This window comes from Bacillus sp. FSL R5-0422, assembly GCF_038610765.1.
Classification (GTDB): Bacteria; Bacillota; Bacilli; order Bacillales; family Bacillaceae; genus Bacillus; species Bacillus pumilus_O.
In genome coordinates this window covers 402,092-632,777 of the sequence record NZ_CP152014.1, presented here as the reverse complement: position 1 = coordinate 632,777, position 230,686 = coordinate 402,092, and the positions used below count along the sequence as shown (strand labels likewise).

Sequence of the window (230,686 nt, the reverse complement as noted above, 5' to 3'; positions counted from 1 at the left end):
ATAAAAAGACCCAGCCGGTATACATTAAATCACCGCACGCCGCTTCATGATCCGATTGAATCGAGCGAAACAATACGACCGCAATCAACTGGAGACCAAAGAACATCATCACAGATAAAATGACCGTCACATATGGAATATTCAGCATGGCGAATACAAGCCAAAGGATCGATAAAACCAAAACCGGTACAAGTGCGGCACCAAACTTCATGATCACTTCTTTCAGTGATATGTTTCCTTTTAGCATGTACTTTCCGAGTAACCAGACGGTGAGCATCATCAGTGTGAGCAGAATGAGCGTAAAGATCGCTACCCTCAAAAAGGCGTCACCAAAAGAGTAATGAATGCCAAAGCCTAATAAACGAGTCTTTGACGCCTTTAATTGAACATAGTTGCCTAAAGCAAAAAACACGCTGAATAACACAATCGAGATCCAAGCATACTTCATCCGTAATGTTTCCGCTTGATTGATGGCCTGGCTCGGTGATTTTAACATCGCAAGTCCATATGAGCTATAGCGATTAAACGCGCCTCCTACACCTTGCAGCATACGTTGAATGGTAGAACGCTCATCATCCGATGCCGCTTTTGCTTTCGACGTTCTTCCACGTTTTGCGGCGCTTCTGCTAAGGCGGGATTGCCTCGTTTCTTGATCTATTGATGGCTCTTCATTTTTTAAGTCTGATGTACTTTGCTCTTCATCTTTTTCTAACATCTCATATCAACTCCTATCCAGCACAATCCTGACAGGTTCATACGAATGACCTATCCGGATGACTCCTCTTAAAGTAGCGGAGTCTCTCTGTTCCGTCAAGATTCCTTGACGTTCATACGAATAGACGGATAAAGGGTAGCAGAGGTTTTAAATTGGCAAGAAAATAAGGCAAAACAAAAAAACAGCAGCTTCAATGAGCTGCTGTTTCAGCGTGTAGACAAGCCCTCGCATTCTTTGTCAGTCCTGCGCGCTGGTGCTCACGAATGTCAAATTCGCTCCGCGTCAGTGCTCGTCCTTCCTAGACTGCAAAGGTTTTCTATCACGCTGAAAAAAAGAAGACAAAGGGTTAAAATAAAGATCGTTTTAACCCTTTGTCAACAATTAATGATTTAAGAAAGCAAAGTAGAGAATAAAGATCACAAACAATCCATACATAATCGGATGTATTTCTTTGGCTTTCCCTTTAAAGATCATCGTAATCGGGTAGAAAATAAAGCCAACCGCAATCCCTGTTGCAATACTGTATGTGAGTGGCATCATAATCATCGTTAAGAACGCTGGTACGGCAATTTCAAAACGATCCCATGCTATCTTCGCAAGCGGAGCGACCATCAGTGCCCCCACAATGATTAAAGCAGGTGCTGTCACATTCTTTGTAACGATGGATAAAAGCGGCGAGAAGAACATCGCAAGCAAGAAGAAAATACCTGTCACGACAGATGCAAATCCAGAACGTGCACCTGCTGCAACACCTGAGCTAGATTCAACATAAGATGTTGTCGTCGATGTTCCAAGAATAGAACCTACAACAATTGAAGATGAATCCGCTAGAAGTGCTCTTCCTGCACGCGGCAGCTCATTATTTTTCATTAAACCAGCTTGGGTTGCAACAGCCACAAGCGTTCCTGCTGTATCAAAGAACCCAACGAATAAGAACGTCAAAATCACGACAAGCATTTGGATTGAGAAAATGTCTGGCAAATGAATCAAGGCTTGACCGAAGGTTGGAGACAAGCTTGGAATACTTCCCACAATTTGCGTCGGTACTGGGACAAGACCAACAATCATTCCTGCAATAGCTGTCACAAGCATCCCAATGAAGACACCTGCATTCACTCGCAGAACCATTAAAATAACAGTCACCACGATACCAAACACCGTTAATAAGACAGGACCACTATGAATGTTTCCAATCGAAACGAGCGTATTATCATTATTAGCAATAATACCAGATCCTTGCAGACCGACAAATGTAATGAATAGACCAATACCCGCACCAACCGCTAGCTTTAGCTCAGCCGGAATGGCATTGATGATTTTTTCACGGAAACCTGTTAAAGAAAGGGCAACGAAAATCAATCCTGATACAAACACACCAGAAAGTGCTGCTTCCCATGTAATGCCCATGCCAAGAACAACCGAGAAGGCGAAAAAGGCATTTAAGCCCATACCTGGAGCAATCGCAATCGGATACCTAGCAATTAGCCCCATCAGAATACACCCTGCGGCAGAGGCTAGCGCCGTCGCTGTAAAGACAGCGCCTTGATCAATTCGTAATTTATCTGGAAAATCCGGTACCGACACTAAAGCAAGTGTGATCGGATTGACAAACAAAATGTAAGCCATCGCCAAAAATGTGGTTAAACCACCGATGATTTCTCTGCGGTAATTCGTTCCTAATTCATCAAACTGAAAAAACTGTTTCAAGCCAACTGACTCCCTTCATGTCCTTTTGCTTTAGTCTGCCCCATTCACAAGTCAAATAAAAAACGCCCCAACACTTTTGGGACGCTTGACTACATATGTGAATTCAGACGGTGACATAAAACAAGAACAATGCATGATTTATATCAAACGAGTGTGAATTGACGTAGTCAAGCTATTTACGGTAGCTTGGTAGAAACTTGCGGGCCATATCCCCGCTATTATACGACTTCTATCTATTTGATTTCTGTGTCTATTGTACCAACTTCATTTTTAAAACACAATACGAAAAGCGAACGTTTTTCAAAAAAATGTCCGCTTCATTCGTCTTATTACACGAATTTGGAAATTCACATCTAGTTCTTTATACACCCTTCCCCAAATCCTTCTCTTTTGCAAAAACCGCTTCGGCTACATGGAAAAACTCTTTCACTGCTGGAGAAGCTTGGGAGAGAGACGGACAGGCGAGCGCAACCTCACGATGATGAGAGACATTCAGCTGGCGAATATGCACAAGCTGCTGCGTTTTTAAAAATAACTCCGGGCCTATTGTGACGCCAAGTCCTTCCCCGACCATACGGGCAATAGTCGTACAATCGTGTACTTCAAATAAAGTAGCTGGCTTCAATTGAGCCTCAGCAAAAATATCCTCTACATGTGATTGATACATGCCAGTCGGCATAATAAATGGTTCATCCGCCAAATCTGTGATATCTACAATGGACTGCTGGTGAAAGCGATGATTTGGATGATAGGCGACCACCATCTCATCTTTGATCAGCGGCAGCAAGTCAAAAGCTTCATCTGCATGGCCTTTCACAACAAAACCAACATCAATGATGCCAGAGTCCAGCCACTCCAATATTTCTTCATACGTTCCCTCATAAAATTTAAATTCGATTTTCGGATGCTTTTTCTGATAGCTCACAAGCAGCTTAGGCAATAAACAAGCTGATGCACTGGCAAAAGTTCCGATTCGAATCAAGCCCGTTTCGATATTTTTTGTTAACGCAATTTCTTGCTGGATCTTCTCCACCCTATTTAACACTTCTCTAATATGCGGAAGAAGCGTTTGACCGATATCTGTCAGCATAATGCCCTTTTTTCGGTCACGAATGAATAAAGATACACCCCACTCCGTTTCTAAACTCGCCACCGCATGACTGACCGCGGACTGCGTCATATTTAATGCTTCAGCTGCTGCGGTAAAACTGCCAAGCTCGACCACTTTTGCAACAATATCAAAGCGAACAAAGCTCATGAGTGTTTACTCATCTCCTTCATGAAAAACATCAATTTTACTTATGTTAGCACGGAATTTAAACTAAATACAACGTATCAAATTGAAGGAAGGGTTCAAAAATGAAAAACACATCACATCAGCTATTGATTATTCTTTTAGCTGTCGGTTCATTCGTCACAGGCACGTCAGAATTCGTCGTGTCAGGCATTCTAGATATGATTTCCGTTGATTTAAACATCTCCATTCCTGCTGCCGGGCAGCTTATTACCGTTTACTCTCTCTTTTATGCAGTAGGTGCTCTCTTTTTAGTGATGGCAACATCGAAATTGAACCGAAAAAAGGTCCTGTTATCGGCGATTTTTATGTTTATTTTAGGCAATGTGGTCGCCTTTTTTAGCCATCACTTTGTGCTTCTCCTGCTATCCCGAGTCATCATGGCAATGAGCGGAGGCTTATATATTGTCGTCGCCACGAATTATGCAGCGCAGATCGCCCCGCCAGAAAAAAAGGGAAGCGCAATGGCAACGGTCATTACTGGATTTACCGTTTCACTCGTACTTGGTGTCCCGATTGGCACATTTTTATCAGGTCATGTGGATTGGCACTATATTTTTCTCATCATTGCACTAGGTACTGCTTGTCTTTTATTCCTGCTTTATCAATTACTGCCACGCATGGAGGGACATTCACATCTGCCATTGAAGCAGCAATTACATCTCCTTCAAGATAGCAGAGTGATCAGCGGATTAGCCACAACCGTCTTTTGGATCTTAGGCTACACAATGGTATTCGCCTATATCTCGCCTTTATTACGACAGACCGCTGGCTTCTCTCTTGAAATGACAAGTATCGCCTTACTCATTTTAGGAATCGCTGCTTTTATAGGTTCACGATTTGGCGGCTTCGCCGTTGATCAATGGGGACCAAACCGAACCATCTCGACCAGCATCATGATCCAGATGCTCACTCTATTCACCCTATTTTTCACACAATTTTCTACAATTAGCGTCTTGATCACACTAGCCATATGGGGCATCGCAACATGGACGACAACGCCAGCGAAGCAGTTTTATCTCATTTCTCTAAAACCTCAAGCATCAGAAACCGTGCTGAGTTTTAATACAGCGATTATGAATATCGGCATGATGCTCGGATCATCAATGGGCGGCGTGATTATTCAGTATACAAATGTCACGAACTTAAGCTGGATTGGCGGTTTAGCTAGTTTTGTGGCATTCATGTTGATTCGGTATTCGTTCAATCGTCATCGACTGGTGGAACAACAGACAAAAAGCGAACATGTATAATCATGTTCGCTCCAGATTGTTGACAAAGTGCTAAAATGATCTTGATTTTAGCACTTTGTCTTCTTTTCAGCGTGATAGAAAACCTTTGAAGTCTAGGAAGGACGAGTACTGGCGCGGAGCGAATTTGACATTCGTGAGCACCAGCACGCAGGACTGACAACGAATGCGAGGGTTTGTCTACACGCTGAAGCGAACATGTATAATCATGTTCGCTCTCTTATTTATTGACTAGCTTTTGACGTTTCTTTTTTGACTGGAATAGTGACCTTTATTTCTTTGTGTGGCGCCAACATATTTAGTTCTGACAAATCAAGATAAAGCCCATAATCTTTAAAAGAAAAATGGTTTAATGATAAAGTCTCCAGATTCTTATCATCAAATTCAAAGATGGATTGCATAGAAGCTGTCTTTACATTCGTCACCTTCGCATGGTTCCCCTTCAAGTAATATCCGCTTTCATAGTCTGCTTGTGGATCGGGCCATAATTTCATCTTTTCAACATCGCCTAATCCAATGAATTCACCTATATTCTCCATCACATCCTGATCTAATTCTTTTTGATCTACTCCAGTAAATTGATAATCAACAATCACAGAACGGTCTTTTTGCTCTATCTTATTGATTTTGATTCCGATGCCATGGTGTTTTGTTTTGAACTGAACAGGCAGCTTTGTCTTGAGAGGAATGATGTGGCTGTATTCTCGTTCGATATCCACAGATGTGTCAAATGTCAATTCGGTCGCCTTTGGATTGATCGGCTGATTCAAAATCGTCAAATGTTCTTTTCTATTTTTATCAGAAGTCAGTTGTTTTTTCCTTAAAACAGTTCCAATCTCAAGCTCATACTCATTTCCTAAATTATCTTTCATCCCATGTATACTAACTTTATCATCTTTGGCAAAACCATTGTAATCAATGGCATATTGAATCGCAGAGCCATTCACTCCATTTTCTACCTTTACATTTCTTATTTGATAACGTCCATTTAAAATAGACACGTCTTTTTGTCCCGCTAGTAAGGTGGTTTTTTGCTTGACCACAGGTAACTTGAAGCGCCAATTCCCTACAATATCCCCAATCTTCGAAATAACAAGCGGGACTTGTTGACCTTGTTTGATCGTTTGTCCATTTGTATAGACTTCCGTCTGCCCAACATAGCGGCCATCTTTCATTTTTTTCAATCCCTGATTGTCGTAACTCGGTTGGAAAGTTTCATTTTTATGATCGAAGTTGTTGACTATGAATGGTACAGAATCTTCCTTTGTATTCAAATTCTCCACAGTAAACGTATAAACAAGCCGCCCTGCATCATAGTATACACTGTTTACTTTCACAGTAATTCCTCTTGATTCAGCACCCTCATTGACATGCTTCACCAACTCACTCTGAAAAAGAGACATTCCTACTTTATCGTGAAACATCATATAAAACTGCCCAATAATCGGCACACGAGCCATTGCTGTATTAAGAGAGGGAAAAAGGAAACCTGATGAAAAGTAAAGGACGATGAGAACGAGGACAGAGTATATTGGCGTTCTCCAGTTCCATTTGAACCAGTGTCTTTTCTGTTCCGCTTTTACATCTCCTATTGCTTGGCGAATCGCAGAGGTTACTTCAACCGTTGGTACATCAACCTCATCATAAAGCTCTTTCATTTCTTTTCGTTCCATCGACACTCTCCTCCTCTTCCAACGTTTGCTTTAATAACTTTCTTGCTCGATACAAATGAGTTTTGACTGTTCCTTCGGGCACACCCATCTGTTCAGAAATCATTGAAATCGAATAATCTTGAAAATAAAATAGCTGAATCACGAGCTGATATTGCTCATCTAACACATCAAGTGCATTTTTTAAATCGAGCTTGTCTTCCAAAAAATCATGCCGCTCAACGCTCTCATGCTGCTGTTCAAACGGAACAACATCTTGCTGCTTTTTCTTCATCGCAAAAATCGTATGAATCAAAATCCTAGTCAGCCATGTAGAAAAATAAGCCGGTTCTTTTAATCCAGATAAATGTTTAAATGCTTTAATGACCGTCTCCTGAACAGCATCTAACGAATCCTCTTTATTTCTTGTATAGAGAAAAGCCGTTTTATATAAACGCTCCTGATACATCAGCATTAATGTCTCAAATGCTGGGACATTCCCTTTTTGTGCTTTTTTAATTAGACGCACTTGTTTCATCTCATCCACACCTCCTACACCTGTTAGAGCAAGCTTTCTTTCAAACGGTTTCAACAAATGGAAATTTCTTTTACTTAGCATATGTCGGATAAAAATAGAGAAAGTGAAGAATAGAGTCGAAAGAACAAGTTGAATATTTGATATAATGGAAGAAATATCTTCAAAAAGGAGTATGTCGATTGTTTCGATTCGAAGAACCCACGTGTGCTAGCTGTCAGAAAAAAATAGAAGGAAACGAAGAAGTGTACGTTAAGTTGGTCTATCCAAAGAGAAAAGGAATGACAGAGGTGAAGGCTTGGCTGAGGAATGAAGGGGTTTTTTATTGTCAGGCATGTACAGAACAAAAGACATCGCATGGAGGATAATCAAATGAAAAAAATCAACTTTCCACAAACATTTCCAACCATACATACCGAAAGACTAATTTTAAAACAAGCAACGATCGAAGATGCTGAGGATATGCATACCTATTTATCCAATGAAGCCGTGTGCCGCTACATGGGCATTGATGCTCATGAATCCATCGAGGACACAAAAGGAGAAATCAAGTGGTATGACAACATCTTCAAAGAACAAACAGGCATCCGCTGGGGCATTTCTTTAAAAGATGATCCTGCGATCATCGGCAGCTGTGGATTTCTTAACTTGGAAAAACAGCACTGTCGCACGGAAATTGGCTATGAATTGCATCACGATCATTGGAGAAAAGGCATTATGAGCGAGGCGATTGCTGCGGTATTGCGATATGGATTTCAGGAATTGAACCTGAACCGGATTGAAGCCATTATTGATCCAGCTAATACGTCCTCTGTTCAATTATTGGAGAATTTTGATTTTGTTCGAGAGGGTTTATTGAGGGAGTATGATCTTGGTCAACATGGGTTTGATGATGTGTTTATGTATTCTATTTTGAAGCGGGATTACAATACACAATAGGTTGGAAAACAAAAAAAGCGAGATGCTCACTCGCTTTTTTGTTTGTACTTTTATAACCAGAATAGATCAACTTTAAGTTTGTATTGATGGCAAAACAAAAGCTGATATTTTAAACGCCTCATCATCACGTGATCAAGCTTATTCACCATGTATGTAATCCGCCTTCAACATGCTGTATATTTCTAAATCAACAACTCCTTTGCCAGACCATAAAACAGCTTGTCTGAGGAGCCCTTCTTTGATAAAACCATTTTTCAATAGGACTTTTTTCGATACTTCATTTGCTGGCATGACCTCTGCTTGAATTCTATTGATATCAATCTCTTCAAAAAGAAATGTCACAAGTGTAGAGACAGCTTCTGTTGCGATGCCCTTGCCCCAATGTTCCTCTGCCAAGAAATAGCCAATCGTCACCGCATTCACTTTTTGATTGAGGTCCATTATTTCAATGATGCCAACTAGCGTATGGGGCATGTTCTTTTGAAAGATTCCCCATTTCACTCTGCTTTTCTTCGTATAATCTCGTTCAAAATGTCCAATCATCTTTTTTACCGTTTGGAGGTTATGTTTGGGAATGATTCCACAATGCTGAAAGACTGCGTCATTGTCGTAAATTGAAAATAACTCTGGCAAATGATGCTCTTCCACCTTTTTTAACAATATATTCTTTGACGCAACTACAGGAAAAGTTCCAAACAGACTTTCTATTTGCATCTCTTAATCCCCCTTATTCCTTGATAGGAATATAGATTTTCATTTTGATATCGTTCGGGCCATTCGAATGTAAGACATCTGTTATTTCAAAATCTGGTCCACTTGTTCTTTCATAATTTGAATTTGGAAGCCAGCTACCATAGATATATCTTCTAGTGTTTTGCACCATTTCATGAGATCCACTCACTTTAAATTCTGCATATTTCCCCTCAGGAATCACTATTTTTACAAACCCTTCATTTAATTCTAGATCGAAATCCTCCACTTCTTCCCCTACCACAAACGAAAAATGACCATCATCTTGAAAAGAAGTAGATATACCATAAGCCATATGAGGTGCTATTTTCTTTTGAATCTGTTGATAATACTCCTTTTTTCCAAAATCCATATAAAACAAAGGAATGTCAGTGAAATATTCCTCATTTTGAAGATTAGTTTGATACTCGTAACCAATGATATAAAAATTGCCTAATTGAGTGATAACAGGTTTATTCATATTGAGTTCACTGTCTAGCTTAGATTGGTACGCTAAAAAATCCATTTTGTTTTGTTTCTTTAACATCACTCCCTCTTTTCGAAACCTGCCTGGTGTCACTCCAAAGAATTGTACAAAAGCACGAGTAAACGCTTCTTGAGATCCATACTGGAAAGCAATCGCTATGTGTAAGACATTCTGCTTTGTTTCTTTTAATAATCGAGCAGCCTCAGAGAGCCTTCTATTTCTAATATACTCTTGCACAGAAAAACCTGTAATGGCTTGAAACAATCGCTGAAAATGAAACGCTGAAAAGCAGGATTTCGAGGAAATCTCCTTTATACTTATATTGTTTTGGAGGTTCTCCTCAATAAACTCAATTGAATGCTGTATTCTCTCATAGTAATCCATTGTTTCTCCCCCCTCTACCTTTTATTTTATTACTTCCCTCCTCTTTTTTTTGATCATTTGTGCTAATTGTTGATTTTTAATAGACTTCCACTTATTTATTTTTAAAATGCTTTTCCTCTACTCTTTGATATTGCAACATAGCACAAAAAGTCAAGTTTCCTAAAGAGCATTTCCGCTATACTAAACTCACAAGGCAAGGAGGTGCTCGGTTGTCCTATCAAGAACATGAGAAAACGATTCAAGAAACATTGAATTATATTGAACAACATCTGAAAGATGATTTACCGCTTCAAACTCTAGCGAAACACGCTGGTTATTCTAGGTTTCACTTTCACCGTATGTTCAAAAAAGTGATTAAGAAGTCAGTGGTTGATTATATACGGGAACGACGGATGACCCAAGCGGCGAAGGATTTAATTCATACAGACCAACGGGCGATTGACATCGCATTGCAGTATCGATTTAGTTCACAGGAATCCTTTACTAGAGCCTTTAAGAAGATATATGACATGTCACCCGCACGTTATCGGAAATTATTAAGGAATGTAATTAATGAGGAGGAAACAAATATGGCTGATCATCAGAACACACCTACTGGATGGATTATGACGGGGGATGCCCCATCTGACTATGAAACAGGTTTGGATAACAAAATTGTACACAGTGGGACTAACTCCGCTTATTTAAAGTCAAAAGATAAAAAAGCTGGAGGTTTCGCAACATTGATGCAGCAAATTAAGTCTGAGCGTTACAAAGGGGAACGGCTTCAATTTTCTGCTTTTGTTAAAAGCGAAGATGTGAAAGGCTCAGCTGGTTTATGGATGAGAATTGACCACTCTTCAGGTGAAATTCTTGCGTTTGACAACATGATGAACCGTCCTATTACAGGAACAAATGGATGGAATCATTTTAGTGTCGTACTAGATGTTCCAGTAAAAAGTGAAGTCATTGCGTTTGGCGTATTACTACAAGGTCCAGGTCACATTTGGATGGACGAACTTAGTTTTAAAATTGTAGATGAAAGTGTGCCAGTGACAGAACAAAATACTGTGGATCATTTAGAGGATGAACCAGTGAATTTAAATTTTGAAGGCTAACAGACTGAATTTAAGAGGAGGTTAATTGTCATGAAAAAAATGGGTGCAATTTTATTGTTCGCTTTGAATTCACTCACCTTTATTTGTGGCCTTGGATTTTTATTTGGTGAGGAGGATACCACATTAAAACAGAAGTAAAATGAAGATAAGCACCTATAGAACAAAAAAAATCAATTGAAAAAGACATCCCTACCACTATCTCTTTTTTGTCATCTTGGTATAATAGAAAAAATCAGAAAAATGAGAATGCGATGATAAGGAATAGTACTTGCCGAAATGTTTTCAGAAAGTTGCTGGTTGATGAGAAGCAATAACAAAAAGGCAGGGAACTCACCTTAGAGTAGCCTTAGTGAAGTGAAAAGGATTGATGTAGTTAAGGTCGGCACCCCACCGTTATATGGGAAGGATATAAGATATAACAATCTGTATCCGAATAAGGGCATGATAATGTAAAGTTATCATGAAACAGGGGTGGTACCGCGTAAGAAGAAGTCTTTCGTCTCCAAGTTCAATCTTGGAGATGATAGGCTTTTTTTATATTCCAATTACAGGAGGAATCGATGATGTTTAACCACAAAAAATACGAAAAGAAATACTTTTTGCCACCGAACCTTACTTATGATTGGGTGAAGAACGAAACATTAGAACGTGCTCCGATATGGTGCAGTGTGGACTTACGGGATGGAAATCAAGCATTACCTATTCCTATGAACTTAGAAGAAAAATTGGAAATGTTCCAGTTACTAGTAGAGATCGGTTTTAAAGAAATTGAAATCGCATTTCCAGCTGCTTCTGATACGGAGTTTAGGCTATTACGGACACTGATTGATCATCATATGATTCCAGACGATGTCACGATTATGGTGATCACGCAAGCGAGAGAGCATATTATCCGCCGAACCTTCGAAGCCATTAAGGGGGTACCGAAAGCGATTGTTCATTTATATAATTCGACTTCAGAAGCGCAGCGCAGACAAGTATTTAAGAAAACAAAAGATGAAGTGAAACAAATAGCAATGGATGGAGCTATTTTAGTAAAGGAACTTGCCGAAAAAACAGAAAGCGATATTTATTTTCAATATAGTCCTGAAAGCTTTCCAGGAACAGAAGTTGATTATGCTTTAGATATTTGTAACAGTGTTTTAGATATTTGGAAACCGACACCAAATCATAAAGCAATCATCAATATTCCGACAACAGTTGAATATTCAATGCCTCATATCTTTGCAAGTCAGATTGAGTATATACACAAAAATCTGTCTTACCGAGACAGTGTGACATTGTCTGTTCATCCTCATAATGACCGTGGGTCTGGGGTGAGTGATGCAGAATTTGGCGTGCTAGCTGGCGCAGAAAGAGTCGAAGGTACATTATTCGGTATCGGTGAACGTACAGGGAACGTAGACTTGATCACCTTGGCGATGAATATGTACTCACAAGGTTATGATCCAAAATTGAATTTCAATAACCTAGAAGCGATTCGTAAACAATATGAAAAACTAACCAACATTACTGTTCATGAGAGACAGCCATATTCTGGCGAGATGGTATTCACCGCATTTTCTGGGTCACATCAAGATGCGATATCTAAAGGTATGAAATATAGAAAGGAACATCATGTTGATAAATGGGACGTTCCGTATATCCCAGTAGATCCAGTTGACTTGGGAAGGAATTATCAAACGGATGTGATTCGAATCAATAGCCAGTCTGGAAAAGGTGGCATAGGCTATATACTAGAAACAAATTATGGCATTCAACTTCCTTATCAAATGAATGAAGCCATGGGATATGAAGCGAAGAAAGTATCTGATCAGTCAAATAGAGAATTGTCTGTCGAAGAAATATATCATGTTTTTGAAAAGCAGTATGTTGATTTTCACCCTCATTTCCAGCTGCTTGATTATCAATTTCATAAAGGAGAAAAGCAGGAAGTCACCTTAACTTTGCTGAGAGATCATCAACAAATTGAAATACAAGGAACTGGGACTGGAAGTTTAGATGCGATCAGTCATGCGTTAAAAGCATATTTTCATCTCGAGTATGATTTGGAAGTCTATGAACAGAATTCTTTGGGCAAAGATTCTCAAGCAAAAGCCTGTGCACAGATTGGAATTTCATATCAAGGAAAAATGCATTGGGGTGCTGGGATTGATAAAGATATTATAGAAGCAACCGTGAAAGCCCTTGTGGTTGCAGTAAATAGGCTAGAGGTTTGGATGTAGATGGAAAAAGATAAACTTGAAAAACATGAGACGATGCAATATTTAAGAGAATACAACGAGCAAGAAATCTTTTATCAACAATACCAACAGAAAAAGCATGACAATCAATCATTGCAATTATTTTTGAAGGATTATGATCAAAACAATTTCATGCATAAGCAAATATATATAGAAGAATTTTTGCTAAAAGGGCAGAATGAATTTGAAAAAGAGGATACCATGTGGTTAGGTCAGGAGAAAGATATCGAAGTGAGAAAGTATAGCCGTTTTATGCCTCAATTGTCGGCTATCCATGATTTCTTTGAGATGATCTATGTTCTGGAAAATGAAATGTATGTAGAAGTGGAAGGCAAAAAAATGGCTTTAAAACAAGGAGATATTGCTTTTATTCCACCTAACACCATACACAAGCCAATTGTAATGGAGAATACAATCGCAATCCAAATCATGATCCGTAAAAGTACTTTTCAAAAAGTGTTTTTTAAAATGTTAAAAGGTAATCATGTCATTTCAGAGTTCTTTTTGAATGCATTGTATAGAAAAGAAAATAAACATATTCTTATTTTCCATAGTCACTTGGATAAAAATTTGGTAGACTGCTCTCTTCAACTATTTACAGAAAATTATAATCGGTTTCCTGGTTACCAGTTGATTATGAATAATTTGTTTGAGATATTATTATGTCTCTTATTAAGATTCAAACCAAGTCATATGAACGTAAATCAGGTCAAACAATATCGTGATATACGTATGATTGAAATGCTCCAATATATTCAGCAATGTTGTGAGCATATAACAATCCAGGAGATGGCAGAGGAATTTAACCTTTCACCATCTTATCTGTCTAAATATATAGCTCGTAAACTTGGCAAATCATTTAGTGAACTTCGACAAGAAATAAGATTGGAAAAAGCCTGCGAAATGATAACTGGAAGTAATTTACAAATAAATGATATTGCGACAACCGTTGGTTATCAAAATGTAGAGCATTTCATTCGTTTATTTAAGAAAAAGTATCACCTAACACCACATCAATATCGTTTAAATAATAAAGTCGAGCAAACTTCAAATCAATACTAATAAAAAGGAGAAATCATCATGTCGATCGAGAAAGTAAAAGATTATTTTAAACAATATGATATGGATCATCGGATTCAAGAATTTTCAGTATCTAGTGCAACTGTAGACTTGGCTGCTTCTGCATTGGGCTGCGAACCTGAAAGAATCGCAAAAACACTCTCCTTTCTAGTAAATGGACAAGCTATTTTAGTTGTGACCTCTGGCGATGCAAAAGTTGATAACAAAAAATTCAAAGAATATTTTAAAACAAAAGCTAAAATGCTGTCTCCTCATGAGGTCGTTGACTTGATCGGTCATGAAATTGGTGGAGTATGTCCTTTTGCTATAAAGAATGGCGTATCTGTTTATTTAGATCATTCACTCAAACGTTTTGAGACAGTCTATCCGGCTTGCGGGAGCAGTAACAGTGCTATTGAACTAACAATCAAACAATTAGAAAATTACTCCGGTTATTCACAATGGATTGATGTGTGTAAGGGATGGAATGATTCATTAACACATTAAAAACGGAAGGAGAAAGTGCAATTAAAAATAAAAAAGAGCTAGAAACCCTTGATACACAAAGGTTTCTAGCTCTATTATAATTATTCCCACTCGATGGAGAGGATAGAGCTAATAAAGCCTGTTGTTATCACATTTCTAAGGTGTCCCAATTACTTTGGAGACGATTTTGGCGACAATTGTTTCACCTCTTGATTACCGGCAAATATTGCTTACTCGTTGCAGTTTCAATTGTGATAATGCCTGCCATCGATTTGGCGACACCAAGATTCCTTGGGATTAAGGGCTCACAATATAATTATTTCAGATTATAAAAAATTCGGGACTTTGATAGCTAAAGAAATGAAAAGTGAGCTATGGTTGTTAGTTGAACATACGCTGAAATTGTTGGTGGAATCACCCTTGTCATACATTAAAGTATTAAAAAGAGTGCAAACGATAGAGCTTAAGGTGATTAACAAATACAATTTAAACGGAAAATAAAAAGGTGATGATGTAGACTAAAATAATTCTACACCACCACCAATGCAATTTCGCCCCTTTAGAATGATACTAAAATATTCTTGTGTTTAACCGTTATTTTAGATTTATTAAATCCTTCCACCTACTCCCTTAAATTTATCGACAAAGGTAGATATTTTCTGAAAAACGCTCTGTTTTTTTGTTAAATACTGAGGATTAAGAGGACTCATTTTTGGAAGAACATCATTAAGCTCAGTTCCATTTTCACTGGCATATTCTCTTTTTAATGAGGTTAAAATATATCTTTTTGCAGCCTCTTCATTCAATTTTTCAGTATGAATCAACTCTTCAGCCTCACGTCTTTGCTCAGTTTGAGCAAATGAGAAAAAGGCATCGATAATACTTGCTTTATCTTGAATACTATCTAAATCAGCTTGGTTGATAAAATCAACGACTAAGCTTTCTTTTGCACGGTTTCCTACGCTAGAACGAATGATGCGACGAACTTCTTCAACCAAGGATGCTTTATCTTTTACTTTTTTGTTATGTTCAAAAATAAGTTCAAGAATGTAATCTAAATTGATCTCTTGAGATTTCAAAAGATCTACTTCAAAGACAACATCATCCCAATCAATAGAGGAATTATCTTTTTCTTTTCCAGTTTTTTCACGGCGAAGCCAATCACGAATGTCATTATATGAAGAGCGATAATCTTGAATCGTTCTTTCTTCTGGTACTTGAATCTCTTGCATAGCCGCTATATCTTCATCTGTTACATAATGAGTCGATTTAAAATCTTCAAGAGCTTTAGGATCACTCACATCTAGTGTTTGTAGAGCTTTAAAACTTGTAAATTCATCATAGTTCTGTAGGATATTTTCAATGCGCAAATATTCACCAAACAGTTTCGCAAAATCCTTTTTATCCTTCTCCGTAGCAATATCTTCAACATTAGGAAAACGCTCTTGTAGCTCTTTGACTACGTCTACATAACCACGACGGGCTTCACCCGTTGCCACATCTGAGAATCCTTCCATATACTCTTTATAGCTTTTTTCCAGCACCACATTTTTAGTGTTTTTATCCCCAAAAAGAGTAATGGCGTCTATGCTTGCTTGTTCTAAATCTCTAAAAGTAACAATATTACCAAAGGTTTTGGTGGAATCATAAATACGATTTGTTCTTGAAAAAGCTTGCATTAAACCATGATACCGAAGATTTTTATCAACAAATAAAGTATTTAATGTAGGTGCATCAAAACCTGTTAAAAACATTCCTACAACAATCAATAAATCAATCTCTTTGTTTTTTACCCGTTTAGCAAGGTCCCTATAATAATTTTGAAATTCCTTACTTTCAACGCCATAATTGGTTTTAAACATGGCATTATAGTCTTTAATGGCTAAACTTAAAAACTCTTTTGCACTACTATCCATAGCTGTAGGTTCAAAAGTTTCGTCAAGAATTTCACCTATAGCATTTTGCTCCTCATTCGCTGCAAAGGAGAAAATTGTCGCAATCTTAAGGGGGTTACTGCTTCCCTGTTGTAAGTTATTTAGTGATTCATAGTAGAGTTTGGCTGCGTCAACACTACTCACAGCAAACATGGCGTTAAATCCTTTTCCATTCGCGTTTAAACGATGGGTTTTTACTCTAAAATTAGAAAGAATGTATTGGGAAATTTCTTTAATCCGTTCAGGATGCAGCAAAGCTTCTTTATTTTCTGCTGCTGATAGCTTCTTCTCATCCTGTTCTGTTTCAATTGATTTGAACTTTGGTCGTACATCGTTATAATCTACTTTGAACTTTAAAACTTTTTCATCTCTAATGGCATCTGTAATGACATAAGAGTGTAATTCTCGACCAAAAACAGAAGCAGTCGTTTCAGAACCCAAAGCATTTTCAGGAAAAATAGGTGTCCCTGTAAATCCAAACTGATAGAACTTTTTAAACTTTTTCTTGATATTCTTTTGAGCTTCTCCAAATTGTGAACGATGAGCTTCATCAAAAATAAATACCACTTGCTTATTATATATAGAGAGTTCCGCTTCGCTTTTAATGAGATTATTCAGTTTTTGAATCGTCGTCACAATAATCTTATTATCATCTTTTTCAATGTTACGTTTTAATCCTGCGGTACTTTCTGAACCATTAACACTGTCAGGGGAAAAACGCTGATACTCTTTCATCGTCTGAAAGTCCAGGTCTTTCCGATCGACAACAAAAAATACTTTATCTATAAAATCCAGTTCAGTAGCCAATCGAGCAGCTTTAAAACTCGTAAGCGTTTTCCCCGAACCTGTTGTATGCCAAATATACCCCCCGCTTTCAGTGGTACTCCATTTTTTGGCTTGGTACGTACTCTTAATTTTCCATAAGATTCTCTCTGCAGCGGCAATTTGATAAGGACGCATAATCAACAAGTTATCACTCACATCAAAAACGGAATATTTCAGTAGTACATTCAATAAAGTATCTTTCTGAAAAAATGTAGCTGTGAAATCTTTTAGATCTTTAATCAGGATATTATCCGCTTTTGCCCAATTCATCGTAAAATCAAAACTGTTCTTATCACGTTTCGTCGTATTCGCAAAATAACGGCTGTCTGTCCCATTAGAAATCACGAAAATCTGTACATATTTAAACAGAGATTTTTCAGAGTTAAAACTCTCTTTACTATATCGATGAACCTGATAAAAGGCTTCACGAATAGCAATCCCACGCTTTTTAAGCTCCACTTGTACTAAAGGTAATCCATTGACCAGGATGGTCACATCATATCGATTGGCTTTCGTTCCTTTTTGCTCAAATTGCGAAATGACCTGCACTTTATTGTTGGACATATTGTTCTTGTCTACTAGGTAAATATTCTGAATATGCCCATCATCAAAGACAAAGTCATAAATATAATCATTATGAATTTTACGGGTTTTATCAATGTGGTTATCACCGGGTTTATCTAAAAACTGCTCACAAAATCGAATCCATTCCTCTTCTGAAAACCGAACATTGTTGAGGTTTTGCAGTTGCACACGAACATTAGCAAATATTTTTTCGCGAGTGTTTAAACTTGGTAGATGCTCATAGCCTTGATTAACTAAATCTTGAATTAGCTCTCGTTCTAAATTAGCTTCCGTTTGATAGCCAACCCCTTGTTCTGCTATCTTGGTATACTTATCTAAAACTATATAGTGATTTGATTCTGCAATGGTTTTGAGATCGCTCATTAAATTTCCGCCTCCTCTACTTCAATTTTATATCTTTCATCTTATTTAAAATGATATTTTTCCTTAAGTCCCTTTAGTAAATAATTCAAAACACGTTTATCATCATCTAATAATTCAGCTATTTCATCTCCTGAATGCTTAGAATGACTCGAAATATTAATGATTCTTGTAATATAAGGTTCAGGGTTTCCCTCTGTAATTTCAAATAAAAGTTCTCCCCAGTTGTCATAACCCAAAAATGTCGATGTTTTCTCCAAAATATTCCTAAGGTAATTAAAATGATACTTTTTTAATTGATCTGTTTCAATAGCTCTCTCTATTTCATTTTTTAAGAAAAGATGATAGGAAAAAGGTGAATCATTCCTTTGGGAAACTAATTCATGTTCCCCATCTCCCTTTTTTTTAAGAAAATATTTTTTGAATTTATCTTTCCTAAACTCATTATGTAACACATTATAAAATAAGGGATTATGTGTGGTTATAATAAACTTAAGTTCTGACTGACTTCGCTTAATTAATTTTGCCAAATTTACCGCTAATTCAATCAAACGATTGTCATCCAATGAACTTACTGGGTCATCTATAAATACATATTCCAACTGATTAAATTGATCTGTTTCTCTATCACTTGGTTCAGCTACATTTAATACATCAATAACTTGTTCAAGTAGAGAATTAAAAACACACCATACAAAGTTACTCTCTTCACCTTTTGAAATTTTAATGCTATCTGAAATCTCATCATTACCACGTTCATATGAAAAGGTTATTTCTGTAAAAGCCCCTACTGTTACATTATTCCCATTCTTATCTTTAATAGAATATTCTTCATTAAAATGTGGAGTTAATTTTTCATCGGTATAGTGTTGAAAGTTAGAAATAATATTCCTGTCTTGTCCTTGCTTTTCTAAAATCCAGTTTGTAAAAGTATTAGGATGAATTTTAAGTTTTAGTTCAGTATCATTTTCTAAGTCATTATCCCAATAAAACAAATCTTCCGTAAAAGCATTATAATAAAGATAATTTTTACCCACTACTTCCGATAACTCTACCTCCGTATCCCCATCTAAATCCGTTGATAATAACGATTTGAATTCTCGTGAAAGCCTAGTTTTCCCCGTCCCATTAAAAGCATAAACCAACTGAACTTTTACATCAGATTCACTCGCATCTTTAGCTTTAGTTTTATGTTTGGCGTCTTTCAGCGTTTGTGCAATTTCAGTTAATGAAGTTCCCATATTAATCCTCTACCTCCTCTTTTGGAAAACTAAGAAGCATATTACGATAATATTCGTATTGTTTTTCACGCAATTCTATTTCACGAGGTAAACCCTCGGTGATCGAAATGGTTAATGCGTCTAATTTATCTAAAATAGATACTATACGCTCTTGTTCCGTAAGAGGTGGGATTGGGATTAGAAACTTTGTAAATTCTTCTTTTGTAATAGTTTTTATCGTACTGCCACGAGCTTTATCTTTTTCAATCGCAAATTTGGCTTGTAGTTGATATGCAAAATATTTTTTGTTGATATTGACAAGAAAACTCTCAAAAATAGCAAGAGTTCTATCAACATAGCAATCATATTGTGTAATAGCAACTCTACCTATACTTCCTTGTAAAGTTACAATGACAGTGCCTTCTTTTACAAACACACTTTTAGGTTGTGCTAATTTCGAGATTTTGTTTTTTGTGTTTTGTACAAGTCGCATATCTTCCCCAACATCGACTACTTGAACAAAAGGCATTGCACCGTCACCGTCGTACCACTCACCTTTACCATAAGGTTGAGGGAATGAGCCACGACGAAAAATAGCAACATCCCCCAAAGATTTCCATTCAACTTCACCCTCTTCAAAAGTAAACAACTTTTCACGATAATACTCATATTGCTTTTTACGAGCTGTAAGCTCTACTGTAAGCTCTGCTGTAAGCTCTGCTGTATGGTCTGAGAAGGAGTCTAAAATACGAATGATTTCTTCTTGCACTTTAAGAGATGGGATTGGGATTTTAAACTCTTTGACCTTAGCATCAGAAATTGCTGGATATGCTGATCCACTTTGATTCTCTTCTAAATACCTTTTAAAATCAGATGAAAAAATATAATGATAAATCCATTTAGGTAAAACTTCATTTGTTTTGGCTCTTAAAATACAATAACCAGTACTAGCAACTCCTCCGGAAAATTCTTCAGTAATCAAACAAACTCGTTGCTGGGTAGGACGAGTTGTTGCAAAAATAACATCATTTTTGATTACTAACTTTTTGGCTCTGCTTGGTGCATCTTCGGCGGATATTTCAGTTGTTTTAATTATTTTGTTTGTTTCGCGACTAACTGAAGTTAAATCAATATACCGATAAGTATCCTTTGTCTCTCTCCACTTAATATTGGAAGTTGGTAATGTAACTTCCCCTAAGGCTTTCCACTCAACCTCAACCTCATCAAGTAGTTTCTCTATATAATTCGGCTTAATCATGATTCAATCACCTCAATAATGTCATCAATTTCAGCACGAAGTTTGTCTATCTTTGCTACAGTCGTTTTTATCTCGGCATTCAGCTCATTAATATCAATGACTTCCTTTGCATTTTTCGCTTTCACGTATGAACTTACTGAAAGATTGTAATCATTTTGAACGATTGCCTCATAATCAGCAGAGTTTGCAACATAATCAATATCTTCTTTACTGTCAAACATTTTCATTATTTTCTCTATATGTTCATCTGTAAGTATGTTATTATTCGTTTCTTTTTTATAGAAATCTACTCCACTTGCATCAATAAATTGAGTTTTATTATCGGTTTTATGCTTAGAAAGTACCAAGATATTAACTGCTATTGAAGTCCCGTAAAAGAGGTTAGGTGCTAATGAAATAACCGTTTCAACAAAGTTATTATCAATCAGATACTTTCTAATTTTTTGTTCTGCACCACCACGGTAAAAAATACCTGGGAAACAAACGATAGCAGCACGACCTTTACTTGAAAGGTAACTAAGTGCGTGAAGTACAAAGGCAAAATCGGCTTTAGATTTTGGTGCTAATACGCCTGCAGGGGCAAATCTTTCATCATTAATAAGCGTTGGGTCATCACTACCAATCCATTTTACGGAATAAGGCGGATTTGATACAATGGCATCAAATGGCTTCTCGTCACCAAAGTGAGGATCTCCAAGCGTATTTCCTAAAGCAATATTAAACTTATCGTAGTTTATATTGTGTAAAAACATATTCATACGAGCAAGGTTATAAGTTGTAAAGTTAATCTCCTGTCCATAAAAACCATCTTCGATAATATGAGCATCAAATTGTTTTTTTGCTTGTAATAAAAGTGACCCTGAACCGGCTGCAGGGTCATAAATCTTATTAATGGTTGTTTGCTTGTGTATTGCTAATTGAGCAATAAGCTTTGATACATGCTGAGGTGTGAAGAATTCTCCTCCAGATTTTCCTGCATTGGCAGCATAATTAGAGATTAAAAACTCATAGGCATCACCAAAAAGGTCAATTTGATTATCTTCAAATTTACCAAAATTAAGCCCTGCAACACCTTTAATGACAGCAGCTAAACGACTGTTTTTGTCCTTCACAGTATACCCTAGTCGATTACTAGTTGTGTCGAAATCAGCGAATAATCCTTTAATATCTAGTTCAGATGGATAACCATATGCTGAACTTTCAATAGCAGCAAATATAGCTGCTAAATCTGTATTCAAACTTTCATTTGTGTTAGCAGTTTTCGCAAGATTAACAAACAGCTGACTTGGATATATGAAATACCCCTTTGTTTTAATGGCATCCTCTTTGATTTCTTTCGTTATAATATCATCTGGAAGTTCTGCATAATTGACGCTTTCATCTCCAGCTTCAATATAACTAGAAAAGTTTTCGCTAATGAAGCGATAAAACAGTGTTCCTAAAACATATTGTTTAAAATCCCATCCGTCTACAGAGCCACGGACATCATTGGCTATTTTCCAAATTTGAGATTGTAATTCGGCACGTTGTGCATAAGACATTTGTATACCCCCAAATTTTCTTCTGATACATTGATTATAAAGTTATTCTAGATAAGTTTGAAGATTCTTCCACCTTTTAGTTTCTTACCATATTCAAACAACAATACAATGTTCTTATTTTCTCTTCTAGTATAACATTTACAGGCATGTGTGGATTATCTGTATATCTTTTTTATTATGTTTCTCAAAATATTCTAATGACAAGATTGTACCTCCACATTATAAACCCTGCCACCGTGATGACCGTAATCAGAATCACCCGGCTAAAGCCTAAATAAAAACTCCCACCGACAATCATTCGGCGAGAGTTTTTGGCGACAATCTTGGAGACAATTCAAAAGAAACTTGGTCTCAGAAAGTCATATGAGTTTTACCTAAACGGCATAAAATCAGCGTTTTTCGGTGTATAGAGTGTCGCTTACTACTCCCACTCAATCGTAGCAGGCGGCTTACTCGTAATATCATACACCACGCGGTTCACATGCTTCACTTCATTGACGATACGAGTCGAGATCTTTTCAAGAACGTCCCAAGGGATTCTTGCCCAGTCACTCGTCATCCCATCAATCGAAGTAACAGCACGGATACCGATTGTGTAGTCATATGTTCTTGCGTCACCCATGACACCTACGCTGCGGATGTCTGGGAGAACCGTGAAGTATTGCCAGATGTCGCGCTCAAGGCCGAAGTTGGCAATTTCTTCGCGTAGAATTGCATCCGATTCGCGGACGATTTCTAGTTTCTCTTCAGAAATTTCACCTAGTACACGGATACCTAGTCCTGGACCTGGGAATGGCTGTCTCCACACGATGTCGTCAGGAATACCAAGCTCTGAACCTAGGGCACGGACTTCATCCTTGAATAACGTGTTCAAAGGCTCAATCAATTCGAACTGCATGTCTTCTGGAAGACCACCTACGTTGTGGTGAGATTTGATTGTTTGTGCCGTTGCTGTTCCGCTCTCAATGATATCTGTGTAAAGTGTTCCCTGTGCTAAGTAGTCAATTCCTTTTAGCTTGTCCGATTCATCATCGAATACATAGATGAATTCGTTACCGATGATTTTACGTTTTTGCTCAGGATCAGACACACCTTTTAGCTTGTTTAAGAAACGATCTTTTGCATCTACTTTAATCACGTTCATGTTGAAACCTTCGCTAAATGTCTTCATAACCCCTTCTGCTTCGCCTTTGCGAAGAAGACCGTGGTCAACGAAAATACATGTCAGCTGATCACCGATGGCTTTGTGGATCAATACCGCCACAACAGATGAATCCACACCGCCGCTTAGTGCGCACAGTACTTGTTTGTCTCCTACTGTTTCACGGATTTTCTGCATTTCGATTTCAATGAAGTTCTCCATTGACCATTTGCCATCGCAATCACACACGCCGAAGACAAAGTTTTTCAATAGGTCATTTCCGTACTCAGAGTGACGAACCTCTGGGTGGAACTGAACGCCATAGAAATTCTTCTCAGCTAAGCTCATCGCTGAGTTTGGACAATGTACACTTGTTGCATCAACTGTAAAACCTTCTGGTACTTCAACAACGAGGTCACCATGGCTCATCCAAACAACTTGATCAGTCGGAAGGTCTTTAAATAAAGCAGGCGTTCCATTAATGTGGATATCTGCTTTTCCGTATTCACGCTGGCTTGCCGCTTCTACTTTCCCGCCTAAATAGTGGGTCATGAGCTGCATGCCGTAGCAAATGCCTAGAACCGGAATGTCTAGATCAAAAATCTTTTCATCACAGCGGAAAGATCCTTCATCATAAACACTGTTTGGTCCGCCAGAAAGGATGATTCCTTTAGGCGCCATTTCTTTAATTTCTTCAGCAGTTAAAGTGTGCGGATGAAGCTCACTGTACACACCAAATTCACGAATACGGCGTGTGATCAACTGATTGTACTGACTGCCGAAATCTAGAACCAAAATCATTTCATTTACTAAATTTGTCATGGTGTCACCTCTATGTCCAATATAGTTTTTTATAAACGCACAGAAAAAATGAGAGGAGAAAACCTGCTCTCAGTGTGAATCACGCTTTTGAAGCGCCCAGACTCACATCCGAACGCTTCAATTTCATGTATTTTAGAAGGTTTTAATATTCACCTATTCTAACAACAGGAAGGTACGGGGTCAAGACTATCTCCTGTTTATTAAATTTTCCCATAACTTTGCCGATTGCCCCCAAAGCATCGACGCATCCTCTCGTCGATAGAGTGCCCGCTCATAGAGTCGCGTCAGCTCTGTCATCAGATGATCTCCATCTTTGTCATCGATCAAAGAAGCAAATTCTCTTAGCGTCATGCCAGGCTTTTTCTCAATTCCCCTGCGCTTCAGCTGCTTTAATAGCGCAGCATACGCATAGAAGAATACTTCCTCCTCTGGCAGACGTTTCGCCTTTCTTACAATAAAGAATGGCAGCCATCTTGCTCTGAATCGATAAAGCATCCAGCTTATTAAGCCTAGAAGTATCATAGCTCCTGCCGCAAAACCTAAGATTGATCCAACATGCACCATATTAGGCTTCGCTTCCGCTGTTTGTTTCTTTGGTTCAGCCGGCTGCGCTGTCTCTTTCTGCTGTGGCTGTTCTGCTCGCTGATCTTCGCTTGCATCAGAGCTAGGCTGATCTTCTTCCTTTTGATCATCATCAGTTTGATCACTTGAAGCAGATTCATTTGTAAAGGTCTCTGGGTTCGTAAAACCTTTTGTCGGTTCGAAGGTCACCCAGCCTCTGTTTGGGAAATACACTTCTACCCATGAATGCGCATTGTTATTGGTCACTTCGTACACATTGTTTCCATCCATCTGTGTTTCATATAATTGACCTGACGTGTAGCCTTTCACCCATCTCGCCGGAATCCCAATCGAACGAAGCAGCACAATCATCGAGGTTGAAAAATTATCACAGTAGCCGATCATCGTATCAAACAAAAATTGATCCACATAATCTTCTTGACGACTTGGCACAGCGACATTTTGTGTTTCATATGAAAATTTCGCAGACCCTAAGTAATCCTCAATCGCTTTAGCCTTGTCGTACATATTATCCTTCGTTTCCGTTAAGCTGTTTGCCAATGTTTTCACTCGTTCTGGCAATGAGGAAGGAAGCTGCAAATATTCACGACCAACCTCCTGATTGACCTGCTTCTTTGTCGGTACTTTGATTTTCTGCAAATCCTCCAGGATAAATGTAGGAGATAAGAAACTGACTTGATAGTTCCCTAAATTTTTAGGTGGGTTTTGCATAGACGGGACAATTTTCTCCGTTTTGCCCATGATTTGCAGCGGAATGTTATCCATTGGCATCAGCATGATCGTTCCAATAGGATACACAGCATGATTAAATCGATAATCCGATTCTATATCAATTCTTGTTTCATGTTCCTCTGTTTTCACACGATTGGTAAACCATCTATTTGGCACTTCGGCGCCTTTTAGCCGAGTAGGCTTCGTATCATTTGAAGCATCCTCCCAGCCCTTTCCTGTGTAAATACTTTTTGTTTCGACACGAAAGTAGGACGGCTCCTTTCCGCTCCATTTAAAGACCGGTGTTTGGTCCTCACTAAACGGTCCGCCAAGCGATGAATCATCTGTACTATATCCCACCTTATTCTGTCCCGCAGAGCCATCTTGATTCGTCACCGCCTTAAAAAACGGGACAGGATCAGGCCACTTCGGATCAGACTTTGGTAAAGAAGCGCCGAGTGTTGCTGACAGAAGAACAAGCGCCATCATGGGCAAAAACCACTTTAGACGCGCCTTCTGTGATACCCGAATGCCTTCAGCCGAACGCAGTCGATCGAAATAAAGCAACCCAAGCAAACAAAAACCAAACACCATAATACGAACGATTGCAAAGGTTGCATCATATGGCGTAAACGTATCCAGAATCGTGACATATACAATCGTCATGAGTAAAAAGAAAAAGATACGCTGCTGATAGACCACCCAATAATGAAGCAAGTAGACAAGCAGCCATAGCAAAATATAAAACAATAATGTGCGGAAGGAGGGATACATGTCACTCCACATGCCTGTGCTCATCAAGGTGATATTATCTTTAATATCAGCAAATAATGCAGCCGGATAGCTTGGCTCTGCTTGATAAAAGATCAAATATAAGGCGAGCAAAATCAGGCCGGTACAAATAGGAAACGTCACATACCACTTCAAACGAAAGAATGTAAACAAACAGGTAAGCCCTATAAAAATGATGAAATAAGACGTATGACTCGTCTCTGTAAAATCTTGAAGCGGTCGAAGCCACTCCCAAAGCAGCAGAAATGCTACAGCATAATAGATGAACAACTCAAAACGGCTTTGCCGCTGATGCGTATGCAGCATAAAAGTTTGTCACCTCACAGTTCTTTCGTGCAGCCGGTCTTCAAATAAAACGGTCGTGCGTATTCCCGATGCCTTCAGCCGGTCTACAAGCTGTTTTTCTTTTGCCGTGTATCGATCCACGGCTCTCTTCACTAAAAGAACAGTGATGTTCTTTCTATTTCGATTTCCAAAGAGGCTCTCAGCAAGCTCTTCATGTAGATGACCCGTAACGACATATTTTCCAGCGTATTGGTACTCACTCGCTACGAACGCTTTATATTCAAGTGCGCGAGAAGGATGGTGCTGCACCCTTGTTAAAAAATAAAGCATGTCCTGCAAATGAGACTCTCCTTGATCCACTCGAAAGACATGTTGATCACCAAGTGGGACAAGGCCTGTCGGAACTCCTTTTTTCACTGCCGATTGGAGAACTGAAGCTGTAATAGAAACGACGGTCTCAAATGCCGCTTCATCTGTAAAATCAGCAAAAACGACAAGATCCTTTGTTTGATTCTGTTCAAATTCCTTCGTCATCAGCTGGCCTCTTCTAGCTGTCGTCTTCCAGTCCACCCAGGCAAAACGGTCTCCTTGCTGGTATTCCCTTACACCTGTTGTCACATGGGTCGGTTCATTTAACCAAGAGTGAACCGCTTTGCCTCCATTTTCATTCAATGACTCAGCAGACTCAACCTGAAGATCGAGCATTTTCGGATAAACAAGCAGCTTTTTTTCTAACGGGATGATGACTTCTTTCTCCACAAAACCAAACATATCCCCCGTTTTGATTCGAACCGCTGACAAATGATGTTCCCCGCGCATGACATCATTCAATTGATAGGAAAAACGCCACGTTTTCCGAAACCAAGGAAACAGCATTTGCTTCATTTCAATTTGTTCCTTTAAATGAAAGGTGTCTGGAGGATCATCCTCAATCAAGACGTAAACGTATGGAAATGGATTTGTCCGCTTGATTTCAAGGTCAACGGACAGCACGTCTCCTGCCTTCAAGCGGGTTTGTTGTATAGTCCTTTTCGCTGTCACTCTCAGCGGAACGAGCGCAAACAGCAAAGCATACAACGCATATGGTAAAAATGCATAAAAAAGGAACCAACTCACAAACCCTCCCTGAAACATGGCATAACAAAAAACTGCCGCAGTGAGAATAATGAGCATCATCACCCGTAACCATAATGAAAAAGCGAAACGATGACCTAATTTCATTGAGTCATCGACTTTTGAACTGGCACGCCAATTTGTTCAAGCATTTGTCGCAGCAGTGTCTCCGCCTTCTTCCCTTCATACGTCGCTTCTGATGTCAAAATCATTCGATGCGGTAATGTATAAGACGCCAAATACTGTACATCATCAGGAATCACATAATCTCGCCTGTTCAACAGTGCATACGCCTGAGCCGCTTTCATAAGGGCGATCGATCCCCTTGGACTCACACCTAGATAGACAGATGGATGCTGACGCGTCGCCTGTGCAATTTCCACAATATATTCTTTAATGGATACATCCACATGAATGGTCTGAACCGCTTGCTGCAGCGCATGGATATGATCCTTTGTCATCACTGCTTGGAGCGTATCAATCGGGGACTGCTTTTCCTGCAAGTTGAGTACCTCCAGCTCTTCTAGCATGGTCGGGTACCCCATTTGGAGCTTGAATAAAAAACGATCCATTTGCGCTTCAGGTAACGGATAAGTCCCTTCATACTCCACTGGATTCTGCGTAGCCATGACGAAAAAAGGATCAGCAAGCAACATTGTTTCTCCGTCCACTGTCACACTGCCTTCCTCCATCGCCTCGAGCAATGCAGACTGTGTTTTTGGAGAGGTACGGTTGATCTCATCAGCCAAAATGATCTGTCCCATAATGGGTCCTTGCCTAAATTCAAATTCATTTGTCTTTTTATTATAAATCGACACACCTGTTACATCAGATGGCAAAAGGTCAGGAGTGAATTGAATTCGCTTAAACTCACAGCCAATCGATTTTGCCAAAGCACGAACCATCATCGTCTTCCCAACACCAGGCACATCCTCTAGTAGCACATGCCCCTTCGCCAAAATCGCAACAAGGCTTAATATCGCAATGTCTTTCTTCCCAACCATGACTTTATTGATGTTATCTACGATTTTTTGTAAATCTGAATGCATTGGTTCATCAAATGCCATCCTGATCCTCCTATCACGTTTCCGTAATTTCATATAGTCTAACTTTACCATACAACGCGCAATTGCATAAAACATCAACACGTAGAAAAAAGAAGCCTTCTCACGATGGAAAAGACTTCTTCTCTTCTTTTGGCTCTCCTGCTGGCTCCATATGAACATGAGAATGTAAAATATCATGTTCCTTCTTCATTCTACGTTCAATCTCATCTGCAATATCATGGCTTTCTGCAATGTTCAAGTGCGGCTCGACCTCCACTACTACATCCACATGGACCGTACTTCCGAGATAGCGTGCCTTAATATCTTTCAAATCGCCCACACCAGGTGTTGCTTCAATGGTCTCTTTATATTTGGACATATCTTTTATATGAAAACCATCCGTTAACGAATGAGAAGCATCTCTGAAAATCTCCCACGCCGTTTTACAAATAATGAGTCCAATAACAAACGCTGCAAGTGTATCAATCCATGCCAGCTGAAATTGAGAGGCGATAATCCCTACAAATGTTCCGATACTCACATACGCATCTGATTTATTATCAGCTGCTGCTGCATGAAGAGCCTGGCTATTGATCCGTTTGGACAGATTACGGTTGTAAATATACACACCATACATCAACACAGCACTTCCTGCTGCCGTCCAAGCTGCGATCATATCAGGCGTTTGATGCTCTGATGAGAAGAGCGACTGGCCTGCACTCAGCAAAACCTGAAGTCCAACAAGCATCATAATAAAGGACGCCACAAGAGACGCAATGTTCTCTGCTCTAAAATGACCGTATGGATGATCTTCATCAGGCGGCTTTTGAGAAATACGAAGTCCAATCAACACTGCAAGAGATGCAATAATATCCGTCGTATTATTCAATCCATCTGCCGAAAGCGCCTCTGAATGAAACGTATACCCAATCAGAAGTTTCACCGCAGATAAGATCACATAGGCAATGATGCTAACCCAAGCACCTGTTTCACCTTGTCTTAATTCGTTATAGCGCTCCATGTCGAACCGCGCCTCCTCACACATCACTTTTCTATTATTTATCTTACAAAGCAAAGCCCGTGTGGGTCTACAGCAACATGATTCGCTTGTGTCAGCAAAATAGGATACATAGAAATGTGTTGACCTAAGTAAACTTATTTTTACAAGGTCAATTGACCTCAAGACCTACTCCTATCAACCTTTTCCTCATTCACTCTGTAAGGTACATTTGGGAAAAATCACTCTTACTAGTAAAATTTCAGAATAATTTTATTTTAAGACACAACTTCTCTTCATCCGATCTTATGCTATTTTTAAGAATGAACAGAGGAAAAAGAGGGAACATAATCTCTCAAATCCTTTATACTTTTTAACATCATGTTAAGAGGTTTGAAATGTCAGTTTGATAACCTGTCCAATGCTGAATGACAATTCAGTATGATAAAATTTAAAATATTCTAAAAACAAATTCTCTATCAAGAGAAATGTTTGGAGGTAAAGACATGTCCAACATGACAAACGGTCTTCAAAAAAATCTTAAAACAAGACATATTTCCATGATCTCCATTGCCGGAGTTATTGGCGCAGGGCTATTTGTTGGTAGCGGCGCTGTCATTCATTCTGCAGGGCCTGGATCCATTCTTTCATATTCTTTTGCCGGACTTCTCGTAATCTTTATTATGAGAATGCTTGGAGAAATGGCATGTGCCTATCCGACAAGCGGTTCCTTCTCACAATATGCGAGCGATGCCATCGGTCCATGGGCCGGTTTTACAATTGGTTGGCTTTATTGGTTCTTCTGGGTGATTGTCATCGCCATCGAAGCCATTGCCGGTGCTGCCATTATTCAGTATTGGTATGGAGATGCACCTGTTTGGCTCACAAGTCTTATCCTCACTATCCTCTTAACATTAACAAATATCTTTTCTGTTAAATCTTTTGGCGAATTTGAATATTGGTTCTCATTAATCAAAGTCGTCAGCATCATTCTATTCCTACTCATCGGTTTTGCATTTATCTTTGGTTTTGGTGGTCATCATACTGTAGGTCTTGCCAATTTAACAGGGAACGGCGGTTTCCTTCCAAATGGATTCAGCTCTGTTTTACTCGGAATTGTCGTCGTCATCTTTTCCTTCATGGGAACCGAGATTGTGGCAATAGCGGCCGGAGAATCAGCAGACCCGGTCAAGTCTGTGACAACAGCTACCCGCTCTGTTGTATGGCGTATCATCGTGTTTTATGTCGGTTCTATCGCTGTCGTTGTGACCTTGCTTCCGTGGAATTCAGCGAGTATTTTAACAAGTCCGTTCGTTGCAGTATTAGAATACATCGGCGTCCCATCAGCAGCTCAAGTCATGAACGTCATTGTTTTAACAGCCGTTCTATCTTGCTTAAACTCCGGATTATACACAACCTCCAGAATGCTTTATTCATTGGCAGAAAGAGGCGAAGCACCGAAACGCTTTATGAAAATCAGCAAACGTGGCGTTCCTGTAGCCGCTACAGTCGCTGGCACCTTCTTTTCTTACATTGCCGTCATGATGAACTACTTTTATCCTGAAACCATCTTTTTGTTCTTAGTCAATGCATCCGGTGCGATTGCCCTTCTTGTCTACTTGGTCATTGCTGTGTCACAATTAAGAATGCGTCGTAAAATCGAAAAAGAAAATCCAGAACAGCTCAAAATCAAAATGTGGCTGTTCCCATATCTCACGTATTTTACCATTTTGGTCATATGCGCCATCTTGATATCGATGCTGTTTATCGAATCAATGAGACCGCAGCTTATTTTGACGAGTATCATTACCTTCAGTGTGCTTGCCGCTTATTTCATCTTTAAACCAAATAAAAAAGTTCCTGCAAATGCAACGCTTGAAAATAAACATCCGTAATGCTCCCGCTGAAAAGCGGGTTTTTTATTTTATTCACCTATTTTCATGTCCGCACTTATACTGTATCAAATTGAATTTTTAAGTGAGGATTAGACAACATGAACCTAGAAAAATTTGTTGACGAGCTGCCAATTCCAGAAGTTGCGGAGCCCGTCAAAAAGAACCCACGACAAACGTATTATGAAATCGCTATGGAGGAGGTATTTCTAAAAGTTCATAGAGACCTGCCCCCAACCAAGCTATGGACCTATAATGGCAGTTTGCCTGGTCCAACCATTCATGCGAATCGAAATGAAAAAGTCAAAGTGAAATGGATGAACAAATTGCCACTTAAACATTTTCTACCGGTCGATCACACGATTCACGAAGGCCATCATGATGAACCAGAAGTCAAGACCGTCGTTCATTTACATGGCGGCGTCACACCAGCAAGCAGTGACGGCTATCCAGAGGCTTGGTTTTCACGAGACTTTGAAGCAACCGGCCCCTTCTTTGAACGGGAGGTGTACGAATACCCAAATCATCAGCAAGCCTGCACATTGTGGTATCACGATCATGCGATGGCATTGACACGATTAAATGTGTACGCCGGATTAGCTGGATTTTATTTGATCTCAGATGCGTTTGAAAAATCGCTAGAATTACCGAAGGATGAGTATGATATTCCGCTAATGATCATGGACCGTACGTTTCAAGAGGATGGCGCGCTGTTTTATCCAAGCAGACCGAACAACACGCCAGAAGACAGTGATCTACCAGATCCGTCTATCGTGCCCTTCTTTTGCGGAGAAACCATTTTGGTCAATGGAAAAGTATGGCCATATTTAGAAGTAGAACCACGAAAATACCGTTTTCGTATTTTAAATGCGTCTAATACAAGAACTTACGAGCTGCATCTAGACAACGATGCGACGATTTTACAAATTGGATCTGATGGCGGTTTTTTACCAAGACCTGTTCACCATCAATCCTTTAGCATTGCTCCTGCTGAACGATTTGATGTCATCATTGATTTTTCAGCTTACGAAAACAAAACGATCACCCTTAAAAATAAAGCTGGCTGCGGACAGGAAGTAAATCCTGAAACAGATGCCAACATCATGCAATTTAAAGTCACACGTCCACTAAAAGGGAGAGCACCTAAAACTTTACGGCCTATATTCAAACCGCTTCCACCACTTCGCCCTAGTCGAGCTGATCAAGAGCGTACGCTCACTCTTACCGGTACACAAGATAAATATGGCCGCCCTATTTTATTGCTTGATAACCATTTTTGGAATGACCCTGTCACGGAAAATCCTCGGCTTGGCAGTGTAGAGGTTTGGTCCATCGTCAATCCAACAAGGGGCACACATCCCATTCATTTACATCTTGTTCAATTTAGGGTGATAGACAGAAGACCATTTGATACAGAGGTCTATCAATCGACAGGGGACATTGTGTATACAGGACCGAACGAAGCCCCTCCTTTACATGAACAAGGCTACAAGGACACCATTCAAGCGCATGCCGGTGAAGTCATTCGAATCATTGCTCGCTTTGTTCCATACAGCGGCAGGTACGTGTGGCATTGTCATATATTAGAGCACGAGGATTATGACATGATGAGGCCGATGGATATTATTTAGTCACATGAAACCGATCCCCAGTGACAAAGATATGTATTGAGTAAATCATGTCAAAGGGCTAACAGACAGCGATATATTAGCCCTTTCCTTCCTTTTCATTGAATCATTCTAAAATATAACAATGCATGACTTAAAATGACATTTATTTGTACATTCAACACTTAAAAAATTGACGCAGCAAACCGATAATACTACTATATACCTATTGCATCTAACATAAGGCACATTTGCCACAATGAACGAACAAATGGAAAATTGCGATAAAAAACGGAGGAGTTCAATTTGAATGAAGAAAAAGAGACTTGCCAGATCACACAAGAAACAACGGCAGGTAACATAGAGGAGCTTTCAATTCAGAAAAACGAGAGCATTCGGTCAAATATTGAACAGCTAACAATTGAACTCGGTGAACAAAAAGAATTCAACCACTTCATTTTAGATGAAAAACAAAAGGCCATCATCACATTATCTGCCCTCATTACAAAAGGCGATAGTGATGAAGAATTAAAGACTCATTTTGAACAAGCATTACATATCGGACTATCTGTCATAGAGATCATGGAGATTATTAAGCACTGTACAAAAGTTGCTGGATTCCCGCACTCCATTAATGCCCTGTTTATTTTTCAAAACTTATTAGACCATAACACCAAATAATTCAGTGAAAACGAGAAGCTTTCTGTCCTCTCGTTTTTTTATGTCCACTCATATTACTCTCTTTCTTTTCCTCTGTCACATAAGCAAAATATGAAAATACCACACATATTCCACCTTAAAAACTGATTTTCCTTACATAAATTCCTCAATTTATGCACCATGTCAAACGGTAAAATAAAAAAACGTCCAGTTATATCAATAACTGAACGTACCTTTTACCGATTGACAGTGAAATTATTAACAATCCCGCCATCTTTCTCCCAAGCGGCATCCACTGTTTTCTTCTTAATATTGTATTCAAATATTGTTCTTACCTTTGCTTTTCGACCGGTGTCATCCTTTAATTCTTTTGCGTTTTTAGCAACACCTAAGAAATAAACAGAAGATCCATCCGTAGAAAATTGCGGCTGTGCGGCACTTAAAATATGCACATCCTTACTATTCTTAACGAGTGTCGTCGTTTTTCCCGTTTCTACATCAAGCATTTTTATAGTGGATACTTCTTTTTCTTTTCGCACCTTCACTTCTGTATAAATCAATGTCTTATGATCTGGTGAAAATGAAATATCATTGATCGTTTGTGAGATGCGTGCAATTTGCTTTCCCTTCGCGCCTGTCTGAAGGGTGATCTTCATGGTCGTTGGTTCAGGGTCTCTTCCCTTTTCATTCGCTTCATCGGTTTTCTTGTAATCTTCTTTTAAGGAATAATGCTGGATTGCCAGATGATTTGACGCCGGATCATAAGCAAAAGAACTTACCGTGGCATCCTTACTTTTCTCTGGATACAATACCTTCACTTTGCGTGTGTTGACATCAAACATAGCGACATAAAATTGTTCCCCGGAATCCTTATTATATCTAAGATATAACTGTTTCCCGTCTCCAGACAGCCTCATACTGTCGATGGAATCATGACTCGTAAAAAGCGTTTTTTCTTCATCTTTTTTTATATTCAGTTCTCGAATACTCACTTTTTGCGTGTCTTCATCCGTGTACGTGTAATATAAAAGCTGTTTCGTAGAATCATAAGCAATCGAAGGATAGGCGGTCAGTTTCTCTGTATGGAGCGCCCGATCATGCAGATAATACGTATTGTTTAACTGCTGATCTGTAAATGAAACGAGTAATTCGTCTTTTGCATCCTGATTTGTTTTCACTTTTCCCGCATGCTTCGCCTCTTGCCCCGGCTTCATTAAAAAGAAAATGACGGCCGCAATCACTGCGACTCCGATGACTGTGATGATCCACCATGTTGATTTTTTCATTGCCTTTCAGACCCTCTCTACAAGAAAAGAAGCCAGAAAATGAACTTTTCCCGCTTCTTTGCATGCCTATGTATTAATAAGTGTAATGCCCTTTTACGACACCTTTACTTGTTTTATACCCTAGTGCTTTGAATGCTTTTGGGCTGACATCTAATACAGCGTTTGGCATTCTACCTACATCATATTTATATACTGTAATCACTTTATGTGGTTTCGCTTTTGTTGTCACTCTTAGTTTTGTACCTTTTTTCGGTACGTCAAATCCCATTTTAGTTGCAGCATCCCAATGACCGAGTTTTTTTCCATCTGCGCCTTTTTTACCGACACCATTATACCAAGTAATATTGCCGCTTACTTTTTTTGCACTTGCTCCATGTGAGAAACTAAACGCCAAAAATAAACTAGCTACTGTTACGATTGTCGCGATAAGCTTTTTATTCATTAAAAAATCCTCCGTATTTGGTTTCTGCATTCATTATACATGAAGATGCACCCAGTTATTTTACAGACACATTACAATTCGAATACAAGTTGACCACTTTTTGACCGATTTTTTTCATAAATACTTCCAAAAGGAGCCAGAACATTGTAAGTAGACCACCATCTTTCATTTTATATAATGAAAGTGAATCAACTTTAAGGAGGAATTTTCATGAAAAAATGGTTTATTGTTTTGAGTGTAAGTTTGACCTTCGTTTTGATGCTATCAAGTATCCCCGCATCTGCAGCTAGCCCTCGTCACGGCGCGATTGTGACACAAACGGATGAGGCCAAATGGTCGGGTATCTCGGCTGATATTGTCTTGCCGAAAACAGCTACCATTAAAAATGGCTATGCGGACTGGTATCTCGGTCTCGGCTCTGCCGTTATAGAAAGTGGTATTTCAAAAACGCCTTCTGGCTATAAGGTCTTTCTAGGTAGCGGCTCGCAAGGCGGCAGTCAATACTGGAACAGTAAATACGATAAGAGCATTAAAGATGGCGCACGTGTCAATTTAAAGCTCATCAATAATGGTGATGGCACAGTGTCACTATACGTCAATGGGACATTGCGCTATAAACAGCCTATTTATAAGCCTAGCCGTTTGAAAAACCTCGATGTCGTCAAAATGGTACATGGCGTACAAGATAATGGAACAAACAGCTACTCACAAGCAAGCTTCTCAAATGTACAGCTTCGTGCGAATACTTCAGGTAGTGTCTATAAAAATTGGGATGGATCCATCAAATCATCGCTTTTACGTAAGAATTTAGAGTCTGGTGCTGCGGCTCCAAAATTCACTGTCATTTCTTCTGTTCCATTAAGTACAAGCCTTTCAGCACAATAAGAAAAAAAGCGCCCGATAGAGGGTGCTTTTTATTGTTCACAGCTTATCAACACTTCTCTTTTAATCAAATCAAGGATTCGTGGTAACATAAACATACATACTGCGAGAAAAAAGGAGAACGAACGTGAGAAAAAGTCTACTTGTTTTCATGAGCCTAGTTGCAAGCCTCTTCATACTAGCAGCTTGCTCAAATACAACAAACGAACAAAAAACAGAAACGAAGGCACTTCCAACGATCAATGAACGCATTCAAAAAGAAACGAAAGAAGTGATGGAACAGTCTAAACTTATAAAAGACACGGACATCACCGTTGATCAAAAGAAAAAAATCATTTCTTTAAACGTAACAGCTTCTTCTGATACCAATAGTGATTACGCTGAAGTCATCGGTTTAAACTTTGCCAAAACGCTTGCCATTGGAGCTTCAACTGAAAAAGAAAACAACCTGCACAAACCCGAAAATGACAGTCTTGGCGCCCTGTATTCTTTTTACGACCTAAACATCACCGTGAAACAAGAAAACGGCAAAGTGCTGGCAAAGGGAACGAAAAAAACAAATGAAACAAAGATCACTTGGGAAAGAGCCCAATAATTTAGAAAAGCTTGTAGAGGATCGCTCTACAAGCTTTTTTCAAGTTTATAGAAACAAATCGTCTCTCATCGCATCGACCAGTGTGTGAATATCTGAGTGAGCCCATGATGCTAATCGTGCCAACAAATCATCTATACACTCATACAAATGACGTTCCATCAAAATATACTCCTTATAAAATGGAATGACAAAGAAATAGAGCAAATCAGCCAATTCAAGCGCAACGATATCGTTATCCTCAACTTCTAACGCCTGTCCAATACGTTGAATCAACCAATGCAAATCTGCTTTCTTTTCAATCGGAACATACATGATTTGATGAATATAATCCGTATCCTTCGTTTGTAAAATCCGCTCAGCCGCTTCCTTTGACAGCGCCCCAATTTCTGTAGAAGATATATTCACAACCGCTAATTCATCCTCTGATCTCACGTGATTCATTTGCAGCAAGTTTTGGTCCATTTCGACTCACTCCCCATTCTCAGATACTTTTATTATAAGGAATTGATCTGATTTTTTATGGAAATAGTGGATTTTTTTATGTAATTTTAAAGAAAATGTGACATTATAAGCCAAGGTATCTTATATCTCTCAAAACAAAAAACACTATTGATCATAAGAGTGCTTTTCTCCCTGGCTTTCAAATGTTTACAGCATGTTTGTTCATCTTTCTCTTCAAACGTATTACACATAGCAATAAAAATCCCACTCCCTATTCGGAAGTGGAATTTCACTCTTTCTTTATTTATCACGCTTTTTCGATCCAAACAATCCAAATACGACGGCCAATGCAACAATAATCGCTACCCAAGTAGTAAAGCCCATGTGATCACCGCTTTTCTTTTTAAAATCATCTCATTTCTTCATTTTAGATAAAAATTTTAAAATCACTGTCTCTTATGTAAACGATTGAGAAGCGGCGAAGGTTTCAATTCATTATTATTTCTGACTAGATGAAGACAAAACAAAAACCCCTATATTTCAAGGGGTTTTTGCGGGTGTTACATCATTCCACCCATACCGCCCATGCCGCCCATATCCGGCATTCCGCCGCCTGAGCCGCCTTCTTCTGGTTTGTCAGCAACGACTGCTTCAGTTGTTAGAAGCATTGCTGCAACAGAAGCTGCGTTTTGAAGTGCAGAGCGAGTTACTTTTGTTGGGTCAACGATTCCTTTTTCGATCATGTTTACCCATTCGTTTGTTGCTGCGTTGAAGCCTACACCAATTTCTTCATTTTTCAAGCGCTCAACGATGACTGATCCTTCAAGACCTGCGTTGTGAGCGATTTGACGAATTGGCTCTTCAAGAGAACGTAGAACGATGTTCACACCTGTTTGAACGTCACCATCTGCTTCGATTGAAGCGACTTTTTTGTATACATTCACAAGTGCTGTACCACCACCGGAAACGATACCTTCTTCAACTGCTGCACGAGTTGAGTTGAGTGCATCCTCGATGCGTAGTTTACGCTCTTTTAGTTCTGTTTCAGTTGCAGCACCAACTTTGATGACAGCGACGCCACCAGCTAGTTTAGCAAGACGTTCTTGTAATTTTTCTTTATCGAATTCAGAAGTTGTTTCTTCAACTTGCGCACGGATTTGGTTCACACGTGCTGCGATTTGAGCAGAATCTCCTGAGCCTTCTACGATGGTTGTGTTTTCTTTTGTCACAACGACTTTAGACGCGCGACCAAGCTGACCGATTTCAGTTGATTTCAGGTCAAGTCCTAGGTCTTCTGTGATTAATTCTCCGCCAGTTAGAACAGAGATGTCCTCAAGCATAGCTTTACGACGATCACCGAATCCAGGTGCTTTTACTGCCACTGCGTTGAATGTTCCACGAAGTTTGTTCACAACAAGTGTTGCAAGTGCTTCGCCTTCTACATCTTCAGCAATGAGCAATAATGGTTTTCCTTGTTGTACAACTTGCTCAAGTACAGGAAGGATTTCTTGAATGTTTGTGATCTTTTTATCAGTGATTAAGATGTAAGGATTTTCAAGAACCGCTTCCATCTTATCAGAATCCGTCACCATGTATGGTGAAGCATATCCGCGGTCAAACTGCATTCCTTCAACCACTTCAAGCTCAGTTGTGAATCCTTTAGATTCTTCGATTGTGATCACGCCGTCGTTACCTACACGCTCCATTGCTTCAGCGATTAGGCTTCCAACTTCTTCATCTGCTGCAGAAATAGACGCAACTTGAGCAATTGATTCTTTGCCTTCGATTGGTTTAGAAATCTCGTGCAAGCCTTCAAGAGCTACTTTTACTGCTTCTTCGATCCCTTTACGAACGCCAACAGGGTTTGCACCAGCTGTTACGTTTTTAAGACCTTCACGGATCATCGCTTGAGCTAGAACTGTTGCAGTTGTTGTACCGTCACCAGCTACGTCGTTTGTTTTGCTTGCAACTTCAGCCACAAGTTTTGCACCCATGTTTTCAAATGCATCTTCTAATTCGATTTCTTTTGCAATCGTTACACCATCATTTGTGATAAGTGGAGAACCGAATTTTTTCTCTAGAACTACGTTACGTCCTTTAGGTCCTAAAGTGACTTTTACAGCATCTGCAAGTGCATCTACACCACGTAACATCGCGCGACGTGCTTCTTCACTGAACTTAATATCTTTTGCCATAATAACGAAACCTCCTCAGTCTTTTTAAAAATTTATTTCAAAGTTTTTTATGTGATTAACCAATAACAGCTAAAATGTCGCTCTCACGAAGGATTAAATATTCTTTACCTTCATATTTCACTTCAGTGCCTGCATATTTTGAGAAGATAATGCGGTCGCCTGTGTTTACTTCTAACGCAACGCGCTCACCACTTTCAAGTACACGACCTGAACCTGCTGCAACAATTTTACCTTCTTGCGGTTTTTCTTTTGCAGAATCCGGTAACACAATACCGCTAGCGGTTTTTTCCTCAGATTCAACGAGTTCAATGATTACGCGATCGCCTAATGGCTTTAACATAAGAAACAACCTCCTCAATTTTTATATGTAGTCTTTTTTTAGCACTCATCACCAGTGAGTGCTAACACATTTATTATAATAAAGAATGTCTTCTGCAATTTCAAGTAAAAACCTTTAAAAATTTTTACGCTTTCATGATCTTTTTTCAACTCAGATTCTTTCCTTTTCATCGAAAAAGAAGACTTGTGTTACAATAAATCTAGTTCTTTTAGTAAAGGGGTTTTCGTTACTTGAAAAAACAATATTGGTACATCATCTTAACGTATATATTGGTGCAGCTTTCTGCGTTTCCGTATGTGTTCATTATGAAGTGGCTAGGTTACATTCAGACACCGATGACACAAGCAGAGCTCTCTAAATTGTCAGGAACATGGACAATCATTAGTTTCTGTGTCGGATTAATCATTATTCTGCTCATCCTTCGGACTGTGCCAAAATCTTCACTTCGAAATGAAGCACCGGTTTCAGTCGGCGCGGCAATCGTTTGGATCATTGTCGGTTTCTTTCTTTCCCTCTTAGCACAATCAATTGCGGGGGCGATTGAACAATATGCATTTGGCATTGGCCGAGAATCCGAAAATACTCAAAACATTTTAGCCATTATGGATGCAGTTCCATGGCTTGTGATTGTCATCGCCCTGATTGGACCGATATTAGAGGAAATCATTTTTCGAAAAATCATCTTTGGTGTGGTTTATGAAAAAACGAATTTTTTCATTGGAGCACTTGTCAGTTCAGTGGTTTTCGCTGCTGTACACAATGATTTTCCCCACATCTTGCTCTATACCGCCATGGGCTTTACCTTTGCCTTTTTATATGCGAAAACAAAACGAATCATTGTTCCAATCGGTGCTCATATGCTGATGAACTCGCTCGTTATTCTTGTGCAGATTGAGCCAGTAAGAAAAATGATTGAAGAACAATCTCAAACAATGCAAATGATTATTGGAGGCTTTTTCTCATGAGAAACCCTGTTGTATGGGGCATCATTTATTTTGCCGTAGGTGTGGCTTTCACCTATATGGCTATTCAAAATCCAGGTGACATGTGGTCATTTTACAGCATTTTGCTGATGGTGTTTGCGGCCTATAATATCAATATCGCGCTTAAAATGTTTGCCTTCTCTGTCAAACTCAAAAAACAGCAGCAAAAATAAATCAAAAACCATTTTCCGTACGTGGGAAATGGTTTTTTTATGGGGGACACGTTTTCATGGAACAAGAAAAACTGAACATCCTAAATGAGCAGCATGAAACGATTGGAGTCGCTGCCCGATCAGATATCCACGCCCAAGGCCTTTGGCATGAAACCTTTCACTTCTGGCTTCTTAAAAAGGAACATGACATTATGTATCTCTATTTTCAGCTAAGAAGTCCCGTAAAAAAGGATTTTCCTTTTCTGTTTGATATCACCGTAGCAGGTCATCTTCTTGCAAATGAACAGCCTTCTGACGGTATGAGAGAGGTAGAAGAAGAGATCGGTCTTACTATACCTTTTGAGGATTTGACCTTTGCAGGTGTTATACAGGATGAAATCCATCTACACAATTTTACTGATCGTGAATTTTGCCATGTCTATCTTTACGTCCATCCAGAAGAGCAGATGAACATTCAATTACAAAAAGAAGAAGTCGCTGGACTTTACAGAGCAAAGCTAATGGATGCACAGCAGCTATTCACTAGAAAAATTGACAACATGAAGCTGGAGGGTTTTGAAATTGATAAAGCCGGAGAACGACGTAAGGAAAGCAAAGTAGTCAGTGTAAAAGATTTTGTCCCGCATGAACCCGCCTATTATGAGCATCTATTCCAAGCAATCAATCAATTCCTGTCAAAATAGAAAAAACATCGTGACCCTTATTTGGATCACGATGTTTTTTATGAGACATCATCATTTTCTTTCTCCTCTGTCTCTGTTTGCTGCATTTTACGATAGGTCACTCTCGAAATGACAATACTCACTTCGTACAATACGAGCATCGGCAAAGTAACCATGAGGTGGGAAACGATCTCTGGCGGTGTAATCAGTGCGGCAATGACAAGGAGGACAAAATAGGCATACTTCCGTATTTTTGATAAAAACATCGGTGTGATGATGCCAAGTCTTGTGAGAAACATCAACACAACGGGCATCTGAAACAAAAAGCCAAATGGAAGTGTTAACTGCATCAGAAATGTAAAATACTCATGAATCCCAATGACTTGCTCTACATTTAAATCATTCGACATCCGTATCATAAAATCAACGACAAACGGAAACAAAATAAAATAAGAGAAAGCCACACCGCTTAAAAATAAAAGCAGTGCAATCGGAATATAAGCAAGTGTCACCTTTCTTTCTTTATCATATAAGCCAGGGCTCACAAACGCCCATAGCTGATACAAAATCACGGGACACGTCAAAACCAAAGCAATGACAAATGCGAACTGCATAAACACGTACAGAGGATCTGTGAGCTTAAACGCGTTCAGCGTCAGTGTTGCCGCTTCATCCGTATTTTGTAAATATACAATTACCGGCTTAGCGAGAAAAAAACCTGCCACCATAAAGGCAACAAAGAACATCGCAATGACCACTAAACGTTTTCGCAGTTCCACAATATGCTCCATAAGCGGCATATCTTTGACATTCATGAAGCTCATCCTATTCTACTGATCTTCTTTTTTCTTATTTTCTTCCTGATCATCAGCTAAACCCTTTGTGGCATTTTTGAATTCACGTAATGTATCTCCTGCTGCTCTTCCTAATTGAGGAAGCTTTTTCGGCCCAAAAATAATGAGCGCAACAATCGCAATCAGAACCAAACTTCCAGGACCAATCGGACCCATTTGCTCCACCCCCTTTACCCCTTTTCGTCAATCCTCCTGTGTAATAGAGTAATGCTTTAAGAAATACACAAGAGACTGAAGTTCAACCGCCAAATCTATATGATGAATTCGAATGTGTTCCGGCACATTCAATCGGGCCGGCGTAAAATTAAGGATCCCTTTGATGCCAAGGGCAATCAAACGATCTGTAATGGGTTGAGCTGCTACGGCAGGTACTGTCAAAATGGCAACAGGTATATCTCCTACCTCTTGAACATGCTCTTCAAGCTTATCCAAATCATAGACAGGCACGCCGCCTATCTCACTACCTATTTTACTCTCATTGACGTCAAAAGCCATTGAAATTTTTGTATTATTATTTTTGATGAAATTATAGTGTAAAAAAGCAGTCCCTAAATTCCCGACACCGATGAGCATGACATTGGTCATTTCATCTTGGTCAAGTGTCTTTCTGAAGAAAGTCAAAAGGTAATCGACATTATAGCCATACCCCTTCTTCCCAAGTGCACCAAAGTACGAAAAATCTCGGCGAATGGTAGCAGAATCCACTTTGACTGCATCACTAAGCTCTGCCGATGAGACCCTTTGTTTTCCTGATGCATGCAGATTTTTTAAAAAACGGTAATATAGCGGCAAACGTTTGGCTGTCGCTTGTGGAATTTTTGACTGATCTATATTCATATAAGGTCCTCCAACTTAAATATCAGATGCTCTGTGAAAATCACCGTTTTTCCCGCCTGTCTTTTCAATTAAATAGGTAGGACCGATGATCATGCCTTTATCAATCGCTTTGCACATGTCGTAAACGGTCAGTGCACATACTGAAGCAGAGGTGAGCGCTTCCATCTCCACACCCGTACTTCCTTTTGTTTTCACCTGTACTTGTATGTTCAGAATGTGCGCATTTCCGTCTTCCTCCCAATCAAAGGAGATATCCACTCCTTTTAATGCAAGCGGATGACACATTGGAATAATGGTAGATGTTTGCTTTGCTGCCATAATGCCAGCAACCTGTGCAACAGACAGCACATCCCCTTTTCCAATTTCACGTTGCTCTATTTTATGAAACACTTCTTTTATCATACGAACACTTGAAGCAGCAACAGCGGTTCTCATAGTAGATGATTTGTCACTAATGTCGACCATCTTTGCTCTTCCTTGTTCGTTAAAGTGGCTAAATTGACTCATCTTTTCAACGCTCCCTCACTCAAATGATACACTATTTTTTCCTATCTGTCTTTCATTTGAATATGGCGATTGTATGTAATATTTGCTGGTTTACTGCTGATAAGCTACACTTAACATATTATAGCAGAGGTGAAGTTACATGATGATTCTACAATTGAATCAGCTGTCCAAATCGTTTGGTGCTGATACCGTTTTAACGAATATAAAATTGGAAGTGAAAGCAAGGGATCGAATTGCCATTGTAGGTCGTAACGGCGCAGGCAAATCCACTCTTTTGAAAATCATTGCCGGTCAATTGTCTTACGAACAAGGTGAGATCATCAAACCGAAAGACCTATCGATCGGCTATTTAGCACAGCATACCGATGTGACGTCTACACGTACGTTAAAAGACGAATTATTATCGGTTTTTGATCATTTAAAAAAAATGGAACAAGAGATGAGAACCATCGAGGAGAAAATGGCTTCTTCCACAGGTGCCGAGCTGGATTCCCTCATGAAAACCTACGACAGGCTACAGCAGGAATTTAAAGATCAAGGCGGTTATCAATACGAAGCAGACGTCCGCTCCATTCTTCATGGGCTCGGCTTTAGTCACTTTGAAGATGAGACAACCGTTCAATCCTTAAGTGGTGGTCAGAAAACCCGTCTAGCGCTTGGAAAGCTCTTATTAATGAAACCACAACTCTTAATTCTGGACGAACCGACCAACCATTTAGATATTGATACCTTATCATGGCTGGAGCAGTATTTGCAAAATTATACAGGCGCTATTCTGATCGTGTCCCATGATCGCTACTTCTTAGACAAAGTGGTGAACCATGTATATGAAGTTTCAAGAACGGCCATGAAAAAGTTTGCAGGCAACTATAGTAAGTATCTTGACCTGAAAGCTGAGCAACTAGAGCGTGATATGAAGCTTTACGAAAAGCAGCAAGAAGAAATCTCAAAGCTTCAAGATTTCGTAGATCGCAATCTAGCAAGAGCCTCAACCACAAAGCGCGCCCAGAGCAGACGCAAGCAGCTGGAACGGATGGATCGTTTAGATAAGCCATTAGGTGATGAAAAATCCGCAAACTTTCATTTTGATATTACGAGACAAAGCGGCAATGACGTACTAAAGGTACATGATCTAGACATTCGTTATGATGAAAAAACACCGCTTCTATCCTCTCTTTCATTTCAGATCAAACGCGAGGATAGCGTGGCACTCATTGGTCCTAATGGGATCGGGAAATCAACCCTTTTAAAAACGTTAACGAACACATTAAAGCCTGCAAAAGGCGACATCACCTTTGGATCTCATGTCACCATTGGCTACTATGACCAAGAACAAGCCAAACTGACATCCTCCAAAAAAGTGCTCAATGAGCTTTGGGATGACTATCCTCACATGAATGAAAAAGACATTCGGACATGTTTAGGGAACTTCCTCTTTTCCGGTGACGACGTCTTAAAGCCCGTTCATGCATTAAGCGGTGGAGAAAAAGCGCGCCTTGCCCTGGCAAAGCTGATGCTCCAAAAAGCCAATTTCCTGATACTTGATGAACCTACGAACCATTTGGACTTAGATAGTAAGGAAATTTTAGAAAATGCGCTCATTGATTATCCGGGAACCATCTTATTTGTCTCGCATGACCGTTATTTTATCAACCGCCTAGCAACGAAAGTATTCGAGCTGTCACCTACAGAAACAAGAGAGTATCTCGGTGACTATGACTACTATCTTGAAAAGAAAAATGAACAATTAGAGCTTGAGGCGATTCAAGAAAATGAGGCGCTTAAAAAACAAGCAGCAAAGCCAGTTGAAACAGCAAAGCTTTCTTATGCAGAAGAAAAAGAACTAAAAAAGAAAGAAAGACAAAAGCAGCGTAGAATCGAGGAAATTGAAGAACGGATTGCTATCATTGAAGCGAAGCTTGGTGACAATGAAGAGCTTCTATGTGATCCTGCTATTTTTCAAGATCACGAGAAGGTCCAAAACATTCAAATAGAAAATGATACATTTCATCAAGAGCTCGAATCCCTTTTCGCAGAGTGGGAAGAGCTATCCGAATCTTAATGGGCGCCCTAATGGGTGCTCTTTTTTCCTTTAGTGGAGATTTCTTATCCACATTAGTATCCACAATAAGTTCTTTATTATTCTTTTGAAAAATAGACTTATCCACTTTGTCCACAGATATTTAATCACATATCCACATAAAAGATCATATTTATGCACATCCCCATCATTTTATAACGAAATTTTCTAACAATTGTGGATATACCCGGATTGCTTGTGAATAAATCGCTTTCATTAAAAATGAAAAAAACCTGTGTATCCACAGGCGTTTTCATTCATATGAGACAAGTGGTAAGCCCGGCTGGCCATTCATCGCCATATCGCCTCTTATTCCTCTCTCAAACGCAATGGTTCCAGCAGCAGCGATCATGGCTGCATTGTCTGTGCAAAGAGATAACGGAGGAACAATGACCTTTACGTCAGGAAGCTTTGTGAATGCTGTCGTTAAGGCTTCTCTCAGACCTTTATTGGCAGCGACGCCACCAGCTAGGACAACCTGCTTGACGCCATAGGCCTCTGCCGCTTTTAATGTTTTTCCAACAAGTACTTCAATGACACTTGCTTGAAAACTTGCTGCCAAATTCTCTGGAGCAATTATTTCACCTTTTTGAGAGGCATTGTGTAGTGTGTTAATAACAGCTGATTTTAATCCACTAAAGCTAAAGTGATAAGAGCCTTCTTCAAGCCATGCTCGTGGAAGCTTAATCGTTGGCTCTCCTTCATGTGCTAACCGATCAATATGAGGTCCGCCTGGATACGGAAGACCCATCGTCCGGGCCACTTTATCGTAAGCTTCTCCAGCCGCATCATCTAATGTTTCTCCGATCACCTCAAATGATCCGTGCTCTTTCATTAGTACAAGTTCAGTATGTCCTCCAGAAACAACAAGAGCCAAGCATGGAAACTGTAATTCATCTACAAGTTGATTTGCATAAATATGCCCCGCAATATGATGTACACCAACAAGAGGAATTTGATGGGCAAAGCTCAGTGCCTTGGCTGCATTGACACCAATCAGAAGGGCGCCAACTAAGCCTGGTCCTTCTGTGACAGCAATGGCATCTAAATCTTGAAAGCTCATATTGGCCTTTGCCATCACTTCTTCTAACACGATGGTGACTTGCTCCACGTGATGTCTTGAAGCGATTTCTGGGACAACTCCACCAAATCGTTTATGGCTTTCTATTTGCGATGCGACTACATTCGCTACAATTTCTTTCCCATTTTTCACAATAGATGCAGCTGTTTCGTCACAGCTTGTCTCTATACCTAATATGAATCGATCTGTTTGTTCACTCATTTATATTCACCCACATGACCAATGCATCTTCCCCATTATCCGTATAATAATTCTTTCGAATAGAAGCTGGTCTGAAACCAAGCTTTTCATAAAGGGATTGTGCAGGTGTATTTGAAACCCGCACCTCTAAAGAAAGATGATCTGTCTTTTTTTCTTTACAAAATTCCATGACATATCGCAGCAATGCTTCCCCGTAACCCTTTCCTCTATGCTCAGGGAGAATTGCAATGTTCGTAATTTGTGCATCGTCCATGACGATCCAGACCCCGCAATACCCAACAGGTTGCTCATCTTCTTCAATGAGAAAATAATGGCTGTACTGGTTATGAAGAATCTCATAGACAAATGATTCTTTTTTCCAAGGGGCAGTAAACGAATGCACTTCAATCGTATACACCACTGGAATGTCCGCTACCGTCATTTTTCGAATCTCTGTTATGTTGAGATTATTTTTGTCCTTCAAGCCATTTCACTTCCGCTTCTGCCATACGAATATAGTTAGGTACAAGCTGATGGACATCCTCTGCAGGACGATCTGTCCCTAAAAAGGCAAGCATTGAAGGTCTTGGGTTATGAAAAGCTCCCTCTGCGATCACAGCCGTTTCTCCTAAAATGGAGCGAATGCTCTCTTCATGAAGATGCACATCCTGTCCAAGGAATAGGACAGGCTTTCCTGTCTTTTTCAGCTCATGAAGCCAATCCGTGAGCAAGATATTTTGGTCTTGTTTGATCTCTTGGATTTTTCCTTCTTCAAACATATATAGCCCAGTATAAACTTGTCCTCTTCTCGCATCAAATAGTGGTGAGATCCACCCATCAAAGTATTGACCATTTGCCGCAAGTGTTTCTAAACTCGAAACAGCCGAAATCGGGATAGACAGCGTCCATGCGAGTGTTTTTGCAATGGTCACACCGATTCGAACGCCAGTGTAAGAACCGGGTCCTTTTGCTACAACAATTTTACTTAGTTCACTTGGCGCTACACCACATTCTTTCATCAATGCCTCAACAGTCGGCATCGCTCGGACGGAATGGTTCTTTTTTAAATACGTAATACTTTCACCAATCACTGTGGAATCTTTGACAAGGGCAATTCCTAGTGTATGGTTTGACGTATCAATTGCCAGTATGGTCAAATTCTTTCATCTCCTTACAAAGGGTCTCATAGCGTTCCCCTTTTGCACTAAACGTAAGATGACGTTCTTCTTCACGTTCTGTTCTTAGCATTTCTATTTTCAAATAGGAGGAAGGCAATTGAGGTTCAATAAGATGTGCCCACTCAACCAAGCATACACCCTCGCCCTCAAAATATTCTTCAAGCCCGATATCTTCTTCTGCATCTTCCATACGGTACACATCCATATGATAAAGTGGCAGTCTGCCATCGGTATATTCTTTAATAATCGTAAAGGTAGGGCTGTTGACGATACGGGTAATCCCTAAGCCTTCTGCAAAACCTTTTGAAAAAGTCGTTTTGCCTGCGCCTAAATCCCCTTCTAATGTCAAAACATCGCTCGGCATCACAAGTTTGGCCAAAGCAGCGGCAATTCGTTTCGTCTCATCCGCACCTTTTGTCGTCCACATTAATTTCACAGTGGGTGTCACCTCATTTCTTAAAATGATTATATCCTTTTTTCATTAACATTGTTTGCTGTTCATTGTCCTTTAATAGAACGCTTGCGGCCTGATCATCTTTGACTTGTCCAATGCGTTTGACTTGAATGTCTTTTTTTCTACATTGCATCTCAAAGCTATCCCAATCAGCCTGTGGAATTGTACCAGTTAATACAAAGTCTTCCCCACCAAATAACACCCATTCCAGCCAGTCTTTACGCAGGACTGGTAAATCTGGATGTATGGGGAGCTTGTTTGCATCTATCTCTATCGTCACATGACTCGCTTCGGCTATCTCATTCAGCTCACTCGCTAATCCATCACTCACATCATTTAAGGAGACCCGCGGGTAACTTGAGCAAATGAGACCAGCTGCAATGTGAGGCTGAGGTTTTTTATGACGCTCTAGAAAAAAGGCTGTGTCGACTGCCTTGGGAGAGTCTAATTCGTTCATTAAAAGTGATAAGCCCGCAGCGGATGAACCAAGCTCACCTGTGACAAAGACGATGTCTCCTGTCTGAGCACTGTGACGATAACAAGCTTTCCCTTTTGGTACCTCGCCAATGACTGTCACTGTAATGACAAAGTCACTGTGAGTGGCAACCGTATCTCCACCAATCAAATCCATTTGATAAGTATCAGCCAATGCTTTCATTCCCTCATAAAGAGCTGACACGACCGTCTCATCACCATGAGGCGGGATAGCAATTGAAACAAGATAATACTTTGGAGCTCCTCCCATTGCGGCGATATCACTGACATTGACCGCTAGTGCTTTAAAGCCAATCTCAAAAGGTGTGGAAAAATCAAAGCGAAAATGAACATGTTCCACCATTGTATCAACACAAACGACCTCTTCACAATGTGAATGAGGTTGATAAACACTTGCATCATCACCGATGCCCATAACCAAAGAACGCTGATGTGTTTCTGTTGGTGTAATTCGGCGAATAAGATCAAATTCATCCATAAAAAGACAGTCCCTTCATGCAATCAATTGATTGAGTAGACACGATGTTAGACATCATTAATATAGTGTAAGCCAATATGAGTTTCAGTTCCAATGAAAAATGATATAAAGAAAGCCTGGTATGAAAAAACCAGGCTGGGTTGAAGTGATCTATCTTTTCTTTTTACATAACATGTAGCCAAACACAAAACCATTCAATATATCTTGGATACGTATAAAAAGAAAAAGACATAAAAAAAAACGAAACTATACGTTTTCGTTTACAAGTCATAAAAATGGCGGTCCGGACGGGACTCGAACCCGCGACCTCCTGCGTGACAGGCAGGCATTCTAACCAACTGAACTACCGGACCAATTTGGTTGCGGGGGCAGGATTTGAACCTGCGACCTTCGGGTTATGAGCCCGACGAGCTACCGAACTGCTCCACCCCGCGACGATATAAGTATAAATAACAAGCTTGGCAGCGTCCTACTCTCACAGGGGGAGACCCCCAACTACCATCGGCGCTGAAGAGCTTAACTTCCGTGTTCGGTATGGGAACGGGTGTGACCTCTTCGCTATCGCCACCAAACCTGATGGAGAGAATGTTCTCTCAAAACTAGATAACAATGTTCAAACTTCACAATAGAATATAGGTTAAGTCCTCGATCTATTAGTATCTGTCAGCTCCACGTGTCACCACGCTTCCACCTCAGACCTATCAACCTGATCATCTTTCAGGGATCTTACTTCCTTGCGGAATGGGAAATCTCATCTTGAGGGGGGCTTCATGCTTAGATGCTTTCAGCACTTATCCCGTCCGCACATAGCTACCCAGCGATGCCCTTGGCAGAACAACTGGTACACCAGCGGTGCGTCCATCCCGGTCCTCTCGTACTAAGGACAGCTCCTCTCAAATTTCCTGCGCCCGCGACGGATAGGGACCGAACTGTCTCACGACGTTCTGAACCCAGCTCGCGTACCGCTTTAATGGGCGAACAGCCCAACCCTTGGGACCGACTACAGCCCCAGGATGCGATGAGCCGACATCGAGGTGCCAAACCTCCCCGTCGATGTGGACTCTTGGGGGAGATAAGCCTGTTATCCCCGGGGTAGCTTTTATCCGTTGAGCGATGGCCCTTCCATGCGGAACCACCGGATCACTAAGCCCGACTTTCGTCCCTGCTCGACTTGTAGGTCTCGCAGTCAAGCTCCCTTGTGCCTTTACACTCTGCGAATGATTTCCAACCATTCTGAGGGAACCTTTGGGCGCCTCCGTTACATTTTAGGAGGCGACCGCCCCAGTCAAACTGCCCACCTGACACTGTCTCCCTGCCCGATAAGGGCAGCGGGTTAGAAGGTCAATACAGCCAGGGTAGTATCCCACCGATGCCTCCACCGAAGCTAGCGCTCCGGTTTCCAAGGCTCCTACCTATCCTGTACAAGCTGTACCAACATTCAATATCAGGCTGCAGTAAAGCTCCACGGGGTCTTTCCGTCCTGTCGCGGGTAACCTGCATCTTCACAGGTACTATAATTTCACCGAGTCTCTCGTTGAGACAGTGCCCAGATCGTTGCGCCTTTCGTGCGGGTCGGAACTTACCCGACAAGGAATTTCGCTACCTTAGGACCGTTATAGTTACGGCCGCCGTTTACTGGGGCTTCAATTCGCACCTTCGCTTACGCTAAGCGCTCCTCTTAACCTTCCAGCACCGGGCAGGCGTCAGCCCCTATACTTCGCCTTACGGCTTCGCAGAGACCTGTGTTTTTGCTAAACAGTCGCCTGGGCCTATTCACTGCGGCTTCTCGGGGCTTTAACACCCTAAGAAGCACCCCTTCTCCCGAAGTTACGGGGTCATTTTGCCGAGTTCCTTAACGAGAGTTCTCTCGATCACCTTAGGATTCTCTCCTCGCCTACCTGTGTCGGTTTGCGGTACGGGCACCTCTCACCTCGCTAGAGGCTTTTCTTGGCAGTGTGGAATCAGGAACTTCGCTACTAAATTTCGCTCGCCATCACAGCTCAGCCTTCACGGGAAACGGATTTGCCTATTTCCCAGCCTAACTGCTTGGACGCGGATATCCAATACCGCGCTTACCCTATCCTCCTGCGTCCCCCCATTGCTCAAATGGTGAGGAGGTGGTACAGGAATATCAACCTGTTGTCCATCGCCTACGCCTTTCGGCCTCGGCTTAGGTCCCGACTAACCCTGAGCGGACGAGCCTTCCTCAGGAAACCTTAGGCATTCGGTGGACGGGATTCTCACCCGTCTTTCGCTACTCATACCGGCATTCTCACTTCTAAGCGCTCCACCAGTCCTTCCGGTCTGACTTCACAGCACTTAGAACGCTCTCCTACCACTGTTCGTTAGAACAGTCCGCAGCTTCGGTGATACGTTTAGCCCCGGTACATTTTCGGCGCAGAGTCACTCGACCAGTGAGCTATTACGCACTCTTTAAATGGTGGCTGCTTCTAAGCCAACATCCTGGTTGTCTAAGCAACTCCACATCCTTTTCCACTTAACGTATACTTTGGGACCTTAGCTGGCGGTCTGGGCTGTTTCCCTTTCGACTACGGATCTTATCACTCGCAGTCTGACTCCCAAGGATAAGTCATCGGCATTCGGAGTTTGACTGAATTCGGTAACCCGGTAGGGGCCCCTAGTCCAATCAGTGCTCTACCTCCGAGACTCTTACCTTGAGGCTAGCCCTAAAGCTATTTCGGAGAGAACCAGCTATCTCCAGGTTCGATTGGCATTTCACCCCTACCCACACCTCATCCCCGCACTTTTCAACGTGCGTGGGTTCGGGCCTCCATTCAGTGTTACCTGAACTTCACCCTGGACATGGGTAGATCACCTGGTTTCGGGTCTACGACCACGTACTCATGCGCCCTATTCAGACTCGCTTTCGCTGCGGCTCCGCATCTTCTGCTTAACCTTGCACGGGATCGTAACTCGCCGGTTCATTCTACAAAAGGCACGCCATCACCCTTTAACGGGCTCTGACTACTTGTAGGCACACGGTTTCAGGATCTATTTCACTCCCCTTCCGGGGTGCTTTTCACCTTTCCCTCACGGTACTGGTTCACTATCGGTCACTAGGGAGTATTTAGCCTTGGGAGATGGTCCTCCCGGATTCCGACGGAATTTCACGTGTTCCGCCGTACTCAGGATCCACTCTGGAGAGAACAACATTTCAGTTACAGGGCTGTTACCTTCTTTGGCGGGCCTTTCCAGACCTCTTCGCTTATATCGTTCCTTTGTAACTCCGTATAGAGTGTCCTACAACCCCAAGAGGCAAGCCTCTTGGTTTGGGCTGTTCCCGTTTCGCTCGCCGCTACTCAGGGAATCGCATTTGCTTTCTCTTCCTCCGGGTACTTAGATGTTTCAGTTCCCCGGGTATGCCTTCTCATACTCTATGTATTCAAGTATGGATACTACTCCATTACGAGCAGTGGGTTTCCCCATTCGGAAATCTCCGGATCAAAGCTTGCTTACAGCTCCCCGAAGCATATCGGTGTTCGTCCCGTCCTTCATCGGCTCCTAGTGCCAAGGCATCCACCGTGCGCCCTTTCTAACTTAACCATTTCTTACTTTAGAAAGAATCACTATGTGTGATGAACTTTGCATTGCATTCAATGTGAATGTATTACTTATTGTTATCTAGTTTTCAAAGAACAATCCTGTCTCGCTAGAGACATGTTTTGAAGGAATGATCCTTCAAAACTAAACAAGACGAAAACGCACGCTGCTCCATATATCCTTAGAAAGGAGGTGATCCAGCCGCACCTTCCGATACGGCTACCTTGTTACGACTTCACCCCAATCATCTGTCCCACCTTCGGCGGCTGGCTCCATAAAGGTTACCTCACCGACTTCGGGTGTTACAAACTCTCGTGGTGTGACGGGCGGTGTGTACAAGGCCCGGGAACGTATTCACCGCGGCATGCTGATCCGCGATTACTAGCGATTCCAGCTTCACGCAGTCGAGTTGCAGACTGCGATCCGAACTGAGAACAGATTTATGGGATTGGCTAAACCTTGCGGTCTCGCAGCCCTTTGTTCTGTCCATTGTAGCACGTGTGTAGCCCAGGTCATAAGGGGCATGATGATTTGACGTCATCCCCACCTTCCTCCGGTTTGTCACCGGCAGTCACCTTAGAGTGCCCAACTAAATGCTGGCAACTAAGATCAAGGGTTGCGCTCGTTGCGGGACTTAACCCAACATCTCACGACACGAGCTGACGACAACCATGCACCACCTGTCACTCTGTCCCCGAAGGGAAAGCCCTATCTCTAGGGTTGTCAGAGGATGTCAAGACCTGGTAAGGTTCTTCGCGTTGCTTCGAATTAAACCACATGCTCCACCGCTTGTGCGGGCCCCCGTCAATTCCTTTGAGTTTCAGTCTTGCGACCGTACTCCCCAGGCGGAGTGCTTAATGCGTTAGCTGCAGCACTAAGGGGCGGAAACCCCCTAACACTTAGCACTCATCGTTTACGGCGTGGACTACCAGGGTATCTAATCCTGTTCGCTCCCCACGCTTTCGCTCCTCAGCGTCAGTTACAGACCAGAGAGTCGCCTTCGCCACTGGTGTTCCTCCACATCTCTACGCATTTCACCGCTACACGTGGAATTCCACTCTCCTCTTCTGCACTCAAGTTTCCCAGTTTCCAATGACCCTCCCCGGTTGAGCCGGGGGCTTTCACATCAGACTTAAGAAACCGCCTGCGAGCCCTTTACGCCCAATAATTCCGGACAACGCTTGCCACCTACGTATTACCGCGGCTGCTGGCACGTAGTTAGCCGTGGCTTTCTGGTTAGGTACCGTCAAGGTGCGAGCAGTTACTCTCGCACTTGTTCTTCCCTAACAACAGAGCTTTACGATCCGAAAACCTTCATCACTCACGCGGCGTTGCTCCGTCAGACTTTCGTCCATTGCGGAAGATTCCCTACTGCTGCCTCCCGTAGGAGTCTGGGCCGTGTCTCAGTCCCAGTGTGGCCGATCACCCTCTCAGGTCGGCTACGCATCGTCGCCTTGGTGAGCCATTACCCCACCAACTAGCTAATGCGCCGCGGGTCCATCTGTAAGTGACAGCCGAAACCGTCTTTCATCCTTGAACCATGCGGTTCAAGGAACTATCCGGTATTAGCTCCGGTTTCCCGGAGTTATCCCAGTCTTACAGGCAGGTTACCCACGTGTTACTCACCCGTCCGCCGCTAACATCCGGGAGCAAGCTCCCTTCTGTTCGCTCGACTTGCATGTATTAGGCACGCCGCCAGCGTTCGTCCTGAGCCAGGATCAAACTCTCCGAGGTATGCAGGATGCATATCACACATGCGTTGCTACACGATGTAGCGAACTTAGCATGTGATCATTTCCTGCCTCGTCAGCGTTTGACTGACTACCTATGAAACATCATAGGATTTTTTATAAAAACTCGAATTAACAGGTACGTTTTGTCTTGTTTAGTTTTCAAAGATCATATTTCAAAAAATGGAGCGGGTGATGAGAATCGAACTCACGACATCAGCTTGGAAGGCTGAGGTTTTACCACTAAACTACACCCGCGTGGTTTGCATTGGCGCGCCCGAGAGGAGTCGAACCCCTAACCTTTTGATCCGTAGTCAAACGCTCTATCCAATTGAGCTACGGGCGCTTAATCAGGCGACTTAATTATCTTAACATATCGTTTTTATCAAGTCAACATCTTTTTAAAATTTGTTTGCCGCATGTGTTTGAATGTCTTTTTTCAAATGCGTCATCAGCGACGAATAAAAATATACCATGGATCATACAAAAGGGTCAATACATTTTTCTAAAAAAGTTTCATGTTTTTTAAGAAGTTGTTTTTTCTTAGATAAATAGAGATGCGATAGCCCTATTTTCTTCTCTTCCTTCATAATTCTAATGATTCTTAAATAAAATCTTTCTAAATCCAAAAGAGGACAAAACATGGTCACATAGAATTTTTATTTATTGGAAAATTCTTAAAATTTTCCAAGCATTTAAAGGGGGTAGGAGATGATGAAAAAGTTCGTCGCTTTTCAAATCATGATCGCTTTGGTGATAGGAGCTCTTATCGGACATTTCTTTCCTGACTTCGGGATGGCCCTCAGGCCAATCGGAGATGGGTTCATCCGATTGATTAAAATGATCGTTGTTCCTATCGTTTTCTCTACCATTGTAATTGGTGCAGCTGGCAGTGGTGGCATGAAGAAGATGGGCAGCCTTGGATTAAAGACGATCATTTGGTTTGAAGTCATCACAACCATCGTTCTAGGAATTGGTCTATTGCTGGCTAATGTTCTAAAGCCTGGCGTTGGCCTCGACTTCTCTAAATTAGCTAAGAAAGATATTGGTGAATTAGATGGCTATACGCAGAAAGTCGTCGACTTTAAACAAATGGTACTCGATATCATTCCAACGAATATTGTTGATGTCATGGCACAAAATGATTTACTTGCTGTCATTTTCTTCGCCATATTATTTGGTGTAGCCGCAAGCGGCATCGGTAAGGCATCCGCTCCTGTTCTCACCTTCTTTGAATCAGTGGCACAAATTATGTTTAAGCTAACGCAGATGGTCATGGTGACAGCACCTATTGGAGTGCTTGCATTAATGGCTGCTTCCGTTGGTCAATATGGCATTGTGTTATTAATCCCAATGATGAAGCTTGTAGGTACTGTATTTTTAGGATTATTCATTATTCTCTTTGCTTTGTTCCCTCTAGTCGCACTGATCTTCCGTTTTAACTACTTCGAAGTGTTAAAAATGATATGGGATTTGTTCTTGGTTGCCTTTTCTACTACAAGTACAGAAACTGTCCTTCCTCAGCTTATGTCACGAATGGAGAAATACGGCTGTCCGAAAAGAATTGTCTCCTTTGTCATTCCATCTGGTCTTTCTCTCAATTGTGATGGGTCCAGTTTATATTTATCGGTTTCCTGTGTGTTCCTTGCACAAGCGTTTGGTGTCGACATGAGTTTGTCACAGCAGCTTTTGATGATGCTTGTTCTTGTATTAACGAGTAAAGGGATTGCAGCGGTGCCATCCGGTTCACTCGTCGTTCTTTTGGCAACCGCACATGCAGTTGGTCTCCCAGCAGAAGGCGTCGCCATTATTGCCGGTGTCGATCGAATTATGGACATGGCACGAACAGGTGTGAATGTTCCAGGTCATGCCGTTGCGTGTATTGTCGTATCAAAATGGGAGAAAGTATTCCGCGAATCTGCTTGGGAAGTTCCAAAAGCAGGTGAGGAAACAAAAGGGATGTAATGTTATATGAAGGAAAGGGATCCCCCCTTTCCTTTTCTTATGATAAAAATGCTTGCTTTAAGACCGCTTTGCCATGAGATTGCAACTGTACTTCTGCATATGCGCCATTAATCAGTGTCATTTGCGGCGGGACATGCCCACAATCTATATCGTAAAAAATGGGGATTTGTAATTCCTTATGCAATTCTTCATATACATCCTGATAATGATACCCTTCAACAGGCACATCTACTGCACTTCGCCCAAACATCATACCTGAACAGTGATCAAACCACCCTGCTAGTTTTAATTGAACAAGCGATCTCTTCACGCTTGCAGCATTTAATGCGCAGTTTTCGAAATACCAGAGAATTGGTTCATCTTTTATGAATGTTTTCTGAAAAGTTTTGACGTCTCCAAAAGGTGTCCCTGCTAAGTGACGTATAATATCAATGCAGCCACCCATCAGTCTTCCCTTCACTGTCATTTCTTGTTGATCAACTGTATGCCATGCGGTAGGTTCTGTTAAATGAAAGACATGTTTACTCGGATTGTCATGCTGCCATTCCTTTTGATACATAGATGAAGAAAATTGGGTTATCTCCGTCTCCTTTTTTGCGGAAAGTGTTCGCTCCCACATGGCAGTCGTTTGATCAAACTCTTCTCCTCTTAGATCTACTAAGTTCGACCCATGCGCAGTAGCAATGCCTGTTTTTAATGTCAACGCGAGCAGGAGTGCACTCGTATCTGAATAACCAAGAATCCACTTTTTTTGCATTGATGAGAAATCAAGGTGCTCTAGCACTTCCATCAGAAGCTGCCCTCCCCAGGGCGGGATGATGTGATCAATCTCATCACATGTCATCATGTACTGAAGTTCCTTTGCTCGTTCTACGGCAGGGGCAGATTTCGCCTTTTCCTGCTTCCAGACTGTCTCTCCACATACGACATCATAGCCTCTTTTTTCCATTCGTTCGCATGAAAGCCGAAACATGTCATGCAAAGATGGCTGTACACCTGAGGACGGTGCTGTGACACCAATTGTTTGTCCTTTTTGTAATTGTGGAAATTGTATCATCCTATTTCCCTCCATTCTCTCTCAATCTCTCATTTATAAAGAAGATGCCCCTATTAAAAGGGACATCTTCTTTTCTTTTATTCCTTTTGACGCAGCACAGTATAGACACCTGCGAAGATACATAGAATGCCAATGAATGAGCGTAATCCCATTTCTTCTCCCAAAAGCAGCCAGCCAAGAATGGCACCTACGATCGGTTGAAAGAAAAAGAACAGCCCACCGCTTGAGGCATCCATTAATTGAAGCCCTCTATTCCATAAAAAGAATGCTAGAGCGGTTGAGATGATACCTAGATAAAGAATACCGCCCCAAATCTCCGGCCTTGTCATCTGTTCCACATCTAGGTGAGGTAAACGAAATAATACTGGCGGTGTTAAAACAATGAATGCAATGATGATCGCATACGTGGTTGTCACCACCTGAGGGTACTTTCCTGGAACACGTTTGAGCAAAACAGACATCAGCGCCCATGTTAAAGCAGCGAAGACCAATGAAAGACCACCAACAAATTCATCTGTCTGTACTGCAACTGGACCAATCATGAGCCATACACCTGCTGTAGCAAGAAGGATGGATGCGCACTTTCGAACAGTCATGGCTTCTTTTAATAGAAAGAAAGCAAACAGCACCATAAACGCAGGAGTTGCAGATGTAATAACAGCCCCCATTTGTGCAGAGGTATACATCGTCCCAATTTCTTGAGTCACGATTGAAAGGAAATTTCCGATCAGCCCAATCAACACCATAAGCGGGATATCTTTTTTATCTAATTGAAAGGAATAGCCCAAGCGCAAAATGGTAAACACCAAAACGATTCCTGCTATAGCATATCTCATCCAGACGAGCTCAAGTGGCGGGACAACCGCTACTGTGACTTTGACAACAACATACATACCGCCCCAAATACTTGCTGCGATTGCTAGGTAAAGGGCGCCTATATATTTTTCATTCATCATTTTCCCTCCGTTATTGGATATTTTGAATACCATATCCACAAACGGAGATCACTCTCCGTTATGGACGGAGGGCATTTGGAACATCATGTTCAAACAAAGGTTTCCACAGCATTGTCGTCACTCCAATTATTTTTATTTTCTGATACTTTATAACAAATTCTGGTTGACTTCAATCCTTTTTGCACCTTTTTTCTTCATATAATAGAAGATAAACGGCTATTGACATGCTGAATTCGTTTTCATATAGTAATTAAAACTATAGGTCGTCATGCAGAAAAGGAGTAGAGGTCGTTGGATATTGAAGCTAGAAAACCTATTCCCCGCACGGAACATGAACCATTTCTCGAGGGAATAAAAGATTGTGTGCCAACCCTACTTGGTTATATGAGTATCGGGTTTGCCTTTGGAATTGTTGGAATTAGTGCACAGTTGAGCTTATGGGACATTGCACTTCTAGCAATCTTTATTTATGCAGGTGCTTCACAGTTTATTATCTGTGCACTGCTTGTCACGGGAAGTCCCCTTTCCGCTATTATTCTCACTACATTTATTGTGAATCTGCGTCATTTATTACTCAGTCTGACGCTGGCCCCTCATTTTACACGCTACTCTTTAAAACAAAATATCGGATTCGGTCTATTGCTGACTGATGAATCCTTTGGCGTAGCCATGAATAAATTAGCTCAGCATGGAAAGCTAAATAACCGGTGGATGCACGGGCTGAACATAACAGCTTATTTGTGCTGGATTGCTGCCTGTGTACTTGGCGGCATTTTTGGACATTGGATTTCAAATCCTGAAGCACTGGGTCTTGATTTTGCCCTTTCCGCTATGTTTGCTGCACTGCTGGTTCTTTCTTTACAAACTGTGCCTAAAAGTAAGTTAACCCATCGTCTGTCACTTGTTTTGTATATGGTCGTTGCGATGTTTGTCCTGCTTCACTTTGTTCCCTCACACGTGGCTGTGCTGTTAGCCACCATGATTGTCGCAACCATTGGGGTGGTGACAGATAAATGATTAGTAGTTTTATGATGTGGCTCATTCTCGGCTGTATGATTGTCACTGTGATTCCAAGGGTCGTTCCCTTTATATTTGTTCGAAGTATCGAGCTGCCTGAAGTGGTGCTTAAGTGGTTATCGTTTATTCCCATTTGTATCTTTACGGCTTTGATTGCAGAGCATTTGTTCATTCATACCACAACAGGTGTCACCATTCACTGGATGTACCTTGCTGTCTTGGTTCCGACTGTCGTGATCGCTGTTTGGACAAAGAGCTTGTCACTTACTGTTCTTGTAGGCGTCATGCTGATGGGGACTGCCAGATGGTTTTTCTAAAAGAAAAAGCTTAACCGCATGTGGTTAAGCTCAGCTTGTAGAGAAACTCATGTTTTTCTACAGGCTTTTTTATTTTCATCGTAATTATGATGGATGAGATTTAATGAAAAAGGCCTCCCACACACCTAGCCTAGCTTCGCTAGGTGTGTGGCAATCTTTTTCATGTTCTGGCACGCAGCTGTGAGGAGAACTTGCTCACTCACATTTTGTTTCCCCCTTAACCGGCAGTAGCGAAGCCCATGCAGTTGTTTTGAATCTGCAAAGCTTCGCTCTATTTTTTCTTTTCTTTTTTTATATAGCTCTTTTCCAGAAACAGTTAGACGATTCTGTCTGATCTTTTCTTTATGTTCTTCCCATATGTGTCTTGAGATGACTCTTTGATGATTTTTCGACCTTGTGCATCTTTCAAGGAAAGGACACGATGCACATTTTTTAGGATCTGATTTGTAGAATCGATAACCTTTTCGATCTGTTGTCGTATATAAAAGCTTCTCACCTTTTGGGCATATGTAATGATCATTTTCAGAATCATACTGAAACTTCCACTTCTCAAATAATCCTCTTGTTGGATGAAAACGTCTATGGGCAATGACACCAAAAATATGTCGATCAGATAAACCTTTACAAATTGGTGTTGTCAAATAACCTGAATCAAGCGCAACAGCTTCTACTTGAAAACCAAATCGTGCGATTTGGTGATCTAACCGATCAAGATATGGAACAGAATCATGGACATTTCCAGGCGTGACATGAGCATCGGTGATGATATTATACTTCATATCTGTTGTCCGGTGGTCTAGGTAGAAAAAGCCTTCAGGCTTGTTTTCGCGATATAGATAGCCGCTTTCAGGATCAGTCATACTTTGACGAATGTCTTTTTCTGTTTTCACCTCCTCTTTTACCTTTAAGAGCTTTTTTCCATGTGCCACCCGATCTTCTTGGACTGCTTCTTCTAAATCATTGATATAGTTCTGGGTATCTTGTTCAATCGTTTTTCTCGTATATTTATGTTTATTAGCATTGGCTTTAAGATGAGTTGAATCAGTAAAAAGAACGCGACCTCCTACCATATCATGATTGATAGCTTGAAGCACAATCTCATCGAAAATGTCTTGAAAAATCGTTGTATTTTTAAATCGAGTACGACGATTCCAACTAATAGTGGAGTGATGGGGAACGGGATCATTGATGTTCAAACCTAAAAACCATCTATACGCCATGTTATAGTAAATTTCTTTTTCGAGTTGTCTTTCAGAACGGATACCGTAAAGGTATCCGATAAACATCATTTTGAACAAAATAAGCGGATCAAGGGAAGGACGACCTTTATTTTCACTATAATAGGGTTTTACTTTATCTACGATAAATGAAAAATCAATGTACTGATCAATTTTACGAAGCAGGTGATCCTCTTCGACCAGTTGATCTAGCAATACAAATTCGGCTTCGTGCTGAGAAGAATTTCTAGTGTGGAACATGAGAAAAACACCTTCCTTTAGAATGCTTTTCTCTATTATAAAATGGAGTGGTGGAAAATTTAAGGGAAAAAATAAAGCTGCCGAGATTTTCTCGACAGCCTGAGCTTAACCGCATGTGGTTAAGCTTTGTTTCATTTTACGATTCCGTATACAAATCCATCGTAACCCTTTTCCCCAACAGTTTGAATGGCCGTAGCCTCTATTCTTGACTCTTGTTTGAGTAAATTGAAAAATTCACGAGTTCCTTGCACTCGTTCATCCTCATCAAAGTCATGAAGGACTGCTCCATTTCTGACGACATTGTCTGCAATAATGACTGTCCCCTTTTTAGAGAAATACAACGCCCACTTTAGATATTTCGGGTTGTTCGGTTTATCTGCATCAATGAAAATCAAATCGAATGGAAGCACACCCCTCTCTTTTAACTGAGGTAGCGTATCCAATGCCTTTCCTTGCAAAATGCTCACCCGTTCCGATAATCCCGCTCTGCTGATGTTTTGCTGCGCTATCTGTACATGGTGGCTGACAGCCTCTAAAGTGATGAGTTCTCCATCCTCTTCAAGAGCACGCGCCAACCAAATGGTACTATATCCACCGAGTGTCCCGATCTCTAAAATACGCTTTGCATTCTTAGTTTTTGCTAATAAATAAAGCATTTTCCCTTGAGCTGGTGACACATCAATTTCTGGCAGACCTGCTTGCTTATTATGAGCAAGAGCTTGCTCCAAAACATCATCTTTAGGAATCAACTTATCTGTGATATACTCGTCAACTTTCTCCCACACTTGCTTCATCTCATCCATCTCCCTTGATCATGTCTTCTGTTATAAGTCTACATGATGATAGTGAGCGCGTATAATCAATTCTTTTCACACATCTATTCATTTTATTGATGAAAGACATGTCATGAGGGAGACATTAAGCAGTGTCCTGTATTCGAATTTACTCGTTCAGGTGATTTTTCAAATCCCCTTTTTTATCTTGAAGCTTTCCTTTGGCTTGATCCTTTTTCCCTTCTGACTTCAGTTTTTGGTGATCTGTTGCTTCGCCAAGCTTCTCTTTCAATTGACCTTTGGCTTGATTTGTTTTTCCTTTTGCTTTATCCATATGTCCTTTTTCTTCACTCATTTGTTCCACCTCCACATTTGATACTATTCATTTAGCCTTTTTGACAAATACAAAACATCTGAGTGTGCGATCCCATGAAAACAGCAACAAGAAAATCCAGCCAAGGTCGGCTGGATTAAAAAATAATGATCTATAAGATAGACTTAAAAGCTTTAACCTGTTTTACTCTGATCGTACTCGACCAGATCACCTAGAATTTCATCAATTTGATTCATCAATTCAGCTTCAATTTTCACCTCAGATGCTAAAGCATTCTCCCTCACCTGTTCTGGACTAGAAGCACCGATAATTGCTGCAGAAACGTTCTGATTTTGCAGTACCCATGCTATCGCAAGCTGAGCGAGAGTAAGATCAACCTCTTGTGCGACAAGCTTAAGCTTTTGGATCGCCTCTAAGGTGTTATTATTCATCCAGCGTTGAGCAAGGTTTTTAAAAAAAGGTTTTCCAGCAGTTGAGTTAGCACGTGAATTAGTCGGAAGTGATTTTCCAGGGAGATACTTTCCAGTAAGGATTCCCTGGGCCAAAGGCGACCATACGACCTGCCCAAGTCCTTCACGCTGGCAGGTCGGTATTACATCACTTTCAATGATTCTCCATAACATGGAGTATTGAGGTTGGCTGGCGATTAGAGGAACATTTAGCTCTCGGGCAAGCACTGCCCCTCGAGTAATTTGTTCTGCTGTCCACTCACTTACACCAATATAGTTCACTTTTCCCTGTCTTACTAGATCAGCAAAAGCTAACATCGTTTCTTCCAGAGGCGTAGTTGGATCAAACCTGTGTGCATAGTAAATATCAATATAATCCGTTTGTAAACGTCGCAAAGAGGCATGACAGTTTTCCATGATATGCTTGCGTGATAATCCTCTATCGTTTTTCCCAGTACCGGTTGGATGACATACTTTTGTACAAAGTTCAATGCTTTCACGCCGGATCCCTTTTAAAGACCTGCCTAGTATCTCTTCAGCCTTGGTGTCTGAATAAACATCAGCAGTATCAAACGTCGTAATACCAACATCAAGAGCAGCTTTCACACAATCATGGGCAGTTTCTTCATTTATCTTACCACCATGATTAATCCAATTTCCGTATGCAAGTTTACTAATTGTTAATCCACTATTTCCAAGTTTACTATACTTCATAACAACGTCCCCCTTTTGAAAGAATACTTTCATTATAAAAAGAGGCCTTTAATATGTATAATATATATATTCGGATAGATATATATATATTTTATATAATTACATTTTACACAATAAGCAAGTATGAAATTTACTGGGGGGCTTAAAGATGGATTTGAGACAAATACGGTATTTTATAATGGTTGCTGAAGAACTAAATTTTAGCCGAGCAGCTGAACGTCTTAAAATGGCACAGCCTCCATTAAGTCAAGAAATTCGCAAATTAGAAGAACAGTTAGGTGTTACGCTTTTTCATAGAACGAGAAGACAGGTTGAACTTTCAGATTCGGGGAGAGTATTTTTAGAAGAAGCCCGCCGTACGCTCCTTCAAGTAGATAGAACGATTAAAGCAACACAACTTGCAGATGACGGAAAAATAGGGCATTTAACGATCGGTTTCGTTGATTCTACTGATATGGTGATTGATGTTATTAAAAGGTTTCGAGAACGTTTCCCTAACATTCATCTTGTCTTATGTGAAATGGCTACAGAACAGCAGTTAAAAGCACTACATAAGAAAGAAATTCAAATAGGATTTATTCGTTCTAACCAAAATAATAAGATACTTACCTCAGAAATCTGTTGTGAGGAATCATTAAGCTTGGTTTTGCCAGAAAACCATCCTTTAGCTTCATTTCCCAAAGTTCCAATTCATTTATTAGCCAATGAACCATTTATCATGTTTCCGCGTCATCTAGGTGCTACATTTTACGATTTAATTATCAGTTACTTTTGGGAAAATAACATAAGTATAAACGTAGTTCAGGAAGCTATTCAAATGCATACGATTGTGAATTTAGTTGCTGCAGGAATGGGAATCTCTGTCGTTCCATCGTCAGTAGAAAGCGTAAAACGCTCAGGGGTTGTTTATAGAAAAATCCAAGAAACGACACCAAGAGTAAATTTATATGTTTCATGGAGACATGATGAAACGTCAACCGTCGCTGAGCACTTTTTAACAGTTGTGAGAGAAGCTTATTTAAGTTCTCAGTCTAAATCATGAGAATCCAGCCAGAGCCTGCTGGATTAAATAATAATGTTTTATAAGACAGGCTTAAAAGCTTTCACCTGCTATGTACACGTTTCAGGTATGATAGACATAACGAAAAGAAGGGTTGGTGTTCTATGATTATCGCTGAAAACATATTTACTGTTCGTGACTTGACCTACCGTATTCGGTCTGCTGCAATCGGCGATGCCAAGCAGTTATCAGCGCTCAGGCTGAAAATTGATGGTGAAACAGAATATTTGGACCGTGAACCAGGCGAAGCCTTTCTTCATGAAAAAGATTTTGAGGTGTTGATTCAAGAGGATACCAAACAAAGCAGGCATTTATTTTTGGTCGCTGATATTGAAGGAGACATTGTTGGCTTTTCAAGATGTGAGGGACATTCACTCAAACGCTTTGCTCACAAAGTGACTTTTGGCGTCGCCATTCAAAAGGATGTTTGGGGCTATCACATTGGCAAAGAGCTTTTAGCCGCTTCTATTGACTGGGCAGATCAGCAAGGCATTCAGAAGATATCACTTGAAGTGCTGGAAACGAACCAAAAAGCCATTCGCTTATATGAGCACCATGGCTTTCTGATTGAAGGGGTATTAAAAAATGATAAACGTCTGGCAGATGGACTTTATTACAATACTGTTGTGATGGGCAGGCAGCGGCCAAGATTCTGACACCTTACATGACATAGCCCCATACCATTGAAACCGCACTGTATATTAGAAGCAGCCCCATGACATACTGGAACGGTCTTTCGTAAGCAGTCAAAAAACGCTTATACAAAGAGCCAAATAGGCTCCAGCTGAATGTACCGAGAAAACCAATAAGTGCAAGAATCAGCGTCCATATGACATACTGCATATTAGATTGTCCATACGGCAAAACAAATGTTGAAATCACGGTCAATCCATACAAAATCGCTTTTGGGTTGATAAATTGCAGCATCATACCAGGGACAAAATGATTGTAACGATCAAGTGTTTCGTCATCCCCGCCTTTACTTTTCATGATTTTGACCGCTAAATAAATCATGTATGCAGCTCCGATGAACGCCATGACCCAGCCTATTTTCGGCATCACTTGATAGAGAATGATATTAAAAAAGCAGCTCAAACACAAAATAACGAGAAATCCGATACCCACACCTAAACAAAAACGAAATGTTTGCTTAACCCCATATTTATTCGTAAACACCATGGCCATGATATTGTTTGGCCCTGGGGTAAAGCTACTCACAAAAGCATAGATCAACATAGAAAGAATCAAAGTTGCCGCCTCCCTTGTACGTTATTAAGACTTTAATTACTTTATTGCGTATGTTACGCTTTATTGTAACGTTTGGTCTTTATAAAGTAAATAGAGAAAGGAGTTTTTTTCATGGAAGATGTACAATCGATTATTTCTAAAAATGTGAGGCTTCTTAGAGACCAAAAGAAATTAAGCCTCGAAAAGATGGCAGAATTAACTGGTGTCAGCAAAACCATGATTGGACAAATTGAAAGAGGAGAATCAACCCCTACCATCACGACTTTGTGGAAAATCGCGAATGGATTAAAGGTATCTTTTAGTGAGCTCATCCATGCACCACAGCCTGAAATCAAAGTAGTACGCCATGAGGATGCACAGATTTTAACGGAAGATGACGGGAGATATCGCGTATATACGACTTTTCCTTTTGATGATCGAGGGAAATTTGAAGTGTACCGAGTAGAAATTGATCCTGGCGGGTCGCTACATGCAAATGAACACATTGGCGGGACAGAGGAATTGATTACCGTTTTTGAGGGATCGCTTGATATATCCATTGGAGATGAACAGTATCGCTTAAAAACCGGCGACTCCATTCGTTTTAAAGCAGACCGTACTCATACATATAAACAAATTGGAGAACAAATAGTCAGGCTGCAAATGATTCTTTATTATCCACAATAAAAAAGCTGACAGGCTTGTCCTCCTGTCAGCTTTTCGTTTATTTAATTAAATCCCGGATCACGTACAACCGTTCCAGTAAATGTGACTCTGTATTTACCTAATCCTAATTCTTCAATAGACGATTGTTTTAAAATACCGACCCAGCCATCCTTTGCATATGTAATACTTGAGGGGATGTTTGATGTCGTATACGTTCTTGTTTCTGAGACAGTTCGACTTGCCTGAACCGTTATTTCACTTTTTGTTTGTTCCTTTGCTTCCACTGGAGCAGTTGTGACCCCAGCACCCGTTAAGACAATTGCTCCAACCAAAACAGAAGACATGACCTTTTTCATAAAAAAATCCCTCCCTTTTTTTGTTGAACATATTAACCATACCATAAATTAGTCCTTTTATAAGTTATTTTTTCATTTTTTTGAAAATTATGATATGATTGTCTTATGTTGGACAGAGAGTGTTCTATACTTCTATGCTTTTTTCCTCATCTCATTCCGTCAAACAATTGTGAACGGAGGTGATTTCATGAAAAAATGGCTCATCTGTTTTCAACTTGTTTTCCTCTTCACCTTGACGACCACACCACTTGCTTCTGCTGCTTCATGCCCTACAGTGAAACCATGTGTTATTGATCCTTAAGCATCAAAAAGGTCGATCAAGCCTATTCACTTGATCGACCTTTTTCGTTATGCTTGCTCTGCTTCCCAGCGGGCAACCTCTTCTCTTACTTTAGGAGCGACTTCTTTACCAAATAACTCAATGGCTTTTAATACTTGATCATGCGGCATTGAACCAACCGGTACATGAAGCATAAAACGAGTAATTCCCACATTTTTTCTAAGGTGAATCACTTTCTCTGCCACTGCATCTGGATCTCCTACATACAGCGCGCCTTCTAACGTTCTCGCTGCATCAAATGTAGAACGAGTATATGGGCCCCAACCTCGCTCTCTTGCTAATGTGTTCATCACATGCTGCGTGGAAGGGAAGAATTGATCTGCTGCAAGATCTGTTTCTTCCGCAACAAATCCATGCGAATGTGACGCCACGGTTAATTTCTCTGGGTCATGTCCAGCGTGTACTGCCGCTTGCTTGTAAAGCTGTACAAGTGGCGCGAACTGTCTAGGACTTCCGCCAATGATGGCAAGTACTAAAGGCAGTCCCAATAATCCAGCGCGTACGACAGAATCACGGTTTCCTCCACTGCCGATCCAAATTGGAAGTGGATCTTGAACAGGTCTTGGATATACGCCGACATCTTGAATAGCTGGGCGATGCTTTCCGCTCCATGTGACACGCTCGGACTGCTGTAATTTGAGCAGTAAATCAAGCTTTTCTTCAAATAATTCTTCATAGTCGTCCAGGTCATAGCCAAAGAGCGGGAATGATTCAATAAATGAACCACGACCTGCCATAATTTCTGCACGTCCGTTTGATAGTCCGTCTAAGGTTGCAAAATCCTGAAATACACGAACAGGATCTGCTGATGAAAGGACTGTCACTGCACTTGTCAGACGGATATTCTTTGTCTGTGTTGCCGCAGCCGCTAAGACGACAGCGGGATTCGATGCAGCAAAATCTTGTCGATGATGCTCACCTACTCCAAATACATCAAGGCCGACTTGATCTGCTAAAATAATTTCTTCGACTACTTCTCGAATACGCTGTGCGTGACTGACTGTTTTTCCTGTCTGAAAATCAGGTGTTGTTTCGACAAATGTACTAATTCCTAGTTCCATGATTGGAACCCCCTATCTTATAAGTATGTTACGAATTCAGAGACTGGTTTTCTGTAGCCTCTCGCTTGTCTGCTCTCTACTTTTTCTTTTCCGAGTGTGATCATTAACACAGGAACCAAATCCGACTCGATGTTTAACACCTTTTTCATGACATCAGGGTCAAAACCGATCATTGGGCACGTATCCCAGCCCTTGTTTTTGGCGGCGAGCATAAATAGCATCGCAGATAATGAAGCATTGCGGATTGCCTCTTCTTTCTGAAAATCCGCTCCTCGCTTTTCATAAAAGCTCATCGTCTCTCTGACCATTTCTTCGTATTGCTGCTTATTTAAAATGCCAAGCATTTTCAAACCTTCATAGATGTTCCCCGCTTGCTGATAAGCCTTTGGGTCTCCCAGTACAATAATTGCTGCTGAGGCGGAATGCACTTTATATTGTCCAAAAGCGGCTTCTCTTACTTGTTCTTTAAGACCCTCTGTTTGGACGACAACATATTGTGTGTGCTGTAAGTTAAAAGCAGATGGTGCCATTTTGACTTCTTCAAATATGCTGTTAAGCGCTTCTCTCGAAATCGAGATATTAGGCAAAAAATTTGATGCGGATCGTCTCTCACGTACCAATGTATCAAAGCTGAGTGTCATCTTGTTTCCCCTTTTCGTAAAGTTGTTTCGCACCTAACCCGACTTTTTTTAGTAATTCAATGAGCTGTTCTTTTTCTTCTTTTTCTATAAAGGATAGGTTTTGTGAAATGACATCTGTGTGTTTAGGAAAAATATCGTCAAACAATTGCTTCCCTTTTTCCGTCAGCCATACATGAAATACACGTTTATCAGAGGGCGCACATTGCCGTTTCACGAGCCCTTGTTTTTCTAGTTTGTTCACGACATAAGTCATGCTTCCACTTGGGATTGACAGGATGTCGCTGATTTTTTGGACGGGATGCGGCCCCTTACTATAGAGCAATTCAAGGATCTGAAAGTTTTCAAATCCGATATCATAACGTTCAATGTCTTTTTGGATATTTGTAAAAAGAGCTTGATAGGCTTTCATCCACACACGGAATAGCCTTAAGTCTAAATCATGTTCATGCTGCACCATGGCAACTACTCCTTTTTCAAGAAATCCTAAAACTAGGATAAATTTATCCTAACACTAGGGTATTTTATTGTCAACGAGTTTGTTTCATAAAAAAAGACCACCTCTGGTCAGTGATCCTCTTGTTTTAAGATAAAATGCATTTCAGCTATTTGCTTATATTGTCGTACTTCTTTCAATGAAAACTTGGCTTCCATATCCACTGGAGAAAACAGAGGAATGCCTCTCCCAATCATGACAGGTACGATTTGAAGGTAAAGCTCATCCACCAATTCTGCTTTTATGAAAGATTGCAGCAGTTCCCCGCCGCCGACAATCCAGATATGCTGACCTGTTTCATTTTTAAGTTTTCTCACAAATGAGAGGATATCTTCGCGAATGATATGAGTTCCTTTCAGACTGTCTTGTAAAGTACGTGACATGATATAACAAGTCTTTCCTTCATAAGGAAACTCATCTGGTGACAGCTGAAGAACCTGTTCATATGTATTGCGCCCCATGATCAGCGTATCAACTGACGCATAAAAGTCATCATAGGTTGTATCTTCTTCGCCCTCTGTCCCTATTAACCAATCAAGCCGGTGATCCTCTCTCGCTAAGTAACCATCGATACTCATTGCCCCATAAAAAAGCAGCTTCCTTTGCTGACTCAATCCCATCACTCCTCACCCTATATAAGAACATATATTCTCTCTTGATTGTATCAGAAAGAAAAGATAAAGGGTATATGGCTTTCCACCTTTTACGATTCATGCTCCACTTTGACGAGAAGCTCATATAATTTGTGCGCTAGCTTTCCGGCATCAATTGTCATGTCTTCATGAATCCATTCTTCAAGTACGCCAACAACACCAGACACGACAAAAGAAGCCTCAATTTGTTCTTTCTCTGTAATGTGCCGCTCTACAAGCCGCCACTCTTTCATGATTTTTTCTTTAAAAAATGCTTTGAATTGATTCGTCGTGGGACCATTTGGTTTTACAAATAACGTCAACATATGTTGATTCTCTTTCAAGTACTCTGTGGTTTTATTTAAAAAGGAAAGCATGTCAAGAGGGTCCTGACTCGGAAAGGTTTCATCATATAACCCGCCAAGCTGATCGAATAGTTCTTTCTCCAGCTGTTCGTATAAATCAAACACATCTTGATAGTGCAAGTAAAAGGTTCCCCTGCCTAAATCTGCTTTCCTTGAGAGCTCTGATACCGTTATTTGTTGCACTTCTTTTTCTTGTAATAGCTCAAGAAAGCTTTCCCGAATGGCTCTTTTTGTTTTGATTGTTCGTCTATCCTGCATGAGGTCCCCTCCGTTTTTGAACAATCAGGCAGACGCTGTCTATTTATGAACAGGTTATGATTCATTGCCGATGTTCGTATGGTTTACTTCTTATTATAATCAACACATGTTCAATAATCTATATCTGTTCAAAAAAGGAGGGCCAGCACATGGTTCATTTCAGACTTGCTAGAGAGGACGAACTGCCACAAGTGGCAGATCTGTTAGAAGATTCGTTTCGAGATTATTCATTTTTTGATTTATTATGTGAAAAGGTATCAAAACGCTCTACTTTCGCTCGCGAGCTGCATTTGGTCAACACAAAGGTATATTTCCAGCATCAAATCTGTTTAGTCGGAGTTGAGAACGGTCACATTGTGTCTGCTGCCCTGTTAAAGCATCCGCGTTTTCCTGAGCCAGGTCTCATGGATTATGTGTTGTCAGGCGGGTTAAAGCTCCTCTTCACTGGCGGTATATCGGCCATTCAGCATGTGTTTCGTATGTTAAAGGAGGCTAAAAAAGCGTTTTCTTCCTTAAACAAGCCTTTTTGGTATTTAGAAGCACTTGCCGTCGCAAAAAGTCACCAAGGAAAAAAACTTGGAAGCCGGATGTTAAAGCAATGTCTTTTTCCCTTTATTGCCCGGCAAGGCGGAGGCCTGTTCACGCTGATTACACACAATGAAGCGAACCGTCATTTCTATCGAAAAAATGGATGGGTAGAGTTTGATGAAAGGGTATTGCGCGGAAAAGAAATGTCCTTACAAAGCTGGAGTTATAAAACCGTGATTCAATAAGGTATCCTCTTCAAGGAATGATATAATAAAATCAGTTCAATCAATGATCATACTTGGAGGAGAGACTGATGATACGACGACTTGATCATATCGTGTTGACTGTGCAACATATAGAGGACACCATTCGCTTTTATACAAACGTATTAGGAATGAAGGAAGAAACCTTTGGAGAAGGCCGTAAAGCGCTTCGTTTTGGTTTACAGAAGATCAACCTTCATGAAGCTGGTCATGAATATGAGCAGGCAGCGGCTCATCCACTTCCAGGCTCTAGTGATTTGTGCTTTATTACTGATTTAGATATGGACAGTTTGCTGCTGCATCTTCGCAAGCAAGTGGTTCCTATTGAAGAGGGACCCGTTAAGCGCACAGGTACATTAGGTCCAGTTGAATCTGTTTATATCCGTGATCCTGATCTGAATTTAATTGAAATATCTCGATATATAGAGGAGGGTGATCCGTCATGACCCGCTTATTTTTGAGACCAATTGAAGAACAGGATTATCCGGGTATTCAAAGAGGATGCCAGCATGCAGAAACACTTTACATGACGGGAACACGAAAAACGTTCACACTAGAAGAAATTCGTTCAGCGTACACCCGATTTTCACAAGATGACAGCAGACGAGATTTCGCCATTTGTCTTTTAGACACGCAAGAAATGATTGGGGATGCGGCGATTGTGGATATTGATCCAATCAATCATACGGCAAGCTTCCGCATTGCGCTTCATGGACCAGAACATTTCCAAAAAGGCTATGGCACTGAAGCTGTCCGAATGGTTCAAGCATTCGCCTTTGATACATTAGAACTCAACCGCCTTGAGCTCGAGGTCTTTTCCCACAATCCGAGAGCCTTCAGAAGCTATGAGAAAGCCGGATTTCAATATGAAGGAAAAAGGCGACAAGCACTCTATTTCAACGGTGCCTACTCAGATGTGATCATCATGGGCATCCTTCGTGAAGAATACAATCAGATAAATAGTGGAGATGCCCCTGCTTAAGAAGGGACATCTTTTTTAAAAAATTGAATCGCTGCGACGATGATCAAACAAATCATGGAAGAGAGAACGATCGAGACGCTTGATATACTAAGCGCCATGCCTTCCCACCTGCCAATAAAGAAACTGGATATCAATAAAACCAATCCAAATAGGATGAAACATACAGGGAGGATCAGCCCCGCATGACGGTTTCCACCTCTTTTCCCTGCCCACCATGAGAGACACAATACAACCATTGTAAAAATAGCAGTTTGCAGCCAAAACATGTTGTTTCAACTCACTTTCTCTTTTTATTTTATGACGATGGAGGTACTTTCAATGAACATTAGACCAATTGAACAAAAAGACAATCCGTATATCGCAGCGATTATCCGTCAGTCACTAGAATCAGCGAATCTGGCGATTGAAGGAACAGCCTACACTGATCCCCACCTTGACCAGCTATATGAATACTATCAAACATTGACTCATGCAGCCTATTGGGTTGCTGAAGAGAATGGTGACATCGTGGGCGGCGTAGGCATTGCTCCATTTTCGAACGGCATATGTGAATTACAAAAGCTGTATTTGAGCCCAAAAGCACAAGGAAAAGGTGCTGGCAAAAAACTGATGGATACAGCACTTCACTACGCCTCTACATACTATGGAGCATGCTATTTAGAAACCCGCCAAGAATTAACTGCCGCGACTGGCCTTTATCAGCGATATGGCTTTTCTCTTCTTTCAGAGCCGATTGAAGGCTCTGAGCATTCTGCAATGGATGCTTGGTATCTCAAAACCTTCTCATGAGCTGTAAAACAATCGATAGGTTTTTGTCCGCTGAAAGCCTAGCTTTTCTGCTAATTTGATTGAAGTTAGATGTTGGACATCGCAATCCCAATGCGGTGTCCTTTTATTTTCAAGACAACTCCTGATCATATGCTGACCCGCCAGCTGTGCTAAGCCTTTTCCCCGGCAGGCTTCCTCTGTCCAAATATCGATCTCCACACGATCTTCACTTGAAAAAATGGAGACACATTCACTCACGACGTCCTCACCATCTAAGATAGCGACTCCAATTCCTTTTGATAGAAAGCGCGCCGCTCTCCCCCAATAGGCTTCGTAATAGCTAGGCGTGAAAGCCTTGCTTGCCTTGATCACCTGTTCATTTGTCCGCTCTACTCTGTAGCCTGAATGAGACGCAGGAACATAAGAATGGACCTCCGAAAAAACGTACGCATGCCTCTCCATCTCATTCAAATGTGATCCAAGATATTTTTTCATCATCACATCTGTTAATTGATTTGCTGAAAATACGGTAAACCGGCCGTTTTGTCTTTTCTGCCTTTCGTAAACATCTACAATGAACGCCGAGCAGTGTGACAGCTCTTCTTCCCTCTTGCCTGCAACATAATAAATGCCGCATGCTGTTTCGAGAAAATAAATACGAGGGTGCAAGGTATCATCTACATAAAGATTCCCTTGTACGAAACCGTCCATGACCGCATCTACAAACACTGGATATGCTGGATCGATCTGACGAATTCCTTCTTTTATCGCTGCTGTCCTTTGCTTTTCCAAAAGATACATAGCGTCCCCCTTTTCCAAACATCTTCTTTCCTTCCATTATATATAAAAAAATGCACGTATGCAGTGACTCTTTGCAACAAGAAGAATTCTTCTGCATCAAAACAAAATGTCTTCGCATTTGCTTCTATGTATTGCTATGCTCATTGTGAAAGGAGGTTTATGAATGAAACTTCGTTTTATCTGGAATCAAGAAAAGGATGTGACGGAAGTGGACGTCATTAGCCATCCACATAATCAAGAGCGTTTACAAAAAATCGAAGCGTTACTGGAAACGCCTCCTTCTTTGACGGTGAAAGATCCAAAAAACGATCGTCAATCACTTTTACCATTGGAACAAATTGAAGCGATCTCTGCACTAGGACATCTGTCAAAGGTTGTCACTGCCGATGGGAGAACGTATTTTTTAAACAAACGTTTGAAGGACTTGAAATGGTTAGAGCACGAACTTTTCTTCCGTATCAATAATGCGGTCATCCTCAATTTAGCTCAAGTTCACAGTTTTGCAGCTGGTACGTATGCTCGCTTAGAAGTCGAGACTCTCTCGCAAAACAGCTATACTGTCAGTCGACATTACGCAAAATATATAAAGGAGAGATTTCAATGATCAATGAAATGAAAAATCAATTTATGCAAACGTCTTTTGTCTCTATTGTATGGCTGACACTCATCTTGTCACTGACCAATCAATCAGTCACCATCCCTTTTGGATATGTATGGCACATTATCGCTATTGGCACTTTGGCAGGCTTTGTATTTGGTGTCTTGTACCCTTTACTATGGAATTATCTTACCTTTCCTGCACCTGTCAATATTCTCATCTCCACCGTAGTCAATTTAGCCTTTCAATTAGGGGCTGTCGCTTTATATTCAACCGATTTACTGCAGTTGATTATGCCCTATTTCATCGCCATTGCTTTTCTGACACTAGCAGGCCATATCATTGCCTTTCTGTTTTACAAAAAGCATCAAAATCAAAAAATGGCACAGGCATTGAATCGTCTGAAGCCGCAGTCATAAAAAAAAGAGACCTCTATCAAGGTCTCTTCAGATTGTTGACAAAGGGCTAAAATGATCTTTATTTTAGCCCTTTGTCTTCTTTTCAGCGTGATAGAAAACCTTTGAAGTCTAGGAAGGCCGAGCACTGGCGCGGAGCGAATTTGACATTCGTGAGCACCGGCGCGCAGACCTGACAACGAATGCGAAGGTTTGTCTACACGCTGAAGAGACCTCTATCAAGGTCTCTTTTCTATTATTATGCCGCAGGCTCTTCCGCCTTCCCCTTCCAAATAAGGGTTAACCCTAATCCAAGAAATAAGACAACACCTGCGAATAGAAATGGGAAGTGTATATTTTGATCGAATAAAATCCCGCCAAGGGCTGGGCCAAAAATCGTACCAAGGCTTGTGTAGGTAGAGTTCATCCCTGCGACAAAACCTTGCTGATTGCCAGCGATTTTTGATAAAAAGGTCGTTAATGCTGGACGCAATAAATCAAAGGCTAAGAAAATGACACATGTGACAATCAGGACTACCATAAAGCTTGAGACGACAGTTGAAACAAAAGCGAGCACCGCTCCAACGATCAAGCAAAGCTGAATGACTCTTTTTTCCCCAAGAGCATTTACGAGTTTCCCAAACACCAGCACTTGGATGATAACAGCCACAATCGAGCTGACCGTAATAATCACCGCAATATCTTTTGGACCAAATCCAAACTTATGATTTGTAAACAGACTAAATACCGTTTCATATGCAGACAGTCCAAACGCGAGAACAAACACAATAATAAAAGCGATGAGATAGCTTGGATGAATCGATCTTTTCAAATCTTTAAAGAAGGTCGATTCCTTCACTTGATCCATCTGCTTCGCTCTCTCTTCTTTTGTTAATGGCTCCTTTAGCAAAAGCATAGACGAAATGACGGCTATAAAGGCAATCCCTGCTGCAAAGAAGAATGGCAAACGTACGCCGTATTCTGCGATAAATCCGCCAATCCCAGGACCAATAATAAAGCCGGTACTAATGGCCGCTGACACATATCCCATTGCCTTTGATCTTTCTTGAACGGTCGTGATATCTGCGACATAAGCAGTGACAGCTGGCATAATAAATGCCGCACTAATACCGCCTAGCAGTCTTGCAAAATATAGCACATACACGTGTGTCCCAAGACCGAAGACGAGTTCTGATAACGCAAATAGAAACAGTCCTGACACAATCATAATCTTTCTTCCGTAGCGGTCTACCCATCTCCCTGCAATAGGTGATGCAATGAGCTGAGCCACAGCAAACGCCGCCACAAGGTATCCCATCGTACTTCCCGTTAGATGCATCACATTCATGAATAACGGCATGACAGGAATGATAAGGCCGATGCCTAAAAAGGCAATAAATATGTTACTTAATAAAATAACGAGAACAGCTTTTTGCTCACGAATCGGTTTTTGCATGATGTTTGTTTCCCCTTTATTGATTCAATTGTTACTCATGATGGTTGATTCCGTGAATAATCAATGAGATCGCTTGTTTTTGCAATTCTTTTTTCTCTTCAATTGGATCATTTTTATACAGCACATCTAATCCGTAAAAAACGGATAATAATATTTTCACTGTTGACTCCACATGCTGGATTGACCAGCTGCCGTCTTCGTTACCTTCAAGTATGATGTCTCTCATCACATCATCAAAGTCGGCATCAATTTTGTTCAGCCGTTCCATAACCTCGTCTGATGTAAAGGCACTTGCACAAAATTCCTCACTTGCTCTCATTAATGGATAATTAATGCCCATTTGACTGAGTAGTTCTGCAAATCCTGCGAGCTGATCAATGGCCTGGTGCATCGTTTGTTTTTCCTGATGCCACGTCTCCATCATCAAAAGATGATCCTCTTCCATAATATGAAGGAACAAAAACTCTTTTCCTTTAAAATGGTGATAGAGATTGCCTTTACTCACTTCAGCCGCTTCTAGAATATCTCGCACAGAAGTTTCTGAGTACCCCTTTTTTGCAAATAAATCACGTGAAGCGGTGACGATTTTTCGCTTCGTCTTCTCGCTTTTTTCAGCCCCGCTTTGTGTGCTTGTCATCTTTCACAATCCCTTCTACCTTGCTTTTCTTCATCAGGACAAACAAAAACCGACCAGTTGGTTTATTTTTTATTATAAATGGATTTTTTTTAAAATACAATGAAAAAGTCATTGAAACGATCACTGTGTCATCTCCTCATTTAATTTATCTTAATATTTAACTTTCCTTAACTATAAACATCACCTATAATGAAATAGAGGTGATGTCATTGGATGAGGAAATCATTCATTACAGTAAAAAAATCATTGAATACTCGAATGCTCTAGGCTCCATTTATGTAGAAGAGTATCAACGTTTTTTAAAACATGAGTATGCAGATTTATCGGCTAAACAAGAGCTGACTCTTGAATTATTACGGACAAAAACAAGAACCATCAACGAGCTAGCTGATTACTTTTCCATTTCGGCAAGTGCCGCTAGCCAGCTTGTATCAAAGCTTGAACAACTTGGCTATGTTAAACGAGAAATTAATCCGCAGAACCGACGGGAAATCATTGTGGATTTTGCTCAAAAGGGGCATGACTTTCACAAGAATACAGAAGAAATTCAATTGCACCTCATTCAAAAATACTATGCAAAGCTTCCTAAAGACGATTTAAAAACATTATTATCTCTATACGAAAAAATCTATCAGATTGCGAAAGAAGCGCCTTGATTTGGTGTTTCTTTCTTCAACATTTAAGTTAATTAAACTATTAAGGGGATGAAAGTATGAACAGTATTCTTTTACAAGATGGACGTCATATTGGTTTGTGTGAATACGGCGATCTAGCAGGATTTCCAATATTCTTTTTTCACGGAACCCCTGGGTCAAGAGTCATGTTTTTAGAAGATGACCCCATTTCTAAAGAGCTCGGTATTCGTCTCATCTGTTTAGACAGACCGGGATTCGGTTTATCTACCCCTCAACCTGAACGCACGATTTTAGATTGGGCAAAAGATGTGCTAGAGGTAGCAGATCAACTCGGCATTCACCATTTTTCAGTGATGGGTGTATCTGGAGGCGGCGCATTCGCTGCTGCCTGTGCTTATCAATTGCCGAATCAAGTGCTTTCAGCCGCTCTGATTTCAAGTACAACGCCATTTCAGGACGGAAAACCACCTAAAAGTATGCTCAAAGAAAACAAATTGGCTTTTTTCCTCAGTAAGAAATTCCCTTGGCTATTGAAAGCAAGCTATCGTTCTCAAAAAAAGATGATTGAGAACAAACCTGAGAAATTTAAGAATCTAGCCAAAAATGGAAACAAACATCTACATCCATGGGATCGTCAATTCCTTCAAACTGATGAGCAATTAGAGATGATGATGACACATTTACACGAAGCCACTCGTCAATCGGTGGATGAATGTATTCGTGAACCAGATTTACTCTCACGTCCGTGGGCATTCGATATGAAGGATATTCAAATTCCTGTTGATGTATGGCATGGAAAGGAAGATTCGATGGCTCCGTTTGTCGAAATAGAAAAAATCGCGCCTCGCATTCCAAACGTCAAAACCAATTATATCGATGAAGCGGGACATTTTCTTACGGATGTAGACGATATTTGGCGAGATATTTTACTTTCTTTAAAAACACGTGCAAAAGAGCATCATCAGGAGCACGTATAAAAAAAGACCCGAAGCTTCGGGTCCCTTTCTTCATTAATACTTTTCATAAAATGTCTGCACTTTACTTGGATCTTTTGTCTTCGTTAGAGCGAGCATAAGCAGAATACGTGCTTTTTGTGGGTTCAATGAATCTGATGAGACAAAGTGATGTTCATCATCCATTTTTTCATGGGTCACAATCCCATTGCCTGCACGGCTTGATCTCACGACGACTACATCTTTCTTCACGGCATCTGTTGCCCCTTTGATGGCTTCTGTTGACATTGTTCCATTTCCGGCTGCGGCAACGACTATCCCTTTCGCTCCTGCTTTTACTGCTGCATCATACATATATTTTTGATCATTTTGATAGCCGTATAAAATATCGACTTGTGGTAATTCCTTTATGTTTGATACATCAAATTCACTTTCAGACGTATGTTTTCTGGTCGGTTCGTTATAAAAGGAAACCACTTCACCAGCAATTTCTCCAATGTAGCCATGTTCAAGAGACTTGAAGGAATCGGTTGTGGTCGTATTTGTCTTCGTAATAAATCGAGCGGATGCAATTCGGTCATTTAACGTGACCATGACCCCTTTACCTTTGGCTTCTTTTGTAGATGCAATTTTCACCGCATGATACAAGTTTAGCGGGCCATCCGCACTGATAGCAGATGCTGGACGCATTGAGCCAACGACTACAACTGGTTTATCACTTTTGACAACCAGATTTAAAAAGTAAGCGGTCTCTTCAAGCGTATCTGTTCCATGTGTGATAACAATTCCATCTACTTGATCATCGTTTAAGAGTTTATTCACTCGTTTGGCTAATTTTAAAAGAAGAGCATCATCCACATTTTCACTGCCTACGTTCGCCACCTGCTCACCGGTTACGTTTGCAATATCCTTTAGCTGTGGAACTGAGGCAATGACTTTATCGATACCAAGTGCACCAGATTTATAACCTGTCGTATCGGTATCACTGTCTGAACTTCCGGCAATTGTCCCGCCTGTTGCTAAGACTTTAATATTAGATAAGGACTTATTCCCCGTTTCTACGGCTGTCGTTTTGTCCTTTGATTCATTAGATGCGGTTTCATTTTCGTTTTGATTTTTCTCTTGGGTACTTGTATTGGCACAAGCTGCTGTCAACAGTAATAAAACAGAAAGTAGGACAGCACCTAACCATTTTGTTACGTTCATTCGATCATCTCTTTTCTTAAATGTGATGGATTCAAAGCTAGGTCTCTTTCTATAGGGTTTACTTTATACCATTCCTTCATTCATCAGCATGAGGCGAAAGATTCAGAACCAAATAAAGGAAGAAAGAAGATTATCATAATTATTTATTTACATCTAAATACCTAAATTCACTTTTATAAAAGAGAATATTCGGGTCGTTCAATGAATGACAGAAAACGATGCTAGCTCATCAATTTATGATAAAATATAGGAAATTCTTCAAAAAAGGAGTATATCTAGTGCAATTGCTTCAATCATTTCACAAAATCCTAATCACACTATTCCTTAGTTCGATTTTACTCAGTCTGTTCGTATGCTTCTATCCACCGATTCAGGGCGAGCCTGCGTTCTTGGTATTTTACGTTCCTATCTTTTTTGTTTGTTATTTCGTCTTTGCGGTTCCTTTGCAGTTATTGTTTTCTTTGCAGCCAAAGGCTTTCCATCCACTTTATCTTGCTGCTTATTTAATGATTGCAATGGTTGTCATGCTTTTTGTGATTGATGGTATCGGGATTTCAACATCTATACCTATCATCATCATGAGCAGTTTGATCTACTGGGTCTCTGATTCTTTGCTTTATCAAAGAACATATGAAAAAAACACCTAACGTGAAGGTGTTTTTTTCAATTGGTATCCATTTTAGTTTGAGTAAGTTTCGCAGGACGGACGAGATTTTCTACTACATATGGTTACATACTAGTTAATCATGCCATAAAAAAATCACCGAGGGCATCTTCCCTCAGTGATGTGTCATGTCTATTTCATACTTGAGCCAGCATGTGAAAAAATTGGATCTTTTAATTCAAAATCAAAGGTCTTGCCGTCAACTATACCGACTGTTTTTTCATGATCATACAGCTCAAGCAGACAGGCTGCCATTTCTTTTGATGTATGATATTTCTTGATATTGCCTTCATATTCGAATTGATCGACATCTAATGAACGCTTTGCAAATTCTGATTCTGTTGCAGAAGGTGCTAATATTTTCGCCTGTAACTTAGCTCCCTTTTCTTTCAACTCTAGTGCTAGTCCTTCTGTAAAGGCGCTCACGTAAAACTTCGTGGCTGAATAGGTGACGGCATTGCCGACGACTGTATAGCCCGCTCTTGAAGAAATGTTGATCAGCTGAGCCCCTTCTACTTGCTCATAATCATGAACAAATAAAGTGGATAAAATCGTTAATGCTTCGATATTCAGGTGAAGCATATCCCCAATTTTACTTAGATCCTGCTCTCCAATCGAGCCGAAATGGCCGAATCCTGCATTATTAATGAAGGTGTCGAGCTCATATTCAGCCAATGATTCATAAAATGAATTCACTTGCGCCATGTCGGTTAAATCGACAGACTGTATGTTTACTTTAATATCGGGATATTGATCAAGAATCTCTTTCTTCAGTTCTTGGAGTTTCTCGAGCCGGCGTGCAGCTAAAATAAGATTTTTGCCTCGTGCTGCAAAGGCCAGTGCCGCCTCATATCCAATACCTGAACTTGCTCCTGTAATGACTGTATAGCCCATTTGATATCCCCCTATTCACGTCTTCTCACTGTTTAAATTATAACGAGAGCATTTCGTTCTAGTCAATTTTGAAGGGATTCTCAGGGTTATTCATTTGTCTAGCTTCATTCATCTTGTTGGAGGATAGCTTGTTGAGATTTTTTTGTTAATTTGAGGAAAACCAATTGATAGGAATGTTCGATTAATTCCTCTACAAATGATGATGGAATGTCTGCATCAAGGTAGATGGAATTCCAATGAGTCTTATTCATATAATAGCCTGGGATAATCCCCTCATGCATCTCTCTTAGTTCTTCAGCACGTTGAGGGTCACATTTTAATGTGATAACAGGCTTTCGATTCGCATCCCCGCCCATCATAGCAAACATCTTTCCACCAATATGATAACGATCTGCCTGCCATTCTGGCTGATAATCATGGGTGACTCCTTTTAAAGAAAGACAAAATGCCTGTAGTTTCTCTTTTTCCATTAGTTTCATCTCCTTTTTAAGTCGTCTTCTATTCTTTCTATTATATCGACTATAAAGGCAAATATCTGATCTTTTTCATTCACTTCACAATAATAAAGCACAGACCCGCTGGGTTCTGTGCTCTTATCTCAATGTTTCTTTCTTATTCAAATGCCTTTTTCAATTGATCACTCATGAGATGCCAAGCTTCTTCAGCTATTTCTAAATCTCCAGCATGTGTGAAGGCGTGGGGGACTCCTTTAAACTGTCTGTATGTGACGTCTACCCCTGCTTCTTTTAACTTCTCCGCATATTGTTCGGCTTCTTGAGCTAGCGAATCTCTTTCAGCTGTGATAACGAGAGCTGGTGGCAATTGGGCCAAAGATGAACGATCGGCAAAGATTGGAGAAACGAGCGGATTGTGCGGATCTTGGCCTTGCAGATAGAAGGCGTTAAAGAGTCTCGCCATTTCAACTGGGATCGCTTCTTCAAATGCTGGCTTTTGTGCTGGATCAGTGGCTAAATCAAGTGGCGGATAATCAAGCACTTGATAGACAATCGGGAGTGGATTCCCTTTTTGAATATTTAAGAGACAAGCAGCGGTTGCCAGGTTTCCTCCTGCGCTATGTCCGCCAACGGCTATTGCTTTGGGGTCTATTTGAAGCTCATCAGGGTGTTCATACAACCACTTCAGGACATCGTAGCATTCATGAAGTGCGGCTGGAAAAGGATGCTCTGGGGCAAGTTGATACTCGACATTGACGACGATACATTGTGCCCTGTCTGCAATGACCGGACACCAGTGATTATCCATTTCAGCACTGCCTAGGATAAATCCTCCGCCATGTAAATTCACAAAAACGGGAAGCGGCTGCTTTGATGTGTTGATCGGCTTAAATACCCATACCTTTGTTTCACCAGCACTTGTTGGAATGTCATATTCCATTTTGTTCACTTCGGGAGGATGGACTGGTTTTAATTCCGATTGACTCGGTAATGAACCTTCAGCTGGTTGACGTAATGACGCTGCGATTTTGATTTGCTCTTGTAAGTTCATGATCTCAGTCTCCTATCTTATTCATTTCTTCTTAACACATTCGTTCCTTTTTCCTCTTTTCCTTCTACTGAATGAGCAGCACATTCTATTTGGTTCACTTTTTATCTATCTCCCCATTTTCGCCCTCTTTGAAACAAACATTGAACAAATAAAAAAGCACTGCGGCGCTAAGTCCTCAGTGCTTTTCATCTATTTTATGAAACTTGTTGTTCTACCTTCACTCGTTTAATGAAGAAAGCGATGATTAAACCAATGACGGTCATGATCACAGCAAAGATAAATGCATGCTGGACGCCATTTGTAAAGGCGAGCAGCTGATTCATCGGATTTGCAGGATCAGCCACATTTTCCATAAAGCTGCGGGTTCCTGATGAAAGGATCGAAATACCAACCGCAGTACCAATGGCTCCTGACACCTGCTGCAATGTATTCATAATCGCTGTACCATGCGGATATAGCTCTGGCGGCAGCTGATTTAACCCATTTGTTTGTGCAGGCATCATAATCATCGCGATTCCGACCATTAACGTAATGTGAAGGGTCACAATGTATCCAATCGATGTATTCACACTTAGATTAGTGAAACCTAACATCGTTGCTGCAACGATCGCAAGCCCTGGAATCACAAGCCATTTCGGTCCGAACTTATCAAATAATCCACCCATGATTGGAGATAGCAGACCGTTGATAATTCCACCTGGCAATAGCATTAAACCTGCTGTAAAGGTCGTTAGTGCCAAGGATGTTTGCAAATATAATGGCAAAATCATCATAGCAGATAGCATCACCATCATACACACTAAGATTAGCAGTAACCCAATGACAAACATCGGATATTTAAACGGGCTTAAGTTCAGCATCGGTTCCTTCATATTCAACTGTCTGAGAGAGAATACAAGAATCCCAATGACACCTACTACAATTGCAACGATCACATGCATACTGCCCCAGCCGCCGCCTTCACCGGCACTACTAAAGCCGTACACAATTCCTCCGAAACCAATGGTTGAAAGCACAATCGATAAAATGTCGATTTTCGGTCTTGTTGGTTCTGTAATATTTTGCATGAAAATAAAACCAAAGACGAGTGCAGCAATTAATAGCGGAAGTGAAATCCAGAAAATCCAATGCCAAGTCAGCGATTTCAAAATAAGACCAGAGACTGTTGGGCCAACAGCTGGTGCAAACATGATCACAAGACCTATAATCCCCATAGATCTGCCTCGTTTATGAGGAGGGATGATCACCAAAATCGTATTGAACATCAATGGAAGAAGCAATGCTGTTCCGACAGCCTGTACGACACGTGCCACCATTAAAATACTAAAGACTGGCGCAACTGCTGCGATAAAAGTTCCAATGATCGAAAAGACGAGCGACGTCATGAAAAGCTGTCTTGTTGTAAACCATTGAAGAATAAGTCCTGAAATGGGTACGAGAATACCGAGTGTTAATAAATATCCTGTTGTTAGCCACTGAGCTGTCGTCGCTTCAATTCCAAAGTCTAACGTTAAGCTTCTTAGTGCCATATTGAGTGCCGTTTCACTGAACAGACCAATAAAACCAGCTGTGATAAATGAGATAATAATGGGCAGCGTTCGAATATGAGAATTTGCTGCTTGCTGTTTGTTCATAGTAGGTTGGCTCCTTTTCTTTTTCAATTTAAATCAATCATAGGAAGTGAGGATGGTCAGAAATGAGCCACTTCAATGTCTATTGAAAACAGATAAAATCTGTTTTTCTGCAGCGAATTGAGCAATTTTTTCGATTGAATAACCAGATTCATGAATATAAAACATCAGTTCAGGCGTCATTGGAGAGGACATACAAAGTGTGGTCAGCTCAATATCCTGTATGCTCGCTTCCCCTTTTTCATCTGCTTCTTCTAGCAAATCACGAATCATTTGTCTAAGCGATTGACTGTAATGGCAATCATACACTTTACTCGTCTGCTCTAAATTCCCAGATATCGTCAGCATCCGAATCCAGTCTAAATGATGACCGACAATGAGGTGAATTTCTTCGAGGACATAACGCAAACGTTCACGAACCGGCTGGTCACAGATTTTGCTCAAGTAAAGATGCAAAGCAGGAATCAGCTGTTCAAATTTTTCTCCAAGGATCGAAAGGCACAAATCACTTTTATTGGCATAACGGCGATAAAGAGTACCCTGTCCAACACCAGCTGTTTTGGCAATTTTATGCATGCTAACATTTTCCACGCCAAATTCCTGAAACAAAGAAAAAGCGACTTCTTCAATTTCCTTCCCAATATCCTTTTCCATGATGCTTCACCTTCTTTACCTTCATCCAAATTACACTTCTCTCTATGTGTTCAATCAAAACTTTTTTGTTTTCATTAGGACAATTGTACCGGTATTATCTTACGGACAACTGTCCGCTTTGTCAATCATTCTTTAGTAATTCGCTTGAAAAAGATCATTTTCTTTCATAACTTCCTATGAAATAAGAGAAGAATCTAGTAAAAAATCCTCCTTAATATCATATATTAGACCGATTTTCGATTTCGAGAGAATCAGGTATGATCAATTAAGAAAACGCTTTCAAAATAAGAGAGGGGAATGCCTACATGTCTTACCGTGTGAAACGAATGTTGATGTTGCTTGTCACTGGAATCGTCTTGAGTTTATCCACATTTACTGCGGGTGCCTCGGCCCAAACGGGTGGATCGTTTTATGAGCCTTTTAACAACTATAATACGGGGTTATGGCAAAAAGCCGATGGGTACTCGAATGGAAATATGTTTAACTGTACGTGGCGTGCAAACAATGTCTCAATGACGTCGTTAGGTGAAATGCGATTATCGCTCACAAGTCCTTCCTATAATAAGTTTGACTGCGGAGAAAACCGTTCTACTCAAACATATGGCTACGGGCTTTATGAAGTCAGCATGAAACCAGCCAAAAATGTGGGGATCGTGTCTTCGTTCTTTACTTATACAGGACCGACGGATGGTACGCCTTGGGATGAAATTGACATCGAATTTCTAGGGAAAGATACGACAAAGGTTCAGTTTAACTACTATACCAATGGTGTAGGAAATCATGAAAAGATCGTTAACCTTGGTTTTGATGCAGCTAACTCATATCACACGTATGCATTTGACTGGCAGCCTAACTCGATTAAATGGTATGTAGACGGACAATTAAAACATACTGCCACTACTCAAATCCCTCAAACGCCAGGAAAGATTATGATGAACCTGTGGAATGGTGCAGGTGTCGATGAATGGCTCGGCTCCTATAACGGTGTTACACCACTCCACGCACATTATAACTGGGTGCGTTACACAAAAAGATAACCACATCAGAAAACCTGTGACTTGTCACAGGTTTTTCTTCATTCAAATGGAATTGGTTTTTAGTTGATGAACGAGCTTTTGTTCATAACTGTGGATAATATCTTCATAACTTTCTATCTTATAATCTAATCGCTTAATCGTCTCTTCGATTTCCTTTTGCTTTTCTACAAGTCTTTCTCGCTCATTGACCAAAATACTTTTTCGCGAGGACAGGGTATGATCCTCGCCCTCAATAAATAAAGCTGTATATTCTCGAAGTGCATCAATTGAGAGACCCGCATTTCTCATACATTTGATAAATTCAATCCACTGAATATCCTCTTCTGCATAATCACGAATACCGCTTTCATCACGACGGATCGGTCGAATTAACCCAATATTCTCGTAGTATCTGAGCGTAGCAGTAGATAAATCGAGCTGCTTGGCGGCTTGTGCTATTTTCATTGTTTTCACCCTTCTCTTCTTCTCTCACCTTATGAAAAATGAAATTCCTTCTTTTTATCATCTCCAATTTGATAGAGAACGCAAGATGCTTTTGGCTCAATTCTTTAAAAAGCCTGAAGAGGGTTCTCCATTGACTTAGAGTTCACTTTAAGACGTACAGTATAGAAGTAAAACAGAATCTTACTTTTGAAAGGATGATCCAGAATGTGTCAGACGCACCAATCAAACGTTTTAAGTGTTTCACATGCAAAAGCGAATTTTGAACGGACAACCATTGAACGAAGAGCGCTTCGTCCACATGATATTTTAATTGATATTCAATTTAGCGGAATCTGTCATTCAGATATCCACAGCGCCTTTGATGAATGGGGCGGCGGTATTTTCCCAATGGTTCCGGGTCATGAGATTACTGGAGTTGTTGCGGCTGTCGGTGATGATGTGACGAAATTTCAGATTGGAGACCGTGTAGGCGTTGGTTGCTTTGTGGATTCCTGCGGCACCTGTGAATATTGCCAAAATGGAGACGAGCAATATTGTACGAAAGGAGTCGTCCAAACCTATAATAGCATTGATTATGACGGGGAACCAACTTATGGCGGCTATAGTCAGAAGATTGTCGTGACAGAGCGTTTTGTCGTCAGCATTCCAGATCAACTATCCCTTGATGCCGCAAGTCCTCTCCTCTGCGCTGGCATTACCACTTATTCTCCATTAAAGCACTGGAAGGCAGGCCCGGGTAAAAAAGTCGCCATCGTCGGGATGGGTGGGCTCGGTCATGTAGCCATTCAATTCGCACGTGCACTTGGCGCTGAAGTCACGGTATTAAGCCGCTCGATGAATAAAAAAGAAGAGGCACTTTCATTTGGTGCAAAAGACTATTTTGCCACAAGTGATCCCGATACATTTAAAACATTAGCCGGTCAATATGACCTCATTCTCAATACAGTCTCTGCCAATATCAATGTAGACGCCTATTTGTCCTTACTTCGCGTCGATGGAACCTTAGTGAATGTCGGTGCACCGCCTAATCCAGATCAATTCCACGTCTTTTCATTAATTTCCGGCCGCCGCAGCATTGCAGGTTCACTCGTTGGCGGCATCCAAGAAACACAAGAAATGCTCGATTTCGCAGCTGCTCACAAGATCGCACCACAAATTGAAGTAATCAACGCAAGTCAAGTGGATGAAGCGTATGAACGTGTGCTAAAAAGTGATGTGCGTTATCGGTTTGTGATTGATATTTCGACATTATGATCGGATTCTATTTGGAATGACCAGCTCATCGGCTGGTCTTTTTTTAACGGTGGATATTTTGTTTTTCTTGTAGCAAGGATTCTTGAGAAGTTGATAAAAAATCTCTCTTTTTTAGAACTAAATTTATTGACAAAAAATAAATAAACATGATATTATTGAAAATTTGATTATTTTATCTCCAAGTGTGGTACCCTTAAAGTAGATACATGATATGGAGGCGGATGATATGTTTCAAATTGGTGATAACATTGTTTATCCAATGCACGGAGCAGGTATAATTGAAGCCATAGAAGAAAAAGAATTCTCTGATGAAAAACAACAGTATTATGTGATCAAAATGTCAATCAGTCATATGAAAGTGATGATTCCGACACGAAAAATATCAGGTTCACGTATTAGACCTGTTACAGATCTACTGGCATTAAACAATGTGATGCACGTTTTCCAGCATGGCGAATCAGATCAATTACTGACATGGAAAGAAAGGCATACAATTAATACAAACAAAATAAAAACGGGTGATATCCAAGACGGTGCAGAAGTTGTGCGTGATCTAATGCGGATGAAGAAAGAGAAAGCACTAAATGCAAGTGAAAAGAAAATGCTAGATGAAGCCCATGAATTTTTGCTAAGTGAATTAGAAGTCATCGAAGGGATTACAGAAAAACAAATCAAAAGTTTCTGTTAAGAACTATGCCGGTCTTTACGGTATCCCTCACCATTTTTGAATACATGTTCTCTACGAACCAATCCATCCTTCAATTTTATTAAAGAAAAAAGAATTTATTTAGGCAAATTCCGCATATTGTAAATCCAATATGCTATACTGTTGATAAACCTTTGAAGCATGAATTTTTTTACGATTACCTTGTAACATCTCCCTACTTGTACGTTGAGTAGGGTTTTTTATTGCAGAAATAAATGAAAACACAAAAAAACAGGCTCTCTACAGAGAACCTGTTTTGATAGAATGAAGATTAAGCAATTTTTTGAACGTTAGCAGCTTGAGCTCCACGAGAACCTTGCTCTACGTCAAATGATACTTTTTGACCTTCGTCTAAAGATTTGAATCCGTCGCCTTGGATAGCTGAGAAATGTACGAATACATCGTCGCCTTCTTCACGTTCGATAAATCCAAAACCTTTTTCTGCGTTAAACCATTTTACTGTACCTTGTTCCATGTTTGTTGCCTCCTAGTGCGTTATCACACAATGTATTATACTATCCTTGCCCAAAGTATCCTCAAGACGAAAAGTCTTTCTTCATGCTATCCTTTACGCCGAACAAAAATAATTATTCTTATTGTAACATGAATCGGAAATTATTGCAATTTAGGATTTAAAAGAACACCAAATACACTATGGTAACACTACAAAGACAGGGATTAATTGATGAAATGTTCATTTAGCTATGCTAAATCATTTGTGCATAAAATCAGTTTTTTCAGCATGAAAAGAAATTTTTATCTAAATTCTCTCTAAAATCGACTGAACAAAGTTAGTTTTTCCCTCGGCATATTTGTGTTTGTCATTTTTATTCAAACTAGATAAGTTCAGTTTGAGCTGTTCGTACTCATTTCTTACTAATTCGTTACTTCTTAAATAATCCCTGAAATTTAACTGTTCAAGTAAATATCTATTGCCTATTTGATACATATGGATTTGGTGAGTGCGAGGTTCTCCTTTGTTAAAATAGTGTCTCTCAGGTAAAACATTGGTCCCTCTATATGAATAACCCATCCCTTGCAAAGCTGTTACGCACTGTGTCCCGTCAAGAAAATGATCTATTTCAATCGCAATATCAATAATGGGTTTTGCACTCAAACCATTTACTGCGGTACTTCCAATATGATGCACATTTACCGTGTACTGACCAATGACCTCTACTATTCGTTTCTTTTCCCTTTCAAATTCTTTATTCCATTCAGCAGACCAAGGAACTAAAAAAACTTCTCCTCTTGGCAATCCAAGCATAAGCTCAACCCCACCTTATCATTTCATTGTTTAGTTGGAATTTTCAATAGTTTGAAGCCTTTCGATCGATTAGAATGACATTTATTATATGATAACTCATACAAAAAGCCCACTCGCATAAGATGAGTGGACTTTTTTTAGAAACTATAAAAATCATTAATACAGCCACGAACTCGAATCAAGAAAACTTCTATTTATACAAAGGTGTACAACTATATATTTTCCGACTCAAGTCTCTTTAACCAGTTATAAACCAATGAATTAAATACATCGGGTTGTTCGATTTGCAGGTTGTGGCCACCCATATCAAGCACTGCAAAAGTTGCCCTTGGATAGTCTTCGATCAGCCGCCACGCATCGTGATATCCGACTACATTGTCTTGACGCCCTGTGATAATGAGCGTGGGATACTGAAATTCAGATGAAATGTCGAAGGTATAGCCATACCCATTTTGAAGAATGTTATTGATGAATTCAAGATTTGTTTGTTGAGAAGGAAGGTAAATTTCATCTCGAAATCTTTCCCATTCCGTTTTTCCTTGCACAACTGCCATGGAGCAAAACTCATCCGTCTCCTCTGAAGAGAGCTGTGATATTAAGCTGCTGTCACTTTTTAGAACGGTCTTCTCTGGCACGACTCTTTTATCGAATACAGGTATAGTCATTGGAGCTACCAGTAGTAATCCACGAACGGTTTCCCGGCGTGAATGAACGATCCCTCTAGCTATGTACCCTCCATATGAATAACCACAAACAATAAACTGTTCATCAGGAATCATCTCATCCAAAAGACGCAATACCGCTTCTAACATATCATCAGAATTCTGAATAGACGGGTGCGGTTCGGAACGTCCCATCCCCGGTAAGTCTATGTATATTCTTTTCCAATCGCTTTGTTTTTCAAATACCGGTTCCAATGCATGTAACATCACTTGATGGTCAAGTGTCCAACCATGCAATATAACGATCGGAAATCCTTCTCCAATGACTTCATGGTAAATTGACATGTATTTTCCCCCTTTCCTACACTTCAATATTTTATCACAATTTTAGCAATATTCTTTGTTCCACTGAATTTAGCATCATCGTAAACTGTCATAAATAACGGTTCAATTACATCGAAAACACAAAAAAACCAAAGGTCTACAACCTTTGGTTTCTTAGATGCGGCCGAGAGGACTTGAACCTCCACGGGTTATTCACCCACTAGGCCCTCAACCTAGAAAATTTGTATTACCACTTACGAAAAGTTGATTTTATTACAATTAAGACAGACTATTTATGTTAAGTATCATTAATTCCAATAAAAGTTGGACAATAAAAGGACACTTTCATTTCGAAAAATTAATATTGTAATAGAATTTGTTGATACCTTCTCTCATAATTCAGTGATTTTCACCATTTTTTCAGAAATGATTAATCACAAAAAAGAGCAGACATAAAAGTCTACTCAAAATTTTCTTACCAATCTAATCCACCAATACCAGCGTAGACGCCAGGAGCATTAGGAATAAAACGCAAGTTTGCCCCTTTAAAAGTCATGGTGTTTCCATTTAACTTTATCCTCTTATTTTCACCCATAAAATGACCTTTAACATATTTAGTACCCCATACAGTATCTCCCAATACTCCTTTACGTACAACAGCGTAGTTGATACCTGTATTATTAGGTTTTGTACTCAATTGTGTATCAATGCCGAGAATTACATATTTGTGTAAGCCAGGAACACTAAATTTTGAGTTAGAGTAAAAAGTTTTACCACCTTGTCTTTTCGAAAAATCCCACCACATCAAGACATCCATTGTTTTCATCACTGGATCTTGATTTTCAATTATAGAGAAAGCATTCTCATAGTATTGATCGCTACCTTGTTGCAATGTTTTATTATCATCACTACTTAATGTATCAGTGTTAATATTCACTTTCCATTCAGTACCAACCTTCTTGACTTCCAGAGGAACGTCCTTTACTAATCCCCCTTCATAAGAAGAATTGACGACATAATAATGAGTACCATCACTCAAAGTTTCTGATTTTACTATTTCATAGTTATTTAATTTTTCATAACTCATCATCTCTTTATAATCAGCAACTGTTAAGTCCCTCTCATCAATAACATAACTCATGATCTTATCAACATTTTGTTCTTTAACAGCCTGAAGATATGACTCTAAAACTGACTGAGGTGTTACTCCTTTATTTGCAGAAGTTGCAGAAATACTAGTCGAAACAGTCGTAATTGCCAACGCAAAGACCAGCATGAAAACAAGACCGCCTAGAAATCTTTTCACGTAAAATCACACTCCCTATAATTTTTACACACAAAACTATTTTTACATATAAATACCAAATTGTAAATACTTTTCCACATAAGTTAAGGAATAGACATGAAATCTACTTTTCCAATTTTGTTTCTTTCCCTTTAACTTCTTCATAATCAGGTTTTTTCATATATAAACCAAGTCGATCCCCATCTCCATTAGCGGGCATATTAGCCATTTCTTCGTAATCATCTCCCATTTTTTCATAGTATATATACGAGGTATAGTTCAAGGAATCATCATTATAAAAAACAAACTTAATATATTTACCACCATCATATACACGAACTAAGGGATTATCCCTTTCAACTTCTTCCGTATCATATCCACTCTCAATTAAAGAGAGTTTATATTTTTTTATTACATTATCAATCGCATCATCGTATTTATTTCCTCCACACGCAGTCAACAAAAGAAAGGCAACTATATTAAGGGAAATAAAAAGGTTCTTCAAAGTTCATACCTCTTTTCTCCATGTTCTTATTAATAATCAAAAAATGGACATTTAAAGAACATTTTCAGCTGAATAATTTGTAAACCTTATTAACTTCCTACACGCTCAGCTAAAATTTTTGATTCTCCACTAAATATTCTATTATAGTAAGCACTATCATTTTTTGATAAATCACCCGAGATCGCTATGCCCACGACTATCATTAATGCCAAGATAATCATTTTCATTTTCATATATGACTTCTCCTTTTTTAATTTCTGTTCTAGCTAGATTGACAATATGATAATAGTCACTAGCCATTTCAAATCTTCCAGCTCTTCTAAAGTATTCAGCTGCTTCTAATGCAAAGTCTTCAATATCACCATACATTTGCCTACTTTTAAAGAATGCAAAACATTGGTCTAGCAAATGCTTATCTTCTTTTATATACAGACCTTGAAGAATATTAAATTTCGAAATATATTCAACATCATTATTCATTTGAGCCAAAGAAATACCTTTTTTACATAAACCTTATCTTCAGTCGTTCTGTTATCCTTGCATAAAACATGAGCCATATTAAATATTGTTTTCGGCAAAAAGCTGTGGTTCCCTTCTTCAAAAATTTCAAGAGCACACTTTAAATAACTTTCTGCTGCTTCATAGTCTCCACGAGCATTAAAGCAAATTCCCAAATTCATATAAGATGTACCTTCTAAATACTCTTTGTTTATTTTTTGGGCGATCCTCAGATTTTCTTTGAATTGGCTAAGTGCTCCCTCATAATCTAAGATGTCCATCAAATTTCCAGCTATAATGCATTGAACATGGATAATATGATCATGGTAGGTATCATATTTACTGTAAATCCTAAGAGCCTTCTTAGCATAATTCAAAGAAAAGAAGGTTTGCTTCATATAATAATAAACTTCTGAAATTTTAAAGTAGAATTCAGCATGTTCAATCTCATCTTCAATATCGTTTAATTTAGTCTCCGCTATTCTGTAAGCACTTATGACAGTGGTTAACTCATGCCTTCTGAATTCATACATCCCCATAAAAAGAAGAAATAGTATTCCAACATGCCTGTGAGATTCCCTTCATTTTGCCGCAAGTGTTCGTATGTTTCATTAACTTCTTTAAATCCATTTGCATTCATATAAGAGAGCATTAATTCATGTCTAAAATCCAACAGCTGATAATACAACAATACATCTTGGTTCACTTCCATAAAATTACAGAATAAACCAACATCATTAGAGCTAGAAAAAGTATTATAAAGTTTATCCTCTTCATTTCAACCTCCTAATTTCCTAATAAAAAAAGTCGCTCATTTATGAACGACTACATTTTTAAAGCTATTCTTTTATACAATCAAATTCATTTTTTGTGGCTATTAATTTCCCTTTCCCCTTAATCATTGCATTTTGTTTAACAAAATTGTAGTTATAAAAAGAAAAACATGGTTGCTAATCTAGCAGTCACGTTTTTTGGGTTTCAACAAAAGCATAAAACAAGGTACAATAGAAAAAGAATACACGCTATTGCAGTAGCATGTATTCCAACGTCCCAAAAATGGGAGGTGAAACTATGATCCTTTTAAATATAGTCGCTACTTGCTTAAGCATAGTCGCGTCTGTAGCAACAATCTTCGTTTTATTCAAAAAACGAAAGAAAAAGGCATAGTTTTTGAGAAATGATGGACCCGATATTCGGGTCTTTCTTTATTTCCTCCATCTACTTCTAGAAGACTTCATCGGAAGTGTAAGAGAACTTGAATTATTTGTCGCTCTTCAATATCGCAATGTAAGAGTTTTTTAATTATTTGTTGCGCTTCAATTTTTTTAAAAAAAGAGGCACTCATTAGCTGTACTTCAATCACAAGTGTAAGAGTTATGCAAGTTCATTATAGCATCAATAAAATACAAATAACATATATTCGCATAAATAAAACAACAAATTACATATAAAACAGCGTAATCATTTATAACCCTCATGGTATTTATAAATACATCTCTTCAGCATATGCCACTTCAGGTCTGGAAAGCCCCCATCCACTCTTCAAACAGGCATTCAATTAAGATTTTAGAGGTACGCCCGTAAATGTCTTTAAACAGACATTGACCTTGAAACATTGACCCAAGCAGCTTTGATTTTCTATACTTGGTTCAAGATTCATCCATTTCAAGACATATTCCCTTTCATTCGGTTCGTCAAATGCCAAAGCAACACCAAAGTTTCCCTTGTCATCATCATGTAAAGCATCCTTTGTTGATTGTGAGATGGAGAACTTAGCATTAATGTAAGAACGCATCTAATACGCTCTCATTCATTTTATACTCTACTTTTTGCTTTCGGTGAAGCTTCTACTAACCTGCCAGCAACATTTAGATAAGACAAAAAACCAAAGGTCTATAAACCCTTGGTATCATTGATGCGGCCGAGAGGACTTGAACCTCCACGGGTTATTCACCCACTAGGCCCTCAACCTAGCGCGTCTGCCATTCCGCCACGACCGCGTGTATGATGTGCTCATATATTCATAAGTGCACTGTTTGAAAAAACAATGCGGGTGAAGGGACTTGAACCCCCACGTCATAAAGACACTAGATCCTAAGTCTAGCGCGTCTGCCAATTCCGCCACACCCGCGTGACAATGGTGAGCCATGAAGGACTCGAACCTTCGACCCTCTGATTAAAAGTCAGATGCTCTACCAACTGAGCTAATGGCTCATCTGCTATGCAGAAAAACATATTAAAAAATGGCTGGGCTAGCTGGATTCGAACCAACGCATGACGGAGTCAAAGTCCGTTGCCTTACCGCTTGGCTATAGCCCAACGAATCAAAAATAACAAAACATGACCCGTACGGGATTCGAACCCGTGTTACCGCCGTGAAAGGGCGGTGTCTTAACCGCTTGACCAACGGGCCATAAAATAATGGCGGAGAAGGAGGGATTTGAACCCTCGCGCCGCTTACGCGACCTACACCCTTAGCAGGGGCGCCTCTTCAGCCACTTGAGTACTTCTCCATTATGGCTCCGCAGGTAGGACTCGAACCTACGACCGATCGGTTAACAGCCGATAGCTCTACCACTGAGCTACTGCGGAATAATAAGACATGTTTCATTATATATATGCCAGAAAAATGTGTCAAGAATTTTTAAGCTTTTCATTCCTGCTTCATTTGCGACGGCTTTTATAATTTAACATATACTAATATAACAGTCAAGCCTTTTTCCATGCCATTTGTTTAACATGGCAGAAAGCCCTGGGCCTCTTCACGTAGACCAAGGGCCTTGATGCGGCCTTCCATGAGATTAAGACAGATGAAACTTTCGCATCCACTTATAAAAAGTACTTCTTGGCACTCCTGATAGCCTCGCTGCTTCTGACACATGACCTTTCGTTTTATGCAGTGCGTCTACCACTGTTTGCTTTTGAATCCGTTCCCTGAATGTGAGTTCTTTTGGAGTCTTCGTATACTCCGCTAGATGAAGCTTCTGCTTTTTATGATCAATCGACTCTAATACTGAAGCATATTGCGATTCACCAATCCATCCACCATTCGGAAAGAGAACCCTTAAATGTTCAAACAGGTTAAAAAGCTCTCGTATGTTACCTGGCCAGTGATACTCCTGCAATTTCTGAAAAAATGATTCAGGAAACGCTGCATTCCAGTGGTGCTTTTTTTGGTAATAACGATATAAATCATGAATGTCTTCTTTTCTTTCTCTAAGCGGCGGGATGTTGATCGGATAGACATGAAGACGGTAATACAAGTCTTCTCGTATTTTTCCTTCTTTCAGCAGTTCGTTCATATTACGGTGAGTCGCTGTGATGATCCGAATATCCAAAGGGATTTCGTGTGTCCCTCCGAGCGGTACGACTGCCCTTTCTTCTATCACCCGAAGAAGCGCTACTTGCATCGCATATGGGATTTCGCCTATTTCATCTAAAAAGAGCGTTCCTTTATGGGCTTGTTCAAATTTCCCTTTAGCTCCGTGACGTTTCGCCCCTGTAAAAGCCCCTTCAGCATAGCCAAACAGCTCACTTTCTAACAGGCTTTCAGGAATGGCTCCGCAATTAACAGCAATAAACGGCCCTTTATGCCTTTCACTGGCGGAGTGAATGGCTCTAGCGGCAAGTTCCTTTCCTGTCCCTGTTTCTCCCCAAATATATACATGAGCATCTGTTTGTGCCGCTTTCTTCATCTGACTAAGTGTTTGTTGAAATACCTTACTTGTTCCTGATTCCCCGGGAAATTGAGCAAATGAAACGGTGATGTCATTTTTCGCTGCTTCTTCAAGGGAAAGGGATATGCCTAGCACCTTCCCGTCTTGCTCTGATTGAATGATCTGCTTTCCCCGAATAACAAATGAATGATCCTTAAGCCGCTCGACATCCATTCCATACCAGTCTGAAAATCGGTCTCTAATCGACCTGCTGGCAGAAACAATTTGCTTTTTTTCATTACAGACCACATACGGTTTGTCTGCTTCCACCTGCTGGAGACAATGAGTGATCAGCTCCATTTCTCTCCTTTTTTGCTGGACTTGAATGTCTCTCTCGATGGCATAAGCAACCGTTGAAGCCATTCCAAGCATAAAAGGGTGCTTGTTATCCGTCATACAGGAGATGTCAATCACACCTATGATTGTACCGTCTGCATCGCGAATTGGAGCAGCTGAACAACTCCAATGATGAGAGGCGATAGAAAAATGCTCCGTTCCGTTGATCGTCACCGCTTCTCCGATGACAAGTGCCGTTCCGATCGCATTTGTCCCTACTTCCGTTTCGGTCCAGCGCGAACCCTCCATAAAATTAATTCTTCTTGCCTCCACCATCGTTCTTTCGCTTCCTGCCAGACTTAGCACATAACCGTCTGCATCGATGAGTAAGGCCAGCATGTCAGATTCTTTTAATTGCTGACTGATTTTATTTAAGTAAGGAAGAGCCGCATTTAGGAATAATGAATATTTCTTTTTTTGGGCACTGAATAATTCCTTTTCTAACAACGACTGTCCTTTATCTAAATACGGATTCACATTTGCCTGTTTACACCTGTGCCATGATTCTGCTACTCTCTTATTCAGACGAGACTGATCAAGCAAACCTTCACGAACAAAACGTTTCCACGTATTTAAATAACAAGGCGTCGGATTCATTCCATCCTCTCCTCTGGGGGCTTTTTATTCATTATAGTTAAATATAAAAGCGCTTTCAATCATCATTGGCTAACCCTCAAGAAGTCTTTCGGATAGAAAAGGAGTCTTGATCAGCAGTGCACCGCTCGGCCAATGGTTTGCAGCAAGGCTTCATGTATTGCCTCTGACAGTGTCGGATGTGCCGCAATAAACTGCTCTAATGTATCAGCGGTCAGCTCGGTATGCATCATCACCGCCGCTTGTCCAATCAGTTCTGTTGCATGCGGTCCGATGATTGAAATGCCTAATATTTCTTGATATTGCGGTTCTACAATGACCTTTACTTGACCGACTGGTTGATTTAAGATCAATGCCTTTCCATTTGCAGAAAAAGCACATGTCCCGATACGAATCTCCTCATATTGTTTTCTAGCACTCTCTTCATTTAAACCAACACTGGCGATTTCTGGAGAGGTGTAGATGCACCTTGGAATCACTTGTTCATTGACCTTTATATGTTCACCTGCCGCATGGGATGCCGCAACCGTTCCTTCATGAAAGGCAGTATGAGCAAGCTGGACACCACCTGTCACATCACCGCACGCATAAATATGCGGGAGATTGGTTTGCATATGTTCATTGACGTAGATTCCGTTTCTATCAAATTCAATTCCAATCTGATCAAGATTCAACTCTTCAAGTTGCGGAGTTCTGCCAATCGCCACTAAGCATAGGTCCGACTGGATGTCACACCGCTCTCCTTGATTATTCTCTACCACTACTTTTCTTGAAGTGGAATCAAGCTGTTTAACTGCGGCGGCCGTTAAAATGTCTACACCCGTTTCTTCGAGCTGTTCGTGAAGACATTGTGCGATTTCCCGATCTTCTTCGGGTAAAATGTGCAGAGCCCGTTCAATCATGACAACCTTTGATCCCATTCTGCTAAAGATGCTCGCAAACTCACAGCCGATCACCCCGCCCCCAATGATACAAAGTGAGTCTGGGATCGAAGAAAGTGACATGGCATCCTTACTGTGAATGATCCATTCGCCATCAAAAGGTGCAAACGGTAAAGCAGCAGGCGCAGCCCCTGTTGCAATAATGATTTGCTTTGCTTGAATGATTTCAGACTTTCCTTCACTTTCTATGAATAGCTCATGTGCTGATAGAAATGAAGCCTTCCCATTTACTACGGTGATTTTGTTTTTATTCATCAAGTAACGAACACCATCAGTGAGCTGTTTGACGACAGACTGCTTCCGTTTTTGGACAACATTCCAATGGATGGTAGGCTCATGTTCTGGAAGCTCTATACCAAAATGTACAGCCGATTTCACATGCTCATACATATCGGCGCTTTGCAAAAGTGCTTTGGTCGGGATACAGCCTTCATTGAGGCAGGTACCTCCCAGCTGACCTTGATCAATTAACACAACCTCCCTGCCAAAACGGGCGGCTGTTATGGCCGCCACATAACCTGCTGGTCCGCCTCCTATAATGACCAGTGTCATGGTACATTCACCTTCTTCCTATAAAAGAATGGATATTGGTTCTTCTAAGTGTGCTTTGACTGTTGATAAAAATGCAGACGCAGGTGCCCCGTCCAGCACGCGGTGGTCAAACGTAAGACTAAGTGGCAAGATGGTTCCTTTACACAATTCATCCTCTCGATAAACAGGGGTGTCATACATTGTTCCGATACCAAGGATCCCCGCTTCCGGCGGATTCAAAATTGGCGTGAAATGCTCTACGCCATACGCTCCAAGATTGGTGATGGTAAAGGTAGAACCTCTGATTTCGTCATGAAGAAGCTTCCCTTCACGTGCTTTTTTGCCATACAATTTAATGCTCTTCGCCAGCTCTATCAGCGTTAACCGCTCCGCATGCTGAATGACTGGTACAGCCAATCCGTTATCTAACGCAGCAGCAATCCCAAGATGAACATTCTCAAAGGTTTCCACAACTCCGTTATGATATTGACTATTCATTGCATGATGTTCTAACAACGAAAGGATCGCTGCTTTGGCTACAAAATCGGTGATGGTCAACTTTGTCTCGTAACGTGCGATGGCTGTTTCATTCAGCTGTTGTTGTAAGTTTGTCAGTTTTGTCACGTCCGATTTTATCGTAATGGTTAATTGTGCACTTGTTTGCAGGCTTTCCATCATTCTTGAGGCAATTGTTTTCCGCATCATGTTCATTGGCTGATGCTCTGTCTCGTTTTGTTTTGTCTCTTTCCGTTCAGGAAGGGCATTTAGCACATCCTCTTTCGTAATTCTTCCACCTGGCCCTGTCCCCACCAGCGTATCAATGTCTAGGTTGGCGCTATTCGCCATTTTGCGGGCAACAGGGGAGATTTTCTTTCTCTCTTTCTTTGGTTTTGGCTGGATGTCTCTTTCTTTCTTTTCCTTCACTTGTTCATTTCCTTCACCGATATAACAGATGACCGTGCCAGGCGGTACACCTTCTCCCTCGGGCACTTTTATATCCAATATGGTTCCTTCAGCAGGTGATTCAATCTCCATTTCAATTTTTTCTGAGTTGATGCTTGCAATGCTTTCTCCTTTATTTACGGTCTCACCGACCTCTTTATTCCAGACAGATACCGTTCCTTCTTTCATCGACATGCCCAATTTAGGCATCACAACTTCGACAGCCATCTCCCTCTCTCCTTTCTCTAGTTCAAGATCTTGTCATGACTCTTGCCAATCATCTCTAATACAGTGTTCACAACTTTATCAGGTGTTGGCAGATATATATCTTCAAGAGGTGGTGAAAATGGTACCGGCGTATGAGGAGCCGTCACTTTTTTGATTGGCGCGTCAAGTAAATCAAATCCTTTATCCGCAACCAAAGAAGAGATATCTGCGGCAATTCCGCACCTTGGATTTGCTTCATCGACAATGACAAGTCGATTTGTTTTTTCTACTGAAGCCAGAATGGCCTCTTCATCAAGCGGCGACAAGCTTCTTGGATCAATCACTTCAGCTTCAATACCTTGGGCAGCTAATTGCTCTGCCGCTTCGAGTGCTGTATGCACTTGTTTACCTACTGCAAAGATGGTTACATCAGATCCCTCTCTCTTCACATCTGCTTTCCCAAGCGGCAGTGTGTAATACCTTTCCGGCACATCTCCTGTGATATTGTAAAGCGTCTTGTCTTCAAAAAAGATGACAGGGTCCTGATCCTCGATCGCTGCCAGCAGCAGCCCTTTGGCATCATAAGGGGAAGAAGGTACAACTACTTTCAATCCTGGGATGCTTGTAAATAGCGCATACAAACTTTGCGAGTGCTGAGCTGCTGCTCTAAAACCCGCCCCATGTGTCGTTCTAATCGTGATTGGTACCTCTGCTTTTCCGCCAAACATGTATCTAAATTTTGCCCCTTGATTCAGCACTTGGTCGAGACAAGTACCGATAAAATCATTAAACATAAGTTCCGCAATTGGTCTTAGCCCTGTTGAAGCAGCTGCCATGGCCGCGCCTACATAGCCAGCTTCACTAATTGGTGTATCAAGTACACGCTCACGTCCGAATTCCTGGACGATTCCTTTCGTTACACCAAGAACACCGCCCCATGCTTCATCATCTTGTAAGTGATCTACATGAGCGCCTCCCGCAACATCTTCCCCCATTAAAATGACATCTTCGTCTCTTCTCATTGCCAGTTTAATCGCTTCATTCAAAGCACTAGACATGCTAATTTCCCTTGCCATTTCCCTCTCCCCTTTCAGATTTATTGATACGAAACATACACATCAGTCAGCAATTCCGTATGATCGGGATATTCACTTTCTTCACTGAATCTTACGGCTTCATCTATCGCATCTGCTACAGCCGCTTCAATACTTAATATTTCTTGATCCGTGAGCAGCTGCTGCTTTAATAATTCATTTTTAAAAAGAGTGATGGCATCTTTCTCCTCTTGATGTTCGGTTTTTTCTTGATTGGTTTTGTAGCGCTGAGCGTCTCCTTCAAAATGACCATAATTCCGATATGTCATGCATTCAATCAATGTCGGACCTTCTCCATTTTTTGCTCGTTCTATCGCTTGTTCTGCTGCTTGATAAACGGCTGTCACATCTTTTCCATCTACTTGCATACCCGGAATACCATAACTGGCAGCTCGATCCACAATCGATTTACAGCTTGAAGCATAAGAAAATGGCGTCGCTTCCCCGTAACCATTGTTTTCTGCGATGAAAATGACTGGCAGTTTCCAGATGGCCGCGAGATTGATTCCTTCGTGGAAAGTCCCTTGATTGTTTGCACCATCCCCAAAAAAGCAAACGCTTACATTTTCTGTCTTTTTATATTTTGCTGTGAGGGCTGCCCCGCACGCAAGTGGAAAGCCGCCTCCAACAATTCCGTTGGCACCGAGCATTCCTTTATCAAAATCTGCAATGTGCATAGATCCACCTTTTCCTTTACAAAGACCTGTGGCTTTTCCATATATTTCTGCCATCATTCCTTTTAGATCACAGCCCTTCGCGATACAATGACCGTGGCCGCGATGTGTACTTGTAATACTGTCTTGTTCATTCAGATGAGCGCAGACACCTACAGCAACAGCTTCTTCACCAGCATAAAGATGGACAAATCCTGGCAAGATCCCTTTTGTAAAAAGCGTGTGTACTTGATCTTCAAATTGGCGAATTTCCTGCATTTTTTGATACATCCAAACGGCTTTTTCTTTTGTGAGTGCCATTTCCATGATAAAACCTCCTATCTTTTTTGCTTGCACTTCTATACAAGCAAAAAGCGTGCCAACATCACGGCACTTGAAAACTTAAGTTTTGAGCGAATCACTTCGATCAAAAAAGAGACAAAATGAGACTTGAATCTCTATTTGTCTCAATATGTCTACTTCTTCTCACAAAAAAAGCATCCCATAAAGGAATGCTTATCAATCTGAACCGATTGTACGCTGCCATTTTAATTTTCCTTTGCAGACGCCGCACACATAACGAGAGGTATCAATTCGCCTTTTTCTAATAAAATACTGACCGCATCCTGTGCAAACATATTCTTGTCGTTTCTGTACACGTCTTTTATTTTGTACGGTCTTTAGCGGTGTACAAAAACGCGGGGCTCCTACTTGTTTTAATAACTCTTTAAAGGAACGGTCACGATGCTGATAGCCTTTCCCCTCAAGATGCAGATGATAATGACACAGCTCATGCTTGATGATTCCGATTAATTCTTCTCGTCCATGTTCCTCTAGGTATCGGCGGTTCAGTTCGATATTGTGTGTTCCAAGTAAATATCGCCCGCCTGTCGTTTTGAGACGGTCATTAAAAACAGCCTGATGGCGGAATGCCTTACCAAAGAACTGCTCAGAAATAAGTTCTGTTAACTGCTGTAGCTCGCTCTCCTTCAATCAAGATCGTTCCTTTCTATAAAAACCTCGAACGGGACAATTTCCCCTTTGCATACATTGAAGGTACACCCACTGTTTCGATCAAAGGAGGAATGGGCGATGCCCAACTGGCTGAAAAATCAGATGCAGAAGGCTTTTTTTGAAAAAAATCATTACCAAATCAAGTTGCTAAATCAATGCTGGTACTTCTACAGAAAAAAACATTCAGTCGCATCAAGGCACACCCCATCCTGAGGTGCGCCTCGTTTTTTTGTTTATTCTGGTTTCAGCATGGAGAGGGCAACGCGGCCTTTTGCCTGGTCAACGGAGTCCACCCATACAGTCACAATGTCACCAACTGATACAACGTCAAGCGGGTGCTTTACAAAACGGTTGCTGAGCTTAGAAATATGGACAAGCCCGTCCTGCTTGACGCCAATATCAACGAATGCGCCGAAGTCTACGACGTTTCTTACCGTTCCTTGCAGCTCCATTCCTTGCTTCAAGTCCTCCAATTTCAACACATCTGTTTTCAAAAGAGGTTTTGGTACTTCATCGCGCGGATCACGCTCAGGTCTTGTCAGCTGATCGACGATATCTTGTAGTGTGATGATGCCAATATCAAGCTGCTCTGCTGCTTCATCCAGCTTAACCTCTGCGATTTTCTCCTTTAACTGCTCTGTGCCAAGATCATCTGGCGTCATCTTGATCATGCGTAAGAACTGTTTTGTTTCTTTATAGCTCTCTGGGTGAATGCCTGTCCGATCGAGTGGATCTTGTCCATCTGCGATGCGTAGGAAACCAATACACTGCTCATAAGTTTTAGCCCCAAGTCTTGGAATGTCCTTTAATTCTTTTCTGCTTGTGAATCTTCCAATCTCTTCGCGGCGCTTGATGATATTCCCTGCAACGGCTTTTGAAAGACCTGACACATATTGCAGCAGCGCCTGTGAAGCCGTATTGACGTTCACACCGACTTGGTTGACGACTGTCTCCACCACGAAGGTTAACGAGCTGTTTAATTGCTTTTGGCTCACGTCATGCTGGTATTGGCCTACCCCGACAGATTTCGGATCAATTTTCACGAGTTCTGCTAAAGGATCTTGTAATCTTCGAGCAATGGATATAGCGCTTCGTTCTTCGACTTGCAGGTCTGGAAACTCTTCTCTCGCCAGTGCAGACGCAGAGTATACACTTGCTCCTGCTTCATTCACAATCAAATAGGAGACCGGCTGATCCAGCTCTTGAATGAGGTCTGCAATGAATTGTTCAGTCTCTCTTGAGGCTGTTCCGTTTCCAATCGCAATGACTTCAATATTTGATGATTGAATGATCTCTTTCACTTTTTGTTTCGCTTCCGCTTTTTTCTGCACTGGCGGATGCGGGTAAATGACGCCGATATGATGGACTTTACCTGTATCATCCACGACGGCTAACTTACAGCCTGTCCGAAATGCAGGATCGACTCCAAGTACACGCTTCCCTTTCATCGGCGGCTGAAGCAGCAGTTTTCTTAAGTTTTCAGCGAAAATATGAATCGCTTGTTCTTCTGCTTTTTCTGTCAGCTCTTTGCGGATTTCTCGTTCGATGGATGGCTGGATAAGACGTTTATATGCATCGTCAATTGCCGCTTCGATAAACGGTCTCGCCGTCGTCTGTTTGCCTTTTATGACTTGTTTGTCGAGATAGAAACGAATATTTTCAGCAGGCGGCTCGATGGCTGCCTTTAAGATGCCTTCTTTCTCTCCGCGATTCACCGCTAGTACACGGTGCGGCACTATCTTTTTGATCGGCTCTTGATAATCGTAATACATTTCATAGACATTTTTCTCATCGTTTTCGATGTCTTTTCCTGATGTGATCAGACTACCCTTTTGGTACGTTTCGCTACGAATCCATTTCCGCATATCAGGATCATCTGCCAGCTGTTCAGCAATGATATGCTGCGCACCTTCAAGCGCCTCTTCTACACTTGTTACTTCTTTATCTTCGTTGATAAAAGAAGCGGCCTTTTTCTCGATCTCATCGCTTGGCAATGTGAGTATATATTCCGCCAGCGGCTCAAGCCCTTTTGCTTTGGCTACATTTGCCTTTGTTTTACGTTTTTGTTTGAATGGCCGGTATAAATCTTCGACCTCTTGCAGTTTATGAGCCTGCTCAATTTTTTGTTTTAATTCATCCGTCAGTTTGTCTTGTTCTGCGATTAACCGGATGACTTCTTCTTTTCGGTTCATGACATTTTGGATATATGTATAGCGCTCTGAAATGGTTTGAATTTGCACCTCATCCAGCGAGCCTGTCTGCTCTTTCCGGTAACGGGCAATAAACGGGACGGTGTTGCCATCCTCTAAGAGCTTGATGACACTTTCAATTTGTTTGGTTGAAAGCTTTAATTCTGTTGCAATTTGTTTCAATAAAAAGTCAGATGTCTTCATACTTTGCATCCTCTCACTGTGTCTTCTCTTTTAGTGTATCAAAAAAATCGGTAAAACAGAAAAAAGGTCAGCTATTTTACGTAAGCTGACCAAGTACATAGGTGAGATCGTCCTTCTTGTCTTGTGTATATGTTTCAAGTTGTTTGGCAATATCTTCAACTGAATGACTATGCTTTAAACACATTCTCATGTTTGGCACATTCAGTCCGTCTGAATACATAATGAATGTCGATCCTTTTTCGTAGGAATAGGTGTATGTTTTATATTTTCTAGGTTTCCCTGATAAGTATCCTGATGTAGGAAGTGGATAAATATAGTCGCCAGAAGGGGCATTCAAGATGAACCGAATATTACCAACCGAACAATAGGTAAACTGCTGCTGGGAAAAATTCACCTTTAAGATCCCAACAGTGGCTCCGCGTTTATTTTTCATCGCCTGATTGCATCTGTCAATGAGGGTCGTCATATCCTCATGTCCATATTCTTCGACAATTTCGCTGACTAAAGAAGATGATTCATTGGCGAACTGACCGCTGCCTAATCCGTCTGCCACAGCACAAATTAGTTCTTCATCATCTGCTTTAATAAAAAAACTGTCCCCGCAGCATGATTTCCCTTCTTTATTCGATTGATAGATAATGGCATTCACATGCTCATGCTGTTCAATCTGTTTCATTACCCTAGCTCCATAGACGCATCTTCTGATAATGCATCTCGTAGCTTTTTAACTGCCTTCCGTTGCAGTCTCGATACATGCATTTGGGATATCCCTAATAAATCGCCTGTTTCTTTCTGACTCTTATTTTGTAAATAAGTCAGGTTGATAATCTCTTTTTCTCGATCTGTCAGAACATGAAGCACACTCTCAAGCATCATTTTTTGGTTTACACGCTCGTAGCCCTCTTCTTGTGAGCCGACAACGTCTAAAATGGTGACTGTACTTCCTTCAGAATCAGCCTCTACGCCTTGGTCAACAGACAGTGCTTGATAGCTTTTGCCCATCTCCATGGTTTCCAGAACTTCTTCCTCTGTCACATCTAGGTATTCTGCAATCTCTTGGACTTTCGGTGACTTTTGCGTCTCTGTTGTTAGATGATCAACGGCCATCTTGATTCTTGGTCCAAGCTCTTTGATTCGCCTTGGTACATGGACACTCCATGTTTTATCCCGTAAAAAGCGTTTGATTTCCCCGATAATGGTTGGAATAGCAAAGGCTTCAAATGATTTACCGACGAGCGGATCATATCGCTTAATGGCGCCAAGTAAACCAATCATTCCAACTTGTCTGAGATCCTCATGAAAGCTTTTTCCTTTTGAATATTTTTTTGCCAGCATATCGACCAAGTTTGTATAGCATTCGACCAGCGTGAGCTGCGCCTGCTCATCTTGATTGGATTGATAGCTTTGGATAAGGCGATCCACTTCATCTTTAGTTAGTTTCATAGTTTTGGATGGTTGTGTCATGGTCAACTCGCTCCCTGTTTAAAAACTTTGTCATCGCAACGGTAACTCCGGAGTTTGCTTGCACCTCGACTTCATCCATCAATGTTTGCATTAAGTATAAACCAAGACCTCCTTCTGCCAATTGATCCACCGTATGAGCAGTTGTATACGGTCCGAGGTCTTCTTGCTTTTGCTTAAAGTCAAAGCTACCGCCTTTGTCAGCGACAATGATTTCTAGACGATCTTCGTAGACAAGAAAGCGAACAGCTACCTCTCCATCTTCACCGTCTTTTCCTTTATAGGCATGCTGAACTGCATTTGTACAAGCCTCACTGACGGCAATTTTTAAGTCTTCAATCTCTTCGTAGACATAGCCCATTCGGCTCGCTACGCCTGAAAGAGTCAGGCGAATGATGCCTACATATTCTGGTTTCGCCGGTATTTTCATCTCGATTAGATCTACTGTTTCGTTCATTGTACCCCACCCTCTGACTTTGCAGAAATGTCAATGATGTCCTTTAATCCAGTAATTTCAAACAACCTTACAAGCCGATCTGACAAGTTCTCAAGCTTTAGTGTTCCACCTGCTTTTTGAGCTGCTTTAAACAGCCCAACAAATACACCTAATCCTGTACTATCCATATACGTAACATCCTTCAAACAGATTTCAAGATGCTCTCCCGCCTCGGCTTTAGGCATGAGTGTTTCTCTTAGCTGAGGAGCAGAGTACACATCGATTTCTCCGCTGACACTAATTTTCGTTTTTTGATCTATTTGATGCTCTTTTACAGACATATTCATTATGCATTCACCTCGAAATTCTTGTTTCCTTGAATTTTATATACCCGTCTATGCACTTTCTAAACCTTCCTTTTAAGGACAAGTAACGTAAAATCATCATGCAGCTGGAATTCTTGCAGCTTAAGTAAGCTGTCATAGATGGCATCCACCATTTCCTGAGCTGAATAGGATAGGTTCTCTGATATCAGCGCTTTGATATCCTCACGCTCTAAGAAGCCGTCCTCTGATTTAGATTCTGTGACACCATCAGAGAATAAGATCACCATATCTCCTACGTCCAGATGCTTCTCATACTGCTTATAATCAAAATCTGGTGCGATCCCAAGGACAAGTCCTTTTGCATCTAAATCGTAAAATTGATTCTCTTTATTGCAATAGAAAAAGCCCGGCTCATGACCAGCCGATGCATATTTAAATTCATGTGTTTCTTTATTATAGCTGCCATAAAACATGGTGATAAACATACTTGGGTCTACGTTTTGCTCGACAACACGATTTAGGGTTTTCAGCACTTTAGTTGGGCCGCTCCCTGACTCTGGCAAGGAATCCATCGCATATTTGATCATCGACATACAAAGCGCAGCCGGGATTCCCTTTCCAATGACATCTGCGATCGCGATATTAATCGTATCGTGATCCGTCACAAAGTGGTAATAATCTCCACTCATCTGTTTTGCCGGTACACTGATCGCCCCAATATCGAACGTATCTCCTTCTGGAATTTTCGTTTCCAGAAGGGTTTGCTGAACATTTGCAGCAATTTCAATTTCTGATTTAATTTCTTGCTGGATGCCTCTAAGTGTTAAATGTTCCTGATAGGCAAGTCCGTACCCAATCATGACTTCAATTAAGAAGTCTAGTGAATGAAAAACATCTTCCGGCAAATCAGGGTAAAGCTCCTGAATCACTTTTCGGTGAACACTCACTATTTCTTCAGGAGGTATTTGATGCTCAATGGTTTTACGGCTAAATTTTTGAGCTTGATAAAGCGATGTTTCAGTTAAATCACTGATATAACGACTGAGCAGCTGATGGTACCGCTGCTCCATTACCTCCTTAAAATCCATGGTTTCCCTCCTAGCGAAGCCACTTAACAGCTTGTATCTCCGTTCCTTGTTCTGGTGCAGAATCTAATTTAAATTCATCCATCAGTCTTCTGACGCCCGGCAAGCCTGCTCCGAGTCCACCTGATGTAGAAAATCCGTCTTCCATCACTTTACGTATATCCATGATGCCAGGACCCTCATCGGCTGCGATGACCTTGAGTCCACGCTTTCCACGCTCCATCACTTCTTCTATACAAATCTGACCTTTACCAGCGTATAAATAGATGTTTCGAGCTAATTCTGAAATGGCCGTCGTAATTCTTGCTTGGTCAACTGTTCCAAAACCAAGTTCTTTTGCAACGTTGCGCCCCAATTGTCTTGCTGCGACTATATCCCATTCCGTCAATATTTTTACACAGGATTGGTCTTTCATATCTATTCCCCCAATTCCCGCTTCAGTGTCTCAAGCCCTTGTTCAAGATCTAGTGCTGTTTGTATTTCTTCCAGCGATATACCAAGTTCAATAAGCGTCACAGCGACTGCCGGTTGTATTCCTGTTAATACAACTTTTGCCCCCATGAGCTTAGACATGGTGATCACATCGCCTAATACCTTAGCGATAAATGAATCAATCATATCGACGGATGTTAAATCAATGACAACACCGTTTGCTCCTGTTTCATGAATTTTATTCAGTAAGTCTTCTTGAAAGTGAAGAGCTGTTTGATCATCAAGCTCCCACTGTATTGAAATCAGAAGACAATTATATAATTTTAAGATTGGAATCTTCGGGTGATTTCTCAATTGGTTATCCCTCCAATGAAACAATTTTTCGATTTGTCATTTCCAAAGCAGTTTGAATTCCTTTTTGAAGGGTATTCTTTGTTGTAACCTGAGATAAATCAATTCCAAGGTTAACGATCGTTTGGGCTATTTCTGGGCGAATCCCGACAAGTAAACACTTCGCTCCTACTAATCTCACAGCCTCTGACGCTTGTATGATATGGTGGGCAACCATTGTGTCCACGACAGGTACACCCGTGATATCAATTAAGACGACCTGTGAGCGATGTTTGACGACACCATTGAGCAGGTTCTCCATAATTTTTTTCGCACGATCTGTATCAATTGTTCCAACAAGTGGCATGACGGTGATGTGCTCAAATACTGGGATTAGCGGGGCAGATAGTTCCTGCAGCGCAATTTTTTGAAGGCTGACGGTTTTTTCCCATGAGATGGAATACTGGTTTAAGATCTCGTTATGGATAGGTGTGATGAATCGATCGATTTGCCAAATGAGGTCATGACTTTCTTGTGTTGTATCTTTGTCATCGTTCATTTTTTCATATAAATGTGTACGAATTTCCGTTAGACCGTTTGCCAGCAACTTAAGTGATATACCCATTTGAACAATTTTTAAAGCAAAATTTTGCACTTTTTCTTCAAAATCCTCATTATCCCCCTCTGAAAGAGATGTAATGATGAGTTGAACATATTCCGAACAGATGGTTTCATACATTTTGTCGTTCAGCATCATGTCCGTTTCTTTTTCTCCGAGTCGTTTTAAAATGTCCGTCCACTCTTTTTCTAATTCCTTTTGATGCTTTCTTGCAAAAGCTAACACGATATGATTCGACATGTTTTACCCCCTACTTACATTTAAAGCTCTTCTTTAGTCTTTCTTCATTATAACGTTAATAAAAATTGAACACAAAAAAAGTTGCTCCCAGTAGAGCAACCATATCTCACCATATTAAAAATCAATAAGAGCCAAACTAACTTGTAAGGCTTCATCAACCTTCTCCATCATCTCATCATCAAGATGTGTGATTTTATCTGTCAGTCTTTGTTTATCGATTGTACGAATTTGTTCCAAAAGAATGACAGAATCTCGTTCAAAGCCGTACCGCTTTGCATTAATTTCGACGTGAGTCGGTAATTTCGCTTTTTGTATTTGGGCTGTTATGGCTGCAACGATAGCAGTCGGGCTGAAGCGATTTCCAATGTCATTTTGAATCACCAATACTGGGCGAACCCCGCCCTGCTCGGAGCCAACAACAGGAGATAAATCAGCAAAGTAAACATCACCGCGTTTAACAATCAAATGTTTAACCCCCGCTGACTAATCGCTCAACTGTATTCTCAGCCTCAAATTCTGCGTATTGTGCCTCTGAAGAGATATTCAGATTAATTTTCGCCATCTCCATGTAGCCGCGTCTCATCGATTCACGATTTTGTCGAATATTACGTTCACGAATATACGTTTTTGTCGCTCGGTAGATCAATTCATTTCTTGTTACCTTATCCTGCTCTGCTACTCGTTCGATCTCAGACATTAAAGTCTCCGGCAGTCGAATCTTCATTTCGTTTGTTGCGCTGGATTCAGACAAAAAACATACACCTCCACAAAACTTACGGATACCGTATCGATCCATTCCAAGACTAATCATACCATTATTCAATGCACAAGCAAAGCTGTTTTTTCATGATTTCTTATTAGAACATGAAGCGGCTCGCCACCCGTAAATCAAGATGATAATGGAGTTCCTCCTTCCCATTATACGCTTTTTTCCGAAAATCATACGGTATTTCCAAAATCTCTAAAAAAGGGAGAATGTTTACCCTACTTTTGTCGAATAAAAAAGAACGACGTCAGTTTGACTGTCGTTCTTTTGAATGTTGTTTATCAAAAACTTGGTCCGCCTTGAAGGAGTGGATTCCGCACTTGAACTCTTTTGTCGTCCTCTATATACACTCTCGGGACGCGGTGACCAATCGAGCACGTGATTTCATAATTAATGGTTTCAAGCCTTTTGGCGATTTCATCGACTGGTATCATGTCTTCGCCTTGCTTACCAATTAAAACGACCGTCTCGCCCACTGGAAGCTTGTCTTTCAGTTCAACCATGAATTGATCCATACAAACCCTTCCGGCGATCTTCCGACGCTTTCCGCCAACAAGTACTTCCGTTCCTGCCAGCTTCCGAATCCATCCATCTGCATAGCCGACTGGAACCGTGCCGATCCACGTATCTTGATTGGCTGTATACGTTGCCCCGTAGCTGACACTCTCACCCTTTTGAATGTGCTTCACATGGGCAAGCTTCGTATGAAGAGACATGGCTTCTTCAAGCTTGAAAGGCAATTCATCCTTGATTTCTTCTGACGGTGACAGCCCGTACATACTGATGCCGAAGCGAACCATGTTAAACAAAACGTCTTTAAACCTTAAACCTGCTGCACTGTTGGCACAATGAACGAGAAGCTTGTCCGTATGAAGCGGCTCAAGCAGTGTTTGAAAGGTGTCAACCTGGCGATCAAAGTAGGCCTCATCCTTTTCATCTGCTGTCGCAAAGTGAGTAAATACGCCTTCCAGCTGTAAATAAGAATGCTCGTCGACAAGCTTTTTCACTTCGTTCACTTGCTCTATCGTTTTCACACCTAATCGGTTCATTCCGCTGTCTATTTTCAAATGAAATCTTATAGGTTGTCCCATCTGGCCTTCCATCATGTTGATGACGTCTTTCAGCCAATCGATGGAGTAAGCGGTCATGATGACATTGTATCGAACGGCGACTTTGACATATTCAGTCGGTACGGCGCCGAGTACAAGTATTGGTGCTTTGATGCCTTTATTTCTTAAAGAAACGGCCTCATCTAAAAAGGCGACGGCTAAAATGTCTGCGCCCGCTTTGAGAGCAGCACTTGCCACTTCTATATCTCCATGTCCATATGCATTGGCTTTCACCACAGCCATTAGTTGAACACTTTGACCGATATGATCTTTCATATGTGAAACATTATGCTTAATTGCTGATAAATTAATTTCTGCCCATGTGTCTCTATAAAAGGCATTTGTGTCCATCCGTCACACTTCCCTATTGAATGATTCAATCCTCTCATATGATACTAAAAATCAAGAATAAAGTGAAACAAATCAAAAAAAGATCAGCCCTTGCAATAGGGCTGATCTCAGATTGTTGACAAAGTGCTAAAATGATCTTTATTTTAGCACTTTGTCTTCTTTTCAGCGTGATAGAAAACCTTTGAAGTCTAGGAAGGCCGAGCACTGGCGCGGAGCGAATTTGACATTCGTGAGCACCGGCGCGCAGACCTGACAACGAATGCGAAGGTTTGTCTACACGCTGAAGATCAGCCCTTGCAATAGGGCTGATCCTTCAATTTCTAAGGCTCTCGCCTGAGATATTTATTTAGCTGACTGGCCTTCTACACTCTTTGCAACCATCAAGAGCTCTTCCTTCGATAGATCACTTGAAGAAATCAAGTAGTCCACTCCGTCAGATGTCCATGAAAGGGATTGATCTGTCAGAACCCCAACTGTCATGCCAAGGTCGACTGGCTCGCCGTTCATTGTCACAGGCGTAGATGCTTCAGCAACTCTCGCTTTTTCCTGAATGAGTGTGAAGGATTTCTTTCCGCCATACGTCATCACATAACGCTTCCCGGCATCTGTCATCATTTCTTTCTCTTCCATCTTTTTCACACCCTCTGGCATGTCAACTGGCGTTTTCACTGCGAAGCTGTCAGATGGGTCTGCACTTGTGGCAACATCCATTTGAGAGAGTGTCATGTTTTTCTTCTCATCAAATGCATCTTTGTCAAAGGATTTATTGAATTCAAAGTGAGAGAATTCCACTTTCACCATTGGCTTTTTGTCGCTATCCAGCACTTTCACACTGGCAGGCGCCATTGTTTTTTTATGAAAGGTAATCTCTTGGGTAGGCAGCATTTGGTTGTGCTGATAATTGGTTTTGGTTTCGAACACATACTTTGAATCCTTCGCTTTGAACTGAGCAGCACTGTCATTTTTAATGTCCTTCACGAGTGACTCAAATAAGTAGACCTGACTGCTATTATTCGGCCAATCACTGTGAAAACGGAAGCTCTTGTTCAATGAAGGTGTCAGCACAAACACACCATTGCCATTTCTTAAAATGACTTGACTCTGATCCTTTTTCGGATTTTCTAAATAGACACGGTAAAGTTCCGGCTTTTTGTACCAAATTTCTACCTGATACTCCTGCGGGTCATTTCCTGTCTCAATGGTCATTTTTGCTTTGGCTTTGTATGATGTCATTTCCTCTGCCTTTTTGTTTAAATCTCCAACGATATCCTTCTGAGATTTTTGACCGCATGCGGAGAGAATCAGTACAAAAAGGATTCCCGTTACAAGCAAAACAAAGCTTTTTCTCACCCTTTTCAACCCCTTCGTTAATTGTGTTAAAAGGAAGAAACCGCTTGTTTGACTTTAACAGTACGCCTCAAGAGTTAACTGCGTACCGCGAACCATCAAAGCCTGTTAGCAACTCGCCCTTCCTTATCGCACTACCCAATATATGAAGGGGGGACAAACAATATGCAGACTAGCTTGACAACCTTTCAATTAAAACTTGTGCCGCAGCATATTCTTTCGTGTGAGTGATGGACACATGAACTTGGTCGTCCTTCGTCTTTTCGCTTTTGATGAAAGGTTTTCCATGTTTGTCTTTCTGGATTTCTATGTCATGAAAGCTTAAATGCCTTCCAATTCCCGTTCCGTATGCTTTGGCGAAAGCTTCCTTTGCTGCAAAACGTCCTGCCAAAAATTCCAGCTGCCGCTTTTCACTAAGTGCGTGAAAGATGTCTTGTTCATTTAACGTTAAAATTCGTTCTGGCAAACGAGGTTGTCTACTAAGCACATGCGCGAGCCGGTTGATCTCTACTATATCAAGACCTATTCCTTTGATCATGAGGTACCTCCTATGATACTCGTACTAATTTGGATGTTCTCTTCATAAACGTGTTACTATAAACTTACCATTATCTAGTCAAAAGGGGTTTGTTATGTTTATTCGAACGGAGAGCTTTCAACAATTTATTAGATCGTATCCAATCGTCACAACGATCCTTGCTTTGCAATTTAGTCTATGGCTTCTATTTGCGCTTCCTATCCCTCTTATCCAGCTTGGTCACGACCATCTCGTCGGTTTCAATTATGGTGTAGCTGCTGGAGAATGGTGGCGACTTATCACACCTGTTTTTCTTCACGGAAGTCTGACCCATATTTTGTTCAATTCTATGTCATTGTTCTTATTCGCTCCAGCACTTGAGCATTTGCTTGGGAAGGTTCGATTTCTCATTATCTATCTTGGTGCAGGATTCATTGGCAACCTCGGAACCTATTGGGTGGAGCCTTTAGAGTATGTACATGTCGGCGCATCTGGTGCGATCTTCGGTTTGTTTGGCGTTTATTTATACCTTGTTCTATTTAAACCGCATATGATGGATCGCGGCAATTCTCAGGTGATCTTAACGATTCTTGCCGTCTCTGTCATTATGACGTTCGTCAACTCAAACATCAATATCATGGCTCACTTATTTGGATTGATCGGCGGCATGCTCCTAGCACCTCTTACGCTAGTTTTCCATTCAAAAAAAAGACGCTACTAACCTCATAAAAAATGTCGATCACTCCTATGAACAGGAAGCGGATCGACATTTTTTGTTTAAGAAGATTTATTTTTTTCATACGAATACCAATCCATTACACGTGCTGCATCTTCTTCCTCAAGGTGATGTACACCAAAGGAATCAAGCAACGCAGAGGATTTCACAAAGGTGTGAATACTCGCCACTCGGCCTTTCTTTTGGAAGAATGATTGTGTCATCGTATAGTTTTGCATTCGTTTTCTCAAGACAATTCCAGTGGTTTTGCCAATGCCTCTTGATGTCAGTTGAATCAATGGACCTTTGATCGTATAGCCTGATTGTTTATAAGCTAAATAGCCAAAAACCAACGCAATAGGAAGCGGAATGAGGGCCAAATACCCCCATGGCGGAAAACGGACAGATAGGATCACGCCGACAAGTAATGGCACAAAGCCGAAAGAGATCAGGTAGCGCTTGAGTGAACGCTTTGGCACCTTTTTCAATTCAGATTCTGGCTCCAAATGATAATCATCTGTGAATTGAGAGAGCAGTTCGTTGATTTTTTTCTTCCGAATCAGTGGAAATAAGACGGAAGAGGTTTCTTTTTCTGTAATAGAACCTCCTGCACTCACAAGCATCACCGTCGCAAAACCAAAGGGTTCACGAAGAATATTTTCTTTGATTTTCACTGCTTGAATTCTCGCAAGCGGAATGGTCATTTGATGCCTTTCAATGAGCCCTCTTGTGATGATGATGTCTTTCCCTTTTCGTTTTGCGTTAAAATTCGCATATTGAAGGGCTGTTACCCCAACACTAAGAATCCATGCAATCAATACTGCCATAAATATGAGAATCGCATAAATCTCAACACTCGCATGACTTAAAAAAGAAAACCGCTTGATGAATCCGTCCAAAGGAAGAATTTCATCTATTTGTGTGTAAATGGCAAGACACCCAGAAATAATGACGCCGATCCCGCTTGATGTGGTCGCAGCCAAAAGCAGTTCTGGTATCCCCATCCGGTAGGAAACATTGATTTCTTTTTCTACAGGTTGGTGTGCTGCCAGAGGATCATGCGGGGTACCTCCATTTTCATCCACCATTTCTTCTTGTTGCAAGCTTTTCTTCCGGTTGAAAATTGATTGCTTTAATTGTTCCGCTTCTGCTTTTGTAATCGCCGTCAGACTCACTTCCGGACCGTCTGTTCCGCCAGCTGTTTCGATTTGAACACGCACCAAACCAAAAATCCGCTGAAAAATACCTTCACTTGTATTCACCGTTTGAATTCGTTCTAACGAAATATATTTTTTCTTTTTTGTGATGACGCCCGATTCTACGCGAAATTCATCATCTTCCATCCGGTAGGTGAAACGCCTCCATGCTAAAACGGTTAAAACAGCTTTCCATAAAAGGAGCACACCAAGAATGATAAATGCATAAAAACGAATGCTCGAATTCGAGTTCACAAAAATAATCACGAAAAAAGGGATAATGAAGTTTTTGATCATGGATACGGCATCTGATATAAAATCAATGAACATCGAGATTGGATGTACACGTTTTGGTTCAGACATCATCTTCCGTCACCCTTGCTAAACGAGATATGTAATCACGAAGCTCATCTGCTTCTTCTAATTCTAGCGCCGGTATATCATGAACTGTGGCAGCAGTCGATATTTGAACAGAAGCCAAACGGTAGCGCCTTAAGAGTGGCCCTTGTGATGTATCGACATGCTGGACACGCACCATCGGTACAATCACACGTGTGACACGAATGAGTCCATGCTGAATTTCGATTTCATTTTCGAAAACTTCGTAGCGCCAGATGCGATGACGGATTTTCGGTATAAGCCAAATGCCAAAAATAGCCTGTAAGACCCATAGACCAGCAAGGATGGCGCCAATCCAATATGGCCAATGAAGATAATAACTAGCAACAAATACCCCAATGATGATGAGTAAGAAAATCAATGAGATGATTCCATTTTGAAGGCGCCATACCTTTAAACCACTTAAACTAATTTGACGTTGCGGCTGTTTTCTCACATTCTTCCCCCATTCTCTTACTTTTCTATCAATATATTACGAAAGAAAGCCTAAAAAGTTTCAGGAAACCTGTTAAAAAAAGCGAACCCTGCAAAGGATTCGCTTTTGAATTAGTTGTTATAAGATTTCTTTTGACGGCGATCGCTAGAAGAACGATTGCGGTCATTTGAAGAACGCTTTTTGTCACCGTAAGATGAACGGCTTTTTCCGCGATAGCCGCCTCCGCCGCCACCGTCTCTACGTTTAGAAGAGCTGCGGTTGTTACGATTGCGTTTTGAAACCATTGGTGCTTCATCTGTCAAACGAACAGGCGTTGCATCCGGCTCTTTTGTCATCATTTTGATGGCAGCCGCAACCACTGTGACAGAATCATGATCTTCTAGTAATTCAGCTGCTGCTGTCATGTAGAAGTTTAAGTTGTTTTCACTGATGATTGTGCGCAGACGATCAACAGTTACTTGTTGTTGTCCTTCGATTGCCTCATCTAGTGTTGGTTCTTTCATACGATCCATTTTACGTTTAGTTGTTTGCTCGATCGCACGAAGCATATCTTTTTCACGTGGTGTGATGAATGTCATCGCCATACCTGTACGTCCAGCACGTCCAGTACGTCCAATACGGTGTACGTAGCTTTCTGGATCTTGTGGTACGTCAAAGTTATACACGTGTGTTACGCCTGAGATATCAAGTCCACGTGCTGCAACGTCTGTTGCGACAAGCACATCGATTGAACCTTCTTTGAATTTACGAAGCGCAACCATACGTTTCGCTTGAGTTAAGTCACCATGAATACCTTCAGCTGTATAACCTCTAAGGTTAAGTGCTTCAGTCAATTCGTCAACGCGACGTTTTGTACGGCCGAAGACAATTGAAAGCTCAGGTGATTGAATGTCAAGAAGGCGAGTCAATGTATCAAACTTTTTACGCTCATGGATATCCAAGTAGAACTGTTGGATGTTAGAGACAGTCATTTCTTTCGCTTTTACTTTTACGTGTTCTGGGTTTGTCATGAAACGTTCTGCAATGCGCTTAATTGGTGCAGGCATTGTCGCAGAGAATAAAAGTGTTTGGTGTTCACTTGGTACATTTGAAAGGATCGATTCAATGTCTTCGATGAAACCCATGTTTAGCATTTCGTCTGCTTCATCAAGCACAACAGTTTCAACATTTTGAAGACGCATTGTACGACGGTTAATGTGATCGAGTAAACGTCCTGGAGTCCCTACGATGATATGAGGATTTTTCTTGAGTGAACGGATTTGGCGACCAATATCTTGTCCACCGTAAATCGGAAGTACGCGCGCACGCTTGTCTTGGCCAATTTTGTATAGCTCTTCAGATACTTGAATCGCTAATTCTCTTGTTGGCGCAATGATAATCGCTTGGATGTTTGGAGACGCTGGGTCAATTTTTTCTACAAGAGGAATACCAAACGCTGCAGTTTTTCCTGTTCCTGTTTGTGCTTGTCCAATGACATCTTTATTCTGAAGACCGAGAGGAATTGTTTCCGCTTGAATCGGTGTTGCTTCTTCAAATCCCATGCGGTTAATAGCTTTCATGAGACTTTCGCTTAATTGAAAATCTTGAAACGTTATAGTCAAATTATTCAAACTCCTTCTAATTGCTGTTTCAGTAATCTCGTGAATGATCATTAAAAACTGCCCTTTTCCGAAAGGACAGGTCCATTATATACAAAGCCCGAATTACCCTACCTTATATCTTACCATTACACTATTTGTTTTTCAACAAGACAGAAATGGATATATCTACTGTTCCACAATGACAGATTCACCATCACTTTGATCGCCATCCATCCATTTCCACTTTTCGAACAGTTGAATTTTTCCGTTATCCAACTGATTAGGTGTAGAATTGCAAGACCCGCTTCTCATGCTGCCGTCTTTGCTGACATGGTGGTACCTAAAATGAAGTGTTCCATCCTCATTTACAGTTCCTACAAGTACACCAGATATAATACTGCCGCCTTGATACGTGCCCGTTAATATATTCCCGTCCTGACGATATTGAAATACGGTGCCAACCGATACTTCTCCATTACTCGAATTAGACTGCGGGACAAAGGTTTTTCCGTCATATTGAAACAACCGAATCAACCACCTTTTCTTTCCTATTGTACCATAGGCTTGTCACTCATTCGACAAAAATGATGCAATTTTTAACAAGTGGGATTCAATTTATATTAGTTTAGCCACATTTTCGCTTTTCTATAGATTAAATTGTTTTTTTCAGAAATTCCTCTACTTTTTCAAACAATTGCTGCGCACATGGCTCATGACAAACATGGTGTTTACAATCAGGTAAATAAAACATTTCTTTCTGACGAGACGGGATTTTATGGTCAATCAATTGTGCACTTGAAGCTGGGACAATCCCATCGTTTTCCCCTTGAACAATTAACACAGGGAGGTGAAGCTTCTCAAGGGAGCTCTTCGTTTGCTTCACCAGCTTCATAAATTCTACAGCGGCTGACAGCGGTGTGCTCGTTAGCTTATGGCGGTATCTATCATACAAAGGGTTCGTATCAATTAGCCCAGACAATGATTCCTTCACCATCTGCCTTGTGTCTTGAATCATTTGTTTTGGATTCACATATTTAGCCGCTGCACTTAACAGGACAAGACGAGCGACTGGATACTTCGCTGCAAGATAAGAAGCAATCATTCCTCCCATAGAAAACCCGATCAAAAAAATAGTCTTACATGTTCTGTAAAGAGAAAGAAGTTCTAATTCAGCTGTCGCAATCCATTCTTGATAGAGAATACCTTTTAGCTGAAGCTCATCTCCATGCCCCGGAAGCGTGACAGACTGAACATTCCAATCTGTCTTCTGCTTTAAATATTGCGCTAGCGGTTCCACTTCATAGGGGGCACCAGTGAATCCATGTATACATAGACAGCCAATCATTCTGTCACCTTCTTTGCCGCTCACTTTTTATAGTGCAGTAATGACTTCTTCTAATCTCATGCCGCGTGAAGCTTTGACAAGGACCACATCATCAGGACCTGCTACGTCAGCAAGTTTTTTCTTCAGTTCCTCTTTGTCCATAAATGAGAACACTCGCGTATCACCGAATGATTTCTTTGCTCCTTCAGCGATGAATGCACCTAAACGGCCATACGTCATCACATGATCAATAAATTCAGGCTTGATGTAGCGGCCTAGTTCATAATGATATGTTTCTTCTTCGCTACCCATCTCTAGCATGTCTCCAAGGACAAGAATGCGATTTGCGAAGCCGTCCATATCTCCTACAAGATCAATAGCAGCTTTCATAGAAGTAGGGCTTGCATTATACGCATCATTGATAACAGTAATTCCTTTTTCTGTTTTAAACAGTTCAAGACGCATTCCTGTTAACTTTGTTTGCATGAGTCCTTGGGCGATTTGTCTTTCATTCAGTCCGAAATGCTGACCTATAGCAATGGCAGCAAGGGCATTCTTCACATTATGTTTCCCTAATACAGGAATGAGAAACCCTTGAGCATACCCTTCAACTTGAAATTCAGTTCCTTCTGCAAGCTGGTTAATATGCGTTACCTTAATATCACAGTCATCTGCTTCTCCAAAGGTTTTCACTTGCTGAGAAAGTTGAGTCGCTCTCTCGCGAATCAAAGGTTCATCTCCTAAGTAGTAAAAGGTGCCATCCTCTTTCAACCCTTTTGTAATTTCACATTTTGCATCAGCAATGGCTTCTCTTGATCCTAAATCTTGCATATGAGACTCTCCGATATTGGTGATGACTGCTGCATCAGGCTCAGCTAGGTTTGACAAAAACTCGATTTCGCCTTTTGCGCTCATGCCCATCTCTAATACAGCGATCTCTGTACCTTTTGGCATTGAAAGAATGGTGAGCGGAAGACCGATATGATTATTAAAATTACCGTCTGTTTTATGAACTTGATACGTTGTTTGTAAGACGGAATGAATCATATCTTTCGTCGTGGTTTTCCCGTTACTTCCTGTAATACCGACAACACGAGGGTTTTCTTCTTTTAAATACGATTTTGCCAATTGCTGAAGGGCTGCCAGTGTATCGTCGACAAGAATGACAGGTACGCCTTCTGGTGGATTGGTTTCTTTTTGATTCCAAAGAACAGCTGCCGCTCCAAGCTCCACTGCTTTAGAAGCAAATGTGTGACCATTAAAATGTTCTCCAATTAGGGGGATAAACAATGCACCTTTTGATACTTTTCGTGTATCTGTCGTCACTCCGTGAATTTGCTCTTCGCCAAAAGCTTGATTAGATAGTGTCCCACCAGCCATTTGGGCGATTTGTTTCACTGTACGTTTGATCATGATTTTTTCGCCTCTCTTTCTCATTTCACGTTTGAAGGAAAAGAGACACTACCTAAGGATAGTGTCTGCTCGTTGCTCACATTAAAAAGTCGTTTTAATGGTTTGTTTTTCTTGATGGCGTTCAATTGCAAGTGACACTAGCTTTTCAATGAGCTCTGGGTACTCTACACCAGTGTGCTTCCAAAGCAGCGGGAACATACTAAATGGTGTGAATCCAGGCATTGTATTCACTTCATTGATCAACACTTCGCCTTTTTCTGTAAGGAAGAAGTCTGCACGTACAAGACCAGAACCATCTAGGGATTTAAATGCCTTAATCGCCATATCATGAATCGTCTTATACTCATCCTCTGACACACTTGCAGGAATGATCAAATCTGTATCGCCATCTTCATATTTTGCTTTGTAGTCATAAAAATCTGTTTTAGGTGCAATTTCACCAACGACAGAGCATTTTGGCTCGTCATTTCCTAATACACCAATCTCGATTTCTCTTCCTACGACGCCTTCTTCTACGACCACACGTCGATCATATTGGAAAGCCAAGTCGAATGCCGTTTGCAGCTCTTCTTTGCTGCGACATTTGCTTATTCCAACACTTGATCCCATGTTGGCAGGTTTCACAAAGCATGGATAGCCAAGTACTTGTTCCACCTGTTCTAAGCTGTCTGGTGTGGCTTTCTCATAGTCTTTTTTATTGAAGGAAAGGTGCTTTGCTTGTGCAAGTCCTGCTTGAGCAAAAACATCTTTCATCATGACTTTATCCATACCCGCGGCAGAAGCAAGAACGCCGTTGCCGACATACGGGATATTTAACAATTCAAGTAATCCTTGCATCGTTCCATCTTCACCATTTGGTCCGTGCAATAATGGAAAGACAACATCAATCTTCTCATCAGCAGATGTAGGCTGTGGAAACATGCTCTCGTTTAAAGAAGTCGGTAAAAACGTCTTTGCATTCTGTTCAAATTGAAGCATTCTGACGTTTGATACTGGTTCAGTGAGTTTTTCTCCTCTTAGCCATTCGCCCTCTTCTGTAATATAAATTGGATGTATATCGAACTTCTCAGTGTTAAGTGCTTTTGTAACTGCAAGGGCTGTTTGCAGTGATACATTATGTTCGGCTGACTTTCCGCCGTAAATCAATCCTAAACTTATTTTCAATGGATACTCCCCCCACTAAAATTCATCTTTACTATCTTATCACTTTCAAGCAAAAATGCTCTAATTAATTTTTCTTGTTACGGAATTGAAATGATTTGTAAAGTTGTAAGCGCCTCCCGAGCATTTGTATGTCATTCGCCTTTATTTTATATTAAAATGACATTGAAAAGGAGTTGTGACAAATTGAAAAAAATCACAAGTACTGAACAATTCAATGAAATCATTCAATCTGACAAAGAAGTCATCGTTAAATTCTTTGCAACATGGTGTCCTGACTGTACAAGAATGGACATGTTCATTCCAGACATCTTAGAGGCGTATGCTCACCATGAATGGTTTGAAATAAACAAAGATGATTTCCCTGAACTAGCAGAAATGTATCAGGTCATGGGTATTCCAAGCCTGTTAATTTTCAAAAATGGCGAAAAAACAGGTCATTTACACAGTGCAAACGCAAAATCACCTGAAGAAGTGACAGAGTTTCTTCAAGAGCACGTTTCTTAAATCGTAAAACGAAGGACATCAGCAAACACTTGCTGGTGTCTTTTTTTCTCTATTCCTTACATCAAATCTCTTCATAAGACGATTTATTCAGTCAAAACGTTTCAATGAGCGAAAGAATGTTTATCTAGATGTTTCTCTTACGACAAGAAATGACAGCAATTATTTCCTGGGAAAGAATGTGCGTCGACTAGTCTTCAAATTTGTCGATTACGTGAATTTTCTGAATATAATCTTTACTTCCAGCTTCGCACTTTATATAATAGAGATGCTAATTGAAAATGATTATCAATTTCATCTATGTGGAATGCTATAGACGTCTATTCTTATAAAGGAGCGATGAGTCACATGTCTAAGAAGAAAATCAAAACGTATCAGCAATTGATTGAAGAGAACAAGAAAGCCATCATGCGCGATCCTAAAATGATGGAAAGTATATACGAAACCATCGACAAAAAGCATCAGAAGCAGCTTGCAGCTACTGGACGTGAATCATAAACATAAGGGGGAGCAGTCAAAGCTGGCTGCTCCTCTCTTTTGTCTTTTCCAACAAAAAAAGCCGATAAAATCTATGCTTTGATTTTATCGGCTTTTGTTTTAATGAGATTTCGCTACACGGTCCTGCTTCATTCCTAAATAAATGAGCATATATGTGAGATAACCCATGGTCATTGTTAAACCACCAAAGAAGAACTGAGAAAAGACAGGCTCCTCAAATGTTGTGACAGCAGCAAGAATGATCCAGCTCGCATATAAATAAACCATGAACCATTTCATGTTTCTTTTAAGTGTATACAGAAAGAAAAGACCCGCTAACGAAAAGATTCCCAGCGCTAGTCTGAAATAAATAAGATGATCAAACTGGAAGGCAAAAGACACAAACGAAAACGACAGCAGCAACAAAATAGGTAAAGCCGTAATGAAATTTTTCACGATAGTGCCACCTCCAAGACTCCCTCTTATTATAAGACAAAATCAGCCGGTTATCGTGAAATGCAGACTCGTTTTCACAAAGATGTCACGAATTTTTCTTGTTATTTGACACAATTTTTACACATTTACATCGCGCTTCCAAAAAAGAACCCAAGCCGTTCCAACAAAGAATACAAAATGCGCCCCTACCATAAATAGAGAAAACAAAGGACTCATGCCATGGAAGGGCGGCGGTCCTTGAAAGCTGTACTGAGTAAAGTCCGTATTAGCAAAAAGTAGGATTTTCCCCCACTGATTTTCTAAAAGAGACATAATAGGCACAAGTGATTTAGCCGCATATAAAACAAAAAATGAGGTCACAAGCGCAACGAGGCTGTTTCTAAACAAGCTGGAACACATAAAAGCGAAGCTTGCCATCATCAACACTTCCACCCACTGAGATCCGATCACAGCAAACGTATGCTGAAATAAGCGTCCCGAACTTTCATCAAAAGCAGTACCAAAGAAAATAAGGCCAAATAGGAAAGCAATTACATAATAAAAAACAAACAAATAGATGACCGTCAGCACAAGTGTGATGTATTTTGACAGGAAAATTTGCAGCCTAGTTTTGGGCCGTATCAATAAAAACTTGATCGTTCTTTTTTGAAATTCTGTTGAGATCAAGGTCGCGCCAATGACAACTGCAAGCACCTGTAAAATAAATACGACGTTTGTGGAATAAGCAAAATAATTGGCAACAGTGTCTTGTCCACCAAAACTAGAAATGACTCGTTTCAATGCTAGAGCCATCGCCAATTGAAACACAACGATCAGTCCAAGTGCGATGAACGTAATCTTTTTCTTCATCATTTTTTTATGCTCATTCTTGATGAGTTGAAGCATCTGCCGTCCCGCCTTCCGTCCATTTCATAAATGCCTCTTCAATTGATGGCTTTTGAGGTGTCATTTCAAGTACATCAAACCCAGCCAGTACAAGCTGTTTGTTTAGCTCAGGCACTTGCTCTTTGTTCAATTGAAGTAAAACATGCGATCCATTTCGTTCATATGTATAGTCATGTGTCTCGAGCCACGTCACTGCCTTTTCCACTGGCTGAATATTCATGAGCATCTGTTCTTTCCCCTCTATGTCCCGAAGCATGGTACTAGCTTTGATCTCTCCTTTTTGAATGATGATCATGCGGTCACATAGCTCTTCTACCTCATGCAATAAATGTGTAGCAAATAAGACGGACGTTCCTTCTTCTCGCACTAGTGTTTGCAAGTGCTCCCTGAACTCCTTCATACCGGCAGGATCAAGTCCATTTGTCGGTTCATCTAAAATGAGCAGATTTGGCTGATGTAATATGGCTTGCGCAATCCCAAGCCTTTGTTTCATCCCCAGTGAATAGGTCTTCACCTTCTGATGAATGGCGTGCTCCAGACGAACTCTTTTGACCACTTCATGCATTCGTTCCTCCGTCACTCCATTGTGCATCGCCGCATACAGTTCAAGGTTTTCAAAGCCTGTTAAATAAGAATAAAATTCGGGATTTTCTATGATTGCACCAACAGATGACATCGCATGTCGAAAATCTTCATCCTGTGAATACCCATTGATCATGATTCGCCCGTTGTTTTTCTTCATCAAGCCAACGATCAAACGAATCAAGGTTGTTTTTCCAGAGCCATTTGGCCCTAGTAAGCCGACGATTTCTCCCTTCCCTATTTCTATGGATATATCTTGTAAGATTATTTTCCGGCCAATTCGTTTATCGACTTTCTCTACCTTTAAAACAGCAGACTCCAACGTGGTTCCTCCTTCTGATGTAAAACCTTTGGCGGCAAAGAAGGCCGCTCATTCTGTTAAAAGTATATCACGCAAGACAAGGAACTCCATGAAAAAAAGGGCTGATTGAGTCAGCCCTTCTTTTACATTACATGGATAGATTCGGTGATGCTGCGTCTTTCTCATGTTTTTTCTCAGTTTCGGTCACAATCACCGCGCATGCGGCGTCACCTGTAATATTGACAACGGTTCTTGCCATATCTAATAAGCGGTCAATACCAAGGATGAGCGCAATGCCTTCAACCGGAAGCCCAACCGAATTCAATACCATTGCGAGCATGATCAAGCCTACGCCTGGTACACCGGCTGTCCCAATACTGGCTAATACGGCTGTTAATACAACTGTGAGCATTTGCATCAGCGTTAATTCCACACCAAACACTTGTGCAATAAAGATGGTTGCCACCCCTTGCATAATGGCTGTTCCATCCATATTGATCGTAGCGCCTAAAGGCTGCACGAAACTGGATATCGGCTCAGGGACTTTCAATTTCTTTTGAGCGGTTTCCATAGATACAGGGAGAACCGCACTACTGCTAGACGTACTAAAGGCTACGACCATCGCAGGCGAAAAGTCTTTAAAGAATGTAAATGGATTTCGTTTTGCAAATAAAGCCAAAGTTGAGCCATATGTGAGAAAGAAATGCACCAATAGAGCTACTAATACGACTGTAAAATACAGCCCCATGGCTTTAATAGCTTCAAGACCTTGGCTCCCGATAGCCGTCACAATTAAGCCAAATGTCCCGTACGGAGCAAATTTCATGACCACTCCTACAAGGTACATCATGAGTTCATTGCCTTGTTCTAATATGTTGAGTAATCCTTCTGTTTTTTTGCCTAGCACTGCAATTCCTAGTCCTAAGAATACACAGAAGACAATGATTTGCAGCATATTTCCTTCAACTAAAGATTGAACTGGATTTGATGGAATGATGTTTAATAAAGTGTCTGTCGTAGATGGTGCTTCTTGAGGTTCGTATTCTGCCCCTTTAGTATCGAATGAACCAATGGAACCTGGTTTGATTAATAATGCTAATGACATCGCAATGATAATAGCGAAGGTTGTGGTCAGTAGAAAGTATAAGATGCTTTTTGCTCCAATTCGGCCTAGTTTTTTTGGATCTCCGAGGCCTGCTACACCAAGTGTAATGGAAAAGAAGACGATTGGCACAACCAGCATTTTAATTAGATTTAAGAAGATTTGACCTAGAGGTGTGAATAGATAAGGGTCTAACGTTTTGAATACATTTGGAGCGAAAATGTTAAGCAGAAGTCCCGTGATTGCACCCACAATAAGGGCAATAATAATTTTTGTCGCCAGCTTCAATAAAATCTCCCCTTCCTCGTCAAAAAGACCCACGAGAGAGTTTTCTCGTGGGTCTGCGTGTCTTTACATATACCACCGTTTACTCTCTTCACGCCGATGAGGTTAGCTGACGGGTTAGGACGAAGAGATGTCCTTTTTTCTCAACAGAGAAAAATTCACCCCAAAAACATGGGTCCCCCATTCCTTTAGAAGGATTAAGCGTGTGGTTATTATGATATTTTCATACTATTTATACCTTATTTTTAGAAAATTGTAAACAGGTTCAAGTGAACTTTTTAACTACTTTCCTCCTTGTTGGTGACCTCCAAAATATCTAGAATAAACACAAAGATTGGTATACCAATAATGAGTCCCCAAATCCCGATGTAGTGTTCAGAGAAGATCAGCACAATAAATGTGAAGAAAATAGGGAGTTCTGTTTTTGCTGACATGAGCTTCGGGTTTAAGAAATAGGCTTCAATGGCATGGATGATGACGATCACAAGCACGATATACAGGACATACATACCGCCCCCAAGCGTATACGCAATGATGCTGAGGGGAATAAGTGAGATAACCACTCCTGCGACTGGGATTAAGCCTAGCAAAAAGACCATGACCGCTAATCCAAATAATTGAGGGAATCCCATAATACCTAGCGCAATGGTTGTTAAAACACAGTTAACAGTTGCAATAATAAACTGTGCTTCGAGTACCTTTCCAAACGTTCTGGAAAATTTACGTCCAAAGAAGGCGATTTCGTGATAGAACACAGAGATTTTACTCGTTTTGAACTTGTTCATGAATTGAATGAGGCGTTCTTTTTCGAACAGGAAGAACATGCTTAATATTAAGGACATAATGACTTGGATACTGAACGTACTGAAATCTGTTAAGTATGTATAGAGGAAATTAAACCCTTTCTCAAAGTAAGCTGATATTTTAAAATCTCCGAATACGTTGGTGATGACATCAAAGAAGGGTAAATTTTGTGGATGGTCTGCAATTTTCTTTCCTAAATGAAATAGTTGCTCCACCTGTTTGGCGATGATTGGCACAAACACGAATCCGCCAAACGTCAATCCACCAGCCAAAAGAATATACAAAATGGTAATAACCGATTTCTGCCCTATTTTCAGGAAGCGACTTAAAAAGCCTCTAATGACCTCTTCTAACCGATTCATCAAAAAGGTGAATATGAAGGTCAAGAGAATTAAATTCATCATTCCTCTTAATAGATATAAGGCTGTGGCTAATACTACAAATACAGAAAACCGCTTAACACCGGGTTTTTCGAACAATTTTAAAAATGCTGCCATTACGTTACACACCTGCCAGGACTAAAGTCTATTTTTCATTGGATCTGATATACATTATATCGGATCTTTCTGTAAATTATATAACAAAAGGTCATTGAGGTCTTACGATTCGACCTAAATTTATCAAGCTTTAATGTTTTTTCTTTTCAACACAAGAAAAAACCGAACCCCATGTAGACATAAGGTTTCGGTTTTGGGTTGTTTTTATACTATACAGCTTGCTTCATATTGCGCATTTCTTGAAGGGCTGTTTTGCTCTTCGCTTCGTCAAATTCACCTTCACTTTTCGCCACAACAATTGTCGCGATTCCATTTCCAATGAGGTTTGTGATGGCTCTTCCTTCGCTCATGAATCGGTCTACGCCAAGCAGAAGTGCAAGCCCCTCTAGCGGAATGACCTGTAGTGCAGCAAGGGTAGAAGCGAGCACGATAAATCCGCTTCCTGTCACCCCAGCCGCGCCCTTTGAAGTTAGCATCAGAACAAGGATAATGGTGATTTGCTGACCGATAGATAGGTCTACACCAAACACTTGCGCTAAAAAGACCACAGCCATCGATAAATAGATCGAGGTTCCGTCTAAGTTAAAGGAATACCCTGTTGGGATGACAAGGCCCACAACAGACTTAGAGCACCCGTAGCGTTCCATTTTATCCATCATTCTTGGCAGCACGGATTCTGATGAGCTTGTGCCAAGAACAATTAAAATTTCATCCTTGATAAATCGCAGGTAACCAAGCAGACTGAAACCATACATTTTACAAATGATGTTCAGCACAACGAAGATGAACAGGAACATCGTCAAATAAACGGAGAGCATCAGACTTGCGAGCGGTTTAATCGACGCCAAACCAAAGTGTCCGATCGTATACGCCATTGCCCCAAATGCACCGAGCGGCGCTGCACGCATGATATATCCAATGATTTTAAAGAAAACAAGCGACAGCTTATCAAGCCATTCGATGATGCCTTTCCCCTTATCGCCAAGTGCAGCGAGTGCAACACCGAATAAAATTGAGAAGAATAAGACCTGTAAAATATCACCCTTTGCAAAGGCATCTACCATATTAGATGGTACGATGTGTGTAACAAATTCCATCCAGTCGATACCCTGTCCCCCATTTTGGGTATACTGCGAAACGTCCCCTTTTTCAAGCTTACTATAGTCCAGACCTGCACCTGGCTTCATGATATTTACAACAAAAAGTCCGATGACCAAGGCAAGCGTCGTGACGACTTCAAAATAAATAAATGCTTTTCCCCCTACTTTTCCAACCTTTTTCATATCCCCCATTTTGGCAATACCAAGAACAATGGTTAAGAAAATAATTGGTGCAATGACCATTTTAACGGCATTGATAAAGGTGTCACCAAGCGGCTTCATTTCTTTTCCGACGTTTGGCCAAACCATCCCAACAATGATCCCGATAATGACAGCTGCAACCACCTGAAATGTCAGGTTCTTCAAAAGCCTCTTCATAAAAAATCAACTCCCTCACCCTTTGATGTAAACGCTTAACTGTTATCTGTAGCTAAATGATAGCGATTTCAACAAAGGCTGTGAAGCTTATGTACATATCGTACATTTTGGTCTTTTTGGTCTCTTAGTCAGAATGTACGATATATTTATTCACAGGCCGCCCAACTCCGCCGTATTGCATATCTAATTTCAGCTCGCCTTCTTTCACTAAGAAATCTAGATACCGGCGTGCCGTGACACGTGCAATGCCAAGTGCATTGGCCACTTCCTCCGCAGACTGCGGTCCTTCCTGCAAGCCCATATAGGCTTTAATTTCATTCATCGTATGCACATTCAGCCCCTTAGGAAGCCAAGTATCTTCCTGCTTAACAGCCGGCTTTCGTATGATATCATCCAGCATCTCCTGAGAAAATTCTGCTGCTGTGCGAATTTTAGATTTAAACGCTTTATAGGTTTCAAGTGATTCTTTCATACGTTCGAACTTAAATGGCTTGATGATATAATCTCGTGCACCATTTTGAAGCATGGTGCCAATCGTCTCTTTGTCTTTTGCCGCAGAAATAACGATCACGTCCACCTGTATCTTTTGCTTTCTAATGTCTTGAAGCGTCTTCACGCCATCTTTTTTTGGCATATATACGTCGAGGACAACAAGGTCTGGACGAATTTCTTTGATGAGCTGGATTCCCTGCTCCCCATTACCTGCGATTGCCACCACTTGAAAGCCAGGAACACTCTTAATGAACTCCTTATTCACTTCTTGCACCATCGGATCATCTTCAATTAATAGCACCTTAATCTGAGTCATCTGTCTCTCTCCTCTATAATCATTGGGAATTCGATTGAGAAGGTGGTACCAATGCCGATGCTTGATGTGACTTCTACATTTCCCATCCCTTTGTCGATAATCGTTTTTACAATATACAGGCCATAGCCTGTTCCGCCTTCTTTGCCGTGTGTGAAACCTTTATCGAAAATATAAGGAATCATTTCCTCTTCAATCCCGGAGCCATTGTCTTCAATTAAAATCGCGAGGACATCCTCGGTTTGATCAATACTAATAGAAATGCATTTTGTGTCTCTTTCTACAGTATCATACGAGGCAAAGGCATTCTCAATCAGGTTGCCAAGCAGCTTCGTCATATCATGTTGATCTAGACGCTCAGGGAAATCACGTAGACAGCTATGTTCGTCTACTTCGACCTTTATACCTAGCTCCTTGCCCCTTCTGATTTTGCTCATCAATAAACCCGCAACGGCATCATGCTGAATGACGCGGTGTAGAAAGTCCAGCACATGTTCTTGCTCTTCCGTCGTTTGAAAGGCTAGATCAAGTGCCTGATCGGGTTTACCTAGCTGAATCAGCCCAGCAATCGTATGAAGCTTGTTCATATGCTCATGATTTTGTACCCGCAGACCGTCTACAAAGTTCTTAACCCCGGTTAGCTCCTCTGCCAATTTTGCCGCTTCTGTCCTGTCCTGAAAAATGGCGACCGCTCCAATAATTTTCTTTTTCATGACAATCGGAATTCGGCTACTCATAATCCGCTTTCCGCTCATATGAATTTCTTCATTATAGACGGGCTCCGCGCGATCAATGATCTCTGGAAGTCTTGTGTCAGACAGCACATCCCAAATATTCTTGCCTACGACATCCCCTGTCACGCTAAATATTTGCTTCGCCTTTTCATTAAAAATGGTGATCATGTGCTGATTATCAATGGCGATAACCCCTTCATTAATAGAGTGAAAGGTTGCGGTGCGCTCCTCTAGCATTCTGACAATCTCATGCGGCTCCAGCTTAAACATTTGCTGTTTAATATGACGAGCAAGTAAAAATGAACCGACAAGCCCAAAGCTGAGCGTGAGCAAGAGAATCATGAGGATATCCCGCTTCATTTCTCCTAATATATCGATCATACTTGGCAGTGTTCTCCCAACAAGGACGACCCCTGTTTGATTAAATTGATCATCCTTCACTGGATAAAAGGCTCTGATGGCGGTCCCAAGCTCTCCCTCTGCTTCTGAGAAATAAATGTGCTCAGCAAAAGCAGGCTCTTCATCTGTCCCCTCCGAGCGCTGACCAATCCTTGCTTTCACTGGATGCGTTAGTCTCACATGATCCATATCCATGACGACAATATAGTCAGCATCTTGAATAATCCGAATCTCCTCGATGGCATGCTGTAATCGGTCACGTTCCTTTGTTTGATCAGCTAACGCCTGCTTTACCTCATTCATCTCAGCCACTGTTCTCGCTGTGTTCATGAGCCTTTTTCGAAGCTCCCGTTCCTCTGTTTGCTGGATTCCCCCAACAAGGACAATTCCTCCGATTAAAAGGGCGAAAATGACAACGAAATATGTGAGGATGGTGAGCTTCCATCTAATAGATAATTGTTGTAATTTCAATCGATTTCTCATCATTTTTTCCACCTGTATCTTTACGAATTCTTCCTCGGTCAAGTATGCTTGACATAAGGGGGATCGGACGCATGAAGAATTTACTCGCCTATACACTATTGCTCTTGATTGGTTTTGTAACCGCTTTATACTTTGGTTTTTATCATATGATGCCAAAAGCCGCGACGACCTTTGACGATGAACAGACAGGGCTGAAGGATCAGCTTGTGTTCAAATTTAGCCATGTCGTGGCAGATAATACACCAAAAGGACTTGCCGCAAAGAAATTTGCTGAGCTTGTGCACGAAAAATCCGATGGCAAGATCACCATTCAAATTTTCTCCAACGGAAGTCTTTATTCTGATATAGAAGAAATTAATGCACTCAAAGAGAATCAAGTTCAATTTATCGCACCATCTACCTCGAAGCTCGGCATGCTATCCCCTGAGTGGCTGGCACTTGACCTTCCCTTTGCTTTTTCTAATTACGATGCGGTTCAAGAAGGCTTGCATGGTGCAATTGGACAAAGATTGTTCGGCACCCTGCAAAAAGATGGGCTAAAGGGAATGGCGTATTGGACAAATGGCTTTAAGCAAATCACCTCTAATAAAGGGCCAATCAAACAGCCTAGTGATTTAAAAAACCAATCTCTCCGCATTATGCAAAGCGACATGATTGAAAAGCAATTCAAACTTCTTGGCGCAAAGCCCTATCAGGAATCGTTTAATTCGACGTTTCAGCTATTAGAAACAAAAAAGGTAGATGGTGAAGAAAATACCATTTCAAATATTTATTCAAAAAAATTCTATCATATACAAGACTATATGACGAACAGTAATCACGGATATTTGGGCTATGTGGTCTTAACAGATCAATCCTTCTTTGATCGCCAGACACCTGAAACGAAACAAATTTTACTTGAAGCGATGGAAGAAACAACCGCTTGGAATGAAAAACATGCAGAACAGATGAACAAAGATCAACTGGAGGAGATTAAACGGGAATCACCGATTGCCATTCATGAATTGACACCAGCTGAAAGACAAAAATGGGTGAAAGCCCTCGATCCTTTGTATGAAGAAGCCGAAAAAACCATTGGTTCTCCCCTAATCAAACAGATTCGTGAGCTGCGTGCGCGTTATGAACATTCTCCGATCCATGCTTTTCAAGAAGAGGATAAGACCAAATAAAAAATCCCTTTGAGTAAGGGATTTCAAATTGTTGACAAAGGGCTAAAATAAAGATCATTTTAGTCCTTTGTCTTCTTTTCAGCGTGACATGAAAACCTTGCAGCCCTAGGAAGGGCGAGTACTGGCGCGAAGCGAATTTGACATTCGTGAGCACCAGCACGCAGGACCGACAACGAATGCAAGGGTTTGTCTACACGCCGCGTTATGCACCAGATTCACTCTGTTCTTGCTGGGTGATCTCTTCTAATCTTGAGACAATTCTTCGTTTTCGGTATTGCATCATGCCTGTTTCGGCAATACTTTTTAGTTGTGAGCGGTTGGAGACTGCGCCAAATAAAATCCCTGCTACGGGAACAAGCTGAAATAGTTTCTTCCAGCCAAATGAATCTCGGTAATTATAGACTACCTCACGCCACCCTTGGATTTGTGAGAACATGTTTTCATGTTTCCCTTCTGAATCATGAAAGCTTCTGAGCTCTTTTAATATCGATTTCTTCCCAACCACATCAGCAGAAGTCAGTTGTAAGCATTTTATGATGAAGACCCGCTCTTCTTTGTTTTTAGGATCATAGCCATAGGTGACGGCAATATCCTGTAATGTTTTAAGGGAGAGGCCAAGTACCGCAGGAATATCTGCAGCCAGTGTAAACATACCACCGACACCCGTTGTCGCCCCTTGTACCGTGGCGAGATTCGTCCTATTTTTCCCCATATGTTCACTAATGGCATCCATGATTTCAATTGGCGCTTTTTCTATATCTTCTATACGCTGAATGGAATCATCGGCACATTTCTTTTGAAATTGATGGATGATGCCTTTTTCTGATGTCAAATAGGCACCGCCTGATTGAATGTAATGACCCATTTCATCTAGCAGCACACCGATTTTTTTCTGGATAAAGGCGGGTGTCAGCTTGTCCAGCATTTGAAATGGCAAACGGCTGAGTTTCTCCCAAAACCATACCTTTTGCTGGTCTTTCTCCCACTTTTCAATTTCTTTTAATTGTGCTTTTAGCCACTCTCTTTCCTCCATTGTAATTGCCTCCTTAGATGCCGCTCAAGTATTTGTCTGTTATTATACACAATCCTTTCCCATCATACGTATAGAACATTGAAGCGGTTTCGAAAGGTTTGAAACTTTTTCAAAACGGTTATTGCTTAATACAAACAAAAAAGAGGAGTGATCAACATGTTAGGATTTCTAATTTCATTAGTTGTGGCGATTGTCATCGGCCTTATCGGCAGTGCACTCGCTGGAGGTAGTGTACCAGGAGGATGGATCGGTTCAATGATTGCAGGACTTGCAGGTGCTTGGATTGGTCACGGATTGCTTGGAACGTGGGGTCCTAGTTTGGCAGGCTTTGCGATCATTCCAGCCATCTTAGGCGCAGCGATCTTCGTCATCATCTTAAGCCTGATCTTCCGTAGTGTGGGATCAAGGGTTTCATAAAAAAACAAATAACAGAGGAAGCAGTAGGGACACCGTCTAAAAGGCGGTGTTTTTTATGTGTTGGATTGACAAGGTATCTATTTTTTTCACTTACATAAGATAAACAAACCTATTAGTTCAGATAGTTGACTTTTCATGAAGATGGGCATATGATGATTAAAAATTGCATCAAGGAAACATTTTGTGCCCAAGCAAAACTTTGTAGAATCTAGGTGATGACATATGACAAACAAATACATCGAGGCACAGGCACACATGTCAGAGGCAGCTGAGCGTGCACTTGAGGGGAAAGTCAAAGGATTTAGAAGACTCCTTCCTTTTCTCGGCCCTGCTTTTATCGCAGCCATTGCTTATATTGATCCAGGAAATTTCGCCACCAACATTGCGGCTGGCTCCAAATATGGATACCTCCTTTTATGGGTCATTCTCATATCAAATCTCATGGCTTTGCTCATTCAGTCCTTATCCGCAAAGCTCGGAATCGCAACAGGTAAAAACTTACCTGAAATCGCTCGTGAAGAGTTTCCAAAACCCGTTTCGATCGGTTTATGGATTCAAGGAGAGCTCGTCATTATTGCCACGGATTTAGCTGAGTTTATCGGGGCGGCACTTGGTTTATACTTGCTCTTTCGAATTCCGCTGCTCGAAGCATCTATTATCGCAGCTATCGGCTCATTTGCGATATTGGAGCTGCAAAGACGAGGATATCGAGCATTAGAAGCAGGTATTACAGGCATGCTGTTCGTTGTCGTGATCGCTTTCGCTGTGCAAACCTTTGTCGCTAAACCCGATATCGCAAGTGTCGCTGGCGGACTGTTCATTCCAAAATTTGATGGCACAGACAGTGTGCTGCTTGCCGCTGGGATTTTAGGTGCGACCGTGATGCCTCACGCAATTTACTTACATTCAGCTTTAACCCAAAGAAGAGTCGTCGGCAGAACGGAAAAGGAGAAAAAGCAGATTTTCCGCTTTGAGTTTTTAGATATCCTCATTGCAATGATCGTCGCCGGAGCCATCAATGCCAGCATGTTGATTGTGGCTGCCGCTTTATTTTATAAAAATGGTCTTTTTGTTGAAGATTTAGATGTTGCGTTTCAGCATTTTGGTACACTCGCAGGGCCTGTATCAGCCATCTTATTTGGTGTAGGTCTGCTTGTAGCCGGACTATCCAGCTCTTCTGTCGGTACATTGTCAGGCGATATCATTATGCAGGGGTTTATTCAATACCGAATTCCGCTTTATGTTCGCCGGTTGATTACGATCATTCCTCCTATTGCGATTATTGCATCTGGAGTGAATCCGACCTCCGCACTTGTGATGAGTCAGGTCGTCTTATCGTTTGGGATTGCTTTTGCTTTAATTCCGCTCATTTTATTTACAAGTAAAAAACGAATTATGGGTGAATTAACGAATGCCCGCTGGGTGACAGGAATATCTTGGGTGATAGCAGCTCTTGTTGTAGCACTTAATCTTTTCTTAATTGTAGATACGTTTATGTAAAAGACAGTGTTGAGCTGTCTTTTTCTTTCCAATTGGTTATGGTAGAATTCCCCTGAGAGGATGTGGGTACATGTTTGTTTATCAGGATCAAGAGATATCCATGCGGTTGCTTGAGCCAAGAGACGCAAGAAGTCTGTATTTGCTCATCCAGCGGTCGAGAGAGCATTTACGTGAATGGATGCTTTGGGTGGATTCAACGCAGACAGAGGAAGACAGTATGATGTTTATCCAAGGTGCGATGCAGCAAGCGATGCAGAACAACGGGTTTCAAGCGGGCATCTGGTCACATGGAGAACTTGTCGGCATCATTGGCACCCATCAAATTCATTGGATCAATAAAACCGTTTCAATCGGCTATTGGCTCGGAGAAGGCTATCAAGGAAAAGGGATCATGACAAAAGCATGCCAAGCGGTCATTCGCTATTTATTTGAAGAGTGCGGACTGCACCGTATTGAGATTAGGGCTGCTGTCGATAACCAGAAAAGCAGACGTATCCCAGAGCGGTTATCCTTTTCTCTTGAGGGAGTGTTAAGACAATGTGAATGGCTGGGTAATCGCTTTACTGATCATTGTGTGTACGCCCTTTTACAGCCTGAATATATGAAACAAAAAACGGATGCGATGAATCAGCACACTTAATTGTGTCGATTGCATGAATTATTTTACAAAGTGAAGCTTTGTAGTATCCGTTGTGATCCGCATCTGATAAAATAGAAGGAAAAATCGAGGTATGATGTATGTCTCTTATTATTTTATTTTACTTATGGATTGTCCCTTTAGTATTTGGTATTTTCTTCTCATTCCTAACAAAGAAAGCCACCTACAAACGCCGCTTTGTCCCCTCCTATAGCATGATAGGGCTCAGCATCGTTTTTCTCATTCTGGCACTCGTCTTTTCAGCCAGCCATTTTCTATTTATTTGTGGTATGTTCCTATTTGCCACCACCCTTGTTGGCACAGGCATCCCCTTATTCTTAGCCTTTGGAAAAACACCATCCTAAACAAAAACCACCTTTTCACGATGGAAAGGTGGTTTCTTTTTTATTGAGGCGGCATTCGATATGTCATTGTGGCATTTGGATGTTCTTCAATCGTCTTCATCATGTCTTGAAGGATCTCGGCTGCGCGTTCATTTGAGTCATACTTGCCGAGTAACTTTGCCCAAGCAGTACTCCCCAAGATCATCCCTTCAATTTTTTTGCCGCTTACTGAGACTTCTTGTACATGAATGATAGTTTGTTGGTCTTGTGTGAGGATTAGTAGCATGGTTTTTCTCCTTTTTCAATTTTGTAATGAGTTCTATTCATTTTAAGCTTTTTTAAATGATAATTCATTTAACCATTGATCAGTCATTGAATTTTTCAGCATATATTAAATCTGATTCATTAGGTTCTTCCTTAAACTCTTTCACATTACCCTCTTTATCATATTTTATGTAAGTCATTTCTCGGCCAGCAATACATTCACATTCATACTTTTTATTTCCATTCTCAAAAAACTCCACCTGATATCCCTCTGTAGTGTTCTTACTCATATATCCTATTTTTTTCACACTGCCATTTGGATAAAATTCCACGTACTTTCCTTGTTTAATACCTTTCTCTACATAGAAGTAACTTTCAAGATGTCCGTTTTCGTACATATCATAAGCTAGTCCCGTAAATAGTTTTTCTTTCCCTCCTTGAGTATATTCTACAATCGCTAGTTCATAGGGTCCCCCATACTCTAGAAATTTTTCAAACTCAACACCACTTTCTACAACTAACTTCTTTGTCAATATATCATTCAATATTTAAAAACCCTTTCCGTTTCTAAGTTTGAAAAACAAAAAACAGTTGTAAATAATTATATAATCCGTTTTCATTTGGTGAATTGGCTTCTAGCTCTTTCTTGATAATTAAAAATCCTTCACCATATTCATCAGTATCAAACAATTTTCTAAACTCCGATCAAGACAAAAAACCTTTAAAAACATTTAGCCATCAAGGTTTTTATTTCATAATACTCTAGTTCAATGCATCTTCTAATGTTTTCTTTTCATGTTCTAACATACCACTTATGAAAATACCACATACTACTTTTCTTTATCCAAAGCAAATCCTACTGTATCATTTTCTGAGAATGAAATGAATCTCTCCCAATATACACGTCTAATTTACCTTTTTCGTCTATAAGGTATTATCATTCGACTGTTGCCAATTCAAAAGATTTTGGATTTTAGTACCTTCATAAAGTGGTTGAGTAACTTTTATATCTTTCCACACTGTACCATTATCTACATTCTTAACAGTCCCACCTTTAACCCCCATCTACCCGTGAAACCCTTTCGCCCCAAATGGCAAAAGCATTCCCAGTGCCGCATTCATACTCGCTTCCTGCTGTTCTTTCGAGATCTTATTCCAAAAACATGTCTCGACAGTAATGTTTATTCTTTGAATATTTCTGGAATTTTCTCTCTCCAAATTAACAACAGTTCTATGAACTCCTTCGTTTCAATTTTATTTTCAAAGGGTTCTTCAATCCTATAATGATGTTCAACTACTGTCTCATCTTTTTTGATATTTACACTGGTAGCATTCAATGTAATTTCAAAGTTTTCGTATACTCCATCTATCACATTTTGAATATATCCTATATACTCATCCACTTCTTCTTCTGTTGAAATATCTTGTATAAAATCTGAGAAAATACTTATTTCTTCTGGTAGTATAATTGCTAAATCACCAAATTTGTCTTCCTTAAATTCATATGTATATCTCATATAAGCTAATCACCTTCATATTATTTTTTATATAATGGATACGCTGTAGCTATTGATCCATCTTTTTTCAGATACATCTCTATTTTAATTCCTGATGATGTTACACCTTTAAATTTATTAGGACCTATCTGTTGTTTATTTTGGTAAGCTTCATCAATAGCTTTTAACACATCAACGCGGTTCCATTCCTTAGGAAAGAAACTTGATTTAGCTATTTTTTCAACTCCATCAATTTCAACTTTAGCTCTATAAATACCGTGTTTATCTGGTAGACTTTCACTTCCTGGAATAACCTTTCCACCCTGCATACTTTCATGGTGATAACCAACTGCTTTTCCTCTTTTGTTAATTTCACCATGATAAATGTGTTTCATTGTATGGGTATTATATTTTTCAGCATCCTTAATCCCCATCTTTCCATTGAACCCTTTCGCCCCAAACGGCAAAAGCATTCCTAGCGCCGCGTTCATACTCGCTTCTTGTTGTTCTTTCGAGATCTTATTCCCAAACATGTCTCTACCTGTAATTGCTTCGCTGAAGCCGTTGGTGGCGGTGAGACCATATAAACCTTTTTGCGATGTTTTTAAGGCGTCAAAAGATTTTTGCGATGTCTTGTAAATGTCGACTGCTTTGACTGCGGCTGAGGTGGCTTGGGTCGTTTTATAGACGGCTTTTCCGCCTTTGAAAATGCGTCCTGCCCAGCCGACGATTGGGATATAGCCTGCTGCTGCCATGCCGCCTGCGGCGACGCGCTGTCCTGCGGTAAGTTCTTCGCCTGTGATCGGGTCAACGCCTGTTGCGGCGCGTTTTGCATCGTTTACGCCTGTCAGTTCATTGACGATATTCCCACCATAATCGAGTGCTTTTTCATACCAAGGACGATTTGCGAGTGCTTCTTGTTCCTTCGCGATCTCGCGGGCTTCTTCTTGTTCTTTTTTGATTTTCAGATATTCAGAAGTTTGCTTCTCAATATCGCTTTTTGCCTTGTAGATTTCGCTATTTTGATACGCTTTCTTGTCAAAATTCATTGGAGAAATCGCTTTTCCATCATTTGTGGCATTCATCATTTCTGCGTACAATGCCATTGTAGCTTGCTGCTCCGTTTCTGACAAAGCATATTCATCTTTTAAATTTTGATCAAGCTCTCTTAGATCTTTTACTGTCTTTTTTCGCTCGTCTTCCGCATCTGCAATTTTTTCATCAAAGGTTTGACTATCAAATACTTCTAGAGAAATGAGGTCGTCGATGTCTTGAAAAATGGTTTTAAGCGCCTTTTTTTGATCCTTTACAATGCTTTTGGCATTTTTGATGCCCATATGTACAGCGTTGTCTAAAAAGTGTTCTTCTACAAAGGTATCGCCGCCAAAGTTTGTATCATCTAGTGTTCCAGAGATACCTTCATGAAAGGCTTTTTGCTTATCGATGAAGCTGATAAACATGTCTACATTTCCGGCGAGCTCTTTATAGAAATTTTTAATATTATCGGCACCTTTCCCAGTGAAGTCATCACCGAGGTTGGCAACACCTTGTAATGCTTTTTTTAAATCGACCATTTGTTCTCGTAGTTCCTTGTAGTTTTTTGCCCTTGCGTCCATGGCATTTGTTAGTGCTTTTGCATCAAGTATCTTCCCCAGAAGAATGCACTCCTTCCATTATTGATCATAAAGTCTATTTTACCTTTCTCATGGAATTGGAAAAATAGGCTTTAAGTTACAAAAATAATTTCCAAATATTTAAATAGAGATGGCGGCAAGTGACAATTGAAATGATTTTTCCTAATCATCATAAAAAAAGTCAGCCTTCTTTTCAGAAGACCGACTACCTTGTGTTTAGAAAAAGCGTTTGAGGCTTTTCTTGAGTGGAGGGATATCCAGCTCACCTTTTTCAAAGAATTTTTTCAATAAATATTTACTAAAGCCTGCTGCTTGGGTGTAAGTGATTTTCCCAGGTAACGGAGGTTCATTGTCTACAGCGACATCAATAATGACTGGTTTATCGGATTGAAGGGCTGTATCAAAGGCTGGAGCTAATTCTTCATGTGATGACACGGAGATTCCTTTGCCGCCACATGCTTCTGCAAATTTAGCAAAATTAATATCCTCCAGCTCTATACCATAATTCATGTTTCCTTTTACCTGTTGCTCATATTCAATCATTCCTAAATTGTTGTTGTTTAAAATCACGACAACGATTGGGAGCTTATATTTTACAGCTGTCACAAAGTCTTGCATGACCATTGTGAAGCCACCATCACCACAAACGGCAATGGCTTGTCGGTTCGGTTCATTCAATTTAGCTGAAATCGCACCAGGTAAACCGCAACCCATTGTGGCAAGCCAGCTGGAGATAATGAAATCCTGCTGTTTCATTTCAAAATGACGCGCCATCCATACTGTCACATTACCAACATCAACTGAAAGAATGGCGTCGTCCTCGACTGCTTCTTCTAGTCTAGCAATGACTTGCTGTGGTTTAATCGGTGAAGTAGCAACAGATTTTTCTTTATCCATTTCTTCTCGCCACTTCATCATATGCTCTGTACAAGCTTCGAGAAAGCCACGCTGCTCTTTATATTCAATGTACGAAGTCAGTTCATGCAAACCACTCTTGCTGTCGCTCACAATTCCCACATCTACCGGATACCTTTTACCGATTTGATCTGGTTTAATATCCAGTTGAATGGCTTGCGTGTCCTCTGGTAAGTAGTCTCTATATGGAAAGGAGGTGCCAAGCATAATTAAGAGATCACATTCTTCCATCGCTTCATATGCCGGCTTCGTTCCAATTTGACCTAAGTTACCTAAAAAGTATGGATGCCTATCTGGTACAACCCCTTTTGCAGGGAGTGTGATGACGATAGGAGCAGCTGCCTTTTCTGCAAATGAAAGAAGCTCTTCTTTTGCATGTCTTAATCCTTTACCTGCTAAGATGACTGGCTTCTTCGCATTGTTAATCAGCTGAGCCGCCTTTAGCAGTTGATCTTTCTTCGGTCGTACTTCTCCCTCCACATAAAGAGGAGATGTATAGACGGGTTTGCGCTTTATTTTTTGAGAAAATAAGTCATCTGATACGGTAAGAACTGCTACACCTTTATGGGTATAAGCTGCTTTGATGGCTTGATTCAATAAGTCAGGCAGCGCCTCTGCCGTCTGTACCTGCTGATTAAAGACAGCGACATCGTCAAACATCCGCTCCAATTTGATTTCTTGGAATGCGTCTCTGCCTACTTCGGCCGAAGCAACTTGCCCTGCAATTGCTAAAACTGGTGCACCATCTGCTTTGGCATCATACAGTCCATTTAATAAGTGGACAGCACCTGGCCCAGCGATAGATAAACAGACACCGAGTTTACCTGTTAGTTTGGCATCAGCTGCCGCTGATAGTGCTGCCACTTCTTCATGTCTCGTTTGGATAAATTGTATTTGGCTTGATTCATGCCTAAGTTCTTCAATCAATTCGTTTATGCTGTCACCGGGCATTCCATAAATATGTTTCACGCCCCACTCTTCCAGTAGCGCTGTTACTTCTTTTCCTGCGGTTCTTTGCGGCATGTGAGAAAACTCCTTTTTTCTTACTCCATACCACCGCATTCTTTTGATCAAACGTTTCAACTTGCTTCTGCTACTTTTTAAAATGATAAGGCAGGGTCGCCACCACAATATCCCGCTTCCATAACAGGCGGAATCTTAATAAAAAGGCAGATTGATTATGCAAAATGGTGTGCCATCTTTTTTTCGGGATAAATTGAGGCACAAGCACCATCACTTTATATTGATGCGCATTTGCTTTTGCCTCAACGGTTTCAAGAAATTTATCAAGCGGGTGTATGAGGCTTCGATAGGACGAATGAAGTATCACAAGTCGTACGCCGCTATTAAGCTTTTCCCAATCCTCTTCAATTTTCTTATCCTTCTCTTTATCAAAGGATACATGCACTGCTATGACTTGCTCTGACAAAGACTTTGCATATTGAAGAGATTGTTCGACAACACGCGTCACACCCGCTATAGGTACGATGACCACATTTCCTTTCATCTCAACAGGCTCTGTTTCATTCAATAAACGCAATTGTTCTCCCACAGACAGGTAATGCTTTTTAATGGAATGGAAGATAAATAGTACGATCGGCAGAAAAACAAATACTGGCCATACGAGATGAAACTTAGTCAAAATGAGAATCATGAAAACTGTAAAGGAAATCAGTGCTCCGACGATATTGATTGGCATTTTCGTTTTCCAGCCTTGCGGTTTTTCACGAATCCACTTCACACACATGCCGGTCTGCGACAGGGTAAATGGAATGAACACACCAACAGCATATAGCGGGATAAGATGTTCTGTTTTTCCATCAAACAGCCAGATGAGCAGCATGGAAGCTACGCCTAAAAAGATAATGCCATTAGAGTAACCAAGCCGGTCTCCTCTTACAGTAAACATACGCGGCATATACTTATCCTTTGCTAAATTGACAGCCAATAACGGAAAGGCTGAAAAGCCGGTATTTGCCGCTAATATAAGGATTAGCGCTGTGACTGCCTGAATGACGTAATAGAAAAACGTACGCCCAAAAGTGTCTGATGCAATTTGTGATACAACCGTTTCTTCTGGCTTTGGCGAGATGCCGAAACCAAACGCAAGCAATGTGACACCCACAAATAAAACAGCTAGTAATCCACCCATCATCAATAATGTTCTTGCTGCATTTTGGGCAGCCGGTTTTTTAAAAGATGGAATGGTATTTGAAATGGCTTCTACTCCAGTCAGAGCAGAACAGCCAGATGAAAAAGCTTTTAATAAAAGAAATAATGTAATGCCTTGTACGTGCGTGCCTACCGCAGTATGCTCAGGTGCTGGCGGTACGCCTCCTGTTAATAATTTAAAGCCGCCTACTCCAATTAAGATAAGGAGTGAAAATACAAACAAGTAGACAGGATAAGCCAGAATAGATGCCGATTCTGTCAATCCACGAAGGTTGAGCACCATAATCACGATGACCAATACTATTGAGATCAAGACATGATATGGATATAGTGCTGGAAAAGCTGATGTGACGGCATCAGTACCAGCTGATATGCTCACCGCTACAGTCAAAATATAGTCTACAAGCAATGATCCACCAGCGATCAAACCTGGTTTTTCACCTAGGTTCCTGCTAGAGACGACATATGCCCCGCCGCCTTCTGGATAAGCATAAATGATCTGGCGGTAAGATAGAATTAACGCCATTAAAAGAATTAATACACAACCTGCAATCGGGAGTGAGTACCAAAATGCTGCTGCACTAACGACAGAAAGAACAATTAAGATTTGTTCTGTACCATATGCAACTGATGACAATGCGTCTGATGACAATAATGCCAACGCTTTGATTTTTGATAGTTTTTGTTCTCCTGCTGCCTGTGATTTTAATGGTTTACCAATTAAAATACGCTTCATCAAACTGTACATGTGATGCCCGCTCCTTTAGTGTCAAACGATTTAAGTTACAAAAGATGGATCGCCAAAAAGACACAGAGGCAATAGAATGCCCCTGTGTCTATTGTTTAGATCACAGGTTGGTCTTTGCTCTCTTTAACGCTTACGAGGTTAGCTGACGGATTCGGGCGCATGAGACTTTGCCCTACCTAAAAAGGATTCACCCCACGTGGTGCTTTACCACCACAATTGGTTCCCCCGCTCATCGAAATGATTCAGCGATTGGTCTTTTATAAAAGAGATCATACTCCCGTTTGACACCAAAGTAAAGAGATTTTTTCGAGGTCTTTTGACCGTTTATTAATCAGTCTTTTTACGGTTTTTCCGTAAGAAATAAACAATCATCACAGCGACAAAAATGATCAGTACAGCGATACAGGCAAAGTAAATCCAAGACTCACCGACACCTTGTTTTTCACCTTTATTAAGATCATTTTTTGCATTGCTGACTGTTTGATGATTAGAGAACATATCTTTGTTCTTGCTTTCTATCGCAACTGTAGCGGTCTCCGTATTTGTTTGAAGGAATTGAATCACTTCATTTGATATATTAGCGTCACCTGCCGTCATTCCTGAAAAAACGGTCATGGTTAGTTCTTTATTCCATACGGATGGCTGCGTCCATACAATACGAGCCGTTGTTTCGTTGATCATGCCAAATGAGGATACATCATATTGATCCTTTTCCGCTGGAACAATGAGATCGTCTGCTTTTTCTTTTAAAAGAGAAAATGTCTGGATGCCCCCGATGAAAATGAGAGAGTTCTTTTTCAATTGTTCATCTGTCACATTTGATGCTTCGACCAAATGATAGTGAGTAGCTTCCGGTTGACTAAATGATTCTGTCAGCATAGCCATTTGGTTGATTGATGCTTGAGTGATTTGATCTGGCATAATGATCAATGTGTTTCCTTGCTGCGTTTCCGAAGTGTAAGGAAGCGGCCATGCGGCTAAGTCCGGTGTATCACTAGTTGTTCCTTCTGGTATTTGAAGAGAGCTGTTCTTATCAATGTAAATCCAGCCTTCTTCATCCGTATGTCTGCAAGATTCCATGTTTTTAAAACCTGTTGTGACAAACTGTAAGTCCACATATTCGTTCTTTTGGAGTACTTGTGAATCTACTGGAATCGACACATGATAGAAGCCATTCTCATCTTTGTTTCCTAGTTTTGTTAACGGCACGTCGTGTGGTTCGTTATTGATCATCACTGTTAGACGTTCCGCTTTATTCGCTGGATCTGATTTTTTAAATGATAGAGTTAGTTTTGCACCTGATTTTTGTTGAGCCATTAATGCTTTCGGATAATAGTAGTGATCAGATGCTGTCTTTTTGGTTCCAACTTTGACATCATCTCCGCCAAAATCTATTAAACGAATATGATGCGATGGCTTAGACACATTAGCTGTCACTTTTTGCAGCAGCAAGTCGGTACCAGTGAGCTGACCTGTCAGTTCTGGTTGAGTCAAAACATTGATTTTTTCTGCAATTGTCTTTGGCTGCTTAGCAGTGATAAATAAAACGGGCTGTTCTTTTTTCTTTGCTGTCAAGGTTCTTACCGCTAACGTAAGTTGATCGCCTTCTGTTTTAATTCCAGCCGCTTGCTCGATTGATTTCATTCGCCCATTCCAGCTTCCCTTTGCTCCCACAGCAATGGTTGGATGCGCAATTTGCTCGATATCCTTTTCTTGAACGAGTTTGAGGTCTGCTTGGCGGTCTTTGTTTTTCAACGTGCGATATACTTTCATCGCCGCTTCTAATTCAGCCGCATTCGGTTTATTTGGAATCACAATATCTGTTTGTTCATTCTGTTCACCTGATGAAATAAATGGTGAAGGGAAGCTATCTAACGTCACGTCTTTCGTTTGAACTCCTTTGAACGCCAGCTCACTTTCAGGATATACTTTCAGCCAATTGGCAGGCGTCTCTTGGTTGATACACACACCTTCTTTTAACACACCATAAAATGCGAGCTGAATTTGATGAGATCCTTTTTTCAATTGCGCTTTGTTCAATTTGATTTCAATCGATTTTTTTGCATTTTTCCCTGATACAGGGATCGTCTTTTCAATCTCTCCATCAATCATCACTGTGAAAGACGATGGCGATATGAGTAATGATGAAGCCTCTATATTTAATGTAAGAGTGCTAGACTCTACTTTTTCTTTCTCCATTTGATAGGAAAATTCAGTGCGGTCTTCTTGACCATACAAGGTCACCACATCTTCTGATAGATGCTGCGTTTCGGTTTGATTTCCTTTTGATGAGTGAACCCAATCGTCTTTCACTTGTACTCGATTGGATTGCGCCATTGCTTGACTTGCCATGAAAAAAGGCTGAATGGCAAGAGATAGCGCTAATATTAAAAACATCCATTTGACCGATTTCAATTTGTCACCCGCTTTTCTTTTGTTGTTGATCGTAACGCTCTGTTTTGTACCATTTCACTTCTTGTTTCAATAATCGGCTCTTCACCTCTACACATAAGGAGTACACGACGAGCGCAATCCATACTTGAGAATAGGTGAAGTACATGAGAACCACTATGAGAATATTTTGTTTGGTGAGCTCTGTTTTCTCAATACTTAATGTAATCATCACTTCTGTTAGAAAGAGGAAGAACGCTAATCCCCAAAGGATCAGTGCAACAGCCCCTACAGATAAGTGGAGGTCAACAAATAGGTTTACAATAAAGATGCCATTTGAGAGCAGAACACCGAAGAAAAATAAGAAATACGTAAAGAAGAAATAAAACAAATCGAAAATCATTCGTTTTCGTTTTAGCTTCATAAACTGCCTTAAAAACTTAAGAACAACATATTGATTCCCTCTAGCCCAGCGCGTTCTTTGCCGCCACCAGACCTTCCACGTCTCGGGCTCTTGCTCCCATGTGATCGCCGCTGGGAAAAATCGAATCACATACCCAAGGTTATACACACGGATCGTTAATTCGGTGTCCTCGGCCAAAGCTTGGACATCCCAACCGCCGAGCTCTTCTAAAATGTGCCGGCGGATGGCGAAGTTGGTACCTGGTATTGTCGCAATACCAAACCATTTCCATCTCCCGCCCTGCGCCATCCATTGAAAACAGATGGTCTCAATATTAATAAATTTGGTCAGCAAATTTTTGGCTGCATTGATCACCCTGAATTTCCCGACAACAGCGCCTGCTTTTGGGTCATTTAATAACCCAAGAACCAGATGATAGACAGCCTTTGGTTCAGGCATGTTATCTGCATCGTATACGCAAATCACTTTTCCTGTTGAAGCCTTCAAACCTTCATTCAGCGCAGTGGATTTTCCCTTCCCTGCAAATGGTGGCTTCGTTTCAATCATATGGACATGATCATATTGCTCACTGAATGATTGCACAATCTCTCCTGTGCGATCAGAGGAATTGTCATTAATCACAATGATTTCAAGGAGGTGTTTAGGATAAGATAGCTGAACCATCGCTTTTAATGTCTGCCGAATGACGACCTCTTCATTATGAGCAGGAATCAGAATACTGACGGTTGGCAGATCCTTCCCTTGTTTCGTCCATTTAGGCAGCACTTTTTCATAGGTCAGGTAATGCTGAAAGCCGCCCTGCATGAGAAACATGTGGTATAGGAGCATGATCCAAATGAGCATTAATGAAAGATAAAATAAGACATCAGCCACCTAATTTTCTCTCCTTAAAAATTCGTTTTTTCATTGTCAGTCTTAAATACAATGTGTATAAAGCAAATGCCGCAATAAACAGCATGACCACGACCGTGAGAATTCTCAGCATATTTTCCATGCCACTTCGTTTGACTGTTTTTGTTTCGGCGATGTTGGATTCCTCTACTTGAATATGTCCATTCCCAAATGTTTGGATTTTGACATGTGCAGTTTGGACCGTCTGTTTTGTTTTCTTGATATCCAGCCATTCGCTAGAAGGGATTGCCTCCATCTGTGTGATTAAATCCTGTAACCCTGCTATCCCCAACTCCACGTCATAGGACAGCCCTATTGCGGCTGATTGCAGATGCTGAACGGATTGAATCGTCTGTTCTGTTAAAACATTGGAACCTTCTTGGTCAGGGGCTTGCTCTACTTGATGCTGAGGATATAAGGTCATGCCGTGTAACATGGCAGGAGACGTCACAAGCGGCGATGCGCCGACTGCTTTCCAAGTGCGGTCTGACAGCTGCACCTGTCCAAATAGACTCGACACATGCTTTGAAATTACTTCATACCCTTGTTGTGATGTCGCATCATGCGGCACCTCGAACCCAAGAGGATATAAGCCTTGACTAGCAAGAAGCTCAATGCCCTTTGTCAGTTTTTCTTCTGTATAGGCGATTTCTTGCTCCTGATTCGATTTGGTATACGTATGAAAGTCTTTTTCATTTGGGAATTGACTTTTCATTCGTTTCTTCTCAGCTTTTTTGGGGTCATTTGATGAGATGGGCTGATCATATTTTGCATCCCAGAACTCAAATCCCTGACCAGATTCCTCCGTTCGATACGTACGGCTAAAGCCATGAAGAATGATACTCGCTCCATTGCCTTGCAATTGTTTTAAAACACTCACAAGTTTCGGGCGGTCACTTAGTGTGACTTCATCACCTGTTGCCCGATCTATCCAAGCAGGGGTCACTGCAATCTGATAAGGAATATGCTGTGCGGATACGTATTGTCCAAGTTCAAGCAGCTTTTTCTCGTCACTTGCTGGACTGATGTTCCCGAGCATTAAGTATTTTGTCGTCATTTGCACAGAAGGTGACATGTATTTTTCTAGCGCTTCTGCAAGAAGCTCGTTGTGCTGCATGACATCTAAGATACCGATATATGCCGCACCTTCTTTTGTTTGAATCACAAATGGCAGATCAGATTGATGTTTCTTCACTAGAAATTCATTTTTCAACTCTGCCCCTCTAACCGTTAACACATTGATACTTCTCTCTAACTGACGGTATGTCTGATCATGTGTATGTTTTATTTGACTGATATGATCTTGTTTGTGAAAAGTAAGCTTGGAGAATGGGCGAAACTGTTCCGCATTGTAGCCAATGGCGATGAATTGCTGTGATTCGTTCATCGCACGAATGGTTTGTTTTGACAAGGTTCTCTTTATTTCACCAAGATAAATGACTTGCTGAAATTCATTGATCCTCTTTTCAGCCAAATGTTCATCGGATACAATCATCGTCTGTTTTGAAAAATGACCGACGAGTAGATCCAGCATATGAACGGCTGGAGTCACTTCACCAGATGGTGTGGAATAAACGATCAGTGTATTTGGCTGCGTGACAAGAGCATCCGCTGAAGCAATGTGTTTAAACGAAACAATCGTAAAAAGCGTGATCATCAAACAACATTTCATCAAAGAATTACAGTTCATTCATCATCATCTCTTTTTCTAGTTCTTCTAAAAATTGCTCTGGCGTACGATAATCCGAGCTGCTTGTTAAATGGCAGACATGAAATGTCAAGGTCACTTCACGACCGTTTAATAAGACATGCGTCTGCAATTTATCCTTTAGCTTATCAAGGACAACTGACACATTTTCTTCTGGTGTATGGGTTAGCAGCAAGCCCATTCGCTCTTCAGATAACCGAAATTTCTTATCGGTTTCTCTTACGCTTTCGCGGATCTTGAGACTTAATTGCTGGAATAGGTGCTGCATTTCTTTTTCTCCATATAACGATTTGAATTCCGCTGTGTAATTCATATGAAGAAGGATAAAGACAAATGGCTGTTTGTACCGTTCTGCCCGTTTCATTTCCTCGGATAATTCGAGCTTCATCCGCTCAGCATTGTCAAATCCCGTTGTCGAGTCAATCGCTACAAATTGTTTGATGGCTTGCTTTTGTTGTTCAATGGTGTGACGCAGCGTATGGATCCGTTCATGCAAGCTTCCTGCTGAAATCGCAAAGAAAAGAAGTGCTACGCCCCAAATCACTACATCTTGCAATGTTTGATTTGAAAAAAGAGGACTTACATGACCAAGCTCTGTAAAGAACATGGCGCTTCCTATAAAGAACAAAATCAACAAGGTGAAAATTAATGCTGGTAGGATACCAAATAAAATACCGCAGCCTAACACGACAAATGTCAGTGCGATGATCATAAAGCTCTCCGCATCTTGTACGTTGAGGTAGCCCATAAACAAAATAAGGCCTGCAAACGTGAGGAGCAGAGAATAGTACAAGCGATACGTGTTACTGAACAACCGATTCATTTAAAAGCTCCCTTTCTGCAATTAGAGGCAATAAGTTATCAAATGAGTGTGTCTCTTTTTCGTTCATGTATCCTCCGTAATAAGCCTTAAGAGGATCTTGGGTTTGTAACTCTTTCATGCGGTGATAGACCGTCTTTGCGAATTTCTGCTCGTTTTGTTTAAGGGCATACAAAATAACGAGTGCATATACCGAAGGCGATTCATATGTGACAGATGGTTGCAAAGTGCTCAGCTTATATCTCCCGTATAGTTTTCCGTCTTGTTTAAACGACGTTTTCAGCCATTTCATGATTTCAGACGTATTCACCTTTGCATGATGTGCATGTAGAGCTGTATAAAGTTGATCGATCATATTGATTTCTTGATCGAATGAATAGGTTTTTTTCTTTATGTCATAGGACTTAGGAAAAAATCCTTTTTTTCTCGGTGCTTGTTTTAGAATGGCTAATTGGTTGCTGGTCATTTGTTTCGTGAATATGTGGAGGGATTCCAATTCTTTGATTGCTTTTGGGTCTATATAAGAGAGTGTGATTGTGTGTGAAGTTCGATTTGTTGATGCATCATAATAATCGGACAATATGCCTTTGTACATGTTTTTTTCTTTTAACGCTTGAGCGATTTCTTTTGCTGTCGATTGATACGCTGGCTTCTTCCACAAACGATTTGCCTTTTGAAGTGCCGACACTACACGTAAATCATCAACTAAAGCATTGGCCTTACTTTTTTGTTCAGATTCAATTTGCCAGCTGAGAAGATGATGATCTAATAAAAATTGATCTTGCAAAACACCTAACTGTTGATCAAATAAATTTTGGTCTTTTTTTCGAACAAGATAATCCATCCAAAGCCCAAGTGATTCAGATAAGTAAATATGCTCCTCTGCAAAGGAGGTACGAATCAAGCCTTGATCTGTCATTAAGTGGTGAGTGATAAAATATTCTCCAGGTAAAACGGGCTGAGGTGATACTGGATCAGCTGATTCTTTCTGCTGCCTCCAGGTACATCCGCCTAGTAAAATAACAATGAGTAAAAAAATTGCTGTACGATATATGCGTGTATGCATTCGTGTCCCCTTTCAACTCCCCGTTCTCTAAACATCTAACGATTTATTATAGAGCGTTTTTGTTTAAATTTAAATAAATATTTTATACCAAATTACGAGTCTTTTCGCATATTTATTCCCATTTTCAGAAAAACAACATGTCAATATGCTTGATAACATTGAAAAACCCATGCGTTTCCGCATGGGTTTATATAGAACTATTGATCTAATTTTAATTTCTTTAATTGTTCAGCAAGTGCGTTATTAATGGGTTCTTCCACTTTCTTTTGTTTCTTCATATATTTAGACACATCGTGCTTACTGGCTTTCTTTTGATTGGATTGAGATTTGCGTTTTTCGAAGACAGACAGCTTTTCTCTATGGCCGCATACACAAGCAAAGATTTTGCCATCCCCTTCTCCGCGCAGCTCGAGCTTTTTATGACAGTTCGGGCAGCGTGCGTTTGTTTTCTTTGCCACATTTTTACGATGGCCGCATTCCCGGTCCTGACAGACGAGCATCGTGCCATGTTTTCCATTCACTTTCAGCATGAGTTTACCGCAGTCTGGACAATGGGTGCCAGTAACATTGTCATGCTTAAAGGTCTGGTTCGTCTGTTTGATTTCAGATACGGCTTGTTTGGCATACGATTTCATTTCACTCATGAATTGAGAAGCCTTCAATTGCCCTTTGGCGATTTTAGAAAGCTTTTGCTCCCATTCTGCTGTTAAAGCAGGAGACTTTAAGTCCTCAGGCACTAACGAGAGCAACTGCTTTCCTTTCGAGGTGATGAAAATGTCTTTGCCCTTTTTCTCGATTAAGAAGCTATTGAACAGCTTTTCAATAATATCCGCTCTTGTTGCTACTGTTCCTAGACCACCTGTTTCACCAAGGGTTTTCACTAAGTCCTTTTCCTCGTTCTGCATAAATGCCGCTGGGTTTTCCATAGCAGATAATAAGGTCGCTTCATTAAAAAGTGCAGGAGGTTTCGTTTCTCCTCTTGTTTCTTTTAGCTGTCGTACGTCTAGTGACTGTCCTTCTGAAAGCAGCGGCAAATGTTGATCTGCCTCGGCAGATTCCTCTTCTTCATACGAGTCATCGTACACGGCTTTCCAGCCAGCTGCTTGCACGGTTTTCCCTTTTGCTGTGAATGTTTCACTGCCTATTTTGGTGATGACCGTTGTTTCTTCATACTCGAAAGGATTCAAGAGTACAGCAAGGAATCGCTTGGCAATGAGGTCATATAATTTACGCTCTTTATCGCTTAGTACTCCTGGATATAGCTCTTCCTCGGTTGGAATGATCGCATGGTGATCTGACACTTTGGCATCATTGACGAAGCCTTTGTGCGCTTTTACACCTGACTGTAAAATCCGGTTCACATGCTGCGCATACGGTCTGACGTTCATTCCTTTTAAACGATCTTTTAATGTAGGAACGATATCCGCTGAAATAAATCGTGAATCTGTACGCGGATATGTGACGAGCTTATGCTGCTCATACAATCGCTGAAGCGTAGATAATGTTTCTTTGGCTGAGAAGCCATAGCGTTTATGTGCATCACGCTGCAATTCAGTCAGATCGTACAGTCCCGGCGCGAACGCTTTTTTCGCTGTTTTTTTCAACGCATCAACCACTGCTGGTTTGCCTTTGCAGGCTGCCAAACGCTCTTTGATCACATTCTCTTGGAATGTCCGGTTTTGCTTTGTTTTGGCATCCTGCCAGGTCAACGTCAGTCCATCTACTTGTGCAGTCAATCCATAGAACGGCTTCGGCTGAAATTGCTGAATGTCTTCTTCTCGTTTGAATATCATGGCGATCGTTGGTGTTTGCACCCGTCCACAGGAAAGCTGTGCATTGAACTTCGTTGTCAGCGCTCTTGTTGCGTTGATGCCGACAATCCAGTCTGCCTCTGCGCGCGCAACGGCAGAGCGATACAAGTTATCATATACTTTGCCGTCTTTTAAACGTTTGAAGCCTTCTTGAATGGCTTTGTCCGTGACAGATGAAATCCATAGTCGTTTCAAAGGCTTTTTCACATGGGCTTTTTCAAGAATCCATCGTGCGACAAGCTCCCCTTCACGTCCAGCATCTGTTGCGATGACAATATCTTTGACATCTTTTCTCGCAAGCTGTGCTTTCACTGCTTGAAATTGTTTCCCTGTCTTTTTCATCACCACAAGTTTAAGCGGTTCAGGAATGATTGGTAAATCCTCTAAACGCCAGGATTGAAATTCTTTTCCGTAGCCTTCAGGATCAGCCAGTGTGACCAAATGGCCAAGCGCCCATGTCACAATGTATTGATCTCCTTCTAAAAAGCCATTTCCTTTTTTATGACACTTCAGCACACGTGCAAGATCACGTCCGACCGAAGGTTTCTCTGCTAATACAACTGTTTTTGACACTAGATTTCACATCTCTTTCTTCTATCCATCCTTTTATTATAGCAGACGTGGAGATGCGGTTCTAATGACGGATTATTTCTTCAATCGTTTGATGATTTCGTTTGTGACTTCTTGCGTTTGATAGGCGCCGCCGATGTCTGCTGTTAAAAAGCCGTCTGCTGTAACTGATTCGATGGTTTCGAGCAGATGAGTGCCCAGTTCTTCCTCTCCGAAATGATCCAGCATGAGTTTAGCCGTCCAGATTTGGCCGATCGGGTTAGCAATTCCTTTTCCCGCAATGTCTGGAGCTGATCCGTGTACAGGCTCAAACATGGATGGGTATTTGCCATTCACATTGATGTTGGCGGCAGGCGCTACACCAATACTCCCCATAATGGCTGCCCCAAGATCCGTCAAAATATCACCAAACAAATTACTGGCCACAATGACATCAAATTTCTCAGGTCTCGTGACAAAGAAGGCTGAGAGTGCATCAATGTGCTGTGAATCTGCGGTCACTTCTGGATAATCCTTTGCTACGTCTTGAAACACTTCATCCCAAAAAGGCATGGTATGAACGATCCCATTTGATTTGGTTGCACTCGTCACATGCTTTCGTCTTTTTTCTGCTAATTGAAAGGCAAAACGCATGGCACGCTCTGTCCCTTTTCTTGAGAACACCGCATTTTGAACAGCAAGCTGATCTTCTCCTTGATAAATACGCCCCCCAATTTCACTATATTCACCTTCACCGTTTTCTCTGACAACTAGAAGGTCGAAATCCTTTGGCTGCGCAAGCGGTGAGCGTATTCCGTTCAGCTGTTTTGCAGGTCTGACGTTAATCACCTGTTCAAATTCACGCCTAATTTTAATAAGCAATCCCCAAAGCGATACGTGATCTGGCACTAAATTGGCATCTCCGACAGCCCCTAAGAAAATGCTGTCAAAGGCTTTCAATTGATCCAATCCATCCTTTGGCATCATCTCGCCATGCTCTAAATAATACTCACAGCTCCAAGGAAAATCCTGAAAAGTAAATGACAGACCGCCATGTACTTCTGACACCGCTTCCAAAACTCGTATCGCTTCAGGTACAACTTCCTTTCCAACCCCGTCACCTGGTATCGCCGCAATTGAAACATGCTTCATTCATTTCTCCCCCTTTATTGTCGGTCGACGGTCGACCGTTTATTTGAGTTTACTAGAGAGAGCATGTTCTTTCAATGGATAAGGGCACTTTTTTGATCAAAGCGCCTGTTTATCTTGGAAAGGCATCGAGGGTTTCACCTTCTTCCTCCTCGCACTTTTTTTATCTGAAAGCAGTAGCCCGCCTAAGGTCAGTACCGTACCAAGTGCTGACATGAGGGTCAATCTTTCATGAAGAACGATCATTGAAATGACCATCGTAATAATCGGAACGCCATAAATATATACACTCGTTTTCACTGAACACCCTTTTTCTCTTGAATTGTACGATATTGACTTTTCCAAGACAGGCTTGCCTAGAGGGAAAAACTTGGATAACATGAGACAAAAGATGATGTGTAAATGAGGGAATGACAGAATGAATTCATTCAAGATGGAAAGACCAGCACCATACCATATGCAATTTTATGAACAGTTGAAGCAGATGATTTTTGATGGACAGTTTCAGCCAGGGGAACGCATCAATGAGACACAGCTTGCCAAACAATTTGGTGTAAGCCGATCACCGGTGAGAGAGGCGATGAGGCTTTTAGAAAAAGATGAGCTCTTGATCGCTGATCATCGGTCAGGCTACTCTGTTTATACGTTATCGGAAGAAGATGTCGAGGAGCTTTATCAAATTCGAATTGCCTTAGAAACGCTTGCTGTTGAGCTTGCATGCAAAGAAGCCGCGCAAAAAGAGCTCGATGAAATTGAGCAGGTCCTCACGCAGGCAGACGAAGCAATCAAACAGCAACTACCATCTAAAGACATCGTCCAGTTACATGAAGCCTTTCATCAAAAAATCATTTTAGCGAGCCACAATCACCGCTTATATAAACAATTGAATCATGTGAACGCACTGATTCATTTTTGCCGTATCTTTCATTTTAGCGGCGGGGCGCGTGCTGAGACGATTCAAACTGAGCATGCTGCCATTTATTCTGAAATGAAAGAGCGCCGCTCCACAGAAGCCGTTCAAGCGATGACGAATCATTTGTTACATGATGTGATGCACTTAAAGCAAGTACTCTCTGAAACAAACAAGGATTAAGTGATTTTTCCTTTTTCCCATTTTTTAAGCATTACATGAACATATTTTGAATTTTTCGTAGATTTCAGCATGTCCAGACGTTCTTTCGTTTATATTAGAAGATGAGAAACTAGCTTTTATACAGGAGGATTTGTATATGCATACAAGTATTAGCCGTCTTCGACAGGCGGGTTTTATTGAGGGTATGTCTCTTTTAACCCTTCTTTTAATTGCCATGCCTCTGAAATATTTTGCGGATATTCCGATGGCAGTCACCATTGTAGGCTCTCTTCATGGCGCATTGTTTGTCATCTATATGCTTATTTTGGCATATGTGACCTTTAAAGTTCGCTGGCATTTGAAATGGTCGATCGCTGGTTTTTTTGCGGCTTTCATTCCTTTCGGCAACTTCGCCTACGATAAGGTGCTCCGCCAGTATGATACAAAAGCTTAATCAAAAAGGGCTAAAACGAATTTCGTTTTAGCCCTTTTTCTCCTTTTCAGCGTGATAGAAAACCTTTGCAGCCCTAGAAAGGACGAGTACTGAAGCGGAGCGAAATTTGACATTCGCAAGCAACAGCACGCAGGACTGAAACCGAATGCGAGGGTTTATCTACACGCTAAAGTATTTTTTAAATTGATGCATATTTCACAATGGCTGCTTGACGTGTCATTTCGTGATATGCCACCCATAATTCATCACCTGGCAGTACGCTAGTGATTGGATCGATTGGCTGTTTCACTTCATACATCACGCCATCTCTCTCAATCTGAATGGTCGCTAACGGCTGATTGCCGATGACACCAGAAAATGCGACATGGGTCACTTTTGCACTTCCTTGTTTCTCTTGCATAAGACTGATTTCTTTATCCAGCTCTTCTTGTTTTGTCTGCATCGTGATTTGAGTTCCTGGCGCAACCTCCATATGGTCAGGGATGAATTGACTGACCGTTTTTGTAATGGACTGATCTCCGCTAGAAACCATCACATCCAGCATAATAGGTTTCTGATTATGAATCGTGACTGGATATTGCTTCACCCGCTGGATGGTTCCTGTTAATGTCACGTCTTTCCCCGATCGATTCCGCACTTCATGGCCATAGGCTGCCATTTTCAACTGACCGCTGATGTCGACGAGATCGGCTTTTTCTCCTGTTCTATATTCAAAACCATTGGCTTGAATCATCGGAATGGTATATTTTTTCTGATCTGCTTCAAATGTAAGCGATAAGACCGTGCCTCGTCCTACGGTTCCATATGATTCTATGTTTCTTAAAACAGCGCCTTTGATGAACTTTGGCTCACTTGTCTGGGAGAAGTCCCCCTCTTTTAAGAGCATCGCCTTTTTCTTCTGCGGATTATAGAGAATGGCGATACGCTGACCCGCCTGTGGTATCTGGGTATAGGATACAACCGTTTTAACCGTCTTCTCGATATTTTGCCCATCATATTGAAATTGCAGCTGCATTTTGATAATCGGCTGTTCGTTGAGGTAGGTGCCTGTTTCTTTGACAGATACAATATTGGCTTCTAATGTGACACTGTCTTTGATTTTGTTGTTTCTCACCAATCTCAAAATCGGCGGCAGGAAGATGGCTAGTACAAATAACAGCAATGGAATAAACAGCCATAGTGCCCAGTTGAGAATGAGCGGTCCGCCTTTCATGACATATTGCATAAAGGTGTCAAATGATGTTTGGTGAGCAGGGCTTGCGTTTTCGATTGAGATGACTTTTTGCAAAGGAAATTCCTTTAGCTGTTTGCTTTTCGTCTCAAATGCACCCGTTAATTGATTTTCGAATGAATAATAGATCCAATCACTTTTCACATTTTTATGGAAAAATAGTCCTTCTCTGTTTAAATTTTCATACGAAAACGACTGAAAAAGCTTGCTGACAGATGTTGTCTTATTCGTGCGGTGGTTATAAATATAACCTGTCAGCTTGCCTTTTGCTTCGTCCTTTGCTGTAGAGCCTACAAGAAGAATTTCTTCTTCATTAAGCTGGTAGATAAAGGTTTGATAAATCGGTTTTGGTGTTGGGACGACTTCACCAAGCCCTCCCTCTGCATTCACTTTCCTTGGTCTTTTTGGATAGTTAGATTCGACAGCGACGGCAAAGTTTTGGGATGTTCCGATTGTTTTTGCTAGCTGCTTCTCCACTTTATCTTGAATGAGGCTAAACGGTTCAGCGTTTTTGGAGACATAGACCCCAAGCTGATGCTTATCGTTTGAGACTCCGCTGACATATGCTTTCTGGTCATTTTTTAAAGTCAATTCAAATATAGGTATAGGCGTCTGGCCTCTAAAGGAGTTCATGACGGCATCGATGGAAACGGGTCTTGCTGGCAGCTTCAGTTTGTTGAGATTGTGCACATGAAAAAACTGACCATTCTTTAGCTCACCTAGGACGATAGCGGCACCTTCCATTTCTCCTGTAAACACAAGCCGTCCATTCCATTGATATGTATTCGTTTTTAAAAACGAGGGTATCTGCAAGTTTTGTTTAATGAGCTCTTTCTTTTCTCCGCTAGGCGTTAGTTTCTCGATCAAAAGCTGCCCCTCTTTATTTTTTAAAGCAAGTAAGAGATTGTTACCTTGAATGGATGGCAGCATTTCATTAAACGTATCGCTTTCCGTGGTCCATTCACTGATTATTTTTCCTGATTGAGGATCATACATTACAAAACGGAGTTGCTGGTCTTTTGATACAGCACTCACCACTCGTTTCCCTTCATCAAATGTAAATATTCGTCTGATGTCATATTGCGTCGCTTTCCCTGCTGACAAATCATCTTGGTAATGGTTCCACACCAAGACACTAAGAATGATTGCTGGAATAAAGAAGACAATATACCTGAGGAAAATCACTGGTATTCTTTTCACTTGATCGCTTCCTTTCATGAGGTTCCTTTACCTTATACGTTAGTGCAGCGAGAATGTTTCATGCTAGAAGAATACCATTCTAACTTTCCAAATCCATATTTTACAAACTTGGTTGTTTGCGATAAAATCCAATCAGATTCGAAAAAAGGATGTTATCTCAATGAATAAGCTATCATCGATCATTCTAGCGGCTTGGCTGCGTGTTCCTCGTTGGTTCAAGCAATGGGTGCTTGTATCCATTTCCATTTTCTTTTTTTATATGTGTTTTGTAAAGGGGCTGACTAGCTGGCATACCTTGCCGCCTGTCACTTTACTATCATGTGTCATCGGTTCCTTCTTCATTTGGCTGTTGTGGCAAAAAGGTCAAAAAAATAAGTGAAACGGGGAAAATTATGAAAGAATCCATCAGTTATTTTGCTATCTCTTTTGTTCTTCAATGGGTTTGGTTTGGCATCGTGCACCCAAATAACGGTGTGACACTCCTAGATATGTTCATCTTTTCAATTTTGTTTGCGGTGATGTTCTTCTTTATTCGGAGGATTTGGCAGTATCAGAAGAAAGGCCGAAGTGAATGATCATGAAACTCGCCTTGTTCACTGTGATCACCTGTTCGATCATTGGCCTATTTTTAATGTCGAAACCTTTTGGGGCGGACGCTATGCGTTTGGTTTCTACCTTCATTTTCCCTTTTCTCGGGCTTGTTGGTTTCGGGGTTTTATTGTTTAACCCAATGAAAAAGGCTGCCAAATAGATGGCAGCCTCTTCCTTGCTTTTATCATGCAAATAAATAATCAATGTGTGATCTCCGTTACGGAGTGTATGAATTAAGATTCGATCATATCAGTGTGTCATATGTGTTCCGAATGAACCTACGTTTGAAAGTAAACGCCATGGAAGTTCTGGATAACAAGACAACGAAAGCCCTACCTCTCATTCGTCCTTACGGCTCCGAAGCCGTGCCAGTGTGAATTGTAAATCAAAACGTCTTTTTTCCACTCTTCCGCTTTTATAGGGGGCGGGTGCAGAAGGAAAAGAATAAGTTTGTTCGCTTTGACAGCGTCTCGTTCTTATCTAGTAGAAGCTCTATTGCTTCTCATTATGTCATAGAAAAAAGAAAGTTTACTTTCTTTATTTATTTGCTTATTTCAACACTTAATATCAAACTATAACACGTTCCCCCATTTTACACAAGTGTTAAAGTGATAATTCTGCTGGCGTATGGCTTCCTTCATTCATGTAACGAATGGAGGTTGGATCAATCTTCAGAATCACTAGGTTCGGATCATCTTTTCCTTTAAACCATTTCTCCATTTCCTCAGACCAAAGGCGGTCGATCAGTTCTGGATCGTCGGTTAATGTGGCGGTACCTGCGATTTCTGCATATGTGTCACCGAATCCTTCACCTGAATACCCAATGAGAATATGCACATTCGGGTTTTTTTCAATTTCGTCGGCTTTATGTGTTTCTTTACTTGTTGGTGTATATAATGTCAGTCCCTCATGGAAAAAAGTCATGTAGCGGGTATGCGGCTTATCCTGTTCAACGGTCGCGAGTGTTCCGACCTTTTGTTCATCTAATAGGCTTAACACCTTTTGTTTTAATTCTTCTTGTGACATATCGTTTCACTCCTTCAAATTTCATCCGTACTCTTAGGTTTCCACGACAAGCCATTCATTAAACAAAGAAATGTGTTTTTCATAAAAAGAGATCTTCTAGCTGATGCTATAGAAAACAGGCTCAATGAAGGGAGAAGTTGAACATGCATCATGAAACAATGTTCCATTTAAGTTCACTTGTCATTGCGGCAGTTGTTGTGGGCATTATCGTATGGTCTGTCTCATCTGTGCAGAAGAATCGCAAGAAATACTAAACACCGCCCAATCAAGTGGGCGGTGCGCTATGGATCATGTATTCATAAAGGAACCGCCGTTGACGTGAAGTGTTTGTCCTGTCATATAAGACGATTCGTCAGAAGCAAGCAGCACATAGCAACCAACATGCTCTACAGGCTGTCCTGGTCTTCCCATCGGTGTTTCTGCCCCGAAGCTTTCCACACTATCCTCATCAAATGTAGATGGAATGAGCGGCGTCCAAATCGGGCCCGGCGCTACTCCGTTCACCCGAATTCCATCTTTCACAAGCGATTGTGCCATAGAACGCGTAAAGCCGTTGATGGCCCCTTTTGTCGCCGTATAATCAATCAGCACTTTGTTGCCTCGATATGGGTTAATGGATGTTGTATTAATAATTGAACTTCCCGGTTTTAAGTAATCCAGTGCTTTCTTCGTAAAATAAAAATAGGAATAGAAGTTGGTTCTAAACGTTTGGTGAAGCTGTTCACTAGAAATATCCTGAATCCGTTCTTTCGGGTGCTGTTCAGCCGCATTATTCACTAAGATATCTAATTGCCCAAAGGCTTCAACTGTTTTTTCTACCGCTTTCTCGCAAAAGGCTTCGTCACCGACATCTCCTGCAATCGTTAAACATTTGACGCCTTCCTGTTCTACGCGCTTTTGTGTATCCTTTGCATCATCATGTTCATTTAAGTACACGATGGCGACATGTGCCCCTTCTTTTGCATAGGCAACAGATACAGCACGTCCAATTCCACTATCTCCGCCTGTAATCAATGCAACTTTCCCTTTAAGCTTGCCAGACCCTTGATAGGATTCGTCTTCAAAGATCGGCGCAGGATTCATGTCCCTTTCACTGCCTGGCTGCTGATCCTGTGTTTGGCGCGGAATGCCATTTGTTAAATATTCACGTAAATCCATGAGTAAGCTCCTCCTTGATTTGTTGATGTATCCTTTCATTACCACCTCATTTTTTCACTCAAACATCATTATGTGGCACAGATGCGTTTTGAAAATTGGCATGTTTCAAGATGGATAAAATCGGTTACATGTTCAATAAAAAGGAGCGTTCTCACATGCTGTCAACCATTTCGAAAACCTTTAGCAAACCAAAAGGCTGGCTCGGAAGCATCGCAGGTTTTATTATGGCAAATGAAAATAAAGCGTTGAATCAGTGGGCGATCCAGCATTTAGATTTATCAGATGGTGAAAACATATTGGAAATCGGCTATGGACCTGGCTACAGCATCAAGCATATGCTTAAGCATTATGAAGATCTCCACATTGATGGACTAGATGCTTCCTCCACCATGCAGGAGCAAGCACAGTCCCGCGTCAATAAACGCTCAAAAGACAAACAAGTCCGTCTATATGTAGGAAAAATTGAGAAAACACGTTTGCCGGGAGAACAGTATGACAAAGTACTGTCTGTGAACAACTTTACGATTTGGGATGATCCAAAGACTGGCCTGCTCAATCTTTATCACACGTTGAAACCCGGCGGAAAACTCGTCATTGTGATGCAGCCAAGAGAAAAAGGTGCTGATGCCAGCCGGACAAAAGAGATGGGTGAAAACATATTGAATGATCTACAGTTTGCGGGGTTTGACCATTTTTCTGTTGAGTATGAGGAAATTCGTCCAACGCTTGCTGTCTGTGTCACAGCCAAAAAGCCGAGAAGCGAATAAGCTCTCGGCTTTTTTCTTACCATTTTGCTTCTTTTACAAATTGATAGAACAGCTGATGCAATTTCTGTTCTATATCTTCCTTTGATCCATGACCATAAAGCGTCATGCTTTCCTCACTTTCAATGATGGATGAACTGATCAGACTAAACATTTCTGACCCTTCCTTGCCTAGCTCTTGCGGCGCCAGCATCATGAGCATTCGTGACATCTGCTGCTGCCCGCCGTCCATGCTTTTGACCTCGTAAGACTGATCAAGATCATACATATGAAAGATTGGTTCCTTGATGAATGCATGCTTTAAATGAAAAAGAGCAAACTCGGTACCAGGAATCCCTAAACCGCCTTGTTGTTCACGTTCTAGTAAACCACTTGCTACCTCATCCGCATGTGTGATAAATCCTTCCTCTTCAAGCTGACGAAGCAGCTGCTTGATGGTTGCCTCATGCTGCGGCATCGCCTTTTTATTTTCGATGGTAAAATGGGACAAAATGCTACGAATCACAGACATGTAATTCGTCACCTGCTCTGCTACCACCATCATATTCACGGATTCTTGCACCGATTCTTTGTCGGCTTCTTTCATTCTTTTTTTCTCAATGATATAAGGGATCTTTCGTTTTATATGAGCCTTCACACGCATCGCATCATCCTCGTTTAGGAGCGGACTGACCATGATGTAATCGATATGCTCATATGGGATAGGGACGGTCGAGACAATCATGTCATAGCTTGATGCATCGATTTCTTTTAGCTCAATCAAGGAAGACAGATCGAATTCAGCGATTTCTGGCAATTCCTTTTTTAAACGAGAAGCGAGCATTTTGGACGAGCCGATTCCGCTTGAGCACACGACCAATGCATGAATGTTCGTTTCTTCTTTTTTAATTTCAAGCACTGAGCCAAAGTGAAGCACAATAAAGGCGATTTCATCCTCTGGAAATGCAATCTCTGGAAAGAAACGCTCGACTCCTTCTTCAATCGCCATGAAAAGTAAAAAGTAGTCCTTTTTAATTTGTTGTGTAAGTGGATTATAGATTCTCATCTTTTCCTTTAAACGGTTCATGGCGGGTTCGAGATGAGATACGAGTCCCTCATACAATGAATCATTCTCATTTAAATGGTAGCCGGTTTTATTTGAAATAAAATCAATGAGTTTCTTCGTTCTAATCGCAATATCCAGCTCGATTTCATCAATACGGTATTCTGCCCCAAAGCTGCGGTTTGCACTGCGCAGATGGATGGTCATATAACCAACCTCTGCTTCGGGGATCACGACATTAAACATGCGTTCAAGTGCTCTTGCGATTCGCAATGATGATTCAAATTCTTTCGTCCGCTTTAGTTCAAGCAGTTCTTCCTCTTCCATTCGAATGGTTTCGCCAAGCTGAATCCGTTCAATGGCATAGGTTAAGTGAACGACAAGCGCAATATAGGCGCTATCAGATAAAGAGAGTGACAGTCTATTTTTTAAATGAAAAAGCAGGCGTTCTACTTTTAGCAGCTGTCCTCTGCTCACAACGCCAAACACCTTTTCCGTCGCTTTCGTTCGATGCTTGATATTCATTTCAATCGTTTCTAAAAACAATTGAATATCGAGCCGGTCGACAATGAGGTTGCCGACAATCTTTCGTTTTGCTTCCTCCGGCCCTTTTAATTCAATGCCATACCCGCGTTTTCTGATCAGCTGCAAACCGTCAGGCGCGATCCATTCCGTCAGTTCATCTAAGTCATAGCTGATGGTCGCATTTGTAACCTGCAAATCGGCAGCGAGTGTATATAATTTCACCGGTTCTTTTGCTTCAAGCAGCGCACATAATATTAAGAGTTTCCGTTCGTCAGAGCTATATTCAATTTGATCCTCATTTGACATATGAGCAAGAAGCCGCTGTTTATCCTCCTGTTCGCCGACGGCCTTCAAGCCTTTCCCCGGCTGTTTATCTAATGAAAGATCATAATTCTTTAATATAGGTTTAATCGATTTTAGTTCTCTATGAATCGTTCTTGTACTCACCTGAACAGAATCGGCTATCTCACGAATGGTGACATAACGATTTTGTTGAATGATGTATTTGATGATCTTCTGTTCTCGTGCCGTTATGTACATGAAATGCCCCCTTCTGCAAAAATAGGTCTATTGTCACATTTAATATAAAACGCTTTCAACAAATGACGCAATCTTAAGTTGATCTGACTTTGGCACATAGGCTGTGACAAAATTAAATACAACGTCTAGTCATACGTTTCTCCAAAATGACGGTCCATAATCCTTTTGATGAAATTGAACCTTCTGTTCATGGAAAGGCAGTGAACCCCCAGCTTTTAAAGAATACGTCGGATTGTATACGGGAGAGCCAAAGCAATAATCCATCGTTCCTTCTTCTGGGCGAAAGATGACGGTTCGCATTGTTCCAAACAGCTCCTCATAATTGTGCACAGCCAGACCATCAGGATATTCTGTCTGGAATAGCATCGCAAGAGAATCACTTGATTGTTGCTCTTTTAAAGCTTTCATTAACATGTCGTATCTTACAATAGAATGCTGTTTCGTCATTCCTTTTGCTGTTTGATCAGCAAGCGGATGATTTGTGGCTGCAATAAACCCTGTCTCCGGTCTTCTCACCATTTTGCGGCCATCAATGATTTCAATCACAGCCGCTTCTCCTTTTCGATCGGCAAACATGAGGTGAACATTAGAGGCAACAGGCATTTCCTGAATAGAGAAAATGGCTTCCTCAACCGTTTGACAGTTTTCCAGAACAGACCGAATCACATGATACACTTGCAAACCGGCAACTAATGGAGGCTTTAAACCGGGTTCATTTCCAACCGGCGAACCACATGCAGAGAATGTGACAGAAAGACCATGCTCATTCATCCCATCAGATCTGCCAAACAAGAGCAGCGACGAGCCTGTATGATATGGCAGGCCTTTCACATGTGTCGTCACAAGACGCATATCATCAAATATCGGGGAGAAATCATAGTTACGTAGCATGACCGTTTGTTGACCTGCCGCCATATTTCCCTGCCTCACACAGTGGGAACAGCCTGGCTGTAGATGAGATGAATAGAAAAAGGTCAAATAACGCTCCTCCAGTTGCATTTCATCACAAAAACCTGCAATCTCTTCTTCTAACTGAGGAAGATATGGGCGAATCATCTGCTTCGTTTCTTTCAAAGCCTCTTTTTCAAGCGGTTCTGTTCGAATGTATTGGGTCTGTAGCCCTTGCGTCTTCATCCAGACAGCCTGCTGCTTCCCCACTTCAAAAGCGGTTCCTGTCATTTCATGAAAATATGCACTGATCTCCTCCATGCCTGTACACCTCTTTCGCCTTCGTTTCTTTTATCATATCGAAACCCTCCTTTATTTAAAAGAATGAAAAAAACTGCAATCACAATGGATTACAGCTGTTTACAGGATTGTTGAAACAATATTTTTGCCATTGCTTCATATCCCTGATGATTCGGATGAAATTGATCAATCGATAAGTACTCATGTTCATGTCCTTCAAACGCCCGGTACACATCCACGACTTCTACATGCGGATTTGCAGCAAGCGAGCGAAGCTGATGATTGTATTGCTGAAGCCACCGCCCCGCTATAGGTATTTGCGGAAAAGGATTATATAAATTCATGAGATACACGCAATAAGGCTGCTTCTGTCCTCTTTTGATCTGAGCGATTTCTTGAATCATCTTGCTGAAATTTGCTTGGCAATGCAGCGTCGCTTGCAGCAGTTTCGTTTCATCTTCACCCTTTTCATACTGCTGAATCGCTTGAACAAGATCATTCCCACAGCCTGTGATGGTGATGATAGTAGCTGCTGCAATAGCACGTCTCACATCAGATCTTTTGAGCAGCTGTAAAATCTGATCTGTTGTTAACCCTGACTTTGCAAATACAGACAGCTCGACTGGCGCATGTGTCTTTTTTTCAAGCATCCACTGATACCGCTCAGCAAATCCACCGCCAAATAAACGTGCCCCCACTCCAACTGTTAAGGAATCTCCAATTGCAACATAGGATCGTCCCACTCTTATCCCTCACTCTCTCCTGCCTTCTCTTATATATACGAAATCGGAGAACAGATGCTTGTAGCAGATGACTTAGGGGCATTCATCTTTTTTTCATGAGACGTCTTTACAAACTCTTTACTTGCGAGATCGACTCATTTTTTGTTCAATAAGAATAGGTTTAGATGATGAAATTTGCACCTGTATGCGTTCCAGAAAAATTTACAAACTTTTTATCTTGATTTCGAGACTTTATACCTTGACTTCAAACTACATTGTGATTACAATGAAAATATCAGTTTTTATGTAACTGTGCTTGTTACATCTTTTTCATAGCATTCCACTATGATTAAAGATGCCACATATTCAGTGTATCTTTGGGATACACTAAAAAAAACACTGAAACAGAAAGGATTGAATAAACATGGCAAAAGTTTTATACATCACTGCACATCCGCATGATGAAACAGTTTCTTACAGTATGGCTACTGCTAAAGCATTTATCGAATCTTATAAGGAAGCAAACCCAAGTGACGAGGTTGTACATATCGATTTGTACAAAGAAAACATCCCTCACATTGATGCAGATGTATTCGCTGGCTGGGGCAAACTGCAATCAGGTGCTGGCTTCGATACACTTTCAGCTGAAGAGCAAGCGAAAGTTGCTCGTCTAAACGAATTAAGCGATCAATTCGTTTCTGCTGACAAATATGTATTTGTTTCACCACTTTGGAACTTCTCATTCCCACCAGTTCTTAAAGCATACATCGACTCTGTTGCTGTAGCTGGTAAAACATTCAAATACACTGAGCAAGGTCCTGTTGGATTATTAACAGACAAAAAAGCTCTTCACATCCAAGCACGTGGCGGATACTACACTGAAGGTCCTGCTGCTGAACTTGAAGCAGGTCACCGTTACCTTGGTACAATTGCTAGCTTCTTCGGAATTCCTTCTTTCGAAGGTCTTATCGTTGAAGGTCACAATGCTGAGCCTGCGAAAGCAGAGCAAATTAAAGCAGATGCAATCGAACGTGCGAAAGCTTTAGGAAAAACTTTCTAATAAACTGCACGCAAAAAGCCAATGATCTTTACGGTCATTGGCTTTTTATTTGTTTAGATGAAAACCTAATTTTCTGGAGATACCGCTTGCGGCTTTTTTGACTTGTTCTATTAAGTATGGAAGACGTTCTTTTTGATAACCTGCTTCAAACCCTGCAATGCTAATACCTGCTGTGACTTCTCCAAGGTGATTGAAAATAGGGGCTCCAACCGCAGCTGTATAATTTTCAAGCTCCGAATAGCTTAGCGTATATCCCCGCTCATTTGATTCTTCCAGTATGTTTCGAAGAACCTCTTTATCTGTAATGGTCCCGATTCCGATTTTCCCTAGTTCAATCGAATCGATATAGGCAAGTCTCTCTGTTTCTGGTAAAAAGGAGAGAATACTTCTTGCACAAGCACCTGCATATAAAGGAGAACGCCTGCCGACGGCGGTATAGAGACGAACAGGCTGCGTCCCTTCAATTTTATCCACGTAAATGGCTTCATCTCCTTCACGAACGATGAGCTGGACAGCTTCTCCCACTTCATCCCGCAAGCCTTCCATAAATGGTCTTGCAATTCTCCGAATATCAAGGCGGTCCGCCACAAGCTGACCGTATTCTAGAAACATCAGGCCTAACCGATAAACACCTGAATCATGTTTTTCTAATAATCCCATATCGGTTAACGAGCTCGCCATGCGGTGCACAGACGTTTTCGGCATGCCGGAGAGCTCGATCATTTCATTCAATGTTAATTGATCATGGGCGATAAACAGCCGCAAAATCTCCATTGATTTCACAACGGTTTTATTTGTGTTCTGCATGTCCATCCCCTTTTTCTAAACAAAGGCTTCTAGCTTAATTCTGGCAGCCAGTTCCTTCAGTTCTGCTTCTTGCTTAAATAGTGCCTGCTCTACATCCTGATGATCGATTCGCTTAAAATACAAATTCGCACCAGGCATCGCTTGTGCAATGAGCGGTAGATCAACCGTCGCAACTTCTCCAATTCGCGGGTATCCGCCTGTTGTTTGCCGATCTGCCAACAGAATAATCGGCTGCCCGTCAGGAGGAATTTGAATAGAACCAAAGGCAACTGCCTCAGAAATCAATTCAAGCTTTTCTTTTAATTGAACTGGCTCCCCTTTCAAACGACAACCCATACGATCTGATTGAGGCGTGACCTGAAAAGGCTGTTCGAAAAAGGTTCTTTGGGATGATTCTTGAAAAAAAGAAAGGTGTCTCCCTGGTAGCACCCGAATCACGGGCGATTTCCGTAGCGGTAAAAAGTGCGTATGACTGACAGTCCAATCGGGTGCGCTGTACGCCGCCTGTTTCAGATGGCTTTTGAGTCTATCAGACAACCGATTCGCTACGAGTGAAGGCTTTCCAATAGACAGGACGTCTCCTTTTTCAAGCGGACGTCCGTTCAGCCCACCGATTCCTGCTCTCACATAGGTGCTTTTGCTCTCCATGACCGTTTCCACATCAAATCCACCTGCCACAGCAAGGTAAGAGCGGCAGCCCCTTTTGCAAGGACCAAAGGTGAGCGTGCTTCCTGATCGAACAAAGAGTGGTTTCCATAAAGGAGCTGGCTCTCCATCAATATCGATCTCCACATCAGCGCCAGTCACTGAAATAAGCGCATCCTTTTGACACGTCAACACAGGCCCCGGCCCCATTAATGTGATTTCCAATACGGCTTCGCTTTCCTCGTTGCCTGTGAGAATGTTGGCAATTCTAAGTGAGAGCGGGTCCATACCGCCGCTCGTTAAGACGCCATACTTTTGATAGCCTTTCCTCCCTTTATCTTGAATGGTTGTGAACATTCCTGGCTTGATGACATGAATACTCAACGTTCTGCCTCCTTCATGCTGAAAAATTCCTCTTCAGACATTTGGACAAATCTGACCTCGTCTCCTGCTCTCAGTAGACTTGGGATTTTTTCGTCTGGACGAAAGAGTGGCAGCGGAGTTTGTCCAATGAGCTGCCAGCCACCAGGTGTGGAAATCGGGTAAACGCCGGTCTGCTTTCCCGCAATGCCGACAGATCCTTTTGGAATGGACATTCTCGGTGTTTCTCTGCGCGGGGCTGCGATCTTTTCAGACAGCCCGCCTAAAAACGGAAAGCCTGGGGCAAATCCAATCATATAGACAAGATACGTCCCTGAGGTATGAATACGCACGACTTCCTCTGGTGTTAAACAATTGATCCGGGCGACTTCTTCTAAATCAGGGCCCAGCTCTCCTCCGTAACAGACCGGTATGTCGATGGTGCGGCGCTTCCCCTGAATCCCTTCCTGCCATTTCTTTTCAAGGAGTGTTTCAATATAGCTTTTCACCCATTCATAAGGGGATACGTCTTGTTGTTGAAGAGACGCCGATTGATAAACGGTATACGGCTCATAAAAAACAGTCACGTTTGTAAAGGCTTGAACAGCTTCCACATATCCGTCAAATGGATGTTGTTCAATACATGAAAACAACTGCACAACGCGCTCATGAATTTCTTCACATATGTCTGTTCCTGCTTGAATTACGATCGCTGCATCTCCTAGCGAGTGAAAGGTGAAAGAATCTTTTATCGTTGAAAATGCCACTTGAGGACCCCTCTCTTTCTAAAGCACACCGAGCTGTTGATCTCGTTGATCTGTGATGAACATATGCCCAGGTGCATGGGTAATCGCAATCTCTGGTTTTGTATGCATGACGATGGCTTGCGGCGTCACACCACATGCCCAAAACACCGGGACCTCTCCTTCTTTAATCACAGATGGTTCTCCAAAGTCCGGCTGATCCACATTGGCAATTCCAATCATCGCTGGGTCACCTATATGGATGGGACCGCCATGAACTGATGGGAATCTAGATGTCACTTGTACACTTCTTGTGATCTGATGCGCCGGAATGGGCCTCATGCTGACAACCATCGGGCCATGAAATACCCCCGCCCTTTCACAAGCGATATTCGTTTGATACATTGGAACGTTATGACCATTTTCAATATGGCGAACAGGGATATCATTCAGCATGAGCGCATGCTCAAACGTAAAACTGCAACCGATGAGAAAGGCAACCATATCATCCTCCCAATATGCAGAGATATCTGACACCTCTTCTTGAAGAATTCCCTTTCTGTAAATACGGTATTTAGGAAAATCCGTACGAATATCCGCTTTGGGCGCTGACTTTCTCGGCACGGGATCACCCGGCTCCAGTACATCAAGCAAGGGGCATGCAGCCGGATTGCGCTGACAAAACAACAGAAAATCAAAGGCAAGTTCTTTTTTGACGATCATTAAATTGGCTTGAGCATATCCCTCTGCTAAACCAGCCGTTGGTCCTGTGATTTCTTTTTTACGAATCAACTCTCTGATCTGTGAAGGCTCGCATGTTTGATAGATATTCATTCGATTCAGCTCCATAGTTTTGGAATTTCATTGATAATGGTATACCCGCCCATCAATGCCATGATGACAACGACAAATGCGCCTGATACTGTCAAAAAGAATGGGTGTCGATAATCCCCGACAATGTCTTTCTTATAAGCCGCTACCAGCAAGGTGCCAAGTGCGAGAGGTAAAATCAATGCATTGATCGCCCCAACTAAAACTAATATGTTCACAGGTCGTCCAATCGTGACAAAACAAATAGTCGAGAGAGCAATAAAACCGATGATAATGCCACGTTGATTTTGCTCAATTTTTGGTGAGAAGGTTTTAAAGAAGGAAACAGACGTGTAAGCCGCTCCAATAACCGATGTAATGGCCGCTGCCCACATAATGATCCCGAACATTTTATAACCAACATTTCCAGACGCTAACTGGAATACAGAAGCAGGCGGATTCGCCGGATCAATTTGTAAGCCCTTTGAGACCACTCCTAGCACGGCTAAAAATAAAGCGACACGCATCACAGATGTAATCAGGATGCCGAAAACAGAGCTTTTGGTCACCTGAGGAAGTGCATCCTTCCCTTTAATTCCAGCATCTAACAGACGATGTCCTCCAGCAAAAACGATATAGCCGCCAACTGTCCCACCGACAAGTGTCACAATCGATAAAATATCAATTTCTTTTGGGACAAAGGTTCTGAGTGCCGCTTCCCCAACAGGCGGTGCTGTTGAAATCGCCACATACAGCATCAAGCCGATCATGACAAAGCCCGCTATCTGTGTGAAACGGTCCATTGCTTTTCCAGCCTCTTTGATCACAAAGATCAGAATCGCAATAACCGCACTGATAGCTGCTCCAATTCGCGGATCAATTCCTGTGATCACCTGAAAACCGAGACCAGCACCAGCGATATTTCCGATGTTAAAGGCAAGCCCTCCCATGACAATCAAAACAGCCAGTACATATCCGAGACCCGGCAGAACCATATTTGCAATATCCTGCCCTCGTTTTTCTGACACAGCGATGATGCGCCATACATTGGTTTGCGCAAAAATATCTAACAAAATAGAGATGAGAATAACAAATCCAAAGCTAGCCGCAAGCTGCTGCGTGAAGACAGTCGTTTGTGTTAAAAATCCCGGTCCGATGGCGGACGTCGCCATTAAAAAGGCTGCGCCCATGAGCATAGACCGGTTCCCCTTTGATGCCTTCGTGTACTTCACTTCCTGTTTTTTCATGATGTTTCCCCCTTTGATGACGACTTTTATTGAAAGGCCTTGAGACGAATGCTTGCTTCTTTCAGTTTAGATGTAATGGTTTTAGCAAATTGGAGCGCATGAATGCCGTCTCCGTGTATACAGACCGTATCTGCTTTAAGCGAGATATCTTCCCCTTGAACGGTATGAACCTTCCCTTCCCTCACCATACGAACAACCTGCTGAACTGCCAGTTCATCGTCTTCAATGAGTGCATGTGGTTCACGGCGTGATGTCAGCGTTCCGTCTGTTTGATAGGTTCGATCAGAAAACACTTCATGTGCCACTTGAAGACCCATCCTCTCACCTGCTAACGCAAGTTCACTGCCTGAAAGCCCGTATAATACAAGACTTGGATCGACATGATACACAGCCTTCGCAATAGATTCAGATAATTCAGTATTTTTAGCCGCCATGTTGTACAGTGCACCGTGTGGCTTGACATGCTGCATCGTGCTGCCTTCTGCCTTGAGAAAGGCTGATAGAGCGCCAATTTGATAGACGACGAGATCATAGGCTTCCTCTGCTGAAATCGCTATTGGACGTCTGCCAAAGCCGACTAAATCTTGCAGACCCGGATGCGCACCAATTTGTACCCCTTTTTCTAGTGCCATTCTGACGGTTTTTCTCATCACCGTTGGATCTCCTGCATGAAAACCGCAAGCGATGTTGGCTGAGGTGACATATTCTAAAATTTGTTCATCTGAACCGATTATATATTGACCAAAGCTTTCTCCCAAATCACAGTTGATATCTACTTGATACATAGGATCCCTCCTTATTGTTCCGAATAACGGAACATAAAGTCCGAATATTCGAATTTATATTGATTATATCAATTTTCGCTAGATTGCACATGACATTGTTAGAAAATATAACAATAGAACTAGGAGAAATAAAAAAACGAGAGGATTTCGCCTCTCGTTTTTTTATTTATTTAGACAGCACCCAATGCTGGATCGCCTTTGCTACACCGTGTTCTGTGTTAGGAGCTGTAATCCAATCAGCGGCTTCTTTTACCACTTCTTGCGCATTTCCCATCGCAATGCCTAATCCGGCTTCTTGGATCATGGCCATATCATTTAGGCTGTCGCCAAGTGACATGACATTGTCCATCGTACAGCCAATGCGTTCCGCTACCTTTGCAAGAGCTGCCGCTTTGTTAATGCCCGCTGCATTGACTTCAATATTGGTCGGACTTGAATTTGTGATTTCTAGATGCTCATTTGTTTTCAATGTATTGAGTACTTCCTCACGAACGTCGTCATCATGAATATCAAAGCCAAATTTCAACCATTCATGGTCGTGAATTCGTTCTGGGAATTCACCTCTCCACACCTTATCCACAGTGGAAGCCCAGTAATCGGTTTCGTACCTGTTTTTTAGATCCCACATCATTTGGACATGATCAGGATGTAGCAGATCTCGTTCGATCAGTTGGAAGTTTGAATCCCAGATTTCACTTCCGTTTGCTGTCACAAGGTAAGAAGACAGCTTAAGCGGCTCAACGAGCTCTCGGCATGTCATCAGTGTGCGCCCTGTGCTAATCACCACATGGACTCCTTTTGCTTCAGCATCTTTAATGGCTTGTTTGTTTTCCTCTGGAATGACGTGTTCACTGTTTAACAGCGTGCCATCCATATCAATGGCAATCAATCGGATGTCTTTCTTATCAGCTTGTATGGACAAATTGAGTACCCCACTTTGTATCATTTTTTGTAACTATCTTTATTTTAATATAAAGAGGAAGATGGCACAAAGGGACGAGTTTGATCCCATAGAAAAAAGACCTGGTTACAGGTCTCTTCAGATTGGCTTAGCGTTCACATGCAATGCCGTCTTTATCACGGTCAAGGTGCTTATTTTTAAGATAAAGTGCTTTTGATGCATACGGCTTGTACTTTGTTTTGCCGCCTTTGTTTTTCGTGTTTTTGCTTTTTGCCACGCCGCCTTTATAGACTTTGTTCAGCGCTTTGCAGTTTTTGTAGGACTTGACTGTTTTTGCATCTGCAGTGTGGGTGTCGACTTGTGTAACGCTTAGTAAAAGACCTAAGGACAAGACAGCTACCATGATTTTTTTCAACATGAATAATCCCCCTATTTTTTCTATTTTTACATTTTTATCATATGTCACCACTTTTTGTTTTTCAAGACTATTGAGCTAAATATATTGATTTTTTTGGAATAAAATACGCTTTATTTCCTATATGGTACACTGAGTGGGAAACCTTTCCGGTTTTGACACGTATATGAAGAGAGGAGTTTTTCACATGAAAATGAAATATACCATTCTATATGTAAACGATGTTGAGGCAAGTATTCATTTTTATCAACATGTACTTGGCTTTCCTATGAAACTCAGAGTTGAATCCTATGTTGAGTTTGATACTGGAGATGTCACCTTATCAATTAACTCACGTCGGGATGTCAAAGATGCGCTTGGATTACCTGTCCCAGAAGCCAATCAAGCCTCTCAAACGTTTGAAATTGGGTTTGTTGTGGATGATGTGGAACAAACCATTGCAGCAATGAAGGAAAAAGGGGTTTCAATCATTAAAGAACCTGCAAAAAAACCATGGGGGCAAACCGTCGCTTATGTCGCTGATCCTGATGGTCATTTCATTGAAATATGTGATGCCGTCTCCTAATTTTCTTTAAAGGGTGTGAACAACATGAGAAATAAACATGCCTTTATCGCCGGTGTGTGCTCAATGATTGTCATTTGCAGTGCTGCTATTATTTTGCAGCACCATGAGTGGATAGGATGGATCAGTGGTGGAATCTCTATGATCGGCATCATGATATCTGGGCTTCTAGTGGGGGCTTGGACAAGCGGAGATGAGACAAGAGCCGCCTATTCTGAAACGAAAGAGCACCGCATGTGGCGTCTTGATACGGCCTTTCTCATGATGATCTTTGCACTTCCGCACATGGCAGTGTCGATCTTTTATTTTTTCATGTAAACACTTGTTCAAAGGAGTTCGTCATATGGCTGTTTTTATTTTATTCGTTGTATTTGGCTTCCCTATTCTTTCTGTGCTGATTGGGATTTTTGGCACAATGCTTTTGAAGAATGTTTGGATGCCGACTTTGATTGTCCTGTTAGCCAGTGTCATTCTCATGTACACATCCATTGGCGGGAATGAATCCTTTCTTATTTGGGTCATCATCTACACCGTCTTTACGTTGATCGCTGCATGGATGACAAAGCGGTTTCGGTTCAAGTAAAAAAGAACAGCTTGCACTGTTCTTTTTTTGATCAAATATCGGCGCACCACAGCTCAATTTCAATTTTCAGATCAGGCCATCCTAAAGCTGATACATAAGCAACCGTCATTGATGGATAAGCTGTTTTAAAGATCGTATCCCACTGAGGATATAGATGATCCCAGTCGATTTCTTCCGTAGCCCATATATTGACCTTGATGACATGCTCTTCATTCAATCCTTCTGATTCAAGAATTTTTTTGATATTTTCAAACGTATTGGTTACCTGGTCGTTTAAACTTGATGGTACTTGTCCATCGATATCTGTTCCGACTTGACCGGATGTAACAAATAAACCCGCGCCCTTTGGTACTCGTGTGATATGACTATAGTTGCCAACGGGCTTGGGCATACTTTCTGGGTTTTTCCTTGTGATTTTTCCCATGTGATTTCCCTCACTCACTTTGATTTTTCTGCTAGATTTCTCTTCATGTAGACAGACTTCACCAATTTCTATCTATCCTAAAAGAAAACAGCAGTGGAGTATCCATAGCCACAAGGTAAGAACATCAATATTTTCTTTTTCATGACCGGACCACTCCTTTTGATTGCGTGAGCAAGGTTTTGATTCTTTATATAGTATCTGACAAGAGACGTTCAGTCAAAATCGTTTATAGACGATAACGCGCAATATCGTGATTCAATCGGATGCTTAGTTCATTGAGTCTTTCTGCTGCTTTTGCCACATTGGAGATCGCTGTCACTTGTTCGTCTGTGGATGCGGTGATCTCTTCAATTGCAGCAGCACTTTCTTGAGAAATATGGGCTGCGCCTTGCATGGCTTTAGTGATGAGGTCGTTTTGCTCAAGCAATGCATTCAGTTCTTTTGCCATTGCGTCTGTTTCAACGATGGTTTGTGAAATCGACGTAGAGATGGCATTGAATTCATGTTCTGTCGCATGTACCGCTTTATCTAACTCAGCAAAACGATCCATTGTGTTTGACATCATGCCGGCTGTTGCTGTCGTTTCTTCTTTAATGCCTTGTACCATTTGCTGAATTTGCACTGCTGACTGTTTTGTCTGCTCAGCTAAATTCCGCACTTCACTCGCCACAACCGAGAAGCCCTTGCCGTGCTCTCCTGCGCGTGCTGCTTCAATACTGGCATTCAGCGCAAGTAAATTCGTCTCATTTGAAATGCTTTCAATTGTATCTGTAATTTTAGAGATATCCTGTACTTTTGTACTTAATTGCTCAATACCTACTCTAATCCCTTGAGACGCTTGTATAGACTGTTCATTTGATTGTTTTAATTGCTGAACAATTTGCTGTCCCTGCTGCGACGATTGACTCGATTGGTCAGAGATTCGTTTAATGTGGTCACTTTGTTCTTTGACGTTCTCAATGGATTGATTGAACTGGGTCATTTGTTGATTGGCTACATCAAGGTCAGATGCCTGATGAAGTGTTCCAGTCGATATGTCACCAATCGCTCGGCCAATCTCCTCACTGCTTGCTGAGGTTTCTTCAGATATCGCTGATAAATCTGTCGCTGATTCGACGAGTTGACTGCTCGTCTCCTGTAGACCGCTGACAAGTGTCCGGAGTTCTCCTGACATATGATTAAAGCCTTTTGCCAGCTGTCCAATTTCATCTGTTGTTTCTTTTAAACTTGTTCGTTCAAGATTTCCCGCCGCAATTTCTTTTGAAGCAGCAGTGACTTGCTTGAGCAGTCTGACCTTTCCTCGAGCAGCTAAATAAAAGACGCCAAGACTGAGAAGGGCGACACCTGCTGTAATGAGCATCATATAGAGCTTCATCTGCTCTAATTCTTTATAAAATTCATCCTGAAAGACGGCGATACCGATACTCCAATTCCATGGCGCGAACTGGCTCATATAGGCAAGCTTTTGCTTTTCTTCCCCAGTGGCATCGTCCTTATCTAAATAGGTCACATAGTGTGCATCCTCACCTTCTGATTTGGCTCCAGCGACCATTTTTTCACGATTGGTCGTGTTATCTGGAATGACGCCAATGTCATTGACGGGATGGACTTGAGAGGAATAATCTGCTCCATATGCGACAAGATAGCCTTTATTTTTATAGATAAAATCTGATTTTTGAAATTGGTACCCTTTCCCGTTGTCATTTTTAGGCCCGCTCAAGTAAATACGGGCTTGTTCCTGCGCCTGTTCAAGCGTCAGTTCTTTTTTCTCTACACGATCATTCAACTGTTCAAGCGTTGCCATTGCTCCGCTGACGATGTGCTTTAAATCTGCTTTCCCCGCGTCAATTAAGACATGTTTCGCTAACAAATACCCCGTTGTCCCAACAAGTCCACCGGTTAAGATCGTGATGACGATAATGGCAGACATTAATTGAAAAAAGACACTCCTTGATGCAAACATTTTCCTTTTCATATACAAATTCCCCCTTACTTCATATATCGTCAAACGGGGTAAAGTATTAAAAAAGTCATCAAAAAATCCCTTTCACTCGTTGGAAAGGGATTTTTCTGATTATCGAGTTGTTTCTTTCAGAATGGCTTGATAAAGATCATCTGTTGGCGTGAGGCCACATACTTCTTCTAGCACACCTTCAATGCCTTTTTCTTTTCTTAATTTCTGCAAACGAACCGCTTCTTCGTCTTCGGCAAAGTCATAAGCGAGAGCCGCAGCAATGCCTTTGATTAAGTACAATGGCTGCTTTATCTTTTTCGCAGGACCGATTAAACGGTCATCTGCTCCTAGCTTTCTAAGAGGAGAGCGTGCGACACGAGTGACTTCGTCGGAAATAAAAGCATTTTCGAATCGTTTGATGATTTTTTGTATATACGCATCATGTTCTTCTTTTTTAAAGCCGTATGTGTCGATTAAATAACTGCCCGTTTCGTGAAGTGCACCTTCAACCACTTGGCGAATCTCTGGTGTATCGACGGCTTCTTTAATCGTTTGAACACCTTGCTGATACCCGACATAAGCTGCTAGCGCATGTCCTGTATTGACAGTAAAGAGCTTGCGCTCAATATACGGCGTCAAATCTTGTACAAAGGTTGCTCCGTCAATTTGAGGAACGTCTCCGATAAAGCCAGATTCATCAATGACCCACTCGAAAAAAGGCTCGACTGATACTTTTAGAATGTCCTCATGGTGCTGAATCGGTACAATGCGGTCCACAGCAGCGTTTGGAAAACCAACTGTTTGTGACAGCGCCTTTTGTTCCTCTTCTGTGAGATGAGAGAAAACAGCTTCTTTTAAATGAGAGCTGCCTCCAATCATATTTTCACATGCCACGATGTTGATAATATGGTTAGGGTTTTTCTGTTTTAGTCCCTCTGCAATGGATGAAGCAATGATCTTCAAAACAGCTGGTCCAACAGCTGTTGTAATCAAATCGGCTGATGCCACAGCCTCTGTTAATGCCGCTGGATTTTGTGCAGAATTAATCGCTGTCACTGGGCCGACTACTTCTTGCTTCTGACCTGGTGCTGCGAGTTCAACCGTGTATTCTCCTCGTGCATTCAGCTCGTTGATGACCGCTTCATTTACATCGGTAAAGACAAGCTCAAAACCTGATGTTTTTAACAAAGATCCGATAAACCCTCTGCCAATATTCCCTGCTCCAAAATGAAGTGCCTTCATGTTAGTTCACCTCGTTAAAGATGGCGATCAGTTCATCCTGATCCTTGGCATGGATAATGCGTTCTACATTTTCCTCTTCTGAACAGACAATCGCAATTTGAGAAAGAATATCGAGATGTTCGTTGTTTTTACCAGCGATGCCAAAAACGACTTTGGCGATATTTCCTTCGCCGTATTCAACACCATCTGGAATTTGAATGATGGAAATCCCAGAATGAAGGACAGCTGCTTTTGCATCCTCTGTTCCATGAGGTATCGCAATCCCATTGCCCATAAATGTAGATGAGATATTTTCTCTTTCAAACATTTTGTCAACATAATCACTTGTGACATAGCCATTTGCCACTAAGACTTCGCCTGCTTTTTTGATGGCTTCTTCTTTCGATCCTGCTTGTTCGTTTAGAAAAATATTGTCTTTTGAAAGTACTTGTTTCATGAATGATCACACACCTTTTTTAGAATGGAAAATCAGGAAAACAACCAAAACGGGGAGTTCAATGAAGAAAAATTGAACTCAACCCGTTTCATCATGTTATTTTTTCAATTTCTCAATCAGCTCATCGTATTTCGGACTGTTTAAGAAATTATCTACTGAGATATGCACAGCGCCTGGCAATTTCGCCTTCGCTCTGTCTGTTAAATCTTTATGAGTAAAGACCACATCAGCGTCATTCGGAATGTTGCTGATGGATGTGTTTGCCACATCAATATCAAGCTCTGCCTTTTTGACTTTATTCTTTAAGATGGATGCGCCCATCGCACTTGAGCCCATTCCTGCATCGCAGGCAAAGATGATTTTGTTCACGTCATCTGGATTCACATCACTTGGAGATGCTGCTTGTTCGTTTGCTTCAGCACCTTCTTTTTGAGCTGTAAGAGCAGCTGCTGCTGCGCTTTTCTTCCCTTTCATGTCCTGCATTTTTTCTGTTGCTGCTGTTAAATCCTCGTCAACTGCTTTAGAGGCTTTTAAAATCACAGACGCGACAAGGAATGAGACGACGGTTGCCACGACGACACCTGCTAGAACAGCAAGATGTCCGCCTTTTGGTGACATGAGCATAAGAGCGATAATACTTCCTGGTGACGGCACAGCCTTTAAGCCTGCATTTAACAGGGTAAAGGTCAGAACGCCGCTCGCTCCCCCTGCAATGACCGCTAAAATAAGCTTTGGTTTCATTAAGATGTACGGGAAGTAAATCTCATGAATACCGCCTAAAAATTGAATGACAATCGCACCCGGTGCAGACTGCTTTGCGTTCCCTCTTCCGAAGAACATGTATGCAAGTAAGACACCTAAACCTGGTCCTGGGTTTGTTTCAAGTAGGAACAGAACAGACTGCCCTGTCTTTGCCGCTTGCTCTACCCCTAACGGACCTAAGATTCCTTGGTTAATCGCATTGTTTAAGAACAAGACTTTTGCTGGTTCAATGAAAATACTTGCCAACGGAAGCAAATGTGCATTCACAATGATATCTACACCTGCCGCAAGGGCTTTATTTAGACCAAGTACAACTGGTCCGATAGCATAGAAGGCAATCGCGACAAGAATGGCACCTAGAATCCCTGCCGTAAAATTATTCACAAGCATCTCAAAGCCCGATTTGATTCGATCTTTGAAGAGCTGATCAATTTTCTTAATCAAGTAACCGCCAAGTGGTCCCATGATCATGGCACCTAAAAACATCGGAATATCTGACCCGACAATGACCCCAATCGTTGCGGTTGCACCGAGTACCCCGCCTCGATGGTCGTATACGAGTTTACCGCCTGTGTAACCGATTAAGAGCGGCAGTAAGTAGTTGATCATTGGGCCCACAAGTGTAGCTAACTGTTCATTTGGCAAATAGCCACTCGGAATAAACAGTGCCGTAATGAGTCCCCAAGCGATAAATGCTCCAATATTCGGCATAATCATGCCGCTTAAATAGCTTCCAAAGCGCTGTACTTTTACGCGAAATCCGCTTTTTTCCTGCATCTATGAAAACTCCTTTCTTCTCTCCCTTTATTGAGGGCTTTATAGGTCAAAAGATATAAGAACAAGTGTCAGTGAAGCCCTTACCCCTATCGTAAAACGCTTTCACTTTCCCTTCAATTGAAACTAAATGTCACTTTGTCACTTAGTGTGTGACAAAATTGAAATATGATATGAATTCTCTTTCAGAGCATAGGGAAATCCGGGTAAAAAGGTTGACGTGCCGTGGTTTTGACGCAAAATTCATCGGAATTTCACAACTTTTAAATCGTCACTTCTTGTTTCCTCTTCTTAAATCGAATAGGCTTATACATGATCAAACTTATTCAATCAAGAAATGTCTGCGCAGACATGACACAGAAAAAGTGAACCATCTTGCTGTTTGTTTCGTTTACCTTTTAGAGTGAGCGGCACAATAGGAGGAGCGGTTTTTTCTGTGACTCACAGTTTACTGCCGCTTTCTTTCTGATACATGAGACATTTTCAAAGGTAGAAAGGCGGTTATTACCTTGTTGAAACATAGTAAGTGGCTTCTGCTTCTGATCATCACGTTCGCTTTTTTCATTCCAAAGGAAGCATTTGCCCATGCATACGTCGTCAGTTCGAATCCAGCTGCAAATGAAGAGCTGGAGAAGCAGCCTCCTTCGGTATCTATCACATTTAGCGAAGGAATCGAAAGTGGATTTCATGCCATTAAGGTGCTAAATGCAAAAGGGGATCGTGTGGATCAAGGAGATACGGTCATTAAAGATCAAAAAATCATGGAAGCTGCTTTAAAAAAGGATTTACCAAAGGGGATTTATACCATTCAGTGGAATGCAGTATCAGCAGACGGTCACTCTGTCTCTGGTATGATCCCGTTTAGTATTGGCAAAGCGGATGGCGGTTTTGACCAATTAGATCAAGGTCAACCGAACGAATCTATTGATGTTGCCTCGACCATAGACAAAGCCTTTCTTTATACGTCGTTTAGCTTATTTCTCGGGACCATTTTGTTTGGACTGTTATGGTTTCGGGCAGCCATTTCACCTATATTAGCGAAACGAATGAAACGGCTTTTAACATTGTCACTGATCATGATGGGCGGAGCTCTCGTGTTTCAGCTGCCGATTCAAACTAAATCAGCGGCAGACGTTTCCTTTTTGGGAGCATTTCAGCCATCGCTTCTGCAAGAAACCATTGCGTCGACTTCTGGCGGTAGTTTGTGGATGATGCTCATGGTGTCATTTGTTCTACTAACCATCTGGAGCATCGTTGCGATGAAAAAAGGGGATTTTACTTCTTTTCGGGTATGGTTGTTTCCACTGCTCCTATTCGCAGTACTTCTCTGGCTGAAAGCACAAATCGGACACCCAGCAGCAACTGATAATAAAATACTGACAACGTCACTTGATTTTATCCATCTCGTTTCTGCATCGATCTGGGTCGGTGGTTTAACAGCCATTGTGCTTTTATTGTTAAAGAAGCTACCAAATGGAGATCAGCCGCTCATCAGAAATACGTTAAAGGCGTTTCACCCTTGGGCACTGCTCTCTGTTGGACTCATTGTGTTTTCAGGATTTGTGAATGCAATCTTTATTTTGCAATCGTTTGATGCTCTTTTTGAATCAGCATACGGACGAACCTTTTTAATCAAGCTTGGTTTATTTATCTTGATGGGCCTTCTTGGGCTTGTCCATTACTTGATGCTGAGATGGGAAAAGAAACAGAAACGAAACGTTTCGTTACGAGCTGAGTGGATGATCGGAATCGCTATTTTGTTATTAACAGCTGTGTTTACCAATATACCAAGTCCTCCTCCGCCTGCACCTGAGCCGTTCTTCGGCGCAAACCAAGTGGAGCATCGTGACATTGTGTCCATGAGCATAACGCCGAATGCTCCGGGGAAAAACACATTCGAGGTCGCATTTACGAAAAAGGATGGACAAACGATCACTGATATCCAATCTGTGTCAGCCAAGATCCATAAAGTCGCCTTATTCGGTGAAGAGAAACCGAGTGAATTTCAGTTAAAACGATTAAAAAATGGTCATTACTCTGCTGAAAACCTCTTGTTAAATGAAAAAGGCACTTGGAAAATTGAAATTCATGCGTTAACTGGTTCTTTTGAAAATATCGATACCACATTTATTAGAAGAAACTAAAAGGAGTGCATACCATATGAAAAAATATGTTAAAGCTTTATTACCAATGCTTCTCGCTTCATTTTTATTGGCGATTCCTGTGAGTGCGCACGTCACGGTTAAACCGGATACATCTGCGACAAATGCGTGGGAAACATACACGTTGAAAGTACCTTCTGAAAGTGACAGTCCAACAACAAAGGTTGTCATCACAATGCCTAAGGGCGTAGAATTCCAGCAATACGAGCCAGTACCCGGCTGGAAAACGTCAACTGAAGAAAAAGATGGCAAGGTGACAAGAGTGACTTGGGAAGCAACGGGTAAAGGCGTGCTTGCCGGACAGTTCCAGCAATTCGTTTTTGTAGCGAAAAACCCTGAAAAAGCAGGCGAAGCTGCATGGGATGCATATCAATATTATAAGGATGGAACGGTCGTTGAATGGACAGGTGATAAAGATGCTGATAAGCCGCATTCAATCACAAACATTGTCGCCTCTAATACGGTAACGGATTCCCATGGTCAAGAAAAACCTAAAGAAGAAAAGGCATCAGAAACAGCCTCCAATTCTTCTTCACCACTTGTGCTAGGGTTGTCTATTGCTGCTCTAGTCTTAGCACTCATTGCGCTCGGGCTTGCTTTTAGAAAAAAATAATTGATTCGTAAGCGATCGTTTTCATGGAAACGATCGCTTTGTTTCTTTTCACCTTGAACACAAGACCATTTTCCCAACCTATTATTACCATTATAGGATTGAATAGGATTAACGCGCATGCCATAATGAGACACATGACCACCTAGGAGGCTTTAAGATGAACCATCTCATTATATTTGCTCATCCCCAGCAAAGCTTAAATCAAACCTTATTAGATCTTGTTGTTAGTACTCTTTTGAACAATGGTCATAAAGTGACTGTTCGTGATGTTTATGCTCTTGGTTTTTCGCCAGAACTAAGCATTTGGGAAAAGGCTGCGATCAAACAGGGGGATGTCCCGAAGGCCATTCAAACAGAGCAGAAGCTGATTCAGCAAGCTGATGTCCTAACGTTTATTTTTCCTATTTGGTGGACAGGCTTACCCGCTATGTTAAAGGGCTATGTAGAACGTGTTTTTTCTGAGGGCTTCGCTTATCAAATCAACGAGCATGGGGCTATTGAAAACCTGCTTCGACATAAAAAAGGTGTTATTATCAACACGCACGATGCACCAAGGACCTTTCTTGACTCTAACCTGATCTTTTCTGCCTCCCATCGCATGACAGCAGATACAGAAGTCTTCAATTATATTGGTATTGAGCCTGTTGAACGACTTTTGTTCAGCAGCATGGAGCAGGCACCCGCAGATTACATCCATGAAATTCTGAAAGAAACAAAAGAAACGGTGGAGCAGCTTTTTCCGCCGGCTGTTTAACATAAAAAGACTGCCAAGATTCCTCAGGCAGTCACAGATAGTTGACAAAGGGCGAAATTGCCCTTTGTCTTCTTTTCAGCGTGATAGAAAACCTTTGCAGTCTAGGAAGAACGAGCACCGGAGCGGAGCGAATTTGACATTCGTGAGCACCGAAGCGCAGACCTGACACCGAATGCGAGGGTTTGTCTACACGCTGAGACTGCCGAGATTCCTCAGGCAGTCTTTTTCACGTTTATTCGTCTAACCCAATGGATACATATTTTGTTTCTAAATAAGGTTCGATTCCTTCGATGCCGCCTTCACGGCCAATTCCGCTTTCTTTCATTCCTCCGAATGGTGCTTGGACAGCCGATGGACCACCATCATTCCAGCCAATAATCCCGTAATCAAGATTCTCTGAGATGTAGAGGCCGTTTCGATAATTTTCTGTAAAGAAGTAAGCTGCAAGACCAAAAGGTGTATCATTCGCTAATTCAATTGCTTCATCTAGCGTTTTGAACGTCGTAATCGGTGCCACTGGACCAAAGGTTTCTTCATGCATGATGTTCATAGAAGGGTCTACATGTGTGAGAACCGTTGGCTGGACAAAATAATACGACTTGTCATCATCGAAATGCGTATCTCCGCCGACAAGAACTTTCGCTCCTTTATCGACTGCATCTTGAATTTGGCTGACAATTTTATCAAAGCCACGCTTGTTGATAATTGGGCCGATGGATGTGCCTTCTTCAAAGCCATTTCCCACTTTCAGCTTTTCGACCTCTTTGCTAAAGACTTGAGCAAATGCTTCATGAATGTCTTCATGCACAATTAAGCGGTTGGCACAGACACAGGTTTGTCCTGCATTACGGAACTTAGATGCCACTGCTTGTTTGACAGCTAGTTCAAGATTGGCATCTTTGTCTACGATGAGCGGGGCATGACCACCAAGCTCCATTGATACATGCTTGACTGTACTTGCACTGTTTTTGATCAAATGCTTTCCGACTGGCGTTGAGCCTGTGAATGTGATTTTGCGAATCAGTGGGCTATCTGTGAATATTTCACCGACTTCTTTCCCATCTCCGATTACCCATTGCAGGGCATCCTCTGGGATTCCGGCTTCGTGGCCTAATTTCACAAGTTCAATAGCCGTCAGCGGCGTGTCTTCAGCAGGCTTCACAATAAAGGTACAGCCCGCTGCAAGTGCTGGTGCTGCCTTTCTCGTGATCATGGCTGCTGGGAAATTCCACGGTGTAATGGCCGCAACAGGTCCAACTGGCTGCTTTGTGACAAAAAGGCGTTTGTTCGTCGTATGTGACGGAATGGTTCTACCATAGATACGTTTGGCTTCCTCTGCGTACCATTCTATATATCCAGCTGCATAAACGATTTCCCCTAATGCTTCTTGATATGGCTTACCATTCTCTTCCGTGATGATTTTTGCGAGCCTTTCTTTATGTTCAATCATGAGATCAAACCACTTGCGAATGATATTGGCACGTTCATGCGCTGATGTTTTTGCCCATGCTTTGAATGCTTGATGTGAGCGCGAAATGGCGTCTTCAATTTGTTCTTTTGTATGCTGAGCAACTGAAGCAATTTCTTCTCCTGTTGCAGGATTATACACTTTGAGTTCGTTTGTCATGCTCTACCGTCTCCTTCGTTCTAGGATTCATTACATATAGTATATACCCAATGAGTGCCCAACCTAAAAGTAATATCCATTCAGCTGGCCATGATAAGGAGGCCGGCATCCCCGGAAAATAAAATGAAAGAAAAAGGAGACTCAGCCCGATGGCTAAAACGCCTGTCGTCCGCCAATATTTAATGCGGTATGGACGCTCAAGTTCTGGTTCTGCTTTACGAAGTTTCATAAAGGCAATGGACACAATTAAGTAACCGACAATGATCCCGACACCACCTGCATTGACAATCCATACGAGGGCAGGGCGCCCTAATAATGGAGCAAAAAAAGCCAAAGCACCAAGAAATAAAATGGCATTTGTCGGCGTTTTATACTTTGGATGAATATACGCAAACCATTTGGAAATCATGCCTCTTTCCGCCATCGCATATAGAATACGACTTGCACCGATGATAAAAGCATTCCAGCTCGTCACAATCCCTGCTACACCACCAATGACAAGCACTGTCCCAAATGCTTGATGACCGAGAAGTTGCACCATCGCATCTGCAGTCGCCAAGGAAGAGGCTTCAAGCTGTCCTTTTGATAGCCCCGCAGCTACCCCAAAGACAATAAGCAGATAAAATACGACCGCACTCACGATGGAGATAATTAGAATCCTCCCAATGATTTTCTTTGGCGCATTGATCTCCGCCGCCACTTGAGGGATGACATCAAAGCCAACGAATAAAAAGGGAATCATGACTAAAACTGCCATGAGACCGCCAACCCCGCCTTGAAACATCGGCTCAAGGTTTGCTAGATTTCCGTTAAATGTGGCGCCGCCTAAAAGAAGGAAACCTGTCAGGATAATCGCCACTGTAAAAACAGATTGAAAAATAGCAGCTGGCTTGGCGCCAATGTAGTTAAGCGCTGTTAAAAATAAAGCACCACCAGATCCAATCAACACCCATGTAAAATAAACGTCCCATCCCCCTATATTCCATAGGAAGCCAACATGCTGTGTTGGAATGACATAATCAATAACAGTTGGCAGTGCAACCGCCTCAAACGTAATGACCGAGACATAACCAAACAGCACGCCCCATGCCGAGACAAAAGCGGATTTTATCCCAAATGCCCGCTGGACAAAGACAAGCCCTCCTCCCGTCTCTGGAATGGCAGACGAAAGCTCAGCATACGTGAGTCCAATAAAGATGACGAGAATACCGCCGATGACAAAGGCGATGACACTACCTAAAAATCCTGCTGTTAAAATCCAATCTCCCGAAAGTACAACCCAGCCCCATCCAAGCATTGCACCAATGGATAAAAACAGTACGTCTGACTGCGACATGGTTTTTGCCATTTGTTGTTTTTGCATACAACCATCCCCCTTTGTTGTTTAGCGTGCTTTGAAGGCGTCCTCGATGATCCCTAGTCCTTCATGAAGCAGCTCATCTGTGATGACAAGTGGTGTTAAGAAGCGAATAATATTCCCATTAATCCCTGCCGTTAATAAGAGCAGCCCGTGCTCGTTTGCATACGATGCAATCGCTGCGGCTGTTTTCTTATCTGGTGTACGCGTTGTTTGATCTTCCACAATTTCAATTGCCGCCATTGCCCCTAACCGGCGGACTTCCCCAATGAATGGATATTGTGTTCTCCAATCATTTGCTTTGTCCTCAATGACTTGTCCAATGTGTTCAGATCGTTGATTCAGTTGTTCTGTTTCAAGAATATCAAGAACTGCTAGTGCTGCCACACAGCCTAATGGACTTCCTGCGTATGTTCCCCCTAGTTCCCCTGGATCTGCCGCATCAAGCAGTTCTTTTCTGCCGACAACGCCGCTTAGTGGCAACCCAGCAGCAAGAGATTTTGACACAGTGATTAAGTCCGGCACTACATCAAAGTGCTCAATCGCAAAGTATTTCCCTGTTCTAGCAAAGCCTGTTTGAATTTCATCTGCTACAAACACAATCCCGTGCTGCTGACAGAATGAAGCAACATGCTGAACAAAACGCTTCGATGGTACAATGAATCCGCCCTCCCCTTGGACTGGCTCCATGACCACACACGCAACAGTTTCTGGTGCAACAGTAGCGACGAAAAATTGATTGAATTGATCAATGATGTACTCATCGTAGACTGCATCGCTTAATCCTTCTGGCTTCTGATAGTAATATGGGTATGGCGCTTGATACACCTCTGACGCAAATGGTCCGAACCCAAATTTGTATGGCTTGACCTTACTTGTCATGCTCATCGTCATATTCGTTCTGCCGTGGAAGCCTCTTGTAAACGACACAACGGCCTGCCTTTTCGTATATTTACGTGCAATTTTCACCGCATTCTCAACAGCTTCTGCACCTGAATTAAGGAAAATGGCTTTTTTGTCATGGTCACCTGGTGTGAGGTGACATAGCTTCTCTGCCAATTCGATATACGATTCGTACATCATCACGTTGAAGCCTGGGTGAATCAGACTGTCTGCCTGTGCTTTGACGGCTTCCACAACCTTTGGATGTGAATGTCCTACATTTAACGTACCAATCGCGCCAGCAAAATCGATAAAACGTTTCCCATCGATATCGAATAGCTCGGCACCCTTCCCCTTTGCTGCAAGATGACGGTTGCCATTACTCACGCCTCTTGCGACGTATTGATCTCTTTTCCCCTGCCATTCCTCAGTTGAAAAACGGTTTGTTGTCGTTTGACTCATTGTCATCCATCCCCTTTATGTCTTTTTTATTATTCTGAATATTTTTTGGTATGATAGAAAGTACCAATATCATTTTTTTCATGGTACCAGAGAGGAAGGAATGACGACATGCTGACAATTCAACTAGATCAAACAGGGGCAAACGGATTTATTTATCATCAAATTTACACGAAAATTAAAGGTGAAATTTTAAATCGAAACCTTCAGCCACACGATCAATTACCTTCAAAACGAGAGTTAGCCGATACATTAAATGTCAGCGTCAATTCAGTGAATGGCGCATATCAGCAGCTACTTGCCGAAGGATATTTATATTCAGTTGAACGCAAAGGTTTCTTCGTGGAATCACTCGAAACGTTTCATGAGTCAGGTCAGCTGAAACCCTCTTCCCTTCCAGCAGATTTAAAAGAAGAGCCGATTGCACGAGACGATTGGTATTCCTTTTCACATATCTCTGTGGATACAGCCAATTTTCCTTTTAAAAGCTGGCTGAAAAGTGAACAAAAGGCGATCAGCCTCCACCAAGAAGCATTTGGTGAGCTTCCGCATCCACAAGGCGTGTACGAGCTTCGAGAAACAATTGCCCGGTTAATTGGGCTGGCACGGGGAGTCAAATGCTATCCAGAACAGCTCATTTTAAGTGCAGGCACGCAGTCACTTATTCATTCGTTATCAAGCATTCTTCCAGCTGATCAAGTATACGGGTTAGAAAACCCTGGCTATCGCCGGCTCTATCAAATGCTGAAAAGCAATCATCATCAAATTGAAACGATTGGCATTGATCAAAAAGGAGTACGGATGAGTGACATTCAGAAGAAAGAGCCGAATGTGTTGATCATTACCCCTTCACATCAATTCCCAACAGGTGTGATTATGCCAATTTCCCGGCGGATTCAGCTCTTAAACTGGGCAGCTGATCAACAAGACCGTTATATTATTGAGGATGATTATGACAGTGAATTCAAGTACGGAACAGACAGCATTCCAGCACTGCAAAGTTTGGATCGATATGACAAAGTCATTTATATGGGAACCTTTTCAAAATCATTGTTGCCAGGCTTAAGAATAAGCTACATGGTGCTCCCGCAGCATTTATTGAGACGTTATAAGGAAGAACAGCACTTCTTCATTCAAACAGCCAATCTTTTTACACAATACACCCTTCTTCATTTTATAAAGGATGGTGCGTATCAGCGGCATATTAAAAGAATGAATGGTTTATATGAGGAAAAGCGGAAGCAACTCATTGAAGAGCTCGACACGGTGTTTGCTGACAACGTGCGGATTATTGGGGAAAATGCTGGACTTCATTTTATCGCAGAGTTCCGTTCAAACCGCACGCAACATGAGATTTTACAGCGAGCCAAAGAAAGAAAGCTGAAAATGTATGGAATGGACCGTTTTACCCTTGATGAGCAATTACCGGGGCATCAGGAAGGCTTTGTTCCACTCGTCCTCGGCTTCTCTCATATGAGACCAGAGGATATTGAGCCGGCGGTAAAACGTCTGTATGAAGCGATTTATGGGAAATAAAACAGCCAGCTGCTTTACTAGACAGCTGGCTTACCACCGCTCTTTATCTACGGCTAGAATGGATGACATGAGCCCAGGAAAAGCGGTCTCGATGTCTTCTTTTCTTAAAGAATAGTAGCGGTGCTTCCCGTCAATTCTCACTTTCACAATGCCTGCCTCCCTCAGCACTTTGAAGTGATGAGAAAGCGTAGATTTGGCAATATTCATCTCATACGTGCCGCATGTCCTCTCTCCTGCTTCTGCTAAGCAGCGGACAATTTCTAACCGGATTGGATCGGCCAATGCGTGCAACACCGAAATCAGTCTCATGTCTTCTTGGGTTGGATGGGTTGGATTATTCATACGATAAATGTATCGTATTTTGTTCTAACATACAATCTCGTTACTCGACTATGACATTGTAACGCGACAACCTTTGGAAACGACTATGACTCATAGACACTATTTTGAAGGGAAGAACCTTTTTGACACGTACAATATGGACTTGCTTATTCATGCTCTTATTGGCAACGAGCTTATGCGCTTGCCAATCTGTTCAGCAATTTGAGTCAAAACGACCTAGTGCAGAAGAGGTATTAGCTCTCGATGAACAGGCAGATTTATTTCAATGGGGAAAAACGGTCTATGAAGCAAATGTAGATTGGACCCATCAATTAACCGTCACTAAAGATCAGCAATTAGGTGTGATTCAGAAAACTGCTGCCAAACATTTTCATCATGGCACGGCTACCCATTTGAAAAAAGGGACAGCGATTTACTCTATCAAGGAGCGAAAAGACCTTTTGATTGCTGAACTTAACGGACAGATCATCATATATGCCGCACATGCAGAAGGATAAAATACCTGTCATCAGATAGGTATTTTTTTAAGTTTCTTTTCTTGTCATAGGTCATTGGTTTTGTTATCATTGCAAAAGTGACCACTCGGTTTCCATTGTGACCATATGGTTTTGCCGATTCGGAAAGGACTTATGAAGATGAACGAAAAGCAAGAAGAGATTTTGCGGGTTTCGAAGAAATTATTTTCTCAAAAAGGCTATATGAGTGTCTCCATGCAGTCAATCGCCGATGCCTGTAAAATATCAAAAGCGTCTATTTATAAACTGTTTGATTCAAAAGAAGCTCTTCTATTAGAACTGATTAAATACAATCAGTGCAAAATGAGAGAGATTTCTCAGATCATTCATTCAGAAACGACGCTGTCCAAAAAGGAAAAATTCACAAAGAAGATCAAGCTTGAGCTTGAAGAGTTTAAAGAGAATCATAAATTTTTGAATATGCTGTCCTTTGAAGCTTTTTCACAGCATTCGCCCATTGTCATTAAGCATTTACGTGAGACACGCACCATTATCATGCAGCGGCACAGAGACATTATTTTAAGCACATATGGTGAATCTGTTGCGCCTTACGTCTGGGATCTTGTCATTGTCCTCAACGGATTAATGAGAGAATTCATTTTAATGCTGGCGATTGAGCGCAAGAACATCCAATTAGAAAATGCCGCTGAAATGATTATCGGTGTGATGGACCGTGTATCGAAAAAGCCTTGCTCTATTGAGCCTGTGCTAACAGATGAGTTGATGGACTCTTATTTGCTTTCCACACAGGATGAATATGATGAAGAAAAGCTTGTCATCTCGTACTTAACGAAGATCAAACAAGATCTTCACACACTGTCAAACGGGGAAGAAAAGGACGATCTCCTCTCTGCGTTTGAACTGCTAAGTGAAGAATTATCAAAGGACCAACCGAGAACCTTTTTAATCAGTTCACTACTCGATTATTTAGGCAAAAACAGCGTTTTATCACAAAACGTGTCACAGCTGAAAAGCATCATCTTATAGATAAAGAAGGGATAACATGAATCAATCTACAACATCGTATAATCGATCTGTGATTGTGGGGATTTTCCTCGTTGGGGCATTCGTTGCCATTTTAAACCAAACTTTGCTCATTCCAGCGATCCCACATATCATGGAGGAATTCAATATTGATGTCAGCAAAGGACAGTGGCTCACCACAGCCTTTATGCTGACAAACGGGATCCTCATCCCGATCACGGCTTTCTTAATCGAGAAATTTTCTAGCCGTTCTTTAGTTTTAACAGCGCTTAGCATCTTTACAGCCGGTACCATTCTTGCTTCATTTGCAACAAATTTCCCTGTATTACTTGCAGCGCGTATCGTGCAGGCAGCCGGCGCAGGGATTTTAATGCCGCTGATGCAAACGATCTTTTTAACCATTTTCCCGAAAGAAAAACGTGGTCAGGCAATGGGTATGGTCGGACTTGTCATTTCGTTTGCACCAGCTCTTGGACCAACACTTGGCGGCTGGATTGTTGATTCCTTCAGCTGGAAGTTCTTGTTCTATATTGTTCTGCCAATCGGTATTATTGATCTCATTCTTGCTTTCTTCTTAATGAAAAATGTAACGCAGCAAAGAGAAACACGAATTGATGTGTTATCAGTCATCTTGTCGTCCTTCGGTTTCGGCGGACTGCTTTACGGATTTTCTAGTGTTGGCACATATGGCTGGACGAGCGCCACTGTCCTCATTTCGCTGATTGTCGGCGCTGTGAGTTTGTTCTTCTTTATTCTGCGTCAGTCGAATTTGACAAGACCGATGCTTGAGTTTGGCGTCTTTAAGTTTGCGATCTTTAGCTTAACGACCTTCCTTGGGATGCTTGTTTTTGCTTTATTGATTGGGACAGAGACGATTTTGCCGCTCTATACGCAAAATGTGAGAGGATTGTCTGCTCTTGATACAGGGCTGATCTTATTGCCTGGTGCACTCTTTATGGGGCTCCTCTCACCAATTATTGGACGGATTTTTGATAAAGTCGGCGGAAAAGGGCTGGCATTAGGCGGGTTTACGATACTTACCGTGACGACCTTGCCATTTATGCTGCTCACCCTTGATTCATCCATCGCCCTCATTACAGTCGCTTACACACTTCGCTTGATCGGTGTTGGGATGATCATGATGCCGCTGACAACAGCAGGTATTAACTCTTTACCGCCTCATTTGATCCCGCATGGGACAGCGATGAATAACACGATGAGACAAATGGGTGGTTCCATTGGGACAGCTGTGCTTGTCTCCATCATGAGTAGCTCTGCTGCAAATGCACAATTGGCCAGCCCATTAAAATCAGCCGTTCATGGAATGAATACGTCATTCTTCATTTCTGGTCTGATCGCAGTCCTTGGGCTCGTCCTCTCCTTTTTCTTAAAGGAAAAACGCAACTCTAAAGTAATGAAGCAGGAGTTATCTTCCTCCTCATCTTCTTCATAAGAAAAAGAGCTTGGCATAACGCCGGCTCTTTTTTCATATACTCACGTTATCGTCCTCCCCAAAAACACATTTGTATTTTCCATGAAGAAAAACCTTGATAATTTAAAGAAAAGAGTTGATAATAGGAACTATTCAATTTGTGAGAAAATTTTTACTATAGGAGATGTATGCATTGAAGGTCGTTAAATTTGGTGGCAGTTCACTTGCATCTGGCAAGCAGCTGCAAAAGGTATTTGACATTGTAACAGCAGATCCAGCTCGAAAAGCAGTCGTTGTTTCCGCACCAGGAAAACGGCATTCAACGGATACGAAGGTCACCGATCTATTAATTAGCTGTGGTGAGCAATATTTACGTTTAGGCGAAGCACACGAATTACAGGAAGCTGTCATCGAACGGTATGCCTCGATTGCGGATGAACTCGGGTTAAGTCATGACGTGATTGACACCATCCGGCAAGATCTAGATAGCCTCTTACAGGCAGATACGTCTCATCCTGAGCGATATCTTGATGCCATTAAAGCAAGCGGTGAAGACAATAACGCAAAGCTGATTGCTGCCTATTTCCGCTATCAAGGTGTCGAAGCTCACTATGTGAACCCAAAGGAAGCTGGTTTATTTGTGAGCGATGAGCCTGGTCAAGCGCAAGTCCTTCCAGAGTCATATGATCATTTGTATAAATTAAGAGAGCGCTCTGGCATCATCATATTCCCTGGCTTTTTTGGATTTAGTTTATCGGGAGACATCGTTACCTTTTCTCGCAGCGGCTCGGATATTACCGGTTCCATTTTGGCAAACGGTTTGAAGGCAGATGTGTACGAAAACTTTACAGATGTGGATGCTGTTTATGCTGTCAATCCAACGATCGTTCATGAGCCAAAGGAGATTACAGAGCTAACATACAGGGAAATGCGCGAGCTATCCTATGCTGGTTTTTCCGTATTCCATGACGAAGCACTCATTCCAGCCTTCCGTGCAGGCATTCCTGTGCAGATTAAAAACACCAATAACCCTTCGGCAAAAGGCACAAAAATCGTGAACCAGCGGGATCATACCAATGGACCCGTTGTCGGAATCGCTTCAGACAGTGGATTTTGCAGCATTTATATTAGCAAATATTTAATGAACCGAGAAGTCGGTTTTGGGCGTAAGGTGCTGCAAACGTTAGAGGAATATGGACTTACGTATGAGCATGTCCCTTCTGGCATTGATGATATGAACATTATTTTAAGGCAGGATCAGTTGGAGGAGCAACATATTGAACAAGAGCTACTCGATCGCTTAAAGCTAGTGCTTGATGCAGATGAGGTCGTGTTAGAACCGAATCTCTCCCTCATTATGATTGTAGGAGAAGCGATGCGTCACAATGTTGGCACCACTGCAAGAGCGGCAAAGGCGCTGTCAAAAGCGAAGGTCAATATTGAAATGATCAATCAAGGCTCCTCAGAGGTCAGCATGATGTTTGGCGTCAAAGCGGCTCAAGAAAAAGAAGCTGTGCAAGCGTTGTATGAGGAATTTTTCTCTATGTCTACTGTTCCTGTCTCTCTTTAATGAGCAGGCTGCCAGATCTCAGGATCGGCAGCCTTTTTTGTTCTCGCCCGATTCACATGGATTCGCGCATTAAAGTATATCTATTTCTCGTTTGATTTTGTATGATAGAGACAAACCAACTATTGTTCCGATATATGATCGGAGCTACAAGGAGTCCTAAAACAATGCCTCGTCAACAACTATTAAAACAGTTTCGCAATTTTCATGATGCTTCTACGAGTATTTTAAATATGATGAGTCAATTCACTAATGTGAATACACTGTTTATTGCTAAAAACGATCAAACCACCAATCAGATTGTAAAGGTGCTAAATCATGACGAGCAGCTTCTTGACGAAGGAGAAGAAATTCCTTACGAGAAGACATTTTGCAAGCTGGCGGTCGATCATCAGGCTACGCTTGTGATCCCTGATATATCATCGGATGACCGTTCTAAATCCTTAGAGGTCACGAAACGTCTCCAAGGCGGATCATTCATCGGAGTGCCGATTGATTTTACAGATGGTACGAACTACGGAACGATTTGCGGGCTTGATTCAAGGCCGCAACAATTCACAGATGAGCATGTGCATATGTTTGAAACGATGGCTTCTCTATTAAGCTACGTTCTTGAACTAGACCGTGCCAACCGGCAGATTCAGCAATTATCTGTACCGATCGTCCCAGTTGTTGACGGTGTCGCTGTGCTTCCTCTACTTGGTGATATCGAGGAGACACGTGCTCAGCATATATTAGAAACCATTTTACAGGAAAGCTACAGGCTGTCGCTCTCTCATTTGGTCATTGATGTATCGGGAACAAAACGCTTGAATGAACAGAGCATTCAATACTTGGTCAGCTATGCGCAAACGCTGAGACTTTTAGGGATTTCGGCTGTTTTAACAGGAATTAAACAGGACCTTGCTTTAAGTGCGATTCAATCGAATATTTCCTTTAAAGACATCACCATTCGGAAAGACTTGCCGCAGGCACTTGCTCATATTGGCTTGACGTTTACTAAGACGGAATAGGAATGAGACACAAAAGGGCTAAATGATTTTAGCCCTTTTTCTTCTTGTTAAATCATGCCAACAGCTGCAAATAAGAAGAATCGTTTCCGTCTTCAATAACTCGTAAAGCCTTCTGTGCGTGCGAATCATCAGTGACACTGTTTAATTTTTGCATAATGTCTTCTTTCGATAAGGCATGGCCTGGTGCTCCCCGCGGAATATCGACTCGTTTGCTGATGGTGGTGCCATCAGACAAGGTGATTTTCACAATCGTAAAGCGACCTTTTGGGACAGCATCTGGATGAGGTTCTATCGTTTGGTCGTATCCTCTCTTCACCCGTTTCATCCATGTGCGTATTTGTGATGAAATAGGTTTTTTCGTAAAGGCATCCAGCGCCAGCGTCTGTCCAAACGCGGCAAGTGCGATCACATATTCGACACTGAATCGCCCTTCTTCTCCAGTCGAAGGTGTCCGCTCAATAAGCGCTGCATCTCCGCCAGGCGGGAACAGGACATCTACTTGTTTCACCTGCTCCGGTAAGAAAGGATGCTCTTTCATTAAGGATAGGATTGCATCGGCAGCATGATGCGCCGCTGAGCAGAACGGATACACTTTGAACCACAGCCCTGGCGAGACAATACGCCATGTTGTACCATACCCATCTAGAAAACGACTTTCCGCACGCTCCTGATCTCCATAGAGAGAAAAGAAACCAAGCGTGCCATCAAGAATCGATTCGTTCCCGCCAAAACCTGAACAAGCTAAATCCATAGACCAGACAGCTGTTCTAGCCGCTAAGCCGGCTTGTAATGGTTTCATATCAGAGCCGAACTGCTTTCGCATGCCGGCAGATTGCGCTCCAGCAAAGCCGATTGCCTTCATTAACTCTTCCTGCGAGACCTTTTTTAAATACCCAATGGCACATACTGCCGCAATGGCTCCAAGGGTTCCGGTATTATGCCAGCCTCGCTCATAATGCGCTTTGCCGATGGATTCGCCAAGCCTTGCCATCACTTCAACGCCTGTGATGTAGGCTGCTAAAAATCGATCGCCAAACCCTTTTCCGTCTGATAGCTGTGATAGCAATGCTGGAATGATCACCGCACTTGGGTGTCCCCTCACGTCTGAATGCACATCATCATAATCAAGGGCGTGGATCAAGTAGCCGTTCAGCATCGCTGCGGATTGACGGCTGACCTTTTTCCCTTGTCCGATGACAGGAATTTGAGCTGCTCCGCCTTCTTGTTCCACAAGTGCCATGAGCTTTTGAATTCCTTCGTCCTCTTTCGCAGCAAGCGCTGCCGCCGCAGCGTCTAACAGACCGTGTCGAGCCATTTTTACCGCACGCTGATCTTGAAGTGGATGAGCAGATAGTACAGCCTCTGCCAGTTGTTTTGTTAGTTCCATGATCTTGACTCCAATGCCTGTACAGCAAGCTCGGCAAAGAAAGCAGCGGCAACAGGGAGTGCGTCTTCATTTATTGTAAAGGCGGGGTGATGCCATTCCTCGGTACCGCTTGTCCCCATCCATACGAAAAAGCCTGGAATGTGTTCTTGATAAAGGGCAAAATCTTCTCCGCCCGGTGACTGCTCTGCCTGCACGACTGTGAGATCCAGCGCACTTGCCGTTTCTTTGACCACCTTTGTTAAACGATCGTCATTTAGCACAGAAGGCAAATACGGATGCCATTTCACTTCGCCTTTTGCCCCAAATCCTTCGGCAATCCCGCTCACGATTTGCTTCATGAGCTCTGGAATCATCGCTCTCACTTCAGGCTCAAACGTCCGAACGGTTCCTTCCATCTCAACACGATCAGGAATCACATTCCATGATGTACCGCCTTGAATACGTGTGATACTGACGACTGCATGATGCAATGAGCTGATTCGCCGGCTGACGATTTGTTGAAGAGCACTTGTGATCTGCCCGCTGATGGCAATGGGATCTACCGTGTGATTCGGAATACCTGCATGACCACCCGTTCCTTTAATATCGATTTCAAACCGGTCTACACTCGCCATTAAAGCTTTTTCTCTAACGCCTATAGTGCCAACTGGCAGGTTAGGTTTGTTGTGCATACCAAAAATGGCATCCACTCCATCTAAAACGCCTGCCTCTATGACATGTTTTGCTCCTTGCGCGACTTCCTCAGCCGGCTGAAACAAAATACGGACCGTTCCTTTGATCTCGTGTTTCCGTTCTTTTAATAAAAGAGCCGCTCCAAAGATAGAAGCTGTATGAAAATCATGACCGCAAGCATGCATTTTCCCCGGTACCTTTGAGGAAAATGGTTCACCAGATGCTTCTTCAATCGGAAGTGCATCAATATCAGCCCTCAGGGCAATCGTTGGTCCCTCTTGTTCTCCTTTGATTTCACAGACAACACCTGTTTGAAGAGCTGGAAAATCGAGTACGGTGATCCCCTCCTCTTCTAACCAGCTGCGCAGTTTTTTAGTCGTTTCATATTCTTCAAATGCCAGCTCTGGATGCTCATGAAGCGCTCGGCGAATGTTAATTAAACGTTTGTTTAATGCTTCATTTCCTATTGATTTCACTGATACTCACCCCTCTAAAGAGTAAAAAGCAGCTTATGCTTCTTCAGCCGCTGCTTCTTTTTGGATAAATCGTTTTGTTCGTTCATTCTTCGTTTCATCAAATAACTCAGTTGGTGTGCCCTGTTCAATAATATGACCATCTGCCATGAAAATCACATGGTCTGCTACTTCTCTTGCAAACGCCATTTCATGTGTGACGATGATCATCGTTGTTTCTTGGATGGCAATGGATTTAATCACTTGAAGCACACCTGAGACAAGTTCTGGATCGAGTGCTGATGTTGGTTCATCGAGTAAAATCGCATGTGGGTCAACCGCTAATGCGCGGGCAATCCCGATTCGCTGCTGCTGTCCGCCAGATAACGTGACTGGATAGCTGTCAGCCTTTTGCTCTAATCCTACCTGCTTTAGCAACTTCATTCCAATCTCATTTGCCTGTTGCTTCGTCATTTTTTTCGTCACAAGCAGTGATTCTGTAATATTTTGCAGTGCTGTCTTGTTTTTAAACAAATTATAGTTTTGAAACACCATAGCTGTTTGTTGACGCAGGTGATGGGCTTCTTTTCGTGTATATTTAGACGCATCGAGCTTCGCATCGCCAATTTCAATCGTGCCTTCATCTGGTATTTCTAATAAATTTAAGCAGCGCAGCAAGGTGGATTTACCGGAGCCAGAAGGTCCGATAATGGCCACAACCTGCCCTTTTTGCACGTCAAGATTGATTCCGTCTAAGACGACAAGGTCGCCGAATGATTTCTTCAAATTGGTGAGCTTGATCATGTCCACACCTCCTTAATTCCGGTAAGGTTTGCTGATTTTTCGTTCAAATAGGTCTTGAAGGAAGCTATAAATGATGGTCATCACCCAATACACAATCCCTACAGCTAAATAGGTTTCAAAGTATTTATAGTTCGCTGACGCAATCATCTTCCCTTGTGCAAACATTTCTGCCACACCAATCGTAAAGGCAAGAGATGTTTCTTTTAAAAGACCGATAAAAGTATTCCCCGTTGCTGGAATCGCATTTCTAATTGCCTGCGGGAAAATAATTCTGACGTAAGATTGCCATCTTGTCATGCCGACAGATAGACAAGCTTCTAGCTGCCCTTCATCTACAGAGTTGAGGGCCGCTCTGAAAATTTCTGCTAAGTATGCTGAGTTTTTAATACTTAATCCGATAATGACCGCTGTTAGGGCATCCATTGAAGTCATCGCAGGGAATAGCTGCGGAAGACCAAAATAAATGAGAAAGAGCTGAACCAAGGTTGGAACCGCTCTGAAAAAAGAAATATACAGCTTGGCAAATTGGTATAAAACAGGTATCCGGTTTTTCGTAATAAGAGCGAATACCACACCAATGATAATGGCAAATACCATGGAGACAATCGCCATGAAGATCGTTATCGGCAAGTATTGAATCAATGTCGGAAAAACCGTCACCATATACTGCCAATCAATTTTGTTCATGTCTGCTCTTCACCGCCGCTGTCGTTATTTTTTAATTGGCACCGTGACATCGTCTTTGAAATACTTCTCAGACAATTTTTTCAGTGTCCCGTCTTCTCTTAATTCTTTGATCGCTTTGTTAAATTCTTCTCTTAGCTTGTCATGCTTTTTATCTTTGGCAAATGGGTAGCCTACTTCTTCATACACAATGGGGTTGCCAACAATTTTGAGCGGCAGACCTGTTTTTTCAATTTGAGCCAGTAATACACTGCGTCCGTTGACATAAGCATCTACGCGGCCATTTGCCACTTCATTTAAGACACCATCTTGCGTTTCATATGTTTTAATATTGATTTTTTTGTCCGGATCTTTGCTCTCTAAGTTTTTGGCATGGTTAGAACCAAGAACTGCCGCCACTGTTTTTCCTTTTAAATCATCAAGACCTTTGATGTCGTTGTTGTCCTTTTTCACGATGATTTGTGTTCCTGCATATGCGTACGTATCAGTAAAGTTAAACGTTTGTTTACGCTCATCTGTGATTGCGACTTGGTTTGACACTGTATCCAGCTTACCAGATGTCAGCTGCCCCATTAGTCCGCTGAATTCACTTAACTGCCAGTCTAGTTTATAGCCTAGTTTTTTTGCGATGGCTTCAGTGACTTCAACATCAAAGCCAACAAGCTTGCCATTGTCTTTATAAGCAAACGGATAGCTTTGCCCTGTGGCGCCTACTTTTAATACTTTTTCGTCTTTTCCTTCACTCTGATTGTTGCCACCGCAAGCTGCTAAAACTGCCAGCATTGCTGCAAATAGAATGACTAGCCACTTTTTGTTTTTCATGTTCGTATACCCTTCTTTCCTCTTATGGTTGTGTAATATCTGACCTTAGTTGTTTTTTCAAATAAATCGTGATATGACCCTTGCCTAAATCCTTTTCTCCTGCTCTGACGTAGCCTTTGCGCTCATACATGTCTATGAGCCACGGATGCTTATCAGCTGTACCTAAAGATACGTATGGCACCTTTAAGGTATCTCTTAGCACTTCGGTTTCCACCCATTCCAGCAAGATAGAGCCTGTCCCTTTTTTGGCGGATGGTTCTGAGGCAAACCACCAAATGTGAGGGACACCGAACGGACCTGGCTGTTCTCCCCAAGGCATACGGAGCGACAAGGTGGATAGAAGCTCTCCGTTTTCTTCCATCACATAGCAAAGATTCTTTTGTACATTTTTCTGAACGAGAGAGAAATCAGCATGTGCTGCTTGGAACTGGATGCCGAGCTCACGAATTGGCTCATAAGCTCTTGTTGTCAGTTCAAGCAGCGCCTCTATATCTGCCTCTGTTGCCAGACGAAACGTGTATCCCAACGTTGGTCACCTCACCTTTATGTCGTGTAGCGATTTTTTGGCTGTGCTAATCCGAGATTTTCTCGTAAAGTTTGTCCTGTATATTCTGTTTTAAATAAGCCTCTCTCCTGAAGAATTGGGACGACGCGGTCTACGAACATGTCCAGCCCTTCTGGCAATAGCGGGGGCATGACGTTAAAGCCGTCTGCTGCTTCTTCATTGATCCATGTTTCCATCACATCTGCGAGCTGCTGCGGTGTACCAATGAAAATATTATGACCACGCGAGCCGGCAACTGATTGATAGAGCTGGCGAATGGTCAGGTGATCCTTTCTCGCCATATTCATCACGAGATCAAAACGGCTTTTTACCGCATTTGACGTGCTTGGATCAATCTCTGGTAGCGGGCCGTCTAAAGGATACTGAGACAAATCAATCCCACCTAAGTAGTTTTGCAGAATGCTCAGCCCAATCTCAGGAACAATCAGCTCCTGTAATTCTTCATATTTCGCTTTGGCTTCTTCCTCTGTATCAGCAATAATCGGGAATATCCCCGGCATGATGCTGACGTCCTCTCTAGCACGACCAGCAGCCTCTACTTTCCCCTTCAAGCTTTGATAAAATTCCTTAGCTTTATCGAGATCGTTTTGTGCAGTGAAAATGAGCTCTGCTGTTTTTGCTGCAAGCTTTTGACCATCTTCGGATGACCCTGCCTGAATGATCACTGGCTGCCCTTGAGGCGTACGTGATACGTTAAGTGGACCTCGTACTGAGAAGAACTCCCCTTTATGCTGGAGCTCATGAAGCTTACTAGATTCGAAGAATTCTCCCGTTTCCTTGTTTCTGACAAGGGCGTCTTCTTCCCAAGAATCCCACAGACCTTTGACGACCTCGACGAACTCTTCTGCTCGCTCGTATCGTTTATGGTGGGCTAAATGCTCTTCTCCGCTAAAGTTTTTCGCTGTTTCTTCAATAGAAGATGTGACCACATTCCATGCCGCTCTTCCGCCTGATAAATGATCAAGGGAGGCAAACTGTCTTGCAATATGGAAAGGCTCACTGTATGTAGTAGATGCTGTTGCTGCTAATCCAATGGATGAAGTAGACTCAGCAATGGATGAAAGCAGGGTGAGCGGTTCAAATCTTGTAAGTACATTCGGATGAGAGGTTTGGTTAATGGATAAGCTGTCGGCTAAAAAGAGTAAATCTAGCTTTCCTTCCTCTGCTTTTTTCGCTAATTGTTTAAAATAATCCAGGTTCATGGCTGCATCTGATACGGCATTCGGATGTCTCCAAGAGGCAACATGATGTCCAGTTCCTGCGATGAATACGCCTAGCTTGAGCTTCCTTTTCGGCTGTGACACTTGTTCTTCATCCTTTCTATATCCTCATATATCAAACTGAAGTCCTCAGAAGATACATTTTTCTGATTGAATTAATCGGTTTTATCAATAAAAAAAGGGCAAATGTTGCGAAAAATGAAAAATAATTATTACTATATGCCCTTTTTACAGGATTGTCAACCGCCTTCTGAACCTCCAAAATGAGGGATTTCTCTCATTCATTACGGTGTATCGATTTCAATATTTCCAATGATCCGGTCGGTCGTATGTGTCGTCAATTGGCTGCGTTCGAGCATATTATGGGCGATCACGGAATGAGTAGACGATATGGTGCGGACAGCAATTGCTTTTTGAGGAGATAAATTAATGATGTTATTCCGCAGTACACGGGCTGAAGCCGCTTGATCGATAAAGATCGCTGTCGGCTGTCCGAACGAACGATTTAAATAAAAGCGGTTATCTCCGATTTGTGGTGAACCGTTTTTAATATACATCACGACATATAAAGATGATTCTTCAAAGGAATTGTCTTTAATTTCTAATGGTCCCGTCGTGTTGCTGTATACGGCGTAGTTTTGGTAGTGCTTAAAGCGATTATGCCAAATGAAAGCCTTTGCATTTCCAGTGACACTGATCGTATATGAAGACCCAAGCTCTTGGTGTCCTTCTTGAATAAAGTGATTGCCGTTGATTCCAGCTTCCCCTTCCTGCACCCAGATCCCTCTGCTGAATTCTTTGAATTGATTGTGCTGGATGAGGATATTCGTTCCTCTTACCATCGCTCCATCAATCACCGAGTAAATCGTATTGTTTGAAAAGACGACGCTATCTGACTGATAGATACGCAGCGCTGCGCTTCTTAGTCCTGTATTCGTCCCCGATTCAATATGATTTCCTTCTATTAGAATACGGTTCGCCATATAAACGGACAAAGCCGCATCTTCAAATAGACTGATCTTATTCCCTGTAATGTGAACACTATCGCCCCTCACATCAATCCCTTTTTCAAATCCTTCAATCATATTGCCAATAATGATCACATTGTTTTCTGTTTGACCAAGAGAGACACCTAAACTCGTAATTCCTGCTTTTGTGACGCCTCCTCCTACCGCACGGATCAAATTGTTAGCAATGATGGTTTCCGTGGCAAATCCATAGGAGATACTGCTATCTGTATGATTGCCTTCGATGATGACACCATAGCCATTGAAGTTATAAATAGAGCTTGCGGCGCCACCTCTTACAATGTTGTTTCGGATTTGAATATTCAGCGGTTCCTCCATATTCACTGCATTTTCCCCGTAGCCTTCAATATCAATGCCCATTCTTGGCTCGACTCCGTTTACTCCTGCTCTCTCAAGCAGACAGTCCTCCACAATGACCCCGTCACAGCCTGTGATCGAGATATTGTTTCGCCTTGAATCTGTAACGTGGCAACCAGAAATATGAATAGATGAAGCAGGAGAGTACGTTTCAACCTGTGATAATAAACCATGGGGACTGACAATGATGCCGTCTCCCGTACAATTTTTGATTTGTACACGATTCACTTCTACATCAGATGCCCCTTCAATACATATCCCAAAGCCCCACTCATGGGTTTTTCGTTCAGGGGGAAGCGACTTGTATACATGTTCATGTCGATCCCCTTCGATTCGCCCGCCCCTGATGGTCACATGCTGAACCTTTCCTATATAAAAGGCCGCATACCCCCACGAATCATTTGGTATCACCTTAATGACGGCATCTGGCGCCATCTCAATCGTCATATGACTTGGCACACGTATACCCGCACCCCGGAAAGGAAAAAATCGATCTCCTCTGTACACTGCATCGATGACATACGTGCCGCTCGGCAGCCAGACGTGAGAATACCCCTGCGCTTTCGTCCATTCTAAGCATTCATTGAGCTTCGCTGTACAGTCCGTTTTCCCATCCGCCACCACACCAAAATCTTGTACATTGACAACAGGCTTTTTCAGATCAGATTCATTTAATTCCCCCAACCTAAACCCCTCCTTTTTACACATGTCCTCTTGTCATCCTATGCATGTGTGAAAGGTTTGCTTGTACATTCCTTCAAATTTTAAATAAATTCTTTCAATATAACTTTCAGACCATTCTCACTTGAAAGAATTTTTCATATTTTTGAGACTTTACGCCTATTGAACTAACATTTTCCTGTTTTAGAATAGTTTTATATTGACACAAGAACTATACAAGAATATCATTTTTCTCATATCTCTTTTTTTAAGAAAGGATCTATGCCATGTCTACAATTGACCACGATAAAATTGTTAAAAGTGTTCCTCAAAAAGGGTTTTTTGGACATCCTAAAGGACTTTACACACTGTTCTTCACTGAATTTTGGGAGCGTTTCTCCTATTACGGCATGCGTGCACTGCTTATTTATTATATGTACACAGAGGTGACAAAAGGCGGCCTTGGTTTTGATCAGACAACAGCCAATTCGATCATGTCTGTCTACGGTGCGCTTGTCTATATGTCAGGCATTATTGGGGGATGGCTCGCCGACCGCGTATTCGGTTCGTCTAGTACGGTCTTTTATGGCGGGGTTTTCATTATGCTTGGACATGTCATTTTGGCTTTACCAAGCGGAGCAACAGCGCTCTTTATTAGTATGGGGCTAATTATTATTGGGACAGGTCTTCTGAAGCCAAACGTTTCAAACATTGTGGGCGACCTGTATTCTAAAACAGACCCACGCAGGGATTCTGGCTTTAGTATTTTCTACATGGGGATCAACATGGGCGGTTTTATTGCTCCATTAATTGTCGGAACACTCGGTCAAAAAGTGAACTTCCACCTCGGATTCTCACTTGCTGCCGTTGGGATGCTTGTTGGTCTGATTACATTTGTGATCACGAAAAAACCGAATCTTGGTCTCGCCGGTACTTATGTGACAAATCCACTATCAGCTACTGAACGCAAGAACTTCAAAATTTTCGGAACATTAGTTGCCATTGTGCTTACTGTTTTTGTCGTCATCGGCATTCAAACAGGCGCACTCACGATTAATCTATTCACTTGGTTTGTCAGTGTTCTTGGGGTGCTCATTCCGATTGTATATTTCATCGTCATGTATTTCAGTAAAAAGACGAGCCCAGTTGAGCAATCCAGAGTTCTCGCTTATATTCCATTGTTCCTTGCTGCGGTGATGTTCTGGGCGATTCAAGAACAAGGCTCAAACATTTTAGCCACATATGCTGATCAACGAACAAACTTGAATTTCCTCGGGATGACACTTGCCTCTTCGTGGTTCCAATCATTGAACCCAATCTTTATTGTGCTATTGTCTCCTGTGTTTGCTTGGTTGTGGATTAGACTTGGAAAGAAACAGCCGTCTACCCCGATTAAGTTCTCACTTGGCCTTCTGTTTGCAGGATTATCCTTCATCATCATGATCATTCCTGCCTACATGTCTGGCCCGAATACACTTGTGAGTCCATTATGGCTCGTTCTGAGCTTCTTCCTTGTCGTGATCGGAGAGCTCTGCTTATCACCTGTTGGGCTGTCAGCGACAACAAAGCTTGCACCTGCTGCTTTCTCAGCACAAACGATGAGCCTTTGGTTCCTTTCAAATGCAATGGCACAGGCGATCAACGCGCAAGTGGTCAAACTGTTTGATAAAGTGCCAGAAACCGTCTATTTCGGTATCATTGGATTGCTTGCCATCGTTTTATGTGGTGTGATGCTACTCTTAACACCAGTGATTAAGAAAGCGATGAGAGGGATTCATTAAATAAAAAAGAAGCCTCCCCATTGGGTTGGCTTCTTTTTTATAGTTTAAAACCGGATCTCATCATCTCCATGAATTTGCAGCTTGAGCGATTCACTTTTCGCCTGATGCTTTTTTACATAGCGGTGATAGACGACATACCCAATGATCATGAGAGGGACGCCGACATATAATCCAATGCGCTGCTCATGATCAAAGGCAAGGCTGATCAACACAATGGTGTTGAGCGTAATCGCAATAATCGGCAGAACCGGATAAAGAGGGGTTTTAAATTTTAAGTTTTCCAGCTTTCCGCCTGCTTTCAAATATCTTCTGCGGAAAAGCATTTGTGATAAGGTAATGGTGATCCAGCCAGTCTGGGCACTCATACCGGCAATGGACACGATCCAGGCAAATACTGTTTTTTCTGCAAAGAAACCGGATAATAGCGAAATCCCTGTAAACAGGAACGTGAGCAACAAGGCATTCATCGGAATACCGCGCTGATTCACGCGTCTAAATGCTTTTCCTGCCATTCCTTCTTTCGATAAGGAATAGAGCATTCTCGTCGATGCATACAAGCCAGAGTTGGCAACAGATAATAAAGCGATGATAATGACAAAGTTCATGATATCTGCCGCAAAAGGAATGCCCGTTCTCTCAAATACAGTAACAAACGGACTTTGCAGCACACTCGCTTCCTTCCAAGGCACCATGCCTGCTAAGACGAAGATAGATAGGACGAAAAAGACGAGCGTACGCCAAACAGTCTGATGAATGGAGCGAGGAACGGTTTTCTCAGGGTTTTCACTTTCTCCTGCCGCAATCCCGATCAGCTCTGTTCCTTGGAATGAAAAATTCACGGTGATCATCGTGACCACAACGGCAAGCAATCCATTTGGAAACAGCCCATCACTCACAAAATGACTGAAATAAGGGGCAGGTTCACCGCTCGTTGTTTCAATAAAACCAAACATCGCCGCTCCGCCTACACCTATAAAGAGTAAAATCGCAATGATCTTAATGGTTGAAAAGAAAAACTCCGACTCCCCGAACGCTTTCGCCGACCGGGCATTTAATAAGAAAAGACACAATCCAAAGATGAGACACCAAATCCACACATCCACTTGCGGAAGCCAGCGCCTCATTAGCTGTCCTGCTGATAAAAATTCAAGAGCGACCGTTGCTGCCCAGCCAAGCCAATAAATCCAGCCAACCGCAAAACCCGCTGCAGGGCTGACAAATTTCGTCGCATACGTATGAAACGAACCGGACACAGGAAGTGCAACCGACAGCTCTCCAAGACACAGCATGGTTAAATACATAATCAATCCGCCCACAATATATGAAAGAACGGCTCCAACTGGCCCTGCTTGTCCAATCGTATAGCCCGTTCCTAAGAAAAAGCCTGTCCCAATGACACCGCCAAGTGAAATCATAAATAAATGACGGGAGGTCATCGCCCTTTTCAATTGCTCGGGCTGATTTTGTCCAACATCCACAATGATGCCCTCCTTCTTCTAAGATGTTCTGTTATCAAAACATGTCTCCATGTGATTCATTCCATTTTCAAAACAACCTACTAATTATACATCTTTTATAATAATTATGCTTCCTTCTATGGTCACTGTCTTAAAGTCTTTATTTTAGTAATGTTCGCACAAATAAAAAATGAAAGGCATTGTAGACGAGAGAGGTTTGAAAGAAATGGGTTGCGGGCATAAAGTTGGTGAGATTCGCTCAAGCTAGTTTCAAATGCTTTACTTTTAGGTTGCTTCTCTGTAAGATCATATGTTGTAAATACCAACAAGAAAAGTGGGGAATAAGATGAAAAAAATGTTCTTTGCCATTATGTTAGGCGCTTGTGTTGCATTGATCACGGCATGTGGATCAGGTGCAAGCGACAACGCGAATAAACAATCTGGGTCTAAGGAATCAGGTGACCTTTGGAAATCCATTCAGGATAAAGGTGTTCTGACGATCGGAACAGAGGGTACTTATGCTCCTTTCACATTCCATGACAAAAAGACAGATAAATTAACTGGCTACGATGTAGAAGTCATCACAGAAGTAGCAAAACGTCTTGACTTAAAACCTGAATTCAAAGAAACACAATGGGACAGCATGTTTGCTGGACTGAATTCAAAACGTTTTGACGTGGTAGCGAACCAAGTTGGTAAAACTGGACGTGAAAATCAATACGAGTTCTCTGATAAATACACAACGTCTCAAGCCATTGTTGTGTCAAAATCAGATAACAACGACATCAAGAAACTATCTGATGTCAAAGGCAAAAAAGCAGCACAATCATTAACAAGTAACTACAATAAACTAGCAACAGATGCTGGCGCTAAAATTGAAGGCGTTGAGGGTCTTGCACAATCGATTCAATTGATTCAGCAAGGACGTGCTGATTTGACATTCAATGACAAGCTAGCTGTATTGAATTACTTGAAAACAAGCGGGAACAAAAACCTAAAAGTTGCATTTGAAACAGGAGATCCTCAAGAAACTTACTTTGCATTCAGAAAAGGCAGCGGCGAAGTCGTTGACAAAGTGAATGGCGCATTAAAAGAAATGAAAAAAGACGGTACACTTGCTAAGATTTCTAAGAAATGGTTTGGTGAAGATGTTACAAAGTAATACCCTAGGAGTCGTCATTCCTTGGGATCTTCTTCAGCAATCTTTTTGGCCAATGGTGATGCAGGGGATTTATTATACAATCCCCCTTGCCATCATTGCCTTTATTATTGGTATTTTTATTGCGCTTGTGACAGCTCTTGCTAGAATGTCTAAAATCAAAGCCCTCAGATGGATTTTTTCCATCTATGTGTCGGCCGTTCGTGGAACGCCGCTTTTTGTGCAATTGTTTATTATTTTCTATTTCTTTCCGACATTTAATATCACACTAGATCCATATCCAAGTGCCATTATTGCTTTTTCATTAAACGTAGGTGCGTATGCGTCGGAAATTATCCGTGCATCCGTCCTGTCTGTTCCTAAAGGACAATGGGAGGCTGGTTATTCCATTGGGATGACGCATCGTAAAACGCTCGTCCGCGTGATTTTACCGCAAGCTGTGCGTGTATCGATTCCGCCACTATCTAACTCATTCATTAGCTTGGTGAAGGATACATCCCTTGCCTCCCAAATCCTCGTGGCAGAGATGTTCCGTAAATCACAGGAAATTGCTGCGGCGAACTTGGATCAGATCTTGTTCATTTATATGGAAGCAGCCTTGATCTATTGGGTTTTCTGCTTCATTTTATCGCTCGTTCAGCATCAAATTGAAAAACGACTTGATCGATATGTCGCAAGGTAAGGAGGGAACGACATGCTAACAGTCAAAGGCTTAAACAAATCCTTTGGTGAAAATGAGATTTTAAAGTCGATTGATTTTACGATCAACAAAGGGCAGGTTGTGGCGATTCTTGGTCCATCAGGTTCAGGAAAAACAACGATGCTTCGCTGTTTAAATGCACTTGAAATTCCAAATGCCGGCTCCTTTACCTTCGATGATTTCTCGATTGATTTTTCTAAAAAAAATAAACAAGCTGATTTGCTCAAACTTCGCCGGAAGTCAGGAATGGTGTTTCAAGATTATCACCTGTTTCCGCATCGTACTGTTCTTGAGAATGTGATGGAAGGTCCAGTCCAAGTTCAGCGCCGGCCAAAAGAAGAGGTGCGAAAAGAAGCGATTCAGCTCCTGCAAAAGGTAGGACTTGAGGATAAAAAAGATTTGTATCCCTTCCAGCTGTCAGGCGGTCAAAAGCAACGTGTCGGCATTGCCCGTGCACTTGCTATTCAACCAGAGCTCATGCTTTTTGATGAACCAACCTCTGCACTTGACCCTGAGCTTGTCGGGGAAGTTTTAAAGGTCATGAAGGATTTAGCGAAAGAAGGCTGGACCATGGCGGTCGTCACACATGAAATCAAGTTTGCCCAAGAAGTGGCAGACGAAGTGATTTTTATTGATGGCGGCGTCATCGTCGAACAAGGTCCTCCAGAAGAAATCTTCAAACGACCAAAGGAAGAACGAACAAAACAATTCTTAAACCGGATTTTAAATCCAGTATGATGAAAAAAGGCTGTTCTCACGTGGTGAGGACAGCCTTTTTTTATATCTCTTTTTGCAGGCGAAGTGCCAGTAAATCTTGTAAGAGCATTCTCGCTCCCTCTGGACTGATGACCACTCCACCCGATAGCACTTTGTTGGAGCCTGTTACTTCCCCTGTGACGATACAGGGTTTGTCCTGCCAATACGGTTTTATGACAATTTGGTCTTCTTCTCGATAAATCTCCATAAAATCGCGCGGATGAATTTTCAACCGTTTTCTTATATCTGTCGGCAAGACAACTCTTCCGACGTTATCTATATATCTTACATAGTCTTGATTTAACAAATTGACCCCCTCCTGCATCTCTAGATATAGGCAATTCCCTCTTTATCAAGGAATGAAGCGCTTCAATCGGTTAGAGAAAGGATAAGTTGCAGGCTGATCCAGTGGCTAAACACGCTTCCCATATATGATATATCTATTTGGTGCAGGACCAATGAAGGAAAAAGGATAACATGTGGTAAGGATAAGTTCTTCCTTTTCCTGTTGAAGCGTAATAATACTTTGATCATCTTTTTTCACAATCTTTGTTTTCTCAATTTCATAGGTAAATCGACCGTATGAAAGCTCAATGACGAGTTGATCCCCTTTCACAAGTTCTCCTGTTCGTCTAAACACAGTATCACGATGCCCAGATAAAACGATTTGTCCTTGTTCATTAGGTAAATAGCTCTCGTGGTAATGACCAACACCCTTTGCCAAATCCTCCGCATCCGTTCCTTCTACAATTGGTAACTCAGCATTTAACTTTGGAATGTGCAAGAGTCCAATGGTTTCACCAGCCTTTGGCACAAAAGGGGAATCCGTATCCCCCTTTTGCTGGATGGCTGCTTGTGCAGACTGGAAAGATTGATCTACTTGCCTTTGCCCATCAACGATTGTCATATATCCTATCATCACAAGACAAATACCTGCTGTGATCAGTGTCGCTGAGATGATTTTTTGAACCATGGACGATTACCCGTTTCTTTTTCTTCTTTTCCATACAATAAGGGCCGCACCTATTAATACGAGTGCAAATCCGACTAGTAAAAAGTTGTACATCGCTGTTGCAGTGTTCGGAAGATGATGACCAGGTGTATCCTGTTGTGGCTCAGAAGGTTGATCTGGATTTGCTGGCACTTCTGGCACATTCGGCGGTTCTACTGTCGTTGAGTTTTCAGGTTTGTCTGGTTCATCTACATTCTCACCCTTCACGACTCCGATATTTTGAATGGTTTTACCTTCAGATCCTTTGGCAACCTTCGCCTCAAACGTTACGGTATGCCAATCGTTATCTTTGATATCTCCAAATTGACCGGTTACTTTGCCTTTTGTGTAATCTCCGTTGTCATCATCTTTTGCATCTGTGACGGCTTGGTCATCTACTTTTAATGATCCTTCGACGTATTCAAGACCTTCTGGCAGTTGATCTGTGATGACTAAATCTTTGATGACACTGTCTTCTACACTATTTTTTGTTTTGATGGTGTAAAGAAGGATGTCGCCTGTTTGCACTTGTTTTTCATCTGTATTGCCCTCTGCTTTTTGATGGATTTCAGATGTTTTTTCTGATTCAAGCTTTGGATCTCTTGGATCAATTTTTGTTTCGGTTGTTGGTTCATCTGGCGGTGTATTATCGCCTGTTACTTTCGCTGTGTTTTGAATACTTTTACCTGATTGGCCATTAGCAACTTTCGCTTCAAACGTCACTGTATGCCAGTCGGTGTCTTTGATATCACCAAATTGACCGGTTACTGTGCCTTTTGTGTAGTCTCCGTTGTCGTCATCTTTTGCATCTGTGACGGCTTGGTCATCTACTTTTAATGATCCTTCGACGTATTCAAGACCTTCTGGTAGTTGATCTGTGATGACTAAATCCTTGATGACACTGTCTTCTACACTATTTTTTGTTTTGATGGTGTAAAGAAGGGTGTCGCCTACTTGAACTTGTTTTTCATTTGTATTGCCCTCTGCTTTTTGAGCAATCTCAGATGTTTTTTCTGATTCAAGTTTTGGATCTCTGGGATCAATGTTTGTTTCGGTTGTCGGCTCATCTGGCGGTGTGTTTTCGCCTGTTACTTTCGCTGTATTTTGAATGCTTTTATCCGCTTGACCTTTAGCGATCTTCGCTTCAAAAGTAATCATATGCCAGTCCGTATCTTTGATATCGCCAAATTGACCGGTTACTGTGCCTTTTGTGTAGTCTCCGTTGTCGTCATCTTTTGCATCTGTGACAGCTTGATCATCTACTTTTAGTGATCCTTCGACGTATTCAAGACCTTCTGGCAATTGATCTGTGATGACTAGATCTTTGACGATGCTATCTTCTTCAAGATTCTTCGTTTTGATCGTATAAAGAAGAGTATCGCCTACCTGAGGTGTCTTTTCGTCTGTGTTACCTTCTGCTTTTTTCTGAATGCTTGCATCCTTTTCTGATGCTAGTTTTGGTTCACGAGGATAAATTTCTGTTTTCGTTGTTGGATCATCTGGCGGCGTGTTTTCGCCTGTTACTTCAGCTGTATTTTGAATGTCTTGACCAGCCTGTCCCTTTTCAACTGTCACTTCAAACGTCACAGTGTGCCAGTCCGTGTCCTTCACATCGCCAAAATAACCCGTGACCTTTCCATCTGTGTAGTCACCGTTATCGTCATCTTTCACATCTGTGACGGATTCTCCATCAATCTCAAGAGAACCAGCGACATACTCCAGCCCTTTTGGCAATTGATCTGAGATCACTAGATTTTCAACAAGACTGTCTTCTATCGTGTTCTTTGTTTTAATCGTATAAAGAAGGGTGTCCCCTACTTCTGGGTGCTTCTCATCTGTGTTGCCTTCTGCTTTTTTCTGTAAGACCGCTGATTTTTCTGATTCAAGCTTTGGATCACGAGGATAAATTTCTATTTCTGTTGTTGGTTTGTCTGGCGGCGTGTTTTCACCTGTGACACTCGCTGTATTTTGAATGTCTTGACCAGACTGTCCTTTTTCAATCGTGACCTCAAACGTCACGGTATGCCAATCGGTATCCTTAATGTCACCGAATTGTCCTGAAATGGTTCTATTTGTGACATCACCATTGTCTTGATCTTGCTCATCTGTCACCGCTTGTCCATCTACCTTAAGTGAATTCGGCACATATGCTAATCCTTCTGGCAATTCATCCGAAATCACTAAGTTTTCAACGAGACTGTCTTCTATCGTATTCTTTGTTTTAATCGTATAAAGAAGGGTGTCACCGACCTCTGGATGCTTCTCATCTGTGTTACCTTCTGCTTTTTTCTGTAAGACCGCTGATTTTTCAGAAGTCAATTTCGGGTCACGTGGATAGATTTCTATATTCGTTGTCGGCTTGTCTGGCGGTGTGTTGCCGGTTGTGACACTCGCTGTATTTTGAATGTCTTTGCCTGCCTGACCTTTTTCAACTGTGACTTCAAACGTCACGGTATGCCATTTCACATCTTTCACTTCACCGAACGTTCCAGTGACAGTCCCATCTGTTATATCACCTTTGTCGCCATCTTTTGCATCTGTGACTGGATTTCCATCTACCTGAAGTGAGTTTGGTACATATGATAACCCTTGAGGTAACTTGTCAGAAATCACAAGATCTTCAATCACGCTATCTTCAATAGCGTTACGGGCTTGAATGGTATACAGTAATGTGTCGCCTACTTCTGGATGTTTCTCATCTGTATTACCATCTGCTTTTTTCTGTAAGACCGCTGATTTTTCTGATTCAAGCTTTGGATCACGAGGATAAATTTCTATGTTTGTTGTTGGCTTGTCTGGTGGTGTGTTATCCCCTTCGACATTCGCTGTATTTTGAATATCCTTGCCAGCTTGACCTTTTGCTACTTTCGCTTCAAATGTCACGGTGTGCCAATCAGTGTCTTTCACATCACCTATTTGACCTGTAACAGTGCCGTTTGTATAATCACCTTTGTCTTGATCTTTGGCATCGGTTACGCTTGTACCGTCTACCTTAAGAGATCCAGAAACATAGGTTAAACTACTCGGAAGATTATCTGATATGGTCAGATTCTTAAGAACGCCGTATTGCACCGTATTTTTTGCTCTAATTGTATAAAGCAAAGTGTCGCCTACTTCTGGATTCTTTTCATCTGTGTTGCCTTCTGCTTTTTTCTGTAAAGCAACCGATTTTTCTGATTCAAGGTTAGGTGGATATGGATCAAATTCGGGCTTCACACGTGAAGCTAAGTCGTAAGATAATGAATCACCCGCAATGCCTAAATATGTTGTACTTAATGTTTTCGCATCAAGTGTAAAAAGAGTGGAATGACCAATGGATTCGTTTAATCCTGACTGTAATAGCATTTGTCCATTTGGCAAGAAGCTAATTCCCCGCACGCCTCCGTCAATCGTTTTACCGTCCGCATTTGTAATCGGAATGACACGAATGACTTCAGCTGTTTCAGGATTCATTTGTGCAATGGCTCCACTGTTATTAGATGCAAACCAAAGATAACCATCCTTATCGACAACAAGGTCTCCACCAATGTCTCCGCCAATGCCAGAGCCAGCGTCATAACCGACGATTTTTTTGGACGTTTTTTTACCCGTAACTAAATCGTACGTTCCAAGGAAAGAATCACCATTAGAAAAATAAGAATAAATATATTTATCTTGATGCACAACGGCATTAGTAGCGCCTTCAGGTAGTTTCGTTACGACTTGTGCTTGCCCTGATGTCGCATTTATTTTATATAGAGTAAGGCTAGTGCCATTTGCAGTTGCATACACTACATTTTCTCGATCGCTAACAGCAACACCATTCACTGCGCCTATATCGATTCCTTTCACCTCTACACTAGCTTTAACATTTGTTGGATCATTTCCATCGAGTTGTTGAAGAACTAGTGGTCTAGTCCCAATCATATAGGAATCCGTATTGTTCACAACCACCGTCCCAGCGGCTTTCGTAACAGCTGGTGAGACGGTTAATAAATTTCCAGCAACCAGCACCAATATAAGAAATAACTGACTCGTTCTTTTAAATATGTTCATTTTTGACATCCCCTTTTACTTGCTTTAAATCATAATGGTATGTACCAGTTCACCTCCCACACTTTGGTAAAGAATATCAGTAACATTTCAAAAGCCTCAACAGGACTAAATAACTATTTTTGACAAAAATAGACATTTTGAACTACATATCTTCAAATGATTGATTCACTTGTGTTCTTCCAATAAAATAACCTTTTTTTATTTCAAATTTCCTCATCTATCTATCTTCCCAAACAGGTCTTATGATGTGTATTACATACAATCCTTTCTATTTAAAGATAAATAATCTTTAATTGGATAATGATGATTTTTTGTCAGTATATATTGGTTTTTTTTCTTTTTCTCTTAAAAAAAGGGAATGATTGGGTCACTTTGTCAAAAAAAACAATCCAAAAGTCTTGCTATTTGTTTTGATGTTTTGACCTTTACGATTCGAAAAAATTCTTTTCATAAGTAAGCGATTACAATTGAGCAAAGTCATTTAAAGGGGCGTGGGAGTATGTTACGATTGAATTCGAGTGTTTAAGAAAGAAGGGAAAGCTTTTGAAGCGGGAACATCTTTTACGTTGGTTTTTTTATTTTGTTGGATTGATCGTACTAGCTTTTGGACTATCACTGACAGTGAAAGGAAAGATTCTTGGGATTGGCCCTTGGGACGCATTCCATTACGGACTGTTTCAGCATTTTGGACTGACGATTGGACAGTGGTCCATCATTATTGGTGCACTCATTGTGACACTGACTTCTGTTTTTACGAAATCATTTCCAAAGATCGGCGCATTACTGAACATGGTGCTGATTGGTATGTTTATAGATTTCTTTAATGCGGTATTGCCTGCACCACATGGGTATTTACCCGCTTTATATGTGTTTATTACGGGCGTTGTGGTTTCAGGATATGGTGTTGGCATTTATGTCTCCGCAAATCTTGGCGCCGGGCCAAGAGATTCATTAATGCTCCTCATCTCAGCGAAAACTGGATTGAACGTGCAGTGGGTGCGAAATGGCATTGAGTTAACAGTGCTTTTGTTTGCATGGATGCTCGGCGGACCGATTGGCGTTGGCACGATTCTGACAGCTATTTTCACAGGTCTCGTCCTTCGATTCTCTTTGCCACAATCGACACGTCTCCTAGAGCTGCTGATTACAAAAACAGCAGAGAAACCTGTTCAGACGCTTATCCGATAAGAACAAGCCATTCTACAAAAAAGAATGGCTTTTCTTGTGTTAAAATTAATAAACAGAATATTCTATTATCGGAGATGAGACCTCATGCAGCTTTTTCATTATCATTACTGGACACCATTTGTTGAAGAGACCGAGCAGGCATATCGCTCGCTAGGCTTTGAAGTAAAGGCACGTTTCACAAAGGATGGCTCCTTTCATCCGCCGCTCACATGGGATGACTTTAGAGAAGAGCAGCCGACCTTTCGCATCGTCGAAATGAGAAAGGGACAAATCAATATCACATTCGGTTATAGTAAAAAAGTCCTTTTTGATCACATTGGCTTTCTTGTCTCAGATGAAGAATATGGAGAGCTGCTTTCACAGGTAAAAGAGCTCAACTGGCCAGTTCAAGAAGGAGAACGAAGAACGTTTCTTTCAACACCTCTTCGTTTAAGGTTTGAATTACAGCGGCGTACAGATGTCATTGAAACTGGGAACGATACGCTTCAAGCCATGACAATTGCTGTTCCTGATTTGTCACAGACATCTAAAGTGGGTCAACTGCTCTCTTCTTTGAATCAGCCCATTCACTGGCAAAAAGGAGAACGCCTCTCTTTACTTCACGTGATCATGACTGATTGCGATGGATTAGACACGAAAGATCCGAATGGGGTTCATATCCTGAAACAGACGTAGAAGTGCTTTCTGTCGATTTGTGTACAGGATGTCCCTTTTGTACGGCGCTCTACAATGGTACAATCAATGTAAAAAATTAGAGGTTCATGATGAAGATTTTCGCTATCCAATTACAACATTTAGATGACATCCATGCACGAAAACAAATTGATCAATTGAAACCCTTTGTTTCAGCTGAAAAGCGTGTTGCGGCTGAGCGCTTTCGCTTTTTGGTCGATGCAAGAAGGACCTTGTTAGGTGAGGTGCTAGTTCGTCAGATGATCCATGAAATGTACGATCTGCCTTTTGATCAGATCGTTTTTGAAACAGAGGGCAATGGCAAGCCTGTCGTCCGTCACATTCCTTCTTTTCATTTTAATCTTTCTCACTCTGGTGATTGGGTCGTATGCGCAATAGATGATGCACCTGTAGGGATTGATATTGAAGAGATCAAACCGATTGATCTAGCGATTGCTAAACGATTTTTTTCAGCAGATGAGTATAAGGATTTACTTACACAACCGGCAGAACGGCAGGAAGCCTACTTCTTTCATTTATGGTCAATGAAGGAGGCCTTTATCAAGCTGACTGGAAAGGGATTATCCTATGGTCTTTCTTCCTTTACAGCCCGCCTGTCAGAGGATGGACAGGCGACATTGACATTACCTGATCATGAGGCGCCCTGCTTTGTTCAAACATACTCACTCGATCCTGCCTACCAAATGGCGGTGTGTACACGAAAGCCTTCTGCGGCTGAACGTGTTGAGATACTCTCTTGCCATGATGTGCTGGCTCGTCTTTAATATCGCCCAATTTGCTGAAATGCTGTCTTTAACAAATCGACTCCACGTGTGATTTGCTCTTCTTTCACATGCCAAATGTTCAACTGAAGAATGGGGTCTTTTTGATAGGTCGAAAGATAATGGCGATCGATTGACTGAATGGAAACAGATGCCTTTTTTAGCTGCTGAATGAGCTGGTTCATCGGAATTGACCGATCGATCCGTACATGTGTATGAGTAGCCGGCTCCTCTTCTCCTAGTTGATAAGCGATTTGATCGCTTTTCAGGCATGTCACTAGCTGTTTGGATCGATTGCGATAGGTTGTCTGCATTCTTTCTCGATGCCGTTCAAACATCCCGCTTTTCAAGTATATTTCTAAGGCTGCCTGTGACAGCATGGAGCTGTCGATGTCAATGAGCCGTTTGTGTTCGCTAAAAGGTCTAATTAGTTCCTCAGGTAAGACGACTGCTCCTGTTCGAAGTCCTGGAAAAATGATTTTGGAGAAGCTTTTTAAATAAATGACCTTTCCCGCCTGATCGTATGAATAGATCGGGTCTCTTTTTGCATCAAATTCTAAATCGGCTATATAATCATCTTCAACGATATAGACGTCGTATTTTTCGGCAAGAGCTGCAATCGCTCTTTTCTCTTGTTTTGACAAGCTCGTTCCAAGGGGGTTTTGAAACCTTGGCATCGTATAGAAAAAACGAATCTCTTCTTCTCGAAAAATGCGCTCCAATTCTTGAAGATCAATTCCCTTTTCCGTCCGCTGAATCCCCATCACAGGCAGTTGATTTTTTTCTAAATATTGAAGGTATAGGTGATAGCCTGGCTGTTCGACTAGTATGGTCTGTTTGCCATTCGGAAAAGGGATGGTGCTCAAAATGGATAATGCCAACTGAATACCAGAGGTCATAACGATCTGCTCTGGATTAGCAAACACTTGATAATCCATTAATCGCTTAGAAATGACTGGAAGCAGCGATGGTAATCCGTTGGTTGTACCGTAAATAAACAAGTCATTTTGATACAAATCGATGGCTTGGTTGATGCAGTGCTGGAAATCAACATATGGAAACACGACGGGATCAGGTGCAGATGAAGCAAAATCAATCCATGTGCTGTCCTCTTTCCCCGCTGACTGCTTTGTTTTCACGACATAGTAGCCGCTTCTTTCTACAGAATACAGCAGATGTTCTCGTTCTAATGTGTCTAATGCTTTAATAACTGTGCTTTTGCTCAATGCATATTGTGCCGCCAAATGGCGAATGGAAGGGATCTTCATACCCGCATGGTATTCACCAGACGTCATCTTCACTTTTAAGCTAAGAATAAGCTGATCATATTTCCTCACACCGCTTCCTCCTTGTACCGGTACAGATATCATGTTCTCTTATTGTACACCTTAGATGATCCGATTACGATAGAAGTACAGAACCGGTCAATTCATCTGAAGCATGCATGCTCGTATAAGGAGTCAAATTGTGGACATTTCAAAACAGAAAGCGTATGCTGCCGCGATAGGCTACGCGACGATCATTGGTTTTTCATTTTTGTTTGTCAAAATTGCATTAGAATCAGCGAACCCGATTGATTTATTGGCACATCGCTTTACCGTTTCTTTTGCAGCCGCACTATTGCTGTTTCCATTTTTACGAAAGAAGATCCGCCTCTCCATTCAATGGCGTGATCTTCTCTACATCGTACCGTTTTCCTTGCTTTATCCTGTGTTGTTTTTTGCTTTTCAAGTATGGGGGCTGATGTATACCTCTTCGTCAGAGGCTGGTATTATACAGGCAACGATTCCTATTTTAACAATGGTGCTGGCCGCGTGGTTTTTAAAGGAACGCGCGACATGGATCCAAGTGCTGTTTACCATTCTTTCGGTGTGCGGAGTGATGCTTCTCTTCGTCATGAAGGGAATTGATGTAAAGCATTCACACATGATCGGCTATGTACTGATATTACTTTCAGCCTTATCCTCCAGTGCATACAGTGTATTTGCCCGGGTGATTACACGGCGCTTCCATGTAATTGAACTCACTTTCGTGATGACATTCTTTGGATTTATCTTCTTCAATGCCGCTGCGCTCATTCGGCATTCAGTAAACGGAACAACACTGCAATTTTTCAGCCCATTTACACAACCATCCTTTGTATGGTCAATGCTCTTTTTAGGCATTCTTTCTTCACTTCTCACAGCATATTTATCAAACTATGCCCTTTCCCAGCTTGAAGCGGCAAAGGTCAGCATCTTTAACAATTTATCTGCGTTTATTACAGTCGCCGCTGGGGTTCTCATTTTACATGAAACAATTGATTGGTATCATCTCATCGGAGGTGTGCTGGTCATTGGCGGAGTGATTGGCGGGAATGTAGTAAAGAAGCGGAATTCATAAGAAAAGCGGTCCCTTTAAGGAGGACCGCTTTCTATTACTGTTTTATGAATTGTTGTTTGCCTGCAAGATCGATCACATGTCTCATCTGTTCTGCGAAGGATTCGAGGTGTGTGTTGATATACATGTGCCCCCCTTCGAAATTGATGCGTACGATGGTTTTTGCCCATGGCAGCCAGCCGTTTGCATCTTGCATGCATTTTTCATCTTGTGTTCCATTGAATAAATAAACGGGTGTTTCGATGATGGATTGGTCTTTGTGCTGGAAGGTTTCCAGCGCCTGATAGTCTGCACGTAAGGACGGCGTAAAGTAATCCATCATTGGTTTGTTCTCTAATAATTCCTTTGGTATCCCGCCCATTTCGGCAATATGCTGAACAAATGCTTCATTCGATAAATGGGTCAGGATCTGTCGTTTTGTTTGCGGCGGCTGAATAGCCGAAATCACGACTGCTACAGGATTAATTCCTTCCCTTTCTAATAGCTGCGTCAGTCTATACACGACAAGTCCCCCCATGGAATGTCCAAACAGGATAAATGGACGGTTCAAGTTGCCTATGAGCCCTTCTTTGTAAAGCTCAGCCAATCGGTCAATGCTTGTTTCGAGAGGCATGAGATTGGTTCCATGACCTGGGGGTTCTGCTGCTGTGACTTCGGCAGTGCCTTTTAGTTGTTCAAAAAGCGGGCGGTACGAGGCGGAATAACCGCCTGCAAAAGGAAAACAAATAAGTTGAATAAGATCTGATTTTTTTTCAAAGGTTTTAAATAAATGATTCATACGTTCTTACCCCTTTATCATCGTTTGAAGAATTCGTGCCAGTTCATCTGCCTGCGGCCTTTTCATCATGGTGACATGGTCTCCTTTGATGTGATAATACGAGCACGATCCTTTCGTATAAGCCTCCCAATCTGAGAACTTCTTTTGGAAATCAATGGCGTGATCACTGCTTTGTACAATATAAAACGGCACATTGAATGGTTCTTTTTCTAATTCAATGGCTTGTGACATGATCGTATTATGCGTTTGCATTTGCAAATATTTATCTAAATACTGATCATTCATAAATTGATGAACCACTTCATCCTTTTCTGCCTCTTTTAGTATTCTTTGCTTCACTTCTTGGAAGCTCAGCCCTTGTAATGCTTCTGGCTGGATACCGACGAGATTTCCCATTCCAAGGACAAGCGCAAGCATTTTCACTTCTTCTTCGTTCATATCCGCATGGAGCGCCTGATCTGCCTCATCTCTTAACACTGGGACCGTATCTAAAATGATGAGTCCTTTCGGCGCTTTTCCTGCATGGCAGAGCCGCTGATTCATTCCGTAAGCAAGATGCCCGCCCATTGAATGACCTGCTAGATAGTCGACACCAGGTCGATAGAAGGTCTCAATGGCTTCAACAAATATGGACACAAGCTCTGTGTAATGAAAGAATTGCGGTTCTTCATCCTCATATAAGCCAGGAGATTGCACGGCGTACACAGCGCCTTGATGGGTCATCAGCTTAGCCACATCGATATAGCCCATTACCGTTCCACCGGCAGGCGGTGCAAAGAAAATCCTCGGCTCGGCTGGATCGCCTTTTTTCAGCTCAATCACGTAGTCCTTTGGAGACCTTTCGACGTGCTCCGCAGCCTCAGGCATTGCGTCTACATGTGCGGCTAGCTGAGCCGATGCTGGATGCATGAAGATCCATTTTGGATCAACCCGAATCCCCTGTTCTTTTAATTTGGCAACGGCTTGGATACTCATAATTGAATCGCCGCCTAAATCAAAGAATGAGTCATGTATGCCTACTTGTTTGACACCAAGTACTTCCTTGAAGGCTGTGACAATTTGTTCCTGCGTTTCGGTGACCGGTTTGTCATCCCTTTGAGAAAGAGAGATCGTTTCTGCTGGGTCTGGCAACGCTTTTTGATCAACCTTTCCGTTTGTTGTGACTGGTATTTCGTCCATTACAATAAAGTAACTTGGAATCATGTAACCTGGCAGGCTTTCCTGTAAAAATGCTTTCCAGCCTGGAGTAGGATTCTCTCCGTCTGTGACAAGGTAGGCCGCCAGCCGTTTTGAGCTGCCATACGTTTTGACGATGACTGTACACTCTTTTACTTGTGGATGCTTGAGGAGAGCTGTCTCTATTTCTCCACATTCAATCCGGTAGCCTCTAATTTTCACGAGGTTGTCTTTTCGGCCGAGATATTCAATGGTGCCATCTGAACGCCATGTACCAAGATCACCTGAACGATACAGCCTTTCTCCCTCTAGTTCAGGGAATGGATTGTCTATAAACCGTTCCTGCGTCCGCCCTGGATCATGAAGGTAACCTTTTGCCAGACCTGTGCCGCCGATATAAATTTCTCCTTTGACGCCTGCTGGCACTGGATTGAGCGCATCATCTAGTATGACGACAGTTGAATTCGATACTGGGACACCAATTGGAACTGACCTTGCTCCCTCTGGTACGTGCGTGACTTGGTGTGTTGTAGCTAGGGTCGTGTTTTCTGTAGGACCGTAAGCATTGATCAATACACCTTTCATATGCGGCAGTGCCTTTCGTGCATGCTCACTGGACATCGCTTCTCCGCCAACGAGTAATGTACGGTAGCCTGCTACACTTGTTGGATCGTGCTCTACCAGCCGATTGAATAAAGCGGTTGGCAGACAGTTGGCTGTCACTTCATGCGCTTTGATCAGCCGTGATAATTCATCCATATTCAGCGCGGCATATTTCGGAATCAGAATGAGCTGACCGCCATTCAGGAGCATACCCCACAACTCAAATGTAAAGGCATCAAAAGCATAGTTTGAGAGCTGAAGCATTTTATCATCTGGACCTAGTTTCATATAATTTGTTTCTCTCACTAGACGGACAACTCCTGCATGGGGGAGCATAACGCCTTTTGGTGTACCTGTTGAGCCTGATGTGTAATTGACATAGGCTAACTGGTCTTCTCCAATGATTGATTGTTCTCTTTGATACCCTGTATCTGTTTCTAGTAATGGCTTGTCCATGTCAATCTTTGTACCTGTAAAGTCTACTAGACGCTCTATTAAATGAGACTGAGTAATGACCACATCACTTTGCGTATCGCGAACAATGAGACGGATTCGCGCATCTGGATATTCTGGTGACATCGGAACATATGCAGCACCAGATTTGACGATGCCTAGCACGGAAACAATCATGTCAAAGGAACGATCAAAGAGCATCGGTACAAGTGAACCTGGTCCAACTCCCTTTGACTGCAAGTAAGCAGCAAGCTTTGTTGCCTTCTCATCCAACTCTTGATACGTCATGGACTCTTCCAAATAAGACAAGGCAATGCGATGCGGATCACGCTGCACCTGTTCTTCAAACATCTCTTGAATGGTGCGCTTTGGATAAGGCGTAGCCGTTTGGTTTTTCCCAATGATCATCGCAGCCTGCTCCGCTTTGTCCATTAAGCAATAATCAGAAAATGTACGTTCAGGCTGAGCTGTCATACCATCTAGCAAACAAAGATAATAATTCATATAACGATGAATGGTTTCTTGATCAAATAAATCTGTATTGTATTCCACATGGATCGACAGCTTCTCTCCCTGTTCAAATACATGTAAGGTGAGATCAAACTTAGACACTGTATGATGAACCATCACATGTTCACTTGTCAGCCCTTTGAGATTGATATTGAGGGAATCTGTTACATACCCCATCGCCACTTGGAAAATAGGCGATCGACTTAAATCTCTATCTAACGAAAGATCATCGACAAGCTTGTCAAATGGATAGCGCTGATGCTCAAATGCTTTTAATGTCATCTCCTTCACGTTTTCCATGACATCAGCAAACGTAGATGCTGTGGAGATATCCTGTCTCAGCGCGAGTGTATTCACAAACATTCCAACAAGCTTCTCTGATTGCTCGGCATCGCGCCCTGCGATCGGCGAGCCAATGATAATATCTGTCTGTCCAGACAGCTTGTGAAGCAGGACGTAGTACGCCGACAGCATCGTCATAAACAGCGTTGTGCCCTGCTGTTTGGACAAAGCTTGCAAACGGCGAATAAGCGTATCTTCCAAGACGATTTGCTCTGTAGCGCCGTTAAATGTTTGAACTGGCGGACGAGGACGGTCAAACGGCAGCTCTAGCACTGGAAGTTCACCTTGTAAGGTCTTCAGCCAATAGGATTGGTCTTCTTGATGATGCGTTACTTGCTCATTTTCCCAATGAACATAATCGGTCCACTCAATTTCCAGTGCTGGGAGCTGCGGCGCTTCATCTGCAAGCAGCCCGTCATAAGCCACTTCTAATTCCTGAATGAGCAGACTGAGCGACCTTGCATCTGAAATGATATGATGCTGCGCGCAAAGAAGATAACATTCTTCATTGCCCATATCCACAATCGTCCACTGCGCAAGAGGCCCTCTTTCCAAATCATACATGCGGTTCGCTTCTTGCTGAATAAGCTGCTTGAGCCTTCTCGTTCTTGTTTTTTCATTAAATAATGAGAAATTCGCTACTGTGACGGATGGCGGAAGGTCATCACGTATTAGTTGAACAGGCTTGCCGCCAAGCGATTGAAAGGTTGCGCGCAGTGCTTCATGACGTTTCGTTAATAGACCAATCGCTTTTGTTAACGCTTGAATGTGCAGTTGTCCTGTCAGCTTCCAAGCACCTAATATATTGTAATGATGACTCTTTTCCAATGTGGATAAGAACCAAATACGTTTCTGAGCATGTGACAGCTCATAGCTTGTTCGCTTTTCCAGCTTTGGAATCTTGGCTTCCTGAACAACGGGTGCCCCTTTGATGTCATCAACCATTTGCGCCAAATGTGCCAAATGCTTGCTTTCAAATAATATTTTTAAAGGCGCTTTGATTGAAAACTCATGATTGATCCTTGAAATGGTTTGAGTCGCCTTTAATGAATGTCCGCCAAGATCAAAGAATTGATCCTCTTTGTACACACGATCAACGTCTAAAATGTCCTCCCAAATGGTAGCAAGCACCTGCTCTGTTTCCGTTTCTGGCAATTGCTTTTCAAAGGATTGTCCATGTTTGTGATGATTCAGCTTAAGGGCTTCATGATCAATAGACCCATCTTGTTTTTTCGGTATTTCCTGTACTTGCTGAATATCCCAGCCATCTTTTGTTATGTTTGCGATTTCTTCAACATGCACTTCTTTTCCAGGCATCGCTGTATAAAAAAGCTTTTTCTCAAAAGTCGGGATTTGCGCTGGCTGAAGATACGCAGCGATTTCTGGATTGGCTCCGTCTAGGCCGATAAATAGTTGCGCTTCATTCAGCCGAGCACCTAGACAGAATGAATGGAGACCTTGCTTCTTTCCAATCAATTGAAATCCCTTGCGGACGGTAAGGGCTGCGCCGGTATGTCCCTTAGACAAACCGAGATTATCCCACATACTAAAGTTTAAAGAGATCGCCCGTCTCCCTTCTTTAAAGGTGAGCGTGTGTGCAAGCCCATCTAAAAAGCTATTGGCCGCAGAGTAAGCCCCGAATGTTGTACCGCCAAAAAATCCATTTACTGATCCAAAAAAGACGAGTGGTACAGCCGGATCATGCTTGAAGGCTTCCTGCAGGACAAACGCTCCGTCCGCTTTCCCTGACAGTTCCTTTGTAAAATCCTCTTCTGACGTATGAGCCAATGTATACTTATCTGCCTGCTGAAAATGCTCTGACACATTGCCTGCTCCAGCTAAATGCAGCACCCCCCTGATGGATTGACCGAAATGTTTTTCTGCTTTGTAAATCGTGCGCTCCACGTCAGCTAAATTCGTCACATCCGCTTGGTCATAGATGACGTCACCGAGGTCTTTTAGCTGTGAGAATGCTTCTTTCTTTTCAATGTTGTCTTCCAGAGAAGTCCTTCCAATCAAGACAAGCTTTAAGCCAAATTGGAGCATCTGCTTAGACAGTTCAAATCCAATACCACCAAGTCCTCCAGTCAGCAAATACAGTCCTTCATATTCTAAAAATCCTTCTGTTTGAGATACGTTCATCATCTCGACTTTTTCCAGCTTTGGTACGAGCCTATCCCCTTTTCGGTATGCCACCTCTGCTTTGATATGAATCGCCATCAGCTCATCAGCAATATACTTTGCATCTTGTTCCACTTGCTCCGCTTCAATATCAATATGTGACACTTCTGCTCCTTCCCATTCTTGCGGGATGGTTTTTAACAAACCAACGAGCGACGTTTTCTCCACATGAAGATCGTCTTCAGCATTCACAAATTGACCACCCTTTGTTACGACAACAAGCCGGACAGGCTCTTTGTTTTCTTGCCTCCATGCTTGATACAAGTACAAAATCGATTGATTGGATCTGGCATGCATTTCTGTAAACTGCGCAGGCTCAACGATGGCTTCTTTGTCTGTCACATTCCACAAGTGGAGTATGCGCCCTGTCTTTAATTCATCTGCTTCAAGTGCTGCAACAAGCCTGACGTAATCCCCCTTGATTCTCGGGTTCATCTGGTACATCCCTTTAGACAGACGCAAAAATTCATGTCCTTTTTTCACAGAAACATAGGGCTGATTTCTTTGTTCGAATTGGACGTAAAGTGATTGGTAAAGCCCTTTTTCATCCTCGAAAACGAGTATATGATCAGCAGCAGGATGAGTCGGACCAATATGCTCCTTTGCCCAAGTGCGTTTAAAAAACCAATCTGGCAGTGTTTGTTCATTTTCAGAAGCAAGGTCCAGTGCCCTTTCAATGTCACGGAACACACCCTCTTTTAGTGCCGCGCCTAACTGAGCACGCTGGATCTTTCCGCTTTCTGTTTTCGGAAATTGGTCTTTTTTCACTGGGATGATGTGATCGGGCTCTATGCCAATTTTACGGATGATAGCCTCTCTAATTTGCTGAACCATCGTGACTTGTTCCTCTAGCGAATCCTTTTGTGTGACAAAGAAGACAGCAAGCGTGTCATTGCTTGATTCGGGATTGTAGATGCCGTACGCAGCGGCAAAAGTGACTTCAACTCCGTCCACCTCTTCCACAACTGCCTCAATTTCATAATTCAAATAGTTGGCTCCATTGATGACGATGATGTCCTTTTCTCGACCTGTCAGTACAAGACGCCCTTCGTGAATAAATCCTAAATCACCGGTGTGAAACCAGCCATTTTCCGCAAATACCTCTTGATTGGCTTCCTCATTTTGATCATAGCCCATCATAATCGTCGGACTCTTCACCTGCAATCGTCCAACCTGATCTTCTGGCAGCACATGATGATGTTCGTCTACAATCCGAATCCATACAGACGGAATCGGTGCACCGACTTCTGTAAACGTCATTTTGTGCGGATGATCTTGTGCTACGTATTGAATTTCACTTGTTAACGAAGTCTGATCAATCGTCAGCTGTCCATCTTGATCACCATGCCTCATAAATTTCTTAGATTGGACAATGGCTGAGGATGTTTCAGACATACCGTACGCCGGCACCATCGCATGACGTCTTAATCCGTGCTGCCCCATCATATGCATGAAGCGCTGCGTCACTTTTGGCACAACCGCTTCGGCTGCATTCATGATATACGTCAGTGTGGAGAGATCCCAGCTCCCTTTGCGAATGTCGTCCTCATATTCATTCATCATCGCAAAAGCAAAATTCGGTGCCCATGTCCTTGTGACGCCGTATGTTTCTATCCAATCCAGCCACACCATCGGCCGCTCGATAAATTGATCGATGGATGGACTAATCTGCTGGCAGCCAAAGTAGACATCATGTACATGAAACATGACAATGCCTCCTACATGATCAAGCGGCATCCAGTTAAGCGACACATCCTCATGCGTAAAGCTATTTGTCTGCTCAAAGGAGATGATTCTAGATAAAATACTTTGATGGTTGTGACGGATACACTTTGGCACACCCGTACTTCCTGAAGAAAGCAGCTGAAGCACAGGCTCATCCGGCTCTGGCTCATAATGCTGTTCATCCGGCTCACACGAGAGCAATGTTTCGATTGTTAAAACGGGCATGTTTTTTGCCTCAAAGGCCTCACGCAGCCCAGCAATGTCCTCAGCACTTGCTTCATTCGTTATAATGAACGGTTCATTTTGCAGCTGAAACACGCCTTTCAGCTTGTTCACAGCTTGATTCGTTTCATCATAAACAGGTGGTACAGAGACTGGAGTCGGAATGATGCCACCGAGAATACAGCCCCAAAACG

Annotated in this window: 218 protein-coding genes, 11 tRNA genes, 3 rRNA genes, 1 pseudogene, 3 riboswitches and 1 other annotated feature (2 of these 237 cut by a window edge); of the genes and pseudogenes, 68 read left to right on the top strand and 165 right to left on the bottom strand. The window is 41.6% G+C overall.

Features of this window, described 5'->3' with window-relative positions; genetic code table 11:
- The 3 genes from MKX52_RS03115 to MKX52_RS03105 form a co-directional block, all read right to left on the bottom strand.
- Nucleotides 1-715, bottom strand: partial view of a hypothetical protein gene (locus MKX52_RS03115; protein WP_342491460.1) — the 5' portion only. It extends 86 nt beyond the left edge of the window; the window shows 715 of its 801 coding nt (coding positions 1-715); its start codon is at nt 713-715; its stop codon lies off the left edge, out of view.
- Nucleotides 716-1,096: 381 nt separating this feature from the next.
- Nucleotides 1,097-2,422, bottom strand: a complete 1,326-nt coding sequence (locus tag MKX52_RS03110; RefSeq protein ID WP_003214014.1) for an NCS2 family permease — start codon at nt 2,420-2,422, stop codon at nt 1,097-1,099.
- Nucleotides 2,423-2,566: 144 nt separating this feature from the next.
- Nucleotides 2,567-2,668: riboswitch (purine riboswitch) on the bottom strand.
- Nucleotides 2,669-2,783: 115 nt separating this feature from the next.
- Nucleotides 2,784-3,680, bottom strand: a complete 897-nt coding sequence (locus MKX52_RS03105; protein ID WP_342491459.1) for a LysR family transcriptional regulator — start codon at nt 3,678-3,680, stop codon at nt 2,784-2,786.
- A 101-nt stretch (nt 3,681-3,781) separates the two neighbouring features.
- On the opposite strand from MKX52_RS03105, the gene MKX52_RS03100 reads away from it, so the two are divergent.
- A complete protein-coding gene (locus MKX52_RS03100; RefSeq protein WP_342491458.1) occupies nt 3,782-4,969 on the top strand; it encodes an MFS transporter in 1,188 nt (395 codons plus the stop codon).
- Nucleotides 4,970-5,190: 221 nt separating this feature from the next.
- Here MKX52_RS03100 and MKX52_RS03095 read toward each other — a convergent pair whose 3' ends face one another.
- The gene (locus MKX52_RS03095) at nt 5,191-6,639 is read right to left on the bottom strand and encodes a DUF4179 domain-containing protein (RefSeq protein ID WP_342491457.1); all 1,449 of its coding nucleotides are present in this window, start codon (nt 6,637-6,639) and stop codon (nt 5,191-5,193) included.
- Nucleotides 6,608-7,153, bottom strand: a complete 546-nt coding sequence (locus MKX52_RS03090; protein WP_144504521.1) for a sigma-70 family RNA polymerase sigma factor — start codon at nt 7,151-7,153, stop codon at nt 6,608-6,610. The genes MKX52_RS03095 and MKX52_RS03090 overlap by 32 nt, the downstream gene beginning before the upstream one ends.
- A 179-nt stretch (nt 7,154-7,332) precedes the next feature.
- Here MKX52_RS03090 and MKX52_RS03085 point away from each other — a divergent pair, with 179 nt between their 5' ends.
- Entirely contained in the window at nt 7,333-7,518 is a 186-nt protein-coding gene (locus MKX52_RS03085; protein WP_119124499.1) for a Fe3+ hydroxamate ABC transporter substrate-binding protein, read from the top strand.
- Nucleotides 7,519-7,522: 4 nt separating this feature from the next.
- Nucleotides 7,523-8,089, top strand: coding sequence for a GNAT family N-acetyltransferase (locus MKX52_RS03080; RefSeq protein WP_342491456.1), 567 nt, complete (start codon nt 7,523-7,525; stop codon nt 8,087-8,089).
- A 138-nt stretch (nt 8,090-8,227) separates the two neighbouring features.
- On the opposite strand, the gene MKX52_RS03075 is transcribed toward MKX52_RS03080, so the two are convergent.
- Nucleotides 8,228-8,803 (bottom strand): GNAT family protein, encoded by a 576-nt coding sequence (locus MKX52_RS03075; RefSeq protein ID WP_012009128.1) that lies wholly within the window; start codon nt 8,801-8,803, stop codon nt 8,228-8,230.
- A gap of 13 nt (nt 8,804-8,816) precedes the next feature.
- Nucleotides 8,817-9,689, bottom strand: coding sequence for an AraC family transcriptional regulator (locus MKX52_RS03070; RefSeq protein ID WP_012009127.1), 873 nt, complete (start codon nt 9,687-9,689; stop codon nt 8,817-8,819).
- 209 nt (nt 9,690-9,898) lie between these two features.
- Here MKX52_RS03070 and MKX52_RS03065 point away from each other — a divergent pair, with 209 nt between their 5' ends.
- From MKX52_RS03065 to MKX52_RS03050, 4 genes are all read left to right on the top strand, one after another.
- Nucleotides 9,899-10,786: an AraC family transcriptional regulator gene (locus MKX52_RS03065; protein ID WP_342491455.1), complete on the top strand. Its 888-nt coding sequence runs from the start codon at nt 9,899-9,901 to the stop codon at nt 10,784-10,786.
- Nucleotides 10,787-11,028: 242 nt separating this feature from the next.
- Nucleotides 11,029-11,293 (top strand) — a binding site (T-box leader).
- 56 nt (nt 11,294-11,349) lie between these two features.
- Nucleotides 11,350-13,011 (top strand): 2-isopropylmalate synthase, encoded by a 1,662-nt coding sequence (locus tag MKX52_RS03060; RefSeq protein WP_342491454.1) that lies wholly within the window; start codon nt 11,350-11,352, stop codon nt 13,009-13,011.
- The gene (locus MKX52_RS03055) at nt 13,012-14,091 is read left to right on the top strand and encodes an AraC family transcriptional regulator (RefSeq protein WP_342491453.1); all 1,080 of its coding nucleotides are present in this window, start codon (nt 13,012-13,014) and stop codon (nt 14,089-14,091) included.
- An 18-nt stretch (nt 14,092-14,109) separates the two neighbouring features.
- The gene (locus MKX52_RS03050) at nt 14,110-14,595 is read left to right on the top strand and encodes a YbaK/EbsC family protein (protein ID WP_342491452.1); all 486 of its coding nucleotides are present in this window, start codon (nt 14,110-14,112) and stop codon (nt 14,593-14,595) included.
- 587 nt (nt 14,596-15,182) lie between these two features.
- Here the strand turns inward: MKX52_RS03050 and MKX52_RS03045 are convergent.
- The 9 genes from MKX52_RS03045 to MKX52_RS03005 form a co-directional block, all read right to left on the bottom strand.
- Nucleotides 15,183-18,281, bottom strand: coding sequence for a type I restriction endonuclease subunit R (locus MKX52_RS03045; RefSeq protein WP_342491451.1), 3,099 nt, complete (start codon nt 18,279-18,281; stop codon nt 15,183-15,185).
- Between the two features lie 41 nt (nt 18,282-18,322).
- A complete protein-coding gene (locus tag MKX52_RS03040; protein WP_342491450.1) occupies nt 18,323-19,519 on the bottom strand; it encodes an AAA family ATPase in 1,197 nt (398 codons plus the stop codon).
- A 1-nt stretch (nt 19,520) separates the two neighbouring features.
- Nucleotides 19,521-20,756, bottom strand: a complete 1,236-nt coding sequence (locus MKX52_RS03035) for a restriction endonuclease subunit S (protein ID WP_342491449.1) — start codon at nt 20,754-20,756, stop codon at nt 19,521-19,523.
- The gene (locus MKX52_RS03030) at nt 20,753-22,297 is read right to left on the bottom strand and encodes a type I restriction-modification system subunit M (protein WP_342491448.1); all 1,545 of its coding nucleotides are present in this window, start codon (nt 22,295-22,297) and stop codon (nt 20,753-20,755) included. Before MKX52_RS03030 ends, MKX52_RS03035 begins: the two co-directional genes overlap by 4 nt.
- Before the next feature lie 421 nt (nt 22,298-22,718).
- On the bottom strand, nt 22,719-24,260 hold the full coding sequence (guaA, locus tag MKX52_RS03025; RefSeq protein ID WP_342491447.1) for a glutamine-hydrolyzing GMP synthase: 1,542 nt from the start codon (nt 24,258-24,260) through the stop codon (nt 22,719-22,721).
- Nucleotides 24,261-24,446: 186 nt separating this feature from the next.
- Nucleotides 24,447-26,651: a transglutaminaseTgpA domain-containing protein gene (locus tag MKX52_RS03020; protein WP_342491446.1), complete on the bottom strand. Its 2,205-nt coding sequence runs from the start codon at nt 26,649-26,651 to the stop codon at nt 24,447-24,449.
- 9 nt (nt 26,652-26,660) lie between these two features.
- Nucleotides 26,661-27,746 (bottom strand): DUF58 domain-containing protein, encoded by a 1,086-nt coding sequence (locus MKX52_RS03015; RefSeq protein ID WP_342491445.1) that lies wholly within the window; start codon nt 27,744-27,746, stop codon nt 26,661-26,663.
- 101 nt (nt 27,747-27,847) lie between these two features.
- Nucleotides 27,848-28,810: a MoxR family ATPase gene (locus MKX52_RS03010; RefSeq protein WP_119124491.1), complete on the bottom strand. Its 963-nt coding sequence runs from the start codon at nt 28,808-28,810 to the stop codon at nt 27,848-27,850.
- A 100-nt stretch (nt 28,811-28,910) separates the two neighbouring features.
- On the bottom strand, nt 28,911-29,810 hold the full coding sequence (locus MKX52_RS03005) for a cation diffusion facilitator family transporter (RefSeq protein ID WP_342491444.1): 900 nt from the start codon (nt 29,808-29,810) through the stop codon (nt 28,911-28,913).
- Between the two features lie 482 nt (nt 29,811-30,292).
- On the opposite strand from MKX52_RS03005, the gene gabP reads away from it, so the two are divergent.
- From gabP to MKX52_RS02990, 3 genes are all read left to right on the top strand, one after another.
- Nucleotides 30,293-31,681, top strand: coding sequence for a GABA permease (gene gabP / locus MKX52_RS03000; protein ID WP_216888668.1), 1,389 nt, complete (start codon nt 30,293-30,295; stop codon nt 31,679-31,681).
- A 98-nt stretch (nt 31,682-31,779) separates the two neighbouring features.
- Nucleotides 31,780-33,309: a multicopper oxidase domain-containing protein gene (locus MKX52_RS02995; RefSeq protein ID WP_217016757.1), complete on the top strand. Its 1,530-nt coding sequence runs from the start codon at nt 31,780-31,782 to the stop codon at nt 33,307-33,309.
- Between the two features lie 282 nt (nt 33,310-33,591).
- Entirely contained in the window at nt 33,592-33,966 is a 375-nt protein-coding gene (locus MKX52_RS02990) for a carboxymuconolactone decarboxylase family protein (protein WP_012009086.1), read from the top strand.
- Nucleotides 33,967-34,181: 215 nt separating this feature from the next.
- On the opposite strand, the gene MKX52_RS02985 is transcribed toward MKX52_RS02990, so the two are convergent.
- On the bottom strand, nt 34,182-35,231 hold the full coding sequence (locus MKX52_RS02985; RefSeq protein ID WP_342491443.1) for a hypothetical protein: 1,050 nt from the start codon (nt 35,229-35,231) through the stop codon (nt 34,182-34,184).
- A gap of 73 nt (nt 35,232-35,304) precedes the next feature.
- Nucleotides 35,305-35,673, bottom strand: coding sequence for an RlpA-like double-psi beta-barrel domain-containing protein (locus tag MKX52_RS02980; protein ID WP_003213878.1), 369 nt, complete (start codon nt 35,671-35,673; stop codon nt 35,305-35,307).
- 210 nt (nt 35,674-35,883) lie between these two features.
- On the opposite strand from MKX52_RS02980, the gene MKX52_RS02975 reads away from it, so the two are divergent.
- Both MKX52_RS02975 and MKX52_RS02970 read left to right on the top strand, forming a co-directional pair.
- Nucleotides 35,884-36,558 carry a hypothetical protein gene (locus MKX52_RS02975; protein WP_088004270.1) on the top strand — a complete coding sequence of 225 codons (675 nt, stop codon included), beginning with the start codon at nt 35,884-35,886 and terminating at the stop codon, nt 36,556-36,558.
- 124 nt (nt 36,559-36,682) lie between these two features.
- Nucleotides 36,683-37,150 carry a hypothetical protein gene (locus MKX52_RS02970; RefSeq protein ID WP_342491442.1) on the top strand — a complete coding sequence of 156 codons (468 nt, stop codon included), beginning with the start codon at nt 36,683-36,685 and terminating at the stop codon, nt 37,148-37,150.
- Between the two features lie 45 nt (nt 37,151-37,195).
- Here the strand turns inward: MKX52_RS02970 and MKX52_RS02965 are convergent, their stop codons facing one another.
- The 3 genes from MKX52_RS02965 to groES all read right to left on the bottom strand — a co-directional run bounded on the left by MKX52_RS02965 (nt 37,196) and on the right by groES (nt 40,126).
- A complete protein-coding gene (locus MKX52_RS02965) occupies nt 37,196-37,612 on the bottom strand; it encodes a hypothetical protein (protein ID WP_342491441.1) in 417 nt (138 codons plus the stop codon).
- Nucleotides 37,613-38,151: 539 nt separating this feature from the next.
- On the bottom strand, nt 38,152-39,786 hold the full coding sequence (gene groL / locus MKX52_RS02960) for a chaperonin GroEL (protein ID WP_012009082.1): 1,635 nt from the start codon (nt 39,784-39,786) through the stop codon (nt 38,152-38,154).
- A 55-nt stretch (nt 39,787-39,841) separates the two neighbouring features.
- Entirely contained in the window at nt 39,842-40,126 is a 285-nt protein-coding gene (gene groES / locus MKX52_RS02955) for a co-chaperone GroES (RefSeq protein ID WP_003214120.1), read from the bottom strand.
- A 230-nt stretch (nt 40,127-40,356) separates the two neighbouring features.
- Here groES and MKX52_RS02950 point away from each other — a divergent pair, with 230 nt between their 5' ends.
- The 3 genes from MKX52_RS02950 to MKX52_RS02940 are packed head-to-tail and all read left to right on the top strand — an operon-like array spanning nt 40,357 to nt 41,965.
- Nucleotides 40,357-41,091 carry a CPBP family intramembrane glutamic endopeptidase gene (locus MKX52_RS02950; RefSeq protein ID WP_342491440.1) on the top strand — a complete coding sequence of 245 codons (735 nt, stop codon included), beginning with the start codon at nt 40,357-40,359 and terminating at the stop codon, nt 41,089-41,091.
- On the top strand, nt 41,088-41,282 hold the full coding sequence (locus tag MKX52_RS02945; protein WP_003213897.1) for a YdiK family protein: 195 nt from the start codon (nt 41,088-41,090) through the stop codon (nt 41,280-41,282). The genes MKX52_RS02950 and MKX52_RS02945 overlap by 4 nt, the downstream gene beginning before the upstream one ends.
- 56 nt (nt 41,283-41,338) lie before the next feature.
- A complete protein-coding gene (locus tag MKX52_RS02940) occupies nt 41,339-41,965 on the top strand; it encodes an NUDIX domain-containing protein (protein WP_342491439.1) in 627 nt (208 codons plus the stop codon).
- A gap of 38 nt (nt 41,966-42,003) precedes the next feature.
- Here the strand turns inward: MKX52_RS02940 and tatC are convergent, their stop codons facing one another.
- The 4 genes from tatC to moaC are packed head-to-tail and all read right to left on the bottom strand — an operon-like array spanning nt 42,004 to nt 44,142.
- Complete coding sequence (tatC, locus tag MKX52_RS02935) at nt 42,004-42,768, bottom strand: twin-arginine translocase subunit TatC (protein ID WP_238389094.1); 765 nt, start codon at nt 42,766-42,768, stop codon at nt 42,004-42,006.
- 6 nt (nt 42,769-42,774) lie between these two features.
- Nucleotides 42,775-42,954 carry a twin-arginine translocase TatA/TatE family subunit gene (locus MKX52_RS02930; RefSeq protein ID WP_012009077.1) on the bottom strand — a complete coding sequence of 60 codons (180 nt, stop codon included), beginning with the start codon at nt 42,952-42,954 and terminating at the stop codon, nt 42,775-42,777.
- A 27-nt stretch (nt 42,955-42,981) separates the two neighbouring features.
- A complete protein-coding gene (locus tag MKX52_RS02925; protein WP_012009076.1) occupies nt 42,982-43,635 on the bottom strand; it encodes a redox-sensing transcriptional repressor Rex in 654 nt (217 codons plus the stop codon).
- 15 nt (nt 43,636-43,650) lie between these two features.
- Entirely contained in the window at nt 43,651-44,142 is a 492-nt protein-coding gene (gene moaC, locus MKX52_RS02920; RefSeq protein WP_012009075.1) for a cyclic pyranopterin monophosphate synthase MoaC, read from the bottom strand.
- Nucleotides 44,143-44,281: 139 nt separating this feature from the next.
- Between moaC and MKX52_RS02915 the strand changes: the two genes are divergently transcribed.
- Nucleotides 44,282-46,204, top strand: a complete 1,923-nt coding sequence (locus MKX52_RS02915; RefSeq protein ID WP_342491438.1) for an ABC-F family ATP-binding cassette domain-containing protein — start codon at nt 44,282-44,284, stop codon at nt 46,202-46,204.
- A gap of 271 nt (nt 46,205-46,475) precedes the next feature.
- On the opposite strand, the gene tsaD is transcribed toward MKX52_RS02915, so the two are convergent.
- The 12 genes from tsaD to MKX52_RS02855 form a co-directional block, all read right to left on the bottom strand.
- Nucleotides 46,476-47,504 carry a tRNA (adenosine(37)-N6)-threonylcarbamoyltransferase complex transferase subunit TsaD gene (tsaD, locus tag MKX52_RS02910; RefSeq protein WP_144471219.1) on the bottom strand — a complete coding sequence of 343 codons (1,029 nt, stop codon included), beginning with the start codon at nt 47,502-47,504 and terminating at the stop codon, nt 46,476-46,478.
- Nucleotides 47,497-47,925: a ribosomal protein S18-alanine N-acetyltransferase gene (gene rimI, locus MKX52_RS02905; RefSeq protein WP_151022094.1), complete on the bottom strand. Its 429-nt coding sequence runs from the start codon at nt 47,923-47,925 to the stop codon at nt 47,497-47,499. Before rimI ends, tsaD begins: the two co-directional genes overlap by 8 nt.
- 25 nt (nt 47,926-47,950) lie before the next feature.
- Nucleotides 47,951-48,640: a tRNA (adenosine(37)-N6)-threonylcarbamoyltransferase complex dimerization subunit type 1 TsaB gene (tsaB, locus tag MKX52_RS02900; protein WP_088004285.1), complete on the bottom strand. Its 690-nt coding sequence runs from the start codon at nt 48,638-48,640 to the stop codon at nt 47,951-47,953.
- Nucleotides 48,621-49,088, bottom strand: a complete 468-nt coding sequence (tsaE, locus tag MKX52_RS02895; RefSeq protein ID WP_213019738.1) for a tRNA (adenosine(37)-N6)-threonylcarbamoyltransferase complex ATPase subunit type 1 TsaE — start codon at nt 49,086-49,088, stop codon at nt 48,621-48,623. The genes tsaB and tsaE overlap by 20 nt, the downstream gene beginning before the upstream one ends.
- A gap of 22 nt (nt 49,089-49,110) precedes the next feature.
- Complete coding sequence (gene thiL, locus MKX52_RS02890) at nt 49,111-50,088, bottom strand: thiamine-phosphate kinase (protein WP_342491437.1); 978 nt, start codon at nt 50,086-50,088, stop codon at nt 49,111-49,113.
- Nucleotides 50,089-50,364: 276 nt separating this feature from the next.
- A tRNA-Asp gene (locus tag MKX52_RS02885) sits at nt 50,365-50,441 on the bottom strand.
- Nucleotides 50,442-50,445: 4 nt separating this feature from the next.
- Nucleotides 50,446-50,522 (bottom strand) — tRNA-Met (locus MKX52_RS02880).
- 22 nt (nt 50,523-50,544) lie between these two features.
- Nucleotides 50,545-50,660: ribosomal RNA gene (gene rrf / locus MKX52_RS02875) — 5S ribosomal RNA — on the bottom strand.
- Nucleotides 50,661-50,721: 61 nt separating this feature from the next.
- Nucleotides 50,722-53,652 (bottom strand): 23S ribosomal RNA (locus tag MKX52_RS02870).
- Between the two features lie 182 nt (nt 53,653-53,834).
- A 16S ribosomal RNA gene (locus MKX52_RS02865) occupies nt 53,835-55,383 on the bottom strand.
- Together the 16S, 23S and 5S rRNA genes with 4 tRNA genes alongside form the textbook arrangement of a ribosomal RNA operon.
- Nucleotides 55,384-55,563: 180 nt before the next feature.
- A tRNA-Gly gene (locus MKX52_RS02860) sits at nt 55,564-55,637 on the bottom strand.
- An 11-nt stretch (nt 55,638-55,648) separates the two neighbouring features.
- Nucleotides 55,649-55,725, bottom strand: a tRNA-Arg gene (locus MKX52_RS02855).
- Between the two features lie 368 nt (nt 55,726-56,093).
- Here MKX52_RS02855 and gltP point away from each other — a divergent pair.
- Nucleotides 56,094-57,344: a glutamate-aspartate/proton symporter GltP gene (gene gltP / locus MKX52_RS02850; RefSeq protein ID WP_034666069.1), complete on the top strand. Its 1,251-nt coding sequence runs from the start codon at nt 56,094-56,096 to the stop codon at nt 57,342-57,344.
- Between the two features lie 37 nt (nt 57,345-57,381).
- Here the strand turns inward: gltP and MKX52_RS02845 are convergent, their stop codons facing one another.
- Together MKX52_RS02845 and MKX52_RS02840 are read right to left on the bottom strand one after the other, a co-directional pair.
- Nucleotides 57,382-58,401 (bottom strand): S66 peptidase family protein, encoded by a 1,020-nt coding sequence (locus tag MKX52_RS02845; RefSeq protein WP_342491436.1) that lies wholly within the window; start codon nt 58,399-58,401, stop codon nt 57,382-57,384.
- A 77-nt stretch (nt 58,402-58,478) separates the two neighbouring features.
- The gene (locus MKX52_RS02840) at nt 58,479-59,354 is read right to left on the bottom strand and encodes a DMT family transporter (RefSeq protein WP_144470398.1); all 876 of its coding nucleotides are present in this window, start codon (nt 59,352-59,354) and stop codon (nt 58,479-58,481) included.
- A gap of 294 nt (nt 59,355-59,648) precedes the next feature.
- Between MKX52_RS02840 and MKX52_RS02835 the strand changes: the two genes are divergently transcribed.
- The gene (locus MKX52_RS02835; protein WP_088000241.1) at nt 59,649-60,374 is read left to right on the top strand and encodes an AzlC family ABC transporter permease; all 726 of its coding nucleotides are present in this window, start codon (nt 59,649-59,651) and stop codon (nt 60,372-60,374) included.
- Nucleotides 60,371-60,691: an AzlD domain-containing protein gene (locus MKX52_RS02830; RefSeq protein WP_003214160.1), complete on the top strand. Its 321-nt coding sequence runs from the start codon at nt 60,371-60,373 to the stop codon at nt 60,689-60,691. The genes MKX52_RS02835 and MKX52_RS02830 overlap by 4 nt, the downstream gene beginning before the upstream one ends.
- Nucleotides 60,692-60,816: 125 nt before the next feature.
- Here MKX52_RS02830 and MKX52_RS02825 read toward each other — a convergent pair whose 3' ends face one another.
- The 4 genes from MKX52_RS02825 to MKX52_RS02810 form a co-directional block, all read right to left on the bottom strand.
- Nucleotides 60,817-62,169, bottom strand: a complete 1,353-nt coding sequence (locus MKX52_RS02825) for an IS1182 family transposase (protein ID WP_253602410.1) — start codon at nt 62,167-62,169, stop codon at nt 60,817-60,819.
- 131 nt (nt 62,170-62,300) lie between these two features.
- Nucleotides 62,301-62,963 carry an O-methyltransferase gene (locus MKX52_RS02820; RefSeq protein ID WP_342491435.1) on the bottom strand — a complete coding sequence of 221 codons (663 nt, stop codon included), beginning with the start codon at nt 62,961-62,963 and terminating at the stop codon, nt 62,301-62,303.
- 148 nt (nt 62,964-63,111) lie between these two features.
- Entirely contained in the window at nt 63,112-63,297 is a 186-nt protein-coding gene (locus MKX52_RS02815) for a CsbD family protein (RefSeq protein WP_012009048.1), read from the bottom strand.
- A gap of 152 nt (nt 63,298-63,449) precedes the next feature.
- Nucleotides 63,450-64,439 carry an aldo/keto reductase family protein gene (locus tag MKX52_RS02810; RefSeq protein WP_144468952.1) on the bottom strand — a complete coding sequence of 330 codons (990 nt, stop codon included), beginning with the start codon at nt 64,437-64,439 and terminating at the stop codon, nt 63,450-63,452.
- A 148-nt stretch (nt 64,440-64,587) separates the two neighbouring features.
- Between MKX52_RS02810 and MKX52_RS02805 the strand changes: the two genes are divergently transcribed.
- On the top strand, nt 64,588-65,481 hold the full coding sequence (locus MKX52_RS02805) for a LysR substrate-binding domain-containing protein (RefSeq protein ID WP_342491434.1): 894 nt from the start codon (nt 64,588-64,590) through the stop codon (nt 65,479-65,481).
- Between the two features lie 122 nt (nt 65,482-65,603).
- A complete protein-coding gene (locus tag MKX52_RS02800) occupies nt 65,604-66,155 on the top strand; it encodes a GNAT family N-acetyltransferase (protein WP_342491433.1) in 552 nt (183 codons plus the stop codon).
- Nucleotides 66,156-66,159: 4 nt separating this feature from the next.
- On the opposite strand, the gene MKX52_RS02795 is transcribed toward MKX52_RS02800, so the two are convergent.
- Nucleotides 66,160-66,747: a LysE family transporter gene (locus tag MKX52_RS02795; RefSeq protein ID WP_012009044.1), complete on the bottom strand. Its 588-nt coding sequence runs from the start codon at nt 66,745-66,747 to the stop codon at nt 66,160-66,162.
- Nucleotides 66,748-66,858: 111 nt separating this feature from the next.
- Here MKX52_RS02795 and MKX52_RS02790 point away from each other — a divergent pair, with 111 nt between their 5' ends.
- On the top strand, nt 66,859-67,413 hold the full coding sequence (locus tag MKX52_RS02790; protein WP_342491432.1) for an XRE family transcriptional regulator: 555 nt from the start codon (nt 66,859-66,861) through the stop codon (nt 67,411-67,413).
- Nucleotides 67,414-67,454: 41 nt separating this feature from the next.
- On the opposite strand, the gene MKX52_RS02785 is transcribed toward MKX52_RS02790, so the two are convergent.
- From MKX52_RS02785 to MKX52_RS02760, 6 genes are all read right to left on the bottom strand, one after another.
- Nucleotides 67,455-67,748, bottom strand: a complete 294-nt coding sequence (locus MKX52_RS02785; RefSeq protein WP_088000229.1) for a hypothetical protein — start codon at nt 67,746-67,748, stop codon at nt 67,455-67,457.
- 348 nt (nt 67,749-68,096) lie between these two features.
- Entirely contained in the window at nt 68,097-69,149 is a 1,053-nt protein-coding gene (locus MKX52_RS02780) for an LLM class flavin-dependent oxidoreductase (protein ID WP_342491431.1), read from the bottom strand.
- A 17-nt stretch (nt 69,150-69,166) separates the two neighbouring features.
- Complete coding sequence (locus tag MKX52_RS02775; RefSeq protein WP_342491430.1) at nt 69,167-69,790, bottom strand: nitroreductase family protein; 624 nt, start codon at nt 69,788-69,790, stop codon at nt 69,167-69,169.
- Nucleotides 69,774-70,247, bottom strand: coding sequence for a MarR family transcriptional regulator (locus MKX52_RS02770; protein WP_342491429.1), 474 nt, complete (start codon nt 70,245-70,247; stop codon nt 69,774-69,776). Before MKX52_RS02770 ends, MKX52_RS02775 begins: the two co-directional genes overlap by 17 nt.
- 107 nt (nt 70,248-70,354) lie before the next feature.
- Nucleotides 70,355-70,897, bottom strand: a complete 543-nt coding sequence (locus tag MKX52_RS02765; protein ID WP_342491428.1) for a dihydrofolate reductase family protein — start codon at nt 70,895-70,897, stop codon at nt 70,355-70,357.
- 89 nt (nt 70,898-70,986) lie between these two features.
- Nucleotides 70,987-71,538, bottom strand: a complete 552-nt coding sequence (locus tag MKX52_RS02760) for a TetR/AcrR family transcriptional regulator (protein WP_342491427.1) — start codon at nt 71,536-71,538, stop codon at nt 70,987-70,989.
- Between the two features lie 149 nt (nt 71,539-71,687).
- On the opposite strand from MKX52_RS02760, the gene MKX52_RS02755 reads away from it, so the two are divergent.
- The 3 genes from MKX52_RS02755 to MKX52_RS02745 all read left to right on the top strand — a co-directional run bounded on the left by MKX52_RS02755 (nt 71,688) and on the right by MKX52_RS02745 (nt 73,311).
- Nucleotides 71,688-72,311 carry a GNAT family N-acetyltransferase gene (locus MKX52_RS02755; protein ID WP_342491426.1) on the top strand — a complete coding sequence of 208 codons (624 nt, stop codon included), beginning with the start codon at nt 71,688-71,690 and terminating at the stop codon, nt 72,309-72,311.
- A 68-nt stretch (nt 72,312-72,379) separates the two neighbouring features.
- On the top strand, nt 72,380-72,775 hold the full coding sequence (locus tag MKX52_RS02750; RefSeq protein WP_012009034.1) for a VOC family protein: 396 nt from the start codon (nt 72,380-72,382) through the stop codon (nt 72,773-72,775).
- Nucleotides 72,772-73,311 (top strand): GNAT family protein, encoded by a 540-nt coding sequence (locus MKX52_RS02745; protein WP_012009033.1) that lies wholly within the window; start codon nt 72,772-72,774, stop codon nt 73,309-73,311. The genes MKX52_RS02750 and MKX52_RS02745 overlap by 4 nt, the downstream gene beginning before the upstream one ends.
- Here the strand turns inward: MKX52_RS02745 and MKX52_RS02740 are convergent.
- Nucleotides 73,308-73,577: a YesK-like family protein gene (locus tag MKX52_RS02740; protein WP_012009032.1), complete on the bottom strand. Its 270-nt coding sequence runs from the start codon at nt 73,575-73,577 to the stop codon at nt 73,308-73,310. The genes MKX52_RS02745 and MKX52_RS02740 overlap by 4 nt on opposite strands.
- 52 nt (nt 73,578-73,629) lie before the next feature.
- On the opposite strand from MKX52_RS02740, the gene MKX52_RS02735 reads away from it, so the two are divergent.
- Nucleotides 73,630-74,100 carry a GNAT family N-acetyltransferase gene (locus MKX52_RS02735; protein WP_144456941.1) on the top strand — a complete coding sequence of 157 codons (471 nt, stop codon included), beginning with the start codon at nt 73,630-73,632 and terminating at the stop codon, nt 74,098-74,100.
- On the opposite strand, the gene MKX52_RS02730 is transcribed toward MKX52_RS02735, so the two are convergent.
- Nucleotides 74,095-74,880 (bottom strand): GNAT family N-acetyltransferase, encoded by a 786-nt coding sequence (locus tag MKX52_RS02730; RefSeq protein ID WP_144456943.1) that lies wholly within the window; start codon nt 74,878-74,880, stop codon nt 74,095-74,097. The genes MKX52_RS02735 and MKX52_RS02730 overlap by 6 nt on opposite strands.
- Before the next feature lie 163 nt (nt 74,881-75,043).
- On the opposite strand from MKX52_RS02730, the gene MKX52_RS02725 reads away from it, so the two are divergent.
- A complete protein-coding gene (locus MKX52_RS02725; RefSeq protein WP_012009029.1) occupies nt 75,044-75,484 on the top strand; it encodes a LytTR family DNA-binding domain-containing protein in 441 nt (146 codons plus the stop codon).
- The gene (locus tag MKX52_RS02720) at nt 75,481-75,897 is read left to right on the top strand and encodes a hypothetical protein (protein ID WP_144456945.1); all 417 of its coding nucleotides are present in this window, start codon (nt 75,481-75,483) and stop codon (nt 75,895-75,897) included. Before MKX52_RS02725 ends, MKX52_RS02720 begins: the two co-directional genes overlap by 4 nt.
- 235 nt (nt 75,898-76,132) lie before the next feature.
- On the opposite strand, the gene MKX52_RS02715 is transcribed toward MKX52_RS02720, so the two are convergent.
- Nucleotides 76,133-77,329 (bottom strand): MFS transporter, encoded by a 1,197-nt coding sequence (locus tag MKX52_RS02715; RefSeq protein WP_342491425.1) that lies wholly within the window; start codon nt 77,327-77,329, stop codon nt 76,133-76,135.
- A gap of 31 nt (nt 77,330-77,360) precedes the next feature.
- Entirely contained in the window at nt 77,361-77,966 is a 606-nt protein-coding gene (locus tag MKX52_RS02710; protein WP_012009026.1) for a TetR/AcrR family transcriptional regulator, read from the bottom strand.
- 203 nt (nt 77,967-78,169) lie between these two features.
- Between MKX52_RS02710 and MKX52_RS02705 the strand changes: the two genes are divergently transcribed.
- Both MKX52_RS02705 and MKX52_RS02700 read left to right on the top strand, forming a co-directional pair.
- Complete coding sequence (locus tag MKX52_RS02705; protein ID WP_144456951.1) at nt 78,170-78,622, top strand: MarR family transcriptional regulator; 453 nt, start codon at nt 78,170-78,172, stop codon at nt 78,620-78,622.
- A 56-nt stretch (nt 78,623-78,678) separates the two neighbouring features.
- Entirely contained in the window at nt 78,679-79,578 is a 900-nt protein-coding gene (locus MKX52_RS02700; RefSeq protein WP_342491424.1) for an alpha/beta hydrolase, read from the top strand.
- A gap of 33 nt (nt 79,579-79,611) precedes the next feature.
- On the opposite strand, the gene MKX52_RS02695 is transcribed toward MKX52_RS02700, so the two are convergent.
- Nucleotides 79,612-80,760, bottom strand: coding sequence for a type II asparaginase (locus MKX52_RS02695; RefSeq protein WP_144456955.1), 1,149 nt, complete (start codon nt 80,758-80,760; stop codon nt 79,612-79,614).
- A gap of 278 nt (nt 80,761-81,038) precedes the next feature.
- Here MKX52_RS02695 and MKX52_RS02690 point away from each other — a divergent pair, with 278 nt between their 5' ends.
- Nucleotides 81,039-81,407, top strand: a complete 369-nt coding sequence (locus MKX52_RS02690) for a UPF0715 family protein (protein WP_342491423.1) — start codon at nt 81,039-81,041, stop codon at nt 81,405-81,407.
- A gap of 149 nt (nt 81,408-81,556) precedes the next feature.
- Here the strand turns inward: MKX52_RS02690 and MKX52_RS02685 are convergent, their stop codons facing one another.
- The 5 genes from MKX52_RS02685 to MKX52_RS02665 all read right to left on the bottom strand — a co-directional run bounded on the left by MKX52_RS02685 (nt 81,557) and on the right by MKX52_RS02665 (nt 86,109).
- On the bottom strand, nt 81,557-82,318 hold the full coding sequence (locus MKX52_RS02685; RefSeq protein ID WP_342491422.1) for an SDR family NAD(P)-dependent oxidoreductase: 762 nt from the start codon (nt 82,316-82,318) through the stop codon (nt 81,557-81,559).
- A 104-nt stretch (nt 82,319-82,422) separates the two neighbouring features.
- Nucleotides 82,423-82,788 (bottom strand): MmcQ/YjbR family DNA-binding protein, encoded by a 366-nt coding sequence (locus MKX52_RS02680; protein WP_342491421.1) that lies wholly within the window; start codon nt 82,786-82,788, stop codon nt 82,423-82,425.
- Between the two features lie 142 nt (nt 82,789-82,930).
- Nucleotides 82,931-83,824 carry an alpha/beta hydrolase gene (locus tag MKX52_RS02675; protein WP_342491420.1) on the bottom strand — a complete coding sequence of 298 codons (894 nt, stop codon included), beginning with the start codon at nt 83,822-83,824 and terminating at the stop codon, nt 82,931-82,933.
- A gap of 194 nt (nt 83,825-84,018) precedes the next feature.
- Entirely contained in the window at nt 84,019-85,458 is a 1,440-nt protein-coding gene (locus MKX52_RS02670; RefSeq protein WP_012009017.1) for a DHA2 family efflux MFS transporter permease subunit, read from the bottom strand.
- A 72-nt stretch (nt 85,459-85,530) separates the two neighbouring features.
- Complete coding sequence (locus MKX52_RS02665) at nt 85,531-86,109, bottom strand: TetR/AcrR family transcriptional regulator (RefSeq protein WP_144482193.1); 579 nt, start codon at nt 86,107-86,109, stop codon at nt 85,531-85,533.
- Between the two features lie 305 nt (nt 86,110-86,414).
- Here MKX52_RS02665 and MKX52_RS02660 point away from each other — a divergent pair, with 305 nt between their 5' ends.
- Entirely contained in the window at nt 86,415-87,146 is a 732-nt protein-coding gene (locus MKX52_RS02660; protein ID WP_003214284.1) for a glycoside hydrolase family 16 protein, read from the top strand.
- A 42-nt stretch (nt 87,147-87,188) separates the two neighbouring features.
- On the opposite strand, the gene MKX52_RS02655 is transcribed toward MKX52_RS02660, so the two are convergent.
- The gene (locus MKX52_RS02655; protein ID WP_088003280.1) at nt 87,189-87,590 is read right to left on the bottom strand and encodes a MerR family transcriptional regulator; all 402 of its coding nucleotides are present in this window, start codon (nt 87,588-87,590) and stop codon (nt 87,189-87,191) included.
- A 204-nt stretch (nt 87,591-87,794) separates the two neighbouring features.
- Between MKX52_RS02655 and MKX52_RS02650 the strand changes: the two genes are divergently transcribed.
- Both MKX52_RS02650 and MKX52_RS02645 read left to right on the top strand, forming a co-directional pair.
- Nucleotides 87,795-88,844: an NAD(P)-dependent alcohol dehydrogenase gene (locus tag MKX52_RS02650; RefSeq protein ID WP_088003281.1), complete on the top strand. Its 1,050-nt coding sequence runs from the start codon at nt 87,795-87,797 to the stop codon at nt 88,842-88,844.
- A gap of 226 nt (nt 88,845-89,070) precedes the next feature.
- A complete protein-coding gene (locus MKX52_RS02645; protein ID WP_012009013.1) occupies nt 89,071-89,532 on the top strand; it encodes a CarD family transcriptional regulator in 462 nt (153 codons plus the stop codon).
- Nucleotides 89,533-89,821: 289 nt separating this feature from the next.
- On the opposite strand, the gene cspC is transcribed toward MKX52_RS02645, so the two are convergent.
- The 21 genes and pseudogenes from cspC to MKX52_RS02540 form a co-directional block, all read right to left on the bottom strand.
- Complete coding sequence (gene cspC, locus MKX52_RS02640; RefSeq protein WP_008346765.1) at nt 89,822-90,025, bottom strand: cold shock protein CspC; 204 nt, start codon at nt 90,023-90,025, stop codon at nt 89,822-89,824.
- 285 nt (nt 90,026-90,310) lie between these two features.
- Entirely contained in the window at nt 90,311-90,817 is a 507-nt protein-coding gene (locus tag MKX52_RS02635; RefSeq protein WP_217014909.1) for a GrpB family protein, read from the bottom strand.
- Nucleotides 90,818-91,029: 212 nt separating this feature from the next.
- Nucleotides 91,030-91,824 (bottom strand): alpha/beta hydrolase, encoded by a 795-nt coding sequence (locus MKX52_RS02630; protein ID WP_342491419.1) that lies wholly within the window; start codon nt 91,822-91,824, stop codon nt 91,030-91,032.
- Nucleotides 91,825-92,278: 454 nt separating this feature from the next.
- Nucleotides 92,279-93,109, bottom strand: a complete 831-nt coding sequence (locus MKX52_RS02625) for a hypothetical protein (RefSeq protein ID WP_088003288.1) — start codon at nt 93,107-93,109, stop codon at nt 92,279-92,281.
- 103 nt (nt 93,110-93,212) lie between these two features.
- The gene (locus tag MKX52_RS02620) at nt 93,213-93,593 is read right to left on the bottom strand and encodes a cystatin-like fold lipoprotein (protein ID WP_342491418.1); all 381 of its coding nucleotides are present in this window, start codon (nt 93,591-93,593) and stop codon (nt 93,213-93,215) included.
- A 171-nt stretch (nt 93,594-93,764) separates the two neighbouring features.
- Nucleotides 93,765-94,082 carry a hypothetical protein gene (locus MKX52_RS02615; protein ID WP_088003293.1) on the bottom strand — a complete coding sequence of 106 codons (318 nt, stop codon included), beginning with the start codon at nt 94,080-94,082 and terminating at the stop codon, nt 93,765-93,767.
- Complete coding sequence (locus tag MKX52_RS02610) at nt 94,070-94,489, bottom strand: tetratricopeptide repeat protein (protein WP_186304921.1); 420 nt, start codon at nt 94,487-94,489, stop codon at nt 94,070-94,072. The genes MKX52_RS02615 and MKX52_RS02610 overlap by 13 nt, the downstream gene beginning before the upstream one ends.
- Before the next feature lie 1,085 nt (nt 94,490-95,574).
- A pseudogene (locus MKX52_RS02605) lies at nt 95,575-95,883 on the bottom strand (ATP-binding protein); the annotation flags it as partial.
- Between the two features lie 124 nt (nt 95,884-96,007).
- Nucleotides 96,008-96,091, bottom strand: a tRNA-Leu gene (locus MKX52_RS02600).
- A 48-nt stretch (nt 96,092-96,139) separates the two neighbouring features.
- Nucleotides 96,140-96,222 (bottom strand) — tRNA-Leu (locus tag MKX52_RS02595).
- Nucleotides 96,223-96,229: 7 nt separating this feature from the next.
- A tRNA-Lys gene (locus MKX52_RS02590) sits at nt 96,230-96,305 on the bottom strand.
- A 30-nt stretch (nt 96,306-96,335) separates the two neighbouring features.
- A tRNA-Gln gene (locus MKX52_RS02585) sits at nt 96,336-96,410 on the bottom strand.
- Between the two features lie 22 nt (nt 96,411-96,432).
- Nucleotides 96,433-96,504 (bottom strand) — tRNA-Glu (locus MKX52_RS02580).
- Between the two features lie 9 nt (nt 96,505-96,513).
- A tRNA-Ser gene (locus MKX52_RS02575) sits at nt 96,514-96,604 on the bottom strand.
- 4 nt (nt 96,605-96,608) lie between these two features.
- Nucleotides 96,609-96,683: transfer RNA gene (locus tag MKX52_RS02570), tRNA-Asn, on the bottom strand.
- A 209-nt stretch (nt 96,684-96,892) separates the two neighbouring features.
- Nucleotides 96,893-98,740 (bottom strand): sigma-54-dependent Fis family transcriptional regulator, encoded by a 1,848-nt coding sequence (locus MKX52_RS02565; RefSeq protein WP_342491417.1) that lies wholly within the window; start codon nt 98,738-98,740, stop codon nt 96,893-96,895.
- Nucleotides 98,741-98,850: 110 nt separating this feature from the next.
- Nucleotides 98,851-100,230, bottom strand: coding sequence for a dihydrolipoyl dehydrogenase (gene lpdA, locus MKX52_RS02560; protein WP_342491416.1), 1,380 nt, complete (start codon nt 100,228-100,230; stop codon nt 98,851-98,853).
- Nucleotides 100,231-100,248: 18 nt separating this feature from the next.
- Complete coding sequence (locus tag MKX52_RS02555) at nt 100,249-101,379, bottom strand: dihydrolipoamide acetyltransferase family protein (RefSeq protein WP_342491415.1); 1,131 nt, start codon at nt 101,377-101,379, stop codon at nt 100,249-100,251.
- A gap of 17 nt (nt 101,380-101,396) precedes the next feature.
- Nucleotides 101,397-102,434: an alpha-ketoacid dehydrogenase subunit beta gene (locus MKX52_RS02550; protein ID WP_342491414.1), complete on the bottom strand. Its 1,038-nt coding sequence runs from the start codon at nt 102,432-102,434 to the stop codon at nt 101,397-101,399.
- Between the two features lie 20 nt (nt 102,435-102,454).
- Nucleotides 102,455-103,432, bottom strand: a complete 978-nt coding sequence (locus MKX52_RS02545; RefSeq protein WP_342491413.1) for a thiamine pyrophosphate-dependent dehydrogenase E1 component subunit alpha — start codon at nt 103,430-103,432, stop codon at nt 102,455-102,457.
- A 192-nt stretch (nt 103,433-103,624) separates the two neighbouring features.
- Nucleotides 103,625-104,098 (bottom strand): SprT family protein, encoded by a 474-nt coding sequence (locus MKX52_RS02540; protein ID WP_144503900.1) that lies wholly within the window; start codon nt 104,096-104,098, stop codon nt 103,625-103,627.
- A gap of 99 nt (nt 104,099-104,197) precedes the next feature.
- Here MKX52_RS02540 and cmpA point away from each other — a divergent pair, with 99 nt between their 5' ends.
- Nucleotides 104,198-104,332 carry a cortex morphogenetic protein CmpA gene (gene cmpA, locus MKX52_RS02535; RefSeq protein WP_012009003.1) on the top strand — a complete coding sequence of 45 codons (135 nt, stop codon included), beginning with the start codon at nt 104,198-104,200 and terminating at the stop codon, nt 104,330-104,332.
- Between the two features lie 20 nt (nt 104,333-104,352).
- Here cmpA and MKX52_RS02530 read toward each other — a convergent pair whose 3' ends face one another.
- From MKX52_RS02530 to acpS, 14 genes are all read right to left on the bottom strand, one after another.
- Nucleotides 104,353-106,512 (bottom strand): Tex family protein, encoded by a 2,160-nt coding sequence (locus MKX52_RS02530; RefSeq protein WP_012009002.1) that lies wholly within the window; start codon nt 106,510-106,512, stop codon nt 104,353-104,355.
- 76 nt (nt 106,513-106,588) lie between these two features.
- Entirely contained in the window at nt 106,589-107,188 is a 600-nt protein-coding gene (locus tag MKX52_RS02525) for a PP2C family serine/threonine-protein phosphatase (protein ID WP_012009001.1), read from the bottom strand.
- Nucleotides 107,188-107,976, bottom strand: coding sequence for an RNA polymerase sigma factor SigB (gene sigB, locus MKX52_RS02520; protein WP_012009000.1), 789 nt, complete (start codon nt 107,974-107,976; stop codon nt 107,188-107,190). The genes MKX52_RS02525 and sigB overlap by 1 nt, the downstream gene beginning before the upstream one ends.
- Entirely contained in the window at nt 107,942-108,430 is a 489-nt protein-coding gene (rsbW, locus tag MKX52_RS02515; RefSeq protein WP_012008999.1) for an anti-sigma B factor RsbW, read from the bottom strand. Before rsbW ends, sigB begins: the two co-directional genes overlap by 35 nt.
- On the bottom strand, nt 108,427-108,756 hold the full coding sequence (locus tag MKX52_RS02510; protein ID WP_012008998.1) for an anti-sigma factor antagonist: 330 nt from the start codon (nt 108,754-108,756) through the stop codon (nt 108,427-108,429). Before MKX52_RS02510 ends, rsbW begins: the two co-directional genes overlap by 4 nt.
- Nucleotides 108,757-108,815: 59 nt before the next feature.
- Nucleotides 108,816-109,823, bottom strand: coding sequence for a PP2C family protein-serine/threonine phosphatase (locus MKX52_RS02505; RefSeq protein ID WP_012008997.1), 1,008 nt, complete (start codon nt 109,821-109,823; stop codon nt 108,816-108,818).
- 10 nt (nt 109,824-109,833) lie between these two features.
- Nucleotides 109,834-110,235 (bottom strand): anti-sigma regulatory factor, encoded by a 402-nt coding sequence (locus MKX52_RS02500; RefSeq protein WP_003214085.1) that lies wholly within the window; start codon nt 110,233-110,235, stop codon nt 109,834-109,836.
- Between the two features lie 2 nt (nt 110,236-110,237).
- Nucleotides 110,238-110,606: an RsbT antagonist protein RsbS gene (gene rsbS, locus MKX52_RS02495; RefSeq protein ID WP_003214235.1), complete on the bottom strand. Its 369-nt coding sequence runs from the start codon at nt 110,604-110,606 to the stop codon at nt 110,238-110,240.
- A gap of 4 nt (nt 110,607-110,610) precedes the next feature.
- The gene (locus tag MKX52_RS02490; RefSeq protein WP_012008996.1) at nt 110,611-111,441 is read right to left on the bottom strand and encodes an RsbT co-antagonist protein RsbRA; all 831 of its coding nucleotides are present in this window, start codon (nt 111,439-111,441) and stop codon (nt 110,611-110,613) included.
- Between the two features lie 114 nt (nt 111,442-111,555).
- Complete coding sequence (gene ndoA / locus MKX52_RS02485) at nt 111,556-111,906, bottom strand: type II toxin-antitoxin system endoribonuclease NdoA (RefSeq protein WP_003214169.1); 351 nt, start codon at nt 111,904-111,906, stop codon at nt 111,556-111,558.
- Nucleotides 111,907-111,910: 4 nt separating this feature from the next.
- Nucleotides 111,911-112,192 (bottom strand): hypothetical protein, encoded by a 282-nt coding sequence (locus tag MKX52_RS02480; protein ID WP_012008995.1) that lies wholly within the window; start codon nt 112,190-112,192, stop codon nt 111,911-111,913.
- 296 nt (nt 112,193-112,488) lie between these two features.
- Nucleotides 112,489-113,667 carry an alanine racemase gene (gene alr, locus MKX52_RS02475; protein ID WP_342491412.1) on the bottom strand — a complete coding sequence of 393 codons (1,179 nt, stop codon included), beginning with the start codon at nt 113,665-113,667 and terminating at the stop codon, nt 112,489-112,491.
- 342 nt (nt 113,668-114,009) lie between these two features.
- On the bottom strand, nt 114,010-115,026 hold the full coding sequence (locus MKX52_RS02470; protein ID WP_088004450.1) for an outer membrane lipoprotein carrier protein LolA: 1,017 nt from the start codon (nt 115,024-115,026) through the stop codon (nt 114,010-114,012).
- Between the two features lie 160 nt (nt 115,027-115,186).
- A complete protein-coding gene (acpS, locus tag MKX52_RS02465) occupies nt 115,187-115,552 on the bottom strand; it encodes a holo-ACP synthase (RefSeq protein WP_342491411.1) in 366 nt (121 codons plus the stop codon).
- A gap of 94 nt (nt 115,553-115,646) precedes the next feature.
- On the opposite strand from acpS, the gene MKX52_RS02460 reads away from it, so the two are divergent.
- On the top strand, nt 115,647-116,252 hold the full coding sequence (locus MKX52_RS02460; protein ID WP_342491410.1) for a rhomboid family intramembrane serine protease: 606 nt from the start codon (nt 115,647-115,649) through the stop codon (nt 116,250-116,252).
- Between the two features lie 56 nt (nt 116,253-116,308).
- Here MKX52_RS02460 and MKX52_RS02455 read toward each other — a convergent pair whose 3' ends face one another.
- From MKX52_RS02455 to MKX52_RS02425, 7 genes are all read right to left on the bottom strand, one after another.
- A complete protein-coding gene (locus MKX52_RS02455; protein ID WP_342491409.1) occupies nt 116,309-117,808 on the bottom strand; it encodes a PH domain-containing protein in 1,500 nt (499 codons plus the stop codon).
- On the bottom strand, nt 117,798-118,277 hold the full coding sequence (locus MKX52_RS02450; protein WP_342491408.1) for a PH domain-containing protein: 480 nt from the start codon (nt 118,275-118,277) through the stop codon (nt 117,798-117,800). The genes MKX52_RS02455 and MKX52_RS02450 overlap by 11 nt, the downstream gene beginning before the upstream one ends.
- A 110-nt stretch (nt 118,278-118,387) precedes the next feature.
- Nucleotides 118,388-119,878, bottom strand: a complete 1,491-nt coding sequence (locus tag MKX52_RS02445) for a DEAD/DEAH box helicase (RefSeq protein WP_041815194.1) — start codon at nt 119,876-119,878, stop codon at nt 118,388-118,390.
- Nucleotides 119,879-120,043: 165 nt separating this feature from the next.
- Nucleotides 120,044-120,382, bottom strand: coding sequence for a hypothetical protein (locus MKX52_RS02440; RefSeq protein ID WP_012008987.1), 339 nt, complete (start codon nt 120,380-120,382; stop codon nt 120,044-120,046).
- A 127-nt stretch (nt 120,383-120,509) separates the two neighbouring features.
- On the bottom strand, nt 120,510-121,202 hold the full coding sequence (locus MKX52_RS02435) for an alpha/beta fold hydrolase (RefSeq protein WP_342491407.1): 693 nt from the start codon (nt 121,200-121,202) through the stop codon (nt 120,510-120,512).
- 27 nt (nt 121,203-121,229) lie between these two features.
- Complete coding sequence (gene murF, locus MKX52_RS02430; protein WP_012008985.1) at nt 121,230-122,594, bottom strand: UDP-N-acetylmuramoyl-tripeptide--D-alanyl-D-alanine ligase; 1,365 nt, start codon at nt 122,592-122,594, stop codon at nt 121,230-121,232.
- 81 nt (nt 122,595-122,675) lie between these two features.
- Nucleotides 122,676-123,758 carry a D-alanine--D-alanine ligase gene (locus MKX52_RS02425; protein WP_012008984.1) on the bottom strand — a complete coding sequence of 361 codons (1,083 nt, stop codon included), beginning with the start codon at nt 123,756-123,758 and terminating at the stop codon, nt 122,676-122,678.
- Nucleotides 123,759-123,941: 183 nt separating this feature from the next.
- Here MKX52_RS02425 and MKX52_RS02420 point away from each other — a divergent pair, with 183 nt between their 5' ends.
- Both MKX52_RS02420 and fbpB read left to right on the top strand, forming a co-directional pair.
- On the top strand, nt 123,942-124,262 hold the full coding sequence (locus MKX52_RS02420; protein ID WP_119124428.1) for a thioredoxin family protein: 321 nt from the start codon (nt 123,942-123,944) through the stop codon (nt 124,260-124,262).
- 345 nt (nt 124,263-124,607) lie between these two features.
- A complete protein-coding gene (fbpB, locus tag MKX52_RS02415) occupies nt 124,608-124,757 on the top strand; it encodes a Fur-regulated basic protein FbpB (protein ID WP_012008982.1) in 150 nt (49 codons plus the stop codon).
- Between the two features lie 99 nt (nt 124,758-124,856).
- Here fbpB and MKX52_RS02410 read toward each other — a convergent pair whose 3' ends face one another.
- The 8 genes from MKX52_RS02410 to MKX52_RS02375 form a co-directional block, all read right to left on the bottom strand.
- Nucleotides 124,857-125,192 (bottom strand): hypothetical protein, encoded by a 336-nt coding sequence (locus tag MKX52_RS02410; RefSeq protein WP_003214381.1) that lies wholly within the window; start codon nt 125,190-125,192, stop codon nt 124,857-124,859.
- Between the two features lie 117 nt (nt 125,193-125,309).
- A complete protein-coding gene (locus MKX52_RS02405; RefSeq protein ID WP_144459702.1) occupies nt 125,310-126,077 on the bottom strand; it encodes an ABC transporter permease in 768 nt (255 codons plus the stop codon).
- Nucleotides 126,055-126,981: an ABC transporter ATP-binding protein gene (locus MKX52_RS02400; protein WP_012008980.1), complete on the bottom strand. Its 927-nt coding sequence runs from the start codon at nt 126,979-126,981 to the stop codon at nt 126,055-126,057. The genes MKX52_RS02405 and MKX52_RS02400 overlap by 23 nt, the downstream gene beginning before the upstream one ends.
- Before the next feature lie 127 nt (nt 126,982-127,108).
- Nucleotides 127,109-128,350: a dicarboxylate/amino acid:cation symporter gene (locus MKX52_RS02395; RefSeq protein ID WP_012008979.1), complete on the bottom strand. Its 1,242-nt coding sequence runs from the start codon at nt 128,348-128,350 to the stop codon at nt 127,109-127,111.
- Nucleotides 128,351-128,427: 77 nt separating this feature from the next.
- Nucleotides 128,428-128,561, bottom strand: a riboswitch (cyclic di-AMP (ydaO/yuaA leader).
- A gap of 64 nt (nt 128,562-128,625) precedes the next feature.
- A complete protein-coding gene (locus MKX52_RS02390) occupies nt 128,626-129,648 on the bottom strand; it encodes an AI-2E family transporter (RefSeq protein ID WP_012008978.1) in 1,023 nt (340 codons plus the stop codon).
- Nucleotides 129,649-129,857: 209 nt separating this feature from the next.
- Nucleotides 129,858-131,126 carry a C4-dicarboxylate transporter DctP gene (gene dctP / locus MKX52_RS02385; protein WP_012008977.1) on the bottom strand — a complete coding sequence of 423 codons (1,269 nt, stop codon included), beginning with the start codon at nt 131,124-131,126 and terminating at the stop codon, nt 129,858-129,860.
- Between the two features lie 124 nt (nt 131,127-131,250).
- Nucleotides 131,251-131,934, bottom strand: coding sequence for a response regulator (locus MKX52_RS02380; protein WP_088004457.1), 684 nt, complete (start codon nt 131,932-131,934; stop codon nt 131,251-131,253).
- Nucleotides 131,931-133,535: a sensor histidine kinase gene (locus tag MKX52_RS02375; protein ID WP_162900868.1), complete on the bottom strand. Its 1,605-nt coding sequence runs from the start codon at nt 133,533-133,535 to the stop codon at nt 131,931-131,933. The genes MKX52_RS02380 and MKX52_RS02375 overlap by 4 nt, the downstream gene beginning before the upstream one ends.
- 83 nt (nt 133,536-133,618) lie before the next feature.
- Here MKX52_RS02375 and MKX52_RS02370 point away from each other — a divergent pair, with 83 nt between their 5' ends.
- Nucleotides 133,619-134,716 (top strand): DctP family TRAP transporter solute-binding subunit, encoded by a 1,098-nt coding sequence (locus MKX52_RS02370; RefSeq protein ID WP_342491406.1) that lies wholly within the window; start codon nt 133,619-133,621, stop codon nt 134,714-134,716.
- 202 nt (nt 134,717-134,918) lie between these two features.
- Here the strand turns inward: MKX52_RS02370 and MKX52_RS02365 are convergent, their stop codons facing one another.
- A complete protein-coding gene (locus MKX52_RS02365) occupies nt 134,919-135,749 on the bottom strand; it encodes an EcsC family protein (protein WP_012008973.1) in 831 nt (276 codons plus the stop codon).
- A gap of 156 nt (nt 135,750-135,905) precedes the next feature.
- Between MKX52_RS02365 and MKX52_RS02360 the strand changes: the two genes are divergently transcribed.
- The 4 genes from MKX52_RS02360 (at nt 135,906) to MKX52_RS02345 (ending at nt 138,668) form a co-directional block, all read left to right on the top strand.
- Nucleotides 135,906-136,166: a GlsB/YeaQ/YmgE family stress response membrane protein gene (locus tag MKX52_RS02360; protein ID WP_003214275.1), complete on the top strand. Its 261-nt coding sequence runs from the start codon at nt 135,906-135,908 to the stop codon at nt 136,164-136,166.
- Nucleotides 136,167-136,388: 222 nt separating this feature from the next.
- A complete protein-coding gene (locus MKX52_RS02355) occupies nt 136,389-137,666 on the top strand; it encodes an Nramp family divalent metal transporter (RefSeq protein ID WP_342491405.1) in 1,278 nt (425 codons plus the stop codon).
- A 70-nt stretch (nt 137,667-137,736) separates the two neighbouring features.
- A complete protein-coding gene (locus MKX52_RS02350; protein ID WP_012008972.1) occupies nt 137,737-138,306 on the top strand; it encodes a GNAT family protein in 570 nt (189 codons plus the stop codon).
- 98 nt (nt 138,307-138,404) lie between these two features.
- On the top strand, nt 138,405-138,668 hold the full coding sequence (locus MKX52_RS02345) for a hypothetical protein (protein WP_012008971.1): 264 nt from the start codon (nt 138,405-138,407) through the stop codon (nt 138,666-138,668).
- A 40-nt stretch (nt 138,669-138,708) separates the two neighbouring features.
- Here MKX52_RS02345 and MKX52_RS02340 read toward each other — a convergent pair whose 3' ends face one another.
- The 14 genes from MKX52_RS02340 to MKX52_RS02275 form a co-directional block, all read right to left on the bottom strand.
- Nucleotides 138,709-138,933: a hypothetical protein gene (locus MKX52_RS02340; RefSeq protein WP_342491404.1), complete on the bottom strand. Its 225-nt coding sequence runs from the start codon at nt 138,931-138,933 to the stop codon at nt 138,709-138,711.
- 79 nt (nt 138,934-139,012) lie between these two features.
- Nucleotides 139,013-139,459, bottom strand: coding sequence for a hypothetical protein (locus tag MKX52_RS02335; RefSeq protein WP_342491867.1), 447 nt, complete (start codon nt 139,457-139,459; stop codon nt 139,013-139,015).
- Nucleotides 139,460-140,092: 633 nt separating this feature from the next.
- Nucleotides 140,093-140,428, bottom strand: a complete 336-nt coding sequence (locus MKX52_RS02330; RefSeq protein WP_342491403.1) for a tRNA-Val4 — start codon at nt 140,426-140,428, stop codon at nt 140,093-140,095.
- A 20-nt stretch (nt 140,429-140,448) separates the two neighbouring features.
- Nucleotides 140,449-142,062 carry a T7SS effector LXG polymorphic toxin gene (locus MKX52_RS02325; RefSeq protein WP_342491866.1) on the bottom strand — a complete coding sequence of 538 codons (1,614 nt, stop codon included), beginning with the start codon at nt 142,060-142,062 and terminating at the stop codon, nt 140,449-140,451.
- Nucleotides 142,063-142,257: 195 nt separating this feature from the next.
- Complete coding sequence (locus MKX52_RS02320) at nt 142,258-143,979, bottom strand: pyruvate oxidase (RefSeq protein WP_088004141.1); 1,722 nt, start codon at nt 143,977-143,979, stop codon at nt 142,258-142,260.
- Between the two features lie 70 nt (nt 143,980-144,049).
- Nucleotides 144,050-145,876, bottom strand: a complete 1,827-nt coding sequence (locus MKX52_RS02315) for an APC family permease (RefSeq protein ID WP_217016097.1) — start codon at nt 145,874-145,876, stop codon at nt 144,050-144,052.
- Between the two features lie 112 nt (nt 145,877-145,988).
- A riboswitch (cyclic di-AMP (ydaO/yuaA leader) is annotated at nt 145,989-146,134 on the bottom strand.
- Between the two features lie 69 nt (nt 146,135-146,203).
- A complete protein-coding gene (locus MKX52_RS02310; protein WP_342491402.1) occupies nt 146,204-148,291 on the bottom strand; it encodes a cellulose biosynthesis cyclic di-GMP-binding regulatory protein BcsB in 2,088 nt (695 codons plus the stop codon).
- 4 nt (nt 148,292-148,295) lie between these two features.
- Nucleotides 148,296-149,564, bottom strand: a complete 1,269-nt coding sequence (locus MKX52_RS02305; protein WP_342491401.1) for a glycosyltransferase — start codon at nt 149,562-149,564, stop codon at nt 148,296-148,298.
- Entirely contained in the window at nt 149,557-151,272 is a 1,716-nt protein-coding gene (locus MKX52_RS02300) for a DUF2334 domain-containing protein (protein ID WP_342491400.1), read from the bottom strand. The genes MKX52_RS02305 and MKX52_RS02300 overlap by 8 nt, the downstream gene beginning before the upstream one ends.
- Complete coding sequence (locus MKX52_RS02295) at nt 151,262-152,113, bottom strand: GGDEF domain-containing protein (RefSeq protein ID WP_342491399.1); 852 nt, start codon at nt 152,111-152,113, stop codon at nt 151,262-151,264. The genes MKX52_RS02300 and MKX52_RS02295 overlap by 11 nt, the downstream gene beginning before the upstream one ends.
- Nucleotides 152,094-153,176 (bottom strand): glycosyl hydrolase family 8, encoded by a 1,083-nt coding sequence (locus tag MKX52_RS02290; RefSeq protein ID WP_342491398.1) that lies wholly within the window; start codon nt 153,174-153,176, stop codon nt 152,094-152,096. The genes MKX52_RS02295 and MKX52_RS02290 overlap by 20 nt, the downstream gene beginning before the upstream one ends.
- A 197-nt stretch (nt 153,177-153,373) precedes the next feature.
- Entirely contained in the window at nt 153,374-155,560 is a 2,187-nt protein-coding gene (locus tag MKX52_RS02285) for a DNA topoisomerase III (RefSeq protein ID WP_342491397.1), read from the bottom strand.
- Nucleotides 155,561-155,632: 72 nt separating this feature from the next.
- Nucleotides 155,633-156,688, bottom strand: coding sequence for a tartrate dehydrogenase (locus tag MKX52_RS02280; protein ID WP_224925657.1), 1,056 nt, complete (start codon nt 156,686-156,688; stop codon nt 155,633-155,635).
- A gap of 96 nt (nt 156,689-156,784) precedes the next feature.
- On the bottom strand, nt 156,785-156,985 hold the full coding sequence (locus MKX52_RS02275; RefSeq protein ID WP_342491396.1) for an EamA family transporter: 201 nt from the start codon (nt 156,983-156,985) through the stop codon (nt 156,785-156,787).
- 118 nt (nt 156,986-157,103) lie between these two features.
- Here MKX52_RS02275 and MKX52_RS02270 point away from each other — a divergent pair, with 118 nt between their 5' ends.
- Both MKX52_RS02270 and MKX52_RS02265 read left to right on the top strand, forming a co-directional pair.
- Nucleotides 157,104-157,778, top strand: coding sequence for a GntR family transcriptional regulator (locus MKX52_RS02270; RefSeq protein ID WP_342491395.1), 675 nt, complete (start codon nt 157,104-157,106; stop codon nt 157,776-157,778).
- Between the two features lie 136 nt (nt 157,779-157,914).
- Entirely contained in the window at nt 157,915-158,211 is a 297-nt protein-coding gene (locus MKX52_RS02265) for a DUF3817 domain-containing protein (RefSeq protein ID WP_008347156.1), read from the top strand.
- A 178-nt stretch (nt 158,212-158,389) separates the two neighbouring features.
- On the opposite strand, the gene MKX52_RS02260 is transcribed toward MKX52_RS02265, so the two are convergent.
- The gene (locus MKX52_RS02260) at nt 158,390-160,642 is read right to left on the bottom strand and encodes a hypothetical protein (RefSeq protein WP_342491394.1); all 2,253 of its coding nucleotides are present in this window, start codon (nt 160,640-160,642) and stop codon (nt 158,390-158,392) included.
- 160 nt (nt 160,643-160,802) lie between these two features.
- On the opposite strand from MKX52_RS02260, the gene MKX52_RS02255 reads away from it, so the two are divergent.
- Nucleotides 160,803-161,021: a hypothetical protein gene (locus MKX52_RS02255; protein ID WP_342491393.1), complete on the top strand. Its 219-nt coding sequence runs from the start codon at nt 160,803-160,805 to the stop codon at nt 161,019-161,021.
- Nucleotides 161,022-161,170: 149 nt separating this feature from the next.
- Here the strand turns inward: MKX52_RS02255 and MKX52_RS02250 are convergent, their stop codons facing one another.
- The 3 genes from MKX52_RS02250 to MKX52_RS02240 form a co-directional block, all read right to left on the bottom strand.
- A complete protein-coding gene (locus tag MKX52_RS02250) occupies nt 161,171-161,437 on the bottom strand; it encodes a hypothetical protein (RefSeq protein ID WP_216888770.1) in 267 nt (88 codons plus the stop codon).
- A 399-nt stretch (nt 161,438-161,836) separates the two neighbouring features.
- Nucleotides 161,837-162,259: a pyridoxamine 5'-phosphate oxidase family protein gene (locus tag MKX52_RS02245; protein WP_088004165.1), complete on the bottom strand. Its 423-nt coding sequence runs from the start codon at nt 162,257-162,259 to the stop codon at nt 161,837-161,839.
- Nucleotides 162,260-162,547: 288 nt separating this feature from the next.
- Nucleotides 162,548-163,417 (bottom strand): SDR family oxidoreductase, encoded by an 870-nt coding sequence (locus MKX52_RS02240; protein ID WP_144522231.1) that lies wholly within the window; start codon nt 163,415-163,417, stop codon nt 162,548-162,550.
- A gap of 155 nt (nt 163,418-163,572) precedes the next feature.
- On the opposite strand from MKX52_RS02240, the gene MKX52_RS02235 reads away from it, so the two are divergent.
- The gene (locus MKX52_RS02235; protein ID WP_224925654.1) at nt 163,573-164,184 is read left to right on the top strand and encodes a class I SAM-dependent methyltransferase; all 612 of its coding nucleotides are present in this window, start codon (nt 163,573-163,575) and stop codon (nt 164,182-164,184) included.
- A 16-nt stretch (nt 164,185-164,200) separates the two neighbouring features.
- Here the strand turns inward: MKX52_RS02235 and MKX52_RS02230 are convergent, their stop codons facing one another.
- The 3 genes from MKX52_RS02230 to MKX52_RS02220 form a co-directional block, all read right to left on the bottom strand.
- The gene (locus tag MKX52_RS02230; protein WP_342491392.1) at nt 164,201-166,288 is read right to left on the bottom strand and encodes a BglG family transcription antiterminator; all 2,088 of its coding nucleotides are present in this window, start codon (nt 166,286-166,288) and stop codon (nt 164,201-164,203) included.
- Nucleotides 166,289-166,417: 129 nt separating this feature from the next.
- Complete coding sequence (locus tag MKX52_RS02225) at nt 166,418-167,497, bottom strand: C45 family peptidase (protein ID WP_342491391.1); 1,080 nt, start codon at nt 167,495-167,497, stop codon at nt 166,418-166,420.
- A gap of 89 nt (nt 167,498-167,586) precedes the next feature.
- Nucleotides 167,587-168,219, bottom strand: coding sequence for a GDSL-type esterase/lipase family protein (locus MKX52_RS02220; protein ID WP_342491390.1), 633 nt, complete (start codon nt 168,217-168,219; stop codon nt 167,587-167,589).
- A gap of 403 nt (nt 168,220-168,622) precedes the next feature.
- On the opposite strand from MKX52_RS02220, the gene MKX52_RS02215 reads away from it, so the two are divergent.
- Entirely contained in the window at nt 168,623-169,258 is a 636-nt protein-coding gene (locus MKX52_RS02215; protein WP_003214444.1) for an FMN-dependent NADH-azoreductase, read from the top strand.
- Nucleotides 169,259-169,303: 45 nt separating this feature from the next.
- Here MKX52_RS02215 and MKX52_RS02210 read toward each other — a convergent pair whose 3' ends face one another.
- The 8 genes from MKX52_RS02210 to MKX52_RS02175 form a co-directional block, all read right to left on the bottom strand.
- On the bottom strand, nt 169,304-170,065 hold the full coding sequence (locus MKX52_RS02210; protein WP_217016103.1) for an IclR family transcriptional regulator: 762 nt from the start codon (nt 170,063-170,065) through the stop codon (nt 169,304-169,306).
- Between the two features lie 15 nt (nt 170,066-170,080).
- Nucleotides 170,081-171,094: a biotin-dependent carboxyltransferase family protein gene (locus MKX52_RS02205; protein WP_342491389.1), complete on the bottom strand. Its 1,014-nt coding sequence runs from the start codon at nt 171,092-171,094 to the stop codon at nt 170,081-170,083.
- Nucleotides 171,091-171,837 (bottom strand): 5-oxoprolinase subunit PxpB, encoded by a 747-nt coding sequence (pxpB, locus tag MKX52_RS02200; RefSeq protein ID WP_342491388.1) that lies wholly within the window; start codon nt 171,835-171,837, stop codon nt 171,091-171,093. The genes MKX52_RS02205 and pxpB overlap by 4 nt, the downstream gene beginning before the upstream one ends.
- Before the next feature lie 18 nt (nt 171,838-171,855).
- A complete protein-coding gene (locus MKX52_RS02195) occupies nt 171,856-172,647 on the bottom strand; it encodes a putative hydro-lyase (protein WP_342491387.1) in 792 nt (263 codons plus the stop codon).
- A gap of 5 nt (nt 172,648-172,652) precedes the next feature.
- The gene (locus MKX52_RS02190) at nt 172,653-173,870 is read right to left on the bottom strand and encodes an NRAMP family divalent metal transporter (protein ID WP_088004184.1); all 1,218 of its coding nucleotides are present in this window, start codon (nt 173,868-173,870) and stop codon (nt 172,653-172,655) included.
- Between the two features lie 26 nt (nt 173,871-173,896).
- The gene (locus tag MKX52_RS02185) at nt 173,897-174,655 is read right to left on the bottom strand and encodes a 5-oxoprolinase subunit PxpA (protein ID WP_342491386.1); all 759 of its coding nucleotides are present in this window, start codon (nt 174,653-174,655) and stop codon (nt 173,897-173,899) included.
- Nucleotides 174,656-174,821: 166 nt separating this feature from the next.
- The gene (locus tag MKX52_RS02180; protein ID WP_012008941.1) at nt 174,822-175,577 is read right to left on the bottom strand and encodes a Cof-type HAD-IIB family hydrolase; all 756 of its coding nucleotides are present in this window, start codon (nt 175,575-175,577) and stop codon (nt 174,822-174,824) included.
- Between the two features lie 127 nt (nt 175,578-175,704).
- Complete coding sequence (locus MKX52_RS02175) at nt 175,705-175,974, bottom strand: excalibur calcium-binding domain-containing protein (protein WP_012008940.1); 270 nt, start codon at nt 175,972-175,974, stop codon at nt 175,705-175,707.
- Nucleotides 175,975-176,158: 184 nt separating this feature from the next.
- Here MKX52_RS02175 and MKX52_RS02170 point away from each other — a divergent pair, with 184 nt between their 5' ends.
- The 3 genes from MKX52_RS02170 to MKX52_RS02160 are packed head-to-tail and all read left to right on the top strand — an operon-like array spanning nt 176,159 to nt 177,116.
- Entirely contained in the window at nt 176,159-176,536 is a 378-nt protein-coding gene (locus tag MKX52_RS02170; RefSeq protein WP_216888757.1) for a VOC family protein, read from the top strand.
- A 24-nt stretch (nt 176,537-176,560) separates the two neighbouring features.
- Nucleotides 176,561-176,851 carry a DUF5316 family protein gene (locus tag MKX52_RS02165; protein ID WP_216888756.1) on the top strand — a complete coding sequence of 97 codons (291 nt, stop codon included), beginning with the start codon at nt 176,561-176,563 and terminating at the stop codon, nt 176,849-176,851.
- 25 nt (nt 176,852-176,876) lie between these two features.
- A complete protein-coding gene (locus MKX52_RS02160) occupies nt 176,877-177,116 on the top strand; it encodes a DUF2651 family protein (protein ID WP_012008937.1) in 240 nt (79 codons plus the stop codon).
- 31 nt (nt 177,117-177,147) lie between these two features.
- Here the strand turns inward: MKX52_RS02160 and MKX52_RS02155 are convergent, their stop codons facing one another.
- The 5 genes from MKX52_RS02155 to MKX52_RS02135 all read right to left on the bottom strand — a co-directional run bounded on the left by MKX52_RS02155 (nt 177,148) and on the right by MKX52_RS02135 (nt 182,711).
- Entirely contained in the window at nt 177,148-177,540 is a 393-nt protein-coding gene (locus MKX52_RS02155; protein ID WP_342491385.1) for a RidA family protein, read from the bottom strand.
- 226 nt (nt 177,541-177,766) lie between these two features.
- Nucleotides 177,767-179,515: a methyl-accepting chemotaxis protein gene (locus MKX52_RS02150; protein ID WP_216888973.1), complete on the bottom strand. Its 1,749-nt coding sequence runs from the start codon at nt 179,513-179,515 to the stop codon at nt 177,767-177,769.
- A 99-nt stretch (nt 179,516-179,614) separates the two neighbouring features.
- Nucleotides 179,615-180,736: a mannitol-1-phosphate 5-dehydrogenase gene (locus MKX52_RS02145; protein WP_342491384.1), complete on the bottom strand. Its 1,122-nt coding sequence runs from the start codon at nt 180,734-180,736 to the stop codon at nt 179,615-179,617.
- A gap of 1 nt (nt 180,737) precedes the next feature.
- Nucleotides 180,738-181,172 (bottom strand): PTS sugar transporter subunit IIA, encoded by a 435-nt coding sequence (locus MKX52_RS02140; protein ID WP_012008933.1) that lies wholly within the window; start codon nt 181,170-181,172, stop codon nt 180,738-180,740.
- 96 nt (nt 181,173-181,268) lie between these two features.
- Nucleotides 181,269-182,711 carry a PTS mannitol transporter subunit IICB gene (locus tag MKX52_RS02135; RefSeq protein WP_342491383.1) on the bottom strand — a complete coding sequence of 481 codons (1,443 nt, stop codon included), beginning with the start codon at nt 182,709-182,711 and terminating at the stop codon, nt 181,269-181,271.
- 506 nt (nt 182,712-183,217) lie between these two features.
- Between MKX52_RS02135 and MKX52_RS02130 the strand changes: the two genes are divergently transcribed.
- The 3 genes from MKX52_RS02130 (at nt 183,218) to MKX52_RS02120 (ending at nt 186,237) form a co-directional block, all read left to right on the top strand.
- Nucleotides 183,218-184,852, top strand: coding sequence for a copper resistance CopC/CopD family protein (locus tag MKX52_RS02130; protein ID WP_342491382.1), 1,635 nt, complete (start codon nt 183,218-183,220; stop codon nt 184,850-184,852).
- 16 nt (nt 184,853-184,868) lie between these two features.
- A complete protein-coding gene (locus MKX52_RS02125; protein WP_342491381.1) occupies nt 184,869-185,483 on the top strand; it encodes a DUF1775 domain-containing protein in 615 nt (204 codons plus the stop codon).
- A gap of 157 nt (nt 185,484-185,640) precedes the next feature.
- Nucleotides 185,641-186,237 (top strand): NAD(P)H-dependent oxidoreductase, encoded by a 597-nt coding sequence (locus tag MKX52_RS02120; RefSeq protein WP_342491380.1) that lies wholly within the window; start codon nt 185,641-185,643, stop codon nt 186,235-186,237.
- A gap of 232 nt (nt 186,238-186,469) precedes the next feature.
- On the opposite strand, the gene MKX52_RS02115 is transcribed toward MKX52_RS02120, so the two are convergent.
- Genes MKX52_RS02115 through gabT form a run of 3 tightly spaced genes read right to left on the bottom strand, consistent with a single transcriptional unit; the run spans nt 186,470 to nt 190,565 of the window.
- Nucleotides 186,470-187,864 (bottom strand): NAD-dependent succinate-semialdehyde dehydrogenase, encoded by a 1,395-nt coding sequence (locus MKX52_RS02115; RefSeq protein ID WP_342491379.1) that lies wholly within the window; start codon nt 187,862-187,864, stop codon nt 186,470-186,472.
- Nucleotides 187,839-189,227, bottom strand: coding sequence for an APC family permease (locus MKX52_RS02110; RefSeq protein ID WP_088004213.1), 1,389 nt, complete (start codon nt 189,225-189,227; stop codon nt 187,839-187,841). Before MKX52_RS02110 ends, MKX52_RS02115 begins: the two co-directional genes overlap by 26 nt.
- Nucleotides 189,228-189,248: 21 nt before the next feature.
- The gene (gene gabT, locus MKX52_RS02105) at nt 189,249-190,565 is read right to left on the bottom strand and encodes a 4-aminobutyrate--2-oxoglutarate transaminase (protein WP_342491378.1); all 1,317 of its coding nucleotides are present in this window, start codon (nt 190,563-190,565) and stop codon (nt 189,249-189,251) included.
- A 108-nt stretch (nt 190,566-190,673) separates the two neighbouring features.
- Here gabT and MKX52_RS02100 point away from each other — a divergent pair, with 108 nt between their 5' ends.
- Nucleotides 190,674-192,098, top strand: a complete 1,425-nt coding sequence (locus MKX52_RS02100) for a PLP-dependent aminotransferase family protein (RefSeq protein ID WP_251184083.1) — start codon at nt 190,674-190,676, stop codon at nt 192,096-192,098.
- A gap of 30 nt (nt 192,099-192,128) precedes the next feature.
- Here MKX52_RS02100 and MKX52_RS02095 read toward each other — a convergent pair whose 3' ends face one another.
- On the bottom strand, nt 192,129-192,440 hold the full coding sequence (locus MKX52_RS02095) for a metalloregulator ArsR/SmtB family transcription factor (protein ID WP_012008923.1): 312 nt from the start codon (nt 192,438-192,440) through the stop codon (nt 192,129-192,131).
- A 122-nt stretch (nt 192,441-192,562) separates the two neighbouring features.
- On the opposite strand from MKX52_RS02095, the gene MKX52_RS02090 reads away from it, so the two are divergent.
- The 5 genes from MKX52_RS02090 (at nt 192,563) to MKX52_RS02070 (ending at nt 197,951) form a co-directional block, all read left to right on the top strand.
- Nucleotides 192,563-192,937 (top strand): hypothetical protein, encoded by a 375-nt coding sequence (locus MKX52_RS02090; protein ID WP_342491377.1) that lies wholly within the window; start codon nt 192,563-192,565, stop codon nt 192,935-192,937.
- A gap of 138 nt (nt 192,938-193,075) precedes the next feature.
- A complete protein-coding gene (locus MKX52_RS02085) occupies nt 193,076-193,942 on the top strand; it encodes a TetR/AcrR family transcriptional regulator (protein ID WP_260857618.1) in 867 nt (288 codons plus the stop codon).
- 16 nt (nt 193,943-193,958) lie between these two features.
- Entirely contained in the window at nt 193,959-195,392 is a 1,434-nt protein-coding gene (locus tag MKX52_RS02080; RefSeq protein ID WP_180309581.1) for an MDR family MFS transporter, read from the top strand.
- A gap of 172 nt (nt 195,393-195,564) precedes the next feature.
- On the top strand, nt 195,565-196,941 hold the full coding sequence (locus MKX52_RS02075) for an aspartate kinase (protein ID WP_342491376.1): 1,377 nt from the start codon (nt 195,565-195,567) through the stop codon (nt 196,939-196,941).
- A gap of 164 nt (nt 196,942-197,105) precedes the next feature.
- On the top strand, nt 197,106-197,951 hold the full coding sequence (locus MKX52_RS02070) for a GAF domain-containing protein (RefSeq protein WP_012008918.1): 846 nt from the start codon (nt 197,106-197,108) through the stop codon (nt 197,949-197,951).
- A 52-nt stretch (nt 197,952-198,003) separates the two neighbouring features.
- On the opposite strand, the gene MKX52_RS02065 is transcribed toward MKX52_RS02070, so the two are convergent.
- The 8 genes from MKX52_RS02065 to MKX52_RS02030 all read right to left on the bottom strand — a co-directional run bounded on the left by MKX52_RS02065 (nt 198,004) and on the right by MKX52_RS02030 (nt 206,626).
- Nucleotides 198,004-199,338: an MmgE/PrpD family protein gene (locus MKX52_RS02065; protein WP_342491375.1), complete on the bottom strand. Its 1,335-nt coding sequence runs from the start codon at nt 199,336-199,338 to the stop codon at nt 198,004-198,006.
- Nucleotides 199,329-200,486: an amidohydrolase gene (locus MKX52_RS02060; protein WP_342491374.1), complete on the bottom strand. Its 1,158-nt coding sequence runs from the start codon at nt 200,484-200,486 to the stop codon at nt 199,329-199,331. Before MKX52_RS02060 ends, MKX52_RS02065 begins: the two co-directional genes overlap by 10 nt.
- 33 nt (nt 200,487-200,519) lie before the next feature.
- Nucleotides 200,520-201,266, bottom strand: coding sequence for an amino acid ABC transporter ATP-binding protein (locus MKX52_RS02055; RefSeq protein WP_012008912.1), 747 nt, complete (start codon nt 201,264-201,266; stop codon nt 200,520-200,522).
- A gap of 12 nt (nt 201,267-201,278) precedes the next feature.
- Nucleotides 201,279-201,953 (bottom strand): amino acid ABC transporter permease, encoded by a 675-nt coding sequence (locus tag MKX52_RS02050; protein ID WP_003214174.1) that lies wholly within the window; start codon nt 201,951-201,953, stop codon nt 201,279-201,281.
- 24 nt (nt 201,954-201,977) lie between these two features.
- Nucleotides 201,978-202,772, bottom strand: a complete 795-nt coding sequence (locus MKX52_RS02045) for an amino acid ABC transporter substrate-binding protein (protein ID WP_144470170.1) — start codon at nt 202,770-202,772, stop codon at nt 201,978-201,980.
- Between the two features lie 22 nt (nt 202,773-202,794).
- Nucleotides 202,795-203,298, bottom strand: coding sequence for a GNAT family N-acetyltransferase (locus MKX52_RS02040; protein ID WP_342491373.1), 504 nt, complete (start codon nt 203,296-203,298; stop codon nt 202,795-202,797).
- 17 nt (nt 203,299-203,315) lie between these two features.
- A complete protein-coding gene (locus tag MKX52_RS02035; RefSeq protein ID WP_342491372.1) occupies nt 203,316-204,641 on the bottom strand; it encodes an LLM class flavin-dependent oxidoreductase in 1,326 nt (441 codons plus the stop codon).
- Between the two features lie 200 nt (nt 204,642-204,841).
- Nucleotides 204,842-206,626, bottom strand: coding sequence for a right-handed parallel beta-helix repeat-containing protein (locus MKX52_RS02030; protein ID WP_144457044.1), 1,785 nt, complete (start codon nt 206,624-206,626; stop codon nt 204,842-204,844).
- Between the two features lie 263 nt (nt 206,627-206,889).
- Here MKX52_RS02030 and MKX52_RS02025 point away from each other — a divergent pair, with 263 nt between their 5' ends.
- The gene (locus MKX52_RS02025) at nt 206,890-208,383 is read left to right on the top strand and encodes a peptide MFS transporter (RefSeq protein WP_251184074.1); all 1,494 of its coding nucleotides are present in this window, start codon (nt 206,890-206,892) and stop codon (nt 208,381-208,383) included.
- Nucleotides 208,384-208,427: 44 nt separating this feature from the next.
- Here MKX52_RS02025 and MKX52_RS02020 read toward each other — a convergent pair whose 3' ends face one another.
- The gene (locus MKX52_RS02020) at nt 208,428-209,819 is read right to left on the bottom strand and encodes an amino acid permease (protein WP_224925683.1); all 1,392 of its coding nucleotides are present in this window, start codon (nt 209,817-209,819) and stop codon (nt 208,428-208,430) included.
- Between the two features lie 367 nt (nt 209,820-210,186).
- Between MKX52_RS02020 and tcyA the strand changes: the two genes are divergently transcribed.
- From tcyA to MKX52_RS02005, 3 genes are read left to right on the top strand one after another with little or no spacing between them, the layout of a single operon-like run.
- Nucleotides 210,187-211,002, top strand: a complete 816-nt coding sequence (gene tcyA / locus MKX52_RS02015; RefSeq protein ID WP_342491371.1) for a cystine ABC transporter substrate-binding lipoprotein TcyA — start codon at nt 210,187-210,189, stop codon at nt 211,000-211,002.
- On the top strand, nt 210,989-211,681 hold the full coding sequence (locus tag MKX52_RS02010; protein WP_012008905.1) for an amino acid ABC transporter permease: 693 nt from the start codon (nt 210,989-210,991) through the stop codon (nt 211,679-211,681). The genes tcyA and MKX52_RS02010 overlap by 14 nt, the downstream gene beginning before the upstream one ends.
- Nucleotides 211,682-211,693: 12 nt before the next feature.
- Entirely contained in the window at nt 211,694-212,437 is a 744-nt protein-coding gene (locus MKX52_RS02005; RefSeq protein ID WP_012008904.1) for an amino acid ABC transporter ATP-binding protein, read from the top strand.
- Between the two features lie 40 nt (nt 212,438-212,477).
- Here the strand turns inward: MKX52_RS02005 and MKX52_RS02000 are convergent, their stop codons facing one another.
- From MKX52_RS02000 to MKX52_RS01990, 3 genes are all read right to left on the bottom strand, one after another.
- Nucleotides 212,478-212,762, bottom strand: a complete 285-nt coding sequence (locus tag MKX52_RS02000; RefSeq protein ID WP_342491370.1) for an AbrB/MazE/SpoVT family DNA-binding domain-containing protein — start codon at nt 212,760-212,762, stop codon at nt 212,478-212,480.
- 105 nt (nt 212,763-212,867) lie between these two features.
- Nucleotides 212,868-213,428 (bottom strand): class D sortase, encoded by a 561-nt coding sequence (locus tag MKX52_RS01995; protein ID WP_012008898.1) that lies wholly within the window; start codon nt 213,426-213,428, stop codon nt 212,868-212,870.
- A 6-nt stretch (nt 213,429-213,434) separates the two neighbouring features.
- Nucleotides 213,435-217,481: an isopeptide-forming domain-containing fimbrial protein gene (locus MKX52_RS01990; protein WP_342491369.1), complete on the bottom strand. Its 4,047-nt coding sequence runs from the start codon at nt 217,479-217,481 to the stop codon at nt 213,435-213,437.
- Nucleotides 217,482-218,024: 543 nt separating this feature from the next.
- Here MKX52_RS01990 and MKX52_RS01985 point away from each other — a divergent pair.
- The 3 genes from MKX52_RS01985 to MKX52_RS01975 all read left to right on the top strand — a co-directional run bounded on the left by MKX52_RS01985 (nt 218,025) and on the right by MKX52_RS01975 (nt 220,126).
- On the top strand, nt 218,025-218,669 hold the full coding sequence (locus tag MKX52_RS01985) for a YitT family protein (RefSeq protein ID WP_012008896.1): 645 nt from the start codon (nt 218,025-218,027) through the stop codon (nt 218,667-218,669).
- Nucleotides 218,670-218,753: 84 nt separating this feature from the next.
- Nucleotides 218,754-219,344, top strand: a complete 591-nt coding sequence (locus MKX52_RS01980; RefSeq protein ID WP_144470162.1) for a hypothetical protein — start codon at nt 218,754-218,756, stop codon at nt 219,342-219,344.
- Between the two features lie 89 nt (nt 219,345-219,433).
- Nucleotides 219,434-220,126 carry a 4'-phosphopantetheinyl transferase superfamily protein gene (locus MKX52_RS01975; protein ID WP_342491368.1) on the top strand — a complete coding sequence of 231 codons (693 nt, stop codon included), beginning with the start codon at nt 219,434-219,436 and terminating at the stop codon, nt 220,124-220,126.
- Here MKX52_RS01975 and MKX52_RS01970 read toward each other — a convergent pair.
- On the bottom strand, nt 220,123-221,460 hold the full coding sequence (locus tag MKX52_RS01970) for a PLP-dependent aminotransferase family protein (RefSeq protein WP_342491367.1): 1,338 nt from the start codon (nt 221,458-221,460) through the stop codon (nt 220,123-220,125). The genes MKX52_RS01975 and MKX52_RS01970 overlap by 4 nt on opposite strands.
- Before the next feature lie 130 nt (nt 221,461-221,590).
- Here MKX52_RS01970 and MKX52_RS01965 point away from each other — a divergent pair, with 130 nt between their 5' ends.
- Nucleotides 221,591-222,505, top strand: a complete 915-nt coding sequence (locus MKX52_RS01965) for a DMT family transporter (protein ID WP_012008892.1) — start codon at nt 221,591-221,593, stop codon at nt 222,503-222,505.
- A gap of 34 nt (nt 222,506-222,539) precedes the next feature.
- Here the strand turns inward: MKX52_RS01965 and MKX52_RS01960 are convergent, their stop codons facing one another.
- Nucleotides 222,540-223,280: an alpha/beta fold hydrolase gene (locus MKX52_RS01960; RefSeq protein ID WP_342491366.1), complete on the bottom strand. Its 741-nt coding sequence runs from the start codon at nt 223,278-223,280 to the stop codon at nt 222,540-222,542.
- A gap of 6 nt (nt 223,281-223,286) precedes the next feature.
- On the bottom strand, nt 223,287-230,686 hold the 3' portion of the coding sequence (locus MKX52_RS01955) for an amino acid adenylation domain-containing protein (RefSeq protein WP_342491365.1). The gene runs 796 nt beyond the window's last position; only the last 7,400 of its 8,196 coding nucleotides appear in the window; its start codon lies beyond the right edge, outside the window — the gene reads right to left on this strand; its stop codon occupies nt 223,287-223,289.

Coding starts and splice junctions, on each gene's coding strand:
- MKX52_RS02185 (WP_342491386.1), bottom strand. CDS start 174,655: ATGTATCAAGTAGATATCAACTGTGATTTGGGAGAAAGCTTTGGTCAA.
- MKX52_RS02150 (WP_216888973.1), bottom strand. CDS start 179,515: ATGAAAAGGAAAATGTTTGCATCAAGGAGTGTCTTTTTTCAATTAATG.
- MKX52_RS02170 (WP_216888757.1), top strand. CDS start 176,159: ATGAAAATGAAATATACCATTCTATATGTAAACGATGTTGAGGCAAGT.
- MKX52_RS02830 (WP_003214160.1), top strand. CDS start 60,371: ATGATTAGTAGTTTTATGATGTGGCTCATTCTCGGCTGTATGATTGTC.
- MKX52_RS02755 (WP_342491426.1), top strand. CDS start 71,688: ATGGTTCATTTCAGACTTGCTAGAGAGGACGAACTGCCACAAGTGGCA.
- MKX52_RS03070 (WP_012009127.1), bottom strand. CDS start 9,689: ATGGATTACTATGAGAGAATACAGCATTCAATTGAGTTTATTGAGGAG.
- MKX52_RS02975 (WP_088004270.1), top strand. CDS start 35,884: ATGAAAAAATGGTTTATTGTTTTGAGTGTAAGTTTGACCTTCGTTTTG.
- tatC (WP_238389094.1), bottom strand. CDS start 42,768: ATGAGCTTCATGAATGTCAAAGATATGCCGCTTATGGAGCATATTGTG.
- MKX52_RS02435 (WP_342491407.1), bottom strand. CDS start 121,202: ATGATTGGCTGTCTATGTATACATGGATTCACTGGTGCCCCCTATGAA.
- MKX52_RS02840 (WP_144470398.1), bottom strand. CDS start 59,354: ATGAATGAAAAATATATAGGCGCCCTTTACCTAGCAATCGCAGCAAGT.
- MKX52_RS03005 (WP_342491444.1), bottom strand. CDS start 29,810: ATGGAGCGCTATAACGAATTAAGACAAGGTGAAACAGGTGCTTGGGTT.
- MKX52_RS03090 (WP_144504521.1), bottom strand. CDS start 7,153: ATGAAACAAGTGCGTCTAATTAAAAAAGCACAAAAAGGGAATGTCCCA.
- MKX52_RS02365 (WP_012008973.1), bottom strand. CDS start 135,749: ATGGAGGAAAGAGAGTGGCTAAAAGCACAATTAAAAGAAATTGAAAAG.
- MKX52_RS02270 (WP_342491395.1), top strand. CDS start 157,104: ATGAATTCATTCAAGATGGAAAGACCAGCACCATACCATATGCAATTT.
- MKX52_RS02370 (WP_342491406.1), top strand. CDS start 133,619: ATGAAGAATTTACTCGCCTATACACTATTGCTCTTGATTGGTTTTGTA.
- MKX52_RS02215 (WP_003214444.1), top strand. CDS start 168,623: ATGGCAAAAGTTTTATACATCACTGCACATCCGCATGATGAAACAGTT.
- MKX52_RS02295 (WP_342491399.1), bottom strand. CDS start 152,113: ATGAATCGGTTGTTCAGTAACACGTATCGCTTGTACTATTCTCTGCTC.
- MKX52_RS02770 (WP_342491429.1), bottom strand. CDS start 70,247: ATGGTGCAGCATGAACATGATTTAGACTTAAGGCTATTCCGTGTGTGG.
- MKX52_RS02235 (WP_224925654.1), top strand. CDS start 163,573: ATGCTGTCAACCATTTCGAAAACCTTTAGCAAACCAAAAGGCTGGCTC.
- MKX52_RS02230 (WP_342491392.1), bottom strand. CDS start 166,288: ATGTACATAACGGCACGAGAACAGAAGATCATCAAATACATCATTCAA.
- MKX52_RS02045 (WP_144470170.1), bottom strand. CDS start 202,772: ATGAAAAACAAAAAGTGGCTAGTCATTCTATTTGCAGCAATGCTGGCA.
- MKX52_RS03075 (WP_012009128.1), bottom strand. CDS start 8,803: ATGCAAATAGAAAGTCTGTTTGGAACTTTTCCTGTAGTTGCGTCAAAG.
- MKX52_RS02845 (WP_342491436.1), bottom strand. CDS start 58,401: ATGATACAATTTCCACAATTACAAAAAGGACAAACAATTGGTGTCACA.
- MKX52_RS02980 (WP_003213878.1), bottom strand. CDS start 35,673: ATGAATAAAAAGCTTATCGCGACAATCGTAACAGTAGCTAGTTTATTT.
- MKX52_RS03055 (WP_342491453.1), top strand. CDS start 13,012: ATGGAAAAAGATAAACTTGAAAAACATGAGACGATGCAATATTTAAGA.
- MKX52_RS02080 (WP_180309581.1), top strand. CDS start 193,959: ATGAATCAATCTACAACATCGTATAATCGATCTGTGATTGTGGGGATT.
- MKX52_RS02565 (WP_342491417.1), bottom strand. CDS start 98,740: ATGAATCCGACGCCTTGTTATTTAAATACGTGGAAACGTTTTGTTCGT.
- MKX52_RS02255 (WP_342491393.1), top strand. CDS start 160,803: ATGAATAAGCTATCATCGATCATTCTAGCGGCTTGGCTGCGTGTTCCT.
- MKX52_RS02490 (WP_012008996.1), bottom strand. CDS start 111,441: ATGTCGAATCATATCGTGTTAGCTTTTGCAAGAAAGCATCAAAAGGAA.
- rsbW (WP_012008999.1), bottom strand. CDS start 108,430: ATGAACGAAACAGTAGATCTAATCGAGATGAAAATACCGGCGAAACCA.
- MKX52_RS02360 (WP_003214275.1), top strand. CDS start 135,906: ATGTTAGGATTTCTAATTTCATTAGTTGTGGCGATTGTCATCGGCCTT.
- MKX52_RS02085 (WP_260857618.1), top strand. CDS start 193,076: ATGAACGAAAAGCAAGAAGAGATTTTGCGGGTTTCGAAGAAATTATTT.
- MKX52_RS02925 (WP_012009076.1), bottom strand. CDS start 43,635: ATGAATATAGATCAGTCAAAAATTCCACAAGCGACAGCCAAACGTTTG.
- MKX52_RS02610 (WP_186304921.1), bottom strand. CDS start 94,489: ATGAAGCAAACCTTCTTTTCTTTGAATTATGCTAAGAAGGCTCTTAGG.
- MKX52_RS02245 (WP_088004165.1), bottom strand. CDS start 162,259: ATGTCACAAGAAGAATTAAAACAAAAGGTGTTAAGCCTATTAGATGAA.
- tsaD (WP_144471219.1), bottom strand. CDS start 47,504: ATGAGTGAACAAACAGATCGATTCATATTAGGTATAGAGACAAGCTGT.
- MKX52_RS02645 (WP_012009013.1), top strand. CDS start 89,071: ATGTTTCAAATTGGTGATAACATTGTTTATCCAATGCACGGAGCAGGT.
- MKX52_RS02240 (WP_144522231.1), bottom strand. CDS start 163,417: ATGGATTTACGTGAATATTTAACAAATGGCATTCCGCGCCAAACACAG.
- MKX52_RS02785 (WP_088000229.1), bottom strand. CDS start 67,748: ATGAAAAAGGTCATGTCTTCTGTTTTGGTTGGAGCAATTGTCTTAACG.
- MKX52_RS02350 (WP_012008972.1), top strand. CDS start 137,737: ATGTTTGTTTATCAGGATCAAGAGATATCCATGCGGTTGCTTGAGCCA.
- MKX52_RS02135 (WP_342491383.1), bottom strand. CDS start 182,711: ATGCAGGAAAAAAGCGGATTTCGCGTAAAAGTACAGCGCTTTGGAAGC.
- MKX52_RS02390 (WP_012008978.1), bottom strand. CDS start 129,648: ATGGCAGCATTTTTAAAATTGTTCGAAAAACCCGGTGTTAAGCGGTTT.
- MKX52_RS02145 (WP_342491384.1), bottom strand. CDS start 180,736: ATGAAGGCACTTCATTTTGGAGCAGGGAATATTGGCAGAGGGTTTATC.
- groES (WP_003214120.1), bottom strand. CDS start 40,126: ATGTTAAAGCCATTAGGCGATCGCGTAATCATTGAACTCGTTGAATCT.
- MKX52_RS02340 (WP_342491404.1), bottom strand. CDS start 138,933: ATGCTACTAATCCTCACACAAGACCAACAAACTATCATTCATGTACAA.
- MKX52_RS02210 (WP_217016103.1), bottom strand. CDS start 170,065: ATGCAGAACACAAATAAAACCGTTGTGAAATCAATGGAGATTTTGCGG.
- gabP (WP_216888668.1), top strand. CDS start 30,293: ATGTCCAACATGACAAACGGTCTTCAAAAAAATCTTAAAACAAGACAT.
- MKX52_RS03030 (WP_342491448.1), bottom strand. CDS start 22,297: ATGTCTTATGCACAACGTGCCGAATTACAATCTCAAATTTGGAAAATA.
- MKX52_RS02525 (WP_012009001.1), bottom strand. CDS start 107,188: ATGAAACAGATTGAACAGCATGAGCATGTGAATGCCATTATCTATCAA.
- MKX52_RS02715 (WP_342491425.1), bottom strand. CDS start 77,329: ATGCAAAAACCGATTCGTGAGCAAAAAGCTGTTCTCGTTATTTTATTA.
- MKX52_RS02680 (WP_342491421.1), bottom strand. CDS start 82,788: ATGGAAAAAGAGAAACTACAGGCATTTTGTCTTTCTTTAAAAGGAGTC.
- MKX52_RS02915 (WP_342491438.1), top strand. CDS start 44,282: ATGATGATTCTACAATTGAATCAGCTGTCCAAATCGTTTGGTGCTGAT.
- MKX52_RS02190 (WP_088004184.1), bottom strand. CDS start 173,870: ATGAAAAAACAGGAAGTGAAGTACACGAAGGCATCAAAGGGGAACCGG.
- gabT (WP_342491378.1), bottom strand. CDS start 190,565: ATGAGTCAAACGACAACAAACCGTTTTTCAACTGAGGAATGGCAGGGG.
- cspC (WP_008346765.1), bottom strand. CDS start 90,025: ATGGAACAAGGTACAGTAAAATGGTTTAACGCAGAAAAAGGTTTTGGA.
- MKX52_RS02300 (WP_342491400.1), bottom strand. CDS start 151,272: ATGAACTGTAATTCTTTGATGAAATGTTGTTTGATGATCACGCTTTTT.
- MKX52_RS02775 (WP_342491430.1), bottom strand. CDS start 69,790: ATGACACTCAGCTTTGATACATTGGTACGTGAGAGACGATCCGCATCA.
- rimI (WP_151022094.1), bottom strand. CDS start 47,925: ATGACGGTAGCGGACATTCCAGTGGTGTATACGATTGAAGTGCATTCG.
- MKX52_RS02545 (WP_342491413.1), bottom strand. CDS start 103,432: ATGGAAATGGCACTCACAAAAGAAAAAGCCGTTTGGATGTATCAAAAA.
- MKX52_RS02675 (WP_342491420.1), bottom strand. CDS start 83,824: ATGAACTTACAAGAGCAAATCAAAATCGCAGCGTCATTACGTCAACCA.
- MKX52_RS03105 (WP_342491459.1), bottom strand. CDS start 3,680: ATGAGCTTTGTTCGCTTTGATATTGTTGCAAAAGTGGTCGAGCTTGGC.
- MKX52_RS02100 (WP_251184083.1), top strand. CDS start 190,674: ATGCTGACAATTCAACTAGATCAAACAGGGGCAAACGGATTTATTTAT.
- MKX52_RS02065 (WP_342491375.1), bottom strand. CDS start 199,338: ATGGAACTAACAAAACAACTGGCAGAGGCTGTACTATCTGCTCATCCA.
- MKX52_RS03035 (WP_342491449.1), bottom strand. CDS start 20,756: ATGATTAAGCCGAATTATATAGAGAAACTACTTGATGAGGTTGAGGTT.
- MKX52_RS02820 (WP_342491435.1), bottom strand. CDS start 62,963: ATGAAGCAAGTGTGGGAGAAAGTTGACGAGTATATCACAGATAAGTTG.
- MKX52_RS02705 (WP_144456951.1), top strand. CDS start 78,170: ATGTCATTGGATGAGGAAATCATTCATTACAGTAAAAAAATCATTGAA.
- gltP (WP_034666069.1), top strand. CDS start 56,094: ATGAAAAAGTTCGTCGCTTTTCAAATCATGATCGCTTTGGTGATAGGA.
- MKX52_RS03020 (WP_342491446.1), bottom strand. CDS start 26,651: ATGCTGCATACGCATCAGCGGCAAAGCCGTTTTGAGTTGTTCATCTAT.
- MKX52_RS02985 (WP_342491443.1), bottom strand. CDS start 35,231: ATGAAAAAATCAACATGGTGGATCATCACAGTCATCGGAGTCGCAGTG.
- MKX52_RS02945 (WP_003213897.1), top strand. CDS start 41,088: ATGAGAAACCCTGTTGTATGGGGCATCATTTATTTTGCCGTAGGTGTG.
- MKX52_RS02175 (WP_012008940.1), bottom strand. CDS start 175,974: ATGTTGAAAAAAATCATGGTAGCTGTCTTGTCCTTAGGTCTTTTACTA.
- MKX52_RS03050 (WP_342491452.1), top strand. CDS start 14,110: ATGTCGATCGAGAAAGTAAAAGATTATTTTAAACAATATGATATGGAT.
- guaA (WP_342491447.1), bottom strand. CDS start 24,260: ATGACAAATTTAGTAAATGAAATGATTTTGGTTCTAGATTTCGGCAGT.
- MKX52_RS02020 (WP_224925683.1), bottom strand. CDS start 209,819: ATGACCTCCCGTCATTTATTTATGATTTCACTTGGCGGTGTCATTGGG.
- MKX52_RS02460 (WP_342491410.1), top strand. CDS start 115,647: ATGTTTATTCGAACGGAGAGCTTTCAACAATTTATTAGATCGTATCCA.
- MKX52_RS02655 (WP_088003280.1), bottom strand. CDS start 87,590: ATGAAAATAGCACAAGCCGCCAAGCAGCTCGATTTATCTACTGCTACG.
- MKX52_RS02165 (WP_216888756.1), top strand. CDS start 176,561: ATGAGAAATAAACATGCCTTTATCGCCGGTGTGTGCTCAATGATTGTC.
- MKX52_RS02110 (WP_088004213.1), bottom strand. CDS start 189,227: ATGCAAAAACAACAAATGGCAAAAACCATGTCGCAGTCAGACGTACTG.
- MKX52_RS02355 (WP_342491405.1), top strand. CDS start 136,389: ATGACAAACAAATACATCGAGGCACAGGCACACATGTCAGAGGCAGCT.
- MKX52_RS02505 (WP_012008997.1), bottom strand. CDS start 109,823: ATGGATTTTAAGGAGGTAATGGAGCAGCGGTACCATCAGCTGCTCAGT.
- tcyA (WP_342491371.1), top strand. CDS start 210,187: ATGAAAAAAATGTTCTTTGCCATTATGTTAGGCGCTTGTGTTGCATTG.
- MKX52_RS02530 (WP_012009002.1), bottom strand. CDS start 106,512: ATGAAGACATCTGACTTTTTATTGAAACAAATTGCAACAGAATTAAAG.
- MKX52_RS02810 (WP_144468952.1), bottom strand. CDS start 64,439: ATGAAGTATAGTAAACTTGGAAATAGTGGATTAACAATTAGTAAACTT.
- MKX52_RS02710 (WP_012009026.1), bottom strand. CDS start 77,966: ATGACAAGCACACAAAGCGGGGCTGAAAAAAGCGAGAAGACGAAGCGA.
- dctP (WP_012008977.1), bottom strand. CDS start 131,126: ATGAAGAGGCTTTTGAAGAACCTGACATTTCAGGTGGTTGCAGCTGTC.
- MKX52_RS02720 (WP_144456945.1), top strand. CDS start 75,481: ATGATCAATGAAATGAAAAATCAATTTATGCAAACGTCTTTTGTCTCT.
- MKX52_RS02115 (WP_342491379.1), bottom strand. CDS start 187,864: ATGACAAACGAACTCAAAGTGTATAATCCTGCAACAGGAGAAGAAATT.
- MKX52_RS02225 (WP_342491391.1), bottom strand. CDS start 167,497: ATGGAGGAGATCAGTGCATATTTTCATGAAATGACAGGAACCGCTTTT.
- MKX52_RS02760 (WP_342491427.1), bottom strand. CDS start 71,538: ATGCAGGATAGACGAACAATCAAAACAAAAAGAGCCATTCGGGAAAGC.
- MKX52_RS03060 (WP_342491454.1), top strand. CDS start 11,350: ATGTTTAACCACAAAAAATACGAAAAGAAATACTTTTTGCCACCGAAC.
- MKX52_RS02650 (WP_088003281.1), top strand. CDS start 87,795: ATGTGTCAGACGCACCAATCAAACGTTTTAAGTGTTTCACATGCAAAA.
- MKX52_RS02290 (WP_342491398.1), bottom strand. CDS start 153,176: ATGCATACACGCATATATCGTACAGCAATTTTTTTACTCATTGTTATT.
- MKX52_RS02635 (WP_217014909.1), bottom strand. CDS start 90,817: ATGCTTGGATTGCCAAGAGGAGAAGTTTTTTTAGTTCCTTGGTCTGCT.
- MKX52_RS02005 (WP_012008904.1), top strand. CDS start 211,694: ATGCTAACAGTCAAAGGCTTAAACAAATCCTTTGGTGAAAATGAGATT.
- MKX52_RS02725 (WP_012009029.1), top strand. CDS start 75,044: ATGAAACTTCGTTTTATCTGGAATCAAGAAAAGGATGTGACGGAAGTG.
- murF (WP_012008985.1), bottom strand. CDS start 122,594: ATGATCAAACGTACAGTGAAACAAATCGCCCAAATGGCTGGTGGGACA.
- MKX52_RS01975 (WP_342491368.1), top strand. CDS start 219,434: ATGAAGATTTTCGCTATCCAATTACAACATTTAGATGACATCCATGCA.
- MKX52_RS03100 (WP_342491458.1), top strand. CDS start 3,782: ATGAAAAACACATCACATCAGCTATTGATTATTCTTTTAGCTGTCGGT.
- alr (WP_342491412.1), bottom strand. CDS start 113,667: ATGGACACAAATGCCTTTTATAGAGACACATGGGCAGAAATTAATTTA.
- MKX52_RS02630 (WP_342491419.1), bottom strand. CDS start 91,824: ATGTCAATTTACCATGAAGTCATTGGAGAAGGATTTCCGATCGTTATA.
- thiL (WP_342491437.1), bottom strand. CDS start 50,088: ATGGATGAATTTGATCTTATTCGCCGAATTACACCAACAGAAACACAT.
- groL (WP_012009082.1), bottom strand. CDS start 39,786: ATGGCAAAAGATATTAAGTTCAGTGAAGAAGCACGTCGCGCGATGTTA.
- MKX52_RS02050 (WP_003214174.1), bottom strand. CDS start 201,953: ATGAACAAAATTGATTGGCAGTATATGGTGACGGTTTTTCCGACATTG.
- MKX52_RS02790 (WP_342491432.1), top strand. CDS start 66,859: ATGGAAGATGTACAATCGATTATTTCTAAAAATGTGAGGCTTCTTAGA.
- moaC (WP_012009075.1), bottom strand. CDS start 44,142: ATGAGTCAATTTAGCCACTTTAACGAACAAGGAAGAGCAAAGATGGTC.
- tsaE (WP_213019738.1), bottom strand. CDS start 49,088: ATGTGGACGACAAAAGGTGCGGATGAGACGAAACGAATTGCCGCTGCT.
- lpdA (WP_342491416.1), bottom strand. CDS start 100,230: ATGACACTGGTCATTATAGGAGGCGGACCAGCAGGTTATGTGGCGGCC.
- MKX52_RS02500 (WP_003214085.1), bottom strand. CDS start 110,235: ATGAAAGACCAATCCTGTGTAAAAATATTGACGGAATGGGATATAGTC.
- MKX52_RS02745 (WP_012009033.1), top strand. CDS start 72,772: ATGACCCGCTTATTTTTGAGACCAATTGAAGAACAGGATTATCCGGGT.
- MKX52_RS02510 (WP_012008998.1), bottom strand. CDS start 108,756: ATGAATATGTCTGTAAAAGAGCATCAAATAGATCAAAAAACGAAAATT.
- MKX52_RS03045 (WP_342491451.1), bottom strand. CDS start 18,281: ATGAGCGATCTCAAAACCATTGCAGAATCAAATCACTATATAGTTTTA.
- MKX52_RS02965 (WP_342491441.1), bottom strand. CDS start 37,612: ATGGACCAAAACTTGCTGCAAATGAATCACGTGAGATCAGAGGATGAA.
- MKX52_RS02345 (WP_012008971.1), top strand. CDS start 138,405: ATGTCTCTTATTATTTTATTTTACTTATGGATTGTCCCTTTAGTATTT.
- MKX52_RS02095 (WP_012008923.1), bottom strand. CDS start 192,440: ATGAATAATCCAACCCATCCAACCCAAGAAGACATGAGACTGATTTCG.
- acpS (WP_342491411.1), bottom strand. CDS start 115,552: ATGATCAAAGGAATAGGTCTTGATATAGTAGAGATCAACCGGCTCGCG.
- MKX52_RS02940 (WP_342491439.1), top strand. CDS start 41,339: ATGGAACAAGAAAAACTGAACATCCTAAATGAGCAGCATGAAACGATT.
- MKX52_RS02405 (WP_144459702.1), bottom strand. CDS start 126,077: ATGCTTCAACTCATCAAGAATGAGCATAAAAAAATGATGAAGAAAAAG.
- MKX52_RS02685 (WP_342491422.1), bottom strand. CDS start 82,318: ATGGGCTATACAGTCATTACAGGAGCAAGTTCAGGTATTGGATATGAG.
- MKX52_RS01980 (WP_144470162.1), top strand. CDS start 218,754: ATGCAGCTTTTTCATTATCATTACTGGACACCATTTGTTGAAGAGACC.
- MKX52_RS02280 (WP_224925657.1), bottom strand. CDS start 156,688: ATGAAGCATGTTTCAATTGCGGCGATACCAGGTGACGGGGTTGGAAAG.
- MKX52_RS02315 (WP_217016097.1), bottom strand. CDS start 145,876: ATGTACAGTTTGATGAAGCGTATTTTAATTGGTAAACCATTAAAATCA.
- MKX52_RS02780 (WP_342491431.1), bottom strand. CDS start 69,149: ATGGAACTAGGAATTAGTACATTTGTCGAAACAACACCTGATTTTCAG.
- MKX52_RS02995 (WP_217016757.1), top strand. CDS start 31,780: ATGAACCTAGAAAAATTTGTTGACGAGCTGCCAATTCCAGAAGTTGCG.
- MKX52_RS02730 (WP_144456943.1), bottom strand. CDS start 74,880: ATGTATCTTTTGGAAAAGCAAAGGACAGCAGCGATAAAAGAAGGAATT.
- MKX52_RS02670 (WP_012009017.1), bottom strand. CDS start 85,458: ATGAACAAACAGCAAGCAGCAAATTCTCATATTCGAACGCTGCCCATT.
- MKX52_RS02155 (WP_342491385.1), bottom strand. CDS start 177,540: ATGGGAAAAATCACAAGGAAAAACCCAGAAAGTATGCCCAAGCCCGTT.
- fbpB (WP_012008982.1), top strand. CDS start 124,608: ATGTCTAAGAAGAAAATCAAAACGTATCAGCAATTGATTGAAGAGAAC.
- MKX52_RS02930 (WP_012009077.1), bottom strand. CDS start 42,954: ATGGGTCCGATTGGTCCTGGAAGTTTGGTTCTGATTGCGATTGTTGCG.
- MKX52_RS02265 (WP_008347156.1), top strand. CDS start 157,915: ATGCATACAAGTATTAGCCGTCTTCGACAGGCGGGTTTTATTGAGGGT.
- MKX52_RS02750 (WP_012009034.1), top strand. CDS start 72,380: ATGATACGACGACTTGATCATATCGTGTTGACTGTGCAACATATAGAG.
- MKX52_RS02125 (WP_342491381.1), top strand. CDS start 184,869: ATGAAAAAATATGTTAAAGCTTTATTACCAATGCTTCTCGCTTCATTT.
- MKX52_RS03095 (WP_342491457.1), bottom strand. CDS start 6,639: ATGGAACGAAAAGAAATGAAAGAGCTTTATGATGAGGTTGATGTACCA.
- MKX52_RS02805 (WP_342491434.1), top strand. CDS start 64,588: ATGGATTTGAGACAAATACGGTATTTTATAATGGTTGCTGAAGAACTA.
- MKX52_RS02455 (WP_342491409.1), bottom strand. CDS start 117,808: ATGATGTCTGAACCAAAACGTGTACATCCAATCTCGATGTTCATTGAT.
- MKX52_RS02700 (WP_342491424.1), top strand. CDS start 78,679: ATGAACAGTATTCTTTTACAAGATGGACGTCATATTGGTTTGTGTGAA.
- MKX52_RS02010 (WP_012008905.1), top strand. CDS start 210,989: ATGTTACAAAGTAATACCCTAGGAGTCGTCATTCCTTGGGATCTTCTT.
- MKX52_RS01995 (WP_012008898.1), bottom strand. CDS start 213,428: ATGGTTCAAAAAATCATCTCAGCGACACTGATCACAGCAGGTATTTGT.
- MKX52_RS02380 (WP_088004457.1), bottom strand. CDS start 131,934: ATGACTCAGATTAAGGTGCTATTAATTGAAGATGATCCGATGGTGCAA.
- MKX52_RS02735 (WP_144456941.1), top strand. CDS start 73,630: ATGAACATTAGACCAATTGAACAAAAAGACAATCCGTATATCGCAGCG.
- MKX52_RS02025 (WP_251184074.1), top strand. CDS start 206,890: ATGTCTACAATTGACCACGATAAAATTGTTAAAAGTGTTCCTCAAAAA.
- MKX52_RS02815 (WP_012009048.1), bottom strand. CDS start 63,297: ATGAGTGAAGAAAAAGGACATATGGATAAAGCAAAAGGAAAAACAAAT.
- MKX52_RS02800 (WP_342491433.1), top strand. CDS start 65,604: ATGATTATCGCTGAAAACATATTTACTGTTCGTGACTTGACCTACCGT.
- MKX52_RS02195 (WP_342491387.1), bottom strand. CDS start 172,647: ATGAATATCTATCAAACATGCGAGCCTTCACAGATCAGAGAGTTGATT.
- MKX52_RS02660 (WP_003214284.1), top strand. CDS start 86,415: ATGTCTTACCGTGTGAAACGAATGTTGATGTTGCTTGTCACTGGAATC.
- MKX52_RS02070 (WP_012008918.1), top strand. CDS start 197,106: ATGCCTCGTCAACAACTATTAAAACAGTTTCGCAATTTTCATGATGCT.
- MKX52_RS02330 (WP_342491403.1), bottom strand. CDS start 140,428: ATGAGATATACATATGAATTTAAGGAAGACAAATTTGGTGATTTAGCA.
- MKX52_RS02140 (WP_012008933.1), bottom strand. CDS start 181,172: ATGAAACAAGTACTTTCAAAAGACAATATTTTTCTAAACGAACAAGCA.
- MKX52_RS02550 (WP_342491414.1), bottom strand. CDS start 102,434: ATGGCAAGGGAAATTAGCATGTCTAGTGCTTTGAATGAAGCGATTAAA.
- MKX52_RS01960 (WP_342491366.1), bottom strand. CDS start 223,280: ATGAATCATTTATTTAAAACCTTTGAAAAAAAATCAGATCTTATTCAA.
- MKX52_RS02055 (WP_012008912.1), bottom strand. CDS start 201,266: ATGATCAAGCTCACCAATTTGAAGAAATCATTCGGCGACCTTGTCGTC.
- MKX52_RS02695 (WP_144456955.1), bottom strand. CDS start 80,760: ATGAACGTAACAAAATGGTTAGGTGCTGTCCTACTTTCTGTTTTATTA.
- MKX52_RS01990 (WP_342491369.1), bottom strand. CDS start 217,481: ATGAACATATTTAAAAGAACGAGTCAGTTATTTCTTATATTGGTGCTG.
- cmpA (WP_012009003.1), top strand. CDS start 104,198: ATGCCCAACTGGCTGAAAAATCAGATGCAGAAGGCTTTTTTTGAAAAA.
- MKX52_RS03010 (WP_119124491.1), bottom strand. CDS start 28,810: ATGGCATTTGATGAACCAATGCATTCAGATTTACAAAAAATCGTAGAT.
- MKX52_RS02120 (WP_342491380.1), top strand. CDS start 185,641: ATGAACCATCTCATTATATTTGCTCATCCCCAGCAAAGCTTAAATCAA.
- MKX52_RS03080 (WP_342491456.1), top strand. CDS start 7,523: ATGAAAAAAATCAACTTTCCACAAACATTTCCAACCATACATACCGAA.
- MKX52_RS02320 (WP_088004141.1), bottom strand. CDS start 143,979: ATGCCGCAAAGAACCGCAGGAAAAGAAGTAACAGCGCTACTGGAAGAG.
- MKX52_RS02160 (WP_012008937.1), top strand. CDS start 176,877: ATGGCTGTTTTTATTTTATTCGTTGTATTTGGCTTCCCTATTCTTTCT.
- MKX52_RS03040 (WP_342491450.1), bottom strand. CDS start 19,519: ATGGGAACTTCATTAACTGAAATTGCACAAACGCTGAAAGACGCCAAA.
- MKX52_RS02665 (WP_144482193.1), bottom strand. CDS start 86,109: ATGGAAAAGGATATTGGGAAGGAAATTGAAGAAGTCGCTTTTTCTTTG.
- MKX52_RS02740 (WP_012009032.1), bottom strand. CDS start 73,577: ATGTTTTGGCTGCAAACTGCTATTTTTACAATGGTTGTATTGTGTCTC.
- sigB (WP_012009000.1), bottom strand. CDS start 107,976: ATGACACAACCATCCAAAACTATGAAACTAACTAAAGATGAAGTGGAT.
- MKX52_RS02555 (WP_342491415.1), bottom strand. CDS start 101,379: ATGGCTGTCGAAGTTGTGATGCCTAAATTGGGCATGTCGATGAAAGAA.
- MKX52_RS02825 (WP_253602410.1), bottom strand. CDS start 62,169: ATGTTCCACACTAGAAATTCTTCTCAGCACGAAGCCGAATTTGTATTG.